The following is a 230686-nucleotide window of genomic DNA, read 5'->3' as shown; positions in this document are numbered from 1 at the left end:
TTGCCGAAGACCTATTGAAAGATGCGGTAAAACCCCCATCAATGTATAAAGTGATACTTATCAATGACGATTACACTCCGATGGAATTTGTCATTGACGTACTGCAAAAGTTCTTTTCTTATGATGTTGAACGTGCAACGCAACTGATGCTTACGGTTCATTATCACGGCAAGGCTATCTGCGGAGTCTACACCGCCGAAGTCGCCGAAACCAAAGCCGCTCATGTTAATCGTTATGCCCGGGAAAATGAGCATCCGTTGCTTTGTACGCTGGAAAAGGCCTGAACAGGCAATCAATTTGGGGAGGTGCCAATGCTCAATCAAGAACTGGAACTCAGTTTAAATATGGCTTTCGCCAGAGCGCGCGAGCACCGGCATGAGTTTATGACCGTGGAACATCTGCTGCTGGCATTGCTCAGCAACCCTTCTGCGCGGGAAGCGCTCGAGGCGTGCACGGTTGACCTGGTGGCGTTACGCCAGGAGCTCGAAGCATTCATCGAACAGACCACACCGACCTTACCGACCAGTGACGAAGAGCGCGATACGCAGCCTACGCTCAGCTTCCAGCGCGTATTGCAGCGCGCGGTGTTCCATGTCCAGTCATCAGGACGCAGTGAAGTCTCCGGCGCCAATGTCCTGGTTGCTATTTTTAGCGAACAGGAGTCCCAGGCGGCCTATCTGCTGCGTAAGCATGATGTCAGCCGGCTCGACATAGTGAATTTCATCTCCCACGGCACCCGTAAAGATGAAACGCAGGCACCCGGCCCTGAAAATCCGGTTAACGAAGAGCAGGCAGGCGGGGAGGAGCGTATGGAAAATTTCACTACCAATCTTAACCAACTCGCCCGGGTGGGCGGGATCGATCCCCTGATTGGCCGTGAGCGGGAGCTGGAACGTACCGTACAGGTATTATGCCGTCGCCGTAAAAACAACCCGCTGCTTGTGGGCGAATCCGGCGTCGGTAAAACGGCGATTGCGGAAGGCCTGGCCTGGCGCATCGTCCAGGGCGACGTGCCCGAGGTTATCGCCGACTGCACGATTTATTCACTCGATATCGGCTCGTTGCTGGCCGGCACGAAATACCGCGGCGACTTCGAGAAGCGCTTCAAGGCCCTGCTCAAGCAGCTTGAATCGGATAAAAACAGCATCCTGTTTATCGATGAGATCCACACCATCATCGGCGCCGGCGCCGCTTCGGGCGGTCAGGTCGATGCGGCTAACCTGATCAAACCGCTGCTTTCCAGCGGCAAGATCCGGGTCATGGGGTCCACCACCTACCAGGAATTCAGTAATATTTTCGAAAAGGATCGGGCGCTGGCGCGTCGCTTCCAGAAAATTGATATCACCGAACCGTCGGTGGAAGAGACCGTGCAGATCCTGACCGGGCTTAAGCCAAAATATGAGGCCCATCATGACGTGCGTTATACCGCCAAGGCGGTGCGCGCGGCGGTTGAGCTGGCGGTGAAATACATCAACGATCGCCATCTGCCCGACAAGGCCATCGATGTTATCGATGAGGCGGGCGCCCGCAGCCGGCTGATGCCGGTGAGCAAACGTAAAAAGACCGTTAACGTGGCGGATATCGAATCGGTGGTGGCGCGTATCGCGCGGATTCCGGAAAAAACCGTCTCCTCCAGCGATCGCGATGTGCTCAAGCACCTGAACGAACGCCTGAAGATGCTGGTGTTCGGACAGGATAAGGCCATTGAGGCGCTGACCGAAGCGATCAAGATGAGCCGCGCCGGGCTGGGCCAGGATCATAAGCCGGTAGGTTCCTTCCTGTTCGCGGGTCCGACCGGCGTGGGTAAAACCGAAGTCACGGTGCAACTGGCGAAAGCGCTGGATATCGAGCTGCTGCGCTTTGATATGTCCGAATATATGGAGCGTCATACGGTCAGCCGGCTGATCGGCGCGCCTCCGGGATATGTGGGCTACGACCAGGGCGGCCTGTTGACCGATGCGGTCCTCAAGCATCCGCACGCCGTGCTGCTGCTTGATGAAATCGAGAAAGCGCATCCGGACGTGTTCAATCTGCTGCTGCAGGTGATGGACAACGGTACGCTGACCGATAACAATGGCCGTAAGGCGGACTTCCGCAACGTTATAGTGGTGATGACCACCAATGCCGGGGTGCAGGAAACCACGCGCCAGTCTATCGGTATGATCCAGCAGGATAACAGTACGGATGCCATGGGCGAGATCAAGAAGATCTTTACCCCCGAATTCCGTAACCGCCTGGATAACGTGATTTGGTTTAATCACTTGTCGCCGGAAATCATCCAATTGGTGGTGGACAAGTTTATCGTGGAACTGCAGGCGCAGCTGGATGCCAAGGGCGTGTCGCTGGAAGTTAGCGATGAAGCCCGCGACTGGCTGTCCACCAAAGGCTATGACAAGTCCATGGGCGCGCGGCCGATGGCCAGGGTGATGCAGGAGAACCTGAAGAAGCCTTTGGCCAACGAACTGCTGTTCGGGTCGCTGGTCGATGGCGGTTCAGTCACCGTAGAGCTGAACAAGGACAAGAAAGAGCTGACCTACCATTTCCTCAGCGCGCAAAAACGCAAAGCGGAAGGCGTGGTCCACTAAACCCCGATCAGCGGGTAACTGGCAAGATAAAAAGGCGATGCGCTGCATCGCCTTTTTTTATTCCCCCAGCGGAGCGGCGGCGGACGAGGTCCGGCTGCGCGACAGGGAGCCGGGCCGTGTTCCGGCACCGGCAGGTATCATTATGGAGTATCAGGTCGGCGCGGATAAGCGCCCGCACGGCGCATATCGGCGGTAAGGAAGCCTATCAGCGGCTACGGAAGACAATGCGGCCTTTGCTCAGGTCGTACGGGGTCAGCTCAACAGTGACTTTGTCGCCCGTCAGGATGCGGATATAGTTTTTGCGCATTTTACCGGAGATATGAGCGGTTACCACATGCCCGTTTTCCAATTCCACACGGAACATGGTGTTAGGCAATGTATCCAGTACCGTGCCTTGCATTTCAATATTGTCTTCTTTGGCCATCGAATCCTCTAGGTTTAAATACCATAGTTTTTAACCGGCAAGATAATGCCGAAAAACCCTCATTATGTAAAGAAGTGATGAAGAACGCCGCATTATTCACAACGATCGGGGTCGCTGTCTACGCTGCCGGCAGAGAGGGTTTGTGGTTGCCAGCAATGGGGTGCCAGCGTTAAAGGGTGTAACTGACTCAGCAGGGTCAGATAGTCGCGTCGTGGTATTTCCCGTGCGCCTAACGAGGCCGTGTGTGAGTTCAATACCTGACAGTCTATCAGTTTTCCCCCTTGTTGCCTAAAGAAACGGCAAAAAGTCAGCAACGCCGTCTTGGACGCGTTGTCCCGGCGGCTGAACATGGATTCGCCGCAGAACAGGGCGCCCTGCGCCACGCCGTACATACCGCCCACCAGTTCATCGCCCTGCCAGACTTCCACCGAGTGAGCCTGTCCAAGGGCATGCAGGCGGCGATAGGCCAAAACCACCTCGGGGCCAATCCAGGTGCCTTCTATGCCCCGTTCGGCGCAGGCGGCGATCACCTCGGCAAACGCCTGGTTGAGCGTAACGCGAAACGGGCTGTGCCTGAGAAAACGTTTCAGGCTGCGGCTGATATGGAATTCCTCCGGGAACAGCACCGCGCGGGGATCCGGCGACCACCACAAGATGGCATCCCCCGGCGAGTACCAGGGAAAAATGCCCAGTTGATAGGCGGCCAGCAGGCGCTCGGGGGAAAGATCCCCGCCGAAGGCCAACAGCCCGTTGGGTTCATGCAGCGCGGATGTCGGCGCGGGAAATCGTATTGAATCCGGAGAAAGCCGGTACAGTCGCATAGCGCTTATTTTTTATTCTCCTCAACCGTCCGCTTTAGCGATAATTATACGCCACCCGGAGAGTGATAACGAAAATACCGCCCCTTTTCCGCCATCAGCGTCGCATGGGAGCCTTGTTCAGCGATCCCGCCCCGATCCATGACATAAATTCTATCCATCATATCCAGGCCCTGCAGCCGATGGGTGATAATCACCAGGGTCTTGGCACGGCCCAACTGATGCAACGCGTCCAATACACGCCGTTCGGTGGCGGCGTCCAGCCCTTCGGTCGGTTCGTCGAGCAGCAGCAGCGGCGCGTCGTGGAGCAGGGCGCGGGCGATGCCGAGCCGCCGCTGTTCACCACCGGATAACTGCCGTCCGCCTTCGCCCAGCCAGGCGTCGAGGCCTTGGTTTTCCAGGAGCTTGTCCAGCCCCAGAAGCGAAAGGATATGGGCCAGCCGCGCGTCGTCCGCCTGGGCCGCGCCCAACAGCAGATTGTCGCGCAGCGTGGCGTTGAAAATATGCACCCGCTGGGGCACCACGCTCATCATGGCGCGCAGCGCCGGTTCACTCCAGCGCGCCAGGGATTGACCGTTTAACAGAATTTGCCCGCGGTCCACGTCCCAGGCGCGGGTCAGCAATTGCAGCAGGGTGGATTTGCCGCTGCCGGTGTGGCCCAGGATGGCGATATGTTCTCCCGCGTTTATCCGCAACGACACCCCGGCAACCGCCGGCAGCGGCTGATCGGGATAACGGAAACCGACGGCGTCGAGAACCAGCGCGGCATCGCCGCCGGCCGCCGGTCCGCCGGCCGGGAAAACCACCGCCGGGTCGCGGCCGATGACGTCGGCGATACGTCCAGCCGAGGCGATAACCTGGCCGAGATGCTGAAAGGCGCCGGCTACCGGGCCAAGCGCTTCGAACGCCGCCAGCGTGGTAAACACGAACAACGCAATCAGCGCGCCGGGATGACTGTCGCCGCCGATGCCGGCGGCGGCAAGCCACAAAATCAAGGTGACCGCCATGCCGGTTATCAGCGTCAGCATCCCCTGCGCCAGGGCGGCCAGGTTGGCCTGCTGCCGCTGACGTTGCTGCCAGCGCCGTTCAGTCTCGTCCAATTGCCCGCGGTAGCGCGCGGCGGCGCCGTAAACCGTTAGTTCGGCATTGCCCTGCAGCCAGGTGGCCAGGTGCTGCCGGTAATCGGCGCGCAGCCGGGTTAGCGCTTCCCCCACCGGCTTCCCGGCCCGATAGAACAGCGGAGGGACGATCAGCAGCACCGCCAGCATGATTGCGCCCAATGTCAGGGCCAGGGAGGCGTCGAGCCAGCTTAGCCCCACGGTGACCACCAGAATCACCACAAAAGCGCTCAGCAGGGGCGAGAGGACGCGTAAATAGAGGTGATCCAGGGTATCGACATCCGCCACAAGGCGGTTAAGCAGCTCCGCCTGGCGAAAACCGGCCAGCGCGCCGGGGGAAAGCGGCAGGATTTTTTGAAAGGTGTAGATGCGCAAATGCTGCAAGACGCGGAAAGTGGCGTCATGGCTGACCACCCGTTCCGCCCAGCGGCCGGCGGTGCGGGTTATGGCTGCGCCGCGCACCCCGGCGGCCGGCAGCATATAGTTAAAGCTGTATAAGCCAGCCATGCCCGCCAGCGCCGAGCCGGCCAGGAACCAGCCGGACAGGCTGAGCAGGCCGATGCTGGCCAGCAGCGTGACGATGGCCAGGAGCATGCCCAGGGCAATCTGGCCGGCATGGCGGCGATACAGGGCCAGGAAGGGGAATAATACGCGCATAGTCAGAGTCCTCCGCGACGATAGGCCAGCAGGTCGGCAAAGGGGCCGGGTAAAGAGGCCAACTGCGCATAGCGTCCCTGCTGCACGATTTGGCCGTTGCCCATGACCCAGATATCATCGAAATCGCGGATATCCGCCAGTTGATGGGTGACCAGTATCGTGGTGTGCCGCCGGGATGCCCGGTTCAGCGCCGCCGTGACCAGCTTTTCGCTGTGGGCGTCCAGGCTGGCGGTCGGTTCGTCGAGCAGCATCAGCGCCGGGGATTGCAGCAGGGCGCGTCCCAGGGCGACACGCTGCGCCTGACCGACGGACAGGCGCGCGGCATTGTCGCCAAGCACGGTATCCAGTCCCTGCGGCAGCAGCGGTAAAAATTCGCTGATATAGGCCTGCTCCACCGCCTGTTTTAGAACGGCGGCATCCGCGTCGGGCCGCCCGAGCAGGATATTATCCTTCAGCGTCGGCGCGGGCAGGAACGGGTCTTGGCTGATCCAGCTCAGTTGGCTGCGCCAATGCGACGGCGACAGGTCGCGCAGCTCATGGCCGTTAACGCGCAATGAACCCTGGTAGGGCAGGAATCCCAACAGCACATGTAACAGCGAACTTTTGCCGGCCCCGCTTTGCCCGACGATGGCCAATCGCCGGCCGGGTTCCAGCGTGAAATTCAGCGGGCCGGCCAGCGCCGTGCCGTCCGGCGCCATGATGACCAGCTGTTCGGCGCGCAGGCCGATGGGGCCCAGGACGGGCGCGGCGAGACCCGCGCCCTGCGACTGCACGTCGGTCTCGAGAAAGGCAACCAGCGATTCCGCCGCGCCCACCGCCTGGGCCTTGGCGTGGTAAAAAGCGCCTAAATCCCGCAGCGGCTGAAAAAACTCCGGCGCCAGTATCAAGACCAGGAAACCGGCGAACAAGGTGACGCCGGTGCCGTAGCTGCCGAAGTGAAGCTCGCCGAGATACGAAAAGCCAAAATACACCGCCACCACCGCAATGGAAATCGAGGCAAAAAATTCCAGCACGCCGGAGGAAAGAAACGCCAGCCGCAGGACTTCCATGGTACGTAAACGGAAATCGTTGGTGGCGCGGCTGATATGCTCGGTTTCCGCCTGCGCGCGATCAAACAGTCTTAGCGTGTCCAGGCCGCGCAGGCGATCGAGGAAATAGCCCGACAGCCGGGCCAGCGCCAGGAAGTTGCGGCGGTTGGCGTCGGCGGCGCCCATCCCCACCAGCGCCATAAACAAGGGGATCAGCGGCGCGGTGCAAAATAATATCAGCCCGGCCATCCAGTTCACCGGGAACACCGCCAGTAAAATCAGCAGCGGCACCAGGCCCGCCAGATACATCTGCGGCAGATAGCGCGCATAATAATCCTGCATGTCCTCAATCTGCTCAAGCAGAAGGCTGCTCCAACTGCCGGCGGGTTTGCCCTGGATCCAGGCGGGGCCCAGCAGTTCCAGCCGATCCAGCACCTGGCGGCGTATTTCCCGTCTCAGCACCTGTCCGGCGATAAAACCGACCCGCTCGCGCAGCCAGCCTGCCAACGCCCGCAGCGCAAACAGCGCCGCCATGGCGATAAACCAGCCCGTAAGCGCCTCGCGCGGCTGCTGCCCGACAATCAGCGCCTGCAGCAGATAAGCCAATACCCAGGCCTGGGCGATGATAACCAGGCCGCTCAGCAGGCCCAGCAGTAAAGAGAAACGAAGCCAGCGCTTTACCAGCGCGCTTTGCGACTTGAGCCAGCGGACAAGCACTTGCTGTCGGTTTTTATTCATTGAAGACAATTTCAGCCGGTGTGATGTGTATGTAAGTCGAAAATCCCATGTGGGGAAGCGAAAAGCCGGAAAAGGGCAGGCGTTCTCCAGCGTGCCGACATATTACCCTGTTGCGGCGGAGGTGAAAATAATAATGACATTTATCAGGGGACCTTTGCCTGCGGGCGCAACGGCATTTCAGCCGACTGGACGGCGCCGTGGGGATATGAAATTCTGCCGCTTTTTCGCATGCCATAAGTTGGGCGTTTTCATGGTATGCCGGGCGCCGGCATGCGACAAGGGGATGGCAGTAGCGCCATCCCCTCCCGGTATCAAATATCACATAAAACAAAAAGAAAGCGTTAACGTTGCAAACAGTGGTTTTGACGTTGTAACGGCATAGCGTGCGCTGGCGGCACAAAGCCCGGCTGGATGAGCCGCCGGGAGCGGCTCAAGCTCAGGGTCGCGCCGGGAGCGCGTCCCGGGCGGTCCAAAAAACGGGCTGGTTGTGGCGACAGGAACCGCGCATCAACGCCGCGCCTCGAAACGCCCTTACCGATCGTTTACCGGCACCAACCCGTCCAGATAACGTTCAGCGTCCAGCGCCGCCATGCAGCCGGTGCCGGCCGAGGTAATCGCCTGGCGGTAGATATGGTCCATCACGTCGCCCGCGGCAAATACGCCCGGAATGCTGGTCTGGGTGGCGTTGCCCGCAATACCGGACTGTACGCGGATATAGCCGTTCTCCAGCTCCAGCTGGTTGCCGAAAATCGCCGTATTGGGATGATGACCGATGGCGATAAATACGCCGGCGACCGCCAGCGTGTCGACCACGCCGCTGACGACGTTCTTCAGCCGCACGCCGGTCACGCCCATTTCATCTCCCACCACTTCTTCCAGGGTGCGGCCGGTATGCAGCACGATACTGCCGCTGGCGACCTTATCCATCAGGCGATCGATGAGGATTTTTTCCGCGCGGAAGATATCGCGCCGGTGGATCAGATGCACCTCGGTGGCGATATTGGACAGATACAGCGCTTCTTCCACGGCCGTATTGCCGCCGCCGACCACCGCGACTTTTTGCTGGCGGTAGAAGAAACCGTCGCAGGTGGCGCAGGCGGATACGCCTTTGCCCTTATAGGCTTCCTCCGACGGCAGGCCGATATAGCGCGCGGATGCGCCGGTGGCGATAATCAGGGCGTCACAGGTAAATTCACCGGTATCGCCGGTCAGCCGGAAAGGGCGGTTTTGTAAATCGACCTGGTTAATATGATCGAAAATGATTTCGGTGTTGAATTTTACGGCGTGGGCGTACATGCGCTCCATCAGCGAAGGCCCGGTCAGCCCTTCCGGATCGCCCGGCCAGTTCTCGACCTCGGTGGTGGTGGTCAGCTGGCCGCCTTGTTCCATACCGGTTATCAGCACCGGATGCAGGTTGGCGCGGGCGGCATAAACCGCGGCGGTATATCCCGCCGGTCCCGACCCCAGGATAATTAATTTACTGTGTTTCGCCGTAGACATATTTTCCTCGTTTAACTCACCGCTTAGATCCCAACTCGTCGATGATAAGAAAGTTACCAGACAATGAAAAGGATGCAAAAAGTTGTTGGCGATTTTTATCATCGTTATGGACTATCGATAGGCGGATTTTACCATCAATTAGGACATTATCGGGCTAAAAAGAGCCCTTAAGCCCCGGACAATGTGTTTCCGCAGGATTTAATCGGCATGTTGTTCTGATTTTTATCGTTTTACTTTGACAATACGCTGCGCTTTTGCGAAAACATCAGGGTAAGGAAAATGATGCGTTGGTTTCGGACAGGCAGTTAGCAAGGCAGTTGAAACAGTTGGCCCTAAAATAAAACAGACAACGGGTCTTAAAGCAAACCCTGATACATTGAAGTCGGCAGGGGTGTGGCAAGCACAGGGAAGGTACTAAGAGAGACAATAATAATGGTAGACAATAAAAAGCGCCCGGGAAAGGATCTCGATCGTATTGACCGTAACATCCTCAATGAGTTGCAAAAGGATGGCCGGATATCAAACGTCGAACTTTCTAAACGGGTTGGATTATCCCCAACACCTTGCCTGGAACGCGTGCGCCGTCTTGAGCGCCAGGGTTTCATCCAAGGGTATACCGCTTTACTTAATCCACATTATCTTGATGCGTCTTTACTGGTGTTTGTGGAGATTACCCTTAACCGGGGTGCGCCCGATGTGTTTGAGCAATTCAATACCGCCGTACAAAAGCTGGAAGAAATTCAGGAATGCCATTTGGTTTCGGGTGATTTCGACTATCTGCTGAAAACGCGGGTGCCTGATATGTCGGCCTATCGTAAACTGCTGGGCGAGACGCTGTTGCGCCTGCCGGGGGTCAACGATACGCGTACCTACGTGGTGATGGAAGAAGTGAAGCAGAGCAACCGGCTGGTCATTAAGACACGCTAAGTCATAACACAGGTGCAAATTTCACGTTTTATGGTTACACTCCTGTGCATTCATACAGTTTCAGCGCCGGCGGCATGACGGCCGGCGCTGTTATTAAGCTATTATATCGGTTATATCGGCATAGATAACCCTGGAGAGCCTTTCTTGAGCCAGGAATATACAGAAGATAAAGAAGTTGAATTGAAAACGCTCAGCAGCAGTCGCCGGTTACTCGAGGCTGTTCTGATTGTCATGGCGATTTTTGCCCTCTATTTGATGATTTCCCTGGTCAGTTTCAACCCTTCCGACCCCAGTTGGTCGCAAACTGCCTGGCATGGTCCTATCCATAACCTGGGGGGCGGCATCGGCGCCTGGTTTGCCGATACGCTGTTCTTCACCTTCGGCGTGCTGGCCTATGCCCTTCCGCCGCTGATGCTGATTTTCTGCTGGACGTCGTTTCGCCAGCGGGAAGAGCAGGACTATGTGGACTATTTTGCCCTGTCGCTGCGGCTGATTGGGACGCTGGCGCTGATCCTGACCTCATGCGGCCTGGCCGCGCTCAATGTCGACGATCTCTATTACTTTGCCTCGGGCGGCGTGATCGGCAGCCTGCTCAGCAACGCCATGCTGCCGTGGTTTAACGGCATCGGCGCCACCCTGACCCTGCTCTGCGTATGGGCGTCCGGCCTGACCCTGTTTACCGGCTGGTCCTGGCTCACCATTGCCGAAAAAATCGGCGGCGTGGTCATGGGTTGCCTGACATTTATGTCGAACCGCTCCCGCCGCGACGAGCGGGACTACGACGACGAGTACGATGACGAAGACCTGGAGGCCGCAGGGGACGACGCGGTCCGCGCCGAAGCGTTGGACGCGCTTGACCCGCTGCTGGCGACCTCCGGCCCTGATGCCGCCGGGACCAAGCCTGATGCCGCTCCCGCGGCTATCGGCACGGTGGCGGGGCCTTCCGCCACGTCCAGCCATCCGGAGCTCGCCGAGCAGACCGGCGACCCGCTGGCCGTCACGCCGCCGGGCGCGGTGTCGCCGCCGGTGGCGGCCCCTGCGGCCGGCCCCGCGCCTGCCGCCGTCTACTCCCAGCAGCCCGCCGCGCCGGCCCCCCAGTCGGCGTCCGCGCAGGCTATCCCGCAATATCGTTTTGAGTTGCCGGACGCACCGTCCGTTCCTCCTTCCCAGGGCGGCTTTCCCGATGAAGACGATGATGGTCCGCAGATGGGCGACTGGCAGCACGACGGTGACGAATCGCACACGCCATACGATTTCAACGTGGCGCAGCGCAGCAGCGGGCAGGTCACTGCTTCCACGCCGCCTTATGACGCCGCCGCGCTGACCTTTATGCCGGCGTTCAGCGCCACCAGCGACGAAAATCCGCAGGTCAAGCAGGGCATCGGTCCTGAATTGCCGCGTCCTAACCGGGTACGCATCCCCACGCGCCGGGAGCTTGCCTCGTTTGGCATCAAGCTGCCGTCGCAGCGCAACGCGACGGCGACGGCGCAGCAACACCCGCAGGAAGAAGACGCGCTGTCGCAGGCGCCGCAGTCCGAGGAAGAACAAGCCGCCGCCCAGCAGTCGGCGCTGCACCAGGAATTTCTGCAGCAGCAGGAACAACGCTATGGCGCGGCCGGGACCGAGGGCGACGACGAGGAAGAAGACGCCTGGCAGCAACAGCAGCTGGCCGCCGAATTTCAACGCCGGCAGGAGATGCGTGACGTGGCGGACGCCGACGAACGGGCCATGCCGACATCGCCGGTTTCGCCGCCGGCCGGCATTGATGCGCCTGCGGCGTTCGCTCCGCCGCCGCGGGCCGATCGGGTGGATGATACTCTCGCAGCCCGGTTTACGCCCTCCACGCAGCCTGGTCACGAGTTCGGTTCCGGCGCGTCGACCGCGGCCGGGCATGTTCCCGGCGGTTATGACGAGCAGGCTCATTCCCGCGCAGAGGATTATCCGGCCGACGGTGAGGACGCGCTGTCGGACGGGCATGTCCAGCCTTCGGCACGGCTAGGGGCAGGCGCCGCGCCGGCGCCATTGCCGTCGCCGGTGGGGGGGCGCGCGGTGGTTCAGCCGGCGGCGCCCGCCATGGACAGCCTGATCCATCCCTTCCTGATGCGTAATGAACAACCGTTGCACAAGCCCACCACGCCGCTGCCGACGCTGGACCTGTTAACGTCGCCGCCGGTGGAGGACGAACCGGTGGATATGTTCGCGCTGGAGCAAACCGCGCGGCTGGTTGAAGCGCGGCTGGCGGACTACCGCGTGAAGGCCGAGGTGGTCGGTATTTCTCCCGGTCCGGTTATTACTCGCTTCGAGCTGGACCTGGCGCCGGGCGTGAAAGCGGCGCGCATCTCCAATTTGTCGCGGGATTTGGCGCGCTCCCTGTCGGCAGTGGCGGTGCGGGTGGTGGAAGTGATCCCCGGCAAACCTTACGTCGGCTTGGAATTGCCGAACAAGCGCCGCCAGACGGTGTATCTGCGCGAAGTGCTGGATTGCGATAAATTCCGCGAGACCGTCTCGCCGCTGGCTATCGTGCTGGGCAAGGACATTGCCGGCCAGCCGGTGATTGCCGATCTGGCCAAAATGCCCCATCTGCTGGTGGCCGGTACCACCGGGTCAGGTAAATCGGTGGGGGTCAACGCCATGATCCTCAGTATGCTGTATAAAGCGACGCCGGAAGAGGTGCGCTTTATCATGATTGACCCGAAAATGCTGGAACTGTCGGTGTACGAAGGCATTCCCCACCTGCTGACCGAAGTGGTCACCGACATGAAAGACGCCGCCAATGCCCTGCGCTGGTGCGTGGGCGAGATGGAGCGCCGCTATAAACTGATGTCGGCCCTGGGGGTGCGTAACCTGGCCGGCTATAACGAACGTATTGAACAGGCTATCGCCATGGGCCGGCCGGTGCCGGATCCTTTCTGGAAACCGGGCGACGGCATGGCCGATTCGCCGCCGATGCTGGAAAAACTGCCATATATCGTGGTGTTGGTGGACGAGTTCGCCGACCTGATGATGGCGGTGGGCAAAAAGGTGGAAGAGCTGATTGCGCGTTTGGCCCAGAAAGCCCGCGCCGCCGGCATCCATCTGGTGCTGGCGACCCAGCGGCCATCGGTTGACGTGATAACCGGCCTGATCAAGGCCAATATCCCGACCCGTATCGCCTTTACCGTGTCCAGTAAAATCGACTCCCGTACCATTCTCGATCAGTCGGGGGCGGAATCATTGCTCGGCATGGGCGATATGCTGTACCTGGCGCCCAACTCTTCCATACCGGTGCGTGTGCACGGCGCCTTTGTGCGCGACCAGGAGGTGCACGCGGTCGTCAGCGACTGGAAGGCCCGCGGCCGGCCGCAGTATATTGACAGCATCACCAGCGCGGGCGAAGAGGGTGAGGCCGGTCCCGGCGGCATGGACAGCGACGAGGAACTGGATCCGTTATTCGATCAGGCGGTGCAGTTCGTGGTCGACAAGCGCCGCGCCTCGATTTCCGGGGTGCAGCGCCAGTTCCGCATCGGCTATAACCGCGCCGCCCGCATCATCGAGCAAATGGAGATCCAGGGCATCGTCAGTTCGCAGGGCCATAACGGCAACCGTGAAGTACTGGCCCCGCCATCGCCGGATTAACGCGCTGGTGCCCATGACAGGCCTGCTTTGACCGCCAGGGGGGTAACCCCCTGTGCAAAGATGCGTAAAGCGGCAGGTTTTCAGAGGATTGGCCTATGCCTTCCCGTCATTGTTCCGATAAAGTTAAGCCTATCAGGGTGCCGCCTTCCGGCCGGTCTATTTCTTGCCGGCCCGGACGTTGCGCCTTTCATTTTTCAAGGAATGCTTATAATGAATAAAAGGTTATTAGTCGCTTGCCTGCTTAGCGCCGTGGTTGCCGCGCCGGCGCTGGCCGATGATGCCGGCGCGCTGCAAAGCCGCCTGAATCGGGTCAACAGTTTCCATGCCGCATTCACCCAGAAAGTGACCAGCGCGGACGGCGGCGCGGTGCAGGAAGGCGAAGGCGAACTGTGGGTAAAACGGCCGAATCTGTTTAACTGGCATATGACCGCGCCGGATGAGAGCCTGCTGATTTCCGACGGTAAAACGCTGTGGTTTTATAATCCCTTTGTCGAACAGGCCACCGCCACCTGGCTGAAAAACGCCACCGGCAATACGCCGTTTATGCTGATTACCCGCAACAGCCCGGACGACTGGCGGCAATACAACGTCAAGCAAACCAACGATCGGTTTGAGCTGACGCCCAAGACCGCCAGCGGCAACCTGAAGCAATTTACCATCGACGTCAGCGCCAGCGGCACCATCAACAGCTTTACCGCCGTCGAGCAGGACGGGCAGCGCAGCGCCTACCAGCTGAAAAGCCAGAATAACGGCCAGGTGGATGACGCCAAATTCCGTTTTACCCCTCCCAAGGGCGTGACGCTGGACGATCAGCGTCAGTGAGGTAAAAATGAGCAATCTGTCGCTTGATTTTTCCCATAACGAATTCCAGCCGCTGGCCGCGCGCATGCGCCCCAGAACGCTGGAAGAATATGTCGGGCAGCAGCATCTGCTGGCGCCGGGCAAGCCGCTGCCGCGCGCCATCCATAACGGGCAACTGCACTCCATGATCCTGTGGGGGCCGCCCGGTACCGGAAAAACCACGCTGGCGGAGCTGATTGCGCGTTACGGCAACGCCGATGTGGAGCGTATTTCGGCGGTGACCTCGGGCATCAAGGAAATCCGCGAGGCGATCGAGCGCGCGCGCCACAATCGTGATGCCGGTCGCCGCACCATCTTGTTCGTCGACGAAGTGCATCGCTTTAATAAAAGCCAGCAGGACGCCTTCCTGCCGCATGTGGAAGAGGGCACCATTACCCTGATTGGCGCCACTACGGAAAACCCTTCGTTCGAGCTTAACTCCGCGCTGCTCTCCCGCGCCAAAGTTTACCTGCTGAAGGCGCTTACCGCCGGGGATATCGAACAGGTGCTGGCCCAGGCCATGACCGATACGGAGCGGGGCTATGGCGGCCAGAATATCGTGCTGCCGGACGAGACGCGCCGGGTGCTGGCGGAGTGGGTGAACGGCGATGCACGCCGCGCGCTCAACAGCCTGGAAATGATGGCGGATATGGCGCAAACCGATGCCCAGGGCAACCGGGTGCTTACGCCGCTGCTGCTGAAGGAAATTTCCGGCGAGCGCAACGCCCGTTTTGATAATAAGGGCGATCGTTATTATGATTTGATTTCGGCGCTGCATAAATCGGTGCGCGGTTCCGCGCCGGATGCGGCGCTATATTGGTATGCGCGCATCATCACCGCCGGCGGCGATCCGCTTTACGTGGCGCGCCGCCTGCTGGCCATCGCCTCGGAGGATGTGGGCAATGCCGATCCGCGCGGCATGCAGGTTGCCCTGGCGGCCTGGGATTGTTTTACCCGCGTCGGTCCGGCGGAAGGGGAACGGGCGATTGCCCAGGCGATTGTCTATCTGGCCTGCGCGCCAAAAAGCAACGCGGTTTACACCGCTTTTAAAGCCGCGATGCATGATGCCCGCGAAAACGCCGATTATGATGTGCCAGAGCATCTGCGCAACGCCCCCACCAAGCTGATGAAGGAAATGGGGCTGGGCGCCGAATACCGCTATGCCCATGATGAACCGAACGCCTATGCCGCCGGCGAAGACTATTTTCCCGAGCAGATGGCGCACACCCGCTACTACTATCCAAGCCCGCGTGGACTGGAAGGAAAAATTGGCGAAAAGCTTGCCTGGCTTAGCGCGCAGGATCAAAATAGCCCAACAAAACGCTACCGATAACCAGGCCGTTGCGGTAAGGTTAGCGATAGAAAATCCGTTGCCGCGATAGTCTCTGACGGCGTCGCGAAGTCATATACATCAATCTGATAACAATAAGCACAGGACTAGCATGCTCGATCCCAATCTGCTGCGCAATGAGCTAGACGCAGTTGCCGAGAAACTGGCTCGCAGAAATTTTACCCTGGATGTCGATACGCTGCGTAAACACGAAGAGCGGCGCAAGGTACTGCAGGTCGAAACCGAAACATTGCAGGCCGAGCGTAATTCCCGCTCCAAACTGATCGGCGCGGCGAAAGCCCGTGGCGAGGATATCGAGCCATTGCGCCAGGAAGTCAACGGATTGAGCGATCGCCTCGAGGCGGCCAAATCCGAACTGGATATTTTGCAAGCCGCCATCCGCGACGTGGCGCTGTCGCTACCTAATATTCCGGACGACCGCGTTCCCTCTGGTAAGGATGAAACCGAAAACGAAGAAATCAGCCGCTGGGGCGAACCGCGCCGCTATGATTTCGACGTGCGCGACCATGTTTCCCTGGGGGAAATGGCCGGCGGGCTGGATTTCGCCGCGGCCGTCAAGTTGACCGGTGCGCGTTTTGTGGTGATGAAAGGGCAGATTGCCCGCCTGCATCGCGCGCTGACGCAATTTATGCTCGATTTGCATACCGAGCAGCACGGCTACCAGGAAAATTATGTTCCTTATCTGGTAAACCACGCATCGCTGTTCGGTACCGGCCAATTGCCGAAATTCGCCGGGGATTTATTCCATACCCAGCCCCTGAGCGAAGAAGCCGACACCAGCGCCTATGCCCTGATCCCCACGGCGGAAGTCCCGCTGACCAACCTGGTGCGCGACGAAATCCTGGAAGAAGACCAACTGCCGCTGAAGATGACGGCCCATACCCCGTGCTTTCGTTCCGAGGCCGGCTCCTACGGCCGCGATACGCGCGGGTTGATCCGTATGCACCAGTTTGACAAAGTCGAGCTGGTCCAGGTGGTGAAACCGGAAGATTCCATGCGCGCGCTGGAGGAACTGACCGGCCATGCGGAGAAGGTGCTGCAACTGCTGAACCTGCCTTACCGCAAGATCCTGCTGTGCACCGGCGACATGGGCTTTGGCTCGAGCAAGACCTACGATCTGGAAGTCTGGCTGCCGGCGCAGAATACCTACCGGGAAATTTCCTCCTGCTCGAATATGGGCGATTTCCAGGCGCGGCGCATGCAGGCGCGCTACCGCGCCAAAGAAGATAAAAAACCACGCCTGGTGCATACCCTGAATGGCTCCGGCCTGGCGGTGGGGCGCACCCTGGTGGCGGTAATGGAAAACTACCAGTTGGCCGACGGGCGCATTGAAATCCCGGCGGCGCTGGCGCCGTATATGAACGGCCTGACCCATATCGGCTAATCACCACTGGCGTTCTCCCTTTAACACGTCAAGTGCAGGTGCGGCGTCAGCGGGCTTACCGCGCCATGGGGCCTCGGTCGGGCGAAAATACCACGCCCGATTCAACCCCATTGGCACGCTCTCCCTTTAACACATCAAGCGCAGGTGCGGCGTCAGCGGGCTTACCGCGCCATGGGGCCTCGGTCGGGCGAAAATACCATGCCCGATTCAACCCCATTGGCACGCTCTCCCTTTAACAGGGCAACCCTACGTTCGGTACCCTGATTTTTATCCCGGATGAAGTATGCGATGTTGGCGTCAGCTGCGTCATGTGGCCGCTAATTGCCTGAACACTATCAAAAAATGCTGGCGCTTATTTCGCCTGATTGACTTTTTTTACCGTAGTGGCATGATGCGCCCAATTCCTGCGCGTTGAGTCCGGTTTATTCATCATGTCCGTCTATTCCCGCCCGGTGGTAATGCTACTCACCGGGTTGCTGTCGTTGACCATTTCCATCGCGGTATTAAATACCCTGGTGCCGCTGTGGCTGTCCCACGAAGCCATGCCCACCTGGCAAATCGGGCTGGTCGGCTCTTCCTATTTTAGCGGTAACCTCGTGGGGACCCTGCTGGCGGGAGCATTGATTAAAGCGGTGGGTTTCAACCGCAGTTATCAGTATTCATGCCTGCTGTTTGCCGTCGCGACACTGGGGCTGGGCCTTTCCATCGGTTTTGGCACCTGGGTGCTGTTCCGGTTCGTGGCCGGCATCGCCTGCGCGCTGATCTGGGTGGTGGTGGAAAGCGCCCTGATGCGCAGCGGTACTCCCCATACCCGCGGGCAACTGCTGGCGGCGTATATGATGGTGTATTATATGGGCACGGTGATCGGCCAACTGCTGCTCAGCGGCGTCTCCACCGCATTGATATCGGTATTGCCCTGGGCGACCACGTTGATGATTGCGGCGGTGTTGCCGTTATTGTTCAACCGCATCGAGGGGCAGGGCATGGATGCCCCCCGGATCGCCATCTGGCCGATGCTGCGGCGTCGCAACGCCCGCTTGGGGATCAATGGCTGCATCATCTCGGGCGTGGTGCTGGGGTCGCTGTATGGCCTGCTGCCGCTTTATCTTTCCCATCAAGGGCTCAGCGACGGCAGCGTGGGATACTGGATGGCGCTGCTGGTCAGCGCGGGTATTCTCGGCCAGTGGCCTATCGGCCGGCTGGCGGATCGCTACGGCCGCCTGATGATTTTGCGGGTACAGGTGTTTATGGTCATTATCGGCAGCCTGTCGATGCTCAGCCACGCGGCCATGGCGCCGGCGCTGTTCCTGCTGGGCTGTTCGGGTTTTACCCTTTATCCGGTGGCGATGTCCTGGGCCTGTGAAAAGGTCAGCCCGGATGAGCTGGTGGCGATGAACCAGGCGCTGCTGCTGAGCTATACGGTCGGCAGCCTGCTGGGGCCGAGCGCCACGGCATTACTGATGCAACGCTACTCCGACCGCGTGCTGTTCGTTATGATTGCGCTGGTGGCGCTGGTTTATCTGGCAATGCTGTTGCGCAAACCGGATCATCATCAAACCCCGGTGGCGACGGCCTGAATAAAACAGGGCCCCGGTTGGGGTCTTGCGGTTGCGGTCAACCGGTGCGTTTTGGTCGTGGTAGGCGGTTTGCCGCGGCGGCGGCTGGCGGGGAGGCGTATGTTGCCGCGGAGTGGGTTTCGCTTGCCGTGCGTTAGGTGGTTATATGTAGCGCCGGGCGCCGGCAAGCGACAAAGAGGCCGTACCGCGACGGCCTCCTTGACCTCCGCGCGCCCGGCAGGTCGCGCGTCGCTGCGCGATGCCTTCCGCCGCCCATGCCCCCGTAATGCACCGGCCCGGTATGCGCTCCCGGCGCAACCGGGCCTTTCGCCGCTCCCGGCGGCTCATGCCGGGGGCACAGGCGACGTCAGCGCGCTTTATGCCGGTCCACATGTCGCTGTTGGCCATGCGTTTTATGAAGTGGCTGCGGCGCTGTTGCTTGGGACAGGACCGGCGTCGGGATAGGATTGACCATTATGGGATGCAATGGGTGTGGCATGCCGCTGGCGCTGCGAAAAGCAGGTCGTACAGAGGTACACTTATCGGTCAGGCAGGCATATATTAAGGCAGCAACGTGTTTATCATTCAATATTAAGCTCTAAGTTTTAACAGTAAGCATTACTCTTTCAGCCACCAGCCACCAGCCACCAGCCACCAGCCACCAACCACCAGCCACCAGCCACCAACCACCAACCACCAGCCACCAGCCACCAGCCACCAGCCACCAGCCACCAGCCACCAGCCACCAACCACCAAGCACCAACCTTCACCTACAAGCCGGTAGTCTCCGACCTAAAATAAATGTGATGTTTTTCCCGGTAAGCGCATACGGCTAAGTACCCTAACACGTTGTTTTGCTTACAGGCGATGGTGTTGACGTTGTGCCGGCATAGAGTGCGCCGGCGGCGAGCATCACGGCGGGATGAGCCGCCGGGAGCGGCGAAAGCTAAGGGCCGCGCCGGGAGCGCGTCCCGTGCGGTCCCAAAGCCGGGATGGGCGCTGCCGGGAACCGCGCAGCGGCGCACGATCTGCCGGACGCCAGGGAGTCCAGAGGGACCGTGCGTACGGTCCCTCTGGTCGCTTGCCGGCGCCAGGCAATACATAACCCCCCCAAACTAAAGCAAGCGAAAACCTCACCCGGTGACAAACACCACCCCGCCGCCGCGACATCCCCTCACCAGCCCAGCGTTAAACAACCCAACATACCCAATCCCCGAGCGTAGCGCCCCATCAAGGCGGCCGGCGTGCCAACCGACGCAAGGCCCCGGTTTGGGCCCGGTCAATTAGCTGCTCCGCGGCAGCGGACTCAGGTTAAGCACCGCGCTGTCCATATCCTCGCCGCGCTCGAACCGCCAGCACCGGGTATGATAACGGGCAACGCTGTTACGGTGGGCGACGCTTATCAGGGTGATCCCCGGAAGCCGCTCCGTCAGCAGGCGGTACATCAACTGTTCGTTTTCATCATCCAGCGCGCTGGTCGCCTCATCCAGAAACAGGATATCCGGTTTGATCAGCAGCGCGCGGGCAAACGCCAGCCGCTGCTGCTCGCCCGGCGATAGCCAGTGGCTCCAGTTGGCCTGCTGGTGCAGCATGGGTTGCAAATGACCCAGACGACACAGGTCCAGCATCGCGCGCATATGATCTTCTGTAAAGTGATCCGGCGCTTCCGGATAACACAGCGCTTCGAGCAGGTTACCGATAGGGATATAGCTGCGCTGCGGTAAAAACAGCACTTTTTTGCCCGCCTGCAGGCTGATATTCCCGGCGCCATACGGCCAGATGCCGGCAATGGCCCGCAGCAGGGTGGACTTGCCGCAGCCGGAGGGGCCGGCGATCAGCACCCGTTCGGCCGGGGCGATGGCTTGTGTGGCGTCGTGGAACAGGATACGACCGGAGGGGATGGTTAAACTCAGGCCGGTCAGCGCCAGGGCGGTATCCGTCGCGTCGTCGCGCGTAATGGCCGTCTTCTGGCTGCTGTGACGCTCCACCGCGGCGTTAAACCCCGCCAACCGGTTAATACAGGCTTTCCAGTTGGCCAACTGATTAAACGCGTCGATAAACCATGACAGCGCGCCCTGTATTTCACCAAACGCCGATGAAATCTGCATCAGCGTGCCAAGCTGGATGGCACCGGAAAAATAACGCGGCGCCGCCACCAGGATCGGGAAAATAATGGCAAACTGACCATAGAAATTGCTGGCCACATTCAGCCGCCGGCTAACGCGCATAATGGACCACCAGTTGGCGCGGATGGCTTCGAACTTGTTGTCCAGCAGGTTCGCTTCCCGGGGTTCGCCCTGGTAAAGGGCAATGGCATCATTATTTTCGCGAATACGAATCAGGCCAAACCGGAAATTAGCCTCAAATTTTTCTTGTTGGAAACCCAAACGCACCAGCGGTCTGCCCACATACCAAATCAGCAGCGATCCCAGCCCGGCATATAATATGGCGAACCACACCATATACCCCGGCACGGTAAACAGATGCCCGCTCAGGGTAAACGACAGCGGTCCGCTCACCGACCATAAAATGGAAATAAAAGAAACAAAAGTCACCACGCTTGAGAGCAAACCCAGGGCCAGCGACAGGGTGCCGCTGGTCAGCGCGTTCAGGTCTTCGGCGATACGCTGATCCGGGTTATCGACCGTCTGCTGTTGCTCGGTATGGTAATAGGCATGATGATGCAGCCATTTCGCCATATATTGCCGCGTCATCCAGCGCCGCCAATACATTTGCAGGCCCTGGGTGAGGTAAATTTTATAGATGGAGATCAGGATAAATAACAATGCCAGCCAGGTGAACCTGATCAGCTGGCTTTTGAACACCGCAAAATTTTTATTTTGCAACGCGTCATAAAATACCCGGTTCCATTCATTGAACAGTACGCTGATATACACCGTGGACAATGAGAGGATAATAATCACCGCCAGCATACCCCAGGCGCGCCATTTTTCCTCGGAACGCCAAAACGGCTTAATCAACTGCCAGATTTCCCGCCAGCCCGCAGCTTTAATGGGTGAAGCTTTCATAGTTAACGTATCGTTTTCAATTGTTCAAAAAGGCAATAATACGGCATAGGCTCCCAGTTCTCTAAAAATAATGAGCCTGTTTAGCACCTAAAGGTGTAACAACTCCTGTCGTGAAAAAAGAAGACCTTACACAGCCCGGTTATACCAGGCGTCTTATGCGGGATATCACCGGCGCCGCGAAACGGCGTGGCCCGGAGCGATACCGGAGCAAGAGGGGCGGGGGCGGGATTTGGGATGAATGACCGGGTATCATCCCGGCCGGCCGTGAATGCGTGGTCGATCATATCCCCCGGGGGCAATGGGGGACATCATGATCAGTACATCACTTTATGGCCATAGCCGGCCAGGATATTCTTCACGCGTTCCATGATTTCCGTAGAGGGCGGCTTAACGCCGTCGAGCTTGTACTCTTCACCCATGGCAATCCATTTATGCTTACCCAGCTCATGGTAGGGCAGCAGCTCGATTTTTTCGATATTGGCCATGTCCTTGGTGAACTCGCCCAGCATATGCACGGATTTATCGTCGTCCGACCATCCCGGCACCACCACATAACGGAGCCAGGTACGCTTGTTGATTTTTTGCAGGTAGCGCGCAAAATCCAGCGTGCGGTGGTTGGACACGCCCACCAGGTTTTGATGGATATCGTCGTTCATTTCCTTGATATCCAGCATGACCAGGTCGGTGACGTCCAGCAGTTCGTCAATGACCGGATCGTAGCGCCGGACATAGCCATTGGTATCCAGGCAGGTGGTAATGCCCTCGGCATGACAGGCGCGAAACCAGTCGCGCACAAATTCCGCCTGCAGTATGGCTTCCCCGCCGGATGCGGTAACGCCGCCGCCGGACGCGTTCATGAAATGACGGTAGGTCACCGTTTCCTTCATGATTTCTTCGACCGTGATTTCCTTGCCGGCATGGGTATCCCAGGTGTCGCGGTTATGACAGTAGAGACAGCGCATCAGGCAGCCCTGGAAAAAAATGATGAAACGGATGCCGGGGCCGTCGACGGTACCACAGGATTCAAACGAATGGATGCGACCAAGTACTGACATTGCGGGGTTTTCTCCATTTGATTAAAAAAGGCCCCACTTTCGTGGAGCCTTTATTTTACGCCTTTTCAGACGGTGAGGGAAATTACATTGACGCGGTGAAGGTACGGGTGATGACGTCCTTCTGCTGTTCTTTGGTCAATGAATTGAAGCGTACCGCATAGCCGGACACACGGATGGTCAGGTTAGGGTAATCTTCCGGATGTTCCATGGCTTGCACCAGCATTTCACGGTTCATCACGTTCACGTTCAGATGCTGACCGCCTTCGACGCCGGCTTCATGATGGAAATAACCGTCCATCAGGCCCGCCAGGTTGGCCCTGCGCACATCTTCATCTTTACCCAATGCTTTGGGCACGATGGAGAAGGTGTAGGAAATACCGTCTTTCGCATAGGCAAACGGCAGTTTGGCAACCGAGGTCAACGAGGCGACGGCGCCTTTCTGGTCACGGCCGTGCATCGGGTTGGCGCCCGGTCCGAACGGCGCGCCTGAACGACGTCCATCAGGGGTATTACCGGTCTTCTTACCATAAACCACGTTCGAGGTGATGGTCAGGATGGACTGGGTCGGTACCGCGTTACGGTAGGTCGGCAGTTTCTGAATTTTCTTCATGAAACGTTCCACCAGGTCGCAGGCGATATCATCGACGCGTGAGTCATTGTTACCGAACTGCGGATATTCGCCTTCGATATCAAAGTCAACGGCCATGCCTTCGGCATCACGGATAGGCTTAACCTTGGCGTACTTGATGGCGGACAGTGAGTCGGCGGCAACGGACAAGCCGGCGATACCACAGGCCATGGTACGGTATACGTCGCGGTCATGCAGCGCCATCAGCGCGGCTTCGTAGCTGTACTTGTCATGCATATAGTGAATGACGTTCAGCGCGGTGACGTACTGTTTAGCCAGCCAGTCCATGAAGTGGTCCATGCTGCTCAGCACGGTATCATAGTCCAGTACGGCATCCATGATTGGCGCGGTTTTAGGGCCGACCTGGATTTTGGCTTTTTCGTCCATGCCGCCGTTGATTGCGTACAGCACCATTTTGGCCAGGTTGGCGCGGGCGCCGAAGAACTGCATTTGTTTACCGACAACCATCGGGCTGACGCAACAGGCGATAGCGTAATCGTCGTTGTTGAAATCGGGACGCATCAGGTCATCGTTTTCATACTGTACGGAAGACGTATCGATAGACACCTTGGCGGTGAATTTCTTCCAGCTGATCGGCAGTTTTTCCGACCACAGGATGGTCATGTTCGGTTCAGGAGCCGGTCCCATGGTGTACAGGGTATTCAGGAAACGGAAGCTGGTCTTGGAAACCAGGGTACGGCCGTCAACGCCCATGCCGCCCAGGGATTCGGTGGCCCAAATCGGGTCGCCGGAGAACAGTTCGTCATATTCCGGGGTACGCAGGAAACGGACCATACGCAGTTTCATGACCAGGTGGTCAATCAGTTCCTGTGCTTGTTCTTCAGTGATTTTGCCGGCTTTCAGGTCGCGTTCGATAAAGATATCAAGGAACGTCGAGGTACGGCCGAAGGACATGGCGGCACCGTTCTGGGATTTCACCGCGGCCAGATAGCCGAAGTAGGTCCACTGCACGGCTTCCTGCGCGGTGGTTGCCGGAACGGAGATGTCGCAACCGTATTTGGCGGCCATTTCCTTGATTTGCGCCAGGGCGCGATGTTGTTCGGCGATTTCTTCACGCAGACGGATAGTCGCTTCCAGATCTTCGCCGTTTTCCATTTTGCTTTGCAAAGAGGTGAACTGGGCGAATTTATCTTTCATCAGGTAGTCGATGCCGTACAGGGCGATACGACGGTAGTCGCCGATGATGCGGCCACGGCCGTAGGCATCGGGCAGACCTGTCAGGGCCCCGGTTTTACGGCATTTCAGGATGTCCGGAGTATAGACATCGAACACACCCTGGTTATGGGTCTTGCGGTATTCGGTAAAGATTTTCTTGATTTCCGGATCCAGCTCGCGGTCATACGCTTTGCAGGAGCTTTCAACCATCTTGATGCCGCCGAACGGAATCAGGCCGCGTTTCAACGGCGCGTCGGTTTGCAGGCCGACGATTTTTTCCAGGCCCTTGGCGATATAGCCGGCGTCATGGGAGGTAATGGTAGAGGCAACATCCGTATCAAAATCAACCGGCGCATGGGTGCGGTTTTCGGTTTTGATGCCTTCCATAACCTTGCCCCACAGTTCCGTGGTGGCGGGAGTAGCACCTGCCAGGAAGGCTTCGTTGCCTTCATAGGGGGTATAGTTTTTCTGGATAAAGTCACGAACATTGACTTCATTCTGCCAGTCGCCTTTGCTAAAACCTTCCCAAGCAGTGGCTAGTTTTGTGTTCAGATCGGTCATTGTATACCTACCTTCTAATGTGGATTTCTTGAAACCCGGCTTTACGATGCGAGACAAACAGGTTAATGCTTGTTCCCACCGCGCAGATAAATCATCCAGTACGTCAACCCTACCAGTAACCCCCCGCCGATAATGTTGCCGATGGTAACCGGTATCAGATTATCGATGATAAAGTTGCTAATGGTCAGGTGTGAAAACTGTTCTGGTGCCATCCCAACGGCCTGCCAGAATTCCGGCGCTGCGAAATTCTTGATAACGATGCCCAGCGGGATCATAAACATATTGGCGATGCTATGCTCAAAACCGCTGGCAACGAACATCGCGACCGGGAAAATCATGGCGAACATTTTATCCGTCAGGCTGCGGCCGGAATAACTCATCCACACCGCCAGGCAGACCATCAGATTAGCCAGGATCCCCAGACATACCGCTTCGATAAAAGTATGGTGCATTTTATGATCGGCGGTTTGCAAAACGTTAAGGCCCCACGCGCCGTTTGCCACCATATGCTCACCGGAGAACCAAATCAGGGCGACGAAAAACAACGCGCCGAACAGGTTGCCGATGTAGACGTTGATCCAGTTGCGAACCAGCTGTCCCCAGGTGATGCGTCCGCTGGCTTTCGCCACCATGATGAGCACCGTGGAGGTGAACAGGTCGGCGCCGCAAACCACCACCAACATTAATCCCAACGAAAAGCATATACCGCCGATAAGCTTGGAGATGCCGTAAGGCATGGTGCCGGCACCGGTGGTAGCTGTAATATAGAACGCGAAGGCTATGGAAATAAAAACGCCGGCGGTAATGGCCAGAAAAAACGTTTTTGACGGTTGCTTGGTTGCTTTATAGACGCCCGCCTCTTCAGCAACTTTCGCCATGGCATCGGGTAATTTCAGGTCAAAAGGGTTGTCAGACTTCACACAAACTCTCTCGTTGGATTAATTAACGACCTAATTCTAACAAACGAGTATAGAGCAAAAATTGATATAGATCATAATGGCCCAAACTTAATCCCCCTTGACAGGCAAGATAAGGCGTCTCATTTATTTCAAATATTTGATAAATAAAGAAAAAATAAATTTTAATTATTACATAAAGATTTGAAGACCACATTTTTTGTACATTTTGACGCGTTATGGAATAGCCATTAATGTGGGTAATTTGTTTCATCCGGACCTATTATTTTGCCGGATTTTACTTTCCTGAAACAATGACGCTAAAAAGGAAACGTCAATAACCGCGCTGTTATCTTCATCGCGGCTTCATATTTATGGCTCTACTATACGCGCAAGGCACAAAAAATGCAGGGTTATCTTGTGGCCCACGGGCACGGCGGGCCGTCGTCATGGCCGCCGGGCGCGGTGCCCGACGGTCGTGCATGTGATGCCGGGATGTTCACCGTCCCGGCGCGGCGGATCGGCGGTTTGCAGCGGCGCGCCGGCGTAACCTTATGCCGGGCGCCAATAGCGGCGTTTGGCCGCCTGCAGCTTTTCATAGGCGGCAAGCAGGGCGCGGTGGGTGGGCAGGGCGTGCAGGTCGCTGTCGATATCGAATAAGCCGTAAAAACAGTTTTCGCCCTTAAGCGCCGCCTGCGCGCGCTCAAGCGTGGCCTGGCCGTACATGCGCGCAAAGGCGGCAACATACTGCCCCAGCTCGCGGTCCGGTTCCTGGGTCAGCAACAGCAGGCTATGCAGGCAGCGGTAAAAATTTTCGCGTTCCGGCGTAAAAACCGATGCATTGAAGTCCCTTGTCCATTCGGTCCACATCAGCGCCTGCTCCAGGTCGCCGCCCGCCAGCGCCAGCATCACCTTCAGCTCGCCCACGCGCAGGGTAAACCAGCCGTTATCCCTGCCGGTCGCCAGCCCCAGCAGTTCCCGGACGCGGGTGAAGTCGTCCAGCCCTTCGTCGTCCAGCTGCTCTATCAGCGCCAGGTAGCGCTGCTTCGGCCAGCGGCTGCCGGGCAGGCTGGTCAGGGTGGCGCGCAGATGGGCGGCCATGGTGTTATTGGCCAACAGCAAGTCTTCAACCGGATAGATATCCGACATCCCGGGCACCAGGATGCGGCAGGCATACACATCCAGATGCTCGTAATCGGCGATATAGACTTCGGCGTGCAGGCGCTGGAAAATGGCCATCAGAGTGGTGAATTCGTCGCCGGTGCTGCCGCTGAAGTCCCAGTCGGCAAAGTCGTAATCAGCATCCTGCTTAAACAGATCCCAGGAAATCAGGCCGCTGGAGTCGATAAAATGGGTTTCCAGATTGGTCTGCTCCGCCACTTCCTCGTCGTCAAAGGTCGGCGGCGTGAACACATCCAGGTCTTTCAGGCTGCGGCCCTGCAACAATTCGGTTACCGTGCGCTCCAGCGCCACGCCGAGGTCCGGATGCGCGCCAAACGAGGCGAAGCAGGTGCCGTTGGCGGGATTAAACAATACCACGCACATCACCGGATACAGCCCGCCCAGCGACGCGTCATAGGCGAAAATCGGGAAGCCCTCCTCTTCCAGGCGGGCGATGGCCTCGATCACGCCGGGATAACGGGCCATTACCGCCGGCGGGATAGCCGGCAGGCTTATGGACTCGGCGATAATCCGGTTCTTTATATGGCGCTCGAACACTTCCGACAATGCCTGCACCCGGGCTTCATTGGCGGTATTGCCCGCCGACATGCCGTTGGAGACATACAGGTTGCCGATGATGTTCACCGGGATATACACCGTCTGCCGGTCGGACTGACGCTCAAACGGCAGGGCGCAGATGCCGCGCGCGGCATTGCCTGATTGCAGGTCGACCAGCGCGGGGGCGGTCAGCTCCTGCTGCGGATCGTAAAATGCCCGCAGGCCATCGTCGAGGATGCCCGACGGCAAACGGCCATCGGCGGGCAGCGCGAACCATTTCTCGTTGGGATAATGCACGAACCCGTCATTGGCGATACTGGCGCCAAGATAAAAATCGGCAAAAAAATAGTTGGTGGACAACCGCTCGAAATACTCGCCCAGCGCCGACGCCAGGGCGGCTTTTTTACTGGCGCCCTTACCGTTGGTAAAACACAGCGGACAGTCGCGATCGCGGATATGCACCGACCACACGTGCGGCACGGGATTCAGCCAGGAAGCCTCTTCGATATTAAATCCCAGCGCGCCGAGCTGCTGGTAAAAGCGGGCGATGGAGTCTTCTAGGGCGGCGTCTTTACCGGGAATAAATGTTTGTGACATGCAGGTTCTCTTTTTATTGTCTTGAAAGGCGCATAATACGGTGTTTTCTGCCGTGCCTCCATGTATTCCCCCGATCGTGAGCGCGGCAGCGGCCGGTTTTATCCGCCCTGGCGCCGTTAAGACCGGGTGCGGGTGGCGGCGCTGAAATTACGCCCGATAAGCAATAACCGTTGCGACGCCCCGATGCGAGTGATAAAAACGATAGAATGAGTATTAACGAATTTTTTGGCCAACGTGGTGGATGGAAATGAATCAGGTGTTTAATTTTAGCGCCGGTCCGGCAATGATACCGGTGGAAGTCTTGCGGCGCGCGGAGCAGGAACTGTGCAACTGGCACGGTCTGGGTACGTCGGTGATGGAGATCAGCCATCGCAGTAAGGAATTTATCGAGGTGGCCCGGGAGTCCGAACAGGATCTGCGCGAGCTGCTGAGTATTCCGGACCATTATAAGGTGCTGTTCTGCCACGGCGGCGCGCGGGCGCAGTTTGCCGCGGTGCCGCTCAATCTGTTGGGCGACAGCGCCAGCGCCGACTATATCGACGGCGGCTACTGGGCGCATAGCGCCATAAGCGAAGCGCAGAAATATTGTGACCCGAAGGTTATCGACGTCAAAACACGGATTGACGGCCTGCGCGCGATTAAGCCCATGCGCGAATGGAACTTATCCGCCGACGGCGCCTACGTGCATTACTGTCCGAACGAAACCATCGACGGCCTGGCGATTGATGAATTGCCTGATTTCGGCGATAAAGTGGTCGTCGCCGATTATTCCTCCACTATTTTGTCCCGTCCCCTGGATGTCAGCCGTTTTGGCGTGATCTATGCCGGCGCGCAGAAGAATATCGGCCCGGCGGGCCTGACGCTGGTGATTGTGCGTGACGACCTGCTGGGCAAGGCGCGGCGCGAGCTGCCGTCGGTGCTGGATTATAAGGTGCTGGCGGAGAATGACTCCATGTTCAATACGCCGCCCACCTTTGCCTGGTACCTGTCCGGCCTGGTATTTAAATGGCTGAAGGCGCAGGGCGGACTGGTGGAAATGGACAAACGCAACCAGGCCAAGGCGGATACATTGTATCATTACATCGACCAAAGCGATTTCTACCGCAACGATGTCGCCCCGGCCAACCGTTCGCGCATGAACGTGCCCTTTTTACTGGCGGATGCGGCGCTGGATAAACTGTTCCTGGATGAATCCGTCGCGGCGGGGCTGCACGCGCTGAAAGGCCATCGCGTCGTGGGCGGGATGCGCGCTTCCCTGTATAATGCCATGCCCCTGGCGGGCGTCGAGGCGCTGGTGTCCTTTATGGATGGATTCGCCCGGCGCCATGGCTAACTCCGTACTGACGGGCAGGATGGGCCGGGTCGTTAAGCCGCGGTAAATACCGCCTTGGAAACTCCGGCGCGCCGTTGCGGCTCTCATCCGTGAGAGCCGCCCTGCGGGTCAACGCCTGTGCGTTATTTTAAGGCGTTCCCGGCGCGCCGCGCTTTGCCCTCCTTGCCTATTACCCCCGCTTCACGCTGTTGTGCGGGTTTACAATCGCCTGAGTTTTTGTTTTTGCTGGAGAACGCGCTTCACATGCTGGAATCCCTGACCCTACAACCGGTGGCACTTGTCGATGGCACCATTAATCTTCCCGGCTCGAAAAGCGTTTCGAACCGGGCGCTGTTGCTGGCGGCGCTGGCCGACGGCACCACCCGCCTGACCAATCTGCTCGACAGCGACGATGTGCGCCATATGCTCGATGCCCTGGCCGCGCTCGGGGTCGTCTGCCGGTTAAGCGACGATCGCAGGACATGCGAGATCGATGGCCGGGGGCAGGCCCTGACCGCGCCGGCGCCGCTGTCGCTGTTTCTCGGCAACGCCGGCACCGCCATGCGGCCCCTGGCAGCAGTGCTGTGCCTGGGCCGGCATGACATTACCCTGACCGGCGAGCCGCGCATGAAAGAGCGTCCCATCGGTCATCTGGTGGATGCCCTGCGCCAGGGCGGCGCGGAGGTGGATTACCTGGAGCAGGAAAATTACCCGCCGTTGCGTTTGCGCGGCGGTTTTCGCGGCGGCGATATTACCGTCGACGGCAGCGTGTCCAGCCAGTTTCTCACCGCCCTGCTGATGACGGCGCCGCTGGCCGCCGGGGATACCACCATCCGCATCAAAGGCGAGCTGGTTTCCAAGCCGTATATTGATATCACCCTGGCGTTGATGAAAACCTTTGGCATACAGGCGCGCCATGACGACTACCGGGTGTTTTACCTGCAAGGCGGCCAGAGGTATAGCTCGCCGGGCGAGTATCTGGTGGAGGGCGATGCCTCGTCCGCGTCGTATTTCCTGGCGGCGGCGGCCATCCGCGGCGGCACGGTGCGGGTTACCGGTATCGGCAAAAACAGCGTGCAGGGCGATATCCGCTTCGCCGATGTGCTGGAGCGCATGGGCGCCACCATCCGCTGGGGCGATGATTTTATCGAATGCCGCCGGGGCGGGCTGCACGCCATCGATATGGACATGAACCATATTCCCGACGCCGCCATGACCATCGCCACCACCGCCCTGTTCGCCGACGGCGGCACCACCACCCTGCGCAATATCTACAACTGGCGCGTCAAGGAAACCGACCGGCTGGCGGCCATGGCCACCGAGCTGCGCAAAGTGGGCGCCGGCGTGGTGGAGGGCGAGGACTATATCGCCATCACGCCGCCGGCCAGGCTGATATCCGCCACGATCGACACCTATAACGATCACCGTATGGCGATGTGCTTCTCCTTGGTGGCGTTGTCCGATACCCCGGTGACTATCCGCGATCCGAAGTGCACCAATAAAACCTTCCCCGATTATTTCCGCCAGCTGGCCGCCATCAGCACCCTGGCGTAACCCGCTTTTCCCGTTTATTCACCGGCCGTGCGGCGCGCCGGTGAATGAAAACGCGCGCGCGGTGTCTTAATTTCACGATCCTGACGCCGAAGGGTAACCGTTATTCCTTATGATGCGTATAATGCATCATAGTAAATTCATTATTTATGGAACCAGAATCAAACCGCTGAGAGGAGAAAACAATGACAGCAGTAGTCCCGGTGATCACCATCGACGGACCGAGCGGTGCAGGGAAAGGCACTCTGTGTAAAGCATTGGCGGAAGCATTAGGGTGGCATCTGCTGGATTCGGGGGCCATTTACCGCGTCCTGGCCCTGGCGGCGTTGCACCACCAGGTCGATATCAACGCGGAGGAAGCGCTGGTGCCGCTGGCGGCGCATCTCGACGTACGCTTCAAGGTACAGGCGGGCGAGCTGGAAATCATCCTCGAGGGCGAGGATGTCAGCGGTGAAATCCGTAACGAGGAGGTGGGCAATACCGCCTCCAAGATTGCCGCGTTTCCCCGGGTGCGCGAGGCCCTGCTGCGTCGGCAGCGGGCATTCCGCGAGGCGCCGGGCCTGATTGCCGACGGCCGGGATATGGGCACCGTGGTGTTTGCCGAGGCGCCGGTGAAGATTTTTCTCGACGCGTCCTCGGAAGAAAGAGCGCACCGCCGCATGCGGCAGTTGCAGGAAAAGGGCTTTAGTGTTAACTTTGAACGCCTTTTATCCGAGATAAAGGAAAGGGACGAACGCGACAGGAACCGCCCGGTGGCGCCGCTGGTTCCGGCATCAGATGCTCTGGTACTGGATTCCACCCGCATGACTATCGATGAAGTGATAGCTCAGGCATTGGCGCATTCACGGCGTATACTGGCGTTGTCGTAGCCTTGGAAACAACTACCCCGTTGCAGGGACTGGCAATAGGGCGTGTAAAACAACCCCATCGAGCAGGATGCCGGATGGACGTTAATCAAAAACACCTGAAGATTATCAAATATGACAGAATCTTTTGCTCAACTCTTTGAAGAATCCCTGAAAGAAATCGAAACCCGTCCTGGTTCCATCGTGCGCGGTACCGTTGTTTCCATCGATAAAGATGTCGTACTGGTTGACGCCGGTCTGAAATCCGAATCCGCTATTCCTATCGAGCAGTTTAAAAATGCTCAGGGCGAGCTGGAAATCAAGGTTGGCGATCAGGTCGACGTCGCGCTTGACGCGGTGGAAGACGGTTTCGGTGAGACCCTGCTGTCTCGCGAAAAAGCCAAGCGCCATGAAGCCTGGCTGATGCTGGAAAAAGCCTACGAAGAAGCCGCGACCGTTACCGGCATCATCAACGGCAAAGTGAAGGGCGGTTTCACCGTCGAACTGAACGGCATCCGTGCGTTCCTGCCGGGTTCGTTGGTTGACGTGCGTCCGGTACGCGATACCCTGCATCTGGAAGGCAAAGAGCTTGAGTTTAAAGTTATCAAGCTGGACCAGAAACGTAACAACGTGGTGGTTTCCCGTCGCGCGGTGATCGAGTCCGAAAACAGTGCGGAACGCGATCAGCTGCTGGAAAACCTGCAGGAAGGCATGGAAGTTAAGGGTATCGTCAAGAACCTTACCGACTATGGCGCGTTTGTCGATCTGGGCGGCGTCGATGGCTTGCTGCATATTACCGATATGGCCTGGAAGCGTGTTAAGCATCCGAGCGAAATCGTCAATGTCGGCGATGAAATCACCGTTAAGGTCCTGAAATTCGACCGTGAACGTACCCGTGTTTCCCTGGGCCTGAAACAGCTCGGCGAAGATCCGTGGGTGGCTATCGCCAAACGTTACCCGGAAGGCACTCGCCTCACCGGCCGCGTGACCAACCTGACCGATTACGGCTGCTTCGTTGAAATCGAAGAAGGCGTCGAAGGCCTGGTTCACGTTTCCGAAATGGATTGGACCAACAAAAACATCCATCCGTCCAAGGTTGTTAACGTGGGCGACGTGGTTGAAGTCATGGTTCTGGATATCGACGAAGAACGTCGCCGTATCTCCCTGGGCCTCAAGCAGTGCAAAGCCAACCCATGGCAGCAGTTCGCCGAAACCCATAATAAGGGTGACCGCGTCGAAGGCAAGATCAAGTCAATCACTGACTTTGGTATCTTCATCGGCCTGGACGGCGGCATCGACGGCCTGGTTCATCTGTCCGACATCTCCTGGAATGTTGCCGGCGAAGAAGCCGTGCGCGAATACAAGAAAGGCGACGAAATCGCGGCCGTGGTCCTGCAGGTTGACGCAGAACGCGAACGTATTTCACTGGGCGTGAAGCAACTGGCTGAAGATCCGTTTAATAACTACCTGTCTTTGAACAAGAAAGGTACCATTGTTACCGGTAAAGTCACTGCAGTTGACGCTAAAGGTGCTACAGTTGAATTAGCTGGCGGCGTTGAAGGTTACCTGCGTGCTTCCGAAGCATCGCGTGACCGCATTGAAGACGCTACCCTGGTCCTGAACGTGGGCGACGACGTTGAAGCTAAATTCACCGGCGTTGATCGTAAAAACCGCGTTGTCAGCCTGTCCGTTCGTGCTAAGGATGAAGCTGATGAGAAAGATGCTATCGCCACTGTGAACAGCACCAACAAGCAGGAAGATACCAGCAATTTCTCCAGTGCAATGGCTGAAGCGTTCAAGGCAGCTAAAGGCGAATAATAATGGGGGAGCGGCGAGACGGCCGCTCCTGGACGGTAGCTAAGTTGGGTCGTGTTCCTGCTTTATCCGCTGGAATGCGCACTTGGAGGAACTATGACCAAGTCTGAACTTATTGAAAGACTTGCTGGACAGCACGCTCATATCCCGGCAAAAATCGTCGAGGATGCTGTGAAAGAGATGCTCGAACATATGGCGACCACCCTCGCCGGCGGTGAGCGCATTGAAATCCGTGGTTTCGGCAGTTTTTCACTTCACTACCGTGCACCGCGTGTCGGACGCAACCCTAAAACCGGGGATAAGGTTGAACTGGAAGGCAAATATGTCCCCCATTTCAAGCCCGGCAAAGAGCTGCGCGACCGCGCCAATATTTATGGCTCATAATGCCTCCGGGCGTTGACCCACCGGCGTTGTAAGCCAGCCGCAAACAAGACACCTTCGGGTGTCTTTTTTTATGCCTGGACGTCAGCGGCGGTGAAAAAAGCGCCGCCGGTTGCGCCAGGGCAAATGCGCGCTTGCGCGCAGCCTGGCGCGCCCGGCTGTTAAGGCTATCTTATTGTCCTGAAGCGGCATCGCCTTATCGCATACCCCTGATGGCGGCGACCGATGGCATGGACAATACTCGGCGTCACTGTCATGTCGCCAGGATGGCACGCCGATGATTGCCGGACCCTATTACTGATGCCGTTATCCGTTAACCATATGGCGTTTTGCGCCATAGCCGGCATAGTGCCCTTGGGCTTTTTACCCGTATTGCCGGCCCCCACCGCGCTGCATGGCGTTGCGCTGGCCGCCTGGGCCTTGCTCTTATTTCCCGCTCCAGGGTGCCGTTTAGCGGCGGTATTTCTGGCCGCGTTCGCCTGGAGCGGTTTTTGCGCCATACAATTACTGGAGCAGACGGCGCTATTATCCCAACCCAGGGCTATCGTGCGCGCCCATATCGTCAGTATCCATCATGGGCATAACCCGCGCGCGGGCGCGGTGATTAAAATAACCCAGGCCGGGGGCAAACGGGTGTTTCCTCCGGTCCATGCCGCCATCAGCTGGGCGTCGCTGCCGGAGCGCTGGTGCGCCGGGCAGCAGTGGAAAATGATGCTGAAGCTGCGCCCCCAGCATAGCCGGCTCAATCAGGGCGGTTTTGACAGCCAGCGCTGGGCCGTCGCCAATCATCAACCGCTGGTGGGCCGGGTCGTCAAAGCCAAAGTGGAAGACGCCCGCTGCGGCTTGCGGCAAAGGCTTATCGACAACGCCGCCGCCCGGTTCGCCGATCTGCGCTGGCCGTCCATTTTACTGGCGCTGGGGTTTGGCGAAAGCCGGGGCATGCCGGAGGATCTACGCCTGCTGTTACAGCAAACCGGCACCGCACATCTGATGGCCATATCCGGCCTGCATATTTCACTGGCGGCCCTGTTTGGCTGGCTGCTGGCGCGCGGCGGCCAGTTTGTCCTGCCCGGGCGCTGGGTCGGCCCGGTGATGCCGCTGGCGATCGGCTGGCTGGCCGCGGCGGGGTATGTATGGATTTCCGGCGTGAATTTTCCGGCCATCCGCGCGCTGCTGGCGCTGACGCTATGGCTCCTGCTGCGTATGCGCGGCGTGTGCTGCGGGGCCTGGCAGGTTTGGCTGTGGTGCGTGGCGCTGATAGTGGTTACCGACCCGCTTAGCGTGCTGTCAAGCAGCCTGTGGCTGTCATGCCTGGCGGTGGCGGCGCTGATTTTCTGGTTTCAGTGGGCGCCGCTGCCGGCGCGTTTCCAGTCCGGGCTGCGCTGGGCCTGGCTGCGCTGGATACATTTGCAGGCCGGCATGACCCTGTTGCTGCTGCCGCTGCAATGGGGATTATTCCACGGCGTTAATCCGCTGTCGCTGCCTGCCAACCTGTGGGCGGTGCCGCTGGTGTCGTTTATCACCACGCCCCTGATCCTGGCGGCAATCTGCCTGGGCATGCTGCCGCCGCTGAGCCGTCTGCTGTGGTATCTGGCCGACCAATCGCTGACGCTGGTCTTTATGCCGCTGGCGCCGCTACAGCGTGGGTGGCGGGATTTGCCGGAAACCGGCATCCTGTGGAGCATCGGCGGCTGGCTGGCGGTGATTATCTGGCGTTTCGGCTGGTGGCGCACCTATCGACTCAATATGCTGGTGCTCGGCGCGCTGCTGCTGGCGCCGCGCGACAGGGCGGATCGGCCTCGCTGGCGGTTGGATATGCTGGACGTCGGCCACGGGCTGGCGGTGGTGGTGGAGCGCCATGGTAAAGCGCTGATATATGATACCGGCGCCGGCTGGCGCGGCGGCGATATCGGCAAAGCGGAAATCCTGCCTTATCTGGCCTGGCGCGGCCTGTCGCCGGAAGGTATTTACCTCAGCCACAGCCATCAGGATCATATCGGCGGGCTCGGCACCCTCAAACGGGCGTTCCCGGGGGTGCCGGTCGCCAGCTCTTACCGCGGCAATGGCCATCTTCCCTGCGTCGTGGGACAGCGCTGGCAATGGCAGGGACTGACGTTCAGCGTCCTGTGGCCGCCGGCGCAGGTTAAAAAAGCCGGCAATGATGATTCCTGCGTGATCAAAATAGAGGACGGCGCGTTCAGCGTGCTGTTAACCGGCGATATCGAGTCGCCGGCCGAGCGAGCCTTGCTCAGGACCGCCCGCGGCCGGCTGCGCGCCGATATTCTCCAGATTCCCCACCACGGCAGCAAAACCTCGTCCACCCGGGCCTTTTTACGCGCGGTGCGTCCAGCGGCGGCGCTGGCGTCGGCGGCGCGCTTTAATCCCTGGCACCTGCCCGCGCCGCTCATCAGGGAGCGTTACCGGCAGGAAGGCATCGCCTGGCATGATACCGCCCGCTCAGGTCAGGTCAGTATTCATTTTTATGACAATAATTGGGTGATAAAAGGATATCGGGAGCAAATTATGCCACGTTGGTATCACCAGTGGTTTGGCGTCCACGCCGATAATGAGTAGAATGGTCGGCTATTTAGACTCAGCGCTGGTTAAATGCATGCTTAATGATAAAGATCTCTCCACCTGGCAGACGTTCCGTCGCCTATGGCCGATGATCTCCCCTTTTAAGGCGGGCCTGATAGTCTCTGCCATCGCCCTGATACTGAATGCCGCCAGCGATACCCTGATGCTGTCATTACTCAAGCCGTTGCTGGACGACGGGTTCGGCAAAAGCGACAACAGCATCCTGGTGTGGATGCCGCTGGCCGTTATCGGCCTGATGGTGGTGCGCGGTTCAACCGGTTTTGTTTCCAGTTATTGTGTATCCTGGGTATCCGGCAAAGTCGTGATGCAAATGCGCCGCCGGCTGTTCAGCCATATGATGGGCATGCCCGTGTCCTTTTTCGATCAGCAATCCACCGGTACCCTGCTGTCGCGCATTACCTATGATTCGGAACAGGTGGCCTCCTCGTCATCCAGCGCGCTGATTACCGTTATCCGCGAAACCGCCTCGATTATCGGCCTGTTTATCATGATGTTCTATTACAGCTGGCAACTGTCGCTGATCCTGGTGGTTATCGCCCCCATTGTTTCCATTGCCATCCGCCAGGTGTCGAAACGCTTTCGCAATATCAGCAAAAATATGCAGAACACCATGGGGCAGGTCACCACCAGCGCCGAGCAGATGCTGAAAGGCCATAAGGAAGTATTGATTTTCGGCGGCCAAAAGGTCGAGAACGAACGTTTCAACCATGTCAGCAACCGCATGCGCCAGCAGGGCATGAAAATGGTTTCCGCCTCGTCGGTCTCCGACCCGGTGATCCAGTTTATCGCCTCACTGGCACTGGCGTTTGTCCTGTATGCCGCCAGTTTCCCGAGCGTGATGCAAAACCTGACCGCCGGCACCATTACCGTGGTGTTCTCATCCATGATTGCGCTGATGCGCCCGCTGAAATCGCTCACTAACGTTAATTCCCAGTTCCAACGGGGCATGGCCGCTTGCCAGACCCTGTTTGCCATCCTGGATATGGAGCAGGAGAAGGATGAGGGTACGCTGGAGATCGAGCGCGCCGAAGGCCATGTTGAATTCCGCGACGTCACTTTTTATTACCCCGGCAAGGAAACACCCTCCCTTGAACATATCAGCCTGACCATCCCCGCGGGCAAAACGGTGGCGCTGGTCGGGCGTTCCGGATCCGGCAAATCCACCATCGCCAACCTCCTGACGCGGTTTTACGATGTCCAGGAGGGCGCGGTGTTGCTGGACGGACATGACCTGCGGGAATACAAGCTGTCATCGCTGCGCGATCAGGTGGCGCTGGTCTCGCAAAATGTGCATTTATTTAACGATACCATCGCCAATAATATTGCCTATGCCCGCAAGGACCGGTTTTCGCGCGAGGAAATCGAGAATGCGGCCCGCATGGCGTACGCCATGGATTTTATCGCCAAAATGGATAAGGGCCTGGATACGGTCATCGGTGAAAACGGCGTGCTGCTGTCCGGCGGACAGCGGCAGCGCATCGCCATTGCCCGCGCGTTGCTGCGTGATTGCCCGATCCTGATCCTTGACGAGGCCACCTCGGCGCTGGACACCGAATCGGAGCGCGCCATCCAGAAGGCGCTGGACGCGCTGCAAAAAAACCGCACCTCGCTGGTGATTGCCCATCGGCTGTCGACCATCGAAAAAGCCGATGAGATCCTGGTGGTGGAAAACGGCCGTATCGTGGAGCGCGGTTCGCATCAGGACCTGCTGGCGCAGAAGGGCGCGTATGCCCAACTGCACCGGATGCAGTTCGGCAATGATTGATCGCATCTGGTTCGGCGGGTCGAAACTGTATTGGCTGCTGCTGCCGTTATCCTGGCTATACGGCCTGGTCAGCGCGCTGATAAAGCTGGGCTATCGCCTGGGATGGCGTAAAACCTACCGCTTCCCGGTGCCGGTGGTGGTGGTGGGCAACCTGACCGCCGGCGGCAACGGCAAAACACCCGTGGTGTTGTGGCTGGTGGAGCATTTGCAGCGGCGCGGCTGGCGGGTCGGCGTGGTATCCCGCGGCTACGGCGGGCGGGCCGACGGCTACCCGCTGCTGCTGGACGACAATACCACCAGCCGACAGGCGGGGGATGAGCCGGTGTTGATTTTCCAGCGCACCGCCGCCGCGGTGGCGGTGGCGCCTAAGCGCGCGGACGCGGTGGCGGCCTTGTTGGCCGGACGGCCGCTGGATGTGATTATCACCGATGACGGCCTGCAACATTATGCGCTGGCGCGGGACATCGAATGGGTCGTGGTGGATGGCGTCAGGCGTTTTGGCAACGGCTGGTGGCTGCCGGCGGGCCCCATGCGCGAGCGGGCCGGCCGGTTGAAACGCGTCGACGCCGTGATTGTCAACGGGGGCGAGGCATTACCGGGTGAGATTCCCATGCGCCTGGTGCCGGGCGACGCGGTCAATTTGGCCAGCGGTGAAACCCGGCCTGCCGGGCAACTGCGCTCGGTCGTGGCGATGGCGGGCATCGGGCATCCGCCGCGGTTTTTCGCCACCCTGCGCGCCCTTGGCGTGGTCACCGAAGGTGAAATTGCCTTCGGCGATCATCAGGCTTATCGCCTGGAGCAATTGGCGCCGCTGGCCTTGCCGCACCAGACGCTGTTGATGACGGAAAAAGACGCGGTGAAATGCCGCGCTTTCGCCCAGGCCAACTGGTGGTATCTGCCGGTAAGCGCCCAGTTGCCGGAGCGGGACGCGCAGGCGCTGCTGGCGCCTATCGAGCGGGCGATTATCGCCTCGCGGCAAAAGCGCTAGCGTCAATCACGCCGGAACCGGGCGGGCTGATAAGGGGGCGTTTTTTTGGCGGCGAAAAAACAATCGGCCCGGTCATCAGGGATGATCGGGCCGAGAGAGCGATGTTATTTTTTGCTTAGCGGCTAAAATTAGCAAACAAAGCAATTATTTTATTTAATTTTTTCATGGCAGGTTTGTCTCTTAAATGTCTAAAGTGTGATGTAGCTCACAAAAAATATTACGCCGTTCCTGTGCCTGGATCAACCCTATTTTGCAAAAATGTTAATAGCCTGCGTCAATCGTTGTGACGTCAATTACAGCTAATCGCCGTAACCATTCCCGCCCGCCGCCGCATTATGCTATTCTCTGGGCCATCGACGCATCGCAGGGTGTGTATGCTGGAGGAAACATGGATCACCGTTTATTGGAAATCGTGGCGTGCCCGGTATGTAACGGCAAGCTGTATTTTAATAAAGAAAAACAGGAACTCATCTGTAAATCGGATGCCCTGGCCTATCCGGTCCGGGACGGTATACCGGTATTATTGGAGAGCGAGGCCCGCGCCCTGACATTGGACGAGACAAATCAATGAGTTTCGTGGCTATCATTCCCGCGCGGTTCGCCTCCAGCCGCCTGCCGGGCAAACCCCTGGCGGATATTAACGGCAAGCCGATGGTGGTGCATGTCATGGAGCGCGCGCAGGAATCCGGCGCGGACCGGGTTATCGTGGCGACCGATCACGCCGGCGTGGTGGATGCCGTCCGCCAGGCCGGCGGCGAGGTTTGCATGACCCGCCCCGATCATCACTCCGGTACCGAACGCCTGGCGGAAGTGATCGACCGCTATCAATTTCCCGATGACCAGATCGTCGTCAATGTGCAAGGCGACGAGCCGCTCATCCCGCCGGTCATTATCCGCCAGGTGGCTGATAATCTGGCCCATTGCCAGGCGGGCATGGCCACGCTTGCGGTGCCCATCACCACCGCCGAGGAAGCCTTTAATCCGAACGCGGTCAAAGTGGTGATGGATGCCCAGGGTTTCGCGCTGTATTTTTCCCGCGCCGCCATCCCCTGGGAACGTGAACGTTTCACCGTTTCCCGGGCGACCATCGGCGACACCTTTTTGCGCCATATCGGCATCTATGGCTATCGCGCCGGTTTTATCCGCCGTTATGTGGGCTGGCAACCAAGCCAGCTGGAGCAGATTGAGATGCTCGAGCAATTGCGGGTACTGTGGTATGGCGAAAAGATTCATGTCGCGGTGGCGAAAGAGGTGCCGGGCATCGGCGTCGATACGCCGGAAGAGCTGCTGCGCGTGCGCGAACTGATGCGCCATAACCGCTGATATTCCGCTAAATCTTGATCTGAAACGAAGAAGTTTGCCGGTGAAGCCAGCATGATGGCCCGTGTTTGTTATTCACACGTTTGTCCATTATATAAAGGTTGAGTCTGTCATGGAACAGTTGAAAGCTGAGCTAAGCGCAGTATTGGGGGAATCCCTGAGCCGTCTGGAGCGGATCAGCGAACAGCCTTATGCGCATCTTTATGCTATGTATGATAAGGAAGGACATCCGCTTTCATTGCTGGCAAAAAGCTATATCTGCCAAGGCATCGCACAGCAGGAGGCGTACAAGCTTTCCATGCTGGCCCGCGAGGGCGAAGTGCGGTTGCCCACGGTCTACGGGCTGGTGGTAACCCAGCAGGCGCCGTATAAGGAACTGCTGCTGATGGAACGCCTGCGCGGGGTCTCGGCGGAAGCCCCAACCCGTACGCCGCAGCGCTGGGAGCTGCTGAAAGATCAGATTGTCGAAAGCATGCTGGCCTGGCACCGTATCGACAGCCATGGCTACGTCGGCACGGTGGACAGCACGCAGGAAAATACCTGGCCCAACTGGTATGCGCAACGTATCGAAGTGATTTGGTCGACGCTGCTGAAAGTCTCCGCGCCTCTGCTGACCTATGAAGACCGCAACCTGTTGTTCCGCACCCGCCAGAGCCGTGAAAAACTGTTTGCCGATTATCAGGAAAACAGCGTGCTGGTGCACGGCAACCTCACGCTGCGCAGCATGCTCAAGGACCAGCGCACCGATCAACTGCTCGCCATGCTCAATCCCGGCACCATGCTGTGGGCGCCGCGCGAGTACGATTTGTTCCGCCTGTGCGAGGACGGCATGGCGAACGAGCTGCTCTACCATTACCTGAGCAAGGCGCCGGTGTCGGAGGCGTTCCTCTACCGGCGCTGGCTATACGGTATCTGGGAAGCGGCGGCGCGCTATATCCACACCGGGTTGCTCGACCGCGCGGTATTCGACCTGGCCGGTCGCGAACTCGTCCCCTGGCTTGATTAAACGGACGTGCGCCGGCGATAGCGCCCGCCTTGCGCGGCGCTATCGCCCCGGTACGGCGGCATCAATCAGGATGCCGGCGCGTCGCTGTCGCCGGTTATTTTTTGCCAGGCGCGTCCCAGGGTTTCATACCAGGCGCGGTCGGCATGCCCCAGCCATAGGGGCGACGGCAGCACCTTTTCCCACGGGTTTAACGGACTGTCGATCGCCAGCTGGTTGGCCGGGGCAGGGATGGGGGTCAGCCCCCGGGCCCGGAAAAACCCCATGGCGCGCGGCATATGGTTGGCAGACGTGACCAGCAAAAACGGCGCCTTGCCCACCAGGGCGGCTACGCTTGCCGCTTCCTGGCGGGTGTCGCGCGGCGCCTCCAGCACGATAATATCTCCCGCCGGCACCCCAAGGCTTTGCGCCACCCTTGCCGCCGTTTCGGCGCTGCTGACGGGATTGCCCGGCGCCGCCGCGCCGGTAAATACCATTTTGGCGCCGGGATGGTCATGATAAAGACGAATTCCTTCGGCCACCCGCGGCAGGCTGTTGTTAATCAGGTTGGAACTGGGCGCCCATAAGGGATTAAAGGTGTATCCGCCCCCCAGCACCACCACGTAGGCGATACCCGGCTGGCGCCCGTGATAGGTGGGGTATGTCGCCTCCAGCGGCGCCAGCAGGCTGTCGGCCACCGGTTGCAGGCTCAGCAGCAATAAAACCGACCAGCCCAGGGTCACCAGACCCTTACCGGTCCGCTGCCAGCGCGTGAACCACAGCAGTAATAGCCCGGCGCCCATGAGCAAAATCAGCAGCGGCAGCGGCAACAATAACCCGCCGACGATTTTTTTAAGGTCAAAAAGCATCGGAAAACGCTCCAATTGGATGAAATGTAGTCAACCAGGCGCAATCCGGCGCCATAAAGATTCATTCTAAGTCAGCCTGTGACAAAATAGTCAATTCACGGCGGGTTTATGGTAAAAACGCCTTTCCCGTCCGTCGTGCCCGGAGCATTGATTATGCAGGACCGCAATTTTGACGATATTGCTGAAAAATTTGCGCGCAATATTTACGGCACCACCAAAGGGCATATCCGCCAGGCGGTGGTCTGGCAGGATTTAGAAGGATTGCTGACGCGGCTGCCCGCCCGCCCGCTGTATATCCTCGACGCCGGCGGCGGCGAGGGCCGTATGGCCTGCCAGCTGGCGGCCCTGGGGCACCGGGTGCTGCTGTGCGATCTGTCGTCCGGCATGATTGAGCGGGCGCGGCAAGCGGCGCAGGAGCGGTCTGTGATGGATCACATGCAATTTGTGCAAAGCGCCGCGCAGGATATCGCACCCCATTTGGAAAGGCCGGCCGATCTGATATTGTTGCATGCGGTATTGGAATGGGTAAGCGAGCCGCGCGCGTTATTGCAAGGGCTGTATGATTGCCTGGCGCCGGGTGGCGCTCTGTCATTAATGTTTTACAATAAGCACGGTCTGGTCATGCGTAATATGATCCTGGGCAATATTGAATTTGTCGCCGCCGGGATGCCGAAACGAAAAAAACGCTCCCTGATGCCGGACCATCCCTGCGATCCTGAACAGGTGTTCGGCTGGCTGACCGCCATGGGCATGACGCTCAGCGGCAAAAGCGGTGTGCGGGTGTTTCATGACTATCTGCAAAACAAGCAGCAGCAACAGGATGATTTTCCGGCCTTATTGGCGATGGAACAACGGTATTGCCGGCAGGAACCCTTTATCAGCATGGGGCGCTACATCCACGTCATGGCGCATAAACCCTCCCTGAAGGATGAATTATGAGTGAATTTTCCCAGACTGTACCGGAACTGGTCGCCTGGGCCCGGAAAAATGACTTCTCGCTCTCGCTGCCCATCGAGCGGCTGGCGTTTGTGCTGGCCATCGCTACGCTTAACAGCGAACGCATGGACGGTGAAATGAGCGAAGTCGATCTGGTGGACGCCTTTCGTCACGTCAGCCAGGGGTTTGCGCAGACCAACGAAACGGTGGCGGTGCGCGCCAACAACGCCATCAACGATCTGGTGCGCCAACGCCTGCTCAACCGCTTTGTCAGCGAGCTGGCGGACGGCAACGCCATCTATCGCCTCACGCCGCTGGGTATCGGCATCAGCGACTACTATATTCGCCAGCGTGAATTTTCCACGCTGCGGTTATCGGTGCAGCTCTCCATTGTCGCCCAGGAATTGCAGCGTGCGGCCGAGGCGGCGGAAGAGGACGGCGATGAGTTCCACTGGCACCGCAACGTATTTGCCCCGCTGAAGTATTCGGTGGCGGAAATTTTCGACAGCATCGACATGACCCAGCGCATCATGGACGAACAGCAGCAGTCGGTGAAGGACGACATCGCGGCGCTGCTCAACCAGGACTGGCGCGCCGCCATCGCCAGCTGCGAGCAGCTGCTGTCGGAAACCTCCGGTACCCTGCGGGAACTCCAGGATACCCTTGAGGCGGCGGGGGATAAGCTGCAGGCCAACCTGCTGCGCATCCAGGACACGATCCTCGGCCATCAGCATCTGGCCTTTCTCGACAAGCTGGTCTTTGATCTGCAAAACAAGCTGGACCGGATTACCAGTTGGGGACAGCAGGCGATAGATCTGTGGATCGGCTACGATCGCCACGTGCACCGTTTTATCCGCACCGCCATCGATATGGATAAAAACCGGGTCTTCGCCCAGCGGCTGCGCCAGTCGGTACAGAACTATTTCGACCATCCCTGGGCGCTGACCTACGCCAACGCCGACCGTCTGCTGGACATGCGCGACGAGGAACTGGCGCTGCGCAGCGAAGAGGTGACCGGCGAACTGCCGCCGGACATGGAATATGAAGAATTCAACGAGATCCGCGAGCAGCTGACCGCCATGATCGACCAGGCGCTGGCGCAGTACCCGCAGCAGCATCTGCCGCTGGATCTCGGCCAGGTTATGCGTGATTACCTGGCCCGTTTCCCGCGCGCGCGCCATTTCGACGTCGCGCGTATTTTAGTTGATCAGGCAGTACGTCTGGGTGTCGCCGGATCAGACTTTTCCGGATTACCGCCGCAGTGGCAGGCAATCAACGATTACGGTGCTAAGGTACAGGCCCATGTCATCGATAAGTATTGAAGAAACCATGCCGGTCAAGCTGGCAAAAGCCCTGTCGAATCCCCTGTTTCCGGCTCTCGACAGTCTGTTGCGCTCCGGCCGCCATATCGGCGTCGAGGAGTTGGACAACCACGCGTTCCTGATGGATTTCCAGGAGGAGCTCGAGAGCTTTTACCGCCGCTACAATGTGGAACTGGTGCGCGCGCCGGAAGGCTTTTTTTACCTGCGCCCGCGTTCCACCACGCTGATTCCGCGCTCGGTTCTGTCCGAGCTGGATATGATGGTGGGTAAAATCCTGTGTTATCTCTATCTCAGCCCCGAGCGCCTGGCCCATGAAGGGATTTTTACCCAGCAGGAGCTTTACGACGAACTGCTTGGCCTGGCGGACGAAAACAAACTGCTTAAGCTTGTCAACCAGCGTTCCACCGGCTCCGATCTCGACCGGCAGAAGCTGCAGGAAAAGGTGCGCACGTCGCTTAACCGCCTGCGCCGGCTGGGCATGGTGTGGTTTATGGGCAACGACGCCTCGAAATTTCGCATTACCGAGTCGGTATTTCGCTTCGGCGCCGATGTACGCAGCGGCGATGACGCGCGCGAGGCGCAGTTGCGCATGATCCGCGACGGGGAGGCGATGCCCATTGAACAGGCCTTATCGCTAAATGACGAGCAGGACGACGACAATGGCAATCTTAATGACGGATCGTCGGAAAGCGCCGAGGATGAACTGGCATGATTGAACGTGGTAAATTTCGCTCACTGACATTGGTTAACTGGAACGGTTTTTTCGCCCGTACCTTTGATTTGGACGGGTTGGTGACCACCCTGTCCGGCGGCAACGGCGCGGGCAAGTCCACCACCATGGCGGCTTTTATCACCGCCCTGATCCCGGACCTGACGCTGCTCCATTTCCGTAATACCACCGAAGCCGGCGCCACCAGCGGTTCCCGCGACAAGGGGCTGCACGGCAAGCTGCGCGCCGGCGTCTGCTACGCCGCGCTGGATGTGATTAACTCCCGCCATCAGCGGGTGCTGGTGGGCGTACGGTTGCAGCAAATCGCCGGGCGCGATCGCAAAGTCGATATCAAACCCTTTATGATCCAGGGGCTGCCGGTCGCGGTTATGCCTACGGAAATCCTGACCCAGGCGGTAGGGGATCGCCAGGCGCGGGTCTTGAGCCTGCAGGAACTCAAGGAGCGGGTGGAGGAAACCGAAGGCGTACAGTTCAAGGTGTTCAATTCCATTACCGACTATCACGCCCAAATGTTTGATTTAGGCGTTATTCCGCGCCGTCTGCGCTCGGCCGCCGATCGCAGCAAATATTACCGCCTGATTGAAGCCTCGCTGTACGGCGGTATCTCCAGCGCCATCACCCGCTCGCTGCGCGACTATCTGTTGCCGGAGAACGGCGGGGTGCGCAAAGCGTTCCAGGATATGGAAGCGGCGCTGCGCGAAAACCGCATGACGCTTGAAGCGATACGCGTTACCCAGTCCGATCGCGACCTGTTCAAGCACCTGATTTCGCAAGCCACATCCTACGTGGCGGCCGACTACATGCGTCATGCCAACGAGCGGCGCATCCATCTTGACCAGGCGCTGAGCCTGCGGCGCGATCTGCTCGGCAGCCGCAAATCGCTGGCGGTGGAACAATACCGCCATGTGGACATGGCGCGCGAACTGGAAGAAACCACCGGCAGCGAATCGGATCTGGAAACCGACTACCAGGCGGCCAGCGACCATTTAAACCTGGTGCAGACCGCCATGCGCCAGCAGGATAAAATCAGCCGCTATCGTGATGATATCGACGAGCTGACCTTCCGGCTGGAAGAGCAAAACGAGGTGGTGGCCGAGGCCCAGGACCTGCATCAGGACCATGAGGCGCGCGCTGAGGCCGCCGAACTGGAAGTCGATGAGCTGAAAAGCCAGCTGGCGGATTACCAGCAGGCGCTGGACGTGCAGCAAACGCGCGCCATCCAGTATCAACAGGCGTTGCAGGCGCTGGACCGCGCCCGCGAACTTTGCGGCCTGCCCGGACTTGGCGCCGTGGACGCCGAGCGGGAGCTTGACGTCTTCCAGGCGCGGGAGCGGGAAGCCACCGACGTTCTGCTCGGGCTGGAACAAAAACTGAGCGTGGCCCAGGCGGCGCACGGCCAGTTCGAACATGCCTTTAAACTGGTGACGCAAATCGCCGGGCAGGTGGCGAGGAGCGAAGCCTGGCAAACCGCCCGCGAGCTGCTGCGCGATGCGGCGTCGCTCACGCATCAGGCCGAGCGGCTGCAGCCGTTGCGCAGCCAGCTTGATGAACTGGAGCAGCGTCTGCGCGAGCAGCAGGAAGCCCAGCGCCTGCTGACGGAATTCGGTAAACGTATCGGCGCCGATTACCAGCCGGACGAGCTGGACGCGGCGCAGCAGGAGCTGGAAGCGCGGGTGGAAACCCTGTCGCTCAGCGTATCCGAGGCGGGGGAGCGGCGTATGGCATTACGCCAGGAGCTCGATCAGATCCTGCAGCGGCTGCAGTTGCTGACGCAACGCGCGCCGGCATGGCTGGCGGCGCAGGATGCGTTGACCGCGCTTGAGGAACAGAGCGGCGAGCAGCTTGAGAACGGCTCGCACGTCACCGAATATATGCAGCAACTGCTGGAACGCGAGCGCGAAACCACCGTGGAGCGCGACGAGGTGGCGGGGCGCAAACGCGCGCTTGAAGACCAGATCGAGCGGCTAAGCCATCCGGGGGGCGGCGAGGATCCGCGTCTGGCCACCCTGGCGGAACGTTTTGGCGGCGTGCTGTTATCGGAAATCTATGATGATGTCACCTTTGACGACGCGCCTTATTTCTCCGCGCTGTATGGACCCTCGCGCCACGCTATCGTGGTTCCCGACCTGTCGCGCATCCGCGATCAGCTTGACGGCCTGGACGAATGTCCCGACGATCTCTACCTGATCGAGGGTGACCCGCAGTCGTTCGACGACAGCGTATTCGGTATCGAGGAGCTGGAAAGGGCGGTCCTGGTGAAGGTGGCCGATCGCCAGTGGCGGTATTCCCGTTTTCCGGCGGTGCCGCTGTTCGGCCGGGCGGCGCGCGAGAAACGCCTGGAAATCCTTAACGAAGAGCGCGACGCGCTGGCGGAACGGTACGCCACCCTGTCGTTTGACGTGCAGAAAATCCAGCGTTTGCACCAGGCGTTCGGTCGTTTTGTCGGCACCCATCTGGCGGTGGCGTTTGAAGACGATCCCGAGGCCGAGATCCGCCGCCTGGGCGGCCGGCGCGGCGAGCTGGAGCGCCTGCTCAGCGATCATGAGGGCCAGAACCAGCAGCAGCGCCAGCAATATGAACAGGCGCGCGAGGGTCTTGGCCTGTTGAACCGACTGATCCCGCGCATCAGCCTGCTGGGCGACGAGACGCTGGCCGATCGTCTCGACACCGTGCGCGAAGAGTGGGAAGACGCCCAGGACGCGGTGCGTTATTTGCAGCGCCACCGCGATGCGCTGGATCAATTGGAGCCGCTGCTTGCGGTATTGCAAAGCGACCCCGAGCAGCACGAGCAGCTGCAGGCGGATTACCAGCAGGCGCAGCAGGCGCAGCGCCAGGCTAAGCAGCAGGCGTTCGCCCTGACCGAAGTGGTGCAGCGCCGCGCCCATTTCAGCTATTCCGATTCCGCCGGCATGCTGACGGAAAACTCGGATCTGAACGACAAGCTGCGCCAGCGCCTGGAGCAGGCGGAGGCCGAGCGCAGCCGGGCGCGCGACGCCTTGCGCCAGCATCAGGCGCAGTTGACCCAGCTAAACCAGGTGCTGGCCTCGCTGAAAAGCGCCTACGACGCCAAACGGGATATGTTTGCCGAGCTGACGCAGGAACTGCAGGATATCGGCGTACAGGCCGATGCCAGCGCCGAAGCCCGCGCCAAGGAGCGCCGCGATCAATTGCACGCCGCCCTGAGCCAGAACCGCAGCCGGCGCAACCAGCTGGAGAAACAGCTGACCTTCTGTGAAACGGAGATGGACGCCCTGCGCAAAAAACTGACCAAGCTGGAGCGCGATTATCATCAGATGCGCGAGCAGGTGGTGACCGCCAAGGCCGGTTGGTGCGCGGTTATGCGCCTGGTGCGGGATAATGGCGTTGAACGCCGGCTGCACCGGCGCGAACTGGCCTACCTGGAGGCGGAAGAACTGCGCTCCATGTCCGACAAGGCGTTGGGCGCCCTGCGCCTGGCGGTGGCGGATAACGAGCATCTGCGCGATGTGCTGCGGCTGTCGGAAGATCCCAAACGGCCGGAGCGGAAAATCCAGTTCTTTATCGCGGTTTACCAGCATCTGCGCGAACGTATCCGCCAGGATATCATCCGTACCGACGATCCGGTCGACGCCATTGAACAAATGGAAATTGAACTGAGCCGGTTGACCGAGGAATTGACGGCCCGCGAACAGAAACTGGCCATCAGTTCCAAGAGCGTATCGAACATTATTCGCAAAACCATCCAGCGCGAGCAGAACCGCATCCGCATGCTCAACCAGGGATTGCAGGCGGTCAGCTTCGGCCAGGTGAAGAGCGTGCGGCTGAATGTGAACGTGCGCGAAGCCCACGCCACGCTGCTTGATGTGCTGAGCGAGCAGCAGGAGCAGCATCAGGATTTGTTCAGCAGCAACCGGCTGACTTTTTCCGAGGCGCTGGCGAAGTTGTATCAGCGTTTGAATCCGCATATCGATATGGGACAGCGCACGCCGCAGACCATCGGCGAGGAATTGCTGGACTACCGCAACTATCTGGAAATGGAAGTGGAGGTCAACCGCGGCGCCGACGGCTGGCTGCGCGCGGAGAGCGGGGCGCTGTCCACCGGCGAGGCCATTGGTACCGGTATGTCGATCCTGGTGATGGTGGTGCAGAGTTGGGAAGAAGAGTCCAGCCGCCTGCGCGGTAAGGATATTTCCCCCTGCCGCCTGTTATTCCTTGATGAGGCGGCGCGTCTTGACGCCAAATCCATCGCCACGCTGTTTGAGCTGTGCGACCGGTTGCAGATGCAGCTGATTATCGCCGCGCCGGAAAATATCAGCCCGGAAAAAGGCACCACGTATAAACTGGTACGTAAGGTATTCAATAATCAGGAACATGTGCATGTGGTGGGCTTGCGTGGCTTTGGCGGGGATATTCCGCCGGTGCCGGCGGTCGTTGCGGCGCAGGAAACCTCCTGAGGTGCTGGCCAGCTCTCCCTGTAACACGCCTGCTTTAAGTTCAGCGTTAGCGGGCCTACCGTGCCATGGGGCGCTCGGTCGGGCGGGAAAAGCACGCCCGATTCGACCCCATTGGCACGCTCTCCCTGTAACACGCCTGCTTTAAGTTCAGCGTTAGCGGGCCTACCGTGCCATGGGGCGCTCGGTCGGGCGGGAAAAGCACGCCCGATTCGACCCCATTGGCACGCTCTCCCTGTAACCCGCCTGCTTTAAGTTCAGCGTTAGCGGGCCTGGCCTGCCATGGGCCGCCCGGTCGGGCGGGAAAAGCACGCCCGATTCGACCCCAACGGCATGCCCTCCCGTGACCATGCCGGGTTTAGCGCGGTTTTTTTATGCCGCGCCGGGGTAAACAGGCGCACCGGAGAAACGATTACACATTAAGCCGCATACAGACAGCGCAGAGTTGGCTTTCTGCTTATATACTAAGGTAAAGTTGAGTGTAAATAATAAGACGATAATAATTAACAATTCTGCATACAGGGGACATGGGATGTTACTCACCAATTATGTGTTATGGCGACGTGGGCTTCTCGCTTGCCTGCTGGCATCAAGCCTGATCCCGCTGGCCGTCCGCGCTCAGGTGGCCACCGCCCCCATCATGCCGGATACCAAGACGTTGGGCCACAGTCCGTCCGCATTGGCGGCGGTGCTGCCCGCCGGCGTCAGGCCCTATTATTCCGCTGAGCTTAACGCGCTTTATGCCGCCCGGCATAACCAGCCCATGTGGCAGGATCGCGATGCCATCCAGCAATTCCAGCAGCAACTGGCCGAACTGGCGCTATCTGGCGTCCAGCCGCAATTTATCTCCTGGGCGCAATGGCTGACCAATCCCGATATCAGTCCTATGGCGCGCGACGTCATCTTGTCCGACGCCATGCTCGGTTACCTGCAATTTGTCACCGGGGTGGAGCAAAACGGCGAGGTCTGGCTTTACAACAACAAGCCGTATCGCCTGGCGCCGCCGCCGGTACTGGCGGTCGAGCACTGGCAGCACGCGATTAAAGACGGCGGCATCACGCGTTTTATAGCCGGCCTGGCGCCGCAGCACCCGCAATATCCCAAGATGCACCTGGCGTTGAAAACCATGCTGACGGATAATCATCCCTGGCCCCAGCTCAATGGCAATGAAAGCCTGCGCCCCGGGCAGCTAAGCGATGATATCCCGGCGCTGCGCGAAATCCTGCACCGTAGCGGCATGATATTGCCGGCGTCGGCCACGCCGCTGCCCACCGCCGATAATATGCCGGCGGATGTGCGCACCACCCCTCCGGTGACGGATGGGCAGCAGTCGGTGGTGGTCAGCCCGGCGGCCGATTCCCTGGCGCCGTCCGCTTCGACGTCCGATCCGGCCGTGGTGGCGACGGTCGACCCGCAGGATAAGGCCTATACTCCCGATCTGGTGGAGGCGGTAAAACGCTTCCAGAGCTGGCAAGGGCTGACGGCCGACGGCGTTATCGGCCGCCAGACACGGGATTGGCTGAACGTGTCGCCGCAAACGCGGGTGACGCTGCTGGCATTGAACATACAGCGCCTGCGGCTGTTGAATAACCGTATCAATACCGGTATCCAGGTTAATATCCCCAATTTTTCGCTGGTGTATTATCAGCAGGGCGCCCAGGTGCTTTCATCGCGGGTGATTGTCGGCCGGCCAAGCCGCAAAACCCCGCTGATGCGCAGCGCGCTCAGCAGCGTGGTGCTGAACCCGCCCTGGAATGTCCCCACCTCGCTGGTGCGGCAGGATATCGTCCCCAAGGCGATGCGCGATCCCGGTTACCTGCAGCGCAACGGTTTTACCGTTCTGTCGGGCTGGAGCAGCGACGCCGAGGCCATCGATCCCGGCACCCTGGACTGGGGCATGATTTCCCCTGCCCATTTCCCGTTCCGGCTGCGCCAGAATCCGGGCGCCAACAACGCGCTGGGGCGGTATAAGTTTAATATGCCCAGTTCGGACGCCATCTATCTGCACGATACGCCCAACCATAATCTGTTCCTTAGCGATATGCGCGCGCTCAGCTCGGGCTGCGTGCGGGTCAACAAGGCGTCCGACCTGGCCAATATGCTGCTGCAGGACGCCGGCTGGGGCGATACGCGGGTCAGCGCCACGCTCAAGGAAGGCAATACCACCTATGTGCCGATACGCCACCAAATTCCGGTGAATCTGTTTTATCTTACCGCCTGGGTGGCTGATGACGGCAAACCACAATTTCGTACAGATATTTACAATTATGATTCCGCGATAAAAGTAGGGGCCAAAAGCCTGGCCAATGCGCAGCGGCTGCTGCAATAACCTGCTGAACGAATGAGAATTATTTACGGCCGGAGCGATAACGCGCCGGCCGCCTATTCTGTGAACCTTTGCAAACCTTGACAAAGCGTTGGTTGACTGCACCAATAACTGCGGTTATGGTTCCCGACGGTGCGCTTATGTGCAATACGTTCGTTTCCTTATGCCGATTGGTTATTTCGCTCATGGATCATATAAATCATCACCGCCGCAAACTCTTGACGTTAAGCTGTGCCGCAATGGGTGTCGCCTTGCTGCCCAGTACCTCCTTTGCCATGCTTTCTACGCCCAGGCCCCGTATTCTCTCGCTGAATAACCTGAACACCGGAGAAACATTAAAAACCGAATTCTTTAACGGTAAAGGGTATAATGCCTCGGAATTGTCGCGCCTTAATCATTTTTTCCGTGATTACCGCGCCAATAAAGTGACGAGTATCGATCCGCGCTTGTTTGATCATATCTACCGCCTGCAAATGATGCTCGATACCAACAAACCGGTACAATTGATTTCAGGTTACCGTTCGGTGGACACCAACAACGAACTGCGCGCGCACAGTTCCGGAGTGGCCAAGCACAGCTACCATACGCTGGGTAAAGCGATGGATTTCCATATCCAGGGCGTGCAGCTGAGCAACATCCGCAAGGCGGCAATGAAAATGCGCATGGGCGGGGTAGGCTATTATCCCAGCAGTAACTTCGTCCATATCGATACCGGTCCGGTTAGAGCCTGGTGAGCCTGTTATCGCCGGGCCCCGGGTAGCGGCGGCAGGCGAAAACAGAGAGTAATGAAGTATGATGAAATACCATATTGTCCCGGTTACCGCCTTCAGCCAGAATTGTTCGCTGATATGGTGTGACAAAACCGGCGAAGCGGCGCTGGTCGATCCCGGCGGCGACGCGGCCAGGCTTATCGCGGCGGTGGCGGAAAAACCGGTTGCGATAAAACAAATTCTGCTGACCCATGGCCATCTGGACCATGTCGGCGCCGCCGCCGAGCTTGCGGCCCATTATGGCGTGCCCATTGTCGGCCCGCAGCGCGAAGATCTTTTTTTACTGGCGGGGCTGCCGGAGCAAAGCCGCATGTTCGGCCTGGATGACTGCCGGCCCCTGACGCCGGATCGCTGGCTGGAAGAGGGCGACGAGGTCCTGGTCGGCGACGAGCGTTTCGCCATCCTGCACTGCCCGGGCCACACTCCCGGACATATCGTATTTTATAACGCCGCCGCGCATTTTATCCTGATGGGCGATGTGCTGTTTTACGGCGGGGTTGGCCGCAGCGATTTCCCGCGCGGCAATCATCAGGATTTAATCAATTCTATTCGCACCAAACTCCTGCCCCTGGGCGACGATATCGATTTTCTGCCCGGCCATGGACCTATGTCCACCCTTGGCCATGAACGCCTGACCAATCCTTTCCTGCGATAAAAAAAACCGCCGGTTAAGGCGGTTCTGACTGTTGACGGACCCGCCTCCTGCTTATTCTTAATCAATGAGCAGGAGGCCGGTGCTTTCGCTGCCACCGGGACAATCCGGCGTCCAGGCGACGCGACATCCGCCACCCCCGCCGCCAAAACCGCGCCCGGTCAACAGACATCACCCCGCCGGCAAACCTTGCCGATGCCCGTAAACGCGCACGTTATGCGGTTACACGCCGTTAAAGCACCGCCACGATGGCTTCGCACAATTGCGCCATATTCCCGGTGGTCATGCCCGCCACATTCACCCGGCCAGAGTTCACCGCATACACGCCGAACTCGCTGCGCAGCCGCAATACCTGATCTTTGGTCAGGCCGCTGAACGAGAACATGCCGTTTTGCGCATTGATAAACTCGAAATCCTGCTGCGCGCCTTTCTCCCGCAGGGTATTGACGAACAGCTGGCGCATGCGCCGTATACGCTGGCGCATTTCGGTCAGTTCCTGCTCCCACAGCGCCTTCAGCGCCTCGTTGCCTAAAATGGTGGCGACAATCGCGGCGCCGTGGGCCGGCGGATTGGAATAATTGGCGCGAATACAGGATTTTAGCTGGCTGAAGATCTTATCGGCGGTGTCGGCATCGGCGCCGACCAGGGTGCAGGCGCCAACGCGCTCATTATACAGACCGAAATTTTTGGAATACGAACTGGCGATAATCATTTCCGCATGGTTCTCGGCAAAGATACGCAGGCCCTGCGCATCTTCTTCCAGCCCATGGGCAAACCCCTGGTAGGCGAAATCAAATAACGGCAGCCAGCCTTTGCTCCGCGACAGCTCGGCCAGGGTACGCCATTGCGCCTCTGTCGGGTCGATACCGGTGGGGTTATGGCAGCAGCCGTGGAATAACACGACGTCGCCGGCCTGGGCCTGCTCAAGGCTTGCCAGCATGCCGGCGAAGTTAAGCTGGTGGCTGACGGCGTCGTAATAATCGTAGTCGGCGGTTTCAATACCGGCGGCGGCGAAGATATTTTTATGGTTCGGCCAGGTGGGGGTGCTGATCCAGACGCGCCGGGTCGTGGTGTTGCTGGCCAGGAAATCCGCGGCGACGCGAAGCCCGCCGGTGCCGCCGGGCGTTTGCGCCGTGCGGGCGCGGTTGGCGCTGATAATCGTGCTGCCGGTGCCGAACAGCAGCGTTTGGGTACAGCGGGCGAACGCCGGCAAGCCGTCGATACCGAGATAATTTTTGGTGACTTCGTTTTCCAGCAGCAATTGTTCGGCTTTTTTGACGCTGGTGAGCACCGGTGTCTGGCCGGTTTCATCTTTATACACGCCGATGCCCAGGTTGATTTTATTGGGCCGATCGTCGGCACGGAAAACGTCCAGCAAACCAAGGATAGGATCGGCGGCGGCCAGGGGGATAGTTTCAAACATTATGAAGGGTTCCAGAAGGTAACTAAAGGTGAGCGTAGAGTGTTATCAGGTTACCGCCAGAAACGTGCTTTGCCAACAGGCTGGGGAAAAAAACGCTGTGACGGCGCAAGGGAATTTACCGGAAAAGGGCAAATGGACGGCATTGGCGGAAAAAAACAAAAAAAAAGCGGGGCAGCCACCCCGCTTCTTTATCTTGACCTGCAGTTATGATGCGCTGCAAGGACGTCCGTGTCGGCTTAGAACTGGTAAACCAGGCCCAGTGCCACGGTGTCGTCGGTACCCATGCCCAGCTTGTTGTTGTCATCAACTTTATTGATGATGTAGTCAACATAGGTGGACATGTTTTTGTTGAAGTAGTAGGTAGCGCCAACTTCGTAGTATTTCAGGATATCAGTGTCGCCGATGCCTTCAACATCTTTCGCTTTGGACTGGCCGTAAGCGATGGACGGACGCAGACCGAAGTCAAACTGATACTGGGCAACCAGCAGGATGTCCTGGGTTTTATTGGCAAAGCCATCAACACCGGTAGTCACGCCGCCAGTGGTAACCGGCGCGGTGATACGGGTTGCGTTACGGGTTTCGCCGTAGGTGGCAGCCAGGTAAATATTGTTAGCGTCATATTTAACCGACGTTGCCCATTGTTCGGCACGGTCGCCCTGGCCAATCGGCGAGGCGTTCTGCGTTTCGGTACGATCGGAGGAAGCATAAGCACCTACGATGCCTAAGCCGATAGGAGAAACGTATGATACGGAACCGCCGTAGCCGTCGCCGTTAGCGCGGCCGAAATCAGCGCCGGTACGTTCGTTTTTGCCCTGGTATTGCAAGGCAAAATCCAGGCCGTCGGCCAGGCCGAAGAAATTGGTGTTGCGGTAGGTGGCAACGCCGGTGGTACGGCCGACCATAAAGTTATCGGTGTACGCGGTATCACCGCCGAACTCCGGCAGCATATCGGTCCAGCCCAGGGCGTCATACACTACGCCGTAGTTACGGCCGTAATCGAATGAACCGTAGTCACCGAATTTCAAACCGGCAAAGCCCAGACGGGTTTTGTTGCCGTCTTGCGCGTCGGTGCCGCCTTCAGTGTGGTTGGCGTTAAACTGGTATTCCCACTGGCCGTAACCGGTCAGTTGGTCGTTAATCTGGGTTTCGCCTTTAAAGCCGAGACGCGCATAGGTCTGATCGCCGTCGCCCGCAAAGCTGTTGTCGTTGTCGTTAGAGAAGTAATGCAGGCCGACAGCTTTACCGTACAGATCCAGTTTGTTACCGTCTTTATTATAAACTTCGGCCGCATTAGCCGCGCCAGCAGCCAACAAGGCTGGAATTACCACTGCAAGAAGATTGCGCTTCATCATTATTACTACCCTCATTGGTGTTATTCGGACACCTGCCACTGCCGCTAACATTTCTAGATGAAACATTATTGAGAGTTTGGTGTCTTCCTGTGTCTGCACGCAGTGTTCCATTCGTGGACCTGTTAATCCACATGGAAAATGCTACAAAGGTCGCAATGATGTTTCAGCGGGAAACCGTGTGTTACAAAATGTAAATTTCACGGAACTTTGTGAGAGAACTCAAACTTTGAAAAGATAAAGGCCAGCATCGCTGGCCTCCAGAAGTTATATATATGTTTTTCTTATATTTTAAGAAGAAAATTAGAAGTTCGCATTGCGCGGGCTGCGTGGGAAGGGGATTACGTCACGAATATTTTGCATTCCTGTGACATAAACGATCAAACGTTCAAACCCGAGTCCGAAACCCGAATGCGGCACGGTGCCGTAACGACGCAGATCGCGGTACCACCAATAATCTTCTTTATTCAGCCCCATTTCCGCCAAACGATCGTCAAGCCGGTCCAGACGTTCTTCACGCTGTGAACCGCCGATGATTTCGCCAATTCCCGGCGCCAGCACATCCATGGCGGCCACCGTTTTGCCGTCGTCGTTCTGACGCATATAAAACGCCTTGATGTCTTTGGGGTAATTTTTTACCACCACCGGCGCTTTAAAATGTTTCTCCGCCAGGTAGCGTTCATGCTCGGAGGACAAATCGACGCCCCATGAGACCGGGTTTTCGAAGGGCTGGCCGGAGGCGATTAAAATCTCCACCGCCTCGGTATAATCAACCTGGGCAAAATCGGATGCCACAAAATGTTCCAGGCGGGTAATGGCGTCCTTATCCACGCGTTCGGCAAAAAATTTCATATCGTCGGCGCGCTCGGTGAGCACCGCCTGGAAGACATATTTCAACAGCGCTTCCGCCAGGCCGGCGATATCATCCAGATTGGCGAAAGCGACTTCCGGCTCCATCATCCAGAACTCGGCCAGATGGCGGGTGGTATTGGAGTTCTCGGCGCGGAACGTCGGGCCGAAGGTATAGACCTTGGATAGCGCGCAGGCATAGGTTTCGGCATTCAGCTGGCCGGAGACGGTCAGGAACGCTTCCTTGCCGAAAAAGTCTTCATCAAAGTTAACCTTGCCCTGGGCGGTGCGCGGCAGGTTTTCAAAATCCAGCGTGGAGACGCGGAACATCTCACCGGCGCCCTCGGCGTCGGATGCGGTGATAAGCGGCGTGGAGACCCAGAAGAAGCCGCGCTCATCCATAAAGCGGTGGATGGCCTGCGCCAGGGTATGGCGCACCCGGGCGACGGCGCCGATCATATTCGTGCGCGGGCGCAGGTGCGCCACCTCGCGCAGATATTCAACGCTGTGGCGTTTCGCCGCCATCGGATACGTGTCGGGATCGTCCACCCAGCCCAGCACGTCCACTTTGTCCGCCTGGATCTCGAAGCGCTGGCCGCCGCCCAGCGATTCGGTCACCCGGCCGGTGATCGCCACCGAACAGCCGGTGGTCAGGCGCAGGATGTCCGACTTGTAATTCGGCAGAGTATTATTTATGACGGCCTGTAAAGGATCAAAGCAGGAACCGTCATAGACGGCGAGAAAGGAGATACCGGCTTTAGAATCTCTCCGGGTACGCACCCAACCATATACAGTGACTTCACTGTCAGCCGGTATGCGCCCTTGCAGTACATCGACTACAGGCACTACGCTCATAAATGACTCTCTTAACTCATTGTGATGGGGGATTAAACATTATCGCCGCGGCGAAAGCTGTAATATGTTACTTGGCGGGCAGAAGGACACAAGCGAAAATCATCATTTAATGACAGATTTTGCCTGCGGGCGCAAACAATCGCCGGGTAAGGGGAACAATGGGGCGCGATGCGCGCGCCGGAAGAGGAGCCGGCGCGGGATAGGGCAAGCATCAGCTGGCTTTTTTCACCAGCGGTAAATCAAAGGCCTTGCGCAGCGCACGGACGAACTCTTTGTCCTGGCACATGCTTTTACCGGGGCTGTCGGACAGTTTCGCCACCGGTTTGCCGTTGCACTCCACAAGCTTGATCACGATATTCAGCGGCTTAACCCCCGGGATATCGCACGTTAGCCGGGTGCCGATACCGAACACCAGGTTAATCCGCTGCCAGAAGTGGCGATACAGCGCCAGCGCCTTGTCGAAGTCAAGGCTGTCGGAAAAGACCAGGGTCTTGGTCAGCGGGTCGATACCCAGCTTCTGGTAATGGGCAATCGCCTTCTCGCCCCATTCCACCGGGTCGCCGGAATCATGGCGCAGTCCCTGGTAGCGCGTGGCAAAACCGGCGCCGAAATCACGCAGGAACGCATCCATGGTAATGCAATCGGTCAGGGCGATGCCCAACTGATCGGGATATTCGTCCAACCAGGCCTGAAGCGCGGCGCGCTGGCTATTGGCCAGTACCGGACTTATCTGCTGGTGGGCCTGAAACCATTCATGGGCCTGGGTGCCCACCGGCGTTAACGACAGCCGCCGGGCCAGATCGTAGTTGCTGGTGCCGATGAGATAAGGGAAGTCCCGCTGCAGTTCGCGGACCACATCGTACTGGACCTGGCGCGAAAACCGCCTGCGGGTGCCGAAATCCATCAGTTTGAAACGGGAGATATCGATATCGCGGCTGCGGTCGCGGAAATGCTGCAGTTTTTGCCGCAGCTGCGTCAGCGCCATGTCGCGCACATCGAAAGGCGTGCGCCGGCGATGGACCACTTCGCTGATGACCGCCAGCAATGGCACTTCCCACAGGATCACCTCACGCCACGGGCCGGTAATGCGGATATCGAGCTTGCCGTTATGATCGCGCACCCGCACCTGGCGCGGGTCGAACCGGAACGCGCGCAGCCACGCCAGATAATCCTGGTGGAAAAAAGGCAGCGCCGAGAGAAAGGCGAATTCCTCGTCGCTCAGCGCCAGGTTACGCATCAGCTCGATTTGCGCGCCGATTTCGGCGGCGTATTCGCCCAGCATATCGTCGCCGCGGCAGCGGAACTCGGCGGTACCCGTAACATCATGGTAACGATGATAAACCGCCTGCTGCATATGCAACTTGTAGGCATCAGTGTCAAGTATCGACGTTAAAATCGGCTCAATGGCTAAAGTCATGGCGCGCTACAGCATCCTCTTGCGACACATAAATACAGTCGGATAAATGGCAAATCGACTGAAGTGTACCCGGCTTGTTCTGTAAGTGTAGTCACATCAAATCATAAATGGCGCTGCAACGTCGAGGCTTAAACGTGCCGTCCGGGCTGAAACGACATGATAAAACCCGTGGTGCAGCGTCACGATCTTTTTCAACCCCCTGCGCGGGCATTTTAACGGGCCATGCCGCTTAACAATGGCAACATGGTCTTAACAGGAATAGACTTATCACAGAGAAATCAATGACGATGCCAAAAGGTTAATTATGACTCAACAGCCGCTAGCAAAATACCGCCATGATTATCGTGCGCCGGATTATACCATCACCGATATCAGCCTGGAGTTTGATCTTAACGCCGAAACCACTACGGTAACGGCGGTCAGTAACGTTGTCAGGAAAGGACCGGCGGGAGCGCCGCTGGTATTAAACGGCGAGGACCTGCAGCTGCTTAACGTCAGCATCGATGGGCAGCCTTGGGCGCACTACCGTCAGGAAGGGCCGCTGCTGGTGATTGAACAGCTGCCCGGGGCGTTTACCCTTACCATCGTGAATGTGATTCATCCGGCGCAGAACTCGGCGCTGGAAGGGTTGTACCTGTCCGGCGACGCCCTGTGCACGCAATGCGAGGCGGAGGGTTTCCGCCATATTACTTATTATCTGGACCGCCCGGACGTGCTGGCGCGCTTTACCACCCGCATTATCGCCGACAAAACACGCTATCCCTTCCTGCTGTCCAACGGCAACCGCATTGACGGCGGCGAAATGGCCGACGGCCGCCATTGGGTGGTCTGGCAGGACCCGTTCCCTAAACCCTGCTATCTCTTTGCCCTGGTGGCCGGTGATTTCGACGTGCTGCGCGACAGTTTCACCACCCGTTCCGGACGCGAGGTGGCGCTGGAGCTGTTTGTCGATCGCGGCAACCTGGATCGCGCCGATTGGGCGATGACCTCGCTTAAGCAGGCGATGCGCTGGGATGAAGCCCGCTTCGGCCTGGAATACGATCTCGACATCTTTATGATTGTCGCCGTGGATTTCTTTAATATGGGCGCCATGGAAAACAAGGGATTGAATGTGTTCAATTCCAAATATGTGCTGGCGCGCGCTGAGACCGCCACCGATAGTGATTATCTGAATATCGAGCGGGTTATCGGCCATGAATATTTCCATAACTGGACCGGCAACCGTATCACCTGCCGGGACTGGTTCCAACTGAGCCTGAAGGAAGGGTTGACGGTCTTTCGCGATCAGGAATTCAGCGCCGATCTCGGCTCGCGCCCGGTGAACCGCATCGGCAACGTGCGCGTGATGCGCGGCTCGCAGTTTGCCGAGGACGCCAGCCCGATGGCCCACCCGATTCGTCCCGAGAAGGTTATCGAGATGAATAACTTCTATACCGTGACGGTCTATGAAAAGGGCGCGGAAGTGATCCGCATGCTGCATACGCTTTTGGGCGAAGAAAAGTTCCAGGCCGGGATGCGGCTGTATGTTGAGCGCCACGACGGATCCGCCGCCACCTGCGATGATTTTGTCAACGCCATGGAACAGGCTTCCGGTATCGACCTGACCCAGTTCCGCCGGTGGTATAGCCAGTCCGGTACGCCGGTATTGTCGGTGCGCGATGACTATAACCCCGAGTTGCGGCAATATCAGCTGCACGTCAGCCAGATGACCCCGCCGACCGCCGATCAGGCAGAGAAACTGCCGTTGCATATTCCGCTGGATATCGAGCTTTATGATATCCAGGGCCAGGTGATTCCTTTGCGGCGCGACGGCCGGCCGGTGAACAATGTGCTGAATATCACCGACGCGGTGCAGACGTTTATTTTTGACGATGTGCCGTCGTTGCCGGTGCCGTCGCTGCTGCGCGGATTCTCCGCGCCGGTGAAGCTCGATTACCCCTATAGCGATCAGCAGCTTACCTTGCTGATGCGTTTTGCCACCGACGAGTTTTCCCGTTGGGACGCCGCGCAGAGCCTGCTGTCGATTTATATTCGCCTGAGCGTGGCGCGCGTGAGCCAGGGCCTGCCGCTGAGCCTGCCGCTGCATGTGGCCGATGCCTTCCGGGGCGTGTTGCTCGACCCCTCCCTCGACCCGGCGCTGGCGGCGCAGATCCTGACGCTGCCCAGCGAAAACGAGATGGCGGAATTATTCAGCGTTATCGATCCGGCGGCCATCCATGAAGTGCATGAGGCGCTGATCCGCTGTCTGGCGACGGAGCTGGCCGATGAGCTGCTGGCGGTTTACCAGGCCAACAAGACGCCGGTATACCGGGTCGTGCACGCGGATATCGGCAAGCGCGCTTTGCGCAATATTTGCCTGTATTACCTGGCGTTCGGCGAACACGATCGGGCGGTCAGGCTCACCACCGCGCAGTATCACGCGGCGGACAATATGACCGATGCGCTGGCGGCGATGTCCGCCGCCGTGGCGGCGCAGCTGCCGTGCCAGGCGACGCTGCTGGCCGAGTTCGACGAGCGCTGGCATCATGACGGCCTGGTGATGGATAAATGGTTTACCCTGCAGGCCACCAGCCCGGCCGACGATGTGCTCGCCCAGGTTAAATCCCTGCTGACCCATCGCTCCTTCAGCCTGAACAACCCTAACCGTATCCGGTCGCTCATCGGCGCGTTCAGCGCGGGCAATCCGTCGGCGTTCCATGCCGCCGACGGCAGCGGCTACCGCTTCCTGGCCGAAATCCTGGTCGAGCTGAATACGCGTAATCCGCAGGTGGCCTCAAGGCTTATCGAGCCGCTGATCCGGCTGCGGCGTTACGATGAGTCGCGCCAGGCATTGATGCGCGAGGCGCTGGCGACGTTGCAGGCGCTGCCGAACCTGTCCGGGGATTTGTATGAAAAAATTACCAAGGCGTTAGGTTAGCCAGGCGGCGGCGGGGTTATGGCGCCCCGCCGACGCGCCATAACCCCGCCGCAAGGGGGCTTTTTTGATCTGGCGCGAGCGATTGCGCTTTTTTTACGCCGTTTGATTTCTTTTCCGCGCCCGATACTTGATAATACCGCCCCGGTTGCCACCGGGATATCAGGAGACGATATGTTTTATCCCCTCATCAGACAGGCTTTATTCCAGCTCGATCCAGAACGTGCCCATGAATTAACCTTCCAGCAGTTGCGCCGAATTAGCGGCACGCCATTCGAGTTTCTGGTGCGCCAGTCGGTGCCGACCAAGACGGTCAATTGCATGGGGATAGCGTTTAAGAATCCGCTGGGACTCGCCGCCGGCCTGGATAAAGATGGTGATTGCATCGACGCGCTCGGCGCCATGGGTTTTGGCTTTATCGAGGTCGGCACGGTAACGCCGCGTCCGCAGCCCGGTAATGATAAACCACGCCTGTTCCGGCTTGTCGAGGCGGAAGGGCTGATCAACCGGATGGGATTTAACAATAAAGGCGTGGATTATCTGGTTGAAAACGTTAAAAAATCCCATTTTGGCGGCGTGTTGGGAATCAATATCGGCAAAAACAAGGCGACGCCGGTGGAGCAGGGCAAGGAGGATTATCTGCTGTGCATGGATAAGATATATCCTTACGCCGGCTATATAGCGATAAACATTTCCTCCCCCAATACCCCGGGACTGCGCACGCTGCAATTCGGCGAAGCGCTGGACGATTTATTGTTGGCGATTAAGAATAAGCAGTCCGAACTGCAAAAGTATCACCACAAATATGTTCCGGTTGCGGTCAAAATAGCCCCCGACCTGACGGACGAAGAGCTGGTCCAGGTTGCCGACAGCCTGGTCCGTCATAATATCGACGGCGTCATCGCCACCAACACCACCACCGATCGGCACCTGGTGCAGGGCCTGAACCATTGCAACCAGACCGGCGGGTTAAGCGGCCGTCCCTTACAAGCGCGCAGTACGGAAGTGATTCGCCGACTGTTCCGTGAATTAAACGGCAAATTGCCCATCATCGGGGTAGGGGGAATTGATTCCTTGATCGCCGCGAGGGAAAAAATGGACGCCGGCGCCGCGCTTATTCAAATATATTCCGGCTTTATTTTTCACGGTCCCCGTCTGATTAAAGACATTGTTACCCATATTTGATCATTTTTTTCTCATTAAACGGCTTGGGGGGTTTATTTATTCCCCAGGCTCGTTTATCTTTTATCCGTTTGCTGTTAATTTATCCGTAGAATTATTTTCTAAACGCTAAAATTCTTTGCAGGATATTTCATAATCGATTGCGACGTGATGAAAGGATTTAAAGATGAAATTCACTCCCGGCGATAATTGGCGTTGGTTTTATGATGCCGAGCATGATCGGATGATGCTGGATCTCGCTGACGGTATGATATTCCGTTCACGCTTTTGCGCTAAGACACTGACGCCCGATGCGTTTAGCGAAACGGTATTCTGCGTAGACGACGCCGCGCTCTATTTTACCTTAGCCGAAAAGTGTCGGGCGCTGCCGTTAAAGGAAGAACAGCAGGCGGAGCTTATCCTCAATGCCCTGGTGGCATTGCGCTTCCTCAAACCACTGATGCCGAAGAGCTGGCATTTCCGGCCGCAGCTCACGCCGTTGAACTGGCATCCCGTGATGGGCGACGACGTGCTGGTGCGCCTCAATGACAATGGCGAATATGCGCGGCTGCTGGTGGCGGAAGCGGGCGATAACGCCAGCCTGTGCGTGCTGGCGCAGGCGCAGCTTACCCTGGCCGCGCGTAAAATCGTGCTGGGCGACGCCATCAAAATTATGCACGACCGGTTATTACCTTACCCGCGCCAGGACGATATCCAGTACGCCGCCGCGGTGTAGCCGCCTTTCGGCGTATGCGGGGCGCGTATGCCGCCCGGAAGTTAGCCAAGACGCAAATCGCTTTTGGGTATGCAACTGCAGGACAGCACCTGGCCGGGTTCTTCGACCGCGCTGGCTTTCAGCGGCGCGACCTCGCCTTCAAGCAACCTTACCTTGCAGGTGCCGCAGATGCCTGCCCGGCATGAATAAGGAATGCGAATCCCCTGTTGCTCAAGCTGCTCCAGCAATACCTGCTGGTTATTGCCGCGAAAGCGCCGTCCCTGGTAATCAATCATCACCTGCCGCTCGCCGTCCACCGGCGCCGCCAGGGTTGCGCTTACCGCGCCGCCTCCGTAACGCCTGGGCTCCTGTTCCGCCAGTATTTCAATCATGTCGCCGGCGCGGATGATGCCGCTGGAGCGCGCGATCAGATTTTGGCCGAAATCCACATCGCCGTTATCGGCGGTGCGGTAGCCCTGCAAGGTGCGCAAAGGCTCCGTCGCCGGGTGTTTACGGCCCAGTTCCACGCTCACGGTGGTGAGCACGCAGCGGCTGCAGGGCTTGACCGCCTCGAACTCGACGTCGCCGATGCGAATGCGCCGCCAGCCGTCCTCGGCAAAAGGCGCCGCACCCGCCGCCACCAAATTCGGCCGGAACTGGGTAATATTGATGCCGGCGGGACAGCGCCCCTGCAAATCCCTGAACGAAGCCTCGCCGATCAGCAAAAAGGGGTAACCGTCGGCAAACGACAGCGGTATGCCGGGATAGCGTTTGACCCGCCGGTGGCTTTGCTCCCCGGTCCAGCGTAGCTGCACCGCGCGACCTAAATAGCCGCTTAACCAGTTATTGATGGCCTCGGGTGCCACATACGCGGTAAAATGGTTGCCCCAGACTTCGGTGGGGCGGCCGTCAGGCGTGAAATCGGCAAAGCGCGCCAATATGCTTTGTCCGTCCGGCGCGCCAAGGTGCAGGCCGTTTTGTACCATCACCGGCGTAAACAGCACCATTTGCGGATATTGGCGGGCGGTAATAAAAGTACCGTCCGGGTCGGTAACCATAAATATCCGGTCAAAGGCCAGACCTTCGGCGCCCGCCAGCGCATGGGATACCTGCAAACCGCGCATTGATTTCACCGGATGAATATATAACCGCGATAAACTGACCACTTTGCCTCCCTGCCGGAACACTCTGTTGGGCCAACTTTATGACAATGGGTCGGGATTAGCTATAATGCCCAACGATTTTTCTTTTTGATGATAAGTGACATGATGAACGCACTCTTTGCCAGTACGGCACAAGGTTTAGAAGAACTGTTAAAAAGCGAGCTGGAAGCACTGGGTGCGCTCGACTGTAAAATAGCCCTGGGCGGGGTGCACTTTCACGGCGACGATCGGCTGCTGTACCAAAGCCTGCTCTGGAGCCGCCTGGCTTCGCGCATCCTGCTGCCGCTGACCGATTTTGACGTTTTCAGCGATGATGACCTCTATCAAGGGGTGCGGGGTATCGACTGGCCGGCGATTTTTTCGGTGGATAAGTCCTTTGTCGTGCATTTCAGCGGCACCAATGAGGCTATCCGCAACAGCCAGTACGGCACGCTGCGGGTAAAAGACGCCATCGTCGACAGTTTCGCCGATGCCCTGGACCAGCGTCCGGATGTGGCCAAACAGCAGCCGGATATCCGCGTGCAGGTGTTTTTGCACCGCGACCATGCCATGGTATCGCTGGACCTGAGCGGCGGCGGGCTGCACCAGCGCGGCTACCGCGACGGCGCGGGCCAGGCGCCGCTCAAGGAAAACCTGGCGGCCGCCATCGTGCTGCGCTCCGGCTGGCAGGCGGGCACGCCGCTGCTGGACCCAATGTGCGGCTCCGGCACCCTGCTGATCGAAGCGGCGCTGATGGCGGCGGATCGTGCGCCCGGCCTGCTGCGTCAGCAATGGGGCTTTTACGGCTGGCGCGGCCATAACGAATCCCTGTGGCAGGATGTGCTGGCCGCGGCGCGCGCGCGCGCCGCGGCGGGGGCCGGCGCCGCTTCACGCTTTTTTGGCTCCGACAACGATGCGCGCGTGCTGGAAAAAGCGCGCGCCAATGCCCGTCACGCAGACATCGCCGATCTGATCACCTTCTCGGTTAATGATGTGGCTAATCTGGCCAACCCGCAGCCTGACGGCCCGACCGGCACGGTGATCAGCAATCCGCCCTATGGCGAGCGGCTGGAAAGCGAGCCGGCGCTGATCGCGTTGTATAATCTGCTCGGGCGCATCATGAAAAGCCGGTTCGGCGGCTGGCGGCTGTCGCTGTTCAGCGCGTCGCCGGTATTGTTAAGCGCGCTGCAATTACGCGCGGAGCGTTCGTTTAAAGCAAAAAACGGCCCGCTGGACTGCGAGCAGAAAAACTACCTGCTGGCCGAGACGCCGAACGTGGCGGTAGCCCGCGACATCGCGCCCGATTTCGCCAACCGGCTGCGTAAAAATATCCGCGGCCTGGAAAAATGGGCCGCCAAGCAGCATCTGGATTGTTATCGTCTTTATGACGCCGATTTGCCCGAATATAACGTCGCCATCGATCGCTACAGTTCATGGGTGGTGATCCAGGAGTATGTGGCGCCAAAAACCATTGAGCCGGAAAAAGCGCGCCAGCGACTCTACGACGCCATCTCGGCGACCCTGTCGGTGCTGGATATCCCCGCCAGCCAACTGGTGGTGAAGGCCCGCGAGCGGCAAAAAGGCAAAAGCCAGTACGAGAAGCTGGCGCAGAAGGGCGAATTTCTGCTGGTGGACGAATATGACGCCAAACTCTGGGTCAACCTGACCGATTATCTGGATACCGGTCTGTTCCTCGATCATCGCATCGCGCGTAAAATGCTGGGCGAGATGAGCCGCGGCAAGGATTTCCTCAACTTGTTCGCTTATACCGGCAGCGCCAGCGTGCATGCGGGCATCGGCGGCGCGCGCAGCACCACCTCGGTGGATATGTCGCGCACTTATCTGGAATGGGCGGAAAAAAACCTGCGCAGCAATGGGCTGGTCGGCAAGCAGCATCGCCTGATCCAGGCTGATTGCCTGTCCTGGCTTGAACTGTCGCAGGAAACCTTCGATCTGATTTTTATCGATCCCCCCACGTTCTCCAATTCAAAACGCATGTCTGAAAGCTTCGACGTGCAACGGGATCACCTGGTGCTGATGAAAGATCTGAAAAGATTGTTACGCCCGGGCGGCACCATGATGTTCTCCAATAATAAACGCGGTTTCCAATTGGATGCCGAAGGATTACAGGCCCTCGGCCTGAAGGCGCGGTCCATCACCGAGCAAACACGCTCCCAGGACTTCGCCCGTAATCGCCATATTCACAACAGCTGGCTGATAAGCCATGCCGATCAGGATCAATAAACGCCATGTCATTAATCAGCCTTTCCGGCGCCTGGCTATCGTTCAGCGATGCGCCGTTGCTGGATAATACCGAGCTTCATATAGAACGTAACGAACGCGTCTGCCTGGTCGGGCGCAACGGGGCGGGCAAATCTACCCTGATGAAAATCCTCAGCAAAGAAGTGCCGCTGGACGACGGGCAACTGATTTTCGAGCAGGATACCATCGTTGCCCGCCTGCAGCAGGATCCCCCGCGCAACGTGAGCGGCAGCGTCTATGATTTCGTCGCCGAGGGCGTGCAGGAACAGGCGCAAACGCTGAAGGCCTACCATGCCGTTTCCCATCTGGTGGAACAGGATCCCAGCGATAAAAACCTGATGGAAATGGGCCGTCTGCAGGAGATCCTTGACCACCAGAATTTATGGCATCTGGAAAAACGCATCAACGAAGTGCTGGAACAGCTGGGCCTGACCGCCGATACCGAGCTGTCGGCCCTCTCGGGCGGCTGGCTGCGTAAAGCGGCGCTCGGCCGCGCCCTGGTCTGCGAGCCCCAGGTCTTGCTGCTGGATGAACCGACCAACCATCTGGATATTGAAACCATCGACTGGCTGGAAACCTTCCTGAAAAGTTTCCCCGGCAGCATTATTTTCATTTCCCATGACCGTTCGTTTATCCGCAATATGGCGACGCGCATTGTCGATCTGGATCGCGGCAAGCTGGTGTCCTGGCCAGGCAATTACGACAAATACCTTGAAGGCAAGGAAGAAGAGCTGCGGGTACAGGAACTGCAAAACGCCGAGTTTGACAAGAAACTGGCGCAGGAAGAAGTGTGGATCCGCCAGGGCATCAAGGCCAGGCGCACCCGTAACGAGGGCCGCGTGCGCGCGTTAAAGGCGCTGCGCAATGAAAGAAGCGAACGGCGCGAGGTTATCGGCAGCGCCAAGATGCAGGTGGAGGAAGCCACCCGCTCGGGTAAAATCGTCTTTGAAATGGAAGATGTCAGCTATCGCCTGGCGGATAAAGTCTTGGTCAGCGGCTTCAGCGCCCAGGTACAGCGTGGCGATAAAATCGCCCTGATCGGCCCTAACGGCTGCGGCAAGACCACGCTGTTAAAACTGATGCTCGGCCAACTGCAGCCGGACAGCGGACGCATCCACTGCGGCACCAAGCTGGAAGTGGCTTATTTTGACCAGCATCGCGCCGAACTGGATCCCGAACGCACGGTCATGGACAACCTGGCCGAAGGTAAACAGGAAGTGATGGTCAACGGCCGTTCGCGCCATGTGCTGGGTTACCTGCAGGATTTCCTGTTTCACCCCAAGCGCGCCATGACGCCGGTAAAAGCCTTGTCCGGCGGCGAGCGCAACCGGCTGCTGCTGGCCAAATTGTTCCTCAATCCCAGTAACCTGCTGATTCTGGATGAACCGACCAATGACCTGGACGTCGAGACGCTGGAACTGCTGGAAGAGATGATCGACGGCTACCAGGGCACGGTGCTGCTGGTCAGCCATGACCGTCAGTTCGTGGACAACTCGGTGACCGAATGCTGGATTTTTGAAGGGGAAGGTCAAATCAGCAGCTTTGTCGGCGGCTATTTCGACGCCCAGAACCAGCGCCGAAATATGCGCTCGCTGCGCGCCGCGCCCGCCCATGCCGAAAAAAATCGCGTCGCCGAGGCGCCAAAGCCGCTTAATGCGAAGCGCGCCCCCGCCAAATTGAGTTATAACCTACAGCGTGAGCTGGACATGTTGCCGCAGGAGATTGAACGCCTGGAGCAGGAAATCAATGCCCTCCAGGCCGAAATGGCGGACGCGGATTTTTTCAGCCAGCCGCACGAAAAAACCCAGGCGGTGATTGCGCGCATGGCCGGCGCCGAACAGGCGCTGGAAACGGCCTTTGCCCGCTGGGAAGAGCTTGAAGCGTTAAAGAACGGACCAAAAGAGTGACATGAACCCGATCGGGAACGGTGGGAATCCCGATCGGGCCGCCAAACGGCATCAGTGCTATGAGGAGAAATGCATGTGTTCTGCCGTCCATCACCCTAAGTACGTGCTTTGTCCGCATTGCGATCTCCTGGTGGCCCTGCCGGAATTGACCGACGGCCAGAAAGGCGTCTGTCCCCGCTGCGGCAATACCCTGATAAGCCGCTGGTCCAACCCGCGCCTCCAGCCGGTGATGTTTGCCATCAGCGCGCTGATAATGCTGGTGCTGGCCAATTTATTTCCTTTCGTCAATATGAAGGTGTCGGGCATCGGACGCCAGATTACCCTGCCGCAAATCCCCGGGATCATGGTGGCGGATCATTTCGCCAGCCTGGCCAGCCTGTTCCTGTTGTTTGTCCAGCTCATCCCCGCGGTATGCATGGTCGCCATCATCCTCCTGTGCCTTGGGTTTCCCCTGTCGTTTCGTCTGAAGGCTTTCCTGGCCAAGTCGCTGTTCGCCCTGCGCGCCTGGGGCATGGCGGAAATTTTTCTGGCGGGCGTGCTGGTCAGTTTTGTCAAGCTGATGGCCTACGGCGATATCGGCGTAGGCATCAGCTTTCTGCCGTTTTGCCTGTTCTGCCTGCTGCAGCAGCGGGCATTCCAATGCATCGATCAGCGTTGGCTATGGGATAACATCATGCCGGCGGTGTCGCCGGTGACCAGGGTGCGCCCGGGGGTCGGCGGCCTGGCGCAGGGGATCCGCGCGTGCAGCTGCTGCACCCTGATCCTGCCCGCCGGACAGCGTACCTGCCCGCGCTGCCGTACCCGTGAGCACGCCAGGCGGCATAACAGCCTGCAGTGGACCATGGCGCTGCTGGTGACCTCCATCATGCTGTATATCCCGGCTAATATCCTGCCGATCATGATAACCGAAGGCTTGGGCAGCAAACTTAACTCGACGATTATCGCCGGGGTGATCATCTTGTGGGATGACGGTTCCTATCCGGTGGCGATGGTGATTTTTATCGCCAGTATCATGGTGCCGACCCTGAAAATGATCGCCCTGGCCTGGCTGTGCTGGGATGCGCGCGCGGACAGAGGCCGGCGCGACAGCGAGCGGATGCATTTTCTCTATGAAATCGTCGAATTTGTCGGCCGCTGGTCGATGATTGATGTCTTTGTGATCGCGGTGCTGTCCGGGCTGGTGAGGATGGGGCAGTTAATGAGTATTACACCGGGCATCGGCGCGGTGTTATTTGCCATGGTGGTGATGATAACCATGTTTGCCGCGCAGATGTTCGACCCGCGTCTTATCTGGGATCGGACCGAAAGTAAAAACCAAAAGGAGTCTTCCGTTGACGGACAATAAGTACGACGTCGCCCAGGTGGAGAAAATCAAGCGCTGGTCGCCGGTATGGATCATTCCGATCGTGACGGTGTTGATAGGCGCGTGGATCCTCTATTACCACTTCAGTCACCAGGGTAAGGTCATTACCCTGACCACCACCAGCGCGGAAGGTATCGAGGCCGGCAAAACCGCCATCAAAAGCCGCAGCGTCGACGTCGGCATGGTGGAAAGCGTGGTGCTAAGCGATAACCTGCAGCAGGTGGAAATCAAAGCCCGCATCAATAACGGCATGGAAAAGCTGTTGCGCCGCGATTCCGCGTTCTGGGTCGTCAAGCCACAGATTGGCCGCGAGGGAATCTCCGGCCTGGGAACCCTGTTGTCCGGGGCCTATATCCAGCTGCAGCCCGGCGCCAACGCCGAGGACGCCGACACCTTTAATCTGCTTGACTCGCCGCCGCTGGCCTCGCCGGATGCCAAGGGTATTCGCGTCGAGCTCGACAGCGACCAGTCCGGGCAGCTCAATGCCGGCGATCCGGTGCTGTTCCGCGGCTTCAGGGTCGGCACGGTACAAACCAGCTACTTCGATCCGCAACAGCGCAAAATGCGCTACCAGCTGTTTATCAGCGCGCCCTACGACAGCCTGGTAACCACCAATGTGCGTTTTTGGAAAGACAGCGGCGTGGCTTTTGATATGTCCGCCCAGGGAATGCGGGTGGAGATGGGGTCGCTGACCACCCTGTTCAGCGGCGGCGTGAGTTTTGACGTACCCACCGGCTGGGATCTGGGCGATCGCGCGACTGAACACCAGTCCTTCCAGCTGTTTGATAATAAGAACAGCATCTCTGATTCGCTGTATACGGTGCATAAGGATTATCTGCTGTTCTTCAATGATTCCGTCCGCGGCCTGCAGCCTGGCGCGCCGGTCGAGTTTCGCGGCATCCGCCTGGGCACCGTCGCCCAGGTGCCGTTCCTTGAGACGGCGATCAAGCAGGCTATCGATGATAATTACCAGATACCGGTGCTGATCCGCATTGAACCAGACCGCCTGGCCGGCAAACTGGGCGACAAATTTGATATTAATTCCCGCATCAAGGAAGCCGGCGAGCACGGGCTGCGCGCCTCGTTAAAAAGCGCCAGCCTGCTGACCGGCTCGCTGTTCGTCGATCTTGATTTTTATCCGCAGGCCAAGCCCTGGGACGGCGAGAAAGTCGTTAACGGTTATCCGGTGCTGCCGACCACCAGCGGCGGCCTGGCGCAAATCCAGCAGAAGCTGATGCTGACTCTTGATAAGATCAATAGCCTGCCGCTCAACCCGATGATTAGTGAAGCCACCAGTACCCTGGCGCAAAGCCAGAGTACCCTGCGCGAGCTGCAAAAGACGCTGAAATCGGTGAACCAGATTACCGGTAGCCAGTCGATGCAGCAATTGCCGCAGGATATGCAGCGTACCTTGCGCGAACTGAACAGCAGCATGAGAGGGTTCCAGCCCGGTTCCCCGGCCTACAATAAAATGGTGGATAATATGCAACGACTCGATCAGGTTCTGCGGGAACTGCAGCCGGTATTGCGCACGCTGAACAACAAGAGCAACGCGCTGGTGTTCGAGGCCGATAGCGGCAAAGATCCGAAGCCGAAGAGGGCGAAATGATGAGAAAAGGGATTCTGCTGGCGCTGGCGTTATTGCTGGCCGCCTGCGGCGGCAACAGCGACAAGCATTATTACCAACTGCCGGTCGCGGCCCAGGACAACGCCGGGCAGGGACTGCCGTCCGCCGGCGTCACGCGGCATATATGGCTCTCCCGGGTTAACGTGTCGGATTATCTGGCCGGCAGCGGCGTAGTCTACCAGCAAAGCGACGTGCGTTACGTCACCGCCAGCAATAACCTGTGGGCCAGTCCGCTGGAGCAGCAATTGCAGCAAACCATGATCGCCCATTTAAGCAATCGGCTTCCCGGCGTGCTGGTGTCCGCAAGCCAGGGGCAGGGAGATCAGGATACGCTGGAATTCAACGTCACCGGTTTTCACGGCCGTTACGACGGGCGGGCGGTTATTCAGGGCGAGTGGGTATTGACGCATAATAGCCAGGTGACCCGCCACCCGTTCATCCTGACGCTGAAACAGGACCAGGACGGCTATGACGCCCTGGTCAGGACCTTGGCGCAGGGCTGGCAGCAAATCGGCCAGGAAGCGGCCGCACAAATTTCCCGGCTGCCTTAATAACAAAACGTTCTAAAACCAAAACGCGCCTCGGCAGGTTAAGATTCCTTAACTCTCCAGGCGCGCAGTTCAGCCGGTTTTCAGTAGCTTAAGCTGCCTGTAACCGCCAACCTTTTAGGCAAAATGTGCCCATTATGCATTTTTGGTATGACGCTTTTGTGAAATGCTGCGTTGATTTCTTACTCTTTTATCGCTAAAGATAAAGGGTAATTGCAGAAATGTGATTACCGTTTTCTTTCCACCAAACAAGATGAGGGAAACACGGCATGAAGAGACAAAAACGAGATCGCCTTGAACGCGCACATTCACGTGGTTATCAAGCGGGATTATCCGGACGCTCAAGTGAGATATGTCCTTTTCAGTCCCTGGATGCACGGTCTCACTGGTTGGGAGGTTGGCGAAAAGCCATGGAGGACAGGTCGGTGACGTTGTAAGCCACTTGTCAGCAAAGGAATTGACCTCCGCTTTCGCGGAGGTTTCATATCCAGGCGCTTAGAATGCGCCGGTATCTTTAAACAGACCGACTTTCAAATCGCTTGCGGTGTATATAACCTGACCATCGCACAGCAGCTCGCCATCCGCAAGACCCATCACCAGGCGACGGTTCACTACCCGACGGAAATGAATACGATAAGTGACCCGCTTAGCGCTGGGCAGCACCTGGCCGGTAAATTTCACTTCGCCCACGCCTAAGGCGCGGCCTTTGCCTTCACCGCCCAGCCAGCCGAGGTAAAATCCCACCAACTGCCACATGGCGTCGAGCCCCAGGCAGCCGGGCATCACCGGGTCGCCGATAAAATGGCAACCGAAGAACCACATATCGGGATGGATATCCAATTCTGCTTCGACGTAACCTTTATTATGGCTGCCGCCGTCTTCGGTCATTTTAACCACGCGGTCCATCATCAGCATGTTTCCCGCGGGAAGCGGCGGGCCTTCTTTACCGAATAATTCCCCGCGGCTACAGGCAAGCAGGTCTTCTTTTGTATATGAGTCGCGTTTATCTACCATGTTATCCAAACCTTTATTAATGAATCACGCACATTAACCAACATCCTTACCCGGGACAAGTCCATCAGCTCTGATTGAACCAGTTAAGCCAGCGGAATCCCCAGGGTAAACGCAGGCGTTCGTGCTGATTAATATAAGCGATGCGCTCGCGTATTGAAGCAATCAGATTGGGCTTCTGCTCGTGATCGTAGGGGATCCCGGTCAGCAACTCCAACGCCTCATCAATGGTCTCCACCGGCCAGATATGGAATTGCTCATTCCGCACCGCTTCGACCAATTCTTCATGCAGACACAGATGGCGCACATTGGCGGCGGGAATAATCACGCCGTGCGAACCATCAAGCCCGCGGCTCTCGCACAGGGCAAAGAAACCTTCGATTTTTTCATTCACGCCGCCGATGGGCTGGACGCGGCCAAACTGATCCACGGATCCGGTAACGGCAATCTGCTGCACTATCGGTTTGCCGGACAGGGCGCTTATCAGGGCGCTCAATTCCGCCAGCGACGCGCTGTCGCCGTCCACTTCACCGTAGGATTGCTCAAACACCAGCGACGCGGAGAAGGGCAGCTGCTGGTCCAGTTCCAGGGACGCCATCAGGAAGGCCTGCATGATCATCATGCCTTTGGCATGAAGATTGCCGCCGAGCTCGGCCTTACGTTCAACATCGTTAATTTCGCCGTCGCCGAGATGGACTACGCAGCTGATGCGCGAGGGCTCGCCAAACGGCAGGGGATGGCCCGGGAAATCCAGCACCGACAGCGCATTGACCTGGCCGACCATGGCGCCCTCGGTTTCAACCATGATCTGTCCTTCCGATATCTCATCCTGCATGCGCTCGGTAAGATAACTTTCACGCCAGATCCGGGTCCGGTTGCTGTTATACAGGGCCTCGGCGGTGATGGCTCCCTGCTCGCTATACAGCACCGCTTCCCTGAAACGCCGGGTCAGCCAATGCGGGCAAAGCGGCAGTTGGTACTGATCGCCGCTGTAGCGCACCGCCTGCCTGACCATTTCCGGCCAGGCGTCAGGGGTCAGCTGCGGCAGCGTCAGGGTGCGCAGCAGGCTGTTGACGTAGGCGCACCAGTTCTGCATATCCTCGGCCGCCAGGATCTTTACGTCGGACTCAAATTCGGCATACAACGCCAGTTTGGTCAGATCGGGTTCCAGATCGTTCAGGTCGGCCAGCGACTCGCGATCGCCAATGATCACCAGGCGCAGATCGAGCGGCATCGACGGTATGGACACCGGCAGCGGACGGGTTTCGTCCAATGCCAGCCAGTCGAAACGCTGCTGCAATATCATCTGCTTGAGACGCAGCCACATTAACGGCTGGCTGGCCAGGGCCTTGGCGCCCAGCACCAGCACCCCGCCATTGGCTTCATGCATCTTGCCCGGCTGCAGATCAAGTACGTCGCGGTAGCACCTGACGCAGCCGAATAACTGCTCATGTTCAATCCAGGGCTGGTACAGCCCCCTGGCGCGCCCGGCAAAATTATCGTCGCGCCGGGTGGCGGGCTGCACTGTCACGCCATTACCCGTAATGACATACCGGCTGCCGATAACGCTTTCGCCCTGGGGCAGCAGCTGTTTAACCGTCTCGGTGATTAACTGGAAATATTCCTCATCTTCCTGCGCGGTAAGCAGCAGAAAACGGCTCGGCGAGCGGGAGTGGCAAAATTGCGTCAGGCCGTCCATCAAACGAGGCTGCAGCACATCCATGGGTGCTGGCAGTGGCTGGGAGGGTTGGGCAAACACCGCTTCGAAAGGCGAAAGCTCGGGAATTAAATATTTCCATTCTAATTGTTTAATGGTCAAGGTAATCGGTAACGTCGCTAAACAGGGAAACGGGGATTATACAAGAATTCCCCTCTCCGAGTCTCACGCATCTTGCATTCATCGGCGATTCAGGGAAACTTGTCGCCGTGTATGATTAAAAAATAGGCGGAATGAAACGAATGTTAGAAATTTTACGCGCGGAACTGCTATTATCGGTCTAACGTTACACGGTCACGGGTGGGCGATATATGAAATACCAGCAGCTTGAAAATCTGGAAACCGGATGGAAATGGACCTATCTGGTAAAAAAACATCGTGAAGGTGAACGAATCACCCGGCATGAAGAAAATAGCGCGGCGGAGGAAGCGGTCGCCACCTTGATGCTTTATGAGCATCAACCGGACAACATCGTTCTCTGGATCCGGGAGAATATGAATCCTGCGCTCGACAACCGGATGAAGCAGACGATACGGGCAAGACGCAAACGTCATTTCAACGCCGAGCATCAGCACACGCGCAAAAAATCCATCGACCTGGAATACCTGGTATGGCAACGGTTGGCGGCCCTGGCGCAGCGGCGGGGTAAAACCCTCTCGGAAACCATTGTTAACCTGCTGGAAGATGCCGAGCGTAAAGAGAAATACGCCACGCAGATGTCTTCCCTGAAAGAAGATTTGAAAGCCATCCTGGGTGAAGAGGGCTAGCGGGGAAATAAGGTGGGACGGACAATAAAAAACCCCGCCAGGCGGGGTTTTTTTATGAAGCTGACAACACTTAAGCCTGCGGCTGTGTTACCACTTCTTTGATACCTTTCACTTCGATTTCTACGCGACGATCCGGTGCCAGGCAGTTGATCAACGCTGCACGCGGTTTCACGTTATCGCAAGTATTGCCGGTGACGGGGTTAGATTCGCCCATGCCACGTGCGGAAATCTTGTCGGAAGGGATACCCTTGGATACCAGGTAGGTCACTACGCTTTGCGCACGAGCCTGAGACAGTTTCTGGTTGTATTGTTCAGAACCGATACGGTCGGTATAGCCCAGAACGACAACAGAACCGTCTTTAGGATCCATCGAGCTCAGCTGGGAATACAGCTGATCCAGAGCCTGCTGGCCTTCAGGTTTCAACTGAGATTTGTTGAAGCCGAACAGCACGTCGGAACGCAGGGTAAAGTGTTTGGTCTGGACAACAGGAGCCGGTGCAGCGGCAGGAGCCGGTGCAGGAGCGGCAACTTCATCTTGACCGAAACGGTAGGAAACACCTACGCTCACGAGAGCATTGTCAGGACGGGCGCCAACGGTACCGGCATCACCGATATTGTTGGTCCACTGGTATTCCAGACGGGTTGCCCAGTTTTTGGTTACTGCGTATTCAAGACCTGCAGCCGCCAACGGAGAAACGCCAGTGTCGTTGTCGCTCAGACGACCACCGGCTCCATTAGCATAGTTAGCTTTGGAGTCAGCACGCCATACCATACCACCCAGACGGGTATAGATATCCAGGTCATCGTTAAGCGGGTAGCTCAGTTTAGTGGTCAACTGAATGCCCTGGGCTTTAAATGCACCGTTATCAACGCTGCCTTTATAGGCCATACGACCCAGCCAGTCATAACCCAGTTCAAACCCTAAGTAAGGGTTAGCCTGGTAACCAACAAAAGCACCTGCGCCGATTTGATCGTTGCGGGTTGGGCCATTGCCGATGCGGCTGTCATAACCGTTACCGTAGAACCCGGTATCGTGATACTGGGACCAGCCCAGTTTACCACCGGTGTACCAGGTGTTGTCTTTCGGAGCGGCTTGCGCTACGGTCGCGAAACCCGCCAGTGCCACTGCAAGTGCGATAGCTGTCTTTTTCATTTTTTGCGCCTCGTTATCATCCAAATAGGCAATGAGCTCTTAAAGCTAATTTAAATATTCCATTGCCAGTGTCCATGCTCTGGGTTTGTACATCGCCCTTAAAAGGCGTTATAGAGCAGCCCTGGCGAATTAAAGTCTACAACGAAGTAGGAAACTTACAAGTAAGATGTAGTAAGCCGCTAATAAAAAACAGCGTTTCATATAGGCTTTATTGATGATAGGGACGAAAAAAGTGATATCGCTTTAGGCGCCGTTGCGGGCGGGGAACCGCGTATATACTGGATTGTTCTGAGTTACAGGGGCGGAAATCACAAGATGCGACGCCCCTAATGAGATTAATCTTAAATTTACTTAATGATACAAAGTAGAATGAATCTTTAAGCCTGAAAACTGTCCAGATTTCCGGCAAACCTCATTTTGCGGGTACATGATGAACCCATAAGTGCCGCCATGCTGCGCTGCGTCACGCAGGCGAATTTTCTCATCCGCCGTCAATTCCGTCGGAAACCAGCCCAAAATGACGCTGTAATTCCCCGTCCAGAGTGCTTTCTCCATGGCGGCGACGGTATCGAACGCGGTGCGATGGCGCAACTGCACCATTTTTTCCAGGGGCAGGCCCGACTGTTCAAGCCAGGGGCGGCTCAATCGGCGAGACGACGTAAGCCAGAGCAGCCAGCGCGACTGCGTGCCCAGCAGACGCAGCAACGGCAACAGAATATTCCCCACAACCGGCTGATCCTCGAAATAAACCACTTCGCTGATAAAACCCTGCTCCGGACGGGCCGTCGTGCTGTCGATCGGCTGTTCACCCTGGCTTGGCTGCGTCCGAGAAGAATTGGCATGGTATTGAGTCTGCATTTTGTGTCCGCCCCTGTGTCACTGTATAAAAACACAGTATAGTGGTTTGGCGCGAAAATCAATCAAAAATTTAATGACCTTCGCAGAATTGCCACTTAATGATCGTCGCGCCGAGATTAAGTTGAAAACCGCTGGGAAAATACCGTATTTTTATGGGCTGTTGCGAATTTTGAGTAAGGAATCTCGCGGTCCACAACAAGGAGAAGTTCATGGAAGTACTACATAAATGCCGCATTGCACAGGCTAAAAACTGCTTTTCTCCCTTGGGGGATATTTCCACCCGTTCACAGTTCGGCGGGTACAGCATCGCCGCCGATAAAATCATGTTCGGCCTGATTCTGGACGGCGAACTGTACCTGCGCGGCACCCGGCAAAGCGAGCATATCTACCTCGGGCAGGGAATGAGCCGGCTGATTTATACCAAACGGGGCCTGCCGGTGGCGCTTAACTATTATCACGTCGATGAACGCCTGTGGGAAGACGTACACACGCTGCTGGACCTGGCGCGCCGCGCCATCGACGAGGCCAGGCAGGAAACGCGCATCAAGGCGGCCAGCTTGCGGTTAAAGGATTTGCCCAATATCGGGCAGGGTATCGAGCGCCTGTTATGGAAGGCCGGTATCAGGGATATCGATGCCTTGCGCTATTACGGCGCCAAAAGCAGCTATTTGAAACTGCGTAAAATCAAGCGGAACCTGGGCGTCACCGTGCTGCTCGCGCTGGAAGGGGCATTGTCCGGGCGCCACTATGCCGCGTTGCCCCAGGTCCAGCGCAGCGAGCTTCTGGACTGGTTTTCACGGCTCCCCTGCCGCTAGCAGCCGGTTAATGCATGCCGCCCGGCGGCGGCATGCGGCGCTATCACTGTTTTTCTATGTGCTGTTTACGCTCAATCAGTTCCGGCAGCAAATCAAGCAACAGGCTGATTTGCTGCAAAACCAGCTGTTCCCTGGCTTCCGGGTCCGGCAACAGCCGCTGGATGCGCGCGATAAGCCGTTCCCGTTCCTGTTCCACCCGCTGCGCGAAATGCTCCTGGCATTGCAGCGCATCGTCCACATAACAGACGGCATCGTCCAGCACCGCCATCAGCGCCGGGTCAACAATGCGCTCCCGGTGCGCGCCAAGCGTCGAGATGTAGCTCAGCAGGGTGTGATTCAGGCACAACAGGCGAAACGCCGACTCCAGCAGCTCGCTGCGGGTTCTCGGCTCCGCCGCCATATTGGATACCACCGAGGCCAGCTCCGCGTCGCGGTTATGGGCATCCCGCCGCGCTACGCGGTATTCCAGGCGGTTATCCCTGCCCTGATGATACTGCACCAGAATGGCGTCAAGGTAGCGGCAGTTGGCCGCGAGGCTGTTGTTCACCACCACCGGCAGGCGGCGAAAACGCCAGTCCGGCCAGATAAAGCTGACCGCGGCCCAGGCGATGGCGCAGCCGACAAAGGTGTCGAACACCCGCGGCACCGCCACATCGAATCCCTCGCCCAGCAGGTTAAAACACAGCATCACCAGCAGGGTGATAAACATGGTCGCCTGGGCATATTGCACGTTGCGAAAGGCAAAAAACAGCGTACCGCTGACCACGATCAGGATCAGTTGACCTTCGATGGACGGGACAAAATAGAGGATCGGCAGGCCGATAAGGATACCCGCCAGCGTGCCGATTATCCTTAACGCCAGCCGGCGACGCGTCGCCTGGTAGTTGGGTTGGCAGACGAACAGGCTGGTCAGCAGGATCCAATAGCCGTAACGCATCCCGCTGAGCTGGATAAAGGCATAACCGACGCACAGCACCAGCGACATGCGCACGGCATGGCGAAACAGCGCCGAGTCCGGGCTCAGGTTGCGGCTGATGCGCATGCGGATATCGCTCCAGCCGGTCAGCTTATCGTCGGCCAGATTGTTCTCTTCCGGGCTGTTGCGGGCAACCGCCTGTTCCGACTCAATGGTGGACAACTGCGCGTCGATAGCGCGCAGGTTGTTCAGCAGATGTTTCAGCGCTTTTATCTGGCTGGGCGCCACGACACGGCCGATGGCGGCATCCAGATGACTGAAGGCGCGTTCGAAACGGCTGTCGTGCTGGTAAGTCTGGTGCAGCAGGATCGATTGTGATAGGGCTTCGCAGGCGCGCGCCTGCATCGCCAGCAGCCGCTGGAAGCGGAATAGCACGTCGCTGTAACGCAGCTGTTCGCGCAATTGCCGGTATTGCACATGGGACGAACTGGCCCGTTCATGAATATCCTGGGCCACAAAATAATAATGCAGCGTACGGCGGGTGCCGCGCTGGCCGCGATCGCCGCGCAGCCGGGTCAGCAGCGACGCTTTGGTTTGATTCAGCGCCTGCACCAGATTGCCGTTCGCCATCGCCACCTCGATAAGCGCGTCGTCGTCGTCTTCGGTATCCGGGTCGAACAGGTTGGCCTTGGCATCAAGATAGTGCGCCAGGTGGCTATAACAACGGGCCAGGTTATCCTGCAATGGCCGGATGGGAAACAGCAGATGGCCGAACAAGGTCAGCAGGTTGTACCAGATGGCGCCCGTCAGCAGTAACGCCGGCTGCAGATACCAGGTCTGGTACATGGCGGCCCCCAGCATGGTATACACGGCGATCAAGAGCGCGCCGAACGCGATGGTGGCGTAACGCTGTCCGAGTGCGCCCAAAAGAATAAAACCGCAGGTGGAGCCGGCCAGGCCGATACCGAATAGCCAGGGATAAGGAAACAACAGTTCAATCGATACCGCGGCGATGAAAAAACTCACCAGGGTGATAAGCAGATTGCGCAGCCGGCCGCTTAGGCGATCGTCGAGATCCGCCAGCGCCGCGGCAACCACGCCAAGGGTAAGGGGAATGGTGAGCGTGGCCATATCCAGCCACCACGGCAGCGCCGCCGCGCCGCTCAACGCAATAAAAATCCGCAGGTTGTAGCGCCAGCGGCTGCTGAAGGCAAAACGCCGCAAGCCCGGTGCAAATGTCAGCACACTGTATCCCACACTCTATCCTTATGATGGCTTCAACGGTAGAAACGGCGGTCCGGATGCGCACGCAACTGCTCAGCAAGCTCGACGGGAACCACACGGCGTCCCACCGGCCATAGGGCGATAACGGCCAGCTTAAAATTGGCGATGCCCGGGGGAATGCCGATAATCGTCAGGCATTGCGCAATGCCGGTAAGAATATGCGACAGGCACAACCACCAGCCGAACAGGACAAACCACACCACGTTAAGCAGCGTGCCGCCCGATGACAGTACCGCGCTGCGGTTTTCCGGGTAAAGTTCATCCACATGCACGGCGGTATTGCCGAAAGGCAGCAGGGAGAGTTTGGTTATCTCCCAGCAGGAGCGGGTAAAAGGCAAGCTGAAGATCAGCACCACGCTGAGCACGGTGGCCAGAAGCCACGCCAGCGTGGTAAAAAAACCACCTAAAACAAAGTTCAGAATATTAAGTAAAGTACGCATAGTCCCCAAAGTGTCAATTCACAATTCTGTTATTAAAACCGTTTATCCCGACAGGATAACGGTTATTCTACCCTGATTTCCAGGCTGGAGCAGAACAAGTTAAAATGGGTACACTACGTCCCGACGCATAAACGATACGGAACCCGGGCATACCTTTATGGAACTGAAATCCACCTCGTTCGGCAAGCACCTCGCCCAGCATCCCTACAACCGGGTGCGGCTGCTCCATGCCGGCGTCGAGGTCAGCGGCGATAAGCATCAATACCTGATTCCTTTCAACCAAATCGTCTCCATCCATTGCAAGCGGGGTATCGTCTGGGGAGAACTGGAGTTTGTGCTGCCGCAGGACAAGGTGGTGCGCCTGCATGGCACCGAATGGCAGGAGACGCAGCGCTTTCACCATTATCTGCAGAAGGCCTGGCAGGAATGGAGCCGCGAGATGAGCGGCATCTGCGCCACCGTCCTGCATCAGCAGATCACCGCCATCGAGCAGGCGACCTCCCGGGACAGCTGGTTTGCGCTGCATCAACTGGCGGCTTTGCAGGAAAGTATTCGTGAAGCCTTCGCCGCGTTGCCGCTGCCGGTAACGCGCCTGGATGAGTTTGAACCCTGCCGCGCGTCTTATCACCGCTGTCTGGCGTGGCTGGAGCAGGGGCCGGCAATGGTGGCGCAGCGCAACCAGCAGTGGAGCGAAAAAATGCTGATAGCGCATCAGGATTTTTTCAATACCGTGGAAAGCTCGCCGCTGAACCTTGCCCAAAGCCGCGCCGTCATCAATGGCGAAAACGCGTTATTGGTATTGGCAGGGGCGGGCAGCGGCAAAACCTCGGTGCTGGTGGCGCGCGCCGGTTGGCTGTTGCGGCGTCAAGAAGCGTTGCCGGAACAGATCCTGATGCTGGCATTCGGCCGGCAGGCGGCGCGGGAAATGGACGAGCGTATCCGGTCGCGATTGCAGGTTGACGGGGTCAAGGCCTGGACTTTCCATGCCCTGGCGTTGTTTATCATCCGCCAGGGCAGTAAAAAGGCCCCGGTGGTAAGCGCATTGGAAACCGATACCCTGGCGCGGCGCAAATTACTGGTCGCCCATTGGCGTGAACAGTGCGCGCAGAAAAAGGCGCAGGCGAAAGGATGGCGGCAATGGATCGCCGATGAACTCGGTTGGGAAATTCCCGCTGACGATTTTTGGCACGATGAGCGCCTGGCCCAGCGCCTGGCGGTGCGCATAGAGCGCTGGATAGGCTTGTTGCGCATGCACGGCGGCAGCCAGGCGCAAATGATTGAACAGGCGCCGGAAGAGATCCGCGATCTGTTTACCAAACGTGTCCGGCTGCTGGCGCCGCTGTTAAAGGCCTGGAAGCAGGCGCTCAAGGACGAGGGCGCGGTTGATTTTTCCGGCCTGATACACCAGGCGGTGGATATTTTGCAAAAAGGCCGCTTTATCAGTCCCTGGAAACATATCCTGGTGGATGAGTACCAGGATATCTCGCCCCAGCGCGCGCGACTGCTGGACGCGCTGTATCAGCAAAACCGCAGGACGTCCCTGTTTGCCGTCGGCGACGACTGGCAGTCCATCTATCGGTTCAGCGGCGCCGAGCTTGCCCTGACCACGTCCTTTGGCGAGCGCTTTGGCGCAGGCGCGCTGTGCGCGCTGGATACGACCTACCGTTTTAACCAACGTATCGGCGAAGTGGCCAATGCGTTTGTGCTGCAAAATCCCCATCAGTTGAAAAAACCGCTTAACAGCCTTGCCAAGGGGACCAAAAAATCGGTGATGATTCTGCCGGGCGACGCCCTGGATGCGCTGCTGGACAAGCTCAGCGGCTACGCGCGCCCCGATGAGCGGATCCTGGTGCTGGCCCGTTACCACTATCTGCGCCCGGCGCAGCTGGATAAAGCCGCCACCCGCTGGCCGACGCTGAATCTTGATTTCATGACCATCCACGGCAGCAAAGGGCAGCAGGCGCAGTATGTGATTATCCTGGGATTGGCGCAAGGTAAGGACGGCTTCCCCGCGCCGGCGCGGGAATCTGTGATTGAACAGGCGCTGTTGCCGCTGCCGGAAGATTTTCCCGACGCCGAGGAACGCCGCCTGTTATATGTCGCCCTGACCCGGGCAAAAGAGCAAGTATGGCTGCTGGCGGATAATGAACATCCGTCGCCCTTTATCGATGAGCTGGCGCGCCTGGGCGTGCCGAAGGCCAAAAAACCCTAACCGTGGGACCAGGGGCGCCCGGCTGGGGGATGGCCCTGGCCCGTGCCTTATTGTAAACGTTCCGTCAGGTAACGCTGGTAATCCGGGATCTCAATAGTGATTTCCCCGCTGAAGAGTGCCGAGCTGATAAGCAGGTCGGCGGTGGAGCGGTTGGTGGCGACCGGGATATTCCACACCGTGGCCAGGCGCAGCAGCGCTTTAACGTCCGGGTCGTGGGGCACGGCGTTCAGCGGGTCCCAGAAAAAGATCAGCACATCGATTTTCCCTTCCGAAATCAGCGCGCCCACTTGCTGGTCGCCCCCCATTGGGCCGCTGAGCATACTGTGCACCGGCAGGCCGGTGTTGCGCTGCACCAGGTTGCCGGTGGTCCCCGTAGCGTAAAGAATATGCTGCGCCAGCAGATCCTTATTGATTTCCACCCAGTTCAGCAGCGACTGTTTACAGTGATCGTGCGCCACCAACGCAATATGCTTACGTACGGCGATGGTGCGGTTAATTGACTCCATTTCCTGTCCCTTCAATAGAATAGTCTGTCTATAGACTACTGAAACTCCGTTTCACTGCAAAGCGGTAAACCGGCATTACGATAAAATAAACCCCGGCCCGGATATATCGTGCCGGACCGGCCTTGGGCGCGCCCGGGGCCAGGGGAAGACAACCTTATCCGCGGTTAGCGCCAATGGCGCTACGGGGACGCGTCCGGCTGCGGCTCCCGGTTAAGATTGTAACCACGCAGGGCGTCCAGCAATGCCTCCCTCTCGGCGATAAGCCGGCTGAACGTGGCATCGATGGCGTCACCGTTCTGATCAATCAGCCGGATTAGCGGCTGGCGGCTGAAACGGTCGCGTTGCTCGGGTGTGGCGCAGGGGCGGCAGTTGGAAAGTTAATTGCCGGGCATTGCGGGTGTGGAACTGGACAACAATATAAGGTGAGGTATAGGCATGCCGGCTTGCCGTGGCCGCAGACCCCCGGTCGCTGACGGTGAGCACCAGTTGATGGCGGCCCCGCGCCAGCTCCAGGCTGTCGGCGCCCCGCAGCAGCGTGCTGCCAATGGGCGCGCCGTCGACAATCAATAACTCAATCTCCGCGGGCAAACGCAGCGTCGTCGCCAGGACCGGGAAAACGGCAAACAGGCCGATCCCGAGAACGAGGGCGATCAGGAAACGCATTCTCTCTCCTTACTACAGCGCTGGCTTCATGAAGCGGAACTGATTAGCGGATAATAATGTTTTTGTATCATTTAGTCACAAATAATTTTATTTTGAAATCATTATACCGGTTCGTTTTATCAAAATTTTTGTGCCTTGGTATACACTTAACTCAATAAATGCAACCGGAGAAGCCTCATGACCGATAGTGATATTGCCGATATTCTGACTTCTGTAAAGACTATTGCCTTGGTGGGCGCCAGTGATAATCCCGCCCGGGCCAGCCACGGCGTCATGGCGTATTTACTCCAGCAGGGATATCAGGTGTTCCCGGTTAACCCGGCGCTTGCCGGCGGGGAAATCCTGGGTCAAAAGGTCTTCGGCAGCCTGGCGGAGATTCCGGTCAAGGTGGATATGGTGGATGTGTTCCGGCGGTCGGAAGCGGTCTATGATCTGACCCAGGAAGCCATCGCCATTGACGCCAAGGTACTCTGGATGCAATTGGGCGTGATTAACGAGCAGGCGGCGGTGCTGGCGAAGAATGTCGGCATGAAGGTGGTGATGGATCGCTGCCCGAAAATTGAAATCCCGCGCCTGGGATTGGCAAAATAGACACCGGTTTTTTCAGCGCCATGGAATGTGCGGCTGCTTGCAGCGCAGCACTGCCTGTAAGGGGCTGACTGCGGCAACGGCGGGCGGGGCCCGCCGCAAGCCGCTGGGTCAGTTTCTCAGCCGGGGCGCCTGGAGCTGTTGGCGGATAGATTCCGCCAGATCGTCCAGGGTGGGCTGTTCGGGATGTACCGGCGTCGCCTCGTACCCCAACTGGATTTCAGCCAGGTAGGTATGGACCGGCTTTCCTTCCTCGTCCTCCATAACCACATGGTACCAGGGCGCGGAACGCAGCTTATCGTCAGCCGCAATTTCATCCAGAGAAGGTTTTTCCAATGAGTATTCAGGATCGACATCGATGACAACGCCTAAATATCCCAATAACTTATGACGAACCTGTTGTCCGATTCCAAATTTGCTGGCTATCATATCAATCCCCCGCGATGTAGTACCTGCGCGGCATAGTGTAGCGTTCTCAACAATGCCGCGAAATGCGCCCGGTATGGCGTCATGGTAAGTGCCTAAATACCGCCTTATCTTAAATATGGGGGATAAGTGGGCGATTTCAAGGGGGGACGCGCTAACGCCATCAAATGACGCGACAGGCAAATCCTTTCAAATAGAGTCCTTCAGGGTAGGGCGCCATGACCGGATGGTCGGCCGCCTGGCGAAACTGCTCGATAAACTGCATATCCCGGTGGGCATCCAGCGCGGCGTCGGCGATGATTTTCTGGAACAGATCGGTGGTCATCAGGCCGGAACAGGAAAAGGTTAATAAAATGCCTTCCGGCGCCAGTAATTGCATAGCCAGCATATTAATATCTTTATAACCGCGACAGGCGCTGGCCAGCTGGTTTTTATTTTCAACGAATTTGGGCGGGTCCATGATGATCATATCGAATTGCCGTCCCTCCTCGCGATATTTACGCAGCAACTGAAACACATCTTCACGGACAAATTCGGCTTTATCCACGTCAAGATGGTTGAGTTCAATATTGCTTTTAGCGATATCCAGCACGTGTTGGGACGTATCGACGCTGGTGACCTGCAGGCAGTCCCCCAGCAGTACCGACACCGAAAAGGCCCCGGTATAGGAAAAACAATTCAATACCCGCCGGCCGGCGGCATATTTACGTGCGGCCAGACGGCTATCACGCTGATCAAGATAAAAACCGGTTTTATGTCCCTGCGTGATATCCACCAGGATCGCCATATCATGCTCGCTAATGGCCAACAGTTCCGGCGGTGTCTCGCCGACAATCACCCCGCTGGCTAATTCGAGGCCCTCTTTTTTCCGTACCGAGACATCGGAACGATCGTAAATAGCGCAATCGGGGTAACAACGTTGCAGCGCCAGCGTCAGCGTCGGCCGGTGATACTCCGCGCCGGCCGACAGCAGCTGCAAGACAAAAAAACGGCCGTAGCGATCGATAGTAATGCCCGGCAGGCCGTCGGATTCGCCGGCTATCAGCCGATAAGCATCCAGCCCATCCCTGGCGGCCAGCCTGGTGCGAAAATCCTGGGCAACATTCAGGCGGCGGACAAAAAACTCGACATCGATTTCTTCGTCCGCGACAAACGTCCAGACGCGGGCGCGGATTTGCGAGGATGGCGAGTACGCCGCCCGGGCCAGCCAGTTGCCCTTTTCATCACAGATATCGATGGTTTCGCCAGACTGGGGTTTGCCTTCCAGGCGGTGGACGGCGCCGGAGAAAATCCAGGGGTGGCGGCGGAGCAGTGATTTTTCACGGCCTTTGGCCAGGAAAAGACGTTTTGTCATCATAAGGTATACTAAACCTGAGAAATGGAGCGCCATTTTGCGAATAAGCGCAGTCAATTGCAAACATTAGCCGACGCGAGGGGGAAATGATGGACAAGGTATGTACCGCCGTTTACGTCTATGGCGTAGTGCAGGGCGTAGGGTTTCGTTACTCAACCCAGCATCAGGCAAGACAACTGGGTCTCTCGGGTTATGCCCGCAATCAGGACGACGGCGGCGTCGAAGTCATGGTCTGCGGTGAACCGGCGCAGGTGGAAAAACTGCTGGCGTGGTTAAAACAGGGAGGGCCGCGCGGCGCGCAGATCGAGCGTATCCTGACCGAGCCGAAAAACGCCGTCGATTTTAATGGATTCCAAATCCGTCATTGATTCAGATGCAGTTGACCGGTTTAGGCAATCCGGCGATTTTGGTTGCCTGCTTGGCCGGCCCCTGCGGAAATAACCGGTACAGGTAGCGGCTATTGCCTTTCTCTTCACCGTATTTCTGCCCCATGGCTTTGACCAGCATCCGGATGGCGGGGGAGGTATTATATTGCAAGTAGAAGTCGCGCACAAAATGAATCACCTGCCAATGGGCTTCCGTCATCTCGATGTGTTCCCGCAAGGCAATCTCCCTCGCCAGCGCCTCATGCCAATCCGCGCTGTTTTTCAAATAACCCTGCGTATCGGTCGCTATTTCCACGCCATTAAACTGCATCACATCTTCCCGTTATCAATAAACGATTGCGCATCCATAATAACAAATTTTGTTCTGTTGAAAAACAAAACCCCGCCGAAGCGGGGTATCGGGAAGGGGCCGTGCCAGCGGTCAATTATTGCGCATAACGCCAAGAATGCTCAGCAGGCTGACGAAAATATTGTACAGCGAGACATACAGGCCCACCGTCGCACGGATATAGTTGGTTTCGCCGCCGTGGATGATATTGCTGGTTTCCCATAAAATGGCACCCGACGAAAACAGGATAAACAGCACGCTTATCGCCAGGGACAACGCCGGAATTTGCAGGAACAGATTGGCGATTACCGCCACCAATAGCACCACGAATCCCGCCATCATCATGCCCGACAGGAACGACATATCCTTGCGGGTGGTCAGGACATAAGCGGAACAGGCAAAAAAGACCAGCGCGGTGCCGCCCAGCGCCACCATGATCACGTCGCCGGCGCCCGAGCTAAGAAGCATGCTCAGCAAGGGACCCAGCGCATAACCCAGGAAACCGGTAAACGCAAAAGCCGCCACGATTCCCGCCGGGCTGTTAGCCAAGCGGTAGGTCAGGAACATCAGGCCATAAAACCCGACCATCATCAGGATAAGACCCGGCGCGGGTAATTGCAGCAATGTGCTGGCGGTGGCCGTCAATGCCGAAAAGCCCAACGTCAACGACAGCAGGAAATAAGTATTACGCAGCACTTTGTGTGTGCTTAATAGCGAATGCTCACGCGAGTTTGTCGCGACCAAACGATCCATGGGATAGCCTCTTAGGGTGTATTGACAGGTATTCGATTGTCAGATTAATAGGTTGCCGGCGCCCGGCAAAATCGTTTTACCCTTCTTTACGCTGCGGACGCGGGCGGCGGCGGCTTACCGCCCGGCGATGAGTCAACAGACTATAAAATACTCTCCCGCATCATTATGGATGAAATTTCAAGCGATTGGATCAAAACGCGCTTTACAACAGAAACGACTCTGTTTATAGTTCGCCTCGTTGCGGAGGAGTGGCCGAGTGGTTGAAGGCACCGGTCTTGAAAACCGGCGACGCGCAAGCGTTCTAGAGTTCGAATCTCTACTCCTCCGCCATCTTTCCCTGTATTTCCCGCCCCATCCCAAACACTATCCCAATACAATACCAGTCAGTCCGGCCTCCTGCGGCGCAATACTTATTTTCCGGACTTACCATGCGGCCTTGTCCGGCGCTAGGCGTTGTTATGGTAATCAAGGGGGATGCCATGCGTCTTTATGGTGCACAGGCACGATGCAAACGGGCTTCAACCCTGCCGTCCCGTCCGGAGAAGCGCGCTAAAAGAAGACAGTGTTCGCCATAACTTATTCTTATTTAACTGTAAACTTTGCTTAATGGTTAAATTTAAGTAAAACGATATTTTTTGGTCTGCTTCTTGCATTAATTCTCTTCGTTAGTTATGGCAAAGCTGCGACGGAGGCAGAAATGAATTTAAGACGACTAAAATACTTTGTGAAAATCGTCGATATCGGTAGCCTGACACAGGCGGCGGAAGTCCTGCATATTGCACAACCCGCGCTAAGTCAACAAGTTGCCACGCTGGAAAGTGAACTCGACCAGAAATTGCTGGTGAGGACCAAACGGGGGGTAACGCCCACCGAAGCCGGCAAAATTCTTTATTCGCATGCCCGGGCTATTTTACAACAATGCGAGCTTGCGCAAAAAGCCGTCTGCAACGTTGACCAAACCTTGAATGGGCAAGTTTCCATCGGCCTGGCGCCGGGTACGTCATCTTGTCCGCTTATCATGCCTTTGTTGCAATCCGTCAGAGACCAATATCCGCAGTTAACGGTCTATCTGCATGAAAATAGCTCTACGGTGCTGAATGAAAAGGTGAGTAGCGGGCATCTGGATTTAGCTGTTCATTATGACCCGGCCATTTATTCAGGCATTAATAGCCTGCCGTTGCTAAAGGAAGATCTGTATTTGGTGGGCACCCAGGACAATCCTGGCAAAAGTATCGAACTGCACGATGTCGCCAGCCGGCAATTGTTCCTGCCATGTGATTTTTCGGCTATCCGCAAACGCGTGGATGAGGCTTTCTCCTTAAGGCGCCTGAGTGCGAAAATCATCGGTGAAATAGATTCCATCGCCACATTGACCGCCGCGGTGGCCAGCGGCATGGGCGCGGCGGTACTGCCAGAATCCACCGCCTCGGCCGTAGTGCGTTCGGCGAACGCCTGGATGTCGCGGATCGTCAGCCCTGGTTTGCCTTTACCCCTCACCTTGAACATGTCGTCGCGCTTGCCCCTTTCCCCTTCGGCTACTGTGGTCAAGAATCTGCTGACGTCCCTGGCGACTTCCGCAAAACCCGCCCAGGAAAAACAGGCATTGCTGCTGGCCAGCTAGCCTGAGTGGACCTAGGCAGCCACGATGAAACGGTCACCCGGGTATCAACGGGTGCCGTTTTTTTTTACCTGTTATCCACATCACGCGTGTCCTGGACGCTATGCTGTCCACTATCAATATTTGCTTGATATAAATTAATCTAATCAATTAATATGCTAAAAAATGCGAGCCGCTTTAAACGTTATTAAAGCGCGCTCGCACCCGATTTCATTAAAGGAACCCTAATGAACAGCTTATTGTCCCAATTGCTGATCACGCTTGCCCAAAAAGAAGCGGCGGAAAAAGAACTGCACGCCACGGTTGAATCGCTGGAAATATTAGTCGCCGCGCTGATTTCAGCCCTGGCGCCGGCTCAAAAAAAGGATGTTATCACCACGGTGGAAACAGCCCTTGACGAGATGCGGCAACGAACGGATATTGCCTACAAATCCGATCTTGATCTGCTCGGCAGCAATATCGAGCGCATCACGGCCGTGGCAAAACGTCGTTGACAGCGCACGGTTTTCAGAACCAACCGGCATTCACTTTGTGTCTGGCGTTATATTTTTTTATATATAGCGCTATGGGGGCCCTCGCCCATCAGCCCGCTTGTGTTGCCGCCAGAAGCCGATAAAACGAGGGTTTTCTTCAGGGAAGAAATATTTTTCACTATTTAAAGTACTATTTTTAGAGAGATATTATAAATTGTTTTTTTGAGCGAGCATTCCTGGCCCTGACGAATATACTATTTTTAAGATTGAGATAATTATTGGGTCTTGCGAATAGGCCGCTCAGCTGTAGTTTTTCATTAGTAGGTTGATAATTATGAAGACACTAGGGTTAATCCTCGAAAATGCACTGGAAGAAATCTGCGCGGGTAAAAAATTGTTTCTCCCCGAAGCCGGTACTCAGGAAGCAATGGACGCCTTTCAGTCGATAGCCAAAGCTATCAGTTATGCGGACAGTGAAGGATTGGTGGAACATTGCCAGTTTGGCATTGCCGATTTTACGGAGCGATTAACCTTTTCCAAGGTGCTGGTGGCAGGCGGTATAACAGAGCTGGGCTATGAGTTTTTGCGCAAGCGTTACGACAGCGACCGCCAGCAGAAAGTGAGTTAATGCCGTTGCTGGTTAGGTTACCCGTTTGCAAAACCACCAGGGCCAGCTGGTGCTTGGCAGCAAAGCCAGTTGCGTAAATTGTCATGTCTGATCGTGGGCAGCTCAGCGAGAGGTGACTCTCAGGGCGCCACTGATATCGGGATGGCGGCGTTGTTGGCACCGCTACAATGAACCCTATAGCACCTGACGTATTAAAACGGCACTGTTAAGCGGGTGTTCTGACGCTTATCTCACGTATTGCCATACGGTGGGGGGGACCTTGTCATACAGTTTTCCCATCGTCAGCTCCGCAAGGCGGTGATCCGCCGCACCGTAGAATTCGACCAGTTCCGCTTCCGGCAGTCTATCCTTCATATGTTCGACGACTTTTTCCAGCGTTTCAACCGTATTGCAGCGCCTCAGCCTCATTAAAAAATCAACTTTACCCATAAAATTGCATTTATCCGTTAAAAAGAGATGATAATCTCAGAAAATGAATTGGTTATGATTGCCGGGATATTATCAGCATCAAAATACCCGCGCGGCGAATCGGAATAAAATACGCAGCCCGTTTACCTTCTTCCGGGCGTTAATCATCAGCGTCTGGTAAACATGCATCTTGGATCTATGTAATATAGAAACTAACCATTCATTACCGGCATAGCCGTCCCAAAGAGGGCTAGCATAACAGCTTCTTGGCAGCTTGGATAATGATCGCTATAAAAATATCCATTTTGCGAGGAATATTAAGTTTTTAAGCGGGCATCTATTATAAGTTACATTAGATGATGCAACGGAAAAACGATATAAACCCTATAGTTAGCATGGGGATAGGGTTGAAATGTTATAAAAACCTTTCGCGGTTAATTTATTTTAATAACAGCGAGCCCACGGCTCGAGGTAAAAATAAAATAAGGTTTTAATATTTAATGTCACTTTTTTTGATTTTCTTTCAATGGCCTTTTACTAAATTAATTACTCTGTTTACCGGCGACTAACACCGGGCCAGCGTTTTCGTTATGAAGGCTAATGATGCCAAGGCCATCTGCACTCTATCGCGCCGGCATGGCAGTGCCCGGTGTGGCATCGTCTGTTTGCTCCTGTCACCGGGCAGATGTTTGCGAGGGTTATAGACCTCTAAACGTTTTTACGTTCAACCCTTTCCTCACCCCAAAAAAGCGTGTCTTTCGAGGTTTTGGCGAAAGCGATTTCCAGCGCTTCATCACTGCCATCTTCCCAGATTTTCTGCGCCAGGGCCTCATCGTTATCAGCGACCTGGAAGATAGCTTCGGCAATTTCAAGGGACGTTTCCCGAATCTCAGCCCATGCTTGTATGTTATCCGCCATGGTTTCTCCTTAATGCGTTTTATAAGGTGGGTGGGTGCGAGGCATATACCTATTAATGATACAACCTGAACTATAGTGCAATTACGGGCAGACCGCCTTCCAGCCCGCATGGCCTGACAAGCGGCGCCGTGTTGGGGAACGGCGCTCGCGGCTGGCGCAACAAGGCGGGTCAGGGATCAGCTTTTCATTTTTAACGTAATACCGGCGACATATTCGCCCTGGTAACGGGCAATATCCAATTCCGGGGCCGAAGGCTGGCGCGATCCGTCTCCTCCCGCAAGCGTCGACGCGCCATAGGGCGTCCCTCCCCGCACCTGCGAGATATCAAACAGCTGTTTAGCGCCGTAGCCGATAGGCACCAGAATAAAGCCGTGATGGGCAAGCGTCGTCCAGGTAGAGGTAATGGTATGTTCTTGTCCGCCGCCGGTGCCGGTGGAGGTAAATACGCTGCCTATCTTGCCGTAAAGCGCTCCGGCGGCCCATAAAGCGCCGGTTTGGTCGAGAAAAGTACGCATTTGTCCGCTCATATTGCCAAAGCGGGTAGGAGTGCCAAAAATGATGGCGTCATAATCGGCCAGCTCCTGCGGCCTGGCTTCAGGGACATCTGGGCTGGATTTTCCTCCCGCCTGCGCAAACAGGTCCGGCGGCATGGTTTCAGGCACCCGTTTTACGGTGACCTCGGCGCCGCTTACCTTGCGCGCACCTTCGGCAACCGCCTGGGCCATGGTGGCGATGTGACCGTACATAGAATAATAAAGTACCAGAATCTTAGCCATATAAGTGCTTCCTTATCGGTGAGAAGATAGGGCATCAGCCTGCTGATGCCTTGATCGCTGGGATGATAGGGTATCGCCTGATCCTGCCTGGTGAATCCGCCTGATTGTCTTTAACCATAATAGTTTAGCCACACTATGCAAATGAATTATAATGGATTGGTTTTGCGGTGGCTGGCCTTACGATGAACAGGGTATTCATAAAGCCGATAAATGATAATAAATATTTCTGATTCCCAGGGGCAATAGTAATACCTTTCGACAAAATTTATTTAGGTTCAATGCATTACATTAGCCCGTTGAAATAATAAAGTTTTTTCATCGGTGTTTTGTTTCATATTATTAATATTTTGCCTGTCGGCTGCAGGATTAGCTATACTGTTTATCAAGGCGTTGGTAATACGCTGTTTGATTTTGTGAACCAGCGTCTTAATGAAGATAATGCTTCAAGATGATTATCTTCATTATGCCCTATGATTCTCTTAACTTAACTCGGAGGTTAACAATGACCGAACATCGTGGCGGTTCAGGTAACTTTGCGGAAGATCGTGAAAGAGCATCAGAAGCAGGCAGGAAAGGAGGTCAGCACAGCGGGGGAAATTTCAAAAATGACCCGCAGCGTGCGTCCAGAGCCGGTGAAAAAGGCGGCCGCAGCAGTAATAGCGGACGCCAGTCTTAAACCGCAATGGACATGACCACCGGCCGCCGGGGAAACCCGGCGGTTTTTTTATGCGTCAAAATTTTTTTGCGAGCAGCGGGTGCTGGTTATTATTGGGAAGCAGGCCAATTCAGGTTCGACCCCACGGTTTTTCACAGGCGAACCGGTCGCGCGTATTATGCCGGCAGATAACTGACGGAATGCTCCGGGCTTTCGCTTTTCGCATCAATCACTACACTCCATAACCCGCTGTATGGCACGCCCAGATAGGCTGTCGCCCGGTTGCTGACCCCGGGGATATCGCTGAATCCCAGGGCGGATGGCTCGGTAGGCTGCTGATTTTCACAGAGCAAATGAATATTGCATTTCTGGGAACAATGGACAACAACCGTGTCGCCACCAAATAGTTTCAGCCGCGTGCGAATAATGGACATGGAAAAACTCCCGATCTCAATGATGAATTTTAGATAATGCAGCATTTGCGTGAAGCGCATCACTGACATAACCAACAAACCACTGACCTTATAAAATCATTGAGTGGGCATAAATTTAATGACTTTAATCAAATTTTGTTGAGTTTAAAAAAAATAGTTGAATAAAAGCGCCCGCACTTGCGACAAGAGCGCGTCGTGACGTACAAAACCTGTCAATGGAGTCGCATATGGCCTGGCACGATCCTGTCCTTTGCCCATCATAAGGCCTTATGTACCCTGAAAGGTAACTGTCATCATGTCCTGAATTTTTCTCTGGTGCCAACGCCCGGCACCGGGCCGGCCCTTTCCGCCAACCCGGGATGTTGACCGGCGCTTATTGCCTGGCGCCGGCGTTGTGTGCAGGAACATCTATGCCTGCATCTTATGCCGGCGGGCAGATCCCGTCGTTTATGTTTACCTGCGCTTTGCACATTACCCTCTTTGTCGTAAGCAAAAAACGGTGGGGCGTCAGGCCAGCTAACCGGTGTGTGCCAGCGTAATGGCCAGTCATCGCGTAACAGGTCAGAACTCACCGACCAATAACGGCTTTATTATGCTTAGGTTGAACTCTGGTCAGGTAGATATAGACGTCAAAAATAGCACGCTGCGAGATAGTGAGGACTTAAAAATTTAATGGACGTTATGCATTTTATTCTTTTCAAAAAAAACGGTTCGTTACGTGTTGAAGGGGAATGCCATATTATTAAAAAAAATTATATTGTCGTGGCGGACCAGAGAATTATCACCGGTAAACAAGATAATGACGATGCAGTCTTTATCCGCTGTTACCCGGCAGACTTATTACACTTACGTCAGGACATTATTTTCGAGGAAAATTCTCTAACAGATTCTAGGTATGCAAATAAAATCTTGTATCGGTCATTCCCTATTGATAGTTTGATTATCGAAAGTACAGAAAAACTCATGCGTATGGCAAACAGTTTACCGAGCTGCTTTTTGTACCTCTATTGCCTTGGCATTGACAAATGTTATTTTTCGCACCTGTTGCGTCAATTTGTCGGCGTCAATATGAATAATACGTTACTGGACTTTTTTGAACAAAATTACCTGAAACAGTGGGCCGTGGCCAGATATGCCAGGGAGCTGGGCATTTCCCCCCCCAAATTGAACGTTGTCTTTTATCAACAATACGGGATGCCGATCAAACAGTGGTTAATGGAAAAACGGCTCAAGAAAAGCGGTGAGCTGCTTCTCACCACCACGCTGCGCGTGGCGGATATTGCTCTGGAGTGTGGTTTTAGCAGCCATGCACATTTTTCCGCCTTATTCCGCAGGCGTTTCCAGATTTGTCCGTCGCTATTTCGTACCATGGCAAAAAAAACCGCAAAATGATCTGTCATCAACATGGCTAATATGTAATCGCCTTTGTTAACAAGTGGTTAAGTGTGGCCATAATTCCACCAAATATAAGCTGCCAAACGCGTGTTTGCGCATTTTTGTTATAAAACACCACGAAGCGTTTGACAGGAGGGCTCAACTAGAGAATAATGCACGGCGTTGGGTCGTTAGCTCAGTTGGTAGAGCAGTTGACTCTTAATCAATTGGTCGCAGGTTCGAACCCTGCACGACCCACCAACAACCCCCTCCCTGTTGTGATCTGTATTACAATTTTAGACTCACCAAAACCCCAATATCGCCTCACGGCAATCCTGTATCCGCGAATAAAAATACCGCGCATTATTAGTTCGGCTTATTATTTAAGCAGGCATAACATAATGTATGCGAATATCCTAAAAGTGTCGATATCGCTATCACGCCAACTTTTTTAAATCCATTATGGGTTTCTGGGAGAAGTTTTTTGTCGATTTCCCAGGTTGTCGTCGTGTGAATGAATGCATGCTGATTAAAAACTAATCAAAAAGTCAATGTTTACCTGATGACTGCTTCAGCTGATGGCGAGTTTCAGCATGCGGTGTGAATAAGTGAGTATGGCCATATCACAAAGGCGTTGAATCCGGCGCTATACATGATCTGAAGGTAAAGTTTTCGTGGGTGCCAGGCTGTTAAAGGCGTGGGAGTTGCAAAATTTAATGCCCTTTCGCAGAGCGAAAGGGCATCAGTGATTGCTCTATTTTAATTTTACAGGCATGGATAAGTCCTTAAACATTTATTAAAATAGAGAATAAATCCGGGTTATAAGAATCTTGGGCAGGAGATTGCCATAACCCGCGGTGGGCAGAGATGAGCGGCCATTATTTATGGCTGCTGGAACCGCCTTTTTTACCAGCTTCAGATGCCTTTTCAGGATTGTTTTTGAAGCCACCGCCGCCGCTGCCGCTCTTCTGGCCGCCTTTTTTACCCGCTTCCGACGCTTTTTGTTTATCATCAGAGAAGTTACCGTTACTACCACGATGTTCTGCCATAATACTCACCTAAATTTATTAAAAACGATTAATAAGATTCATCTGAAGAATGGCAATAAAAATAGCGCCAAACCGAGATGATGAGTTGGTGGTATAAGTAATCCTTATCACCAGTAAATAAAGGTTAGAAGAGCTGGCGGAAAAGCGCAAATTTACATTTTGTTTGCGAATAATCTTACCATTTTTATATGGTATTGATTCCTTGTAGAAAATTTAAGTTTTGATCAATACCGCTAATAACGTTACTCCGTTGAATTTACATAGCAATATGAATTATTTTTATTGGCAAGTATTTGGCATTATGTTTTAATTCAATAATATCAATGCGTTAACTTTAATATAATTTTAAGTAATTATCTAAATGGAAAATTGTTATTTATAATAAGTACTAGGTTTAATGACATTTTCACTTAGGAAAAATACTGTCAAGCGCACGCAGGGCTGGCGCAGCGCCGGGTCAGGAATGTGCTGGATAGCATCAGAAAACTGGCAACGAGGAAAAATATCAAATTGCGGCCAATGGGCCACTAGCTGGACATAAAACCGGATGGCGGAAATAAGCGGCATCCGGTATAACGTTTAACACATACCTACAAAAAATGAATTATTTATGTTTATTTTCGTGGGATTTTTTGTTTTGTTCTCTGTCATGACCCTGCTTGGTTTGTGCGGGTTGCGCGTTGCCTGCTTCGTTGCCGGCAGACCGGTTTTCGTTCTTGCCGTTCTTTAGCTCAGCAGTGGACGCATTGTTTTTTTTGCTTGAATTTTCAACAGGTTTCTTGGACATGCTTATTCCTTAACCATAGATAACGACATTTGCCACTCTAAATGGGTTGGCCTACGAATACTGCGCCCTTCAGCGGCCGTTATTATGGATGTAGATCAATTTTTTTGTTATTGACGGGATTTCTTAGCAATGCCGACGATGTGTTTTATGCTGTGACTCTCTGGTTCTCGTGGCGGTGGGAAGCAAACCCCAGGCAATTACAGGCTTATGTTATGAATAGTGATGCGATACCGGTCGTTACTGTCAGGCGTTCACGCTGGCCCATCCTAAAAAAGATCTCTTGCAAAATAAAAAGCTAAAGATTATAGTGTATAATAATTATACTTGTTATTATTTTATGGTTGATTTCGCATCATGTCATGCCTGTTTATGATATTAGACATATAGTATGGTTGCGTCGTAGTTTGTTTTCCGGCGCAGGGTCTTTTACTCGACATAAGCATTCAGATGACTAACCACAGCAGTCGTATTATCCTCGATAAATCCCTTGCGACAGAAGGCATTACATCTAAAGTCGATCGTTGGCGCTCGGGTGTTAACGCCGCCTTGCTTGAATCCAATTTTTCGCATAGCCAGGCTGAACAGCTTACCTGGAGTGTCGAGGCTCATCATTTTGATGTGTTTATTTGCGGGCGACTGCGGTCTACTGGCCAAAGTCTCATTAATTTACCGCACAAATATGATAATTTAAATGACCATTTTATTTTGATGGTCGTGGTAGAGGGGGGTATTGAAGGCAAAGCGGGGTATGTTGATATTGAGCTTTCCCCTGGGGATATTATTTTACTCGACGTATTGCAGCCGATTAAAATGCAGATGAAAGAAGGGCGCAAGTCGAATTATGTCGATGTCCTTTACGTGGCTATCCCGCGCGCGCTGCTCTCGGAAATTGATGATTGCTGTCAACTACACGGAAAAATAATTCCCCAAAAAGATTTCCTGAGCCGCCTTATCGCCACTAATATTGCCGCCTTGATGAGCCACAGTGCTAATTTCAGCGACAGTGAGGTAAACCAGGTTGCAAGGCCTGTGATCGACTTTGTTATTTCAGCCATACGCTCTACTCACGCAATCATTCAGCCCATCATGATGGACACGAAAATACATATCATCACGCGGATTTGCGACTTTATTCAAGAGCATCTCCGTTTGCCGGCGCTCGGCGCGGAATTGATCTGTCAAAAATTCGGTTTGTCGCGCTCCTCGCTTTACCGGTTGTTTGAACCTTTTGGCGGCATTGTCGCCCATATCCGCAAAAAGAGAATCGTCGCCGCAACGCGAATGTTACTTAAACCGCAATATCGACAGTGGAAGGTGGCCGAAATCGCCTATTACTGGCAGTTTGAACCGGCCGCGTTTAACCGTCTGTTTTTCTCCGCTTATGGCCTGACGCCCAACCAGGCGCGCAAAGAGCATCACGAATTGTGGGCGCTGGAAAATATGAACGAATCGCAAGTAGTCTGGCTACGCTCACTTTGAAGGCCAAGGTTCGGCTCACTATCATCCAAGCCCTGGCGTTCGCGTTATCGCAGATTCATATCAGGGTTTGGTACTCGAACCGCAAGAACAGGTTACCAGGCTGCTGCAAGTACAATTTCCGACATTTTGCGGGCTGCCTTGTGGCACCGGATCGGAAGAGGCCCGGGGTTCAACGCAGCCAGTAAGAATCGATCCCGCCAGCGCAATCATCGCTAAAAACAATGCCTTTTTCATCGTTTACTCCTGCCATTTTTTTTGATTATAGCCTGCTTTTAATTAAATCCAGTATGGATTTCGCCATGAAATCAATACGAAAATAAGATTGATAGCGGTAAGGCGGTCAACCCGCGGCATAATAGCGTTGCCAAACGATGATCACCAGCAAGGCGGCGGCCGTCCAGCATAAGACCGCACCAAATAAGGCATAGGGCAGCCGCCAGGAACCGATAAGAAAATACAGGGAGATAAGATAGATCAGGTAGGGGATCACCGCCCAAATGCCGAACAGGATGGTGGTGCGCAGCGCATCGATGCCGCGCTCGCCGCCGACAATATAATGCGCGATAAGCGCAAAGGTGGGAAAGAGGGGAAGCAGTCCGGCAAGATAATAGTTGCGCGTTTTTGACAGCACCCCGATTAATACGACAATTGCGGCGCCCAACAAGGCTTTCAGTAATAAATTCATGGAATCACTAACGTACTTGAAGTCAGGATTGGCATTTTAGCATGGTTTACTTCAGGTCCGCTGTGGCCTATGGCGCTTACCCTGGCATCGGTTAAGAGGCACCCTGCCAGGGTATGCGCCTGAACGACTACTGCTTATAGGCGTACTTGATCTGTTTTATCGTATTGCTGAAGACATCCGCCTGCGCCGGGTCTTCCAGCTCGGTGATATATTTTTCCATCTTGATAATGACTTTGCCCGCGTCGGCTTGTCCCATGGCTTTGAGTATCAATGTCACCATGGCCTTCATGCAATTGAGCTCCTGCGCCAGAACGGCGTTATCATTGTCGGTGGAAAATTCAACATTGCCCATTGGGTCTCCTGGAATTTAATGTGGTCTCGGTCGATCCGGTTGCAGTGGCAAGGCCGTATCAACACCATTTCAGTGCCAATTATAACAGATTTGTTTTGGATATTTAACGAAACACCGGAGTATCTTCAGTGAAGAGGTTAAAAAATTTGCTCCCGCCAGGGATATAATTTACCGCGGGCAAAGCGGCATGGGCCGGCGAGGCATTCATCCGCAAGCGGCAATATGCGCTCGATAGCGTAAAATGTAAGTTCGAAAGTAATAACTAATTAATATTTTAATGAATATCTTTTCAAAAAGTATGATTTATTGATATGTAATTTTATAATTATTTTTTTTAATTCATTGTTTTTAATGTCTTTTCACTATTTTGTGCGACGGTCAACTTTTAAGCGATATAAACTGTGGACTGAATACCAATACGGAGGGCGAGGGTAGCGCCATCAAAGGATTGTGAAACAGTCAAGCGAATGTTGTTAAATTCTCTTGCCGTAGCTTAACCGATCTGTCTAAAATGAGTATCAACAGGTGGCACTGCTGAATTTTTATAGTATAAGCGGATATCTATATTCATTATTTACTTAAAAAGCAGTAATATTAAGTCATAAATATTTGATTCGCTTTACATCACTCCCTTTTTTTGGAGATTTTATCTTTGATAAGCGTTTTTCTTGTTGATGACCACGAATTGGTGCGTGCAGGGATACGCCGTATTCTTGATGATATCAAAGGTTTTAAAGTGGTTGGCGAGGCGCAGTGCGGTGAAGATGCGGTAAAATGGTGTCGCAGCAACTGTGTAAATGTCGTGCTGATGGATATGAACATGCCGGGTATTGGCGGTCTGGAGGCTACCCGTAAGATCATACGCTTCTCACCTGATATTAAAGTTATCATGCTCACCATTCACACTGAGAATCCATTACCTGCTAAAGTAATGCAGGCGGGAGCCGCAGGTTATCTAAGCAAAGCGGCGGCGCCTCAGGAAGTGATTTGTGCCATCCGCTCCGTCAATGCAGGCAAACGCTATATCGCTTCTGATATCGCACAGCAAATGGCCTTGAGCCAGCTCGAGCCACAGACTGAGACCCCGTTTGAATGTTTGTCCCAACGCGAGCTGCAGATCATGCTGATGATCACGAAGGGGCAAAAAGTGAATGAAATTTCAGAACAACTCAACCTGAGTCCTAAAACGGTTAATAGCTATCGTTATAGAATGTTTAGTAAACTTAACATCGGTGGAGACGTTGAGTTAACACATCTGGCCATTCGGCACGGGTTGTTTAATGCGGAGAGTTTATTAAGCAGTGACTGACAGCTTCAATCCTAAAGAATTTCTTAAAACCGTCACCAGTCAGCCCGGCGTCTACAGAATGTACGACGCTACGGACACTGTCATTTATGTCGGCAAGGCAAAGGACCTGAAAAAACGTCTGGCGAGTTACTTCCGTCTGCAGGTTTCCAGTCGCAAAACCGAAGCCTTGGTCAAGCTCATCGCCCAAATCGACGTCACCATCACCCATACCGAGACCGAGGCGCTGTTACTGGAACATAATTATATCAAGTTGTTCCAACCGCGTTATAACGTCTTGCTCAGGGATGATAAATCCTACCCGTTGATTTTCCTTAGCAGCGATACGCATCCGCGCCTGAGCTTTCACCGCGGCGCCAAGCATGCCAAGGGCGAGTATTTCGGTCCTTTTCCCAACGGCTACGCCGTGCGGGAAACGCTTGCGCTGTTGCAAAAACTGTTTCCCATCCGGCAATGCGAGGACAGCGTTTACCGCAACCGTTCCCGCCCCTGCCTGCAATACCAGATCGGGCGCTGTCTGGGGCCGTGCGTTAAAGGACTGGTGAGCGATGAGGAGTACCAACATCAGGTTGATTATGTCCGCTTGTTTTTATCCGGCAAGGATCAGCAGGTCCTGAATCAGCTGGTCGAGCGCATGGAGCTGGCGAGCCGGGCGTTGAATTTTGAAGAGGCCGCCCGGGCGCGCGATCAGATACAGGCGGTAAGACGGGTCACCGAAAAACAGTTTGTTACGGGGGATCATGAGGACCTCGACGTTATCGGCGTGGCGTTCGATGCCGGAATGGCGTGCGTGCACGTGTTATTCATCCGGCAGGGCAAGGTCTTGGGCAGCCGCAGTTATTTTCCTAAAGTGCCGATAGGAACCGACCTTTCCGAAGTGGTGCAGACGTTTGTCGGTCAGTTCTACCTGCAAGGCAGCCAGATGCGGACATTGCCCGGGGAAATTCTGCTTGATTTTTCCCTGCCGGAAAAAGATTTGTTATCGGAATCGTTAAGCGAACTGGCCGGTCGTAAAGTCCACATCCAGTCCCACCCCCGCGGCGATCGCGCGCGTTATCTGAAATTAGCGCGTACCAATGCCGCAACGGCGCTGGTGACAAAGTTAGCGCAGCAGTCCACGATTCATCAGCGTCTGGCGGCGTTGGCGGAATTGCTGGGCCTGGATGCCATCAAGCGGATGGAATGTTTTGACATCAGTCATACCATGGGGGAACAAACCATTGCTTCCTGCGTCGTGTTCGACGCCAATGGACCCGTGCGGGCCGAGTACCGCCGCTTCAATATAGAGGGCATTACCCCTGGGGACGATTACGCGGCCATGACCCAGGTATTGCGCCGCCGCTATGGCAAGGCGCTGGAGGAAAGCAAGATTCCCGATGTGGTGATTATCGACGGCGGCAAGGGACAATTGGGGATGGCGATTGATGTGTTTGCCCAGCTGGATGTGCCCTGGGATAAATCACGTGTTATTTTGTTGGGGGTGGCCAAAGGCACCGACCGTAAGGCCGGGTTGGAAACGCTGTTTTTCAAAGCCCACGGCGAAGGCATATCGCTGCCGCCTGATTCGCCAGCCCTGCACGTCATCCAGCATATCAGGGATGATTCGCATAACCATGCGATTACCGGGCACCGCAACAAACGCGCAAAGGTCAAAAATACCAGCGCGTTGGAATTAATTGAGGGTGTGGGCCCTAAACGTCGACAAACCCTGTTAAAATACATGGGCGGTTTGCAGCCTTTACGGAACGCAAGTCTTGAGGAAATTGCTCAGGTGCCCGGTATTTCGAACGCATTGGCAGAAAAAATTTTTAATGCATTGAAACACTAACGGCGATGTAGCAACATACTCGTTATCTCCGTCCAGCCAGATAGTTAACGTGGCATTATGCAATTGAATATACCGACTTGGCTTACATTGTTGCGTGTCGTAATGATACCTTTTTTCGTCCTGGCTTTTTACCTGCCTTTCTACTGGGCGCCCCTGGCCTGCGCGTTGATCTTTATCCTGGCGGCGGTCACTGACTGGTTTGATGGCTTCCTGGCACGTCGCTGGAAGCAAACGACGCGTTTCGGCGCGTTCCTGGATCCGGTGGCGGATAAAGTCATGGTGGCCATCGCCTTGGTCTTGGTGGCGGAACATTTTCATTCCTGGTGGATAACGCTGCCCGCGGCGACGATGATCGCTCGTGAGATCATTATTTCGGCGCTGCGCGAGTGGATGGCTGAGATTGGCAAACGCAGCAGCGTCGCCGTTTCCTGGATCGGCAAGGTGAAAACCACCGCCCAGATGCTGGCGCTGGTTGCATTGCTCTGGCGCCCCGAGCAGATCGTCACCGGTATCGGCATCGCCGCGCTTTATGTTGCCGCGGTACTGACATTCTGGTCGATGTTTCAGTATTTGAACGCCGCCCGTCATGATTTGTTCGAACACTGATCGAAGCGCCGTAAAAATCAACAAACAGGCGCCTGGGCGCGATAATTCTATTGACTCGCTACGTCAGGTCAGTAGAATGCAACGCATCGAAAGCAACGACCGATTGCCAGACGATAACAGTAAAAATTAGTAAGTTAAAACAAGTAGCTTTCATCGATGCGGGAATAGCTCAGTGGTAGAGCACAACCTTGCCAAGGTTGGGGTCGCGAGTTCGAGCCTCGTTTCCCGCTCCAGATGTACAACGAAGCCTTTTTAAGAGGCAGCAAAGGCGCGTTGGCAGAGTGGCCATGCAGCGGATTGCAAATCCGCCCACCTCGGTTCGACTCCGGGACGCGCCTCCAATATGTTATTCCCCGACGCCCGGGTGGTGGAATCGGTAGACACAAGGGATTTAAAATCCCTCGGCTTTATGGCTGTACGGGTTCAAGTCCCGTCCCGGGTACCACACCAGAATTCGTAATAAAAACAAAGTAGTATGATCAAGTTGATACCGCCGATAGGCGGTTTTTTTATGCCTGATTTCCTGTATTCCTAACATCACTTCCTAACATGATTTTTGTGAGTCGCATAACTATTCATTTTTTTTGACCGCCGACGACGGGTACCACTTCGGTTTTGCGATCGTAGCGCGCCGTCTGCGAGGCGTTTTTATGCCCGGAAATCACCTGTTTTTCTGCCAATGTACCCTCCAGATCCGATATGCCTTTAGCCTTCAAATCATGAAACGTAAAGTCAAAGTCTAGATCGGGAAACGTGGCCGCCGCGGTGAGTTTGGTATTACGCCAGCGGCTGTTAAACCCATCGCGGCTGTAACCGTGGCCGGACGGTTGATGAAGGATATACAGGCTGGTCACGCCAGGGGACTGCGGCAATCCTTCGGCTATAGCGATGGCATGGCGTAGGCGATCGCTCCATGCCTTAATCTGTTTCTTGCCGGTTTTGCCCTGAGTGATAAAAATCCCCTCGGCTAATAACTGGCTGCGCTTTAGCGACAATATGTCGGCCTGCCGGGCGCAACACAGGTAAGCCAGCTCCATAGCGGCGCGTACAACGTCCGGCGCGATGGAGTATAAAGCCTGGTATTCCGCATCGGTAATATAGCGATCGCGGGAGACCTCCTTAAATTGTCTAACCCCTTTGCAGGGGTTCATTTTCACTTTGCCGCGTTCATAGGCCCAGCGGTAAACGCGCGACATAAAGGCTTTCTCCCGGTTTGCCTGCGTTGGGCTTTTGACCCCACGTTTATCCATATACTTTCTGATATGCTCAGGTTTGATATTATTCGGCTCCATTTCACCAAACACTTTCAGCAACCTTGTGGCGTATTTACGGTAATCCTTCTGCGTTTCGATGGCCAGTTCGCTAAAATCCGCTGAGTGGAAAAACTCTTCGCTTAATCCGGTAAAATCACTGATAACCCGCTTTTTGCTATTCACACGCTCGAAATGGCTCCACACCTCGGATAGTGGGGCGTCAAGAGAACATAAAGATATTGAACCACCCAGTGCCGGGTGGAATTCATATTTGGTTTTTCCCCGATAGACGCGGGATGGTAGCGCGCGGTCGGCCGGATTCTTACGTTTCCCTGCCATCAATCCATCGCCTCGAAGTTAGGTTCCTGACTTTCTATCTTTTCGACGAAGCGTCGCGCGCCGCCGGGGTTCATAAAGTGGCCCCACGTGGTGCAGGGATGCCCATCGGCTTTTTTTATAAAGAAAATACCGGCATTTTTAAGCACCTCGCATTGCTTGGACTTATATCGGAATCCGGTTATCTCAATCATTTCTTCTAAAGTGATGGTGTCGTGATCGTCTTTCATGGTCTTGCCTCGTTATTCCTCTCAATCGTTCTATCGCCTGGTCTGCCGCTTCGCAGGCGGCGGCGATATCCTGCTGGATCATTTGCTGCTTACGGGCGGTAAAAAATAATCGTCCGATTTTCATATCTAATGCTGAAAGTAGGCAAATGCCCGGTCGCCATGGTTGCATGATGGTCTCCTTGTGGGGTTCCACCATGCTAGCCATGCGGTAGTATTATTTCTGATTCTCGTTAATCAGCTTTTTAGACGATCGGGGCAGTCGGCTAATCTTCACCGATTGCGGAAAGGCTATTGCCAATTGGCTCCGCGCCTGGGCTTCGATGGTGCCGGTATCGCCGTTCTCAAACGTCACTTTGATCACATCGCCGCGCGCCAAATAGGTTTGCAACATGTTATTTCCCGCCTGTTATGTCTTGTGGAATTGATAATCCGTTGCGCTTAGTGGGCGCCATACATATTTAAAAGTATCTTTCACCGAACGCGCAGCGAGCGGGGGCTTGTTTCGATATGCGCGCCGGGCACTATGACGCCAGTATCAATGGCGTCCTTGATGGCTTTTTTATCCGGTGCCGTTATCACGCTGGTATCGACAAACTCATCGGGCAATTGGCTTGCATTGTCGATAATCACCCTGGCCGATCCTTTAGCGGCGGTAAAGGTATTGTAGGTAGTTTTCAAACTGTCCTGATTCGCGGCAAGTAAGCAGTTTAAAATATAGTTCTTAAGATTTTTCGCCTGGGTTTCGAAGCTTTTTTTGCGGGCAGAAAGCCGTGCCGCCTCTTCCTCACAGGTTTTAGCCAGTCCATCAAGATTACGAATCAGGGAATAGGTCGAGTCAAACTTGTCGGCTAATGCGCCCTCGATGCCTTCGAGCGTATCGGCGATCATTTCCGGGGTAATATCGTCGCCGGTTTCCAGCAGACCCTGTAATTTTTTATAATCTGCGGCTAAAGCTATGGCGGTATTGCTCATGCCGTTGCCTCCGCGGTCAATTCAGCAATGCGGGATTCTTTGATTTCAGTCAGGCGGCGTAGGCGGCCTGATAAATATTTGGCGCGGTCGTTATCCGCTTTCGCCAATGCATCTTGTTTATGGATTTCAAGTTCGCGGGCGATGGTTTTATATACTTTATCGGCTTCGTTGACGGTTACGGCATGGCTAATGCTATCGGCATTCTTAGCCAGACGCTCATCAAATTCAGTCCGGGCAGCGGCAATATCCTCGGCCTTATCACTGGCATTTTTAAGCGAGAATTCTTGCTTCACTTCTTGGCGATAGGTGGGGTCGTCGTATAAACCTAGGAATACATCAGCCGAGAAACCCAGCAGGGAGAGGGCTTTTTTAATCGCATCGGTCAGGGATTTTTTAGGCGCTTCACCATCGGCATCTGGGCCATATTTGGTCGCCACGATATAAGGCGTACAGCCGAATGATTCGATATGGCCCCGTTCGCCGTTAAGCTGATACCAAAAATCGATTTTTATCGTGTGATTGATGGCGAATATCAGTCTGCCATCCGCATCGCGCAGCACTTTATTGCCGATGATGGTGCCTTTATCGCCATACAATTTTTCAACCAGCGGCGCGCCGTTATCAAAACGTTCCTCAACGACGGAATAACCCCAGCCGATACCGATCGGGCCGAATAACTCGGTCGCGCGCATCATCATATAGATGCCGTTAATACTGGTGCCGCCGCCGTTTTGACTAAAGGCCTTGGTAAATTTCTCATCAGTCTTTTGCACTTGGCGCCATATGCCGAGATTGTTTTGCGCGGTTGCCGGCAGGTGAGATATCTTTTCATCCATCTCGCCGGCGCGTAACGTTATATCTGCTGGTGAGGCAAAAGCGAGGTCGTTCGGTGCCTCGTTCTCATCGTTATTGGATAAGACGGTGAGCTCATCATTGGCAGGCGCCTCCATTGCGGCAACCGCTAATGTTGGCTGGTCTGACGGATTTTCCCCTGAAGGGGGTTCATCATTAGACTTGGCCGCTGATGCTCCGTCAAAATCCACGGCAAACACACCGTATCCCAATGAGGTTAATGTGGTTTTGGCATCGTTCGCCGTTTGGTCAGAAATGGGCTGGTCGTCAATCTCTGATATCACAGCTACTGACTTGACCGCCTGGCGGAGATATTGGCGCAGGGCGGGTAAATCATTCATTAGGTCAGGTAACTTTTTACCGTGATTGATAATACCGAATACCGCTTCTCGGGGGATAGCGAGCGCGGATTTTCCCAACAGCCTAAATTCAATGGACCAAATTTCATAAGCTTTATCATGGGCGGCAATCAACTCTTTGCCTGTGGCGATTTGGGCGCCGCGTATGCCCCAGCAGTCGATATCATCGTGGCTTAGCGCTATCGCGATTTCCATATCTAACCCATCAAAGCTTTGCGGTGAAGTGCGGGGCTTGAACGGCCCCTTAATTATCGGGGCGATATTAGAATCAGAAGGTAAAGTTGCCGGCGCGATAATAGCCGGCGAATTCGACTTACCGGTCAGCGCCGGGCGTTCCCGCGGCGCGGCAATCCATTTTTCAGCAAAGGTTTTGATTTCCGCCATGGCGGGAAGTTTTGGATATTGCGCGATAATATCGGCTATCAGTGATTTCAGCGAATCCGGATACATTTGCGCCAGGGCCGGAATGGCAGCAAGCGCCTGAATGATGGCTATCAGCCCGGGGTTCGATTCTTCGTCATGAATGAAATCGTTTACCATGGACAGATCCTGCTGGGAAATGGCCGGGTTATCGAATAGCAGCATTGTGGCCACTTTGGCCTCGATGGGCAGTTTGCCGAAGTCGATCATCGCTTCGCCATCCTCCTCGACAGCAGGCGGTGCCTCAACGACCGGCGTTTTCTTTTGCCATAACCCGTCAATTAACTGGTTTTCTTGGGCAAACTTATCGTCAAAACGGCCCAGAGCAGGGCGGTTACCGCCAACCCGATCCTCTACCAGTTTTGGATTGAAAAAATTATCGCTGCCGCCTGGCATATCTTCTTCCAGTTTCATCACGGCGGCCATCGATGCCAATTTCTGCGTTTTGGCTTCGAGTGCGATTACCAGCGGGATAGCGCCATTTTTCTGCGCTGATTTTTTTGGCTCAAATAAACAGATAAATACGCTCATGGTCTTGCCTCTTGTCATAAAAGAATTTAAAACGGCAGTCCGTCGAACTCATCGTCCGAGGTAGAAGCATCGGTCTTATGCTCCTGACACCGCAGGCTTTGAATCTGGTTCTCGATAAATTCAACCTGCAGCTCGGCTTTATCGACAATCTCTTGCTGGGTCATACGCAAGGAAGTGACTTCGGCGGTTAACAGATCGGCAGAGGAAAGGTCGATAACCAGCTCATGGGTGCGTAGCGGGATATAGGTGCTATCAATTTTGCTACGGTCAAAATCAGAAATGCGGATTTCGGTTTCGCCGGTTATGCCGCGGTTGGCGCAAATATACAGCTTTACAGCGATCTGCTTGGGGAGGGTTAGTGCTTTCATAGCAACCTCTGATACAATATTGATAAGGTCAACGTTCGCGTTGGTCTTGCCTCTGCTACAGGGTTGGTCCCCTGTAGCAATTCCCGGTTAACTTTGGTCGGTGACCCGGGGTGAGAAGGCCCGCTCCGGCGGGCTTTTTTGCGTCTAATGCAGTGAAACCGGCGAACAGCATTTAGCAATATCCGCCATTATCTGGCGCACGATATCGTTGCGTTCGGTTTTCCTGGCCCAGGATGACTGCAACATCGGCGATAATTGCCGGCTGAGATAGTCGGCGTGATGGATCTCATTCAACACCTCAACTTTTGCGTTAAGCTCGGCAATCGTGCCCAGTGCGCACTGGATGCCGTCAAACTGGCCCAACTGATAACCGCCGGTCAATTTCACCACCCAGGGGTATGCTTTGTCTTGCTGACGGCATAGAAACGCGGCCGTTGCTTTATTGATGCTAATCTCCGCGGCATCATGCGTTATGCCGGTTACTGTTATTACATTCACTTTCATTGGTCTTGCCTCTTGGTCAAAATGCAAAAAAAGAACCCCGTAACGTGGGGAATACGGCCAGCTCGCAAAGTTTCACCGCGGTGGTCACCGGCTTATCCAGATTGCTGGCACCCGCAACGCCGTTTTAGAAACTGAGGTGGAAAGATTAAGACCTCTAATGTGCTGGCTGCACCTGTTCGGCACCGGGTGCTGGCCTTGCCGGTTACGCTTTCGGCGTCGCTTAAACGACCGCTATAAAAAATCACTACACGCTATGGTCATAACGAGTTTGTCCGGGATACCGGAGTGATGGTGTGTTGTTGGTCTTGCCTCGCCACGTTTTCCCGCTGTGGCCACGTCTTAAAACAATGCTCGTCTTTCCGAGCCGCCAGAACGAACTGCAACCTAAAATCACTGCTGTGCCGGTTAATAATGTGCGAATCATCCCGATCTTCTACGCCTCGGGCGGCTACGTTCGTGGGTTATCCATGCCTGCTTCGCTGGAATAAATAATGCTACTTAAAGTAGTCTTAGTCAACTATAAAAAGTAGCTATGAAATGATTTTTAATGCAACTTTAAGCAGTGAAAGGATTTTTTAGACAAAAAACCGACTTAATGTCGGTTCATAAGCGAGGGGTTTATTGCGACTGTTTCAGGCAAAATCATGGAACTGTAATGGTAATTGCTTGATTAATTTACCAAAAAAATTGAGTTCATGCATTTCGTTTTCTTCAATAGAGAAGGGAGGGTATTTCTCATTGTCAGAAAGAACTGATAATTTACGGCCCTTAACCCGTTGCAAGCGTTTAACGAATGTAGATTCTTCAAACGAAAAAACATATATGCCATCGCCGGTAAAATGATCTACCGATGTATCAATAAACAGCAGATCCCGAGGATTCAATGTAGGCATCATACTGTCGCCATCAACATTCATGATGTAAACACCATTCAATGATTTGCGGCCAAATAATTCGTAAATCCGTTCTTTCGGTATCTCTATAGAACGGATTATCTCAGGAAAATCGCGATTGATATAACCGTTTCCCGCAGAAGCATAGGCTTCGATTTGTTCAATCCTTTCAGAGTCTTTTGCTGTGTTTGATAAAGTAGGTTCGCCATAGCCATAGTCAAGATAAGCTGGCGAAACCTCAAAGTGATCCGCAATTTTTATCATTTTCTCGTCTCTGGGTTTTGCTGTGCCCAGGGTGTAACGACGCGCCATCTCATAAGAGACGCCGCTAATAGTTTTCAAGGTGCTTATGTCAACCTTGGATTGCTGCATAAGCAGGTTAAGCCGCTCAGCAAAGTCCCGGTATTTATCTAGTTTTTCTACCATAAGTAGAAGATTAGCCCCGCGGTGTGCGTTAGTCATCTCTATTTTTAGTTGTTGATATTTACTACTTAAAGTAGCATTATTGCTGTGTTAACTATTTTGGAGGTAAGAATGTCTACTCAATGCAAAAATATTACTGATAGGGCTGTCAGAGCCGTTGGTTCGATTTCATCTGTCTCGCGCGCCTTTAACTTCAAATCAGTTCAATCGGTTGCTAACTGGATAATCAATGACCAAGTGCCAGCAGAGCGGGTAATCCAACTTTGCACCATGGGACAATGGGTCATTACCCCACATCAACTTAGGCCCGATCTTTACCCAAACCCAAGTGATGGACTGCCAAACGAAGCAGCAGCTTAATTCAACGGCAGGAAAAAAACTGATTTTGAAAAATCAATTGCGACAGGAGACGCAACATGGATATTTCACACCAGGCAATTCGGGCAGAAATCGAAGCCTGGGCAGCCGAACGGGGCCAGGAGTATGTGGCCATTGAGGTCTGTAAATGCTTTTTCAGCCTAGGGCTTGACCGGGGCAGCGTCCGCCTTTGCCCCGTCGCTGACGAAGCGGGAAACGCCGACTGGAAAGCTATTCATAATAACCGGCAGCAAATTTTTCGTTGGATAAGAGGGGATTCCAATATCGCCAGAAAGAAAATGGCCATCCTATTACCCGCTATACGCGAAGCCCTGCCCGCGGAACGGCGCGCCAGGCTGGAAGGGAACCGATCCATGCATTACCTGGTATCCGTCGCCAACAAGGAAGTCGCCGAGGCCATCAGCGCCGTATTGCTCCAGGCTAACAACAACGAGCGGTACCGAGAAATAACCGAAGCGATTATGGCGCTGAAAGAATTATTACCTGCAGTACCCCAACGGCTGACCACCGTCTAAAGCAGAGGCAAGACCAATGAACATTAATGACCGTATTACCTACCTGAACGGGTACCGCCTGAATGGCCGCCCCGTCCGCCGTGAAGAGATTCAAGGCATATTTGACCAACGCAAGGCCATAGTGTTGGCAACCTGGCGGGCATCCCGCCAGCGCAATAGCGCCGTGCAAACGCTGATAATTCCGAGTGCGCCACAGCCGGTGGCCGGTAGATGTGTCGCCAGATGTTCGGGGATATAGCCATGGGCGAACTCCTGCAAATACTCGATCGACCGATAGCTTACCAGCGCAGCTTTGTCCGGCTTGGCATCGGCGTGGCCGGCGCGGTGTTTTTATCGCAAATGGTGTATTGGATCAACCGGGCGGAGGAAGGCTGGTTCTATAAAACCCAAGAGGAATGGACGGAAGAAACCGGCCTGTCCCGCTATGAGCAAGAGGGCGCGCGCAAGAAATTACGCGACCTCGGTATCCTGCATGAGAAAAAACAGGGACTGCCCGCCAAGCTCTTTTACTCCATTGATGAAGACAAGTTATATCAATCAGTTATCCGCGCAAACAAGGATGCGGAAAACTCGCATACTGGCCTGGGGAAAACTCGCAAACAGTTATGCGGAAAACTCGCAAACATTCCTACAGAGATTACTACAGAGAATACTACAGATATTAAAACACCCCTTACCCCTGAAGGGGATGAGACCGAGCGCATTCTTGGCGATGCCAAACAGGCGTTGGAATATTACAACGCGTTAACCGGGCTGCATTGCCGTGACATAACGCCGTTCTTGGAACTGCTGACGGCGCACAAGTCACGGGCGGCGTACACCCTGGGCGACCTGCAGGTGGTGATGGAATGGGTGATTAAATCCTGGCGGCCGCGCAACGGTAAATTCGCCAAGCCCGCCAATATCTGCCGGGTCACGCGCTTCGACGGCTACCTGGCCGACGCCTTGGACTGGCTGAAAAATCAGGTTGAAATCAACACTGCCGCCGTGGTCGATGAGTACAACCGCATTCTGGGCGACCGGTTGCCGCAGGTCGAGCTAGATCCCGAACGCGATCGGGATATTCGCCAATTGGCGCAGCATCTGGCAGTGAAAACCGTCGAGGGCTTTTCGGCCTACTTTGACGCCTTCCGGCAATCGGCGCCGATATTTTATTACGGCGGTGCTGACGGCGCCGGCTGGCGCGCCAGTTTTGATTACCTGATAAACCCCAAGATCCTCAAGAAAACCCGCGAGGGGACGCTATGACGCCGCAAGAACTGGAAGGCGCGGTCATCGGCGGGCTGCTGAAAAGCGGCGCATCACCCGACGCCCTGGACGTTCTGGCCACGTTGCCGGATGAGGCATTTAGCATCGGGTTTTACCGCACGGCGTATCGAGAAATCAAAAAGCAGGCCCTGAGTTTGGGCGTTATCGACGGACTGCTGATAAGCGAGGCCCTGGGCGGCGACAGCCTTTCCAAGTTCACTGAGGCCATGCGCCAGCCGACGGTGGAATCCAACCTAAAAGGCTATGCCAAGCTGACCGGCAAAAGCTGGTTTACCCGCAAGGCGATTGTCCTATTTCAGGGAACGGCCGATGCTATCCGTGAGGCGCGTAACCAGCAACAGCGCGACCAGGCGATAGAAGGCGCGCTGGCCAACCTGGTCGAGCTAACCACCGATAGCGGCGATATCATCCCGGTGCATATCCAAGATCTTCTCCCGTCCTACATGGATTTGATTGATAAGCGCATGACCGGTGATGCCAGCATCACCAACCTTATGACCGGTATTCCCGAGCTTGACGCCATGCTGGGCGGCATCAACCGCCAGGATTTGGTGGTACTGGCCGGACGGCCGGGTATGGGCAAAACTGAGTTTTTGCTTTCCATGGTGGAAGGCGCAACGCGAAACGGCGGTGGGGCACTGATATTCAGCATGGAAATGGCCGCCATGCAGCTAGTGGAGCGCTCGATTGCCGGCGCGGGCAATCTGCCGGTGGCCAAACTACGTGACCCTGGCACCCTGTTCGATGAGGACTGGGCGCGGATAAGTGCTGCCCTGGGTATGCTGAGCGATAGAAATATCTGGATCGTCGATGCGACGGAATTAACCATCGACCAGATCCGCGCCATTTCGGAAACTCACAAACGCCGTTATCCCAATCTCAAAATGGTTGCGGTGGATTATCTGGGGCTTATCACTAAACCAAAAGCGGAACGACATGACTTAGCGGTCGGCATGATTTCCGGCGGCCTTAAGCGCCTGGCCGGACGTATACAAACGCCGGTGATCGCCCTTAGCCAGATGTCGCGCAAGGTGGACGAACGCCCGGCCAATAGCCGCCGGCCCATTTTGTCCGACCTGCGTGATTCCGGATCGGTGGAGCAAGATGCCGACCGCATCATCATGCTGTATCGCGATGGCGTTTATAACCCGGACAGTCCGGCCAAGGGGCTGGCCGAGGTGATTATCGCCAAGAACCGCTTTGGCCAGTTGGGCACGGTGTATCAGGAATTTAAAAACGGGCACTTTTTGCCTGTCGATCAGTTAGCGGCGGAGCAAACGACCAAGGTGTTTCAGAACGCAAAACAACGCGAAAGACGATATTCAACCAGGGCGTTTTAACTCAAGAGGCAAGACCATGGAAATCGTAAACGTAAATGACTTTATCGTAGACCGCCGCGACATCATCGACGACGGGTGTGATTACGGCGCAGTAATTATGAACAGCCTGAACGAAGCCGCCCGGGCGCGCTGCCGCGCCGACTATATCCGCCCACCCAAACCCATTAAGGTGGCGGAGCCGGCGGTAGGCTCGGGGCCGGTGGTGAAAATCGGCGAGCGGGCTAGCTATGGTCGCAAGGTGATGACCGGCGTTTATCAACTGCACCGGCTGGGGCATTCAGCGGATGAGATAGCGCGGATGCTAAAGATGCCGCTTGATAGGGTAAAGCATGTTTTGAAGCATGATACCGCGATCCGGAGAAAGCTTTTCGGTGAGGTAATGAGCGGGGCAAGGCCGGTGGAGGGAGACGTGATGAGGGGATTGGCCGCGGAGTCGAGGGTGTAATCATCTCTTGTGATTTGTTAAAAAAGTGCTGCTGTTCAGATGAACAATAGGGGGCAGTTTACAAAAATAAGTAGACGCGAACTAAGCTTTGCATTGATTTTTTACAAAATTATTTTATAAATAATTGGTTGTGTGGACATGTTAGCCGCTATTTGAATGGATGCAGGTATCCTGAAGGATGGAAGCCAAAAAGAAAATTATCTTAGATGATCAAAATGAAAAACATAAAATTGATTTGTACAGTATTTATTCAAAACAAAATCAAAATTATGGCATTCAATACATTGAAAGTCATCTCACCATAAGGCATGCTATCTTTAGTGAAGTGCATATCCTTTAGGTGGAATGATGGTTATCAAAAATCAGGTAAGAAACATCAATATATGCGATTTGACTTTTGATCCAGAAAATCCAAGATTTTCAATGGTTTATAATGATACCACGCAACCAGTCGATGAAATTATTGAGCGGATGGTTCGGCTAGAAAACGTTCAAGAGCTCATGGGGTCAATAAGCGAACAAGGCTATTTTGATGGAGAGCCGCTCCTTGTCTGTGGTAGCGATGCAGGAAAATTTATTGTTGTAGAGGGAAATCGGCGGCTAGCTGCTTTGAAATTGTTAAATGGTGAGTTAACTCCATCTACAAAGTTACCTTCAATAAAAAATATTATCGATGAGGCTAAACATAAGCCATTATTTGTTCCATGTATTGTATTTCTAAATAGAAAAGAAATTCTTAGATACTTAGGTTATCGACATATTACTGGGCCGAAGAAATGGGATTCATTATCAAAAGCTATATATATAAAACAGCTGAGAGATATTTTTTTCTCGAATTTAGATCTCGACGAACAATTGCGTTCCTTAGCTAAAGAGATAGGAAGTAGAAAAGACTATGTAGCCAAGATGTTGACTAGCCTTAATGTGCTAAATTATGTGGAAGAAAAGGATTTTTTTGGTATCTATAATATCAAAAAAGAAAATGTTGATTTTAGTATACTAACAACTGCGCTCTCATATACCAATATCGCCAATTACATAGGACTAGAAAATGCAAGTGTTGTTGACTTCGGCAAGTTGGATGAGAATAAAAGCAAAGATATTTTTGCATGGCTTTTTTCGCAAAATCAAAATGGTGAAACAGTCCTTGGCGAATCACGTCAACTTAGTAAGTTAGCCGCCGTAGTTTCTAATGAGTTAGCAGTTGAACGACTAAAAAAAGAGCAAAATCTTTCTGAAGCTTATATCTTTACTGAGGGTCCAGAAAATGCTTTTATTAAATCATTGGAAATTTCTTTGAAAAATTTAAGAAATGCTTATGAGATGGTTCCAACTTTGGAAAAAGTAAATGATGGAGTCATTGAATTACTCTCAAAAATAGATGGTCTAAATTACGATTTAACAAACTCAGTTAATAGAATTATCAGAAATAATAAGAGAGATATTAATGAATGATATGACTGAGAAATTTCCATTGTTAGATTTTGCTAAAATAAGTAGTATGCCAAAAAGATCATTTGTATTTCTTTGGGCAGATTATGTCGAATTACAATGTGTTATAAGTGAAGATAAGAGCTATTCAAGAGGTTATCTTCAAGATGTACTTTCTGACCAAGACGATTTAGGCGCTGATTATCATGAAGGCGATGATGAAGTTGAACCAAAAATAACGGAAGATAATGACGATGAACACAAAATTGATTCTAAATGGTCAGATATTAAGACAAGATTAAACATACGCAAACAATGTCTAGACGATGCATGGCCTTTTATATTTGATGGAGATGTCTTACAACTAAACTTTGATCCAAAATCAAAAAAGCAACGTCTATATTTGCTATTATTACTTTGTTCCTGCCTGCGTTATTGTAATAAGAAGCGTTATGATGAACTAACCGGGGCATTAGAAGATTTAGGGTATTGCATATTTGAGAAATTGATGCCAAATGGATGGATCGTTAAACAATTTGGCGCGAAAAACTATCCTGGTAAGCTCTATATTAAAATGCAGGCACTTATGAATCAGCTTAACGGTGTTTTGCTAATCAAAAAAGATGATTATGAAGAGGGCAACGTTGGAGACGGTAAAATAGATCTTGTCGCATGGCATCCGTTAACGGATGAGCGAGGATTTATGCCCATTGCATTCGCACAATGTGGTTGCTCACCAACTGATTGGGAACACAAACAACTAGAAGCCAGTATGGCGAATTTATCTAATGTTTTTTCATTACAACATCCCGCACAAAATTATTATTTTATGCCACATGATTTGAGAAAATCTTCTACCCAATTTGATAGACGTGGGAATATAGGACAAGTCATATTAATTGATCGCATTCGTATGCTTAAACTTTGCGAATTGTATTCTGCAAATGATGATTCGATTTATGATAAACAGGAGTTTCCACATACAGAGATAATCGATGAATTACTGGCATTCAATAAAGAATATATAGATTAGCCCCAAATGTCAGGGAGCGCTTTAGCCACGGCATGAAATAAGGCTGGAGGTACAGCATTCCCCACTACTGTATATTTATTGTTCATAGAGCTTGCATCAGTTTCTGGGAAAATGAGATTTTCGAAACCTTGCAAACGAGCTGCTTCCTTGTAGGAAAAACGACGAGCAGGTGCGTCGGAAACAAATTTCCAAATATTATGTTCTACCTTGTAAAGCAAAGGGCTGACTGGATGCAAAGGCATATGTCTTGGATTGCTCACAATTGTTTTACTTATTTCATTCCAATCTTGGCGTCTATCTCTCGATAAGTAATACCAATGAAAATCTAGATCATAATATTCACCTACAGGCCATAATGGTAAATCAAATATCGCCTCTTTAATTGTTCTATATGCATTTGTACAATTTGGCCCATGAGTTGGAGCAGGAAAGATATAATCTATACCTAAGTCCTGTCGAATACCCACAATGAAAATTCTCTTCCTCTGTTGTGGTACCCCATAGTCTGCTGCATTTAATACAGAAAACTTCACATTATATCCAATAGCTGAAAATGTATTTATTTGGTCATCAAGTAAGTGCTTGAAATTTTTTCTGACCATACCAGATACATTCTCGACTATAAATGCTTTAGGTTTAATGTCCTTCAATGCACGCGCAAAATCGAGATATAAGTAATTGATTTTTCGAGATGCATCACGAACTCCGCCTTGGCTAAAACCTTGGCATGGATAACAGCCAATCAGTAATTCTGCGGCCGGGAATGATGCAATATTTTTTATATTACCAAGGATATAATCGGTTTGTGGGTGATTATTGATGTAAACATCTCTCGCATATGGAAGAATGTCATTGGCCATCAAGACATTGAATCCCGCTTTAATTACGCCGGCATCAGAACCTCCACAACCCGAGAATAAAGAAACAACTGATGGCATTTTTTTTAACCTGTTATATTTTTCATTAGTCTGATTTTAACATATTTATAGTTTTTTGTGAAGAGAAATCTACTCGTGAATCAATCTCAGATCATATAAATATAAACTACCAATTGTGCGAAAATTTTAAATTATATGAATATCTCACATTGGGAATAAATATAGATGCTCTCTGATTTTATGTTAGACTTAAATCCTCAGATTGAACAACTGATAACCTTAAAATTATTGTGCCTCCTTCTGGAGATTAGAATGGCGCAATGTTTTTTTATGAAGTCACAGGGTAATATCTTGGTGCCAGCTACACCGGCAACGGAAAATTTTATCCATTTGTGCATAAGGTCGGGAGAAATTCTTTCCGGCGATTTCAAAAAAGCCCGCAACCCCATCTTTCACCGCAAATATTTCTCCCTCCTAAACCTTGGCTTTGACTATTGGGAACCCACTGGCGGCACCATCTCGCCCGTTGAGCGCCGGCTGGTGCACGGCTACATTCAATATCTTGCCCATTACGCCGGCGGGGAAGACGCGCTTACTGCCGCAGCCGATGAATACCTGGCCTCGGTAAGCAACAAGCGTTCGGCCAATATCTCCGGCGTGAAATCCTTTGAGGCTTTCCGGCACTGGGTCACCGTTGAGTCTGGCTATTACGACGCCTATAAAATGCCTGATGGCTCAGTGATGAAATCCCCGCGATCGGTCTCATTTGCCAAGATGGACGAAACCGATTTTCAAGCCTTATACAAAGCTACCCTCGATACGCTTTGGACTTTTATCCTTCACAAAACTTTTGGCAATCAACAGGCCGCAGAAAATGCCGCGTCTCAGTTGATGAGCTATGCCAACTAAGGGACGGATATGACCAAAGCAGATCGGGTTTATCTTTCACGCGTGGTGGCGCAGGGCTGCATTGTGTGTCGCAATGTCGGCTACGGTAATTCGCCGGCGGAGATCCATCACCTACGGACTGGGCAGGGCGCCGGCCAACGCGCATCCCATCAAACGGTTATTCCACTATGCCCGCAGCATCACCGCCTGGGCGGCTACGGTGTGGCGATTCATGCTGGGCAGCGTCAATGGGAAAGCCGCTACGGTACCGAACTTCAATTACTTGCCCAGGTTAGGGTGGGGCTGGAACAAGAGGAATATCACTGATGATTTACCCAACGACATGCGGTAAGGCTGACGGCAAGGATTTACACCTCGCCACCCTGGATGCCATCTGGATTAAAGGTAAGCTGAAAATGTGGGGCCGCTGGTCGCGCATCGGCAGGAACGGCGCTGCTCAAAGCGTATTTAGCCGCTTGCTGTGCGATAAAACCCTGACTAAAACCGCCATTAAAAAGGCTATCAGGGAGATGGAGAAAGCCGGCATCTCCAAAGATGAGCTATTTTCTTATTTTGGCGACCCGGCCAATCCCACGGCGTGTAGCAGCCTGACGTTTTGCACCGATGACGAAGGGTTGTTAATCGATGCCGTTATCGGGGCGGTACTTTCGGGTACTGCCGGTCTGATTGATATCATTCAGGAGCATTATATCTCAGGCACCAAAAAAACGCCGATGGCGCAGGCGATGCACAACGCGCATCCGGAGATATCGCAGCGTACCTGCGAACGCCGGATTGATGTTTGGTTGAAGACGGCGGAGATCATGCTTTTCCAGCCGCTGCGGGATGCTTGTTATGACAATAATAAAGAATATGCAGAAAAGACTTTGACTTCGTGACGTAAAAAGTTAGCATTTACGTATAAGCTCGCGCATTCGGATTTGCAAGCGACGAAATTTATTGAAACCCACCATTGTGTGGGTTTTTTTATGGCTGAAATTTGTCGATTTTTAATCTTGTTTGTGGAATGGGCGGCGGCCCCGGCGCGCTAACGCCGAAACCGCCACTCGCCCGTAAAGAGGGATCACAGGCGAACCATGGCCCATTGCTGATGTGCACACAGCGGTGATGAGCCTATCAAAAATGGAACCCTTGGTCTATGAATAATACTGTTAATTTAAACAGTCCTGCGCTCATCAATGCTGATTCACTCACTTTTATCAAAACTCTTCCCGACAACTGCATCGACCTGATTGCCACCGATCCGCCTTACTATCGAGTGAAGGCATGCAAGTGGGATCGGCAATGGGATAACGAGGCAGATTATCTGGCCTGGCTGGATGATTTGCTGGCCGAGTTTTGGCGCGTGTTGAAACCGGCGGGTAGTCTCTACCTCTTTTGCGGTTCTCGCCTGGCCACCGATACTGAGTTACTGGTGCGCCAGCGTTTCGACGTGCTGAACCATATCATCTGGGCAAAACCCAATGGCAAGTGGAAGGGCTGCCGGAAAGAAGATCTGCGGTCATTTTTTCCGGCCACCGAGCGGATCATTTTCGCCGGACATTATGGCGCCGAAGGATTTGCCAAGGGGCAGGTGGGCTATGCGGCAAAATGCCAGCAGTTAAAAGCCCAGGTGTTTAAGCCGCTGATTGATTATTTCCGTAATGCCCGCACCGCGCTCGATATCTCCGCCGCTGAGATTAACTCCGCTACCGGAACGCAGATGTGCTCGCATTGGTTTTCCGAAAGCCAGTGGCAATTGCCCAAGCCTGAGCAATATGCTGCGCTGCAGCGGTTGTTCAGCCACCGGGCGCGGCAACGTAATGCTGGCAATCAGCTGGATGAACCGCATACCCGCTTGTCGGAACAATTTCAGATGTTGCAACAAACCTACGCCGGCCTTGCCATTGAATATGCATCGTTACGCCGGGAGTACCAGCAGATGCGCCGGCCGTTCGCTGTCAACAAGGATGTGCCTTATACCGACGTTTGGACATTTCCGCCCGTTCAGTCATACCCAGGCAAGCATCCCTGCGAAAAGCCGGCCGACATGATGCGGCATATCATTCAGGTCAGCAGTCGGCCCGGCGATGTGGTAGCGGATTTTTTTATGGGTTCCGGCGCCACGATAAAAGCGGCGCAGGTGCTCGGGCGCCGCTCTATCGGTGTGGAGTTGGAAGAAGAACGGTTTCTGCAGACTGTCAAAGAAGTCGGGCAAATAGCCCCTACCGGGGCCACGTTTTAAAGCGTTAGCTGTTCCGGTCGGCAGCCATACAGCGCCGCCAACTTTTCACGGGTTTTTTTCTGTGGTTTTGAGTCCACGGATTCCCACTGCGACACGGCGGACTGGGTGGTGCCGAGTTTTTCGGCAACATCGTATTGTGACAATCCTGAATGGATACGCCACGCGGCCGGCAGACTGACGTCTTGATCAACCATGATGGCAACCACTTCACCAGGAACGGTTTCATCGTCGTGTTTGTCGGCGTGGTAAGGAACATCTTCCCAGCCGTCATTGATCAGGCTTTCGTATTCCGCTATCGGTAACACCACGAACTGCGGCCGACCTGAAACGTCATTGATGTACTGTATTTTAGACATATTCGGGTTTCTCTGTTTTCGCGTTATGTCGTGTGAGGAATGGCGGGTTTCCCCGCCTAATAGGTTGTTGATGTTCTACGCTTCACTGCCTGAATAGTGCAAATTACCGGTTCACCGTCGTCAATCTCGAAAATAATTCTGTAATCGCCCACCCGCAATCGGTACTGGTTATCAACGGCTTTCATCTTCTTGATATCAAGCTGAACGCTGGGGAACGATGCCAAACTATTTACTTTTTCTACGATGGTTTTCCGGTACCTGCTGTCGATTGCGCCCATTTGCTTAAGCGCTTTCCTCGACCATCGGACGTTAACCATATTCCCTCGTTTTTAAGAACATATCCGCTTGGGATGATTAGATAATAAGATAAATGTCTAATCAAGGCAAGTAAAATCTAATTATTTTTCTAATGACTCTGCGGCTGCTTGCGGGTGGCCTTCTTATGCCCTCAATGAGGACAAACAACGAGGGAATAATCATGTCCGAGCCGGTCTCTGCAACTGCCGTCGTGACAACGGGGGCCGGTGTCGCCACCCTGGGTTGGTTTAGCGGTTTGGACCCGGCAGTGGTTATCGGTTCATTCGCCGGCGCAGTTTTTTTCGTCACCTCTGCTGCCGATCTTACAGTCCCTAAGCGGTTGGGATTTTTTATCGTCAGCCTGGTATTCGGCGTATTGGCTTGCCGTCCAGCTTCGGAAATTATCACCACCGTTTTGTTGTTACATACCCGATTGCCTGACTCTATCGGCGCGCTGGTGGCGGGGGCAATGGCCATCAAAATTCTAATGGCGATCAGTATCGGCGGCGGGACGGCAAAATTGCTGGGCAGCCTCGGGGCGTTTTTATCCTCTTCAGGGAAGGGAGGTAAGGATGGCTGACAAGATGGTGCTGATTATCCCAAACGGTGGTGAAACGCTGCTAATCCTGAATGCGATCATCTGCGGCATGATTGCGCTGCGCCTGATGTTGTTTAAACGCAACGGGGCCACCCATCGGCCATGGGGACGCTGGCTGGCCTATATCCTGATTGTGTTTTACGGCTCTTATCCGATCCGCACGCTATTGGGTGAATACGTGCCGGTGGACTGGATGCAGGTATTTATTAACGCCGTGATCTGCGGGGCCGTTGTCAAAACCGGCGGCAATATCGTCCAAATTTTCAAAGTATCGAGATAACCATGAATCTTAACCAATTTCAGAGCGCTGCTAACCTCAGCGCGGGGCTTGCTGCACGTTGGTTTCAGCCTTTGACGGATACCATGGCTGAGTTTGGAATCAATACCCCTAAACGCCAAGCCGCCTTTATTGCGCAAATAGGCTGTGAATCCGCAGGCTTCTCAACGTTGGCCGAATCGTTTAATTATTCTATCCAGGGCCTGAAAGACACCTTCGCTGGCCGGCTAAGCGCGTATCAATGCGAAATGCTTGGGCGAAGCGGTAACAGGCCGGCACAACAGACCGCCATTGCCAATTTGGTCTACCAGGGCCGCTACGGTAATAAAGCCCCAGGCGATGGCTGGAAATTTCGGGGGCGAGGGTTAAAGCAGGTGACCTTTCTGGATAACTACCGGCAATGCGGAAACACTCTCGGCATTGATCTGGTGGCAAATCCTGACCTGCTGCTGGTGGACAAATACGCTGCCCGGTCAGCCGGTTGGTTCTGGCAATTGCATAACCTCAATCAATATGCCGATAACGGTGACTTTAACCAAATGACCAAGGTTATTAACGGCGGCACTAATGGCCTGAGCGACCGACGCAGCAGGTTGAAAATTGCCGAGGGCGCGCTGTTATGAATCTGTTCATCGTAATAAAAGAGTTTTGGCGATTGATTACCAGCTTGATTGCCTACTTAAAAACCAGCCGGATCGCGCCCCGTTCTAACCCTGAAACCAGCCTAACCCAAAAGGAAGAGCCGAAGCTGGTTCAACCGCTCGTTGTTCCCACTCATACCATCATTGCCAAGGATATCACCATGTCATACTCTTTAAGCTCCATTGCTACCGCCATTTCATCCAGTTTGTCCGTTGTTGCCGGCGCTGAAAAACTGTATGCGCTGGCAAGCGATCTGATTGAAAAAGTCGAAGCGGCTTATGCCACTTCCGCCGGGACCGGCCAGACAAAAAAGAATACCGTGCTGGCTGTATTGTCCGTTGCCGCTGAAGGCGTCAATACGGATTGGGAAACGGTGAAAAATGACCTATCCCTTTTTATCGACTCGGTTGTCGCTGCATACAATAGCGTGAAGGCATTAATACCTGCTGTTGATAACGGCATTGTTAATCAATCCTTATCTACCGCACCGGAAATACAGGCAACCGTCGCCGACACCACTGCCCTTGTATAACCGAACATAACAATATCGTCGCAAATCAATCACTATTAACCGGCCGCCCCGAGCAGGTTCTCCATTTTTTAAGAGAGGGGCGGTTTTAATCGCATTGCCATTGCCATTCACCGAGTGGCTATCGCAATGCGCAGGCAAAGCCACCATCAACGCCCACCCGCTCACCCAGAGCATGGTTGCTGATGGCTTTTTTATTGAGGAGCGCTTATGGCTGATTTCCGCGATTTATCCAAGCAGCTACAGGTGTTGAAAAAACAAATCCCATTCGCCACCGCCCAGGCGCTGACCAGCGTGGCCAGGAAGATTCAGGATGCCGAAAAGGCCCAGATGCGTAAGGTGTTGGAGAACCCCACGCCTTTTACCGTTAACGCCGTCGGCTCTATCGGCGCCCGCAAAGATAATCTGGTGGCGAAGGTCTTTGTTCGTAATATCGCGGCAAATTATTTGGAACCTTTTGAGTTCGGCGGAATGCATAAGCTCAACGGCTCGGCGCTGCTTAACCCGAAAGACATCAAGCTGAACAAGTACGGCAACCTGTCGCGCAATAAGCTTTCCCAGCTAAAGGCCAAACCCACCACGTTTATCGGCGCTATCGATGGCGTCAACGGCGTATGGCAGCGGGTTAAGGCGAAGAAAGGGCGCAAAGGCAAAAAGCGGCTGCCGCGTTCGGTGAATGGGACTCGCAGGGATAGAGAGAAGAAGCCCGCCCCGCGGTTATTAATTCGATTCGGTAATGCCTTGCCGGTGCATGAGCATCTGGACTACATCAACACGGCACAGGCCATGGCGGCGCAACTGATGCCTAGCGAACTAAGCAAAGCGCTTGATGGTGCAATGAAAACAGCAAAATAGCAGGTGATCTCAATGAGTGAAGCACAAGACAAAATGAACCAGGCCATTTTAGCCCGTGTGGCAGGCAATGAGCGCTTTCCTGTCGCTTGGGTCATTCGACTGGGAAAAGACGAAGTACAATTTGCACGAGTGATTAAAGGGGGAATAGACGAAGACTACGCCCCCGTGAAGCGCTCAACTGCGAATGTATACGCCAGCGCTATTTTGAATGGTCTTGAACCACCAAGATGTCTTTATCCGTGCGATAAACCGTTTGATTAAATTCTATTTGAACGATATCGGGACCCTGATGTTTAACCCGATAAAAATCCAAGCCGCCAAACGATACGCGAGTATCCCTGGGCAATGCTGATAACTGGTCAAGCAATGTACCAACATCAATGGTGTGGCTGTGAATACTGTCCTTTGATGGCATAGCGAACATCCTCGTATTTAAAAATCTGCAAAAGATAATATTCCACAGGAAGAACCATGGACAGCGATAGAAAAGCGGATGCGGCGGGTGCCATAATTTTTTTGGGTCCTTCCCAGAGGTATCTATTGCACGGGCATTGCGCGCCCCGTTCTGCGGCTAGGTATGAAATTTTGAAATTAGGGTAACAGGTAACAGCCAGGGTAACAGATGAACCAGTCCGATTTTGCCAAGCTCCACCACGTCAGTCGCAAGACGGTAACCGCCTGGAAGGCCCGCGGCTGGCTGGTTCTGCGCGGTGACGACATCGATGTGGATGCGTCAAATGCCAATATCGAACGGTACCGGAAAACTGTTACCCGGCCGGAAAAAAAAGCGCCAGGTAACAAACAGGGTAACAAGTCGGGTAACACGCCCGTAGGTAACAGATCGGGTAACAGGCCTGTCGGCGAACGCGACGAATCGCCGGCTAAAATTGCCGCGCGCCTGGTGGCGGAAAGCGGCGCGACCATGACGCTTGATGAGGCGCGCACCCTGAAAGAAAATTTCTTCGCGCTGCTGGCCAAGCTGGAATACGAGGAAAAATCCGGGCAGCTTTTGCCCTACAAAAATATGATCGCGGCGGTGGGACAGCAGTATGCCCGTTTACGCACCCGGTTGATCGCCCTCGCGCCGGAGCATGGGCCTCGCTTAAGGATGCTGGCGACCACCACGCAGGATGCTGAGTTTGTCGCGGCGCTGCAGGAAGTGGTATACGAGGCGATGGAGGAATTGACCCTTGATGCAGACAATTCCCGAAGGGACAACGCCAAATCAGATTGCCTGGAATAATTTCTATCAAGCGCTATGCCGGTGTCGCGCGCAACTAAAGCCGCCCGATCCGTTATCCCTCAGCCAGTGGGCCAATACCCACGCCGTCTTGTCCAAGGAAACCAGCGCGCAGACCGGGCGCTTTCGCTCATTCGCCTATCAGGACGGGATAATGGATGCGATCACCGATCCGCTGGTGACCCAGGTGTCGGTGATGAAGTCGGCGCGTGTGGGCTATACCAAAATACTGGATCACGTGGTGGGCTATTTCCTTTCCCATGACCCGTCGCCGATTTTGGTGGTGCAGCCGCGTGTCGAGGATGCCGAGGACTACAGCAAAACCGAAATTGTTCCGATGCTGCGCGATACGCCGGCGCTGGCCGGGATTACCGGCGACCCGAAAGCCAAAGACAGTAATCAAACCATTCTGAAAAAACAGTTTCTCAATGGCGCCAACCTAACGCTGGTGGGCGCGAATAGCCCAGGCGGTTTCCGGCGTATTACCTGCCGCATTATCTTGTTCGATGAGGTGGACGGTTACCCGTCGGGCGGCGCCGGGATGGAAGGCGACCAGATAGCTCTGGGTATCAAGCGATCGGAAACCTTCTGGAATCGCAAAATTGTGCTGGGTTCCACGCCCACAGTTAAAGGCGTGAGCCGGATCGAGAAAGCCTATAACGATAGCGACCGGCGCAAATTCTACGTGCCATGTCCGCATTGCGGCGAATATCAGGTATTGGAGTGGGGTGGTCCCGATACGCCTTACGGCATCAAATGGGACAAAGATGCCGACGGCAACGGCCTGCCGGATACCGCCTACTATGTGTGCCGGCATACCGGCTGCGTGATCCGCCACAACGAACTGGCGGGCATGGTCAAGCATGGCGAATGGCGCGCTACCGCGCCGTTTACCGGACACGCCGGTTTTCATATTTGGTCCGGTTATAGCCTGTTTCCCAATGCCGCCTGGAAATATCTGGTGGCGGAATGGCTGCGGGTGAAGGACGACCCGCTGATGCGCCAGACGTTTATCAATACCACGCTCGGGGAGACCTACGAAGACCGCGGCGAAAAGGCGCTGAGCGAACAAAAATTATCGGAACGCTGTGAGGTTTACTCTGCCGAGGTGCCCGAGGGCGTGGCGGTGCTGACCGTCGGCATCGATACCCAGGATGACCGTTTTGAACTGGAAGTGGTGGGCTGGGGCCGGAACGAGGAAACCTGGTCGATTGCATATGATGTTATCGAGGGGGATCTGGAAACGGACGAACCCTGGTACCGGCTGGATGCTTATCTCAAACAAATCTGGCGCCGCGCCGACGGCCGGGGTTTCACGGTGATGGCGGCATGTATGGATTCCGGCGGCCACCATACGCAAAAGGTGTATGAGTTCGCCAAAGAACGTCTCGGCCGCCGTATTTGGGCTATCAAAGGGGAATCGGCCCGCGGCGGCAAGCGTTCGCCGGTCTGGCCGACCAAAAAGCCAACCTCGCGCGGTAAATCACAGTTCAGGCCAATCATTTTAGGGGTTAACGCCGCCAAGGACGCTGTTCGTTCCCGCTTGCATATCGAGCCGCCCGAACCGGGCGAGCCGGCGGCGGGGTATATGCATTATCCCGTTGATCGCGATCTGAACTATTTTGGCCAACTGCTTGCCGAGCGATCGGTATTAAAAACCGCCGGCGGCCAGCGTTACCGGGTATGGGAGCAATTGCCCGGACGCGCCAACGAGGCGCTCGACTGCCGGGTGTATGCCTATGGCGCCCTGTGCGGCTTGTTTTACCTGGGTCTTAAATTAAACGCCATGGCCGACACTATCGCGGCTAACCCTGAAAAACTGATGCCGCCCCCGGTACAGCCCGAGGGAAAAGTCAATCTGCGCTTACCCGGCGTCGTTATCACAACACCGGTCGCACGACCGCGTAAACGCATGTCGCAACTTCTGCCATAAAGGATCTCCATGTTTAATCGCAATTCGAGCCTGCTGGCGGGGATGACCACCGCGCAGTTGCAAACCGCTTTGTCTAACGCCCAACAGGCCTATCTGGAACTGGCTTCCGGAGCTAAGGGCGTTTCGTTTTCCTATTCCCAGGGTGACGGCAATCGCTCGGTCACCTATGCCCAAACGGATGTGGCCAAGCTGGGCGCCTTGATCCAGTTACTCCAGGCCCAGTTAGGCATCGTGCCGCACCCGCGCCGGGCGATAAGGTTCCGGTTCTGATGAATGATGTCAAAATTCTGGGCCTCGACGGCCGGCCGCTTGCGCCGGCGCGGCCAAAGCCGGCGGCATTAAACGGCAGCGGCCGGGTTCCCTACGATGCGGCGGATTCCTTTAGCGATCAGTTGGCTAACTGGCAACCGGCGTTATGGTCGCCGGATAACGAAATCAATATCTACCGCGACCGGGTGGTTTCCCGGGTGCGTGACCTGGCGCGCAACGACGGCTGGGCCGCCGGCAGCATTACCCGCATTCTGGATAATGCCATCGGCGCCAATTTTCGCCCGGTCGTAAAACCGGATTATCGTGCCCTGGCCATGCAAACCGGCAATAAAGCCTTTGATGCGGCCTGGGCCGATGAGTATGGCCGCGCGGTGGAAGCCGCCTGGCGTACCTGGGCCAATGATACCGGTCGCTATTGCGATGTGGAGCGCAAGCTGACGGTCTCGCAAATGATCCGCCTTGGATTTCGCCATAAGCTTATCGATGGCGATGCCCTGGCCGTGCTGCAATATCGGCGCGATCGCCTGGGACGCGGGCGGGCGACCTATGCCACCGCCGTGCAAATCATTGATCCGGATCGCTTAAGCAATCCGCAACAGCAGTTCGATTTACGCTCCACGCGCGGCGGGGTGGAAATCGACGACGACGGCGCGCCGGTGGCCTATTGGATTCGCCAGGCCCATATGGGCGACTGGTGGAGCGCCGAGAAAACCGTTACCTGGGACCGGGTCGCCAGAGAAACACCCTGGGGCCGGCCTATCGTCATCCACGATTTTGATCAGGAGCGCGGCTCACAGCATCGCGGCAACGGCATTCTTACGCCGGTGGTGCAAAAAATGAAAATGCTGATTAAGTATGATCAGAGCGAACTGGAAGCCTCGATCCTCAATGCCATATTCGGCGCTTATATCGAGTCGCCTTACGATCCGCAAATGGTCGAGGGCGCTTTGGGGGCCGGCAGCGCCAACGAACTGGGCGAGTATCAGAGCGGCCGGATTGAGTTTCATAACGACCGCCGCATGTCGCTGCAAAACGGATCGCGGATGCCGATCATGTATCCAGGGGAAAAGATCACCACCGTCAATGCTTCCCGGCCCACCAGTAATTTCAAGGATTTTGAAAATGCCGTACTGCGCAACGTCGCTGCGGCCACCGGCCAATCATCCCAGCAAATATCCCAGGATTGGTCGGACGTGAACTACTCGTCGGCCCGCGCCGCCATGCTGGAAGCCTGGAAAACCTTAACGCGCCGCCGGGCGGATTTTTCAATAGGTTTTTGTCAGCCCATTCTCACGGCATTTATCGAGGAGGTCTTTGATATCGGCGGCCTGCCGCTGCCCGCCGGCGCGCCGGATTTTCTCGATGCGAGAACGGCGTACTGCCGGGCCAACTGGATGGGGCCGGGACGCGGCTGGGTTGACCCGGTTGCCGAGAAAAAAGGCGCCATCCTCGGCATGGATGCCGGCATGTCCACGCTTGAACGCGAGGTGGCAGAAAACGAGGGCGAAGACTGGGAGGAAACGCTCGATCAGCGCGCCCGTGAGGTCGCCGCCTTTAAAGAGCGCGGCCTTACGCCGCCGAGCTGGGCGCAATTGGATATCCCGGCGCAGCAAACCATTAAGGACCCGGAAACAAAATGATGAATTTACCGCACCTGGCTCAGCGGCTGTTTAACGTGCCGCTGATTATTCATCCGCTTAAAGCGGAAGTGGTGATGGCCGCGCTGTCCGAGCGATTCGGCATTAGCCATATAAAATCGGCGGCCACGTGGGGCGATGATGAGGTGGATTCCTTTAGCCGCAAAGGCAGTGAAACGGGATATGACGTGATTGAGGGTATCGCCGTAATCCCTATTCAGGGAACGCTGGTGCAAAAACTTGGGACGCTGCGGCCGTTCAGTGGAATGACTGGTTATGACGGCATCCGGCAAAGTTTTCTGACGGCGCTTTATGATCCGGAGGTAAAAGGCATTTGCCTGGATATTGATTCTCCCGGCGGCGAGGTGGCCGGGTGTTTTGATTTGGTCGATACCATCTACCATGCGCGCGGGACAAAACCTGTCCACGCCATCCTTACGGAAAATGCCTATTCGGCGGCTTATGCGCTGACCAGCGCCGCCGATTGCATTTGCGTGCCCCGCACCGGCGGCGTGGGGTCGGTAGGCGTGATCGTCATGCATGTCGATTGGGAACAGAAAATCAAGGACGACGGGCTGCGGGTAACCATTATTACTTACGGCGAACGCAAATATGAAGGTAACCCTTACGTCAAACTTTCGGAACAGGCGCAGCAGGCCATTCAAAAGGACGTTGATACCATCGGCCAGCTGTTTGTCGCTACGGTGGCCCGTAACCGCGGGATAGCTAAAAAAATCGTTCAGGACACCCAGGCCGCCTGTTTTATGGCGGCGGACGGGGTGCGGCTCGGACTGGCTGATAACGTTATCACGCCTGATGCTGCGTTCAGAAAACTATTACAACTCACTGAGGAGTAACAACCATGGCTATGTTTAATTTTGCCCATCTGCTGGGGCGCGCACCGTCGGCCTCGGCGCAAGACGATGACGATAAGGAAAAAAGCAAAAAGTCTAAAGCCCGTAAAGCCGAGGATGACAGTGACGACGAGGAGGCTGAAGAAGACGACGACGGCATCGATGCCGAGGACGACGACGATGAAGCCGAAGACGATAAGGAACAGTCGCGCAAAGGTAAAAAAGCGCGAGCCGAGGAGGACGATGACGACGACGAAAAAGACGATGAGAATCGTGATGTGAAAAAGGGCCGTAAGGCCGAGCGTCATCGCTGCGCGGCCATCTTTGCCAGCGACCATGCCGCCGGGCGTCCGGCCCTTGCCGCCAGCCTGGCGTTTAACACCACCATGTCCGCCAAATCGGCGATCGCGGTTCTCGCCGGCTCCGGTCTGGAAACGTCGGCGGGGCGCGTGTCGCTGGATGCGCGTATGCAACATATTCCAAATGTAAAAATCGGTGCCGACGCTGAGCAAAGCGGTAAATCGGCCTCGGCGTTGGTCAACAAAGCGGCCAGCCTCTATAACCAGGCAGCAGGTAAAAAATAATGACGATTAACCAATACGGCGAAAATGCCTGGCAGCCCAGCGCGCGCCAGGACACCTTTATTCCCGATCAACTGGTGGCCGGCCAACTGCAACTGGTCACGGATACGGTAACCCTCCTGGCCGGTGAAGCCGCCATCTATAAGCGCGGCACGGTTTTAGGCGTTGTCACCGCGTCGGGCAAATATACGCTGAGCGTGAACACCGCCGCCGACGGCAGCCAGAACCCCGCGGCCATTCTGGTCGATGATGTGGATGCGTCCGCCACGGATGTGACCGCCGGGGTGTATTTGATGGGTGAGTTTAACCAAAACCGCATTACTTTTGATCCTAGTTGGAGCTTGGCCAGTGTGAAATCCGCGTTGCGTCCTTACGGGATTTTCCTGCGCGATTCCCTACAGGCGCCCGCCTCGCTGTAATCCGCTTAATTATTTCCCTGTTGCCGTTCCGGCGCCTGGCGCTGGCGGCTTCCGTGCGTCTTTTTTGCGAGAACCTTATGAATATTTTTGATACCGACACCCTGGTCCAACTGGTACCCAATTTGAAAACCTCCCAGAATTGGCTGCTGGATCGGTTTTTTCCCAACACCGTGACCAGCGATACGGAATTCGTCTCTATTGACGTGGATGTGGGCCTGCGGCGTATGGCACCGTTCTGCTCGCCGCTGGTGGAAGGCAAGCTGGTGGAAAGCCGGCGCTACCAGACCAATACCTTTAAACCCGCCTATATCAAGGACAAGCGCGCCCCGGATTTGCGTAAGCCGGTACGCCGGCAGATCGGCGAGCGTATCGGCGGGGAGTACACCGCGGCCGAGCGCGAGATGATCAATATCCAGTTTGAAATGGCCGACCAGGTCGATATCCTCAATCGCCGTCTGGAATGGATGGCCGGCCAGGCGTTGCAGTCCGCTACCGTGACAATCTCTGGCGAAGGCTACGAGACTACGGTGGTGGATTTTGGCCGAGATAGCGCATTAAGCATTGCGCTAAGCGGCACCGATCAATGGCCGACCAGCATCGCGGCCGGCACGACCAATACCCAACCCTCCGATGATATTGAAATCTGGCAAACGCTGTTTTTGCAAAAGTCAGGGGCCAATGCCACCGATCTGGTTTTTACCCCTAAAGCCTGGCGCGCATTCCGCCTCGATACCACCATCAAAGACAATGCCATCACCTTTCCTGCGCTTAGCCCGTTCGGCAATCAGATCGATGCCGGGCCGCGTATTGAAAAGGGCGCCGTCTATAAGGGCCGCTGGGGCAACTTCGATTTATGGCTGTATAACGATTGGTTTCTGGATGCAACCGGCGTAGAGCAGCCGATGCTGGCGGATGGCGCCGTTATCATGTCCGGTGCCGCGCTGATGGGAACCCGCGCGTTCGGCGCAATTCTGGACCCGGAGTTCAATTACGGCCCGCTGGCGTTTGCGCCCAAAACCTGGGTGCTGCCCGACCCGGCACAGCGCTATTTGATGATGCAATCTTCTCCTATCGTTATTCCCAGCCGGGTCAATGCGGCGCTGTGCGCGAAGGTGGTGTGATATGGCAGATAAAAAAGTAGTTCAGGTGGTGGTGCTCAAACGCAAAACCGTTCGCCACGATGGGGAAACCTACCCGGAAAATACCTTAATGGACCTGTCCGAGGCTGATGCCGCGGCGTTAATTAAGGCGGGTTTTGTAGCGACCCCGGCATCGCTGTTAGCGTCGGTGTCCTCTGCCGCTACCGGCGCCACCGTGACCACCCGGGACGGCACCGCCGTAGTCCAGGGACCGGTTGAAACCCAGGGCTAAACCATGAGCATCGATTGGGATACCCACCTGCTGGCGCCGCTGCAGGGCGTGTTCGGCGATAGCGTTAATTATCGTCCCACGGGCGGGGCGGCATACGATATATCCGGCATTTTTGATCGGGCTTATACCCAGGCGGTGGAGTCGCTGGACGGCACCGCGGCTATTAATACCACCGCGCCGGTGCTGGGGGTAAGAGATGCGGAATTCTTGATTCCGCCTAAAAAAGGCGAGCGGATCTTTATCGCGACCGTCGGCGGCCGGGCGGTGAACCAACTGTTCGTGATCGGTGATATTCAGCCGGATAGCCACGGCGGGTCCCTCTTGCTACTCAATCGGGTGCAGCAATGAATAGCGCTATCGTGCGAGATCTGGTGGTAACGGCATTGATCGGGAAAACGGACGCGGAGGCTCGCGTTTATTCGCCCAGGGACTGGCCCACCGCCGAGGAGATGTACCCGTTAATCCTGGTACAAACCCCGTTTGAGGAGAAAAACTCCTTGGGCCTGGCGGCGCCGCAGTTTAATACGGTGACCACGGTACGGATTACCGGCCGCCTGCAGGCGCTGGATGGCACCGTTGAGAACGACGGCGCGCAAAAAGCCGAAACCGCGCTGGAGCGGCTGCGCGAGCAGGTTGAACGCGCGGTGATCAATAGCACGGACCTGACGCGCCAGATCCAGCAGTTCGTTCGGGTGCGCTCCACCATCGACGTTAATTCAGGGGGGGAAGGACATACCGCGCAATTGCTGATGGAGCTGGATATCGAATACTACCAGGGACCGGAAGATTTTTATCCCATTACCGCCACGCCGCTGGCGGGTATCGACATCACGACCGTCATGCCTGATGGCACAACCGAACCCCTCGCGACTATCGATTTGCCTCAATAAAATTGGAGTAACCCATGTTGGTAAAACTGAATGCCGGCCGCGCGGTGCGCGATCCGGTAAAGGGCGGCCTGTTGCCCGAAACCGCTACTGAGGTACCGGATAACGCCTTCTGGCGCCGGCGTCTTCGTGATGCGGATGTGGCGGCGGTCACGGTCGCTGCCGTAAACGACGTCAAGACGACAGACGCAGAAACCCCCCTCGCTAAGGCAGGTAAGTAATGGCCATTTCCTTTGGCAATATCCCAAGCAATTTGCGGACACCGCTGTTTTTCGCTGAGTTCGATAATTCAAGGGCCAACAGCGCCACTGCCGTTCAGCGCACGCTGATTTTGGGGCAAATGACGGCAGACCAGCCGGCGATGGTCAACGTACCGGTTATCGCTTCTTCGGCCTCGACGGTCGCCGGCGTATTCGGCTCAGGCTCTATGCTGCATAACCTGATGGCCGCCTATCTGGCCAACGATCGGGCGGGGGAAATCTATCTGCTGCCGTTAGCTGACGGCGAGGCGATGGTCGCGGCCACCGGCACCATTACGGTGACCAACGGCGCCAGCGAAACCGGCGTGATTTCGCTGTATATCGGCGGATCGCGCGTTCAGGTTTCGGTTGCCGCCACGGATACGCCCGCGGCGATTGCCAGCGCGCTGGAAACCGCTATTAATGCGGCAACGGCGCTACCGGTGACCGCATCGGCGGCTTTGGCGGTCGTGACGTTAACCGCCAAGAACAAAGGTTTTCATGGCAACGGCATTGATGTACGCCTGAACTATCAGGGCAGCGCCGGCGGCGAAACCACGCCCGCCGGGCTGGTCTTGACCCTGACCGCGCTTAGCAAAGGCGCCGGTTCGCCCGATCTCTCCGTCGCGCTGGCCAACCTCGGGGATTTGACCTTCGACTTTATCGTCAACCCTTATACGGACACCACCTCTCTGGATGCGCTCAAGGGTTTACTGGCTGATAGCTGCGGGCGCTGGAGTTATGCCGAACAATTGTACGGCCACACGCTGGGGGCGCTGGCGGGAACCTATGGCCAGCTGACCGCCGCCGGCGAGGCGCGCAATAATCAGCATGAAACGCTGCTGGGCATTTACGATTCTCCTACGCCGGCTTATATCTGGTCCGCCGCCGTCTACGGGGCCATCGCCGGCAGCTTGCGTAACGATCCCGGTCGGCCGCTGCAAACTCTGGCGGTAAACGGCGTCCTGGCGCCGCCGCTGACCTCGCGCTTTACGCTGACCGAGCGCAATAACTTGCTCTACAGCGGCATTTCCACGGTGACAGTGGCCGACGACGGCACGGTGCAGATCGAGAACATCATCACCACTTACCAAACCAATAAATACGGCGATGCCGACGACAGCTATTTGCAGGTGGAAACGCTGTTTTTACTGATGTATGTCACGCGCTATATCCGCACCCAAATCACGTCAAAATTCGCCCGCATGAAACTGGCGGCCGATGGTACGCGTTTTGCAGCCGGCGCGGCGGTCGTCACGCCGAACACCATTCGTGCCGAGCTGATCGCCCAATACACCACGCTTGAACGCAACGGTTATGTGCAGGATTCCGCCGCGTTTGCCGACGGCTTGCTGGTGGAGCTTAACGCCGCCAATCCAAACCGCATCGATGTGTTGTGGGACGGCACCCTAATCAACCAGCTGCGCGTGTTCGCGCTGCTTAACCAGTTCCGCCTGCAGGGCGCTTAAGGAAAACAGTATGGGTGATACATCCAATCGCCTGGCCGGTACCGCGTATGTCACCGTTGACGGACTGACCATCATGGTGGCGGGCCAGTTTAAATACAGCCCGTCTAAGATGAAGCGTGACACGCTGACCGGCATGGACGGAGTGCATGGCTATAAAGAGACGCCCAATGCGCCCTTTATTTCCTGCCAGGTGCGCGATAGCGGCGGTACCACGGTCAATGATTTTAATAATCAGACCAATGTATCGATCGTTGTTGAGTTGGCCAACGGAAAAACCATTATCGGCGCCGGCATGTGGACGGTAAACACGCAGGAAGTGGATTCCACGGAAGCTACCTTTGATGTCCGCTGGGAAGGCGGATCGGTCTCGGAGAATTAATATGTCGGCCTTGGAACGAAGCAAAATTATCAGCCTGGTAAAGCCGATTGCGGATAACGCCGGCAAACAGACCTGGGAGCAGTTGGAGTTAAATGAACCGACGCTGCTACAGGTACAGCAGTTTTACGATGAGCAGAACAAAAAGGGCGCGTTAAGCGCCATGGGGCTATTAATCACGCTACTGACCGGGGTGCCGCGCGAGGTGGTCAATAAACTGGCCTTTACGGATTACCGGGATTGCGAGGCCTTTTTGCTGGGTTTTTTGAACTACTCCCCGACAACGGGGGATGGCGGGATGTAATGGCCGATGTGACCTATTACTACGGCTGGGGGCCGCATGACGTGGGTTCCCTGACGTGGAGTACGTTGCGCTGGTGGCAGCAGCAGGCGCTGCGAATTAACCGGGTGAGGGCGGCAAATAATGGCTAATTCATTTGATTTCGAGTTAAAGGCCGACGATCAGGTTTCCCAGTCGATACACAATATCGACGAAGCGGTAAAAAAATTGCTGCCTTCACTGGATAAAACCCGCGATGGATTGCGGCTGGGCGGCCAGGAATCGGTGGACGGATTGGGTAAACTCAATACCGGCTTTCAATCGATGTCGCAAAACGCCAGGGATGGCGTCCAGTTTATCGGCGATATGGTCCCGCCGTTAAAAATGGTGGCGGGCCTAACGGTAGGGCTTGGCGGCGCCGCTAAAGTTATTAATATCGTGAAGAACGGTATCGAGGAGTTCGTCAACGGCGGATATCGAGTCGAAACCACCGCCAAAAATATCGGTATGGCCACGCAGGCATTCCAACGGCTCACCGGCGCCATGGTGGAGAACGGCAGCCAGCGTGAAGCCGCGGAGAGTTCGATCTCTTCACTGTATAAACGGGCCAACGACGCGGTGCAGGGCCGCGATAACAGTTTTTTATCCCTGCTGGCGTCAAATGGTATCGGTATATCGAAAACCCAGGAAGGGGTGGCCGATGTAAACAAGCTTTTGGATGATATGCAGGGACGGTTGCAGACCCTTTCGCCGGCGCTGCAGGCGGTGTTCGGTGATGCGGCCGGCTTGTCGCCCGATATGTTGAATTATCTGCGGCAATCCACCGATGAAATACAGCGGCTAAAAGATCAGGCGGAGCGCGATGGGCTGATTTTCAGCGATAAAAGTCTGCAAAATGTCGATGAGCTGCGTAAGGAGTTAAATCGAACGGCTGGGGCTTGGGATGGACTGAAAATGCGCATGCAGGCGGGCCTGGGTGAGATGGCGTTAAAAGATCCCACCCGGCGTAAACTTGAAACCGCGCGTAATAAGGCCGGCCAGGATCAATCGATTATCGATAACATCGATGGCGATGAAAAGTTTAAAGCGCAATTGAGCAAGATCGATAAAATTGCGCTCAGTTTTGGTGTGCTTACCGACAACACCCGGCAAAAGTACCAGGCGGCGTATGGCCCCCGGGATCAGGCGCTGCAACTACAGCGCAATATCAGCGCTTTATATCCGCCGCAAATAAAAACCAGTCCGGCAGTTGACTCAACCAACGCAGCCTTGGGACTGCGAAACAATAATCCGGGTAATTTACGTGCCGCGCCAAATGGCGTTGGTCGGGAGAAAAATTTCGTAAAATTCGCCACGCCGACCGATGGATTAGCCGCCCTCAGTAGGCAACTCATGCTGTATGGCGACCGCGGAAATAATACGCTTGACGGCATTATTCACACTTATGCGCCCCGCACGGAAAATAATACCCAGGCGTATATCAAGGACGTGGCACAACAAACCGGGTTTGATTCACATCAGCGGCTTAATATGCATTCCCCGGCGGTGTTAAGCCAGATCATGACCGCCATTATCCAGCATGAAAACGGTTCACAGCCGTTTAACACCCAGGATATTATTAACAGCATCAATCGCTCCATTAACGATGCGCGGTGGAGCGGATCGCGTAATCAGGATATGTTGTCGGCACAGCGCGCAGAGACGATGTTTGATACGAACAAGCCCCCCATTGTCGCATCGCCGCAAGTAGCCCAGCCGGTAATAGCCGCCACCCCAGCGCCCGCCACGCTGCAAGTTACTGGCGCAATGAGTGACCACGGCGTCATGGCTCCCGAGCCGAAGGTATTAACACATCCGCCGGCGCCGGGCCGAAAAGAGAGTCCGCTATCACCTAACGTGGATTTGATAACACCACCGCCCAGTGCGTTGGCCCAACAGAGCGAAAACACCCCGGCCAGTCCCCATAAAAATATCGTGTCTCCCCGGCCAAATGCTCAGCCGGTCTTGTCTTCCGCCCCAGTCATTGTTGCACCCCAGGCCGTGGCACAACCGCAAAAAACAGGTACGGAAAACACGACCACCTCCGAATCGTCTATCGTGGCCGGTATGCCTAATAACGCCACCGGATCGCCCCAGACGCTGGCCGACGTTCTCGCCTCGGCGCTAAAGGACAATAAAACAATGATTGAAATCACGCTGGTAAACAGTCAAACCGGCGAAAAAAAAATGCTGCGGGCGCAAAGCGGCGGAAAAGTGACGACATCCATGCAGTACTGATTTCCCGCCAAATAACGCCACCGCACAGCCGCGGTGGCTCTAACTTATGGGGTTGGCCATGTCGATAGTCAGCAGTGCAATATCCTCATTATTAGGCAGTTCGGGCGATAGTTGGCAGTGGCGAGAAAACTTATTCCCAGCGTCGTTTCGCGGCGTCCCGTTTGCCGTGGTGGCCGGGCAAGGCACCTTTGGCCGACGCCAGGCGGTGCATGAATATCCCTATCGCGATACGCCCTGGGTGGAAGATATGGGGCGTTCCACCCGGCGTTTGACGCTACACGGTTTTATCGTGCAAAGCAGCTTGTTGTATAGCGCCGCCGACGTCATGAAACAACGCGACTCGTTGATCGCCGCCTGTGAAACCGGCGGCTCCGGCACCCTGATCCATCCCACCTTGGGTGAATTGACCGTGAGCATCCCGGAAGGCGGATTAAAAATCAGCGAAGGGATAGGCGGGCGAGTATTTGAGTTTTCGCTAACGGTGATTGAATCGGGTCTAAAGGTCTTCGCCTTGACTGATGCCGCCAGCGCGGCTTCCACGGTCTCGACTTCCTGGCTCGCGTTGGCCACCACAACGGCCGCCCGGTTCATTGCTGAGGTGAAAGGGGATTTACGTTCGGTAACGCAGGCGATGAAGACGTTAAAAAGCATCGGGGCATTTTGGGTCAACATGATCAAGGACACCGCCGATGAAGCCACCAATCTTAATAACACCTTGAAATCGACGTTTGGCAGTACCCGCTATGGCCGCTATAACCACGGCGCGATCGGGGGGAGTGTGTCCGGCACCAATGGGGAGATTATCACTGCACCGGACACCGAAAACTATAGCGAGTTGGTGGCAACAAACATCGCTACCTCCGTACAGAACCGGGCCGCAATCGACGCCGCCACGGCAGCGCTATTGGCTTCAACCACCGTCGAAAGTTTCTCTATCAATGTCTATCAGGTGGTTGTCGCCATCAATAAAGGGGTACCAAGCCTGGGTGATTTAATTCGCGTCTGGGAAACGCTGGCGGGCTTTCGCGATCCCCTGTACAGACCGGCAATCACTAACAGTAAAATCGCCGCCGCCGCCCAGTACTATTTTTTGTCCTTGGCTGGCGGGGCCATGGTTAATGCGGCGGCACAATATGCGCCGGCCAGTTACGACGAGGCGATGGGTATCCTTGCGCGCGTGATTGCGGTGATTGATAACGCCACGCTGATTATCGGCGATGCAGGTTATGACGATGTCTATCGAGACCTGCAGGCATTACGGAAATCTCTCGTCTCAACGTTGCAAAACAATGGGGCGGATTTGGCCAAGATCAAGCCGATTAGGCTCAACCGGCCGATGCCGGCGCTATATGCCGCATACCGTTTTTATCAAAACGCCGCCGGTGCCGAATCCCTGGTGAAAATTGCCGATCCCATCCACCCGGCATTTATGCCCACCACGTTTAAGGTGCTGGCCTCATGAGCGATGATTTAACCCTGACCGTCGGAGGGAAAATTCTCTCCGGCTGGGATGCAGTACGTGTTACCCGCAGTATCGAGCGTTTGCCCAGTGATTTTGACCTGTCGTTAATGGATTTTTACCCGGGTAGCAATCAACAGCAATGGGTAAAACCGGGCGATGCCTGCGTGATTAAAATCGGTTCGGACACCGTATTGACCGGCTATGTGGATCGCTGGTCGCCCATGATTTCCCGCGCACGGCACGAGGTCAGGGCGACCGGGCGCAATAAATGCCAGGATCTTGTGGACTGTTCGGCTGAATGGAAAAACAACGTGATAAGCCAAGCGACGGCATTACAAATTGCCAAAAAGCTGGCGTCGCTCTATGGAATAAGCGTCGCGTCGGATGTCGCTGACATGGCTATCGTGCCCCAGTTCACCCTCAACTGGGGGGAAAGTTCGCAGGAAATTATCGATCGCGTCTGCCGCTGGGCCGCGCTGCTGTATTACGACCAGCCGGACGGCAGCCTATATCTGACGCGCGTGGGAACGCGCCGCGCCGCCAGCGGCGTTGCGCAGGGCGTTAATATTCAGGATGCGGCCTATGAGTCGTCCATCGACGAACGATTTTCCCATTACACCGGCGTGTCGATGTCGATGAACGCGGCCACCGAGTTATCACCCGATAGCGGCTACAGTTCGATAACACTGGCCACCGCCCAAGATCCCGAAGCGGCGACCATGCGCTATCGCAATCGCATCGTTATTGTCGAAAGCACCATGATCACCCATCAAGAAGCCCAGAGCTGCATCAACTGGGAGATGAATCGGCGTTACGGGCGGTCAAAAGCGCTTTATGTCACGGTGGACAGTTGGCGCGATAGTGCCGGCGCGTTGTGGACCCCTAATACCCTTATCCCTATCACCCTGCCGGCGTTTGGTCTGCAAGATAGCCTCTGGCTGTTAGCGGAGGTGACATACCAAAAAAACGATAATGGCACCGTGGCCAGAATGGTGTTGATGCCGCCTGAAGCCTTTACGGTGCAGCCCTATCAGTTCTATCAAGAGCATATGGAGCTTACCAATGGACGTTAACGGACGGCTTTCTCTGCTTTATCGCCAAATCAAAATGCTGCTGGGCATCGGCCGGGTAACGTCGATGAACGACAGCGGCGTAGTGCAGCAGGTGCAGTATCAAACCCCAATGGAAGTCCGGGGCAAAACTCCCCGCTTGGCTGAATTCGGTTTTTCATCCGGTCTGCCGTCGGGAACGGATGTGATCCTGGGCTTTTTGGGCGGCGACCGGTCGAACGCGGTGATTATCGCGTCCAACCATCAAACATACCGCCATTCCGGCCTGAACGCCGGGGAGACGGTGATTTATAACCAGTGGGGCTTATTTATCAAGCTGACCGAAACCGGGATCATCGTGGAGGCCCGCGGTCAGCCGGTCACGGTTAATCACGCGACGACGGTCACCGTTAACGCCTCGGATAGCGTGTATCTCAACACGCCCGTATTGAAGGTTTCCGGCGATATTATCGATAATGCCGGCACCAATAACACCACGCTTAAAAATCTCCGCGACACCTATAATGGACACGATCACGCGATGGCCGGGGTTGAACAGGGCAGCGCAACGGTGACCAGTAAAGTCCCTGGGGAACAGGTGAAATGACAGATATCACCACCCTATGGAACGGTGAACGCGCGGTCGGCGACTGGCAGGCCGGCCAGGGAGATTTGCTTAGCGGCAACGATTTGGAAACCGCCATTCTTATCAGTCTGTTTAGCGATCGGCTGGCGCGCGCCGATGATGATTACGACGGCGATGATCGCCGCGGCTGGTGGGGCGATAGCGGTGCTGATTATCCCATCGGTTCGCGTTTGTGGTTATTGCGCCGCCGTAAACTTACCCTGGCCACGGCCGCCAGCGCGGAAACCTATGCTACCGAGGCGCTGCAGTGGTTAATTGATGATGGCGTAGTCAGTAGCATCACCATCACCACGCGGATTGTTTATCCCAGCAAATTAACGATGCAAATCATTTTCCTCAAACCGGATGGCACCTTGTCACCCTTTAACTATTCCTGGGCCTGGGAGTAATACATGCCTTATAACCGACCGACGCTGACCGAACTGCGCCAGCGCAATCTGGCATTTGTGCAATCGGAATTAAAATCAATCGGCACGTTATTACGCTTTTCAAACCTGCGGGTTATGGCGGATGCCGATGCCGGGCTGGCATATCTGCATTACGGGTATTTGGATTGGATTGCCCGCCAGGCGACACCTTACACCGCGACGGATGAATTTCTGGCGGCATGGGCAGCCTTGAAAAATATTGCCCGCAAGCCGACCACCGCGGCCACCTGCCCCGCGGTTTTCCTAACCGGCACCGTTGGCGCGATAGTGCCTGCCGCAACCGTGTTAAATCGCCTCGACGGGTATCAATATCAAACTCAACAGGGAATGCGTATTGGCGCGGACGGTACGCTAACCGTCGCCGTGACGGCGGTTTTGCCGGACCCGAATGACGATGCCACTGGCGGCGGAGACGCGGGCAACGCTGATGCGGGAACCCTATTGACCCTGGATGTTTCCATCGACGGAGTGGACAGCCAGGCCACGGCGGCCCAGGCCATCGCCGGCGGTGCGGATATCGAATCCGAGGCCGCTTTTCGGTCAAGGATGCTGTTGGCTTATCAAAATACGCCGCAGGGGGGTAACGACGACGATTACCAATCCTGGGCGCTGGATGTGACCGGCGTAACGCGGGTATGGGTTAAACGACGGCTTATGGGGGCGGGAACGGTCGGCGTCTATATCATGTGTGACGGTGCCGATACCACCAATAATGGTTTCCCTATAGGCACCGACGGCATTTCCCAGCTTGATGACTGGGGAGCGGTTAAGGCCGACGGCGACCAAGGGCGAGTGGCCGATCATATTTTTCCGTTACAGCCGACCACGGCGCTGGTGTATGTGTGTTCGCCGATCAAAACGCCGGTGGATTTCACCATCGGCGGACTGTCGGGCGCATCAAGCGATACCACGACCGCGATAAGCACGGCAATCAATAATGTGTTTTTCGAGTATGGCGCGCCGGGGGGCACGATCTATTTATCGGACATTCTGGCGGCGATCGGCGACGTGACCGGCACTAAGGGGTTTATCCTCACCGCGCCGATCGACAATATCACTATGGTCACCGGCGGCTTGCCGGTATTGGGCAAGGTCGCTTACCTATGAGCCAGTTTTCAGCCGATGACTATACGACGGCGCTGCAGGGACTGCTGCCGCCAGGGCAAGCGTGGCCGCGCGAAAACGGCACGGTACAGAACGCGGTGCTTCGCGCGCTGGGGAATGGCTATCAACGCAGCGACGATGCCGCCATGGCGCTGCTGGCTGGCGCCTTCCCGCGCACCGCCACGATATTGCTCAAGGAATGGGAAAATACATTGGGGCTGCCGGATGATTGCGCCATAGGTGAAACCGACAGCATGGTGTTGCGCCAAAAAGCAGTAGTCGCGAAACTGTTTAGTTCCGGCGGCCAGTCGAACGCTTATTTTATCAGCGTTGCTGCAGCGCTGGGCTATACCATTACCATCACGCAATATCGCCAGGCGCGGGCCGGCATGTCGCGCTGCGGTGATGCGTTAAACGGCGAAAACTGGCCTTTCGTCTGGCTGGTTACCGCGCCGCAAACCACCGTCATTTATGCCCAGGCGGGGTTAAGCTATTGCGGCGACCCGCTTCGGTCGTGGGGAAACAAACGGCTTGAATGTCGGTTATCAGCCCTGGCTCCATCCCATACCATCGTTAAATTCGGTTACGCCAACTAACCCTCATAATTATCCTTTTTAAAGCGCTTTATCTAGCGAGAGATCTGTTATGCAAAAAATAGGCAATATTACTAACACCGCTGATATTAACGGAGAATGGACCAATGGCAATGTCGCCGGTGGCGTCTCGCCGACCATACTGGATGCGGCCTGGCTTAATACTATACAGCGTGAGCTGGCAAATGTTGTACAGGGGGGAGGGTTGGCTCTCGATCCTACCAACGACGCTCAATTACTGGCGGCACTGCGATCGATTGTTAATGGGCGCCTGCAAAAGTTTACCAGCAGCGGAACGTTTACGGTACCACAGGGGGTTTATACCATTTACCTTTCTGGATGTGCGGCTGGCGGCGGCGGTGGCGGCGGCGCCGGCCGTGCTTCTGCTTCCTATGCAGCATCAGGTGGTGGGGGCGGTGGTGCAGGCCAATGTGTCGTGAAAACCGCTATTCCGGTGCTGCCCGGCGATGTTATCAACATTACGATCGGATCGGCGGGTTCTGCTGGTGCTGCCGGCTCTGGTGGCGCGGCTTCTGCCGGAGGGAATGGGGGCAATTCTTCGTTCGGAGCATTACTTACCTTGGCCGGAGGTAAGGGGGGCGGTGCAGGGCAGTATTCAGCAAGTATTGCTACCGGAGGAATTGGCGGAGACGGTTATCCACAAGGTGGCAATTCGGTTTCATGTTCTGCAACAACATATGGAATCGCTGGTCAAGGGGGGAGTACCCAATATGGCGGTGGGGGTGCTGGCGGTGCCAGCGCGGGATCGAGTACCAGTGCGGGTAAAAGTGGTTATGGATATGGTTGTGGCGGCGGTGGCGGGGGTGCGAACAATATAGATGTCCCTACTTCAACCGGTAAGTCAGGTGGTGAAGGCATGCCTGGTATAATGATTGTGGAGTGGTAAACGATGTCAGTAGAAAATTATGCACAGATTAAAATTGGCAGCAACTTGATTATCAATATCATCGTGGCGGAAACATCATTCACTTTGTCGGATTTTTCTTTAGTGAAAATTAATGAGGGTGTTTTCTGTCAACCTGCGATGTATTATAAAGAATCTGATGGCGGGTTTTATGATGATGATAAGTTCACGACAATTAATGGTAAGCTGGTTAATGCGTAAATAATTAGCCCCCAGGCGGGGGCTTTGTTTACGGTTTTATTTTATCTCTTATTTCATCTCTTATTTTGTCTCTTATTTTCGAGATCGGTCTGTCTATCAGTAATATTGATATGTAACCAAATAGCAAAGAAAATGAATATCCAATAAAAAATATATACCAGCCTACTGTATCCACGGGTTTGCCAAGGATACTCCAAGCAATAAGGCCGAAGATAAAGTGACATAGGAAAATAGGGTATGATATGTCGCCTAATAGTCTGCCAGTTTTCTTTAAACGCTCAGGAAGCTTAGTTGCATGTAAAGAAATAACCCCAAATAAGGCAATTATATTGTTAAAATAATAATAAAACGATGCTACGGTTTTCCCTTCAAACCAGCCAATAAGCCAGTTTATAAGAAAAGTGGCAACAAATATCGAGAAAAAAATGATCTGATACCCGAAGGTTTTACCTGCGTTCGGATTTTTCTTTTCAATAATGTCTGAAATAAAATAACCTAGGGAACCAATACTAAACGGCAGCATAGCAGCAAGGAAAGACGAATACGTAGTATTGAGGTTATCGCTATGGCCCAGCGAGTACCAGTGGTAAGCGGAACTTATTATGATAACCAAAATCGTTCTTTTGGGTCCTTTTGCCACAAATAGCCAAAGGAAAAGATAACAAATTATTTCAACGGCAACAGACCAGGAGGAAGTGACTGCTCTGAACATATAACCGTTAAAGTTTAAAATCTCAGGCGCTGTGAACGTTTGAAATGGAGATGTCATTTTGTTATCTGAAAAGAAAGCCCAAGGTATCAATAGAATATTGCTAATGATTTCCTGAAAGGAGAAATGAAGTCCATATGAAGAATGAAATGCAGTAGGGTTATTTACGAAATATATACATATAATACTAGTGATGCAAGCAAACCAATATGTAGGAAACAAACGAAGAAATCTATTTATTGCAAAAGGGGTAAATTTAAATTTATAGGTTCGATTAAGGATTAACGTGATTAAATAACCGCTAATGACATAAAAACAGTTAACTGCATACAAACCCAGACCCGGTGTTTTTGCACTTAAGTGAAATAAGATAACGCAGCTTGCGAGAAAAAATCTAATTATCCCTAACATTATGTCAGGACTCCATTGATGAGCATGTTAATTATTATGCAATACTACCATTAGCAGCTCATTGCAGTCATATGTTATTTAGGGTTTCTCTTGATAGGTTACATTTTATGAACTTTATAATAACAGATCGATAACTGCCTTAACTCGCAGCCTGTAATAAGTTGTTCATTAATTGATCGAATTAAATTTCATTTCACCAAAATAGGTTATTTATGCGCCTAAGATAATGCGCATGGTGTGGTTAACCCTTTGATTTGAATTGAACGTTAAACCCGGCATGTTAGGAAGAAATGCATTAACTCCTTGTTTAATCAATGAAAAATGCAGAATTTAAAATCCCTCGGCTTTATGGCTGTACGGGTTCAAGTCCCGTCCCGGGTACCACACCAGAATTCGTAATAAAAACAAAGTAGTATGAACAAGTTGATACCGCCGATAGGCGGTTTTTTTATGGCTGTGGTTTGACTGTCGTAATAGCATTTCAAAATAAAAATACTAAAGCTCCTCTCATTTCCCAATGATCTGCGACCTGCAATAATAGCTGTCGAGTTGATAAATAAGCGCGGTTTAACCGGGCTACTCAAGCATCTTTACCCCAAGCTATGGGCGAGTAGCGCAGTCATCAGGCTGCAACCAACCGGTGTAGCTGTGAGGTATCAACTTCTTTCTGGGCTACCCAAAGGCTGTAATTGTCTTGGAGATTGAGCCAGAATTTCGCCGAACTGCCAAGTACCGCTGAAAGTTTCAGGGCCATTTCTGGAGAAACCGCAGAATGACCGCTCACCAGCCGTTGTGCGGTGGAAGGGGCGACATGCAGTGCGCGGGATAACTCACGAATGCCGATATTAAGATCGTCCAGGGTTTCTGCAATGATTTCACCTGGGTGCGGCGGATTAAACATAGTCATCAGTGATAATCCTCATAATTAATGACATAGGCGTTGCCATCCATAAATTCAAATGTAATGCGCCAGTTGCCCGTAACGGTTATAGACCATTGGCCTTTCCTGTCCCCAGTAAGCGCGTGAAGGCAATATCCCGGCCGGTCAATATCTTTGATATCTTCCGCCGCATCGATAACCGCTAGACGTAGGCGGAGTTTGCCAGACTGCTGCGCGTTGATACCTGCGGTTGACCCTTTCTCAAAAAACAGGCGCAATCCTTTGTGCTTAAAGCTTTTAATCATGAAGTGGCTCTGGGTGTTGCGTACTAAGGAACAATATAACACTGTTCCTCAGCACGCAACACTTTTTTGATTGTATGCTAGCGGGGGAGTGGCGGGAATGAGTATCTTCATTCAAATAGTGACTACACAATCCGCATCAGCCCAAATTAACCCGCCATCATGATTTGCAACCGGCTGATTATACGTAACTCTATGATTTCAATATCATACTGAGAGTTTTTAAATCCCTCGGCTTTATGGCTGTACGGGTTCAAATCCCGTCCCGGGTACCACGCCATAATTCGTAATAAAAACAAAGTAGTATGAACAAATTGATACCGCCGATAGGCGGTTTTTTTATACCTGGGATTTGCCGCCAAAACCAGAATATGACTACATCCTGACAATGCTGATTTATTGTGACGATGATATCGCCTGAAATATTAGATGAATACACTGATTTTGCAAAGATTGAACGCCACGGAGGCCATGCGGTGACGCCATGATCCGCTGGTATTCAAGCCACGTTTACTTTTTTAGGCCGACCGCCAAGCTTGCCATTCGCCTTTGAGGCAGCGCGTTTCTTCTCGGAGGTCGCGGAACCTCCTTTGCGGCCAAGTTCGCGTGCCATCCATTTGCTGGTTCCTGTATAGCCATCCATTATCGCCGGGATAAACACATCGGCGTCAATAGCCGGGAAGTAAAGTCCGTTCCCCAGAGGCGTAATCTCTATGTCTGTCAGTTCCGCAGCGCTAGCAGTGCTTAATCCCTGAACAATCGCCGGCGGTATGGCCAATTCGATACCAGATACTAATGTTACGATGACGCGTTGCGATTTGGCATCATAGCGGGCCGCAATGGCACGTAACGGGCTATTCATCGTTTCCTGGCCGCGCTGCACGGCTGCATCGATTTGTGTTTTAGTTGCCATGGATTTGCTCCCATGCTGACTGTAGTTGTGGCAGTTGTTTAAGAAGCTCCTTCTCGATCTCCGCGAGTTCCTTAGGTTTTACGCCAATCATTTCTCTCAGCTCAATGTTGTCTTTTAGCAAAACAAAAACAACCTGGCCATTGGTTCCTATAACATGTACATGCGGAGGTAAATGATCCATGGTGTAAATCATCACCCGCCATCCTTTAAACCTGAAAATTGTTGGCATGGGCAACCTAAACCTAAACGTTTGGGTTATTTTAGATGGCATTTTGTAAGAATGCAATATGCGGGATGCGCTGGTGAGAATGGCAGTTTAGCGCTGAATAATGACTACCGCCGCCGCAATCACCCAGATAAACCCATATGATGGTTTATAAGGTGCTGTATTTATTCAACGCCTTGATTTATATAAAGCTATGAAGGTTTTTAAAATCCATCGGCTTTATGGCTGTACGGGTTCAAGTCCCGTCCCGGGTACTACCCGGAATTCGTAATAAAAACAAAGTAGAAAAGCAGGTTGATACCGCCGATAGGCGGTTTTTTATGCCTGGGGTTTGGCTTTCATAATATCATTTCAAAATAAAAATACTAAGGCTACTCACTTTGTCCCAATGATCTGCGACCTGCAAAAATAGCTGTCGAGTTGATAAATAAGCGCGGTTTAACCGGGCTACTCATGCATCTTTACTCGCAAGACACACAAGTGCAGGGAAGCTATGGGAGAGTACCGCAGTCATCAGGCTGCAACCAACCGGTGTAGCTGTGAGATATCAACTTCTTTCTGGGCTACCCAAAGGCTGTAATTGACTTAGCGATTGAGCCAGAATTTCGCCGAACTGCCAAATACCTTTGAAAGTTTCAGCGCCATTTCCGGAGAAACCGCAGAATGACCGCTGACCAGCTATTGTGCGGTGGAAGGGGCGACATGCAGTGCGCGGGAGAATTCACGAATGCCGATATTAAGATCGTCCAGAGTCTCTGCGATAATTTCTCCGGGCTGCGGCGGATTAAACATACTCATCAGTGATAATCCTCATAATTAATGACATAGGCATTGCCATCCATAAATTCAAACGTAATGCGCCAGTTTCCCGTGACGGTTATAGACCATTGGCCTTTTCTATCCCCGGTAAGCGCGTGAAGGCAATATCCCGGCCGGTCAATATCTTTGATATCTTCCGCCGCATCGATAACTGCTAGACGTAGGCGGAGTTTACCAGACTGCTGCGCGTCGATGCCCGCAGTCGACCCTTTCTCCAAAAACAGGCGCAATCCTTTGTGATCTGCGCCCCAGATTTTGGACATTCTATGTTGCTTCCCCAAGACGGAATGGCGTTCAGCGCCCCGCCAGTTCTACTCTCCAGAACTAAAGTTAAAGCTGGTTCAGCTTGCTCTACAACCAGGTACATCCGTTGCCGAGGTCGCTCGCCGCCACAACGTGAATGACAATGTCCTGTTCAAATGGATACGCTTGTTCGAGTGTGAAGGACGGGTTACCCGCCGTCAGCCCAAAGCCGGTCACGCCCCGCCCGCCCCCACGCTTTTACCTGTCCATATCACCGAAAATCCCGTGATGCCTGCGGCCCCGCAGAAATCTCCGCTGGAGCACCCCTGTTCCTGTGAAATCACATTTCCCCGGGGACGGATGATGGTGACGGCGCCTTCGGCCGCGTTGCTGACCGTCCTGGTTCGTGAGCTCATGCAAGGCCCGCAATTATGCTCGGCTTACCGGCGGGCACCTGTATCTGGCTGGTCGCCGGCCAGACTGACATGCGAAAGGGCTTCCAGGGCCTGGCCGGCCAAGTCGTATCCGCCCTCCAGCAAGACCCGCTGTCCGGCCATGTCTTCGTCTTCCGGGAAAAACGCGGCAACCTGACAAAGGTGTTTTAGTCGACCGGTGACGGCCTGTGCCTGCCGGCAAAACGCCTTGAGCGCGGCCGCTTGGTCTGGCCGCAATCCCGGGAGGGAAAAGTCTTCCTGACGCCAGCCCGGTTATCGATGCTGTTTAAAGAAATAAATTGGAAACAACCGGAACGCACTTCGTTTAACCTGGCGATATTGTAATAACCCGATAGCTTCCCTTAACATCCTGGCATGAAAAGAAAAAATCATGCCCTGCCCACTGATGTGCCCGCGCTGCAAGCGCTGGTACTGCAACAACAAACGCTGGTCGCGCAACAACAGGCGACCATCGCATCCCTGCACAATGACCTTAACGCACGCAAAGCAGAAATCGACCGCCTGCTGGCGCAACTGGCGAAACTGCGGCGCCTGTACTTCGGCCGCAGCTCGGAAAAGGCCGGGCGGCAGAGCGTCCGGCTGGAGCATCGCCTGGAAGCGCTGCTGACGGAAGATAAGGCACAGTCTGCGCGGGTCGATGACCCGGCGATGCCGCCGGCCTTACGCTCCTCGCCGGTACGTCGATCTTTGCCGGCACACCTGCCGCGTGAAGAGCGCTGCCTGGAGCCGCACGAACCGGCCTGTCCCGCCTGCGGCGGCGACCTTAAGCCGCTGGGCGAGGATGTCAGCGAACAGCTTGAGCTGATTAAAAGCGCGTTCAAGGTGATAAAAACCCGGCGTAAAAAGAAAGCCTGCGCCCGCTGCGATGTCATCGTCCAGGTGCCGGCGCCCTCGCACCCCATCGAACGTGGCATCGCCGGTCCGGGCCTGCTGGCGCGCGTGATGACGGCGAAATACGCCGAGCACTCGCCGCTATATCAACAATCGGAAATCTTTGCCCGTCAGGGCGTCACACTGAGCCGGGCCACCATGGCCGGCTGGGTGGGGTTGTGCAGTAATCTGCTGGCGCCGCTGGCCGACGCGGTATGCGACTATGTGATGTCGACGGGTAAAGTCCATGTCGACGACACGCCGGTGGATGTGCTGCAACCCGGCAAAGTTAAACCGAAAACCGGCCGGCTGTGGGTCTATGTGCGTGACGACCGCAATGCCGGTTCGCGACTTCCGCCCGCGGTGTGGTTCACCTACAGCCCGGACCGCAAGGGGATTCATCCGCCAACGCATCTGGCCGGGTTCAGCGGACTGTTGCAGGCGGATGCGTACGCGGGCTTCAACCTGCCATACGAAGAAGGCCCTATCCGCGAGGTCGGCTGCATGGCCCACGCCCGGCGTAAAATCCATGATATCCATGTTCGCCATCCGTCGCCAACCACCACCGAAGCCCTGCACCGGATCGGTGAACTGTATGCTATCGAAGCCGACATCCGGGGGCGTCCGGCCGAAGAACGACAAAAGGTGCGCGAAGCGCGATCCCAGCCGTTACTGATGGGCCTGGAGAGCTGGATCAGGGAAAAACTCACCATATTGTCGCGACAGGCCGATACGGCCAAGGCGTTCAACTACCTGATGAACCACTGGCCGGCGTTGTGTTACTACGCCGGCGATGGCTGGGTGGAGATCGATAACAATATCGCGGAAAATGCGCTGCGGGTGGTGAGCCTGGGCCGCAAGAACTATCTGTTCTTCGGTTCGGACAGCGACGGTGAACGGGCGGCATCGGCAGTTGCAAGCTAAACGGCGTTGAATCAAAAGCGCATCTGGGTCATGTGCTGGCGGTTATTGCGGAGCATCCTATCAACAAGATCAAAGATCTCCTGCCATGGAACCTCGAAATCCCTGCTGAGTAACTGTCAATACGGCGCTGGGGGCCGCATATTGCAAAACGGAGGTAACACATAGATATAAAGGCTCTTGACCGCAATGTGATATTGCCGGCAATACTGTGGTTTGGATAATCCGCTGCATTGCCAGGCTTAAATATGCCGCAGTTGCTCGGTGCGGGAATGCCTTTTTGCCATGATAGATTTCACAACAATTGAAAAGGGTGAAATAAGAATGCGTTAACAAAAATCATCAACAAGGCGAGATGCCGGGTCGCTTACGTTATCTCCGTCCATGCATTTAATTGAAGATTAAATACCCTGTCTGCAGACTTAATCATCTCTGGCCGGTGAGCAACAAAAATCCGTGTTATTGATAGGTGGCCAATCGAGCTAATTATTTTTTTTTCATTTTCAATGTCGAGGTCACTAGTTGCTTCATCAAGCAGCAAGATATCCGGTTGTCGATATAGGGCTCTGGCAATGGAAACTCGCTGAAGTTGCCCGCCTGATAGAGTCCCGCTGATATCACCAATCATTGAATCATATCCCATTGGCATTGCGCAGATCTCTTCGTCAATCGCCGCATGGCTTGCACATTCCGCCATTCGCTTTACATCTGGGGAATCTGAGAAACTAGTGATATTATTTTGTAAAGTTCCGGCGAGCAACTTATCATCTTGCATGACAAAAGCGATATGCTCCCTAATAGCTTTTTTCCCGAGATTGAACATATTCATCCCATTAATAAAAATGCTACCATCGGTGGGTTCATATAAACCAGCCAATACATGAAGAAATGTTGACTTTCCACAACCCGATGGCCCAATAATGGCTATACTTTCTCCAGGTTGAACGTCTATATTTATCCCTTCAAATAGATAAGGTTCGGATGGGGAATGACGATACGACAGATTGCGGACTGTGATATACCCATTTACTTGCAATTGTGGTTTATCTTCATCATTTGGTTCTACAGGAGATATGGCAATATCCGTCAGGCGTTGACTGTGCATAGATACCAGACAAAAGGCAGAAACTGCATTTACTAGTTTTACCGTACGAGTTATCATCATATCTGAGTAAAGCATCACAGCTAATAAGGTACCAGTAGTCATCCCATTATCATATCCTATAGCACCTACGATAAGCACACAGATACCGGCAAAACCGATTAGAAGCACAGCTATAGTGTTAGTCAAAAGATCAAGTTTAAAAAGTTGATTTCCTGCATTTGTACTATTAATAACGTGATTTAACCACTCTCGTCGACGAATAGGGGTTAAGTTGAGCATTTTAATGGTTTTAATAGCCCTAACGGTCTCAAGAAAATGTGATGATTGAACCGCTTCGAAAGAGATATGTTCAATTTTTCGAGTCCGGTATAAAGAAAATAAGCCCGCCTTAAGCACTACATATGCGGTTGCGGCTGTGAGTGGGCCAATAGCCAAGAGAGGGGAATAAATCAGAATTATGATTATTGAAATGACAATAACAATTGCGTCGAGTATTGAGGCTACCATTTCAGCGGTAAATGCTTCTTGTATAGCAGTCAGAGACTGGAAGCGTGATGTGATGTCGCCTATATGGCGCTTTTCGAAAAAAGGTAGGGTCAATCGGATGAGTCGATTGAAAAACATCTCAGCCCACTTTACACCAAGCGTACAACGAAGATTCATTAGTACCAAAGCTCGAATTACCGAAAATACGGACTTTATCAGTAGCGCAGAGATGACTATTAACCCTACAAAAATTATTCCTTCAAGATCAGATGAACGAATTAGCGTGTCGATGGTGAATTTTGTTGCAGCTGGCACTGCAATAGAAAGCAGTTCAACTAAAACAGAGAGCGCCAGAACTCCGGAAACGATGCGTATTAAACCTCTTATTCCGGAGAAAAGATCTGACACTTTGACATTCATTTCAAGTGGTTTTTTGTCAAATGCCTCAGCGGGCCATGCTTCAATCATGATACCTGTGAATTTATCTGATAATTCGCGCAAAGAAATTTTTCGTCGACCCATACTGGGATCATGAATAATGACACCTCGATGTGTCATTTTAGCGATTACTACAAAATGATTAAATGACCAGTGAATAATAACTGGGCGGCTTAGCGAACGCAGTTCGCCAAGTTCTATTCGCAAAGCACGGGCCGTCATTCCTACTTGTTCAAATGCCCTTATGAGTTCACTTAATGTCATGCCGTGACTGGCTACGTCATGTAAAAAGCGTGCAGATGCAAGGTCAAGGCGTTTGCCGAAATAGCCAGCTATCATAGCCAAACATGCTAATCCACATTCATTCGTTTCTGATTGTAAAATAAGAGGTGTTTTCTGCCAGGAAAATAACATTTGTTAATTCTCAGTCATAATACGCTTGATAATTTTATTTATAGGTAAAAATATCCATGCCCAAATGCGTCGACGCGTAGTTAATATGTCAGCATGAACTTCTACACCAGCGGGTAGTACTTGTATCTTGGTATCGGGCACAATGAGTAAGCGAAAACGCCGGTTGCTTCCTGTCAGCGCTTCTGGGCTAGCGCTGATATCTGCAACGCTGCCGGGCACTTTACCAAACCTTTCCCACGGTAATGATTCAACTCGCATCATTACCTGCTGGCCGGTTTTTACTTCTGGTAACGCAGAAGGAGGAAGCCACATTTCAACGTACGGTTTAGCATTTTCCGGAACTAGAACGGCTGCAATTGTGCCAGTATTAATTCTCTGACCTTCCAATATATTTAATGAGGCTACGATGCCATCGATAGGTGCCACAATGTAGGACTCAATACCAACCGAAGCATTGATAACTTGTTGCTGTAGTGTCACCAGCTGTTGACGCATATCGGTAATGGCTTGTTTCTCCCGTGCTACCGAATGGGCCAATTCGTCGAGTAATTGAATACGCTCCCCTTGCACACGAGTTATGTTAATGCGATACCTGTGTAGTTGAGCAATTGAATTATGGTATTCGTTTTCACGCTCATTTTTTTCTTGTACGGTAGTGATACCTTTTTGGAGAAGCTGCAGATAACTTGACATACGCTCATTTAATCGGATACTACGCCCTGACTCAAAGTCAATCGCTGCTTTAATAGCTGTTATCTCCTTTTCTTTAATACTGATTTTTTCACATAAGCGTTGACGCTCTCCTTTTATCTCTCTATGCCGGTCAACCTCTCTTTTTTGAAGTTCAACAATTTGGCGTTGCGCAGCATCCAGTAATGATTGATTAATCCCGCCTCCAACGTAGGCAACATCCCGCGAAAGCGTAGCGATTATATCTCCTTTTTTTACCATATCTCCCCGCAGTACCTCGATACGGCTTATAACACCATCTTGATTAAAAATAACCTCAGCAGCAGAAGGAGTATAAATTACTCTACCACTTACTGGTACTCTTTGTGTATAGGTAGTAAATAATAGAAGTATACATATCAATAATACACCAAGGGCAAACCATAGGGAGGTCTTTAGCACTGACGGCGTAGAAATACTAAAATCACCTAGCCACGCGTTATTTTTGTAGTGCAAAGCTTCAGGGCGGAAAATGGAATTATCATTATTCATAATACTAACGACTGATGTAGAGCATACGCCCTGACATATCAACAATCACCTGATGACCACGCATGAATCCCATGCCTAGTAATCCATCAAAATCAAGTTCTTTAGACGTTACACTCGTGGTTACAATTGCTAAATCATCACGTTCTTTTCCCTTTTTATCGCGAAGGGTTATTTTTGCAACTCTACAGTCTGCATTGGCTGCTTTGGGCTCAATAGCATTACAACCAAAGAAACGGGTTTCACTAGGTAAATTATCGGAAAACAGGAATGAGTGGCTGGCGCCAGTATCAACAATCAAATATAAAGGTTTTTCCCCCACGTATGCTCTAATGCGTAACCCCGACTCCGTTCTCTCGATCGGATAGGATGACCATTTACTAAGATCAGAAGGTAATTTTTCCAACATTTGTAATCGATGGTTTTTAAAGTCCATAAGAAATGAACATTCTTGAAAAATACCGAGCCCCATTACTTCATTAACAGGACTCTTGTCTCCCATGGAAAATCCCCATGGTTTGAAACTGACGGCCAATACATTATTGAAAATAATATTGGAAATGCGCAATTTTTTTATTTTCCAAGCGTTAACCTGATTTTCTGAACCCGTTATATCTTTGATTCGGAGTGGAGCTTGATGAATGACTTCTAAGCTTGGATTAGCGATTAATTTTTCCAAATCATATTGATTTATATGTATACCTTCTCCGCTTCCAGTATCCAGAGTTAAAGTGTGATACCTATCGGCTATCTGGACGTCAACCATTGGCAGGCCACGTTTATCGTACCGTAACCGCATGACATCATTATGAATATCAGCCACACAAATGTTAGAAAAAAACACCATCAATAAGGGATAAATCTTCATCATAATTAACTATCCAGGTTTTTCATAATTGTATTTTCGGATACTCCGCAATCGAGTAAATGCGATGCTGCCCGACTCATTATTTTCCTGATAGAAGGGCAAAAAACAGTTTCACGGTTAAAATCGTCAGCTTTTGAATAACGTTGAATATGGCGACCCCCTCCACATATTTTTTGCCAGATACAGTCAGTACAAACGAGGGGTAAATTATCATTGACGGCCATATATTTCTGCATCTGCCATGAGGAAATAGCTTCCGATAAAGACAGATCACGAATATTACCAATTGATGTAAATATAGGATCGTTGGTAGCTCTGAGTGTATCGTCAACATAAAGTTCACCCTCTGATCCGACAGTGAAGGCAAGGGTATCACTTTCTGGGTTTCTCAATCCTAATACTGGGCTTAAATCTAAATTTAACATGGATTGTATATGGGTATAGAAAAAACGCACATATACATTACTGTCTGCATCAGAAAAAAATTCATCGATTGCTGAGCAATAAAAATCCGACAAACCCTCTGGATCCTTACAGGTATCATGCGTTTCATCTGGAATAAGGAAATCTATTTTTTTACAATGCAACACATCGACAAAATGGCGGTAAATTTCTGCTCCATTTACCAAGGAATTAGCAACACACAAAATACCGGGTTCATCTATCAGTCTTCCGGCTTGCCACGCATCCTGCAACATCACCAGGCCTTTCACCGTACCTTCGTAGGTGCTGCGGCCCTTCCTGTCCAGGCGGTGTTTATCATTGATGTGTTTAGGCCCATCGATAGAGACACCAACGCTGATATTATTATTAGAGAAAATATCGATCCACTCTTCGTCAATAAGAATGGCATTTGTTTGGCAAGCAAGATGTAGCCTTGATTTTTTGTAGTTTCCTGATAGAAAAACGCGGCAAGCGCTATCAAACTTCTCCTTTCCCATCATCAGTGGCTCGCCTCCGTGAAAATCAATTTGAATTGTTTCTATGTCGTACTCATGAGAGGCTCGCTCAAGGAATCCCGTTAAGTCTTTAATGATGTCAGCAGAAATAATAGGCCTTGAGTTTATTGCTATGTCGTTTCCCAAATTGAAAACGTAGCAATAGGTACAATTAATGTTACACCTTTCACTTACCTTTAGGATTATTTCAAGATGTTTTATTTTAATCATTGATATCGCCCCCCTAAGGGAAAAATAGATGCAGGATGGTTTTCCACGCTGCATCTACATCAATTAAAATTTCTTGTCCCAGCGAGCGAAGGCATTAACCCAACCACCAGAAATGCTATCTAACATAGCTTGAGTTAGTGCTTTCTTAGCATTTTTGTTATCTGCAACAATAGTTACTGCGGCTTTGTTAAAAGTAATTTCTTTCATTAGTTTAGACATAATTTAACTCCATTATTTTATTCGCATCAAGTTTGATACGCAACACTACTATTTATCAAAGACTGTTGGAGATAAAGTCTTTTTGTGAAACATTGGCGTTTATTGATTGATTGTTCATATTCAATTATACGTATTGAGTCGGAATGTGGTCTGGCCCGAATTGCACTGTGATAAAAAAATAACTAATATATGCAATCCTATGATATAAATTTGAAATAATATTTTTGATCTAAAAATATCACTTTTCTTATAGATATATTCCCTTGCCGGTTCTGAACGGTCTCAGCAAGGAAGCTGAATCCCAGAAAATCAAATAGGGTCCGCTCCGCATTGCCCGCTCGCTAGCCATCACTACAAGACACTAGCCGTGTCTTTCTCGGAACAAGTTGCAACCGACAAGCGGTTAGGCATCTTAAATATCGGAAAGCGTAAGCCCAGTTCCATCTGTTAATTGCCTGTCAAGTTGTTGTAGATGATGTCCAACAATCGGGGCGCAGATCAATACAGATGGGCACCAAGGTTAACTAACGGCTTCGGTTAAAAACAGACGGCGCTGGGCTTGATCTCTTCTGACTACATAAAACCCTAAACCACCTCTCTTTGGCACAATCATTTGCAACCAGCAATAATAACTTTACCGTTGATAAAGAAGCGCGGTTTAACCTGGCTACTCATGCATGTTTACCCACGAGACATACTCGTCAGGACGCTTTGGGTGAATAGCGCAGCCGTTAGGCTGCAACCAATCGGTGCAGCTGTGAGGTATCGACTTCTTTTTGTGCTACCCAAAGGCTGTAATTATCTTGAGGATTGAGCCAAAACTTCGCCGAGCTGCCAAGCACCGCCGAAAGTTTCAGGGTCATTTCCGGCGATACCGCGGAATGTCCGCTGTCCAACCGTTGCGCGGTGGCGGGGCGGCATGCAGCGCCCGCGAGAACTGATATCAAGAGCAATGGACGCTGGTGATGATGCCTTCCTTGTTGGACATAAAGTTCAGCCGTTTCGGATCAAAGTCCATAGTGACGGCTTGGCCGGGCTTGATAAGGCGCATGGGCATTGAAAAACGCATACCGTCCAGGACGCTTTCGGGTTTGCCGATCAGGTTCCTGAAATTGTTAGCCATGCAGGTGTCATCAGCGGTAAGCGGTTTGACCGCGCTTTGCGTGGCGGCTGATTTTTCCGCACCGCTGCAGGCGGCAAGCGAAAAGGCGGTAAGCAACGCGGCAAAAATTGTGGTGTGCATGCAAAGTCCGGTACGCCGTTTCATGTTTAATCACTCCTTATTGGTTTTTTTCATCGTGGCGCAAGTTTGCAAGCTCGCGTGCGGCACGATGATGCTATTTTCGGTTAATCAGTGCCATGATTAGCACCAGGGCGGGCATCAATACTGCGTCAGGTTTTCTATGCTAACTCAATAATTAAACAAATAAAGAAGCGTACTATGTATAAGGCTTTATTTATTTTATTCAGCATGGTGCTCGCAACCATGCTGGGGGTAGTTCAAGTAGCTACGCACGCAGCACTAACGACGGGCATATGATGGTAACCGAGTGTAAACCCGACATTGATAATGATACGGGCATGATCCGTTATACCGATGCCCATGGTAATGAACAGCAGAGCAATAAAAATGATGTTAAGCAGATGCTGAAGATTAATTGACCCTCCAGCCCCGGGGGAGTAGCGGACATGGACGCCGTCCCGTGGGCGCGGATGTTGTCAGAGGATAAGTGGCCGTCGTCTCCAGTATTGCCCGCACACCGCCGGACATCGTGTCCTTCTGACGGCGGTGGATACATTCTCCCGCCGCCGGCTCGATGTGCAGGCTACGGCAGCCGCCGTCATCTCAGCCTACCGCCAGGGCGATAAGAACACATAGCGTGAATAAGCCGAGCAAAAACATATGCCAATCGAATTTGACTTGCATAGTCGTTACCTCCCTTCGCGTCAGTCGCTTTATCATGGCTGATTAACGCGCTACGTGCTGTGACTTATTTACCAGAATCAAGGCGGCGTCATGGCAGGCTATAACCAGGGGTGCGCCGTCGGCATGCCGTCAGCGGGTCGGGAGAGGCGACCTGGAGGCTAAAGCAGGACAGAGTGCTGTTTTAACTCGGGCCAGCGGATGGCGCTTCGGGCGATGCGATTGCCGGCCGACGGTGAAAATGGGTGTTATTTGCCGCCGCTATTTCAGCCTGATGGTCATATCCCATGACATGTCGGCTACCTTTATCCTTTTCCAGCTGTATAACAATGTCGTCCAGAAGGTGATGCGGCGATGCCGTACTGAGGTTTTAAGGCAAAACGTATGGCTGATAAAATACCCATGCTTGCTTAAGATCCGGCTCAGGCTTTTAACCCGCCTTTCGTTAAGCAAATGCGTACAAAAACTGACCTGCGCGTAATTGTTGGTATGCAAATAATCTAATGTCCTGATAAATGATCTTATCAGCCTTATGGCGTGCTTCGGATCAGTCGGGATAGACGACGGCTTCATATGCAGAGTGACATGATTGGTCCGTTTGTCGATAAACTCATAGGATTCAAAGTGACCAGTCATGGATTTTATTCTGTAAATCAAAAAGATGATGACTGTTAGACCGATTCCTGACCCAATAAGCACAAACGCCGCATATGCCATCTTGATGACCTTGAGTGAATGAATTCTCTGTTATATCGGCACCGTATTGTGAAGATTGAAAACATACATAAAAAAATAGCAAGAAACCGGATCATATCGCCAATGCATGGCAATGGCTCGGTGGATCCATCACGCCCGAACGGATGCTACCCCGCGCGAGCCTTCCCCTGCAGCTGCCGCTTCCCTCGGAATACAGCGCAAACAGGATCATGCCTTACATAATAATGACGGGCAGGCTTGATCATGGTTAATGCTAAGGATTACATTGATTGGTAAAGACGTTGTGGCCATGAGGACAAACGTCGGTATCCGCAGGAATGATTCTGAACAAGGAGCCCGCAGCCCCACTACAGCCCGTTAACAGTAGCAGGCTTAATGCAATGGGGAGGATGAGTAATTTCATCGTAAATCCTGGCAAGTGGCAATGATCAAATCATAGCACTTATACCGAACAGATTGCGGGTCGTTTGTCAGTGTCACCTTATCCGGTGCGGAAAGGCCGGGCAAGGCGGGTATTGCTTTCAACGCTACGGCCGCACGATTTGTCCTGAGAGGATGCAATCGTGACGATATATCAACAAAACACCCCAGAGGCTGAAAAGGGACGGCATAATAGATCACTAAAAATTCTTTTTATTAACAAACTACCAAAACATTTTAAACAAGATGCCGCCAAAGATAATACCGCCAAGTACAAACAGCCAGCAGATGCGTAATAATACGTCATCGGTTTTTTGGGTTATGTCCATCATTTTTCCTTAGCTCAATTGTGATATCTGTCACTATTTTATGAGTAACTTTTGCTAAAAATAGTGACGTGCATCACATATACTTAATTTGTCATACAATTCTTGAGGAGAGTTATCCCGTTTGAAGCTGCTGAATCCTGTGCTTGGGTTTCGGGGCGGACAGGAGGACCCAGCAACAGCCGGTGACAGGATAAAAAAACGGGCATAAATGCCCGTACGCCAAAGGAATCAGTAGGAAACCAAAATAAAACAAAGGAATGCGGTAAGACAATCGCATAAAATGATTAAATATTTATTAAACATAATTAAATTGGCTATATTTTAATGATTATTGAATAAAAGTAGCGCCGGGATGGCAACCAGACCGGCAATAGAAACATGAGAAGAATATTAACGATATATATGCTATTGCAATTAGCGTATTAATGATGAGTAATTGTAATTAGGGGCCGCTTACGCGCTGATGAATGAGCGTATTCTTTTACCGCGCGAATAACGAAAAATGCTAACAGCCCGGCGCTGGCTGGGCTGTAGCGACAGGTTAGGCGAAAAACTCTACCTTTCCGCCGTTCAGGTGATACATGGAACCAATGATTTTTATAGTGCCCTCGGACTCAAGTTTATGAAGAATATCGCTTTTCCTGATTTCCTCAATAGTGAGTTTTACGTTGGTCGCCGCTACCGCATCGACAAATTCATCATTACTGCTCACCCTCTCCTTGGTATATTCTGTTTTATCAATGGCTGGTTTGATTTTATCCAGCAGACCCGTCAGGTTACCCAACTCAACATTATCGATAGCGCCTTTCACCGCGCCGCAGGCAGTATGCCCCATGACCACAATAACTTTGGCCCCGGCCGCAGCACAGGCGAACTCTAGGCTGCCGAGAATATCGGCATTGGAAATATTGCCCGCGATCCTGCTGTTAAACGCTTCTCCAATGCCCGTATCCAGGATGATTTCCGCTGGCGCGCGGGAGTCGATACAGCTGAGAATCACCGCCGACGGATACTGTCCAGCCGCGCTGGCGCGTTTTTGCGCCAGGTAGTCATGTTGATGCGCTTTCCCCGTTTGAAAGCGGATATTGCCTTGCTTGAGACCCTCGATGATTTGATCCGGGGTCATCTTATCGCGCTCTGCTTTACTCAATGCGGCTGCATAGGATAGTGAGGGCAAGCCCATGCCTACAACGCCCGCTATCCCTAAAACGGAAAGACCCGCGGCGCGTTTTAATACGGTGCGCCGAGCTGGTTCGGCTGAATGCGGTATATCGGTTTGCATTATAAACTCCTGTAGCCAGGATAATCCCAACGGCTGAGTGAAGTGAAATGAAAGTGGTTTTACCCGGGCAGGGTGACACTGCGTTTTGAATACGGACGCAAATGAACCTTACCGAATAAGTTATTATCATAACGTCATAACCGCATTTATTTCATGAAGATTTCATTTTTAAACAACGCATTGTGTTGTTTTTTTATTAATTGGAATGTATGTCACGAATATTGTCTATATAAGGTAATTTATTTAAATGCTACATTTATATTATTGTTGGATTTTATTTTCTAATGTTTAATTTTTTTTATTCTGAATTTCAATGAATGAAATCAATATATTTATACCCTAAGTTATAATAACGTTCACCTTTAGCCATTGGTAAAGGATGCTATCGGCGAGCCGCCGTGCCGATACAGGCATGAAGGGGCAATTCACCGCGGGGTTGTGCGCCGGCGTGGCTATGGGCCGCGCGCCTGGCTTGCGGTTAGTCTCTCTCCCACTAATCCATAAATTAAATTTACCGGCAATGTTCACCCGCAGTGATGACATCGCGATTATCCAGCGCAGGTTTTATTAACATCGGCAAAGCGACGTGGTTAACGAGGGGTTTTCGGGGGGCAAGCAAAAGCGCGCAACCCGGCGTCCATGCCAGGGTTGCCGCGGGGCGGTTTAGTTAATCGTACCGGTCTGCTGGGTTTGGCCTGCTGGCGCGGTCGTGGCCGCAGAGGCTGAGTCGGGCGCGACGGCCTGGGTGTTGGTGTCAGGCGCGGTGATGGGCGCCGGCGCCGCCTCCGGGGCTGGCGTCGTGGCGCCGGACGCCGATGCGCCGGAGCCTTGGGCGGAATCCGGTGCCGCCGCCGGGGTATTTTCCGCCGGTGCGGCAACTGGCATCACCACCGGCGGGGTGGCTGTGGCGGCAGATACGTTTACCGGGATGCCGGCGCGATTTTGCAGGGCGGCATTAACCAAATCCTGATTGACGACCTGGTCGACCAGCACTTTGCTCACGCTTACCGGCAGGGTAATGGGCACCGGCTCGTTAGAATTGAACTGCTCTTCTGTGGAAGACAGGGGATTATGCACTTCGAGATAACGGGTGCCGTCAGGTTCAACGGTCGCTTTAACCGGTTCGTCGATAAATTGCACCCGGGTGCCGACCGGGACATGATCGAAGAGATATTTGATATCGTCGGCACGCAAACGTACGCAGCCGTGGCTCACGCGCAGGCCGATGCCGAAATTGGCATTGGTGCCGTGGATGGCATACAGGCGGCCGACATAAAGCGCATACAAACCCATCGGATTATCCGGGCCGGCCGGGAAGACTTCGGGCAACGTTTCGCCGCGCGCCGCGTATTCCGCATGCATCGCCTTGGTCGGCGTCCAGGTTGGGCCATTTTTCTTGCGCTGTACGCTGGTCACCCAGTTAACCGGCGTATCTTTGCCCAGTTCGCCGATGCCGATGGGCAATACAACTACCGTATTGGTGCCTTTGGGGTAGTAATAAAGACGCATTTCCGCGCTGTTTACCACGATGCCCTCATGCGGCGTATCGGGCAAAATCAATTGATGGGGAATAATCAGCTTGCTGCCCGGCAACGGCAGGAAGGGGTCGACTCCCGGATTGGCCTCGATCATATTGCTCAGGCCCATCTGGAACTGCGCGGCAAAATGCTCCAGCGGTAACTTGCTGTCCTGGGGGATGGCTATTTCCAGATTTTCCCCTACCAGGCGGCTGGTGCCGGCCGGAAGAGGGTATACCACGGCAAAGGCTGAGTGACTGAAGGCAGCCATTGCCAGAATTACCGTAAAGATTGCACGCATATTCATTTTCATAGTTAGTCAGATGTTATCGCCACACTGGCAGTAATTGGAAAGTTTATTCCGGCTCGCGGATGACCGGATGGGCATTATATGTTCACAACGGCCAAAGAGGGAAATAATATGTGTAACCTTGGGTACAGCAGTCTGCTGGCGGCAAGCGGCGCGGCGCTGGGACATGGCCCCGCGCGCCTTGGATATTGTTATTTTCTTACAGCGGGTTACAGAGAAAATAAGAGCATTATCCATGAGCCAACATGTGGTGATCATGCTGCACGGCATGGGAAGTCAAGGCGACGGTATGGCGCCGTTGGGCGGCATCTGGCGGCCAAATCTGCCGGAAACGGCGTTTGCGGCGCCGGACGCGCCTTTTTCTTTTGAACAGGGACCGGGCCGCCAATGGTTCAGCATTACCGGCGTCACGGAACAAAATCGCCCGGAACGGGTAGCGGCGGCCAGGCCCGCATTCGATGCCACCCTGAGCCGGCTGATGACGGAACATGGCCTGGCGGGACGGGCGGACTGGGCGTGGACGTCACCTCCCATATTCCGCCCGGGCTGGGCCATAGCCTGAACGCGGACAGCGTGGCGATGGCGGGACGTTTTATCGCCCGGATACTGGCGGTTGGGCAATGACATCCGGTTATTGCGCGCCGGCGCTCCTTCAGTTTAATGCTTGAAGCGCGGCGCCGGATGTGGCTTATTACTATTAACCCCCCGATTAAACAGGATGTGGGTCGACGGCACAGGGCCTCCCGGCAGCGGGCGGGCCTGGAGCGGGAAATCATCGGGAGAGGCATCAGCACGGGATATAATAAGCTTCTAATAGCTGGCAGGAGGAAATATGGCACTGCACGAATGGGAACGCCGGTTTAAAGAGTATTTGGAGAAACACTTTCCGCAAGACGATAAAGCGCACGATCTCGCTCATTTCAGCCGCGTATGGCATACCGCCCAGAAGATAATGCATCTCTCGGCCGCCGATGAATTAACCGTTCTAACGGCGTGTTATTTTCATGATGTGGTCAACCTGCCGAAAAACCATCCGGATCGTCATCTGGCGTCCAGGCGAGCCGCCCGGGAAACAATAAGGATCCTGGCTCAGCATTTTCCGGATTTTCCGGCCGGCGCTTATCCGGGCGTAGCCCATGCCATCGAGGCCCATAGCTTCAGCGCGGGCATCACGCCCGAGACCCTGGAGGCGAAAATCGTCCAGGACGCCGACCGGCTTGAATCGTTGGGCGCCATCGGCCTGGCGCGCGTATTTCATGTGGCGGGGCAATTGGGCCGCGGCCTGTTCCATGCGGAGGACCCGCTGGCCCTGCATCGCCCGCTTGACGATGCCAGTTATACCTTTGATCATTTCCAAACCAAATTGCTGACCCTGGCCGATAGCATGCAAACGGAGATGGGGCGCACAATGGCGGCCTACAACATTGATTATCTGGTCACGTTTATGAGTAAGCTGTGCGCGGAGCTGAAAGGGGAGTACTACCAGTTGGATGAAGAGACCCTGGCGCGTTTTCGTGTGCGGTCATAGTCCCCGGGGCCGCCGGTTCTCCGGCGCGGTTCGCCATGAGCCGGACGCCGGGGGAAACGCTATTTCAGCAGTAACGGAGGACGACTGACGATCTTGGGCAGGTGCGGCATTAGCAGGCTGGAATCGATCCATTTATCGCCATCCCAGCGATCGGTGCTATTTAACGGCGCCAGCAGCGTCATTGACGGCGGCAGCGCGGTCAGGAAATCAATGCGGATCGTCACTCCGTCGCTAATGCGATAAGCGGTCTGGCCGCGTAAATCGGCCACCGCCTCCCAACGCTTACCGTCCAGCGATCTGACCAGCGCCATATTGGCTGCGGGCAATACCGGTTTGTCCTGATAGCTAAAGGCGGGCAGTCGCGCTCCGGCGCAGAGATGTTCCACGGTGGCGCAAAGATATTCCCGCGTCACCGGATGGGCGCAGTACGCGACAATCCAGCCGGAATGCAGCGCCATGCCCTGTTTATCAAGCTTGGCATTGGCAAAATCGGTTGAGTATTTATTTTTCTGGATCATGGCGTCGTCAGAGTCAGTTATCGCTGCGTTATGCGGTAGGCTACTGGCCCGCCGCATCACCGGATAATAGTGAATAGGCGTTAAGTATCGGGCTAATTTATCAACTTGTCATCAAAAATTCACGGCAAAAAAAATTCATTTTAAAAAGTACTATAGCGTGCCATTCCCAATATAAGGCATGTGTAAGGCGCAACAGCGGTTTTAACCCATATGGGCAAGGCGTTCGCGTTGAGCTTGTGTCTCTTCAATTTCTTTTACCCTTTGGGCCTTTGACGTATGCCATCATGGCTTGTACGCTGGAAGGACAGGCAGCCGGCCTGGCCCATCCCCGGCCCGGCCGATAACCGCCCACGGGCGAGGAGGAGTGATATGGCTTTTGAAACCGGCGATGTGGTCCAGCCGATTAAAGGCGGACCGGCAATGAGCGTGGTTAAGGTAGAAAACGGCATCGTATTCTGCGGCATGATGGATTCCGGCGTGGAGAACGCGAAACAGTTCAAACCGGAAGAGCTATCGTTGTATAAGGAAGACGGCGACTTCGGGGTTTGCTGACATCAGCCTGTCCGCGGCGCCGCAACCCGGCGCGGCCCCGCGGATAATTCACGCGGCGCTGCGGACGTTGTCCCTTGCATCGCATCAATGATTCGCTTATTTTATAAGCAGTTTGCCGCCAGGTTACCCCGGCAGGTCTTCTTGTTAATATTCTGTAGAATAAAAAACCCGTGTGAAAAAGAGCCGTTTTGTTCAGCGCGACAGGGCGTATCGGGAAACGCTGGGTGACGCTCAGTTCGCGATTGCGGTACTGGCCATAGCAGCGGGTACGCTTATCAGCTTTGTCATGGTAGTGACGCTGTGGATTATCTGAGTCCGCAGCGGCAAATGGAGGGAACAGACATGGAAAACAGCAGTCTGGATGATACCAAACTGATCGCCATTATCGGGTTGTTAATATCGGTCTTAATCGTGGTGTCGGTATTATTCGGCATCGCCTATTTTTATGACGTAAGGCATAACCCCCCCGCGGTGGATGCCGGCGCCTGTTATAACGCTAACGCACGGGCGGAATCTTCGCTTTAATCCGCCCCTTGCCGGCGGGAAGGGGCGGCCGGCAAGGGCGCCCAGCCGGTTATCCGACCACGCGCCGTGCCGGCATGCGTGTTCGCCCCTGCATCAGGCCGGCATGGCCCGCTCATCAGGCAGGCTATCTTCAAGCAGGCCTTTCAGGCGTATCTGCTGGCTGCGAATTTCCAGCGCCAGGGGTTCATAGAGCGAACGGCAGCCGTTGACATCCTGCATGCCCAGCAACCCGAACGGCTGATGCTTCTCGCCGCTCCAGCTACGGTAGTCCGCCACCGGATAAATACAAATCCCTTCCACCGCCACGTCGTTTTTCATGGCCAGGACGGTTTGCTCGAAGATATAGCGCATCCAGGGTACGCGCATATCGCTTTGCGCGCCTGTTTCGGCGATAAGCAGCGGCCGCTGATAGCGCTGGGAGATTTCCCGCAGGATGGTGGCGAAAGGCCGGTAGTGGCTGTCTTCGAAATCGATGGCCCCGCCCTGGTGGAACCATTGGTTACCGGGGCGGTAATTAACGCCCAGAATATCCAGGTAGCCAGGGCCGCCGCCAAGCTCCGGCCGCAGTTTGCCGCTGAGCATATCCCAGACGTCAAACTGGGCCAGCCGCAGCGTTTCCGCATCCAATTCCTGCTCGGGCATGCCCTCGGGCGCGTTGATATGCACCACAGGCTCAGGCTGGAGGAAGCGCGCCGATGGGTCCACCGCGCGAATGGCGTCAATGGCGGCCAGGGTTGCCTTGACCAACTGTATTTTCAACGCCTTGCCTTTATTAGCGGCCATGGGCTGAATATGCGCCATGTCGCCGCCGGCCCAGGCGAGGAAAGAAATGGCGTTTATCGGCGTATAACAGGGCGCCGCGATGCCTTCGTCGCGCACCCGCGCGGCCACCGCGCCGGCAAAACGCGCAAAGCGCTCGATAAAGTCGGGTTGCCATACATCGACATGGTCCGGCCAGCCGAAATGGCACAGATCCCAAATCACCTGGACATGGTTCACCTGCGCGGCATGCAGCATCGGCAAAAAGCTCGACCAGTCGTATTGGCCGGGAACCGCTTCGATCAAATGCCAGCGCAGGCCGTCGCGCACGGTGGTGAGGTTCTGTTCCGCCAGCTGCGCGTAGTCCTTCGCGGCCAGCATCTCATGGCCACTGGAGAGAATCAGGTCCAGGCGGCGCCCGTCACCGCGCACCTCGGTCGAGCAGTCAAAGCCCCCCTGCAGGAAGCTTTGGAACAGCGACGGTTTATACATGGGTGGTATTTCATGCGTGATTTGATCTTGCATCGGACTTCCCCCCTTTCCATGACAGCCTTTACCTACCGAGGCCGTACGACATATCATTTAAAGTAGACAGGTTACGATCAATAAGGTTCTGGCTATCGCCTACTTTGCGATCCTCATTACAAACTTAGCGGGCGCACAACCGCCATCATTATCATCCGGGCAGGCAATTGTCCGGGGCGCGGCTATGATGAAATGTCTTCCTTTATACTGACATGGAGTATTATGGCCTCTTCTTTTTCTTCGGGCTTTTTTTATGCAGCGACTTAACGCGCGTATCGGCCAAGCCATTTCGCGTCTGACGCACGTCCACCCCGAACAATCCGGCATCTATCCGCTGTCGGACGGCCTGGATGCTTTTGCCGCGCGCATGAAGCTTGCCGATTTGGCCGAGCAGACCCTGGATCTGCAATATTATATCTGGAACAAGGACATGTCTGGCATGCTGATGTATAGCGTGGTGCAGCGCGCGGCGGATCGCGGCGTCAAGGTACGGTTGCTGCTTGACGATAACAATACCCGCGGCCTGGACCAGATTTTGCTGGCCCTCGACCAGCATCCGAATATCGAGGTCCGTCTGTTCAACGCCTTCCAGACCCGCACGGTGCGGGCGTTTTCCTACCTGACCGATTTTTCGCGCCTGAACCGGCGCATGCATAATAAAAGTTTTACCGTTGATAACCAGGCCACGATCATCGGCGGCCGCAACGTGGGCGATGCCTATTTCAGCGCCGGCGGCGAACAATTGTTTACCGATCTCGACGTGCTGGCGATAGGGCCGGTGGTGGAGCAGGTGGGACGCGATTTCCAGCGCTATTGGGATTGCCCTTCGGTTTGCCCTGTGGCGCGCGCGGTACGCTCTTCCCGCCTGGGCGGCAAGAACAGCATCAGCAGTATGATGGGACAGATCAGTTTAAATCCCCACGCCGAACGTTATGTCAAACGACTGGAGAGGGCGGATTTTTTTGTCCAGCTGCAGGCCGGCAGTCTGCCTTTTATCTGGGCCAGGACGCGGCTGCTCAGCGACGACCCGGCCAAAGCCCTGGGGCAGGTTGCCGATCATGGCCTGCTCACCAGCCGGATAAAAAGCGTTATTGATGAACCGGAACAACGCCTGGATATTATTTCACCCTATTTTGTGCCCACCAGGGCCGGGGTGGAGCAGTTGGCCGCACTCGCCGCCAAAGGGGTGAAAATTGCGGTTCTGACCAATTCCCTTAACGCCAATGACGTGGCGATTGTGCATGCCGGTTATGCCAAATGGCGCAGGGTGTTGCTGACCCATGGCATCGAGCTGTATGAACTGAAACGCAACAGTTCGGAACAGCACCAGCCGCGGGACCGCGGCCTGACCGGTAAATCCGGCTCCAGCCTGCATGCCAAGACGTTTAGCGTCGACAGCCGGGAGGTTTTTGTCGGTTCATTTAATTTTGATCCCCGCTCCGCCATGCTCAATACCGAAATGGGCTTTGTTATCGGCAGCGAAGAGCTGGCCGAAACCATACACCGCTTGTTTATCGGCACCCTGCGCCAGAATGCGTACCAGGTTTGCCTGGATGAACAGGGAAAAATGTATTGGCGCGAATATCAAGGGGAGCGCGAGGTGATTCACCGGCGGGAACCGGCCACCAATATAGTGGAGCGCTGGCTTATTCGCGCGCTTTATCATTTGCCGGTCGATTGGCTATTATAATCGGCAGCCGGAAAGCGGCCAATATGGCTAATACAATGTAATAAGATTTTTCCTATAAAACCGGTGAAATAAAATAATTTGCCGCCAGGGCGCGGTCGGTGGGAAAGGCCGCCCGCGCCTTTTCCCCGGTTAAGGGGCATTCAGCGGCTTTAAGGTCCTCTTTTTTTAATAACTTTGCGTTTATGTCAAAAATGATTAACCCCCCGCTGGTGGGTCAGGTAAAATCAGCGGGCGGTACCGATTGTTGGAATGTGCTGTTTTAGACTATCTTTTACCGGTAGATGAGCTTGCTTTATAGCCTATTGATCAAACGCTGACCCGGTAAGGGAAAGGTGAGGAACGATCGCTGTACCGTGCTGTCCGAGAAGTGATTTATCAATTAAAATTGCTTTGAATGATTAAGAGCACACGCATAGGGGGGGATGTGCCAAATAATAAATTTTTCGTCAAGTTACCCAAAGCGAGTCTCCGTTTGCTGGGAGCAACGGTGTTGTTGTCGTTATACGCTTTGCCTTCATGGGCATTTACTATTGACGATGTGGCTAAACAAGCGCAGGAACTGGCTGGTAAAGGTTATGAGGCGCCTAAAAGCAATTTGCCTTCTCAATTCCGTGAAATGAAATTTGCTGATTACCAGCAGATTCAATTCAACCATGAAAAGTCATACTGGCACGATCAGCAGACCCCGTTCAAACTGGAGTTTTACCATCAGGGGATGTATTTCGACACGCCGGTAAAAATCAACGAAGTGACGTCCTCCGCAGTCACCGAGATTAAATATACTCCGGACCTGTTTACCTTTGGTTCGGTGAATCATGATCCCGAACTGGTGAAGAACCTGGGTTTCGCCGGGTTTAAGATCCTCTACCCGGTCAATAAGGCCGACAAGAGCGATGAAATCGCCAGCATGCTGGGCGCCAGCTATTTCCGCGTTATCGGCAAAGGGCAGGTCTATGGGTTATCCGCCCGCGGCCTGGCCATTGATACCGCGTTGCCTTCGGGCGAGGAGTTCCCGCGTTTCCGTGAGTTCTGGATTGAACGGCCGCAGGCGAACGATAAACACCTGGTGCTTTACGCCCTGCTGGATTCACCGCGCGCCACCGGCGCTTACCGGTTTGTCATCTATCCGGGACGCGATACCAGCGTCGATGTGCAGGCCAGGGTTTTCCTGCGTGATAAAGTGGGCAAGCTGGGCCTGGCGCCGCTGACCAGCATGTTTTTATTTGGACCTAACCAGCCTTCGCCGACCATGAACTATCGCCCGGCGCTGCACGATTCCAACGGGTTGTCCATCCATGCCGGTAACGGCGAGTGGATCTGGCGCCCGCTGAATAATCCCAAGCATTTGTCCGTTAGCACTTTCCAGGTGGAAAACCCACGTGGTTTCGGTTTATTGCAGCGCGGCCGTTCCTTCTCCGAATATGAGGATCTGGACGATCGGTATGATCTGCGTCCCAGCGGCTGGATTGAACCGCACGGTGACTGGGGCAAAGGGCACGTTGAACTGGTGGAGATTCCCACCGCCGATGAAACCAACGACAATATCGTGGCATTCTGGACCCCGGAAAAATTGCCGGAAGTCGGCAAACCCTTTGATATCGCCTACCGGATGCACTTTTCCCGCGATGAGGATAAAATCCACACTCCCGAGTTCGCCTATGTGAAACAAACCCTGCGTTCCGCCGGGGATGTCAAGCAGTCCAACCTGATTCGCCAGCCGGACGGCACCACCGCGTTCCAGGTGGATTTTGTCGGGCAGCCATTGCGGGATCTGCCAGACAATACCCCGGTGGCCTCGCAAATCAGCGTGGGCGATAATGCCGAAGTGGTCGAAAACAATGTCCGCTATAATTCAGTGACGCACGGCTGGCGTCTGACACTGCGCCTGCGCGTGAAAGATGAAAAACAACCCACCGAGATGCGCGCCGCATTGGTGAACGGCGATAAGACATTGACCGAAACCTGGAGCTACTTGCTACCTGCCAATGAATAATTTAACTGAACCCGGCCTCGATTATATCGAGGCTTTGCCCCTTTCTGCCGAGCAAAAAGGCACTTTGCGCGCACAGGTGCCGCCGGATGGCAGTCATTCCCTCGCATCCCTGCATGTTGATCTCGGGGGTTCCGCCCCCGGTATCGACCTTCCCGCAGATGAAGACAACGCGGCGCTGTACTCGGTAAAGTCCAGGCTGAAAATGGCCTGGCCGGACGCCGCCAGCCGCGACGATGTCGTGGTGGAGGATAGCCAGGGGCGCACCGCCATCAAGGCCATGCCCACCATTACCCGCACGCCGATGTTTCCCGAACCCTGGCTGACCAACCCCATCGTGCGCTATTGGGACGCGATGCGCGGCCACACCCGTGCGCCGCGCCACAAGCAGGAAGCGGCCCGCGAAGAAGGCAACTGGCGCCGGGTAGGGACGATACGCCGTTATATCCTGCTGGCGCTGACGCTGTTCCAGACCGCCATCGCCACATGGTATATGAAGACTATTCTTCCTTATCAGGGCTGGGCGCTGATCGATCCGATGGATATGCTGAACCAGGACTGGCTGCGATCGCTGTTGCAACTGCTGCCGTATATCCTGCAAAGCGGCATCCTGATCTTGTTCGCGATATTATTCTGCTGGGTTTCGGCCGGTTTCTGGACCGCCCTTATGGGGTTTCTGCAGTTGCTGATCGGCCATGACAAATACAGTATTTCCGCCAGCACCACCGGCGACGAACCGCTCAATCCCAAGCACCGCACCGCGCTTATCATGCCCATCTGTAACGAGGACGTGGAGCGTGTGTTCGCCGGTCTGCGCGCCACCTACGAATCCGTGGAAGCGACCGGACAGATTGAGCATTTCGACGTTTATATCCTGAGCGATAGCTATAACGCCGACATTTGCATCGCCGAGCAAAAAGCATGGATGGAACTCTGCCAGGAAACCGGCGGATTCGGCCGCATATTCTACCGCCGCCGCCGCCGGCGGGTAAAACGTAAAAGCGGCAACATTGACGACTTCTGCCGCCGCTGGGGCAAGCAATACAGCTATATGGTGATCCTGGATGCCGATAGCGTTATGAGCGGCGGTTGCCTGACCAACCTGGTGCGGCTGATGGAAGCCAATCCGAACGCCGGCATTATCCAAAGCGCGCCGAAGGCGTCCGGCATGGACACGCTGTACGCGCGCTGCCAGCAGTTCGCCACCCGGGTCTACGGTCCGCTGTTTACCGCCGGGCTGCATTACTGGCAACTGGGCGAGTCCCATTATTGGGGGCATAACGCCATTATCCGCGTCGAGCCTTTTATCAAGCATTGCGCCCTGGCGCCGCTGCCGGGTGAAGGCTCCTTTGCCGGCTCGATACTGTCGCACGACTTTGTCGAGGCGGCGCTGATGCGGCGTGCCGGCTGGGGGGTCTGGATAGCTTATGATCTGCCCGGCAGCTACGAGGAACTGCCGCCCAATCTGCTGGATGAACTTAAGCGGGATCGGCGCTGGTGCCAGGGGAACCTGATGAATTTCCGGTTGTTCCTGGTGAAGGGCATGCATCCGGTTCACCGGGCGGTATTCCTGACCGGCGTCATGTCCTATTTATCGGCGCCGCTGTGGTTTATGTTCCTGGCGCTGTCCACCGCGCTGCAGGTGGTGCATACCCTGATGGAGCCGCAGTATTTTCTCCAGCCGCGCCAGCTGTTCCCGGTGTGGCCGCAATGGCGGCCTGAACTGGCGGTGGCGTTGTTCTCCACCACCATGGTGCTGTTGTTTTTGCCCAAGCTGCTCAGCGTTATTTTGATCATCGCCAAGGGCGCCAAGGAGTATGGCGGGGCGGCTATCCTGTTTTGCTCGATGCTGCTGGAAATGCTGTTCTCCGTGCTGCTGGCCCCGGTGCGCATGCTGTTCCATACCGTATTCGTGGTCAGCGCCTTCCTGGGCTGGTCGGTACAGTGGAACTCCCCGCAGCGTGACGATGACGCCACGCCCTGGAGCGAATCCTTTGTACGCCACGGTCCTCAGATGTTGTTAGGGCTGGTATGGGCCAGCGGCATGGCCTGGCTGGATTTGCGTTTTCTCTGGTGGCTGTCGCCCATCGTGTTTTCGCTGATCCTGTCGCCTTGGGTGTCGGTATTCTCCAGCCGGGCCAATCTCGGCCTGGCCTCACAGCGCGTCAGCCTGTTCCTGATCCCCGAGGAATACTCGCCGCCGAAGGAACTGGTCGATACCGAAACCTATTTGCGGCGCAACCAGGCGCGGGCGCTGGCCGACGGTTTCCGCCATGCGGTGGTCGATCCGGCTTACAATGCCCTGGCGGTGGGAATGGCCACTGCGCGGCACGGTATCAGCCAGGCTATCGAGCGCGTGCGTGACGAGCATGTGCAACTGGCCCTGCAAAGCGGTCCCGACGCCATGAGTGGTCCGCAGCGCCTGGCCGTGATAAGCGATCCGGTGGTCCTGTCGCGTCTGCATTTGCGCGTATGGTCGCGGCCGGAAACCTGGCTGGCCTGGAAGAAAAGTTAACGTCTTCCCGTCCTATACTTAAGCCGCCCTGATGGGCGGTTTTTTTTTGTCCTGATAACGGCGATGACGCCTGTTACGGTAACCGGCGGTTTCATCGGGCAAAAATAAGACGGCGTTAGCATTATTTGCTACTCGGAAGGCGCCGCTCGCCGCTAAAATTTTGGCCTTTGCGGAATAACGGGGCGCCTGATGCAATACGACATGTTGTTTATACTCAAAAAAATGGGCTCCTTTGTCTTATATGCGGCGGTGGTAGCGGCGTTTACGTCATTTTTGTTTATCGATCTCCACTTCCTGCATGATATCGTCAAGGAGTCCTCCCTGACCGAAGTCGCCCAGGAATTGGTGCTGGCGGCCATCGTCGCCCTGCACCTGTGGCTGATGCGCAATCCGGCGTTACGCGCCAGCAGCCTGCTGGTGGCGGGGTTCTTTGCCTGTATGCTGGTGCGTGAAATGGATTTCGCCTTTGATGCCATCCGCCACGGTTCGTGGTTTTGGGTGGCCACGGCGATTGCGCTGGTTTGCCTGGCCTTTGCCGCCGCGGATGCTAAACGCGCGCTGCGCGGACTGGCGGGATATTTCGGACATCCCAGTTATGGCCTGGTTTGCGCCGGCCTGCTGAATGTGCTGGTATTCTCGCGCCTGATGGGCATCGGCGAGCTTTGGCGCTCGTTGCTGGATGAGAATTACCTGCGTGCGATAAAAAATGCCGTGGAGGAGGGTAGCGAACTGTTCGGCTACTGCCTGTGCCTGCTGGCGACCCTATCCTATACGGTGGATAAACAGCGATCCGGCCGTGCCGAGCCTCACCGGCCGGTATAACACCCGCCGCCCGCTAACGGCTCTACAGGGATGACACTTCGCTATGGGTAGGATTTTGCTGTTAACGCTAGTCCTGTTCCTGCTGACCGGTTGCGGCAGCATCATCAGCCGCACGTTTCCGGGGCAAGGCCACGGCCATCAATATTACCCCGGCGTGCAGTGGGATTTGCGCGATACGCCCTGGAAATATATCACCATCATCGATTTGCCGCTGTCGATGGTGGTGGACACGATATTGCTGCCGGTGGATATGCGGCACGGCCCCTATCGCTAGACGCCGCGCCGCCGATGGATTTTCCCCGCGGGCTTGGCCGTGGGTTTAACGTTCCTCCCACTCGTCCGCGGCGGTTTGTCCCTCCTCGGTGTCCAATGACGGCTCATACTGATACTCACCTTCGTCCCATTCGTGCAGCGTGTTTTCTTCCTGCCATTCGGCGCGCAGCTCCGCTTCGTCGAAATCACCGTCGAAAATCGCCTGGGCGGCTTCACCGATGCGAAACGGCAGGGCCTCGGCGGCCTCGTTTTCATCGGCCATAAATTCAGCTTCCCACATAATCTCGCCGTCCCGCATGATATATTTTTGCAGGCTGAACTGATGTACCGCAGGGTCTTCATCGTCATTGCTGTTTTCACGGGAAGACTCGATAAACTCTTCCCGCGCCATATCGATGGCTTCTTCCAGAGTTGCGTACATGCTCATTATGGCTCTCCTGTGATCGTCGGTGTGGTCTGACTGTCGCCTCGCCCTGTTCGGGCCTAACAGTAATTGTTGTCGCAGTCTGGAAACTTTCAAGTCGGAATGGATATCAATCTTTGCTAGCGGGTCAAAGACGGGGAAAACGCTACGGCGACACGCAACGGTTCGCGTAATGGAGGCGTTACGGGGTGTAAGACACTGCATGAAATGTGAAGGTTAGGTAAAGGTTTGGCAAAAACGGGCGGGAAAGGCTTTGCGGCGAACCGGCACGCGCTACAGTAAAGGCTGGATCATCCAAAGGAGTAAAAAGCATGTCTGCTAGCCGTAAATCATTGTTAAGCGCCGCGCTGCCCACTCTGGCCTGCACTGTCGCCGCGCTGAGTTTTTCCGTCCTGGCCGCGCCCGCGGCGCCGGACCAGGGGTCTGCCGCCGCCATGCACCAGGAAGGACCGGGCGCGGGTTATCCGGTGCCGATGCTATTCCAGCCCCCGGGCCGGCTGCCGCCGCATGAGCCGGGCTTCTGCCGCGGCGGGGAACTGTTCTGCGCGGCGGTGCAAACCGATAACCCGGCCGACACCCTGCAAAAGCTTAACGGCATTTTACCGGCGGCCAACGGCGGCCATTATCGGGTGCGGGTTTCGGTGGAGCGCGTACCCGAACATCCGATGGACAAGGGGCCTCATCCGGCCGCGGATACGCCGCCGGCGTCAGCCGGCTAAGCGCCGGCGTTATTCACCGGGTATGCGTATGCGGGACGGGCCGTATTGCAAACTCCACCATGAATAGGCCACGTTAAACAACACCACCAGCGCGGTTACGCAAAATACCGCGCGGTAGCCGTAGCTGGCGGAGACGACGGCGCCGATCAGCGGGCCGCTGACGTTGCCCACATCGCGGAAAGATTGGTTATAGCTGAATATCCGGCCGGCGACCTGATTGGTGCAGTTATAGATAAGCAGGGTCTGTACCGCGGGCAGCAGGGCGCCGTCGGTGGCGCCGAGCAAAAAACGCAGTATTCCCAATTGCAGGGGAGACTGCACGAATGCCATCGGGATCAGCAGTACGATGGAAAGCCCCAGCATGGCGATCAATATCCGCTCCGGACCGATTTTATCACCCAAGCGTCCCAGTCTCGGCGCGCTGATAAGGGCCGCCACGCCAGGTACCGCCGCAATCAGTCCGCTGATAAACGCCAGGTTCTGGATATTGCCCGCCAGTTCGCGGACATACAGCGTCAGGATGGGCGCGATGGAGCCGGTGGCCACCTGGATAATCATGGTAGTGACAAACAGGCTCAGCACCAGGCGGGGTTTTTTCAGCGAAGCAAACACCTGCCGGGCGGTAAGCATGTCCTTTTTCAGCACCGGCGTGAAGCGCTCCTGCACATAGATAAGCGTGGTGATAAAGCAGATAAACAAGACCAGCGCAGTGATAAAGAATATCAGCCGCAGGCCGTAATGGTCCGCCAGCAGGCCGCCTATCAGCGGGCCAATCAGCGCGCCGCTGACGGCGCCGGTGGAGAGCGTGCCCAAGGCCCACCCGCTTTTATTGCGCGGCACCTGGGTGGCGATAAGGGCGTTGGCGTTGGGCACAAATCCCCCCAACAGGCCCAGCAGCGCCCGCAGGATCAAAAATTGCCACACATTCTGCGCCATGCCCATCAGCACCATCACGATCGACATGCCCAGCGCCGAACGCAGCAACATCAGCTTACGTCCCCTCCGGTCCGCCAGCGCGCCCCAGAACGGGGACGCGATGGCCGAAAACAGAAAAGTAATGCTGAATACCGCCCCCGACCAGATATTGAGTTCCCGGGCATCGGTTACGCCGAGCATTTCAACATAGAGCGGTAAAAAAGGCATGATCAGGCTAAAGGCGGCGCCGGTGAGAAAACAGCCGAGCCAGGCAATATACAGATTACGTTTCCAGTTGATGGGTTCCGGTACCGGCGTCATAACATCCTAATAACAAAGATAACGGCGGTCAGTTACGTTGACAGGGCACGAAGGCGTTCTCGCCGGGAATTGAGCAGTAGCGTGAAAGTATGCGCTCAAACGGGGCATGGGGCAATTTGCGGGGCATGTTTTGCACCATCCGGCGGGGGCAAAACGCCGCGCCCGGCGTCCTTGGCAGCCGCAACGCCCGCGGGTAAAACGGGTGTCCGGACAGCGCCGCCGCTTCGCCGTCAGTATAGCGACGGCTGGCCCGGCGGCCGGGTCTTGAAGCGGCGGTGGAGCCACATATACTGCTCGGGCGCCAGCAGGATGGCCTGCTCCAGCACCTTATTCATGTGGGTCGCCGTGGCCACGTCGCTGTCAACGGGCAGGGCGTCCTCATCAGGCAGGATAAGCAGCTCATAGCCCCGGCCGTTCGGTAAACGCCGCGGCACAAAAGGGATAACCGCCGGTTTGGCGAGTTTGACCAGCACATGGGTGCCCGACGTGGTCGCCGCTTGCTCAATGGCAAACAGCGGCGCGAAGACGCTGCTTTTCGGGCCGTAGTCATGATCCGGCGCGTACCAGATAATTTCGCCGTTTTTCAGGGCGCGGATCATGCCCTTGACATCCGAGCGGTCCAGCATTGATTTATTGGAGCGCATGCGCCCCCAGGTTTGCAGCCAATCAATCAGCTTGTTGTTGTTGGGGCGATAGACGCCGATGCCGGGATTGTAAATGCCGAAGATGCGCGCGCCCAGCTCCAGGGACAAAAAATGCAGGCCGATTAGCAGTACCCCTTTGTTATGCTGGCGGGCCAGATCGATATTTTCCAACCCGGACACGTGAAATAAGCGCTTGACGCGCCAGTCGGGCCAAAACCACCCCATACCGGTTTCAATCAGGCCCATCCCGACGGATTCAAAATTTTTGATGAGCAGCGCTTCTCTTTCCGTACCTGAAAGATGGGGGAAGCAGAGCTCGAGGTTGCGTCTGGCGATATGGACGCGGCGCTTGAGAAAATGCATCGACAGGCGCCCCAGGCTGGTGCCGAGACGATAAAGCAGCGGATAGGGCAACAATACCACCAGGTATAACAGGCCGATGCCAACCCAGGTTATCCAATAACGGGGATGCAGCAAAGAACGGTTAAAAGTTGGAATATGTGTCATGGGATCTCGGCATCTTAGGTGTAAAAAGCGGAATTACCGGCCAAAGACGATATTTCCGCCATACTACATTTTATTCTGGCATCTTTTTCAAAAAGGGGAAATAAACAGCCCGGCAAACAAAGTTAAATTTTCTCAAGTGAGCACATGTTGCGCCGGGCATACGGCGCTGTGCCGCCGGGTTATTCCTTGAGAAATAAATCCTTCACATAATGCGGCTCGCTGCGCCAGTACTGTTTGGGGCCGTGGACCTTGGCGCCGAGTTTCGCCGCCGCATGCCAGGGCCAGCGGGGATCGTAAAGTACGGCGCGCGCCAGGGCAATCATATCCGCCTCGCCGGTGGCGACAATGGCTTCCGCCTGCTCGGGTTCGGTGATAAGCCCGACCGCGATAGTATTCATGCCGGTGGCTTCTTTAATCTGCCGGGCAAAGGGAATCTGGTAGCCGGGACCGACCGGGATTTTCTGCTGCGGCGACAATCCGCCGCTTGAGACGTGGATGTAGTCGCAGCCCAGGTCTTGCAGCGCCCTGGCCAACGCAATGGATTGCTGGATATCCCATCCGCCGTCCACCCAGTCGGAGCCGGAAATACGCACGCCCACCGGGATATCGGCGGCTACCGCCGCGCGTACCGCCTGGAAGACTTCCAGCGTCAGGCGCAGCCGGTTCTCCAGGCTGCCGCCGTATTGATCGGTACGCCGGTTGGCGAGCGGCGAGAGAAATTGATGCAACAGGTAGCCATGGGCCGCATGTAGCTCAATCAGGTCAAAGCCGATGCGCTGCGCGCGCAGGGCCGCCGCGACAAAATCGGCTTTCAGCGCCTCGATGTCATCGCCGGTCATGGCCCGCGGTGGAAAGTCGGACGCGGCGAACGAAAGGGCGGATGGCGCCAAGGTTTGCCAGCCACCCGCGTCGGGATGGATATTGTCCCCGCCTTCCCAGGGGACCCGGGTCGACGCCTTACGCCCGGCATGAGCCAGTTGTATCCCCAGCGCGATGGACGAATGCTGCCTGACGGTTTTTACCACGTCCGCCAGCGCCTGTTCGGTACCGTCGTCCCAGAGGCCGAGATCCTGCGGTGATATGCGCCCCGCGGGCGCGACTGCGGTGGCTTCCACGATCAGCAGGGATGCGCCGGACAGCGCCAGGTGCCCCAGGTGAATCTGATGCCAGGAGGTTGCCTTGCCTTCATCGGCGGAATATTGACACATCGGCGCAATAACGATGCGGTTGGCCAGGGTAAGCCGGCCGATGTCATAGCGGGAGAAAAGCTGGCTCATTACATTGCCTCTATATAGTAACCCTAATAAACATTTGATTAACAATGTTCGCTATAATGGCGATTTGTTATGTCATAACCATGGTATTATGTAACGTTAGCAAGTTAATGTGCTTTTAAACCAACGATAAATGCTTTTTTTCCCCAGCGACAGGAAAGTACACCATGCCAGTGTTACATAACCGCGTATCGAACGACGAGCTCAGGGCGCTGATGCTGGCCGAAACCGAGCCGCGCGTTACTCTCTCTTTTTACAAATATTTTCGTATTGCCGACCCGCGGGCCTTCCGTGATGATTTGTATCAAGTCATGACGGGGTTGCGCGTGTTTGGCCGCGTCTATATCGCCGCTGAAGGGATAAATGCCCAGGTCAGCGTGCCGCAAAATCGCTTTTCCGCCTTTAAAACCGCCCTGTATGCCGCCGATGCGTCGCTGGACGGGCTGCGGCTGAATATTGCCCTGGATGATGACGGCAAATCCTTCTGGGTGCTGCGCATGAAGGTTCGGGAACGCATCGTTGCCGACGGCATCAGCGATCCGACCTTTGACCCATCCAATGTCGGCCATTACCTGAATGCCGAGCAGGTCAACGCCATGGCCGGCGATCCCGAAACGGTATTTGTCGATATGCGCAACCACTATGAATATGAGGTCGGCCATTTCCAGGACGCCATCGAGATCCCCTCGGATACTTTCCGTGAGCAGTTGCCGAGGGCGGTAGAGATGCTTGCAAAGGACAAAGACAAAAATATCGTCATGTATTGCACCGGCGGCATTCGTTGCGAAAAAGCCAGCGCCTATATGCGGCATCATGGTTTTGCCAATGTCTATCATGTGGAGGGCGGCATCATCGAGTACGCCCGGCGGGCCAGGGAGCAGGGCTTGCCGCTGAAATTCACCGGCAAGAATTTTGTCTTCGACGAGCGCCTTGGCGAGCGTATTACGCCTGATGTCATCGCCCATTGCCACCAGTGCGGGGCGCCCTGCGATACCCATGTTAACTGCAGGAACCAGGGGTGCCATCTGTTGTTTATCCAATGCCCGGACTGCGCGCAACGTTATCAAGGCTGCTGCAGCCCCATCTGCCGCGACGAACTGGCGCTGCCGCCGGAAGAACAGCGGGCGCGGCGTGCGGGCCGCGAGAACGGGATGAAAATCTTTAATAAATCGCGGCAGCGTTTATCGTTGACCCGGCCCGAGGATCGGCCTGAGGAAAACGGCGGCCGTTAAAGCCGCACGCGGCGCAAGGCACGGGCTGCCCGCCAGCGGCGGGTAAGCCTTATCCGAAGCGCCGCAGCCGGAAGGGTGAAAGGTCAAAGCCGCTCTCGCGTCCGGCGGCAAACCCGGCGGCGATTTCGCCCAGCACGCTGGCGAATTTAAAGCCGTGGCCGCTCAGGCCGCTGATGATCAGCAGGTCGTCGTTGCCGGGCAGGGTATCGATAATAAAATCCTCATCCGGCGAGAGATCGTAGGTACAGGCTTCGCCGCTCAGGCAAACGCCGACCCCCGGCAAGAAATAGCGTAGAAAACCAAAGGTTTCATTGCCGTCCGCCGCATGGCTGCCGAAAGGCGTGCGCTGTCCCGGCTCGTCGATCATCTGCCCGCCGTCGTGTTTACCCACCTTGAGTTCGTTTTTGATGGCCGGGAAGCCATAATATTGACTGCCGTCCGGCGTCAGGGCGGTAAACGCCGGGAAATGATTGTCCTCGCTGAAGCGCCCGTCGGCCTGATGCCAGGAAAACACCTTACGCACCGGTTGCACCGGCAGCGACGGCAGCAGGGTTTTCACCCACGTGCCGGCCGAGACCAGCAGCTTATGCGCCTGGTAGTGGCTGCCTTCCACCGTGGTGATGTCGAAGGTCATGGCGCCATGGCTGATATCGGTAACGCCGCAGTTAAACAGCTGGGCGCAGCCAGCCTGCTCGGCCAGGCGGATATAAGTGGCCACAGCCAGCTCCGACTTGAGATAACCCGCCTGGGGTTCAAAGACCCCAAGATAATCATCCGGCAGGCTGAACGCCGGCCAGCGGGCGACTACCTGGCCGGCATTGAGTATTTCGCACGGCAGTTTATAGGCGTGGGCGCTGTCGATGGCCCGTTTGATAAACTCCGCCTGGCGCGGTCCCAGATTAAGTACGCCGCTGCGGTGAAACACCGGCGTGCCGCCCCGCGCCGAGAGCTCTTCCCAGAGCGTTTGCGCCCGCAGCGCCAGGGGAACGTATTTTTTCCCTTCGCCATAGGCATGGCGGATAATGCGTGTATCGCCATGATGGCTGCCGCCGCGGTGGGGGGGGAATGCGGCGTCAATCATCAACACATTGAGGCCGGCTTCGGTAGCGTAAAACCCTGCCGCGGAACCCACGGAACCGCTGCCGATAATAATCAGATCGTATACCATGCTCATTTTTCCTGCTGGGCCCCGCTCAAACCCTCAGGTCGAGGATACGGGGAAAAATCTGGAATTAGGAGGGCATTGTCATCTGGCGGAAACATGGCCCCAGCATAATAAAAAAACACCCGGTGCAAAGCAGCGGGTGCCTGAGGGGTAGTGGTCGAGATTAATGTTTTCGGTGATCAATATCGTGATATTCCGTTGCTTCAATTTTGGCGATGCCCGCTTCAAGGATCGAAATCAATTGCTTCGCGACATCTGTGGTCAGCCATAGGGTTCTGTCCACTTCCGCATCTTCGGTGGCCTGGCTGGGGGAATTGATGTAATGCAGGCGGATCATCATGGCATTGTAGGCGTCTACGGTGCTGATGTCCCAGCCGACCAATGGATGGGTATGGATTATCTCGTTTTTTCTGTCCATAAATACCCCTTTTTCTGACTCGTTTAATAAAACAAAGAGTGTCTTTGAGGCTCAGTGCGGCTCCATTTTAGCGAGCAATTTAAGTATACCCTTGTTTGTCACTTTTTTTGCTAATTGAACGATTTTTTTTAACTTTTGTACTATTTCGTTAAACGCGTCATCAGAAATAGCGCGAGGCCACGACGTATTGGCTACCGTGGGCGGGGTGGGCGTGTGGATGGAATTAGACGGCGGCGGGCGGAATTACCGGGCCGATGCGTTTGGCCAGCTCTTCGGCCAGCTGGGCGAAATATTTTTGCATGATCGCATCGCGGTTTTGGTTTTGGGATTCCAGCATCAGGTTGTGGATGAGTAACTGATTGGCTTTTTCATCCAGGCTGAATGACAGGTAAGAAAACGCGATCTCCAGTACATTAAGCCTGCGCTGCTGCTCGCCAATTAATGCCAGCAGTTCGCCGAACGTCATTGCTTCTTCAGGTTTATTGGCAATCATATAGGCATTCTCCCCGGGACGGTTTGTGCACAATGCGCTGCTTGGGGTGATTACAGCCCAGAAAAACGCATTTGCCAATAGGGGAAGCGCAAAAATTCGCTAAAAGCCTCGTTTAACAGAATTTTTGGCATAAAAAAGCCGGGAATGAATCCCGGCGAAGCGACAGTACAAACTTCTTATTATTGAGAGTCAAACCAATCGTCGGCGCTTTCCCACGTTTCTTGCAGGATATCGGTGATCAGCGCCTTGTCTTCTTTACTGCCTCCCATAACGCTGATGCCGTTGGCGCCCGCATAGCGCACCTGGACATGGGAATCAGTAAACTGTTTATCAATCCGGGCCGTAAATTCCTTGGTCAATGCCTCAAGCGCGCCTGCGGGAAGCGGTGTCGCTTTAGCAAGAGTAATTTCGATACGCATATTTTTTCTCATAGTATCAACGCCTGTTTATTTATACAGTGTCGCCGTCGCCAGTGCAAGCGCCAACAGGCTTTTATTTTACGGCGGATACTGATAAAGCCCATCGGCATCGACTTGCGTCCATCAGGCTTCCACCCACCAGTGCAGCGCCTGTCCGGCCAGAAACGGCACCAGGACGTCGTCGCCCAGCGGAATACTGTCCGGCTGCAGATGGGTATGCCGACGCAGGGTAATGAAATCATCGTTCGGCGGCAGCCCATAAAAGCGTGGGCCGTTCAGCGAACAGAACGCTTCAAAGTGCGCCAAGGCGCCGATTTCCTCAAATACCGTGGCATAAGCGGCGAGAACGTTAGGCGCATTAAACACGCCGGCGCAGCCGCAGTCGCACTCTTTGCGGTCGCGGCTGTGCGGAGCCGAATCGGTGCCCAGGAACAGTCGATCGCAGCCCCCGGCAACGGCGGCGCGCAGCGCTTCCTGATGCGTATTGCGTTTCAGGATCGGCAGGCAGTAGAGATGCGGCCGTACTCCGCCCACCAACATATGATTGCGGTTGAACATCAGGTGCTGCGGGGTGATGGTGGCGGCCAGATGGCTGTCCGCGGCCAGTACATACTGCGCCGCTTCGCGGGTAGTGATATGTTCCAGGACAATTTTCAGCGCCGGAAAGCGCCGGCGTACCGGTTCCAGGATCCGATCGATAAAACACGCCTCGCGATCGAAGATATCAATCTCAGGCGCCGTGACCTCGCCGTGGATCAGCAACGGCATGCCGATTTCTTCCATGGCGCCGAGCAGGGGGTAAATGCCGGGGACACTGGTCACGCCGTGGCTGGAATTGGTGGTGGCGTTGGCCGGATATAATTTCGCGGCGCTGAAAACGCCTTGCTGGAATCCCGTCACTAACTGCGTTTTATCCAGCGTATCGGTAAGGTAGCAGGTCATCAGAGGCTGGAAACGGTGGCCGGCGGGCAATGCCGCCAGTATCCGCCCGTGATACGCAACGGCCTGCTCTATGGACGTAATCGGCGGCGTCAGGTTCGGCATCACGATAGCCCGGCCAAAGACGCGGCTGGTATAAGGCAATACGGTACGCAGCATATCGTCGTCGCGTAAATGCAGATGCCAGTCGTCGGGACGGCGGATATGGAGTTCTGTCGGCTGTGCGGTCATGAATAAGGCTCCGGCTATTGAGTACGGACAAACGGGTCAATATCAGATTAACGGCGGGGTATTAGAATAAGCATATCGGGCGGAAGTTGCATTATAAAAAAACCCGCCGCAGCGGGTTTGGATGGCAATATCAGTCGTCGTCCTTCGGCGTTGGCCGGGTCGCCGGGGCGGCGGCCTGATTTGCGGCCGCGTGGCCGCCCGCCGAACCGCGTCCCTCGAACCGGTACTCCGGACGCTGCCACTGCTTCACAGGCTCGGGGGCCGGGCTGTAAACGGGCGCAGGGGCCTTGGTCATGGGGGCGCTGACATGCTGTTTAAGAATGGGCTGCGCCTTGTCGTCTTCTGGCTGGCCATCCTGCTGTCCGTTCGGGATAGCGGGGGCCGGTTGCGGTTGCCCGTCGGCAACGGGCGTCGGCGCTGCGTGGGCCGATTGTGCCCCGGCGGCGTCTGCCTCCGGGGATGCCAGGGCCGGTTGCGTATCGGCGACGGTAGCGTGCGGTGCCACCGGGGCGCTGACCAGCGGCGCGGCTTCCGCTACTTGGCGTGGCGGCGACAGACGCGATACCTGCAAGGCGGCAATGATATCATCGGAAAGCAGGACAACGGCCGGTTGGCTCGCGACAGCCGACGGCGTTACGCTTGCCGGCTGTTCCTGTTCCGTCAGATCCGGGGCCAGCGTGGCAAACGACGCGGCGTCGGTATCCGCCACGGACGCGGCCGGTTGGGCTGCGGCCAGGGTGTCCTGCGCCACGCCGCGATCTTGCGCCTGGATCACATCGGGTACCTCATCGGCCGCCGCCAGTTGGGCCGGGGTCGGCTCAAGCGGAACCAGGGTCGCCGCGGGCAATTCCTGCGGCGCCAGGGCGTCGGTGGTGGCGACGCCTGCCGGCCCGGCGACGGTGCTGCTGTCGACAATGCTGTCGAGGGCGCTGGCCACGTCGCGGTCACGGGTGTGCTCGTTGCCGCCGCCCTGGCTGCCGGTAGCATCGGCGACCTGTGGCGGCGCGGTGTTTTCCGCCCCCGCCGTGGTCGGTTCAGGCAGCGGCATGACGTTTACCGCGGTCGTCACGACAGGTTCCGGCAGTTCCGTCACCGTCGACGGGTTTTGTTCAAAACGTTCGACAGGCGTGATGGGATAGCTGATCCAGACCTTGCCGGACGCCATCTCGGGAGAGGCCACCGCGCCGCTGAGCGGCATCGGCGATTGCCCAAGATAACGCTCGTCACGATAACGGCGGCGACGCTGGCCGCTGACCCGCAAATGGCGCGGGGAGCGGCGCGAACGGCGGGGCAGGCCCGCTTCGTTGCCGTTGCGGCCTTCCTGCGCGCTGTTGTCCAGCCCTTCGGGCGCCGGAGCGTCCTCGGTTTGGAACATGATGTCAGGGGTCGGCGCGCTGCCGGCCTGGAACTTGATATCCGGCTGCGAGCCGGTGTCTTCGCGGACGCTTTCGCCTGCGGCGGCGACCTGCGTAACGTCGGCCGCGTCATCGGTGACCCGCACTTTCTGGGACAGATTGCGACGCTGGCGGCGCGGAACGATAGGCGTCGGTTTATCGTCATCGTTCACCGGTTCGGCCAGGGCTACGGCTTCGGGCTCGATCATCTCGGGCTCAGCCTCAACCTCAACCGGCAGGGGTTTGGCTTCCTGCGGCTGGCGCTTATCTTCCTGGCGACGGCGCGGACGATCGGCGCGCGGTTCGCGGCGTTGCGTCTGCTCCTCCTCGGTCTGCGGCTTCTCGGCTATCACGGCGTCAAGCATCTCGGTCTCGACCGGCGCGTTCTGGCGTTTGCCTTTACTACGCGCATCGTCACGGGGTTCGCGGCGTTCGCGCGGTTCACGGGGCTCACGCGCTTCACGCGGCTGGCGTCCTTCCTGCGGCGCGCGCTGCTCACGCTCGCCGCCACGCTCGCCGTTGCGATCGCGGCGGACATTCTGGCGGCGCTGGCCGCGGCGATCCTGCTGCTGGCGACGCGGCGCCTCGGCGGGTTCGGCTACGGCAGGGGTCTCTTCCTTCGGCAGGACCGGTTCGGCGGTTTTTACCGAGGTATCTTCCTCAGGATCGCTAAACCAGCTTTTTAGGCGGTTTACCGCGCGGCTGAATAACCCGGCGGAAGCCGGCTCAGCGGATTTTTCGGGCTTGGCGACGGCCTTGACGCCGGTTTCCCGGGCTACCGGCGCGGGTTCCTCAATCACCGGCTCAGGCGACATCGGCGGCGAATCCGGCATAACGAAAGCAGCCAGCGCGGGTTGTTCAGGCAGCTTACGCTCGGCCGCCGGTTCTTCGGACGGCTGGGCCATTTCCGCTTCGTGCAGTTGCGGCAACAGATAGCTCAGGGTTGGCGCTTCTTCGCCCTTGCGCACGCGCAGCACCGCGTAATGCGGAGTTTGCATTTGATCGTGCGGCACGATAATCGCCCGCACGCCGCCCTGGCGGCGCTCGATGGCGTTGACCGAATCACGCTTTTCATTGAGCAGGTACGAGGCAATCTGCACCGGCACGATGGCATGCACCTCGTGGGTATTCTCTTTCAGCGCCTCTTCTTCGATAAGGCGCAGGATGGACAGCGACAGCGACTCGTTATCACGAATGGTGCCGGTACCGCCGCAACGCGGGCAGACATGGTGGCTGGATTCACCCAACGACGGGCTCAGGCGCTGGCGCGAGAGTTCCAGCAAACCAAAACGCGAGATGCGGCCGATCTGGATGCGCGCGCGATCCTGGCGCACTGATTCACGCAGGCAATTTTCCACCTCGCGCTGGTGACGCACGGGGGTCATATCGATAAAGTCGATAACGATAAGGCCGCCCAGGTCGCGCAGGCGTAATTGACGGGCTATTTCGTCGGCGGCTTCCAGGTTGGTGTTAAAGGCGGTTTCCTCGATATCGCCCCCGCGGGTGGAGCGGGCGGAGTTGATATCGATGGCGGTCAGCGCTTCGGTGGTGTCGATAACGATGGAACCGCCGGACGGCAGGCGCACTTCGCGCTGGAAGGCGGATTCGATTTGCGATTCAATCTGGTAATGGCTGAACAGCGGAATTTCGCCGCTGTACAATTTAATTTTGCTGCTGAAGTCGGGGCGGCCGAGGGAGGCGATATGTTCTTTCGCTTTTTCGAGCACCTTGGGATTGTCGATCAGGATTTCGCCGATATCCGGACGCAGATAGTCGCGGAAGGCGCGCACGATGACGTTGCTTTCCTGATGAATCAGGAAGGGAGCGGGACGTCCTTCGGCGGCTTTTTTAATCGCTTCCCAATGCTTGATGCGAAACGCCAGATCCCACTGCAGCGCATCGGCGGATTTACCCACGCCGGCGGTACGGACGATAAGGCCCATGCCGTCGGGGAGTTCCAGCGACGACAGCGCTTCCTTCAGCTCAGTGCGATCGTCACCCTCGATACGACGGGAGATGCCGCCGGCGCGGGGATTGTTCGGCATCAGCACCAGATAACTGCCGGCCAGGCTGATAAAGGTGGTGAGCGCGGCGCCTTTATTGCCGCGTTCTTCCTTATCAACCTGGACAATGACTTCCTGCCCTTCACGCAGCACGTCCTTGATATTGGGGCGGCCGTGGGAGGCGTATTGCGCGGGAAAATACTCGCGGGCAATTTCTTTCAGGGGAAGAAATCCGTGTCGCTCGGCGCCGTAATCGACAAACGCCGCTTCAAGACTTGGCTCAATTCGGGTGATTTTACCCTTGTAAATATTAGCTTTTTTCTGTTCATGACCCGGGCTTTCAATATCCAGATCATACAGCTTTTGGCCATCTACCAGAGCAACGCGCAACTCCTCTTGCTGAGTCGCGTTAATTAACATTCTCTTCATCTTAACTTACTCTTTTTTATGCATTGGCATCAGAGCTGCGGGCAAAAAAACGCATGACCGGGCGATAACCGACGGCCCCGTGACTTGTCGCGAGCCGTCAACCTCACGGTTGTCGCTCGCAGAGGGGCGCATTGTTTCGGTAGCCTGTTTTCAGAGAGAAAGACAGCGCATTTACAGCGGGAATAGCGTCTGATAACGGTCGCCAGAACGAATTCCTTTTGCCGGCCAAGCTGCAATCCGCAGCCCGCTAACTGCCTGATTAATCACTACGTCTTACGCCATTGCTGCGTGTATGGTTGATCAGGCAAATTTAAAAATTCCACGATTTCTCGCCTTTAACGGGCGCAGAGTGGAAAGTTTATGCATTATTCCACCGCTGACACCTATATAGCAAGGCGACTTTACCTCTTGGCAACAAGATTCCGACTTATGGTTACATTTCTGCCTGGCCTGCCTGCTGCGCAGCCGAAATCCACCCGAAAAACTTTTTTACCAATTAAAGCACAGTTAAGCACAGAAAAAGGAGTGGCGCTATGCTGGTGGTATATTTAGAATCGCGTCCCATGAATGAAAATAATGCAGGCGTACAGTTTATAACCGTTTCCGCGGATGAAGCAGGCCAGCGGATCGACAACTTTTTGCGTACCCGATTAAAAGGCGTACCGAAGAGCATGATTTATCGTATCGTGCGAAAAGGGGAAGTGCGGGTCAATAAAAAACGGGTCAAGCCCGAATACAAGCTGCTGGACGGCGATGAGCTCAGGATTCCGCCGGTGCGTCAGTCCGCGCCGGATGAAAACACCGTTTCGCCGCTGCTGGACAAAGTGGCGGCGCTGGCGGAAGCGGTTCTGTATGAAGACGATCACCTGCTGATTTTAAACAAGCCTTCCGGTACGGCGGTGCACGGCGGCAGCGGCTTAAGTTTCGGCGTCATTGAAGGGCTGCGCGCGCTGCGCCCCGATGCCCGGTTCCTGGAACTGGTTCACCGCCTGGATCGGGATACGTCGGGTGTGCTGCTGGTGGCCAAAAAACGATCGGCCCTGCGTTTACTGCACGAGCAGCTGCGCATGAAAGGCATGCAGAAGGACTATCTGGCGCTGGTCGCCGGAGAGTGGCCGTCGCAGACCAAGACGGTCAGCGCGCCGTTGTTGAAAAATATCCTCGCCAGCGGCGAGCGCATCGTGCGGGTGGGCAGCGACGGCAAACCCTCGGAAACGCGCTTCAAGGTAGAAGAACGTTTTGTGCACGCCACCCTGGTAAAAGCCAGCCCGGTGACCGGCCGCACGCACCAGATACGCGTCCATGCCCAATATGCCGGCCACCCGATTGCCTTTGACGATCGTTACGGCGACGCGCAATTTGATCAACAGCTCAAGGGATCGGGCCTGCACCGGCTGTTTTTACATGCCGCGGCCCTGCGCTTCGATCATCCCGCCACCGGCGAGACCATGCGCATAGAGGCGCCGCTGGATAAAGGCTTGCGCCATTGCCTGGTTTACCTGCGCGCCAACGATAAATAAGGCGGCGCGCAGGAAATGGGGCGACGGTATCGCCATCCCGCCGGCGGTTGCTGCGGCCCTGCTAGCGCAAGCGCGCCTGCGCGTCCGTGAGCAGGGGATTGATGCCCTCGTTGCGCAGCATCCCGCCCAGCGCAATCAGCGGCAGGCCGATCAACGCATTGGGATCGCGCCCTTCCAGCGCGTCGAACAGGCTGATGCCCAGCCCCTCGCTTTTGAAGCTGCCCGCGCTGTGCAGCGGCTGGTCCAGCGCCACATAACCCGCGATTTCCGCCTCGCTCAGGGTGCGAAAAGTGACATGAAAGGGTTCTACCGTACGCTGGATCCTGCCCGTCAGGCTGTTAAGCAGCGCCAGGCCGGTATAAAACGTCACGCGCCGGCCGCTGGCTTGCCGTAGCTGGCCGACGGCGTTTTCGTGCGTATGGGGTTTGCCGGTAATGCGGCCCTCAAGCACGCAGCACTGATCGGAGCCGATAATCAGATGAGCGGGGTATCGGCCGGCCAGCGCGCGGGCTTTGCCCTCGGCCAGGCGCAGCACCATGTGGTCTGCGGATTCGTCCGCAAGCCTGGTTTCGTCGATGTCCGGCGCGATGGCGATAAACGGCAGGGTTAATTTTTCCATTAGCGCCCGGCGAAACGGCGACGATGAAGCCAAGACAATTTTGCACATATTTTTTCATCCAACGATGGCGTATTTCCGTGCGTCATTTTAAACTGTTCGCCGCTTCGGAAGCGAATATTGATAAAGGCAGGTAAATATGGCCTTTTTCTTTGACTCTATGCCGTTACAAAGTTAATATGCGCGCCCTATGCAAAAAGTAAAATTACCCCTGACTATCGATGCGGCCCGTACTGCACAGAAACGCCTGGACTATGCTGGTGTCTATGCGCCTGAGCAGGTAAAGCGTATTGCCGAATCCGTGGTAAGTGTGGATAGTGATGTTCAGGCGTCGTTGTCATTTAATATTGATAATCAGCGCCTGGCGGTGATCGATGGCAGTGCGGACGTAGCGGTGACGCTGCTGTGCCAGCGCTGCAACCAGCCGTTCGCGCATCAGGTGCACACGACATTTTGTTTCAGCCCGGTTGTCACCGACGAACAGGCTGAGGCATTGCCGGAAGCGTATGAGGCGGTTTATGTCGATGGTTTTGGCGAGATAGACCTGCTGGCAATGATTGAAGATGAAGTTATTCTTTCGCTGCCGATCGCACCGGTTCATGATACTGAACACTGTGAAGTGTCCGACGCGGAGCAGGTGTTCGGCAAGCTGCCGTCCGAGGTTGAAAAACCTAACCCGTTTTCCGTATTAGCCAGTTTAAAGCGAAAGTAATTTAAGGAGTAAGGTCCATGGCCGTACAACAGAATAAACCCACCCGTTCTACCCGTGGCATGCGCCGTTCACACGACGCGCTGACCACCTCTACCGTATCAGTGGACAAAGTCTCCGGTGAAACCCACCTGCGTCACCACATCACCGCCGACGGTTTCTACCGCGGTCGCAAAGTTATCGCCAAGTAATTCCAAGGCGATACATTGATACGTCTAACCCTGGCGTTAGATGCTATGGGCGGCGACTTCGGTCCCGCCGTGACAGTGCCTGCTGCATTGCAGGCACTGGCTTCTCATCCGCAATTAGCATTGCTGCTTGTCGGCAGTCCCGCTGCGATAAATCCTTTACTGGCAAAAACTGATTCCGTTCTACTTGAGCGATTGACGGTTGTTCCCGCCGAATCTGTTATTGCCGGTGACGCCAAACCATCCCAGGCCATCAGGGCCAGCCGCGGCACCTCAATGCGCATCATGCTTGAGCTGATCAAGGATGGAAAGGCCCAGGCCTGTGTCAGCGCCGGCAACACCGGGGCGTTGATGGGGTTGGCGATAATGTTGCTTAAACCGCTGGACGGCATCGAGCGTCCGGCGTTGATGACCGTGCTGCCGCACCAGCAGCGGGGCAATACGGTCGTGCTGGACCTCGGCGCCAATGTGGCATGCGGTGGCGAGATGCTGGCCCAGTTCGCCATTATGGGCGCGGTGATGGCGGAGGATATCGTGGGCGTGGCTAACCCGCGGGTGGCGCTGCTTAATATCGGCGAGGAGGAGACCAAGGGTCTCGATAATATCCACCAGGCCGCGGCGATACTGAGAAGTATTCCGTCAATCAACTATATAGGTTATCTTGAAGCCAACGAGTTGCTGACAGGGAAGACCGATGTGCTGGTCTGTGATGGGTTTGTCGGCAACGTCACATTAAAGACCATGGAAGGGGTGATAAGACTTTTTCTGTCTTTGCTTAAATCCTCAGGGGACGGCGGCAGGCAGGGTTGGCTGATGAAACTTGTCAAACGCTGGGTGAAAAAACGCCTCGCGCGCCAATTCGGCCATCTTAATCCTGACCAATATAATGGCGCTTGCCTGTTAGGTTTGCGTGGCACGGTGATCAAAAGCCACGGGGCGGCGAATCAGCGCGCGTTCGCTGTCGCTATCGATCAGGCAATGCAAGCGGTGGAGCGGCGGATTCCCGAGCGGATTGCCGCTCGCCTAGATGCGGTATTACCCAAGAGTGATTAAGCGTACATGTATACAAAGATTCTCGGTACCGGCAGTTATCTGCCGGCACAAATAAGGTCGAATGCGGACCTGGAAAAAATGGTCGATACCTCCGACGAATGGATCGTAACGCGTACCGGTATTCGTGAACGCCGTATCGCCGGGGTGGATGAAACCGTTTCCACCATGGGTTTCATCGCCGCGCAGCGCGCGCTGGAAATGGCGGACGTCGAGGTGGGCAAGATCGGTTTGATCATCGTCGCCACCACCTCGTCGAGCAATGCCTTCCCCAGCTCGGCGTGCGAAATCCAGCATCATCTAGGCCTTCGGGACGCCATCTCTTTCGATATGGCCGCGGCCTGCGCCGGTTTTGCCTACGCCCTGAGCGTGGCGGATCAATATGTTAAACACGGCGCGGTGGATTATGCGCTGGTGATCGGCTCCGATACCCTGAGCCGCACCCTCGATCCCAGCGATCGCGGTACGCTGATCCTGTTTGGCGACGGCGCGGGCGCGGTGCTGCTCGGCCGCTCCGAACAGCCTGGCATTTTATCGACCCATTTACACGCGGATGGGCGCTATGGCGATCTATTGACCCTGCCGTACCACAGCCGCATCGATCCGACGGCCCCTGCGTTCCTGACCATGTCGGGCAATGAAGTGTTCAAGGTGGCGGTGACCGAACTGGCCCATATCGTCGATGAAACTCTGAACGCCAATCAACTGGACCACTCGGCGCTGGACTGGCTGGTGCCGCACCAGGCCAACCTGCGTATCATCACCGCCACGGCAAAACGCCTGAGCATGAGCATGGATAAGGTGGTGGTGACCCTGGATCGGCACGGCAATACCTCCGCCGCCTCCGTACCGCTGGCGTTGGACGAGGCGGTGCGCGACGGCCGTATTAAGCGCGGGCAGCTGGTGATGCTGGAGGCGTTCGGCGGCGGCTTTACCTGGGGCTCGGCATTGATTCGGTTTTGAATTAACAGGAATTAAAAAAAAATGACAATATTGGCAATGGTATTCCCGGGCCAGGGATCCCAGACCGTCGGTATGCTGGCGGAATTGGCGGCACAATTTCCGCTGGTTGAGGCCACCTTCGCAGAAGCGTCCGCCGCTTTAGGTTATGATCTCTGGCAGATGACCCAGCAAGGCCCGGCGGAAGAGCTGAATAAAACCTGGCAGACACAGCCGGCGCTACTGGCGGCCTCGGTGGCCATCTGGCGCGTCTGGCAGCAGCAGGGCGGACAACAGCCGTCATGGCTGGCCGGCCATAGCCTGGGCGAATACTCGGCGCTGGTCTGCGCGGAGGTGCTTGATTTCGCCCAGGCGGTGCGGCTGGTGGAACTGCGCGGCAAACTGATGCAGGAAGCCGTGCCCGCGGGTATCGGCGCCATGTCGGCCATTATCGGCCTCGACAATGCCGCCATTGAGCAGGCCTGCCGCGAGTCGGCGCAGGGACAGGTGGTGTCACCGGTGAATTTCAATTCTCCCGGACAGGTGGTTATCGCCGGCCATAAAGAGGCGGTCGAGCGCGCGAACGCGGCCTGCAAGGCGGCCGGCGCGAAGCGTGCGCTGCCGCTGCCGGTCAGCGTGCCTTCGCATTGCGCGTTAATGAAACCCGCGGCGGATAAGCTGGCGCTGGCATTGGCGGACATCGCCTTTTCCGCGCCTAGGGTGCCGGTGGTGAATAATGTCGACGTGGTGGCGCAGACGGATCCGGACGCGATACGCCTGGCCCTGGTGCGCCAGCTGTATAATCCGGTACGCTGGACTGAAACGGTGCAATACCTTGCCGCGCAAGGGGTCGACCAGGTGCTGGAAGCGGGGCCGGGCAAAGTGCTCACCGGCTTGACCAAACGCATCGCCGACACCCTTTCCGGCGCGGCGGTAAACGATCCGGCGTCGCTGGCAGCGGCGCTTGGGCAATAATCATGGGGAATGCAATGAGCTTTGAAGGTAAAATCGCCCTGGTCACCGGCGCCAGCCGCGGAATCGGTCGCGCTATCGCTGAATTGCTGGCCGAACGCGGCGCAACAGTCATAGGCACGGCCACCAGCGAGCAGGGCGCCGACGCCATCAGCGCCTATCTGGGCAACCGGGGCAAAGGGCTGCAACTTAATGTCTCTGACATCGCATCCATTGATTCTCTTTTAGAGAAAATGCGCGCAGAATTTGGCGAAGCTGATATTTTAGTGAATAATGCCGGAATCACGCGTGATAATCTTCTGATGCGCATGAAAGAAGACGAATGGCAGTCTATCCTTGATACAAACCTGACATCCGTTTTCCGCATGTCCAAGGCGGTAATGCGCGCGATGATGAAAAAGCGTTACGGCAGAATCATTACTATCGGTTCTGTTGTAGGCTCTATGGGTAACGCCGGGCAAGCGAATTATGCCGCCGCCAAAGCCGGATTGATCGGCTTTAGCAAATCGTTGGCCCGTGAAGTCGCCTCGCGCGGCATTACGGTAAACGTGGTGGCGCCCGGTTTTATTGCGACTGATATGACAGATGCGTTGACAGATGACCACCGTGCGGACATTTTGTCCCGGATTCCGGCAAATCGTCTTGGCGATCCGAAAGAAATTGCCAGTGCTGTTGCTTTTTTCGCCTCTGACGAGGCGGCATACATTACCGGTGAAACGATACATGTCAACGGCGGCATGTATATGCTGTAAAAAGCACGAAAATCATTTGCGTTATTTGTGGTAAACACCGCAAAATAGCATAAAATCGTGGTTTGACCAGCCGGGATTTAGTTGCATCTTTTTCAACATTTTATACACTACGAAAACCATCGCGAAAGCGAGTTTTGATAGGAAATTTAAGAGTATGAGCACTATCGAAGAAAGCGTTAAGGCAATCATCGCTGAGCAACTGGGTGTTAAGAAAGAAGAAGTCGTAAACAATGCTTCTTTTGTCGATGACCTCGGCGCTGATTCTCTCGACACCGTTGAGCTGGTAATGGCGCTGGAAGAAGAATTTGATACAGAAATTCCGGACGAAGAAGCTGAAAAAATCACTACTGTCCAGGCAGCTATTGATTTTATTCAGGCAAGCCAGCAGTAAGCGAACATCCCTAGGCGGTCATTCGACCGCCTAAGTTTTTTGTCCCACACAGTGTCTTTTTTCCCTCCTTGGAGGACAAGCGTGTCTAAGCGTCGAGTAGTTGTGACCGGACTTGGCATGTTGTCTCCTGTCGGCAATACCGTAGAATCTACGTGGAGCGCGCTCCTAGCCGGACAGAGTGGCATCGGCCCGATCGACCATTTTGATACTACTGCCTATGCAACACGTTTTGCTGGCTTAGTGAAAAATTTTAATTGTGAAGATTATCTGTCGCGCAAAGATGCGCGCAAGATGGATATTTTCATACAGTACGGCATTGCGGCCGGCATCCAGGCCATGCAGGATTCCGGCTTGGTGGTCACCGAGGAAAACGCGCCGCGTATCGGTGCGGCAATCGGCTCGGGCATCGGCGGGTTGGGATTGATTGAAGAAAATCATACCGCCCTGGTGAATGGCGGACCGCGCAAAATCAGTCCTTTTTTTGTGCCTTCCACCATCGTCAACATGATAGCCGGGCACCTGACCATCATGTGCGGACTGCGCGGACCAAGTATCTGCGTGGCGACGGCCTGTACCACGGGTGTGCACAATATCGGCCATGCCGCCAGGATAATCGCCTATAACGATGCGGATGTCATGTTGGCCGGTGGCGCTGAAAAAGGCAGCACGCCCTTGGGCGTCGGCGGTTTCGGCGCCGCGCGCGCGCTGTCTACCCGTAATGATAACCCGCAGGCGGCCAGCCGCCCCTGGGATCGTGACCGTGACGGCTTTGTGCTGGGCGACGGCGCCGGCGTCATGGTGCTGGAAGAGTACGAGCATGCTAAAAAGCGCGGTGCGAAAATTTACGCCGAAGTGGTGGGTTTTGGTATGAGCAGCGATGCCTATCATATGACCTCGCCGCCGGAAGACGGCGCGGGGGCGGCGCTGGCCATGGTCAACGCCCTGCGTGACGCGGGCATCACCCCGTCGCAGGTCGGCTATATCAACGCGCACGGCACGTCCACGCCGGTGGGTGATAAAGCGGAAACCTACGCGGTGAAATCCGTGTTCGCCCAGGATGCGTACAAGGTCATGATCAGCTCCACGAAATCGATGACCGGGCATTTGCTGGGCGCCGCCGGGGCGATAGAGTCTATTTTCAGCATACTGGCGCTGCGCGATCGGGCTATTCCGCCCACCATTAATCTGGACAACCCTGACGCCGAGTGCGATTTGGATTTTGTGCCCCATGAAGCTCGTCAGGTGCCTGGAATGGAATATGCATTATGCAACTCATTCGGTTTCGGCGGCACCAACGGGTCACTGGTATTCCGCCGGATATAATCGTAGAGTGATGCCTAATGGCCCGTTTATCGGGCCATTTTTTTATCATTGCCGCATCGGCGACCGCTTACCAGGTGAACTATGTATTGGATCAACGGAAAACCCCGGCGCCAATTGCCCGTAAACGATCGCGCCACCCAATTCGGCGACGGTTTTTTTACCACCGCGCGCATACGCGCGGGTGCGATCGATTTACTGCCCTACCATCTGGACCGGCTGGCCGAGGCCGGCGAGCGGTTGTTGTTTGCGCCGCTGGACCGCGGGTTATTAACCAGCGAAATGCGCCGGGTGGCGGAACTCCGACAGCAAGGCGTGCTCAAAGTACTCATCAGCCGCGGCAGCGGCGGCCGGGGGTATAGCGCGGCCGGTTGCGATGCGCCGTTACGTATTATGTCCCATACGGCCGCGCCGGCGCATTATGTCGCCTGGCGCGAAAGCGGCGTCAGCCTTGCCCTGAGTCCAGTCAGATTGGCCCGCGGTCCGCTATTGGCCGGCATAAAGCACCTTAACCGCCTGGAGCAGGTATTAATCCGCGCTCACCTGGAACGGGATGCCGTCGCCGAGGAGGCGCTGGTGCTTGATACGCAGGGTTTTATCGTTGAATGCTGCGCGGCGAATATTTTCTGGCGCACCGGGGATCGGGTTTATACACCGGCGCTGACCCATGCCGGCGTGGCGGGGGTTATGCGGCGTCATATCATGCACCTGCTTGCGGCCTCGCCGTTCAGCCTGCAACAGGTCGAGGCGCCGGCCGCCGCGCTCGATGACGCCGAGGAAGTGATCATTTGCAATGCGCTGATGCCGGTATTGCCGGTCAACCGTATCGCGCAGCGCCGCTATCCCGCCAGGGCCCTGTTCGACTTCGTCAGCCCGCACTGTTAACTGAGTTATTGCATGAAAAAAACGTTTTTTATCGCCATTATCCTCCTGCTGGCCGCTGGCATCGCGTTTTGCCTGTACCAGGTCAAGCATTTCGCCGCGTCGCCGCTGGTCATTAAACAAGAGACTATTTTTACCTTGCCCGCCGGCACCGGGCGCGAGGGGCTGAAAACCGCGCTGCGCCAGCAGCATATCGTCAAGCGTACCCGCTGGCTGCCGGCGCTGTGGCAACTGGAGCCGGAGCTGGCCAGCTTCAAGGCGGGCACCTACCGGTTTATACCCGGCATGACGGTGCGCCAGATGCTGGCGTTATTAGCCAGCGGCCGGGAAGCCCAGTTTTCCATCCGTTTTGTCGAGGGGTCCACGTTTAAGGAGTGGCTGGCCATCATCGCCAAGGCGCCTTACCTGAAACATACCCTGGACGGGGTGGCGGCGGATCAGGTAGCCGGCCTGCTGGGCCGGGAGCCATCGTCCACGCTGGAAGGGCGCTTTTATCCCGATACCTATCTGTATACCGCGCAAACCCCCGATATCGCTTTGTTAAAGCGCGCGGGACAGCGGATGGATAAAACGCTGGATGAAGTCTGGCGGGACAGGGCGCCGGGACTGCCGTATAAGACGCCGCTGGATTTGCTGACCATGGCCTCGATTGTGGAAAAAGAGACCGGTGTGGCGGACGAACGCCCCAAGGTGGCCTCGGTATTCATCAACCGCCTGCGCCTGAGCATGCGCCTGCAAACCGATCCCACGGTGATCTACGGCATGGGCGAGAACTATAAAGGTATCATCAGCAAGCAAGACCTGGCGACGCCAACGCCGTATAATACCTATCTGATTACCGGACTGCCCCCCGCGCCGATCGCCATGCCGGGGCAGGCGTCGCTTGAGGCCGCCGCGCATCCTGCCAAGACGTCGTATCTTTATTTTGTCGCCGACGGCAAGGGCGGCCATATTTTCAGCACCAACCTGGCAAGCCATAATCAAGCCGTACAGCAATATCGTGAAAGCGTAAAGGAAAACCATGGACAGTAAATTCATCGTGATCGAAGGGCTTGAGGGCGCCGGGAAAACCAGCGCCATCGCCGTGCTGGTGGAGACGCTCAGGGCCCGCGGCATCACTGATGTGGTTTTTACCCGCGAGCCGGGCGGAACCCCGCTGGCGGAAGCGTTGCGCCGCTTAATCAAGGACGGTATCGACAACGAGCCGGTAACCGATAAAGCGGAACTGCTGATGCTGTACGCCGCGCGCGTCCAGTTGGTGGAGAATGTGATCAAACCCGCGCTGGCGCGTGGCGCGTGGGTAATCGGCGATCGCCACGATCTCTCATCCCAGGCTTACCAGGGCGGCGGCCGCGGCGTGGATCCGCAACTGCTGACGGCGCTGCGCGACCTGGTGCTGGGGGATTTCCGCCCCGATTTAACCCTGTACCTGGATCTCCCCCCGGCCATTGGCCTTCAGCGCGCGCGGGCGCGCGGCGAGCTTGATCGCATCGAGCAGGAGTCGCTGGCCTTTTTTGACCGCATCCGGGCGCGTTACCAGGCCCTGGCCGCGGCGGATGCGCGCATCGTTACCATTGACGCCAGCCGTTCGCTGGCGCAGGTTAGCGACGCGCTGCGCGCCAGCCTGAACCGCTGGCTGGACGCGCCGGAGTCCCGGCCGTGAAATGGTATCCGTGGCTGAATACGCCCTACCGGCAGATTCTCGCCCGCTATCAGGAGGGCAAGGGCCATCACGCTTTGCTTATCCATGCGCTCAAGGGCAGCGGCGTGTCATCGCTGTTCTATGCCCTGAGCCGCTGGCTCATTTGCCAGCGGCCGGACGGCATCAAAAGCTGCGGCCATTGCCACAGTTGCCGCCTGATGCTGGCCGGCACCCACCCCGATTTTTATCAGCCCGAACCGGAGAAAGGGCGGTTGAGCCTGGGGGTGGATAATATCCGCCAGATTATCGACCCGCTCTACCATCATGCGCAGCAGGGCGGGGCCAAGGTGGTCTGGTTGCCCCACAGTGAAATACTGACCGAGCCGGCGGCCAACGCATTGCTCAAGACCCTGGAAGAACCGCCTGACCGCACCTTTTTCCTGCTCGGCTGCCGCGAACCGTCGCACCTGTTGCCCACCCTGCGCAGCCGCTGTCTGTACTGGCACCTGCCGTCGCCGGAAGAGCCGGCCGGCCTGCGGTGGCTCCAGCAGCAGGGCATCACGGCGCAAGAGCAGGCGCGCACGGCGCTGCGGCTTACCAGCGGTGCGCCGGTCGGCGCCCTGGAGCTTCTGCAGCCGGGCCGCTGGGCGGAACGTGCGGCGCTGTGCGACGGGCTGGGCCGCGCGCTTGCCGACGGCGATTTTCTGAGGCTATTGCCGCTGTTAAACAAGGACAAGGATGACGAACCGGTATACTGGCTGCTCAGCCTGCTCACGGACGCCCTGAAATGGCAACAGGGCGCCGCCGGGTTTATGCTCAACCAGGATCAGCTGGCGCTGGTGGGCGAGCTGGCCGCGCGATTCCAGCCCGGCGCCCTGCATCATCAATTGCAGCAGTGGCTCCAGTGCCGGCGGCAGTGGCGGGAGATTGCCGGTGTTAACCGCGAATTGTTGCTGACCAATCAATTGCTTAACTGGGAAAACGGCGCGCCGGACGGGCGCACCCATCCCTGGACTCTATAAAAAGGTAATGTCATGTTTTTAGTCGATTCCCACTGCCATCTTGACGGGTTGAATTACGAGACCCTGCATCGCGATGTTGCCGACGTGGTGGCCAAGGCCAAGGCGCGCGATGTTCATCTGATGCTGGCTGTGGCCACCACCCTGGCGGGTTTTAGCAAGATGAGCGAACTGATCGGCCAGCGCGACGAGGTGCTGATGTCGTGCGGCGTCCATCCGCTGAATCTGGATGAGCCCTATGATTTTGCCGAACTCAGGCGCCTGGCCGCGGGCGACAACGTGGTGGCCCTGGGCGAGACCGGGCTGGATTATTTTTACCAGCAGGATAATAAGGCCGAACAGCAGGCGGCGCTGCGCGAGCATATCCGCATCGGCCGGGCCGTGAACAAGCCGGTAATCGTGCATACCCGTTCGGCGCGGGAAGACACGCTGGCTATCCTGCATGAAGAACGGGCGGGGGAGTGCGGCGGCGTGCTGCATTGCTTTACCGAAGATATCGCCACCGCCAAGACCCTGCTGGACATGGGTTTTTATATTTCGTTTTCCGGCATCGTCACCTTTCGCAACGCCGAGGCGCTGCGCGAGGCGGCGCGCTATGTTCCGCTCGACCGGCTGCTGGTGGAGACCGATTCGCCTTATCTGGCGCCGGTGCCGTATCGCGGCAAGGAAAACCAGCCGGCCTATGTGCGGGACGTGGCCGATTTTATGGCCGGCCTGAAAGGCGTGACGGTGGAACAACTGGCGCAGGCCACCACCGCGAATTTCGGCCGGTTGTTTCATGTTGATCCCGCGCGCCTCGCCGCGCATAGTTGAGTCCGGCGGTATTTCCAGCGCGTAATGGGGTGAAATAAACGCGCGCCGGGGCGGGTTGCGGATGTTTTAATCACCTCGCGCGTCATGGCCATGGGCGCCGGTGTCATGGCGCGTTTGGCCGGCGTCGGTGAAACGTGATTATCATCAAACACCCGGCCGGCGATTTATTTTACACTGCGTAATAAATACAACCCCAGCGGTTCATAAGACAAAAAGCCAGCGCAATTTGAGCTCGCGCCCTGGCGCGGGCGGATCCGGCATTATTACTAGGAGCATTCATCATTATGTTTAAGAACGCATTCGCCAACCTGCAAAAAGTAGGTAAATCGCTAATGCTACCGGTATCCGTATTACCGATTGCCGGCATCCTGCTCGGCGTCGGTTCCGCTGAATTCAGCTGGATACCCGCCGTTGTTTCCCATGTCATGGCGGAGGCCGGCGGTTCGGTTTTTGCCAATATGCCGTTGATTTTCGCCATCGGCGTGGCGCTGGGGTTCACCAATAATGACGGCGTTTCCGCCCTGGCGGCGGTAGTGGCCTACGGCATCATGGTGAAAACCATGGCGGTAGTGGCGCCACTGGTTCTCGGCCTGCCGGCGCAGGAAATCGCCGCTAAGCATCTGGCCGACACCGGCGTATTGGGCGGCATTATTTCGGGTGCCATCGCCGCTTATATGTTCAATCGGTTTTACCGCATCAAGCTGCCGGAATACCTGGGCTTTTTTGCCGGTAAACGTTTCGTGCCGATTATTTCCGGCCTGATCGCCATCCTGCTCGGCGTCGTTTTATCCTTTATCTGGCCCCCGATCGGGTCGGCCATCCAGGACTTCTCCCAATGGGCGGCATACCAGAACCCGGTGGTGGCCTTCGGCATCTACGGCCTGGTGGAACGCGCGCTGGTGCCTTTCGGCCTGCATCATATCTGGAACGTGCCGTTCCAGATGCAGGTGGGCGAGTTCACCAACGCCGCGGGCCAGGTGTTCCATGGCGATATACCGCGTTATATGGCGGGCGACCCCACCGCAGGCAAGCTGTCCGGCGGCTTCCTGTTCAAGATGTACGGACTGCCGGCCGCCGCGATTGCCATCTGGCATTCGGCTAAACCGGAAAACCGCGCCAAAGTGGGCGGCATCATGATTTCCGGCGCGCTGACCGCATTCCTGACCGGCATTACCGAACCGATTGAATTCGCTTTTATCTTTGTGGCCCCCATTCTTTACGTGATCCACGCCATCCTGGCGGGCCTGGCGTTTCCTATATGTATCCTGCTCGGCATGCGTGACGGCACCAGCTTTTCCCACGGCCTGATCGACTTTGTGGTGCTGAGCGGCAACAGCAGCCGCATTTGGCTGTTCCCGGTGGTGGGTATCCTCTACGGCCTGGTTTACTACACCCTTTTCCGGGTATTGATTGTCAAACTGGATCTGAAAACGCCCGGCCGTGAAGCGACAGGCAGCCAGCAGATCGCCCAGGGCGGCACGGAAATGGCGGGAGCGCTGGTCAAGGCGTTCGGCGGCCGGGACAATATCACCAACCTGGATGCCTGCATTACCCGTTTACGCATCAGCGTGGCGGATATTTCCAAGGTGGACCAGCCAGGGCTGAAATTGCTCGGCGCGGCCGGCGTGGTCGTGGCCGGCTCCGGGGTACAGGCGATATTCGGCACCAAGTCGGATAACCTGAAAACCGATATGGATGAATATATGCGCCATAGCGTGTCATGATGGCGCTATAACGCGTGCGGCAGTACCACAGGGGGGCGAAGGCCTCCCTTATAGTCTGCCGAGAACATGTGCACGCCATTGATGCTTTTGCCCACCGTACCCGCGCGTACCGTCCCTCGCTGTAATAAAACCATCCCAAGGTTGAAATAATGGGGGTAAGTCGCTCATACTCCATGCACTAACCTGTTTTGATACAAGGAAAGATGTCATGGCTGAAGAAACTATTTTCAGTAAAATTATTCGCCGGGAAATACCCTCGGAAATCGTTTACCAAGACGAACTGGTTACTGCCTTTCGTGATATTACCCCCAAGGCGCCAAGCCATATCCTGATCGTACCCAATATCCTGATCCCAACCGTAAACGACGTTACCGCCGAACACGAGGCGGCGCTGGGCCGCATGTTTACCGCCGCCGCCAAAATTGCCCGGCAGGAAGGCATCGCCGAGGACGGCTTTCGCCTGATAGTCAATTGCAACCGCCACGGCGGCCAGGAAGTCTATCATCTGCATATGCATCTTCTCGGCGGCAGGGCGCTCGGTCCGCTGGTGAATTTTTGAGCGGCCGCAGGGCGATGGGACACACAAGCAATCGGGGAGGCCTATGCGTTTTACGCCGCCGTTTTTAGCCATGCTGCTGCTTATCACGGGTTGTACCGCCAGTCATAACAAGACGCTGATGATTAACGATCGGCAGACGCTGATTATGGATCCGTCGGTAATGACGGCCGGGATTACCGCCGAAGCGCCCACCATCGGCGACGACCAGGGCCGCCGCCGTGCGCACGCCACGATCGGCAACGGACAGGATCATGCCGTTACCGTCAATTACCGGTTTTATTGGTACGACCCGCAGGGTCTGGACGTACTGCCTTTCCCCGCTACCCGTACACTGGTGATCCCGCCGGGCGCCGATGTCACCGTTGAATCCATCACCGGTAATCTCGAGGCCAGGCGCGTTCGCCTCTATCTGTTTTTGTAACCTATGTTTGAGTGATGGATGATGAAAAAGTATCTCTTTGTCGCATTAGCCGCGCTGGTGCTGACCGGATGTCCGACGCGCGCGCCGGAACCGGAGCAGCCGCCCGCCACTATTGAACCGGCCCAGCCGGTGCCGGCGCCTGAGCCGGTTCCGTCGCAGCCGCAGCCGCAGCCGGTACCGCAGCCGCCTAAGCTCAGGACCCTGGATTGGCCGGCAAGCGTCGCGCCGCTGGTCAAGCAAATGCTTGGCGCCCAGGGGATCGCGCCTGGCAGCGTACTGTTGATCAATAGCATGAAAAACAATACCAATGGCAGCATACAGACCGGCAAAGCTACCGCCGCAATCTACAGCGCCCTGGCGGCGGATAAGACCTTTACCATCATCAGCCAGGACCAGATGGCGTCGGCCAAGCAGACCCTGGGACTGTCGGTGGACGATAGTCTGGAGTCGCGCAGCAAGGCGGTAGGGTTGGCGCGCTATCTCAATGCGCAATATGTGCTTTACAGCGACGCCAATGGCGATGCAAAACTGCCCGACATCGAGATGCAGTTAATGCTGGTGCAATCCGGCGAGATTGTCTGGTCGGGTAAAGGGCTTGCGCAAGAGTAGCGTCTCCCTTGATGTTCTGTTGACGCAGGTGCCGGCGATGAATGTCGCCGGCCGGAGGGTGGCGCCGGTGCATGGCCTGACCGGCGCCAGCTGGCGGGTCAGCGCCGCGAGCGGGGATCTCATCGCGCGGGAAGCGACGCCGTCTGAACGGCTGCTGGGCGTGGACCGGCGGCGGGAATATCGCCTGCTGCGGCGCTTGCCCGCCGGCACCCCGGCGCCAAAGCCGCTGGCCGGCACGGCGCAATGGCTGCTGTTGGAGTGGCTGGCCGGGGAATGCCTGACGCCGGCCGGGTGGCAGGCGGCGGTTGCCGGAGGCCAGCTTGCCGCCGTGCTGGCGCAATTGCATCGCGGGCCGCGCCACGGCTATCCTATTGCCCTGCGGGCCCGGTACGCCGCCTACTGGCAGGCCAGCGATCCGGCGCGCCGCTGTCCGGCCTGGCTGCGGCTGCAGCAGCGGTTTATGCGCGCCAAAATGCCCGCGCCGCTGTGCTGCGCGCCGTTGCATATGGATATCCACCCCGGCAATGTGCTGCGCGCGCCTGACGGCGGGCTGCGGCTGATTGACTGGGAATACGCCGGCGACGGCGATATCGCCCTGGAACTGGCGGCGCTGTTTCGCGGCAACGGGCTGGACGAAGGTCTGCAGGCGGATTTCCTGCGCGCCTACCAGGCCGGCTCAAGCTCCCCTGGCTATGCCACGGCCGTTCTCCGGCGGCGCATTGCCGCCTGGGCGCCGTGGGTCGATTACCTGATGTTGATGTGGTACGAAGTCCGCTGGCGGCAAACGCGCCAACGGCATTTTTTGCGGCATGCGGCGCCGCTGCGCCGCCATTTGGGTTTACCGTTTTGAACGAGGTTGTCGTGGGTCCATTGATGTTAGATGTCGCCAGCTATGAGTTGGATAACGAAGAGCGTGAAATATTGCAGCACCCGATGGTGGGCGGCGTGATTATTTTTACCCGCAACTATCACGATCCCGATCAGCTGGCGGCGCTGGTAGCGCAAATCCGCCGCGCGTCGCGCCAGCGGCTGGTGGTGGCGGTGGACCAGGAAGGGGGCCGGGTACAGCGTTTTCGTGAAGGATTTACCCTCCTGCCCGCCGCCCAGGCGTATGCGGCGCTGCGCCCCATGGCGCAGGCGACGGCCCTGGCCCGCGACGCCGGCTGGCTGATGGCGGCGGAAATGACCGCCATGGATATCGATATCAGTTTTGCGCCGGTACTGGATATCGGGCATGGCAGCCTGGCTATCGGCGAACGCGCCTTTCACCATCAGGCGGAGCCGGCCATCGAGCTGGCGGAAAATTTTATCGCCGGCATGCATCAGGCCGGCATGAAGGCCACGGGCAAGCATTTCCCCGGCCACGGGGCGGTGACCGCCGACTCGCATAAGGAAACGCCCGTCGACGGCCGTCCCCTGGACGAGATTCGCGCCCATGATATGCACGTCTTTACCACGCTTGTCGCGCGCGGCGCGCTGGACGCCATTATGCCCGCCCATGTGGTTTATACCGAGGCGGACCCCCTGCCGGCCAGCGCTTCCGCTTTTTGGCTGAAGACGGTTCTGCGCCGCGAGCTGGGCTTTGCCGGTATTATTTTTTCCGATGATCTCTCCATGGAAGGCGCGGCGGTGATGGGGGGCTATGCCGAGCGGGCGCAGGCTTCGCTGGATGCCGGCTGCGATATGATTTTGGTGTGCAATAACCGCGCCGGGGCCATCAAGGTGCTGGATAATCTGTCACCGATCAAAGTCGACGTTCTCGAGACGTTATACCATCGGGGAGTGATTTCCCGTAAGGAACTGCTCGGCTCCACGCGCTGGCGGCAGGTGCATCAACAGCTTACGCTGCTGGGAGCGCAGTGGGCCGAGGAAAAACAGCGGCGGATAGAATTCCCGGACCACTGACGTTCAGCGTCCGGACTTATTGAGCGACGAGGATAGTGATGATTATCTATTTGCATGGTTTTGATTCCAACAGTCCCGGTAATCATGAAAAAGTGCTGCAGCTTCAGTTTATCGACCCCGATGTGCGGCTGATAAGCTACAGCACCCGTCATCCACGCCACGATATGCAGCATCTGTTAAAAGAAGTGGACAAGATGCAGCAACTGACCGATGACGAGCGTCCGCTGATTTGCGGCGTCGGACTGGGCGGGTTCTGGGCGGAGCGCATCGGGTTCCTGTGCGACATGCGCCAGGTGATCGTTAATCCGAATTTATTTCCGGATGAGAATATGCCGGGCAAAATCGATCGTCCGGAAGAGTACGTGGATATCGCCACCAAATGCGTGGAGAACTTCCGCGAGAAAAACCGCGACCGCTGCCTGGTGTTGCTTTCGCGCAATGATGAAGCCCTGGACAGTCGCCGCAGCGCGGCGCTGCTGGCGCCGTTTTACGAGATTATCTGGGATGAGGAGCAGAGCCATAAATTCAAAAATATCGCCCCCCATGTGCTGAGGATCCAGAGTTTCAAGGCGCTGGGTTAAGCGCCCCGGCCAACCGGCATCAGGGCGCCTGTGCGCGGGTGCCCGGTTGCGTTTTTATTCTCTGCCTTATTAGGCCAAAATTGATTTATATCAATTTTGGTATGACCAAATGACCCTTCATGGTAATCTTGCAGCAACAACAGTTTATTTGAAGGTAACCACGTGTTTTATAAGGGTATTTATTTTTACTCTTAGTTAACGATTGGTTTACATTTGGAGGTTATTTTGTCATTACCCCTGAAGCAGATTGTTATCGTTGGCGGCGGCGCCGGCGGCCTGGAACTCGCCACCCGTTTGGGATCCGCCTTGGGCCGCAGTAAAAAGGCGGACATCACCCTGGTGGATCGCAATCACAGCCATTTATGGAAACCTTTGCTGCACGAGGTGGCCACCGGTTCGTTGGATGAAGGCGTAGATGCCATCAGCTACCTGGCCCATGCCCGCAATCATCACTTTTTTTTCCAGATGGGCAGCCTGAGCAATATTAACCGCGACGATAAAACGCTGCAGCTGGATGAAATCCGCGATGCCCACGGCGATCTGCTGGTGCCGGTGCGCCAGCTGCCTTATGACATCCTGGTGATGGCGCTCGGCAGCGTATCCAACGACTTCGGCACCGCCGGGGTGAAGGAAAATTGTATTTTCCTCGACAATCCCGCGCAGGCCCAGCGGTTCCATAATGAAATGCTCAATCTGTTCCTGAAGTTTTCCACCCAGCCGCACGGCCCGGATGAGCGCGTGAATATCGCCATCGTCGGCGGCGGCGCCACCGGCGTGGAACTGTCGGCCGAACTGCATAACGCGGTTCAGGAATTGCACAGCTACGGGTTTAAAGGCCTCGATAACCAGGCGCTGAACGTGACGCTGGTCGAGGCGGGCGAGCGTATCCTGCCGGCGTTGCCCGCGCGTATTTCCGCCTCGGCTCACCATGAGCTGGGAAAAATGGGCGTCCGGGTCCTGACCAAGACGCTGGTGACCAGTGCCGGGCCCGGCGGGCTGACCACCAAGGACGGCGAGTTTATTCCGGCGGAACTGATGGTGTGGGCGGCCGGCATCAAAGCGCCGGATTTCCTGAAGGATATCGCCGGGTTGGAAACCAATCGCACCAATCAGCTGGTGGTGACGCCCACCCTGCAAACCACCCGCGATCCCGCGATTTTCGCCATCGGCGACTGCGCGTCCTGTCCGCAACCCGCCGGCGGGTTTGTGCCGCCGCGCGCCCAGGCCGCGCACCAAATGGCGAGCCGGGCGTACGCTAATATCCTGGCGCTGTTAAAAGACCGGGAACTGAAACCCTATGTCTATAAGGATCACGGCTCCCTGGTATCGCTATCCCGGTTCAGCACCGTGGGCAGCCTGATGGGCAACCTGATGCGAGGCTCCATGATGATAGAGGGCCGTATCGCCCGCGCGGTGTATATTTCTCTGTACCGCATGCATCAAGTGGCCCTGCACGGCCTGTTCAAAACCGGGCTTATCGTGCTGGTGGGGCGGATTAACCGTGTGATCCGGCCGCATTTAAAACTGCATTAATTGCAGGCAGGCATTCCCTCTGATACGGCTGCGCCGGATTCGGCGCCAGGGGGCCGGCCTGCCGCCGGGCGCTCCGCCGGGCGGGAAAACCCGTCCGGCTAATGCCTCTGCGCCCCCTTTCCCTGCAATATGCCAAGCTGACGCGGCAATCACGGTCCGCGGCGCTAACATATTGTATTAGCAATGCTTACCCTTAGCATAAAACGCCGATAATGGCGCTTAAACCCCTAGGAATTATCCCAAACTGGCTTTGGCGCATGCATAAATGCCCTATTTTGGCTATTAGTCTTATTGCCGCTGCCGCCTGCTTTGTGCAGACTTCGGTTTATCCGGTGGGCGAATCACGCACGCCGTGCCGGAGGAGTCCATGAGTTCCGTTTTGCGCTAGCGTCCGGAGAGGGCCGGCAGTCATTAACCCAGGCGTAGTTAGCGTAATCGACTGCCTCTGGGATCCGGTTGCTGCCAGTGAATGCGTGGGTTATTACTTCAGGAGGATTTCCCATGAATAAATCAATGTTGGCCGGTGTCGGTATCGGGATTGCCGCGGCGTCAGGGATTGCGGCGGTTGCCGGACTGGATGTGTTCTCCTCTGGTCCGCGATATGCGCAGGTAGTCACGGCAACGCCAATCAATGAAACCATTAAAACCCCCCGCCAGGAATGCCGGAATGTCGCCGTTACCCATCGCCGTCCGGTGCAGGACGAAAATAAAATCGCCGGTTCTTTGCTCGGCGCGGTGGCGGGCGGCGTCTTAGGGCATCAGTTCGGCGGCGGGCGCGGCAAGGACGTGGCGACGGTGGCGGGGGCGCTGGCGGGCGGATACACCGGCAACCAGGTACAGGGCAATCTGCAAAATCGCGACACCTATACCACCACCCAGCAGCGCTGCCAGACGGTTTATGATAAATCGCAGAAGCTATTGGGTTACGATGTTACCTACAAGATCGGCGATGAACAGGGGAAAATCCGCATGGATCATGATCCAGGCACGCAGATTCCCCTGGATGGCAAAGGCCGTCTGGATTTGAACAAACAGGTCTAGTACCGCAATCGCCACAGCGCCGGTAGCCGTCATCCGCATCGAGCCGCTGCGTGACTGCCCGGGACTAGCCGGTCCGGGCAGTCACGGACTCAGGCGGGAACCTGATGTTGAGCCAGTCCCGCCAGCAATTGATCCACATACTGCAGTCGTTCCAGCCGTTCCGGCAGTGGCTTGATGAATTTCAGCCGCGTCGGGCCGTCGAGACGGAAGGTCTTGGGATCGCGCTGCAGCAGGCCGATAAGATAGACCGGATCCACGGTGTTTTTCTCGCTAAATTCAATAAACCCGCCTTTTTCATTGCCTTCGATGCGTTTGATACCCAGTTTGCGCGCCCGTTGCCGCAGGCCGGCGATATCCAGCAGATGACGCGCCGGATCGGGCAACAGCCCAAAGCGGTCGATCAATTCCACCTTCAGCTCTTCAATTTCCCGGGTATCGGGCGCGCTGGCGATGCGTTTATAGAAAGATAAACGGGTATTGACGTCGGGAATATAGTCTTCCGGCAACAGGGCGGGCATGCGCAGCTCCACATCCGTGAGCTGGCTGGTTAAATCCTCCAGCGAGGGTTCGCGCCCGGCCTTGAGCGCCTCCACCGCGCTCTCCAGCAGTTCCATATATAATGAAAACCCAATGGTTTGCAACTGGCCGCTCTGGTCTTCTCCCAGCAGTTCGCCGGCGCCGCGAATTTCCAGATCGTGGGTGGCCAGGGCGAAACCCGCGCCCAGATCCTCCAGCGACGCAATGGCCTCCAGGCGTTTTAACGCATCCTGGCTCAGGGCCTTGGGCGGCGGGGTCAGCAGGTAGGCGTAGGCCTGGTGATGGGAGCGCCCCACACGGCCGCGCAGCTGGTGCAATTGCGCCAGCCCGAAATGGTCGGCGCGCTCGATGATAATGGTATTGGCATTGGCGATATCAATACCGGTCTCAATAATGGTGGTGCAGACCAGGACATTGAAACGCTGGTGATGGAAATCGTTCATCACCCGCTCCAGATCCCGTTCCCGCATCTGGCCGTGGCCGATGGCGATACGTGCTTCCGGCACCAGTTCCTGCAGGCGATGGGTGGCTTTTTCAATATTTTCCACATCGTTGTACAGATAATAAACCTGCCCGCCGCGCAGCACTTCGCGCAGGATAGCCTCGCGCACCACCAGGCTGTCGTATTCGCGCACAAAGGTTTTTACCGCCAGCCGGCGGGCGGGCGGCGTGGCGATGATGGACAGATCGCGCATACCGCTCATGGCCATATTCAGGGTACGCGGGATGGGCGTGGCGGTCAGGGTCAGGATATCCACATCGGCGCGCATCGCCTTGATGCGTTCTTTATGGCGCACCCCGAAGCGATGTTCCTCGTCGACAATCAGCAGGCCCAGATCGCGCCATTTAATCTCGTTTTGCAGCAGCTTGTGGGTCCCTATCAGGATATCCACCTTGCCGTCGGCGGTCTGCTCCAGGACCTGGGCCTGATCCCTGGCGCTGCGAAACCGGGAAATCATCTCAATGCGCACCGGCCAGTTGGCGAAACGATCGCGGAAATTATCGAAATGCTGCTGGGCGAGCAGGGTGGTCGGCACCAGCACGGCCACCTGCTTATGATTCTCAATGGCCAGGAACGCGGCGCGCATCGCCACTTCGGTTTTGCCGAACCCCACATCGCCGCACACCAGGCGGTCCATGGCCAGAGGCTGGCACATATCGCTTAACACCGCGTTAATCGCCTGTGCCTGGTCGGGCGTGGGCTCAAAGGGGAAACCCTCGCAAAACAGCTGGTAATTCTCGCGGTTTTGCCGGAAAGCAAAGCCCACCTTCGCCGCCCGTTGCGCATAGATATCCAGCAGTTCGGCCGCCACGTCGCGCACCCGTTCCGCCGCTTTCTGCCGCGCGCGCGACCAGACGTCGCCGCCGAGCTTATGCAGGGGCGCGTTCTCCTGGGCGCCGCCGGAATAGCGGCTGATCAGATGCAGCGAGGAAACCGGCACATACAGCTTATCGTGGCCGGCATAGGTCAGGATCAGGTACTCGGCCTTGATGCCGCCGGCTTCCAGGGTGGTCATGCCGCCGTAGCGGCCGACGCCGTGCTCCAGATGCACCACCGGCTGGCCCGGATGCAGTTCCGCCAGGTTGCGGATCAGGGTATCGGCATTAATGGCGCGGCGGTTATCCTGACGCCGCCTGCTTACCCTTTCCCCCAGCAGGTCCCCTTCGCATATCAGGGCGCGCCCGCGGAACTGATCGATGAAACCGCGTTCGCTGGCGCCGATAATCAGGTAGTTGCCGGGGCCTTGGGCATCATCGAGCCGGGCGATTAATTTGGGGTTGATCTTGATGCGCGCCAGCAGTTCCTGCAGCGTTTCGCGCCGTCCCTCGCTTTCCACCGAAAAAATCACGCAGCCGTCGAACTGCTCGCAGAACCGGCGTAATTTATCCATCGGCGCTTTGTTTTGCGCCTCCACCGCCAGGTCCGGCAGCGGCTGATATTCCATATTGATATTGGCGGCTTTCGCGTCCAGCCGCTCGCCGATCAACTGTACCCGCGGCCAGTTTTTCAGCTCGCTGAACAGCCCGTCGACCCGTAGCCACAGCGTTTCGGGCGCCACCAACGGCCGCATCGGGTCCACCCGGCGGTTTTCATAACGCGCCACGGCATCCGCCCAGAACCGCCCGGCCCCGGCTTCCAGATCGCCGGTATTGACCAGCAGGGTATTGGCGGGCAGGTAGCTGAACAATGCCGGCAGCGGTTCGCTGAAAAACAGGGGTTGCCAATATTCGATGCCCGGAGGCAAGGTGCCCTTGCTCACCTGCTGGTAGATATGCTCGGCGTCGCGCCGGACCTCGAACTGTTCGCGCCATTGGCTGCGGAACAGCTCAATGGCCGTTTTGTCGGTGGGAAACTCATGGGCCGGCAACAGGTTTATCTGATCCACTTCGTGCAGGGTGCGCTGGCTGTCGACATCAAAAATGCGCAGGCTGTCGATTTCATCATCGAAAAAATCGATCCGGTACGGTTCTTCGCTGCCCATGGGATAAAGATCGAGCAGGGCGCCGCGCGTGGCGTACTCTCCGTGCTCCATGACCTGATCCACGCTGCGGTAGCCGGCCTGCTCCAGCTGCGCGCGCAGCTTGTCCCTGGAGAGGCGCTGGCCTTTTTTCATCACCAGCGCGTGGCCGTGCAGGAATGAATGGGGGCATATCCGTTGCATAAGGGTATTGATCGGCAGGATAATGACCCCGCGATCCATGGCCGGCAGTTGATATAATGTCGACAATCGATCGGATATGATTTCCTGGTGCGGGGAAAAATTGTCGTAAGGCAGGGTTTCCCAGTCGGGCAGGGTGATCACCGGATGGCGCGTAAACTGCCGGATTTCGTCGTGCAGGCGCAGGGCGTTTTGCATATCCGGCGCCACCAGCATCACGGGACCGGGGTAGCGATCGACAATAGCGGCGCATTCGACGGCGCAGGCGGCGCCGGTGAGTTGACCCAATAAACGTTGTTCACCGGGTTTAGTGGGTAAGGTATAACGATATTGTTCGGACATAAACAGTGGTCAGATCTCTTCTCTTGCGCCGGGGCCAATACGATATGGACTATGGCGAAACGTGCGTGCATTGAGCATGATGGCTTATGTTAGGCAGCCTAACAAGAATAAAAGCCGGCGGTAGCGGCGGTTAGTAGTTCCATAATAGGGTACGACCCTTTATTATCCTTGATCACTTTGCTTTGGCAACCGGCATCCAAACGGAATTCAATGTATCAACCTGTCGCATTATATATTGGCCTGCGCTACATGCGCGGGCGGGCATCAGACCGCTTCGGGCGCTTTGTCTCCTGGCTATCCACCATCGGCATTACACTTGGCGTCATGGCGCTGGTCACCGTATTATCGGTGATGAACGGCTTCGAGCGCGAGCTGGAAGGTAACATTCTCGGCGTCATGCCCCAGGCATTGATTACCACCCCCGGCGGCTCGCTTGATCCTAAACGCATTCCGCCCTCGGCGCTAGGTGCGCTTAAGGGCGTCAGCCGTATCGTGCCGCTGACCACCGGCGACGTGGTGCTGCAAAGCGCGCGCAGCGTAGCCGTCGGGGTCATGCTGGGCGTCAATCCGCAGGATCCCGAACCGCTGGCCCGCTACCTGGTCAACATCCATATGGATGCGCTCCAGCCCGGGAGTTACCAGGTTATCCTCGGCGAACAGCTGGCGGGACAACTCGGCGTGAAACGCGGCGATCAGCTGCGGTTAATGGTGCCAGGCTCAAGCCAGTTTACGCCGATGGGCCGCATTCCCAGCCAACGCCTGTTTACCGTGGCCGGCACCTTTGCCGCCAACAGCGAGGTGGACCAATACCAGCTGTTGACCAACCAGCAGGACGCCTCGCGCCTGATGCGCTACCCGGCCGGCAATATCACCGGCTGGCGCCTGTGGCTGCAAAAGCCCCTGGACGTCGAGGCGGTCAGCCGCCAGCGGCTTCCCGAAGGCACCCAATGGAAGGACTGGCGCGAGCGCAAAGGCGAGCTGTTCCAGGCGGTGCGCATGGAAAAGAACATGATGGGCCTGCTGCTGAGCCTGATAGTGGCGGTGGCGGCGTTCAACATTATCACCTCGCTCGGCCTGCTGGTGATGGAAAAACAGGGTGAGGTGGCCATTCTGCAGACCCTCGGCCTGACCCGGCGCCAGGTGATGCTGGTGTTTATGGTGCAGGGCGCCGGCGCCGGCATTATCGGCGCCCTTCTGGGCACCGGCCTGGGCGTGCTGCTGGCCAGCCAACTGAATAATTTAATGCCGGTGATCGGCGCTTTCCTCGATGGCGCGGAGCTGCCGGTCGATATCGACTCACTGCAGGTTGCCACCATCGCCGTGCTGGCGATGGTCGTGGCGCTACTGTCCACGCTTTATCCTTCCTGGCGCGCGGCCGCCGTTCATCCCGCTGAGGCTTTACGTTATGAATAATGCTCCTTTGTTGCAGTGTAACAATTTGAGTAAGCGTTACCAGGAAGGCAAGTTGTTTACCGATGTACTGCGCGACGTGTCCTTTTCGATGCTGCCGGGCGAGATGATGGCCATCGTCGGCAGTTCGGGCTCGGGTAAAAGTACCCTGCTGCATTTGCTCGGCGGCCTGGACGAGCCGACCTCCGGCGAGGTGATTTTTGAAGGCCAGCAGCTGACGGCCTTATCCTCCCAGGCGCGCGCGGAGATCCGTAACCGCCGGCTGGGGTTTATCTATCAGTTCCATCATTTGCTGCCGGATTTCACCGCGCTGGAAAATGTCGCCATGCCGCTGCTTATCGGCGGCACCACGCCGCAGCAGGCAAAGGCTACCGCGCGGGAAATGCTGGCGTCGGTCGGGCTGGATAAACGCGGCCATCACCGTCCTGCCGAGTTATCCGGCGGCGAGCGGCAGCGGGTGGCGATAGCGCGCGCCCTGGTCAACCATCCGGCGCTGGTGCTGGCCGACGAGCCTACCGGCAACCTGGATCAGCGCACCGCCGACAGTATTTTTGAACTGCTGGGCGAACTGAATATGCGCCAGGGCACCGCGTTTTTAGTCGTCACCCACGATCTTCACCTGGCGCGGCGCCTGAACCGTCAGTTGGAAATGCGCGACGGCCAGCTGCGGCGGGACGGCGACCTGCTGGGGGCGCAGGAATGAGGGGATTTCCGCTTTCGTTGCAAATTGCGCTGCGTTTTAGCCGCGGCCGGCGTCGCGGCGGCATGGTGTCGCTGATTTCGATTATCTCCACCGTCGGCATCGCGCTCGGCGTGGCGGTACTGATTATCGGCCTGAGCGCCATGAACGGCTTTGAGCGCGAATTGAATAACCGTATTTTAGCGGTAGTGCCGCATGGCGAAATCGAGCCGGTTAACCCGCCTTTTACCGACTGGCCGGCGATATTAACCCGGATTGAAAAAGTGCCGGGCATCGCCGCGGCGGCGCCCTACATCACTTTCACCGGCCTGGTGGAGCGGGGTGTTAAGCTCAAGGCCATCCAGATCAAAGGCGTCGACCCGCGGCAAGAGTCCAACCTGAGCGCGCTGCCGCGCTATGTCCAGGATAATGCCTGGCAGGCGTTCAGCGCCGGTAAGCAGCAGATCATTATCGGCCAGGGGGTGGCGCAAGCCCTGGATGTCAAGCAGGGCGACTGGCTGACCGTGATGATCCCCAACAGCGATCCGCAGATGAAATTGCTGGAGCCAAAGCGTATCCGCCTGCAGGTGAGCGGTATCCTGGCGCTCAGCGGCCAGCTGGATCACAGCTTTGCCATGGTGCCGCTGGCGGATGCCCAGCAGTACCTGGATAAAGGCCAGGACGTCAGCGGCATCGCCATTAAGGTGAATAATCCCTTCATCGCCAATAAGCTGGTGCGGGACGCGGGCGAGGTGACGAAAACGTATGTGTATATCCGCAGCTGGATGGGCACCTACGGTTATATGTACCGGGATATCCAGATGATCCGCGCCATCATGTACCTGGCCATGGTGCTGGTGATTGGCGTGGCGTGCTTTAACATTGTTTCCACGCTGGTGATGGCGGTTAAGGATAAAAGCACCGATATTGCGATATTGCGTACCCTGGGCGCCAAAGACCGCTTAACCCGTGCTATTTTTATTTGGTATGGCCTGCTTGCCGGCCTTACGGGCAGCCTGAGCGGCGTGGTGGCCGGCGTGCTGGTGGCGCTTAACCTCACGGATGTGATTAAAGGGATCGAACGTTTGCTGGGGCATAATTTATTATCCGGTGATATTTATTATATCGATTTCCTGCCAACCGAACTGCATTGGCTTGACGTGGCGATCGTGCTGGGCACGGCGCTGCTGCTTAGCCTGCTGGCCAGTTGGTATCCGGCGCGGCGGGCCAGCCGTATCGACCCGGCAAGAGTGCTCAGCGGTTTATAAACGCCTTGCGGCCTATCCGTGCCATGCATTAAGGAATCAGCAGCATGCGTATTCATCGCCGGTTAATCCGGTTTCGTAAAAGTAAACGGCTCAGGCAGCAGCGATTGCGCTCACGTATTTTTCACCGTGACACCATGGCGGTAACCAAGATGAAAAAACCTTTTGTAGTGGTGCTTACCGGCGCCGGGATCTCGGCTGAATCGGGTATTCGTACTTTTCGCGCCGCCGATGGCCTGTGGGAAGAGCATCGGGTCGAGGATGTCGCCACTCCTGAGGGCTTCCAGCGTAACCCGCAGCTGGTGCAGGCGTTTTATAACGCCCGCCGCCGCCAGCTGCAGCAGCCGGAAATCAAGCCCAACGCCGCCCACGTGGCGCTGGCGGAGCTGGAGCAGATGCTGGGCGATAATTTTCTTTTGGTCACGCAGAATATCGATAACCTGCACGAACGGGCCGGCAGCCGGCGCGTGATCCATATGCATGGCGAATTGCTCAAGGTGCGCTGCGTCAGCAGCGGCCAGATTATCGAGTGGACCGACGATATTACGGAAACCGACCGTTGTCATTGCTGCCAGTTCCCGGCGGTGCTGCGTCCGCACGTGGTCTGGTTTGGCGAAATGCCGCTGGGCATGGATGCCATATACGACGCCCTTGGCAAAGCGGATTATTTCCTGGCGATCGGCACCTCCGGCCATGTTTATCCGGCCGCGGGGTTTGTCCATGAGGCGCGAATAAGCGGGGCCAGGACGGTGGAGCTCAACCTCGAGCCCAGCCAGGTGGAGAGCCAGTTCGAGGAGCGGATTTACGGTCCGGCGAGCGAATGTGTGCCGGCATATGTGGCGCGGTTTATTGAGGGCTTTGTGGAGCAGCGGGGATAAATCGGGACGCTGTAGCGCGTTGAGGAGAATTGCCGCTGCCAGGGATTGGGACGCGCGGCGAGGGTAAGGTTTGCTTTGGGCTTGGTCGGGATCTGGTCGTTCGGCGAGGGTTTCGCTTGCCATGACTGCGCCAAGGGCAAAACCTGTCCCGCGTCACAATGCTTATTGAAGCGCCCGGTCTGAGGTTTTATTCGTGTCGGTCTTCTCGATGGCGCCAGGATTAAACGCCATTTCATTACAAAAAAGCGATATATTACGACGGCAATATTACTGTCGCCTACGGCGAAAAATTATAAAAAGCCTATTAATTAAAATATAATGCTTAATTAAAATGGTCCCAGAAGACTTTCCCTACATCAATAACTGCGAGCCGCACCATTGCCTGTCCTGCGCATTATCTCATCCAGCCTGCGCAATCAATTATTGACATTCCTCACATTTTCTTTACAAACCCAGAATGTTTTATTGCTTAGATATCAATAGGTAAAGCATTATTTTTTAAATTGTGAAGATAAATTGTTGGATATTAATTAATTTCATGTTACAAAAATTTATGATTCGTTTGGCTCGTTTGTTTTTTTTACTATAGGAATATCTGGAGATAAAAATGAAAAAGGCTGCTTTTGGCTTGATGGTGGTACTCGCGCTTACAGCTTGCTCGGGTGGAATGATGGGAGGGGAAGATAAGTTCAGCACATCTTACGTTGAGTCTCATATTATCAAGGGTAAAACCACGCAACAGCAAGTTCAAAGTTTGTATGGCGTACCGGATTCAAATGAGAAATCATCCAATGGCGTCACCTGGGTTTATCATAAAAACGGCGCGCTAAGCGATGCATCCAGTTTAACCGGTTTTATTCCTGGTACCGGCGCGATTTCCAGTGCCCTAGGATTGGCTGGTACAGCCAGCTCAGCCTCTTCTCAAGCTAACAAGGTATCTGGGAAAATGAGCGGCAATACTGAAATCCACGGCAATCGTTTCTATGTCACCTTTGATAATAATAATATTGTGGACTACTGGAGTCTAAATTAACTGTTATATCAGTGGGGAAATACGTGCAGGCGGTGCGAAAGTCTGGTCCTGCAAGACAGTATTTCCACAGACTTGCCTAAGGTCATCAATCTGATTTTATTTTTGATGTTGATGTTAATGTTGACCTTGACCTTGACCTTGACCTTGACCTTGACCTTGACCTTGACCTTGACCTTGACCCGGCATCAAGCGCGCTGACGGCAGGGCGGACGACCGGACGAGCCGCAGGGAGGCGGCGAGAGCACGGTTCGCGCCGGGAGCGCGTACCGTGCGGTCCCAGGGGCGGCAGCCGGGACGGAAGGCACCGCGCAGCGGCGCGCGATCTGCCGGAAGCCCGGGATTCGAAAGGGCCGGGGCGACTGCCGGCCCTTCGTCGATTGCCCGCACGGGCCGACATACTCCGCCCCGCTGACGGCAAGCGAAACCTCCCCCAGCCAACACACGCCGCCCCGCTGACGGCAAGCGCAACCTCCCCCAGCCAACATACGCCGCCCCGCTGACGGCAAGCGCAACATCCCCCAGCCAACACACGCCACCCCGCTGACGGCAAGCGCAACATCCCCCAGCCAACATACGCCGCCCCGCTGACGGCAAGCGCAACATCCCCCAGCCAACATACGCCACCCCGCTGACGGCAAGCAAAACCTCCCCCAGCCAACACACGTCCCCCCAATGACGGCAAGCGCAACCGCCGATCCCAGCCTACACACTATATGCCCCCCGCAGGCTGCCAATGGCATTCTCCGGCAACACCCCTTTCCCGCCGCGATATAAAATCATGCTTCAGGTCAAACCCCGCCGGTTTAGGTTCTGCCGGCAAACGGAATACGCTATGCTTAGGCAATTATGCTTTTTTGCAGGTCAAAACCATGAAAACTGACCTGACACAATATTTGCAAAATCATCGCTACCCATAATAGGTGCCAGTGATGCGACAGGCGGAAAAAATGGACAAATTACTCGATCGTTTTCTACATTACGTTTCCATCGATACCCAATCAAAACCGGGGGTTAAACAAGTCCCCAGCACCGAAGGGCAATGGAAACTGGCTCATGTGCTGCAGGAAGAGCTGTCCGCCCTGGGATTTGAACAGGTGACATTAAGCGATCATGGCTGCCTGATGGCGACGTTGCCTGCCAATGTCGCCTGGCCGGTGCCGGTTATCGGCTTTATTTCCCATATGGACACCGCCCCGGATTTTACCGGCAAACATGTCAATCCGCAGATCGTCGAGAATTATCGCGGCGGTGATATCGCCTTGGGCAACGGTGATGAAATACTCTCGCCGGTAATGTTTCCTGTTTTGCATCAGCTGATGGGCCATACCCTGATCACTACCGACGGCAAAACGTTGCTTGGGGCCGACGATAAGGCCGGCATAGCGGAAATCATTACCGCTATGGTGCGCATCAAGGAGAAACAGCTGCCCCATGGCGATATCCGTATCGGCTTTACCCCCGATGAGGAAGTCGGCAAAGGCGCGCAGTTTTTTGATGTCGAGCGTTTTGGCGCCCAGTGGGCCTACACCATGGACGGCGGCGGCATCGGTGAGCTGGAATATGAAAACTTCAACGCCGCGTCGGTGCTGGTAAAAATTGTCGGTAACAACGTGCATCCCGGCACCGCCAAAGGGGTAATGGTGAATGCCTTGACGCTGGCCACGCGCTTTCACCAGCGCATGCCCGCCGACGAAACGCCCGAGGCTACTGAAGGCTACGCAGGTTTTTATCACCTGAACAGTATGAAAGGCAGCGTCGATCGGGCGGAAATGCATTATATCGTGCGTGATTTCGACCGTCAGCGTTTTGAAGACCGCAAGCAGTTTATGATCACCACCGCCGAAGAACTGGGGAAGGGGCTACACCCGGATTGCTATATCGAACTGACTATTGAAGACAGTTATTACAATATGCATGAGCAGGTGGCGCAGCATCCGCATATCATCGAGCTGGCGCAGCAGGCCCTGCGCGATTGCGGTCTGGAACCGATAATGAAACCGATCCGCGGCGGCACCGACGGCGCTCAGCTGTCGTTTCGCGGGCTGCCGTGTCCGAATTTATTTACCGGCGGGTATAACTACCATGGCAAACATGAATTTGCCTCGCAGGACGGCATGGAAAAAGCGGTGCGGGTGATTATGCGCATCGCCGAGCTGACCGCGTTGCGCGCGAAAGGCCTGCCGCATAAGGCATAACGAAAAAGCCCGGTGGAAACCGGGCCTGGTGTATGTCGGCTTGCAGCGGGTTTGACAGCAGCAACCTCCGCTACGGCGCTTCAATCCCTCGTTTTAGTTCTTGAAATACCAATAGCCGCTATTGATCAGCGCCGTCAGCAATGCCAGGAACGAAGGATCGTCCAGCGCCGCGCCAAACTGCGCGCCGCTAATGACATAAGCGCCGGCCAATACGGCCAGCGCCTGTTTATGCTGGGTGACAATCTGTTCGCCGTTGACATAACACTCTTCGCCAACTTTTAATACGCGCAGGCCGCCGAGACGGTGCAATTGGTCGCCCTGTTGCAGCAGATCGTATATTTCGCCGGCCTGGTAAGGCGGTTCCGGCGGGGCGATATCCAGCTCATGGCGCGACTGGGAAATAAACTCGCCAAACCAATGATTAAATCTGTCCGGCTGCTGAACCAGATCCATCATCATGGCGCGCAGCGCATCGATCTCCTCCGGCAGAACGGCGGACGGGTCGGCGCGCGGTGTCAGGGTGGGATCGCTATAGCGTTGGCTGCCCAGTTCCTGCGCCAGGACATAATCGGCAAAACCGCTGACCAGCTCACGGCCGCTGGGGGCGCGAAAGCCTACCGAATAGTTAAGCGCATTTTCCAGCGAATACCCTTCGTGCGGATAACCGGGCGGAATATACAGCATGTCTCCCGGCTCCATTTCTTCATCAATAATGGCGTCGAAAGGTTCTACCTGCAGCAGATCCGGATGTGGGCTGTGCTGTTTCAGCGCCTTTTTATCGCCAACCCGCCAGTGACGACGGCCCTGTCCCTGGATAATAAACACGTCGTACTGATCAAAATGAGGGCCGACGCCGCCACCGGGCACGGCGAAAGAGATCATCAGATCATCGATCCGCCAATCGGGCAATTGGCGGAAAGGGCGCATCAGCGCGGCGGAAGGTTCATGCCAATGGTCGACGGCCTGGACCAGCAGGGACCAGTTGGTCTCGCTCAGTTTATCAAAACTCTCAAAAGGCCCATGGCTGACCTGCCAGCGCCCGTCCTCATGGCTGACCAGGCGGCTGTCGACCTCGGTTTCCATTGCCAGGCCCGCCAGTTCATCCGGCGTTAAGGGATCGATAAAATTCTTGAAAGCGCGTTTAATGATGACCGGCCGCTTTTGCCAGTAGCGCTGTAAAAAGTCATTCCAGTCAAGATCGAGTTGATAATCCATAGCCTATTCCACCGTGAGGGACCCTGTCTGGATTATAACGGAAGCCGGTAGGCTACGGGGGTTAAATTATCCGACATGCCGCAAAATACCGCTATAAAATAGGCCAAGGACGCGCTTCTTTATCAAAATATAGGCCGCTTGCGTAGATCAGTCGTCGTCCTGGTAACCCTGCTGGCGCTTGAAGATCACTTCCACCAGGGCGCCCCCCAGCGCGCTTTCGCCGACGATGATATCGCCCTCATATTGCTCCAGGATTTCCGCCGCAACCGAGAGACCCAGGCCCTGTCCCGGGCGCAGGGTATCGGCGCGCTGACCGCGCTTGAAGATCAGGGTGCGTTTAGAGGCGGGAATGCCAGGTCCGTCGTCTTCGATAAGCAGGTGCAGCTCTTTTTCGTTAGCGCGCGCGCTGATCTCGACAAATTCCAAACAATATTTACAGGCATTGTCGAGGATATTGCCCATCACCTCCATGAAGTCGTTCTTTTCGCCGATAAAGGTCAGTTCAGGGGAGATGTCCAGTGAAATGGAGACCCCCTTGCGCTGATACACTTTGTTGAGCGCCGAGCACAGGCTGTCCAACAGCGCCGGTACGGAATGCAGTTCGCGGCTGAGCACGTTATGATCGGAATGCACGCTGGCACGGTGCAGGTAATAGCCGATTTGCTGCGAGATACGACTGATTTGCTCCAGCATGATCGGTTCCACCAGCTCGATATTGGTTTCCCTCCCGGTGCGCAGGGAGCGCAGCGTCGTCTGCAGCACCGCCAGCGGCGTTTTCAGACTATGGGTGAGATCCGACAGGGTGGAGCGGTATTTTTGGTAACGCTGGCGCTCATTGTTCAGCAGAATATTCAGGTTGCGCACCAGAATGCCCAGTTCGCGCGGCGGATTTTCATCCAGCCGGTCCCGTTCGCCGCCCTCCAGTTCGCGGACCTGCTGCACCAGGTCCTTGATCGGGCGCAGGCTCCAATGCGCTGCCAGCCACAGCAGCGGCACCACCAGCAGCAGGTTGGCCAGCAACACATAGCTGAACCACTCCCAGACCAGGTCGGTGCGCTGCAGTTCATGGGGAATGGTATCCACCACCACGATGGTCAGCGGGGGTAGCCGCCCGGTCGCCGGGTAACGATTCACCGCCACCGAGTGCGTCAGCGCGTTGCTGTCGCTGCTGTCGAAATCTTTCAGTTTGTCCTGCGCGGTGGGATTGTCGCCCAGCACCGCGCTGCTGGTGCGGGTATCGGTATCCAGCTCGAAATAGCCGGTTTTCGCCAGCCACTCGGGTTTCAGCCGTGTTTCCAGGGCCGGCACATAGCGCTGGCGCCAAAGGATTTGGCCTTTATCGTCATAGATGAGCACCAGGGCGGCAAAGTTAATGTCGATGTTGGGGGGAACGGCGATAGTCAGCTGGTTGTCTTTCCACTGCGCCAGGCTGAAGAACAGATTGCTTTCACCGCGCAGAAGGCGAAACGAGGTTTTGTCAAAGCTGACGCTGTAGCCGATGACCGCCACCATGCCGTAGCATAAGGAAAGCGCCAGAACCACGCAGGCGGTAGCCAGCAGGAATCTGACGCGAAGCGAGAAGGGCTTCTTATGTTGATAAGGGAAGTGGGCCATAGATCTTAATTAACATCAAAACGATAACCCTGCCCACGAACCGTTGTGATCACTTCATACGGATAATCGGCCTGCATTTTTTTTCGCAATCGCCCCATCAGGACATCGATAGTGTGACTTTCGCGCAATTCCGCGTCGGGATAAAGCTGCAGCATCAGGGAGTCCTTGCTGACTACTTTGCCGGCGTTGCGGATAAGCGTCTCGATGATGGTGTATTCAAACGCGGTCAATTTGATATGTTCGTTATTGATCATCAGTTCGCGGCGCGACAGATCAATCTGGAACGGCGGCAGGGTAATGACCTGCGAAGCCAGTCCGCTGTTGCGGCGCATCAAGGCCTGCATGCGCGCCACCACTTCTTCCAGATGGAAAGGCTTGGTCACATAATCGTCCGCGCCCGCTTCCAGCACGGTGACTTTATCTTGCCAGCCCTCGCGCGCGGTGAGTACCAGAATGGGGATTTTTACCTGATGGGTGCGCCAGCGGCGTATCAGGCTCAAGCCGTCTTCATCGGGCAGGCCGAGGTCGACAATGGCGATATCAGGTGGGTGTTCATGCAAAAAATAATCCGCCTCTCTGGCATCGGCGGCGGCATCGACCTGATGACCCATTTCACGCATTTGTACTGTCAGGTGATGTCGAAGAAGAGAATTATCTTCTATAACCAGAACTCGCATCGCAACTCCTAAGTTAAAGCACCAGTAACGAGCCTGAATCACCCGTCTCTGCCAATCTGTAAAAACAATCCCCTGGGCTGATGGACGTCTTTTGGGAGAGTATCCCAGAGGATGGCTAAACTTATGTTCAACGGAGCTTTAACCGGAGCGTTCGCTAGGGCATTTCACACGCCGGGCATTATTTCAGCTCATCGACCATGGCAACGGCGCGTCCGATATAGTTGGCCGGCGTCAGCGTCTTCAGCCGGGTCTTTTCCTCTTCCGGCAGCGGCAGGCCGTCGATAAAGGCCTGGATGCCGGCGGCGTCAACGCGTTTGCCCCGCGTTAACTCCTTAAGTTTTTCGTAGGGTTTTTCAATGCCATAGCGGCGCATCACCGTTTGGATCGGCTCCGCCAGCACTTCCCAGTTCTGATCCAGCTCCGCCAGCAAACGATCGCCGTTGACTTCAAGTTTGCCGACGCCCTTGAGCGTGGACTGGTAGGCGATTAAGGCATAACCGATGCCGACGCCCAGGTTACGCAGCACCGTGGAGTCGGTCAGGTCGCGCTGCCAGCGTGAAATCGGCAGTTTGCCCGCCAGATGGCCCATGATGGCGTTAGCCATCCCCAGATTACCTTCGGAGTTCTCAAAATCGATCGGATTCACCTTGTGCGGCATGGTGGAAGAGCCGATTTCACCGGCCACGGTGCGCTGTTTAAAGTGGTTCAGGGCAATATAACCCCAGATATCGCGGTCGAAATCAATCAGGATGGTATTAAACCGCGCCATGCAGTCGAACAGTTCGGCTATATAGTCATGAGGCTCGATCTGGGTGGTATAGGGATTCCAGTGAATACCCAGCGAGGTGACGAATTCCTCGCTGAACCGGTGCCAGTCCACCTGCGGATACGCCACGATATGGGCATTGTAGTTGCCCACGGCGCCGTTGATTTTACCGAGGATTTCCACCTGCGACAACTGCCGGTACTGACGCTCCATACGATAAGCCACGTTCGCCATTTCCTTGCCGACCGTGGACGGGGTGGCGGGCTGTCCGTGAGTACGCGACAACAACGGAATATCCCGGTACAAATGCGCCAGCGCCTTGATGCCGTCGATGATTTTACGCCAATAGGGCAGGATCACGTCCCGGCGGGCGGTTTGCAGCATCAGCGCATGCGACAGGTTGTTGATGTCTTCCGACGTGCAGGCGAAATGGATAAATTCGCTGACCGCGTGCAACGCCGGTACCGACGCCACCCGTTCCTTGAGGAAATACTCCACCGCCTTCACATCGTGATTCGTGGTGCGTTCGATGGTTTTGATGCGCGCGGCATCCTGTTCGCTGAAGTTGGCGGCCAAATCATCAAGGTAAGCGATTGCGTGGTCGTCAAATGCCGGGACTTCGCTGATATCGGCGCATGCCGCCAGTTTTTGCAGCCAGCGCACTTCCACCTGGACGCGGAATTTCAGCAAGCCATATTCACTGAAAATAGCGCGCAAGGCGTCGACTTTGTCGCCGTAGCGGCCGTCAACGGGGGAAACGGCGGTCAGTGAGGATAATTCCATCGATTGCGACTCCTGGGATAAGATTTCAACATTGTGCAAGGATTTGCCGGGCCTGTTCAAACAGGCGATTGCGGGCGAACATCAGTTGCAAACGGCCGCCGCCCACCTGTTGCCACAGCACGGCGGAACGAATGCCGGCCAGTAACGCTGCGCGCACCTTGGCCTGTACCTGCAGGTTCTGCAGCATGGCCGGGGCGCCGGTCACCTGGATACGTGGACCCAGCGGGCTGATGACGTCGACATAAATTGACGCCATGGCGCTTATCAGGGTCTCTGACATTAATTCGAAATGAGACAGCTGGCGGTCAAGCTGGCCGATGCGCTTCGCCAGTTCGTCCAGGGCGCCTTTATTGGCATGCAGTTTACGCTCCAGCACCATCAGGCTCAGGGTATAACGCGTTATCTCCGCTCCCACGCCTTCGCGCGAGGCGTTAAGCATGCCCGCCATGGCTTCCAGCCCGGGCTTGAGATTCGCCGGCCGGTCGCCGTATACCCTAAGCGTCGTGGGCGGGTTAAGATCAAGCAGGCTGCGCAGCGAGACTTCGAGCGCGTCGTCGTCGCACACGCCCTTATTGGCCAATTGCCGGACTAATAACGCGCTTTGGCAGATCCCGGCCAATGCCAGCGTAATATCATAATAATTCTTAGCCAAGGTTACTCCTGTACACTTCCCTGATGATGCGGCGGCGTTTAATCACGCATGGGGGCATTCAGCCGCCGGCCGGACTTATCCCGGCGATAAAATGGTTGTCGTGTCTTTGCCGCCGATCATGCCACAAATCGCGTGGTAAACCCAGATCAGGATCACTCCTGCAGCGGCAACCGGGCCTCGATAACGCCGCCGCCCAGGCACAGTTCACCCAGATAGAACACCGCCGACTGTCCGGGCGTGACCGCGGCCACCGGCGCGTCGAACAGCACGTTGATCCGCCCGTCCGCCAGCGGCTCGACCAGGCAGGGCACATCCTGCTGGCGGTAGCGGGTTTTCACCACGCAGCGCAGGGGACCGGCCAGGGGCCGCCTGTCCACCCAGTTCAGTTGCCCGGCGACCAGGCCCACCGACATCAGCCGCGGATGCTCATGGCCTTGGGCCACCACCAGGATGTTATCATCCATCAGCTTGTCCACCACATACCAGGGCTCGTCATTGCCGTCACGGGTGCCGCCGATGCCCAGCCCCTTACGCTGGCCCAGGGTGTGGTACATCAGCCCCTGGTGCTCGCCGACCCGCTGTCCGTCCACGGTCAGGATCGGGCCGGGCTGGGCCGGCAGGTAGCGGCCGAGAAATTCGCGGAACCGGCGCTCGCCGATAAAGCAGATGCCGGTGGAATCTTTCTTGGCCGCGGTGATAAGTCCCAGCTCCGCGGCGATGCGCCTGACCTCCGGCTTGGCCAGTTCGCCCACCGGGAACAGGCACTGCGCCAGCTGGCTGTGGCCGAGGGTATATAAAAAATAACTCTGGTCTTTATTGTCGTCGAGACCGCGCAGCAGCTGGCTTTTACCCGCCTCATCCCGGCGGCGCACATAGTGGCCGGTGGCGATGAAATCAGCGCCCAGGTCCTCGGCGGCGAACTCCAGGAAGGCTTTGAACTTAATTTCTTTATTGCACAGCACATCGGGATTGGGCGTGCGCCCGGCCTTATATTCGGCCAGGAACAGTTCAAACACGTTATCCCAGTATTCGGCGGCGAAGTTCACCGTATGCAGGGGAATGGACAATTTATCGCAGACCGCCTGCGCATCGGCCAGATCGCTTGCCGCGGTACAGTATTCCTCATTGTCGTCCTCCTCCCAGTTTTTCATAAACAGTCCCTCCACCTGATAACCCTGCTGCTGCAACAGGTAGGCGGAAACGGAGGAATCAACACCGCCGGACATACCGACGATCACTTTAAGCTGACTGTTTTCTGACATGGGATTCTCACAAACGGGCGCGCGCGCCTTGATGTCACATTGCGCGCTGATGATACGAGGGGGCGGATTTTACCACGCCAGGCACCCCGCGCGCCACCGCGCCGGGGTGACGGAAAGAGCGTTAGAGCGCGAAGGGCCATTGAAACGCGGCGAGCATCTCCAGCGGATAGCGTTTATCCTGTTGATAGCACAGGATGCTTTGCGCCACCAGCGGCGAGCGCAGCAAATCCGAGGCCAGGATTTCATCCGCCGGCAGCCACAGGCAACGATCGATATCGTCGTCTTGGGGAATGGCGGTCATGCGCTCTGGTAAATCAATGGCGAATAAAAAACGCAGAAACGGTGTCTTATCGGGCGCGATCCATTGATGGATGCGCAGCAGGGCCTGGGGCTGGGCGTGGATGCCCGCTTCCTCGTACAATTCGCGCCGCGCGGCCTGGATGATGGTTTCGTCCGCCTCCAGATGGCCCGCCGGCTGGTTCCAGCGGGGATTGCCATGAATGGTTTCCTCGACGATAAGGAAATGATTTTCCGCCTGGACTACACAGGCAACGGTGACATGCGGCTTGAACATGCGCGCTCCTTAACGCTTGCGGATTGCGGGATGCCCTGGTCGGGCATCCGTGATGGTATTTTTGCTTACAACTGCACTTCACGCCACTCGCCCGGCGCCAGGTCCGCCAGGGTCTGATCCGCCATTTGATAGCGGATAAGCCGCAGGGTAGGGTGGCCGATATGGGCGGTCATGCGCCGGACCTGACGGTTACGGCCTTCATATAAAGTGATTTTAAGCCAGCAGGTAGGGATGGCCTTGCGCTCGCGGATAGGCGGCGTGCGCGCCCAGAGCCAGGCCGGCTCCTTCACGCGCTGCGCGCCGGCGGGCAGCGTGGGGCCATCGCTTAAGGT

The 230686-nt window shown here is 55.4% G+C and carries 220 protein-coding genes, 5 tRNA genes and 4 pseudogenes (2 of these 229 only partly in view); 143 read left to right on the top strand and 86 right to left on the bottom strand.

Annotated features, from left to right (window positions below; translation table 11 throughout):
* Both clpS and clpA read left to right on the top strand, forming a co-directional pair.
* Nucleotides 1–284: the 3' portion of an ATP-dependent Clp protease adapter ClpS gene (gene clpS / locus ABUK12_RS08820; RefSeq protein ID WP_331122169.1), read on the top strand. It extends 37 nt beyond the left edge of the window; 284 of the gene's 321 nt are visible here — the last part of the coding sequence; its start codon lies off the left edge, out of view; the stop codon is at nt 282–284.
* A 27-nt stretch (nt 285–311) separates the two neighbouring features.
* Nucleotides 312–2585, top strand: coding sequence for an ATP-dependent Clp protease ATP-binding subunit ClpA (clpA, locus tag ABUK12_RS08815; RefSeq protein ID WP_410015920.1), 2274 nt, complete (start codon nt 312–314; stop codon nt 2583–2585).
* A 205-nt stretch (nt 2586–2790) separates the two neighbouring features.
* On the opposite strand, the gene infA is transcribed toward clpA, so the two are convergent.
* The 5 genes from infA to trxB form a co-directional block, all read right to left on the bottom strand.
* Nucleotides 2791–3009 carry a translation initiation factor IF-1 gene (gene infA / locus ABUK12_RS08810; protein ID WP_002211347.1) on the bottom strand — a complete coding sequence of 73 codons (219 nt, stop codon included), beginning with the start codon at nt 3007–3009 and terminating at the stop codon, nt 2791–2793.
* A 92-nt stretch (nt 3010–3101) separates the two neighbouring features.
* Complete coding sequence (gene aat, locus ABUK12_RS08805; RefSeq protein ID WP_410015919.1) at nt 3102–3830, bottom strand: leucyl/phenylalanyl-tRNA--protein transferase; 729 nt, start codon at nt 3828–3830, stop codon at nt 3102–3104.
* A gap of 44 nt (nt 3831–3874) precedes the next feature.
* A complete protein-coding gene (cydC, locus tag ABUK12_RS08800; RefSeq protein ID WP_410015918.1) occupies nt 3875–5602 on the bottom strand; it encodes a heme ABC transporter ATP-binding protein/permease CydC in 1728 nt (575 codons plus the stop codon).
* A 2-nt stretch (nt 5603–5604) separates the two neighbouring features.
* A complete protein-coding gene (gene cydD, locus ABUK12_RS08795) occupies nt 5605–7368 on the bottom strand; it encodes a heme ABC transporter permease/ATP-binding protein CydD (protein WP_410015917.1) in 1764 nt (587 codons plus the stop codon).
* A 531-nt stretch (nt 7369–7899) separates the two neighbouring features.
* Nucleotides 7900–8868 (bottom strand): thioredoxin-disulfide reductase, encoded by a 969-nt coding sequence (trxB, locus tag ABUK12_RS08790; protein ID WP_410015916.1) that lies wholly within the window; start codon nt 8866–8868, stop codon nt 7900–7902.
* Nucleotides 8869–9300: 432 nt separating this feature from the next.
* On the opposite strand from trxB, the gene lrp reads away from it, so the two are divergent.
* The 6 genes from lrp to ABUK12_RS08760 all read left to right on the top strand — a co-directional run bounded on the left by lrp (nt 9301) and on the right by ABUK12_RS08760 (nt 18562).
* The gene (gene lrp / locus ABUK12_RS08785) at nt 9301–9795 is read left to right on the top strand and encodes a leucine-responsive transcriptional regulator Lrp (RefSeq protein ID WP_005287608.1); all 495 of its coding nucleotides are present in this window, start codon (nt 9301–9303) and stop codon (nt 9793–9795) included.
* Between the two features lie 144 nt (nt 9796–9939).
* A complete protein-coding gene (locus ABUK12_RS08780) occupies nt 9940–13410 on the top strand; it encodes a DNA translocase FtsK 4TM domain-containing protein (RefSeq protein ID WP_410015915.1) in 3471 nt (1156 codons plus the stop codon).
* A 210-nt stretch (nt 13411–13620) separates the two neighbouring features.
* Nucleotides 13621–14232: an outer membrane lipoprotein chaperone LolA gene (gene lolA, locus ABUK12_RS08775; protein WP_410015914.1), complete on the top strand. Its 612-nt coding sequence runs from the start codon at nt 13621–13623 to the stop codon at nt 14230–14232.
* A gap of 7 nt (nt 14233–14239) precedes the next feature.
* Entirely contained in the window at nt 14240–15583 is a 1344-nt protein-coding gene (locus ABUK12_RS08770; RefSeq protein WP_410015913.1) for a replication-associated recombination protein A, read from the top strand.
* A gap of 109 nt (nt 15584–15692) precedes the next feature.
* Nucleotides 15693–16985 (top strand): serine--tRNA ligase, encoded by a 1293-nt coding sequence (gene serS / locus ABUK12_RS08765; protein WP_410015912.1) that lies wholly within the window; start codon nt 15693–15695, stop codon nt 16983–16985.
* A 431-nt stretch (nt 16986–17416) separates the two neighbouring features.
* Complete coding sequence (locus ABUK12_RS08760; protein ID WP_410015911.1) at nt 17417–18562, top strand: MFS transporter; 1146 nt, start codon at nt 17417–17419, stop codon at nt 18560–18562.
* A gap of 597 nt (nt 18563–19159) precedes the next feature.
* Here the strand turns inward: ABUK12_RS08760 and ABUK12_RS08755 are convergent.
* The 6 genes from ABUK12_RS08755 to ycaO all read right to left on the bottom strand — a co-directional run bounded on the left by ABUK12_RS08755 (nt 19160) and on the right by ycaO (nt 28202).
* Nucleotides 19160–19297: a hypothetical protein gene (locus ABUK12_RS08755; RefSeq protein ID WP_410015910.1), complete on the bottom strand. Its 138-nt coding sequence runs from the start codon at nt 19295–19297 to the stop codon at nt 19160–19162.
* 527 nt (nt 19298–19824) lie between these two features.
* Nucleotides 19825–21570, bottom strand: a complete 1746-nt coding sequence (locus ABUK12_RS08750; protein WP_410015909.1) for an ABC transporter ATP-binding protein/permease — start codon at nt 21568–21570, stop codon at nt 19825–19827.
* A 314-nt stretch (nt 21571–21884) separates the two neighbouring features.
* Nucleotides 21885–22625, bottom strand: a complete 741-nt coding sequence (gene pflA, locus ABUK12_RS08745) for a pyruvate formate lyase 1-activating protein (RefSeq protein WP_410015908.1) — start codon at nt 22623–22625, stop codon at nt 21885–21887.
* An 82-nt stretch (nt 22626–22707) separates the two neighbouring features.
* A complete protein-coding gene (gene pflB / locus ABUK12_RS08740; RefSeq protein WP_410015907.1) occupies nt 22708–24990 on the bottom strand; it encodes a formate C-acetyltransferase in 2283 nt (760 codons plus the stop codon).
* 62 nt (nt 24991–25052) lie between these two features.
* The gene (focA, locus tag ABUK12_RS08735) at nt 25053–25910 is read right to left on the bottom strand and encodes a formate transporter FocA (RefSeq protein ID WP_410015906.1); all 858 of its coding nucleotides are present in this window, start codon (nt 25908–25910) and stop codon (nt 25053–25055) included.
* 528 nt (nt 25911–26438) lie between these two features.
* Entirely contained in the window at nt 26439–28202 is a 1764-nt protein-coding gene (gene ycaO / locus ABUK12_RS08730; protein WP_410015905.1) for a 30S ribosomal protein S12 methylthiotransferase accessory factor YcaO, read from the bottom strand.
* Nucleotides 28203–28449: 247 nt separating this feature from the next.
* On the opposite strand from ycaO, the gene serC reads away from it, so the two are divergent.
* The 11 genes from serC to ABUK12_RS08675 all read left to right on the top strand — a co-directional run bounded on the left by serC (nt 28450) and on the right by ABUK12_RS08675 (nt 41783).
* Entirely contained in the window at nt 28450–29535 is a 1086-nt protein-coding gene (gene serC / locus ABUK12_RS08725; protein ID WP_410015904.1) for a 3-phosphoserine/phosphohydroxythreonine transaminase, read from the top strand.
* Nucleotides 29536–29778: 243 nt separating this feature from the next.
* Complete coding sequence (gene aroA, locus ABUK12_RS08720) at nt 29779–31068, top strand: 3-phosphoshikimate 1-carboxyvinyltransferase (protein WP_410015903.1); 1290 nt, start codon at nt 29779–29781, stop codon at nt 31066–31068.
* A 182-nt stretch (nt 31069–31250) separates the two neighbouring features.
* Complete coding sequence (cmk, locus tag ABUK12_RS08715; RefSeq protein WP_410015902.1) at nt 31251–31934, top strand: (d)CMP kinase; 684 nt, start codon at nt 31251–31253, stop codon at nt 31932–31934.
* A gap of 111 nt (nt 31935–32045) precedes the next feature.
* Nucleotides 32046–33728 (top strand): 30S ribosomal protein S1, encoded by a 1683-nt coding sequence (rpsA, locus tag ABUK12_RS08710; protein WP_410015901.1) that lies wholly within the window; start codon nt 32046–32048, stop codon nt 33726–33728.
* 93 nt (nt 33729–33821) lie between these two features.
* Nucleotides 33822–34109, top strand: a complete 288-nt coding sequence (ihfB, locus tag ABUK12_RS08705; RefSeq protein WP_331120830.1) for an integration host factor subunit beta — start codon at nt 33822–33824, stop codon at nt 34107–34109.
* Nucleotides 34110–34406: 297 nt separating this feature from the next.
* Nucleotides 34407–36680: a ComEC family protein gene (locus ABUK12_RS08700; protein ID WP_410016592.1), complete on the top strand. Its 2274-nt coding sequence runs from the start codon at nt 34407–34409 to the stop codon at nt 36678–36680.
* 37 nt (nt 36681–36717) lie between these two features.
* The gene (msbA, locus tag ABUK12_RS08695; RefSeq protein WP_410015900.1) at nt 36718–38469 is read left to right on the top strand and encodes a lipid A ABC transporter ATP-binding protein/permease MsbA; all 1752 of its coding nucleotides are present in this window, start codon (nt 36718–36720) and stop codon (nt 38467–38469) included.
* A complete protein-coding gene (gene lpxK / locus ABUK12_RS08690) occupies nt 38462–39457 on the top strand; it encodes a tetraacyldisaccharide 4'-kinase (RefSeq protein WP_410015899.1) in 996 nt (331 codons plus the stop codon). The genes msbA and lpxK overlap by 8 nt, the downstream gene beginning before the upstream one ends.
* Nucleotides 39458–39845: 388 nt before the next feature.
* On the top strand, nt 39846–40028 hold the full coding sequence (locus tag ABUK12_RS08685; protein WP_162365646.1) for a Trm112 family protein: 183 nt from the start codon (nt 39846–39848) through the stop codon (nt 40026–40028).
* Nucleotides 40025–40780 (top strand): 3-deoxy-manno-octulosonate cytidylyltransferase, encoded by a 756-nt coding sequence (gene kdsB, locus ABUK12_RS08680; RefSeq protein ID WP_410015898.1) that lies wholly within the window; start codon nt 40025–40027, stop codon nt 40778–40780. The genes ABUK12_RS08685 and kdsB overlap by 4 nt, the downstream gene beginning before the upstream one ends.
* Nucleotides 40781–40889: 109 nt before the next feature.
* Nucleotides 40890–41783: a YcbJ family phosphotransferase gene (locus tag ABUK12_RS08675; RefSeq protein ID WP_410015897.1), complete on the top strand. Its 894-nt coding sequence runs from the start codon at nt 40890–40892 to the stop codon at nt 41781–41783.
* Nucleotides 41784–41848: 65 nt separating this feature from the next.
* Here the strand turns inward: ABUK12_RS08675 and elyC are convergent, their stop codons facing one another.
* The gene (elyC, locus tag ABUK12_RS08670; protein WP_410015896.1) at nt 41849–42628 is read right to left on the bottom strand and encodes an envelope biogenesis factor ElyC; all 780 of its coding nucleotides are present in this window, start codon (nt 42626–42628) and stop codon (nt 41849–41851) included.
* A gap of 153 nt (nt 42629–42781) precedes the next feature.
* On the opposite strand from elyC, the gene cmoM reads away from it, so the two are divergent.
* The 7 genes from cmoM (at nt 42782) to ABUK12_RS08635 (ending at nt 53797) form a co-directional block, all read left to right on the top strand.
* Nucleotides 42782–43567 carry a tRNA uridine 5-oxyacetic acid(34) methyltransferase CmoM gene (cmoM, locus tag ABUK12_RS08665; RefSeq protein WP_410015895.1) on the top strand — a complete coding sequence of 262 codons (786 nt, stop codon included), beginning with the start codon at nt 42782–42784 and terminating at the stop codon, nt 43565–43567.
* Nucleotides 43564–44886, top strand: coding sequence for a chromosome partition protein MukF (gene mukF, locus ABUK12_RS08660; RefSeq protein ID WP_410015894.1), 1323 nt, complete (start codon nt 43564–43566; stop codon nt 44884–44886). Before cmoM ends, mukF begins: the two co-directional genes overlap by 4 nt.
* On the top strand, nt 44867–45598 hold the full coding sequence (gene mukE / locus ABUK12_RS08655; protein WP_410015893.1) for a chromosome partition protein MukE: 732 nt from the start codon (nt 44867–44869) through the stop codon (nt 45596–45598). The genes mukF and mukE overlap by 20 nt, the downstream gene beginning before the upstream one ends.
* Entirely contained in the window at nt 45595–50049 is a 4455-nt protein-coding gene (gene mukB / locus ABUK12_RS08650) for a chromosome partition protein MukB (RefSeq protein WP_410015892.1), read from the top strand. The genes mukE and mukB overlap by 4 nt, the downstream gene beginning before the upstream one ends.
* A gap of 529 nt (nt 50050–50578) precedes the next feature.
* Complete coding sequence (gene ldtD, locus ABUK12_RS08645) at nt 50579–52375, top strand: L,D-transpeptidase (RefSeq protein ID WP_410015891.1); 1797 nt, start codon at nt 50579–50581, stop codon at nt 52373–52375.
* A gap of 182 nt (nt 52376–52557) precedes the next feature.
* Nucleotides 52558–53106 carry a DUF882 domain-containing protein gene (locus ABUK12_RS08640; protein WP_410015890.1) on the top strand — a complete coding sequence of 183 codons (549 nt, stop codon included), beginning with the start codon at nt 52558–52560 and terminating at the stop codon, nt 53104–53106.
* A gap of 61 nt (nt 53107–53167) precedes the next feature.
* A complete protein-coding gene (locus ABUK12_RS08635; RefSeq protein ID WP_410016591.1) occupies nt 53168–53797 on the top strand; it encodes an MBL fold metallo-hydrolase in 630 nt (209 codons plus the stop codon).
* 229 nt (nt 53798–54026) lie between these two features.
* On the opposite strand, the gene ABUK12_RS08630 is transcribed toward ABUK12_RS08635, so the two are convergent.
* Nucleotides 54027–55217 (bottom strand): amino acid aminotransferase, encoded by a 1191-nt coding sequence (locus tag ABUK12_RS08630; protein WP_410015889.1) that lies wholly within the window; start codon nt 55215–55217, stop codon nt 54027–54029.
* A gap of 39 nt (nt 55218–55256) precedes the next feature.
* Here ABUK12_RS08630 and ABUK12_RS08625 point away from each other — a divergent pair, with 39 nt between their 5' ends.
* Nucleotides 55257–55427, top strand: coding sequence for a hypothetical protein (locus tag ABUK12_RS08625; RefSeq protein ID WP_410015888.1), 171 nt, complete (start codon nt 55257–55259; stop codon nt 55425–55427).
* A gap of 26 nt (nt 55428–55453) precedes the next feature.
* Here the strand turns inward: ABUK12_RS08625 and ompF are convergent, their stop codons facing one another.
* The 3 genes from ompF to pncB all read right to left on the bottom strand — a co-directional run bounded on the left by ompF (nt 55454) and on the right by pncB (nt 59687).
* Nucleotides 55454–56569: a porin OmpF gene (gene ompF, locus ABUK12_RS08620; protein WP_410015887.1), complete on the bottom strand. Its 1116-nt coding sequence runs from the start codon at nt 56567–56569 to the stop codon at nt 55454–55456.
* A gap of 300 nt (nt 56570–56869) precedes the next feature.
* On the bottom strand, nt 56870–58270 hold the full coding sequence (gene asnS, locus ABUK12_RS08615) for an asparagine--tRNA ligase (RefSeq protein WP_410015886.1): 1401 nt from the start codon (nt 58268–58270) through the stop codon (nt 56870–56872).
* A 211-nt stretch (nt 58271–58481) separates the two neighbouring features.
* A complete protein-coding gene (gene pncB / locus ABUK12_RS08610) occupies nt 58482–59687 on the bottom strand; it encodes a nicotinate phosphoribosyltransferase (RefSeq protein ID WP_410015885.1) in 1206 nt (401 codons plus the stop codon).
* A gap of 304 nt (nt 59688–59991) precedes the next feature.
* Between pncB and pepN the strand changes: the two genes are divergently transcribed.
* From pepN to ABUK12_RS08595, 3 genes are all read left to right on the top strand, one after another.
* Nucleotides 59992–62604: an aminopeptidase N gene (gene pepN, locus ABUK12_RS08605; protein ID WP_410015884.1), complete on the top strand. Its 2613-nt coding sequence runs from the start codon at nt 59992–59994 to the stop codon at nt 62602–62604.
* 171 nt (nt 62605–62775) lie between these two features.
* Complete coding sequence (gene pyrD / locus ABUK12_RS08600; protein WP_410015883.1) at nt 62776–63786, top strand: quinone-dependent dihydroorotate dehydrogenase; 1011 nt, start codon at nt 62776–62778, stop codon at nt 63784–63786.
* 163 nt (nt 63787–63949) lie between these two features.
* Complete coding sequence (locus ABUK12_RS08595; protein WP_410015882.1) at nt 63950–64498, top strand: cell division protein ZapC; 549 nt, start codon at nt 63950–63952, stop codon at nt 64496–64498.
* 41 nt (nt 64499–64539) lie between these two features.
* Here ABUK12_RS08595 and ABUK12_RS08590 read toward each other — a convergent pair whose 3' ends face one another.
* Nucleotides 64540–65643, bottom strand: a complete 1104-nt coding sequence (locus tag ABUK12_RS08590; protein ID WP_410015881.1) for a YcbX family protein — start codon at nt 65641–65643, stop codon at nt 64540–64542.
* A gap of 102 nt (nt 65644–65745) precedes the next feature.
* Here ABUK12_RS08590 and rlmKL point away from each other — a divergent pair, with 102 nt between their 5' ends.
* The 6 genes from rlmKL (at nt 65746) to rmf (ending at nt 73763) form a co-directional block, all read left to right on the top strand.
* Nucleotides 65746–67863: a bifunctional 23S rRNA (guanine(2069)-N(7))-methyltransferase RlmK/23S rRNA (guanine(2445)-N(2))-methyltransferase RlmL gene (gene rlmKL, locus ABUK12_RS08585; RefSeq protein WP_410016590.1), complete on the top strand. Its 2118-nt coding sequence runs from the start codon at nt 65746–65748 to the stop codon at nt 67861–67863.
* A 5-nt stretch (nt 67864–67868) separates the two neighbouring features.
* Nucleotides 67869–69788: an ABC transporter ATP-binding protein gene (locus ABUK12_RS08580; RefSeq protein WP_410015880.1), complete on the top strand. Its 1920-nt coding sequence runs from the start codon at nt 67869–67871 to the stop codon at nt 69786–69788.
* 73 nt (nt 69789–69861) lie between these two features.
* Nucleotides 69862–71133 carry a membrane integrity-associated transporter subunit PqiA gene (gene pqiA, locus ABUK12_RS08575; RefSeq protein ID WP_410015879.1) on the top strand — a complete coding sequence of 424 codons (1272 nt, stop codon included), beginning with the start codon at nt 69862–69864 and terminating at the stop codon, nt 71131–71133.
* Nucleotides 71120–72760: an intermembrane transport protein PqiB gene (gene pqiB / locus ABUK12_RS08570; RefSeq protein WP_410015878.1), complete on the top strand. Its 1641-nt coding sequence runs from the start codon at nt 71120–71122 to the stop codon at nt 72758–72760. The genes pqiA and pqiB overlap by 14 nt, the downstream gene beginning before the upstream one ends.
* Complete coding sequence (gene pqiC, locus ABUK12_RS08565; protein WP_410016589.1) at nt 72760–73329, top strand: membrane integrity-associated transporter subunit PqiC; 570 nt, start codon at nt 72760–72762, stop codon at nt 73327–73329. Before pqiB ends, pqiC begins: the two co-directional genes overlap by 1 nt.
* Nucleotides 73330–73595: 266 nt before the next feature.
* Nucleotides 73596–73763 (top strand): ribosome modulation factor, encoded by a 168-nt coding sequence (gene rmf, locus ABUK12_RS08560; protein ID WP_162364658.1) that lies wholly within the window; start codon nt 73596–73598, stop codon nt 73761–73763.
* Nucleotides 73764–73821: 58 nt separating this feature from the next.
* Here rmf and fabA read toward each other — a convergent pair whose 3' ends face one another.
* Nucleotides 73822–74340, bottom strand: coding sequence for a bifunctional 3-hydroxydecanoyl-ACP dehydratase/trans-2-decenoyl-ACP isomerase (fabA, locus tag ABUK12_RS08555; RefSeq protein WP_410015877.1), 519 nt, complete (start codon nt 74338–74340; stop codon nt 73822–73824).
* 64 nt (nt 74341–74404) lie between these two features.
* Nucleotides 74405–76156: an AAA family ATPase gene (locus ABUK12_RS08550; protein ID WP_410015876.1), complete on the bottom strand. Its 1752-nt coding sequence runs from the start codon at nt 76154–76156 to the stop codon at nt 74405–74407.
* A gap of 209 nt (nt 76157–76365) precedes the next feature.
* Here ABUK12_RS08550 and matP point away from each other — a divergent pair, with 209 nt between their 5' ends.
* On the top strand, nt 76366–76821 hold the full coding sequence (gene matP, locus ABUK12_RS08545) for a macrodomain Ter protein MatP (protein ID WP_410015875.1): 456 nt from the start codon (nt 76366–76368) through the stop codon (nt 76819–76821).
* Between the two features lie 70 nt (nt 76822–76891).
* Here matP and ompA read toward each other — a convergent pair whose 3' ends face one another.
* Both ompA and sulA read right to left on the bottom strand, forming a co-directional pair.
* The gene (gene ompA, locus ABUK12_RS08540; RefSeq protein ID WP_410016588.1) at nt 76892–77974 is read right to left on the bottom strand and encodes a porin OmpA; all 1083 of its coding nucleotides are present in this window, start codon (nt 77972–77974) and stop codon (nt 76892–76894) included.
* Between the two features lie 351 nt (nt 77975–78325).
* Nucleotides 78326–78832, bottom strand: coding sequence for an SOS-induced cell division inhibitor SulA (sulA, locus tag ABUK12_RS08535; RefSeq protein ID WP_410015874.1), 507 nt, complete (start codon nt 78830–78832; stop codon nt 78326–78328).
* A 209-nt stretch (nt 78833–79041) separates the two neighbouring features.
* Between sulA and ABUK12_RS08530 the strand changes: the two genes are divergently transcribed.
* Nucleotides 79042–79647: a TfoX/Sxy family DNA transformation protein gene (locus tag ABUK12_RS08530; RefSeq protein ID WP_410015873.1), complete on the top strand. Its 606-nt coding sequence runs from the start codon at nt 79042–79044 to the stop codon at nt 79645–79647.
* Between the two features lie 43 nt (nt 79648–79690).
* Here ABUK12_RS08530 and yccS read toward each other — a convergent pair whose 3' ends face one another.
* Together yccS and ABUK12_RS08520 are read right to left on the bottom strand one after the other, a co-directional pair.
* Entirely contained in the window at nt 79691–81808 is a 2118-nt protein-coding gene (gene yccS / locus ABUK12_RS08525; protein WP_410015872.1) for a YccS family putative transporter, read from the bottom strand.
* 32 nt (nt 81809–81840) lie between these two features.
* Nucleotides 81841–82287: a YccF domain-containing protein gene (locus ABUK12_RS08520; protein ID WP_410015871.1), complete on the bottom strand. Its 447-nt coding sequence runs from the start codon at nt 82285–82287 to the stop codon at nt 81841–81843.
* Nucleotides 82288–82444: 157 nt separating this feature from the next.
* Between ABUK12_RS08520 and helD the strand changes: the two genes are divergently transcribed.
* A complete protein-coding gene (helD, locus tag ABUK12_RS08515) occupies nt 82445–84499 on the top strand; it encodes a DNA helicase IV (protein WP_410015870.1) in 2055 nt (684 codons plus the stop codon).
* A gap of 47 nt (nt 84500–84546) precedes the next feature.
* Here the strand turns inward: helD and ABUK12_RS08510 are convergent, their stop codons facing one another.
* Together ABUK12_RS08510 and ABUK12_RS08505 are read right to left on the bottom strand one after the other, a co-directional pair.
* Nucleotides 84547–85005, bottom strand: a complete 459-nt coding sequence (locus ABUK12_RS08510; protein ID WP_410015869.1) for a methylglyoxal synthase — start codon at nt 85003–85005, stop codon at nt 84547–84549.
* Between the two features lie 300 nt (nt 85006–85305).
* Nucleotides 85306–85668, bottom strand: a complete 363-nt coding sequence (locus ABUK12_RS08505; RefSeq protein ID WP_410015868.1) for a DUF2057 family protein — start codon at nt 85666–85668, stop codon at nt 85306–85308.
* Between the two features lie 177 nt (nt 85669–85845).
* Between ABUK12_RS08505 and ABUK12_RS08500 the strand changes: the two genes are divergently transcribed.
* Complete coding sequence (locus ABUK12_RS08500) at nt 85846–86259, top strand: CoA-binding protein (protein ID WP_410015867.1); 414 nt, start codon at nt 85846–85848, stop codon at nt 86257–86259.
* A 108-nt stretch (nt 86260–86367) separates the two neighbouring features.
* Here the strand turns inward: ABUK12_RS08500 and hspQ are convergent, their stop codons facing one another.
* Nucleotides 86368–86685: a heat shock protein HspQ gene (gene hspQ, locus ABUK12_RS08495; RefSeq protein WP_162364646.1), complete on the bottom strand. Its 318-nt coding sequence runs from the start codon at nt 86683–86685 to the stop codon at nt 86368–86370.
* Between the two features lie 160 nt (nt 86686–86845).
* A complete protein-coding gene (gene rlmI, locus ABUK12_RS08490) occupies nt 86846–88036 on the bottom strand; it encodes a 23S rRNA (cytosine(1962)-C(5))-methyltransferase RlmI (protein WP_410016587.1) in 1191 nt (396 codons plus the stop codon).
* An 89-nt stretch (nt 88037–88125) separates the two neighbouring features.
* Between rlmI and yccX the strand changes: the two genes are divergently transcribed.
* Nucleotides 88126–88404: an acylphosphatase gene (gene yccX, locus ABUK12_RS08485; protein ID WP_410016586.1), complete on the top strand. Its 279-nt coding sequence runs from the start codon at nt 88126–88128 to the stop codon at nt 88402–88404.
* A 1-nt stretch (nt 88405) separates the two neighbouring features.
* On the opposite strand, the gene ABUK12_RS08480 is transcribed toward yccX, so the two are convergent.
* Entirely contained in the window at nt 88406–88732 is a 327-nt protein-coding gene (locus tag ABUK12_RS08480; RefSeq protein ID WP_410015866.1) for a TusE/DsrC/DsvC family sulfur relay protein, read from the bottom strand.
* A 111-nt stretch (nt 88733–88843) separates the two neighbouring features.
* A complete protein-coding gene (gene yccA / locus ABUK12_RS08475; RefSeq protein WP_410015865.1) occupies nt 88844–89503 on the bottom strand; it encodes an FtsH protease modulator YccA in 660 nt (219 codons plus the stop codon).
* 242 nt (nt 89504–89745) lie between these two features.
* Between yccA and ABUK12_RS08470 the strand changes: the two genes are divergently transcribed.
* The 4 genes from ABUK12_RS08470 to ABUK12_RS08455 all read left to right on the top strand — a co-directional run bounded on the left by ABUK12_RS08470 (nt 89746) and on the right by ABUK12_RS08455 (nt 92222).
* A tRNA-Ser gene (locus ABUK12_RS08470) sits at nt 89746–89833 on the top strand.
* A gap of 367 nt (nt 89834–90200) precedes the next feature.
* Entirely contained in the window at nt 90201–91124 is a 924-nt protein-coding gene (gene nac, locus ABUK12_RS08465; protein WP_410015864.1) for a nitrogen assimilation transcriptional regulator NAC, read from the top strand.
* 224 nt (nt 91125–91348) lie between these two features.
* Nucleotides 91349–91615 carry a sigma-S stabilization anti-adapter protein IraP gene (locus ABUK12_RS08460; RefSeq protein ID WP_410015863.1) on the top strand — a complete coding sequence of 89 codons (267 nt, stop codon included), beginning with the start codon at nt 91349–91351 and terminating at the stop codon, nt 91613–91615.
* Nucleotides 91616–91928: 313 nt separating this feature from the next.
* Entirely contained in the window at nt 91929–92222 is a 294-nt protein-coding gene (locus ABUK12_RS08455; RefSeq protein ID WP_410015862.1) for a hypothetical protein, read from the top strand.
* A 225-nt stretch (nt 92223–92447) separates the two neighbouring features.
* Here the strand turns inward: ABUK12_RS08455 and ABUK12_RS08450 are convergent, their stop codons facing one another.
* From ABUK12_RS08450 to wrbA, 3 genes are all read right to left on the bottom strand, one after another.
* Nucleotides 92448–92651, bottom strand: coding sequence for an HHA domain-containing protein (locus tag ABUK12_RS08450; protein ID WP_410015861.1), 204 nt, complete (start codon nt 92649–92651; stop codon nt 92448–92450).
* 687 nt (nt 92652–93338) lie between these two features.
* Nucleotides 93339–93548 (bottom strand): YccJ family protein, encoded by a 210-nt coding sequence (locus ABUK12_RS08445; protein ID WP_410015860.1) that lies wholly within the window; start codon nt 93546–93548, stop codon nt 93339–93341.
* A gap of 176 nt (nt 93549–93724) precedes the next feature.
* Nucleotides 93725–94324, bottom strand: a complete 600-nt coding sequence (gene wrbA / locus ABUK12_RS08440; RefSeq protein WP_410015859.1) for an NAD(P)H:quinone oxidoreductase — start codon at nt 94322–94324, stop codon at nt 93725–93727.
* 502 nt (nt 94325–94826) lie between these two features.
* Here wrbA and ABUK12_RS08435 point away from each other — a divergent pair.
* Nucleotides 94827–95000, top strand: a complete 174-nt coding sequence (locus ABUK12_RS08435; protein WP_410015858.1) for a general stress protein — start codon at nt 94827–94829, stop codon at nt 94998–95000.
* A 155-nt stretch (nt 95001–95155) separates the two neighbouring features.
* On the opposite strand, the gene ABUK12_RS08430 is transcribed toward ABUK12_RS08435, so the two are convergent.
* Nucleotides 95156–95413 (bottom strand): DUF1883 domain-containing protein, encoded by a 258-nt coding sequence (locus ABUK12_RS08430; RefSeq protein ID WP_410016585.1) that lies wholly within the window; start codon nt 95411–95413, stop codon nt 95156–95158.
* Between the two features lie 672 nt (nt 95414–96085).
* On the opposite strand from ABUK12_RS08430, the gene ABUK12_RS08425 reads away from it, so the two are divergent.
* Together ABUK12_RS08425 and ABUK12_RS08420 are read left to right on the top strand one after the other, a co-directional pair.
* Nucleotides 96086–96805, top strand: a complete 720-nt coding sequence (locus ABUK12_RS08425) for a helix-turn-helix transcriptional regulator (RefSeq protein ID WP_410015857.1) — start codon at nt 96086–96088, stop codon at nt 96803–96805.
* Nucleotides 96806–96972: 167 nt separating this feature from the next.
* Nucleotides 96973–97048 (top strand) — tRNA-Lys (locus ABUK12_RS08420).
* Between the two features lie 617 nt (nt 97049–97665).
* Here ABUK12_RS08420 and ABUK12_RS08415 read toward each other — a convergent pair.
* Both ABUK12_RS08415 and ABUK12_RS08410 read right to left on the bottom strand, forming a co-directional pair.
* A complete protein-coding gene (locus ABUK12_RS08415; RefSeq protein ID WP_410015856.1) occupies nt 97666–97836 on the bottom strand; it encodes a KGG domain-containing protein in 171 nt (56 codons plus the stop codon).
* 604 nt (nt 97837–98440) lie between these two features.
* Nucleotides 98441–98623: a hypothetical protein gene (locus ABUK12_RS08410; RefSeq protein WP_410015855.1), complete on the bottom strand. Its 183-nt coding sequence runs from the start codon at nt 98621–98623 to the stop codon at nt 98441–98443.
* A gap of 447 nt (nt 98624–99070) precedes the next feature.
* Between ABUK12_RS08410 and ABUK12_RS08405 the strand changes: the two genes are divergently transcribed.
* Nucleotides 99071–100102 (top strand): helix-turn-helix domain-containing protein, encoded by a 1032-nt coding sequence (locus ABUK12_RS08405; protein WP_410015854.1) that lies wholly within the window; start codon nt 99071–99073, stop codon nt 100100–100102.
* Between the two features lie 340 nt (nt 100103–100442).
* Here ABUK12_RS08405 and ABUK12_RS08400 read toward each other — a convergent pair whose 3' ends face one another.
* Together ABUK12_RS08400 and ABUK12_RS08395 are read right to left on the bottom strand one after the other, a co-directional pair.
* The gene (locus ABUK12_RS08400; protein WP_410015853.1) at nt 100443–100787 is read right to left on the bottom strand and encodes a GlpM family protein; all 345 of its coding nucleotides are present in this window, start codon (nt 100785–100787) and stop codon (nt 100443–100445) included.
* Nucleotides 100788–100914: 127 nt separating this feature from the next.
* Nucleotides 100915–101139, bottom strand: a complete 225-nt coding sequence (locus tag ABUK12_RS08395; RefSeq protein ID WP_410015852.1) for a DUF2594 family protein — start codon at nt 101137–101139, stop codon at nt 100915–100917.
* A gap of 652 nt (nt 101140–101791) precedes the next feature.
* On the opposite strand from ABUK12_RS08395, the gene uvrY reads away from it, so the two are divergent.
* The 6 genes from uvrY to ABUK12_RS08365 all read left to right on the top strand — a co-directional run bounded on the left by uvrY (nt 101792) and on the right by ABUK12_RS08365 (nt 105324).
* Nucleotides 101792–102448, top strand: a complete 657-nt coding sequence (uvrY, locus tag ABUK12_RS08390; protein WP_410015851.1) for a UvrY/SirA/GacA family response regulator transcription factor — start codon at nt 101792–101794, stop codon at nt 102446–102448.
* A complete protein-coding gene (gene uvrC, locus ABUK12_RS08385; RefSeq protein ID WP_410015850.1) occupies nt 102441–104273 on the top strand; it encodes an excinuclease ABC subunit UvrC in 1833 nt (610 codons plus the stop codon). The genes uvrY and uvrC overlap by 8 nt, the downstream gene beginning before the upstream one ends.
* A 57-nt stretch (nt 104274–104330) precedes the next feature.
* Nucleotides 104331–104879 carry a CDP-diacylglycerol--glycerol-3-phosphate 3-phosphatidyltransferase gene (gene pgsA / locus ABUK12_RS08380; RefSeq protein WP_410015849.1) on the top strand — a complete coding sequence of 183 codons (549 nt, stop codon included), beginning with the start codon at nt 104331–104333 and terminating at the stop codon, nt 104877–104879.
* 158 nt (nt 104880–105037) lie between these two features.
* A tRNA-Gly gene (locus ABUK12_RS08375) sits at nt 105038–105112 on the top strand.
* Between the two features lie 34 nt (nt 105113–105146).
* A tRNA-Cys gene (locus ABUK12_RS08370) sits at nt 105147–105220 on the top strand.
* A gap of 17 nt (nt 105221–105237) precedes the next feature.
* Nucleotides 105238–105324, top strand: a tRNA-Leu gene (locus tag ABUK12_RS08365).
* Nucleotides 105325–105454: 130 nt separating this feature from the next.
* On the opposite strand, the gene ABUK12_RS08360 is transcribed toward ABUK12_RS08365, so the two are convergent.
* The 7 genes from ABUK12_RS08360 to ABUK12_RS08330 all read right to left on the bottom strand — a co-directional run bounded on the left by ABUK12_RS08360 (nt 105455) and on the right by ABUK12_RS08330 (nt 110704).
* On the bottom strand, nt 105455–106471 hold the full coding sequence (locus ABUK12_RS08360) for a tyrosine-type recombinase/integrase (protein WP_410015848.1): 1017 nt from the start codon (nt 106469–106471) through the stop codon (nt 105455–105457).
* Nucleotides 106471–106698 carry a DUF4224 domain-containing protein gene (locus ABUK12_RS08355; protein WP_410015847.1) on the bottom strand — a complete coding sequence of 76 codons (228 nt, stop codon included), beginning with the start codon at nt 106696–106698 and terminating at the stop codon, nt 106471–106473. Before ABUK12_RS08355 ends, ABUK12_RS08360 begins: the two co-directional genes overlap by 1 nt.
* Before the next feature lie 214 nt (nt 106699–106912).
* Nucleotides 106913–107089, bottom strand: coding sequence for a hypothetical protein (locus tag ABUK12_RS08350; RefSeq protein WP_410015846.1), 177 nt, complete (start codon nt 107087–107089; stop codon nt 106913–106915).
* Nucleotides 107090–107169: 80 nt separating this feature from the next.
* Entirely contained in the window at nt 107170–107670 is a 501-nt protein-coding gene (locus ABUK12_RS08345; RefSeq protein WP_410015845.1) for a siphovirus Gp157 family protein, read from the bottom strand.
* Nucleotides 107667–109832, bottom strand: coding sequence for a hypothetical protein (locus tag ABUK12_RS08340; protein WP_410015844.1), 2166 nt, complete (start codon nt 109830–109832; stop codon nt 107667–107669). Before ABUK12_RS08340 ends, ABUK12_RS08345 begins: the two co-directional genes overlap by 4 nt.
* 26 nt (nt 109833–109858) lie before the next feature.
* Nucleotides 109859–110200: a hypothetical protein gene (locus tag ABUK12_RS08335; protein WP_410015843.1), complete on the bottom strand. Its 342-nt coding sequence runs from the start codon at nt 110198–110200 to the stop codon at nt 109859–109861.
* Nucleotides 110201–110344: 144 nt separating this feature from the next.
* Entirely contained in the window at nt 110345–110704 is a 360-nt protein-coding gene (locus ABUK12_RS08330; protein ID WP_410015842.1) for a hypothetical protein, read from the bottom strand.
* A gap of 293 nt (nt 110705–110997) precedes the next feature.
* On the opposite strand from ABUK12_RS08330, the gene ABUK12_RS08325 reads away from it, so the two are divergent.
* Nucleotides 110998–111192, top strand: a complete 195-nt coding sequence (locus tag ABUK12_RS08325) for a hypothetical protein (protein ID WP_410015841.1) — start codon at nt 110998–111000, stop codon at nt 111190–111192.
* Nucleotides 111193–111336: 144 nt separating this feature from the next.
* On the opposite strand, the gene ABUK12_RS08320 is transcribed toward ABUK12_RS08325, so the two are convergent.
* Nucleotides 111337–112023 (bottom strand): S24 family peptidase, encoded by a 687-nt coding sequence (locus tag ABUK12_RS08320; protein ID WP_410015840.1) that lies wholly within the window; start codon nt 112021–112023, stop codon nt 111337–111339.
* Nucleotides 112024–112131: 108 nt separating this feature from the next.
* On the opposite strand from ABUK12_RS08320, the gene ABUK12_RS08315 reads away from it, so the two are divergent.
* From ABUK12_RS08315 to ABUK12_RS08285, 7 genes are all read left to right on the top strand, one after another.
* Nucleotides 112132–112380, top strand: coding sequence for a YdaS family helix-turn-helix protein (locus ABUK12_RS08315; protein ID WP_410015839.1), 249 nt, complete (start codon nt 112132–112134; stop codon nt 112378–112380).
* A gap of 56 nt (nt 112381–112436) precedes the next feature.
* Nucleotides 112437–112913, top strand: coding sequence for a toxin YdaT family protein (locus tag ABUK12_RS08310; RefSeq protein ID WP_410015838.1), 477 nt, complete (start codon nt 112437–112439; stop codon nt 112911–112913).
* Between the two features lie 240 nt (nt 112914–113153).
* Nucleotides 113154–114161 carry a hypothetical protein gene (locus ABUK12_RS08305; protein ID WP_410015837.1) on the top strand — a complete coding sequence of 336 codons (1008 nt, stop codon included), beginning with the start codon at nt 113154–113156 and terminating at the stop codon, nt 114159–114161.
* Complete coding sequence (locus tag ABUK12_RS08300) at nt 114158–115522, top strand: replicative DNA helicase (protein ID WP_410015836.1); 1365 nt, start codon at nt 114158–114160, stop codon at nt 115520–115522. The genes ABUK12_RS08305 and ABUK12_RS08300 overlap by 4 nt, the downstream gene beginning before the upstream one ends.
* Before the next feature lie 16 nt (nt 115523–115538).
* Nucleotides 115539–115967, top strand: a complete 429-nt coding sequence (locus ABUK12_RS08295) for a hypothetical protein (RefSeq protein ID WP_410015835.1) — start codon at nt 115539–115541, stop codon at nt 115965–115967.
* A 345-nt stretch (nt 115968–116312) separates the two neighbouring features.
* On the top strand, nt 116313–117422 hold the full coding sequence (locus tag ABUK12_RS08290) for a ParB N-terminal domain-containing protein (RefSeq protein WP_410015834.1): 1110 nt from the start codon (nt 116313–116315) through the stop codon (nt 117420–117422).
* The gene (locus ABUK12_RS08285; RefSeq protein WP_410015833.1) at nt 117415–118431 is read left to right on the top strand and encodes a hypothetical protein; all 1017 of its coding nucleotides are present in this window, start codon (nt 117415–117417) and stop codon (nt 118429–118431) included. The genes ABUK12_RS08290 and ABUK12_RS08285 overlap by 8 nt, the downstream gene beginning before the upstream one ends.
* On the opposite strand, the gene ABUK12_RS08280 is transcribed toward ABUK12_RS08285, so the two are convergent.
* The gene (locus tag ABUK12_RS08280; RefSeq protein WP_410015832.1) at nt 118428–119369 is read right to left on the bottom strand and encodes a DNA cytosine methyltransferase; all 942 of its coding nucleotides are present in this window, start codon (nt 119367–119369) and stop codon (nt 118428–118430) included. The genes ABUK12_RS08285 and ABUK12_RS08280 overlap by 4 nt on opposite strands.
* 252 nt (nt 119370–119621) lie before the next feature.
* On the opposite strand from ABUK12_RS08280, the gene ABUK12_RS08275 reads away from it, so the two are divergent.
* From ABUK12_RS08275 to ABUK12_RS08260, 4 genes are all read left to right on the top strand, one after another.
* A complete protein-coding gene (locus ABUK12_RS08275) occupies nt 119622–120218 on the top strand; it encodes a DUF1367 family protein (RefSeq protein ID WP_410015831.1) in 597 nt (198 codons plus the stop codon).
* Between the two features lie 9 nt (nt 120219–120227).
* Nucleotides 120228–120524, top strand: a complete 297-nt coding sequence (locus ABUK12_RS08270) for a Ref family recombination enhancement nuclease (RefSeq protein WP_410015830.1) — start codon at nt 120228–120230, stop codon at nt 120522–120524.
* Nucleotides 120524–121096, top strand: a complete 573-nt coding sequence (locus ABUK12_RS08265; protein ID WP_410015829.1) for a DUF1133 family protein — start codon at nt 120524–120526, stop codon at nt 121094–121096. The genes ABUK12_RS08270 and ABUK12_RS08265 overlap by 1 nt, the downstream gene beginning before the upstream one ends.
* A gap of 260 nt (nt 121097–121356) precedes the next feature.
* Nucleotides 121357–122442: a DNA-methyltransferase gene (locus tag ABUK12_RS08260; RefSeq protein WP_410015828.1), complete on the top strand. Its 1086-nt coding sequence runs from the start codon at nt 121357–121359 to the stop codon at nt 122440–122442.
* On the opposite strand, the gene ABUK12_RS08255 is transcribed toward ABUK12_RS08260, so the two are convergent.
* Nucleotides 122439–122798, bottom strand: a complete 360-nt coding sequence (locus ABUK12_RS08255; RefSeq protein WP_410015827.1) for a helix-turn-helix domain-containing protein — start codon at nt 122796–122798, stop codon at nt 122439–122441. The genes ABUK12_RS08260 and ABUK12_RS08255 overlap by 4 nt on opposite strands.
* Nucleotides 122799–122854: 56 nt before the next feature.
* Nucleotides 122855–123115: a type II toxin-antitoxin system RelE family toxin gene (locus tag ABUK12_RS08250; RefSeq protein WP_410015826.1), complete on the bottom strand. Its 261-nt coding sequence runs from the start codon at nt 123113–123115 to the stop codon at nt 122855–122857.
* A gap of 161 nt (nt 123116–123276) precedes the next feature.
* On the opposite strand from ABUK12_RS08250, the gene ABUK12_RS08245 reads away from it, so the two are divergent.
* The 30 genes and pseudogenes from ABUK12_RS08245 to ABUK12_RS08100 all read left to right on the top strand — a co-directional run bounded on the left by ABUK12_RS08245 (nt 123277) and on the right by ABUK12_RS08100 (nt 146237).
* Nucleotides 123277–123675 (top strand): putative holin, encoded by a 399-nt coding sequence (locus tag ABUK12_RS08245; protein ID WP_410015825.1) that lies wholly within the window; start codon nt 123277–123279, stop codon nt 123673–123675.
* Nucleotides 123668–123973: a phage holin family protein gene (locus ABUK12_RS08240; protein ID WP_410015824.1), complete on the top strand. Its 306-nt coding sequence runs from the start codon at nt 123668–123670 to the stop codon at nt 123971–123973. The genes ABUK12_RS08245 and ABUK12_RS08240 overlap by 8 nt, the downstream gene beginning before the upstream one ends.
* Nucleotides 123974–123975: 2 nt before the next feature.
* On the top strand, nt 123976–124593 hold the full coding sequence (locus ABUK12_RS08235) for a glycoside hydrolase family 19 protein (RefSeq protein WP_410015823.1): 618 nt from the start codon (nt 123976–123978) through the stop codon (nt 124591–124593).
* On the top strand, nt 124590–125144 hold the full coding sequence (locus tag ABUK12_RS08230; protein WP_410015822.1) for a hypothetical protein: 555 nt from the start codon (nt 124590–124592) through the stop codon (nt 125142–125144). Before ABUK12_RS08235 ends, ABUK12_RS08230 begins: the two co-directional genes overlap by 4 nt.
* Before the next feature lie 207 nt (nt 125145–125351).
* A complete protein-coding gene (locus tag ABUK12_RS08225) occupies nt 125352–125996 on the top strand; it encodes a hypothetical protein (protein WP_410015821.1) in 645 nt (214 codons plus the stop codon).
* A gap of 12 nt (nt 125997–126008) precedes the next feature.
* Nucleotides 126009–126257: a hypothetical protein gene (locus ABUK12_RS08220; RefSeq protein WP_410015820.1), complete on the top strand. Its 249-nt coding sequence runs from the start codon at nt 126009–126011 to the stop codon at nt 126255–126257.
* Between the two features lie 361 nt (nt 126258–126618).
* On the top strand, nt 126619–127239 hold the full coding sequence (locus tag ABUK12_RS08215) for an RNA polymerase subunit sigma-70 (protein WP_410015819.1): 621 nt from the start codon (nt 126619–126621) through the stop codon (nt 127237–127239).
* On the top strand, nt 127190–129169 hold the full coding sequence (locus ABUK12_RS08210; RefSeq protein WP_410015818.1) for a phage terminase large subunit family protein: 1980 nt from the start codon (nt 127190–127192) through the stop codon (nt 129167–129169). Before ABUK12_RS08215 ends, ABUK12_RS08210 begins: the two co-directional genes overlap by 50 nt.
* Before the next feature lie 9 nt (nt 129170–129178).
* Nucleotides 129179–129439, top strand: coding sequence for a gpW family head-tail joining protein (gpW, locus tag ABUK12_RS08205; protein WP_410015817.1), 261 nt, complete (start codon nt 129179–129181; stop codon nt 129437–129439).
* Nucleotides 129439–131079 (top strand): phage portal protein, encoded by a 1641-nt coding sequence (locus tag ABUK12_RS08200; protein ID WP_410015816.1) that lies wholly within the window; start codon nt 129439–129441, stop codon nt 131077–131079. The genes gpW and ABUK12_RS08200 overlap by 1 nt, the downstream gene beginning before the upstream one ends.
* Nucleotides 131079–131933, top strand: a complete 855-nt coding sequence (locus tag ABUK12_RS08195; protein WP_410016584.1) for a S49 family peptidase — start codon at nt 131079–131081, stop codon at nt 131931–131933. Before ABUK12_RS08200 ends, ABUK12_RS08195 begins: the two co-directional genes overlap by 1 nt.
* A 5-nt stretch (nt 131934–131938) precedes the next feature.
* Nucleotides 131939–132514 carry a hypothetical protein gene (locus tag ABUK12_RS08190; RefSeq protein ID WP_410015815.1) on the top strand — a complete coding sequence of 192 codons (576 nt, stop codon included), beginning with the start codon at nt 131939–131941 and terminating at the stop codon, nt 132512–132514.
* A complete protein-coding gene (locus tag ABUK12_RS08185) occupies nt 132514–132930 on the top strand; it encodes a head decoration protein (protein ID WP_410015814.1) in 417 nt (138 codons plus the stop codon). Before ABUK12_RS08190 ends, ABUK12_RS08185 begins: the two co-directional genes overlap by 1 nt.
* Nucleotides 132931–133007: 77 nt before the next feature.
* Complete coding sequence (locus tag ABUK12_RS08180) at nt 133008–134051, top strand: major capsid protein (protein ID WP_410015813.1); 1044 nt, start codon at nt 133008–133010, stop codon at nt 134049–134051.
* Nucleotide 134052: 1 nt separating this feature from the next.
* A complete protein-coding gene (locus tag ABUK12_RS08175; protein ID WP_410015812.1) occupies nt 134053–134301 on the top strand; it encodes a hypothetical protein in 249 nt (82 codons plus the stop codon).
* 3 nt (nt 134302–134304) lie between these two features.
* Nucleotides 134305–134649 (top strand): hypothetical protein, encoded by a 345-nt coding sequence (locus tag ABUK12_RS08170; protein WP_410015811.1) that lies wholly within the window; start codon nt 134305–134307, stop codon nt 134647–134649.
* Nucleotides 134646–135191, top strand: coding sequence for an ATP-binding protein (locus ABUK12_RS08165; protein ID WP_410015810.1), 546 nt, complete (start codon nt 134646–134648; stop codon nt 135189–135191). Before ABUK12_RS08170 ends, ABUK12_RS08165 begins: the two co-directional genes overlap by 4 nt.
* 14 nt (nt 135192–135205) lie before the next feature.
* Nucleotides 135206–135409, top strand: coding sequence for a DUF2635 domain-containing protein (locus ABUK12_RS08160; protein ID WP_410015809.1), 204 nt, complete (start codon nt 135206–135208; stop codon nt 135407–135409).
* Nucleotides 135409–136896, top strand: a complete 1488-nt coding sequence (locus ABUK12_RS08155) for a phage tail sheath subtilisin-like domain-containing protein (RefSeq protein ID WP_410015808.1) — start codon at nt 135409–135411, stop codon at nt 136894–136896. Before ABUK12_RS08160 ends, ABUK12_RS08155 begins: the two co-directional genes overlap by 1 nt.
* A 10-nt stretch (nt 136897–136906) precedes the next feature.
* Nucleotides 136907–137275, top strand: a complete 369-nt coding sequence (locus tag ABUK12_RS08150; protein ID WP_410015807.1) for a phage tail tube protein — start codon at nt 136907–136909, stop codon at nt 137273–137275.
* A 1-nt stretch (nt 137276) separates the two neighbouring features.
* On the top strand, nt 137277–137576 hold the full coding sequence (locus tag ABUK12_RS08145) for a phage tail assembly protein (protein ID WP_410015806.1): 300 nt from the start codon (nt 137277–137279) through the stop codon (nt 137574–137576).
* A gap of 120 nt (nt 137577–137696) precedes the next feature.
* Nucleotides 137697–139829, top strand: coding sequence for a hypothetical protein (locus ABUK12_RS08140; RefSeq protein WP_410015805.1), 2133 nt, complete (start codon nt 137697–137699; stop codon nt 139827–139829).
* A gap of 58 nt (nt 139830–139887) precedes the next feature.
* Nucleotides 139888–141291, top strand: coding sequence for a DNA circularization protein (locus tag ABUK12_RS08135; protein ID WP_410015804.1), 1404 nt, complete (start codon nt 139888–139890; stop codon nt 141289–141291).
* Entirely contained in the window at nt 141288–142364 is a 1077-nt protein-coding gene (locus tag ABUK12_RS08130) for a phage baseplate assembly protein (RefSeq protein WP_410015803.1), read from the top strand. Before ABUK12_RS08135 ends, ABUK12_RS08130 begins: the two co-directional genes overlap by 4 nt.
* A complete protein-coding gene (locus ABUK12_RS08125; protein WP_410015802.1) occupies nt 142354–142947 on the top strand; it encodes a phage baseplate assembly protein in 594 nt (197 codons plus the stop codon). Before ABUK12_RS08130 ends, ABUK12_RS08125 begins: the two co-directional genes overlap by 11 nt.
* Complete coding sequence (locus ABUK12_RS08120) at nt 142944–143375, top strand: phage GP46 family protein (protein WP_410015801.1); 432 nt, start codon at nt 142944–142946, stop codon at nt 143373–143375. The genes ABUK12_RS08125 and ABUK12_RS08120 overlap by 4 nt, the downstream gene beginning before the upstream one ends.
* 3 nt (nt 143376–143378) lie before the next feature.
* Entirely contained in the window at nt 143379–144521 is a 1143-nt protein-coding gene (locus ABUK12_RS08115; protein WP_410015800.1) for a baseplate J/gp47 family protein, read from the top strand.
* On the top strand, nt 144518–145114 hold the full coding sequence (locus tag ABUK12_RS08110) for a YmfQ family protein (RefSeq protein ID WP_410015799.1): 597 nt from the start codon (nt 144518–144520) through the stop codon (nt 145112–145114). Before ABUK12_RS08115 ends, ABUK12_RS08110 begins: the two co-directional genes overlap by 4 nt.
* A gap of 49 nt (nt 145115–145163) precedes the next feature.
* Nucleotides 145164–145370 (top strand): annotated as a pseudogene (locus ABUK12_RS08105) (hypothetical protein); the annotation flags it as partial.
* Nucleotides 145371–146021: 651 nt separating this feature from the next.
* The gene (locus ABUK12_RS08100; RefSeq protein WP_410015798.1) at nt 146022–146237 is read left to right on the top strand and encodes a hypothetical protein; all 216 of its coding nucleotides are present in this window, start codon (nt 146022–146024) and stop codon (nt 146235–146237) included.
* Nucleotides 146238–146265: 28 nt separating this feature from the next.
* On the opposite strand, the gene ABUK12_RS08095 is transcribed toward ABUK12_RS08100, so the two are convergent.
* The 7 genes from ABUK12_RS08095 to ABUK12_RS08065 all read right to left on the bottom strand — a co-directional run bounded on the left by ABUK12_RS08095 (nt 146266) and on the right by ABUK12_RS08065 (nt 150760).
* On the bottom strand, nt 146266–147357 hold the full coding sequence (locus ABUK12_RS08095; protein WP_410015797.1) for an acyltransferase family protein: 1092 nt from the start codon (nt 147355–147357) through the stop codon (nt 146266–146268).
* Nucleotides 147358–147979: 622 nt separating this feature from the next.
* A complete protein-coding gene (locus ABUK12_RS08090) occupies nt 147980–148264 on the bottom strand; it encodes a HigA family addiction module antitoxin (RefSeq protein ID WP_162364622.1) in 285 nt (94 codons plus the stop codon).
* Entirely contained in the window at nt 148264–148542 is a 279-nt protein-coding gene (locus ABUK12_RS08085) for a type II toxin-antitoxin system RelE/ParE family toxin (RefSeq protein ID WP_410015796.1), read from the bottom strand. The genes ABUK12_RS08090 and ABUK12_RS08085 overlap by 1 nt, the downstream gene beginning before the upstream one ends.
* A gap of 496 nt (nt 148543–149038) precedes the next feature.
* A complete protein-coding gene (locus ABUK12_RS08080) occupies nt 149039–149452 on the bottom strand; it encodes a DUF2442 domain-containing protein (protein ID WP_410015795.1) in 414 nt (137 codons plus the stop codon).
* Nucleotides 149442–149645, bottom strand: coding sequence for a DUF4160 domain-containing protein (locus tag ABUK12_RS08075; RefSeq protein ID WP_410015794.1), 204 nt, complete (start codon nt 149643–149645; stop codon nt 149442–149444). Before ABUK12_RS08075 ends, ABUK12_RS08080 begins: the two co-directional genes overlap by 11 nt.
* Before the next feature lie 711 nt (nt 149646–150356).
* Entirely contained in the window at nt 150357–150476 is a 120-nt protein-coding gene (locus tag ABUK12_RS08070; protein WP_410015793.1) for a transcriptional regulator, read from the bottom strand.
* Nucleotides 150476–150760 (bottom strand): type II toxin-antitoxin system RelE/ParE family toxin, encoded by a 285-nt coding sequence (locus ABUK12_RS08065; protein WP_410015792.1) that lies wholly within the window; start codon nt 150758–150760, stop codon nt 150476–150478. Before ABUK12_RS08065 ends, ABUK12_RS08070 begins: the two co-directional genes overlap by 1 nt.
* On the opposite strand from ABUK12_RS08065, the pseudogene tnpA reads away from it, so the two are divergent.
* The 3 pseudogenes from tnpA to tnpC all read left to right on the top strand — a co-directional run.
* Nucleotides 150753–151142: pseudogene (gene tnpA / locus ABUK12_RS08060) on the top strand (IS66-like element accessory protein TnpA); the annotation flags it as partial. The gene ABUK12_RS08065 and the pseudogene tnpA sit on opposite strands and share 8 nt — an antisense overlap.
* Before the next feature lie 29 nt (nt 151143–151171).
* A pseudogene (tnpB, locus tag ABUK12_RS08055) lies at nt 151172–151519 on the top strand (IS66 family insertion sequence element accessory protein TnpB).
* A 30-nt stretch (nt 151520–151549) separates the two neighbouring features.
* Nucleotides 151550–153102, top strand: a pseudogene (gene tnpC / locus ABUK12_RS08050) (IS66 family transposase).
* A gap of 251 nt (nt 153103–153353) precedes the next feature.
* Here the strand turns inward: tnpC and ABUK12_RS08045 are convergent.
* The 7 genes from ABUK12_RS08045 to ABUK12_RS08015 all read right to left on the bottom strand — a co-directional run bounded on the left by ABUK12_RS08045 (nt 153354) and on the right by ABUK12_RS08015 (nt 160170).
* A complete protein-coding gene (locus tag ABUK12_RS08045) occupies nt 153354–155429 on the bottom strand; it encodes a peptidase domain-containing ABC transporter (RefSeq protein ID WP_410015791.1) in 2076 nt (691 codons plus the stop codon).
* Nucleotides 155430–155432: 3 nt separating this feature from the next.
* Nucleotides 155433–156650, bottom strand: a complete 1218-nt coding sequence (locus ABUK12_RS08040) for an HlyD family secretion protein (protein WP_410015790.1) — start codon at nt 156648–156650, stop codon at nt 155433–155435.
* A gap of 4 nt (nt 156651–156654) precedes the next feature.
* A complete protein-coding gene (locus tag ABUK12_RS08035; protein WP_410015789.1) occupies nt 156655–157518 on the bottom strand; it encodes a hypothetical protein in 864 nt (287 codons plus the stop codon).
* Nucleotides 157519–157520: 2 nt separating this feature from the next.
* Nucleotides 157521–158684 carry a cyclophane-forming radical SAM/SPASM peptide maturase XyeB gene (gene xyeB, locus ABUK12_RS08030; protein ID WP_410015788.1) on the bottom strand — a complete coding sequence of 388 codons (1164 nt, stop codon included), beginning with the start codon at nt 158682–158684 and terminating at the stop codon, nt 157521–157523.
* 63 nt (nt 158685–158747) lie between these two features.
* The gene (gene xyeA, locus ABUK12_RS08025; RefSeq protein ID WP_410015787.1) at nt 158748–158903 is read right to left on the bottom strand and encodes a XyeA family cyclophane-containing RiPP triceptide; all 156 of its coding nucleotides are present in this window, start codon (nt 158901–158903) and stop codon (nt 158748–158750) included.
* A gap of 731 nt (nt 158904–159634) precedes the next feature.
* A complete protein-coding gene (locus ABUK12_RS08020; protein ID WP_410015786.1) occupies nt 159635–159766 on the bottom strand; it encodes a hypothetical protein in 132 nt (43 codons plus the stop codon).
* Between the two features lie 80 nt (nt 159767–159846).
* Nucleotides 159847–160170 (bottom strand): I78 family peptidase inhibitor, encoded by a 324-nt coding sequence (locus tag ABUK12_RS08015; protein WP_410015785.1) that lies wholly within the window; start codon nt 160168–160170, stop codon nt 159847–159849.
* A gap of 188 nt (nt 160171–160358) precedes the next feature.
* Here ABUK12_RS08015 and ABUK12_RS08010 point away from each other — a divergent pair, with 188 nt between their 5' ends.
* Together ABUK12_RS08010 and ABUK12_RS08005 are read left to right on the top strand one after the other, a co-directional pair.
* The gene (locus ABUK12_RS08010) at nt 160359–160565 is read left to right on the top strand and encodes a YgdI/YgdR family lipoprotein (protein WP_410016583.1); all 207 of its coding nucleotides are present in this window, start codon (nt 160359–160361) and stop codon (nt 160563–160565) included.
* 1542 nt (nt 160566–162107) lie between these two features.
* Nucleotides 162108–162260 (top strand): hypothetical protein, encoded by a 153-nt coding sequence (locus tag ABUK12_RS08005; protein WP_410015784.1) that lies wholly within the window; start codon nt 162108–162110, stop codon nt 162258–162260.
* A 574-nt stretch (nt 162261–162834) separates the two neighbouring features.
* Here ABUK12_RS08005 and ABUK12_RS08000 read toward each other — a convergent pair.
* Both ABUK12_RS08000 and ABUK12_RS07995 read right to left on the bottom strand, forming a co-directional pair.
* Nucleotides 162835–163575 (bottom strand): carbonic anhydrase, encoded by a 741-nt coding sequence (locus ABUK12_RS08000; protein ID WP_410015783.1) that lies wholly within the window; start codon nt 163573–163575, stop codon nt 162835–162837.
* 663 nt (nt 163576–164238) lie between these two features.
* A complete protein-coding gene (locus tag ABUK12_RS07995) occupies nt 164239–165405 on the bottom strand; it encodes a L,D-transpeptidase family protein (RefSeq protein ID WP_410015782.1) in 1167 nt (388 codons plus the stop codon).
* Nucleotides 165406–165637: 232 nt separating this feature from the next.
* Between ABUK12_RS07995 and ABUK12_RS07990 the strand changes: the two genes are divergently transcribed.
* Nucleotides 165638–165964 (top strand): hypothetical protein, encoded by a 327-nt coding sequence (locus ABUK12_RS07990; protein ID WP_410015781.1) that lies wholly within the window; start codon nt 165638–165640, stop codon nt 165962–165964.
* Nucleotides 165965–166234: 270 nt separating this feature from the next.
* Nucleotides 166235–166930, top strand: coding sequence for a phosphohydrolase (locus ABUK12_RS07985; protein ID WP_410015780.1), 696 nt, complete (start codon nt 166235–166237; stop codon nt 166928–166930).
* Between the two features lie 59 nt (nt 166931–166989).
* Here ABUK12_RS07985 and ABUK12_RS07980 read toward each other — a convergent pair whose 3' ends face one another.
* Nucleotides 166990–167448, bottom strand: a complete 459-nt coding sequence (locus ABUK12_RS07980; protein WP_410015779.1) for a tail fiber assembly protein — start codon at nt 167446–167448, stop codon at nt 166990–166992.
* 369 nt (nt 167449–167817) lie between these two features.
* On the opposite strand from ABUK12_RS07980, the gene ABUK12_RS07975 reads away from it, so the two are divergent.
* From ABUK12_RS07975 to ABUK12_RS07965, 3 genes are all read left to right on the top strand, one after another.
* Nucleotides 167818–168000: a DUF2158 domain-containing protein gene (locus ABUK12_RS07975; RefSeq protein WP_410015778.1), complete on the top strand. Its 183-nt coding sequence runs from the start codon at nt 167818–167820 to the stop codon at nt 167998–168000.
* Nucleotides 168001–168172: 172 nt separating this feature from the next.
* On the top strand, nt 168173–168313 hold the full coding sequence (locus ABUK12_RS07970; RefSeq protein WP_410015777.1) for a hypothetical protein: 141 nt from the start codon (nt 168173–168175) through the stop codon (nt 168311–168313).
* Between the two features lie 29 nt (nt 168314–168342).
* Nucleotides 168343–168525 (top strand): hypothetical protein, encoded by a 183-nt coding sequence (locus ABUK12_RS07965; protein WP_410015776.1) that lies wholly within the window; start codon nt 168343–168345, stop codon nt 168523–168525.
* Between the two features lie 93 nt (nt 168526–168618).
* Here ABUK12_RS07965 and ABUK12_RS07960 read toward each other — a convergent pair whose 3' ends face one another.
* Nucleotides 168619–169809, bottom strand: a complete 1191-nt coding sequence (locus ABUK12_RS07960) for a beta-glucosidase (RefSeq protein WP_410015775.1) — start codon at nt 169807–169809, stop codon at nt 168619–168621.
* A 253-nt stretch (nt 169810–170062) separates the two neighbouring features.
* Between ABUK12_RS07960 and ABUK12_RS07955 the strand changes: the two genes are divergently transcribed.
* From ABUK12_RS07955 to ABUK12_RS07935, 5 genes are all read left to right on the top strand, one after another.
* The gene (locus ABUK12_RS07955; RefSeq protein WP_410015774.1) at nt 170063–171499 is read left to right on the top strand and encodes a phospholipase D family protein; all 1437 of its coding nucleotides are present in this window, start codon (nt 170063–170065) and stop codon (nt 171497–171499) included.
* Nucleotides 171500–171923: 424 nt separating this feature from the next.
* Complete coding sequence (locus ABUK12_RS07950; protein ID WP_410015773.1) at nt 171924–173492, top strand: glucan biosynthesis protein G; 1569 nt, start codon at nt 171924–171926, stop codon at nt 173490–173492.
* The gene (gene mdoH / locus ABUK12_RS07945; protein ID WP_410015772.1) at nt 173485–176004 is read left to right on the top strand and encodes a glucans biosynthesis glucosyltransferase MdoH; all 2520 of its coding nucleotides are present in this window, start codon (nt 173485–173487) and stop codon (nt 176002–176004) included. The genes ABUK12_RS07950 and mdoH overlap by 8 nt, the downstream gene beginning before the upstream one ends.
* Before the next feature lie 189 nt (nt 176005–176193).
* Entirely contained in the window at nt 176194–176826 is a 633-nt protein-coding gene (locus ABUK12_RS07940) for a hypothetical protein (protein ID WP_410015771.1), read from the top strand.
* 43 nt (nt 176827–176869) lie between these two features.
* Entirely contained in the window at nt 176870–177100 is a 231-nt protein-coding gene (locus ABUK12_RS07935) for a YceK/YidQ family lipoprotein (protein WP_410015770.1), read from the top strand.
* 45 nt (nt 177101–177145) lie between these two features.
* Here ABUK12_RS07935 and ABUK12_RS07930 read toward each other — a convergent pair whose 3' ends face one another.
* Entirely contained in the window at nt 177146–177526 is a 381-nt protein-coding gene (locus ABUK12_RS07930; protein ID WP_410015769.1) for a MysB family protein, read from the bottom strand.
* Nucleotides 177527–177834: 308 nt separating this feature from the next.
* Between ABUK12_RS07930 and ABUK12_RS07925 the strand changes: the two genes are divergently transcribed.
* Nucleotides 177835–178242: a hypothetical protein gene (locus ABUK12_RS07925; protein ID WP_410015768.1), complete on the top strand. Its 408-nt coding sequence runs from the start codon at nt 177835–177837 to the stop codon at nt 178240–178242.
* Nucleotides 178243–178251: 9 nt separating this feature from the next.
* Here the strand turns inward: ABUK12_RS07925 and mdtG are convergent, their stop codons facing one another.
* From mdtG to ABUK12_RS07910, 3 genes are all read right to left on the bottom strand, one after another.
* Nucleotides 178252–179478, bottom strand: a complete 1227-nt coding sequence (mdtG, locus tag ABUK12_RS07920) for a multidrug efflux MFS transporter MdtG (protein ID WP_410015767.1) — start codon at nt 179476–179478, stop codon at nt 178252–178254.
* A 230-nt stretch (nt 179479–179708) separates the two neighbouring features.
* On the bottom strand, nt 179709–180629 hold the full coding sequence (locus ABUK12_RS07915; RefSeq protein ID WP_410015766.1) for a Kdo(2)-lipid IV(A) acyltransferase: 921 nt from the start codon (nt 180627–180629) through the stop codon (nt 179709–179711).
* Between the two features lie 179 nt (nt 180630–180808).
* Nucleotides 180809–181906, bottom strand: coding sequence for an NADH:flavin oxidoreductase/NADH oxidase (locus ABUK12_RS07910; protein ID WP_410015765.1), 1098 nt, complete (start codon nt 181904–181906; stop codon nt 180809–180811).
* A 164-nt stretch (nt 181907–182070) separates the two neighbouring features.
* Here ABUK12_RS07910 and ABUK12_RS07905 point away from each other — a divergent pair, with 164 nt between their 5' ends.
* Nucleotides 182071–183135: a rhodanese-related sulfurtransferase gene (locus ABUK12_RS07905; protein ID WP_410015764.1), complete on the top strand. Its 1065-nt coding sequence runs from the start codon at nt 182071–182073 to the stop codon at nt 183133–183135.
* Between the two features lie 49 nt (nt 183136–183184).
* Here the strand turns inward: ABUK12_RS07905 and solA are convergent, their stop codons facing one another.
* The 6 genes from solA to rne form a co-directional block, all read right to left on the bottom strand.
* Complete coding sequence (gene solA, locus ABUK12_RS07900) at nt 183185–184303, bottom strand: N-methyl-L-tryptophan oxidase (RefSeq protein WP_410016582.1); 1119 nt, start codon at nt 184301–184303, stop codon at nt 183185–183187.
* A gap of 160 nt (nt 184304–184463) precedes the next feature.
* On the bottom strand, nt 184464–184718 hold the full coding sequence (gene bssS / locus ABUK12_RS07895) for a biofilm formation regulator BssS (RefSeq protein ID WP_410015763.1): 255 nt from the start codon (nt 184716–184718) through the stop codon (nt 184464–184466).
* 223 nt (nt 184719–184941) lie between these two features.
* Nucleotides 184942–185211, bottom strand: a complete 270-nt coding sequence (locus ABUK12_RS07890; protein WP_410015762.1) for a hypothetical protein — start codon at nt 185209–185211, stop codon at nt 184942–184944.
* A gap of 179 nt (nt 185212–185390) precedes the next feature.
* Entirely contained in the window at nt 185391–185630 is a 240-nt protein-coding gene (gene dinI / locus ABUK12_RS07885) for a DNA damage-inducible protein I (protein WP_410016581.1), read from the bottom strand.
* Between the two features lie 123 nt (nt 185631–185753).
* A complete protein-coding gene (gene pyrC / locus ABUK12_RS07880; RefSeq protein WP_410015761.1) occupies nt 185754–186800 on the bottom strand; it encodes a dihydroorotase in 1047 nt (348 codons plus the stop codon).
* Between the two features lie 130 nt (nt 186801–186930).
* Complete coding sequence (gene rne / locus ABUK12_RS07875; protein WP_410015760.1) at nt 186931–190626, bottom strand: ribonuclease E; 3696 nt, start codon at nt 190624–190626, stop codon at nt 186931–186933.
* A 563-nt stretch (nt 190627–191189) separates the two neighbouring features.
* On the opposite strand from rne, the gene rluC reads away from it, so the two are divergent.
* Nucleotides 191190–192146, top strand: coding sequence for a 23S rRNA pseudouridine(955/2504/2580) synthase RluC (gene rluC, locus ABUK12_RS07870; RefSeq protein ID WP_410015759.1), 957 nt, complete (start codon nt 191190–191192; stop codon nt 192144–192146).
* A 61-nt stretch (nt 192147–192207) separates the two neighbouring features.
* On the opposite strand, the gene ABUK12_RS07865 is transcribed toward rluC, so the two are convergent.
* On the bottom strand, nt 192208–192813 hold the full coding sequence (locus tag ABUK12_RS07865; protein WP_410015758.1) for a Maf family protein: 606 nt from the start codon (nt 192811–192813) through the stop codon (nt 192208–192210).
* A 139-nt stretch (nt 192814–192952) separates the two neighbouring features.
* Between ABUK12_RS07865 and yceD the strand changes: the two genes are divergently transcribed.
* The 22 genes from yceD to ABUK12_RS07755 all read left to right on the top strand — a co-directional run bounded on the left by yceD (nt 192953) and on the right by ABUK12_RS07755 (nt 211812).
* Complete coding sequence (gene yceD / locus ABUK12_RS07860; RefSeq protein WP_331122489.1) at nt 192953–193474, top strand: 23S rRNA accumulation protein YceD; 522 nt, start codon at nt 192953–192955, stop codon at nt 193472–193474.
* Between the two features lie 17 nt (nt 193475–193491).
* Entirely contained in the window at nt 193492–193662 is a 171-nt protein-coding gene (rpmF, locus tag ABUK12_RS07855) for a 50S ribosomal protein L32 (RefSeq protein WP_162364591.1), read from the top strand.
* A gap of 15 nt (nt 193663–193677) precedes the next feature.
* Nucleotides 193678–194712, top strand: a complete 1035-nt coding sequence (gene plsX / locus ABUK12_RS07850; protein WP_410015757.1) for a phosphate acyltransferase PlsX — start codon at nt 193678–193680, stop codon at nt 194710–194712.
* 6 nt (nt 194713–194718) lie between these two features.
* Nucleotides 194719–195672, top strand: a complete 954-nt coding sequence (locus ABUK12_RS07845; RefSeq protein ID WP_410015756.1) for a beta-ketoacyl-ACP synthase III — start codon at nt 194719–194721, stop codon at nt 195670–195672.
* Nucleotides 195673–195693: 21 nt separating this feature from the next.
* Nucleotides 195694–196623 carry an ACP S-malonyltransferase gene (fabD, locus tag ABUK12_RS07840; RefSeq protein WP_410015755.1) on the top strand — a complete coding sequence of 310 codons (930 nt, stop codon included), beginning with the start codon at nt 195694–195696 and terminating at the stop codon, nt 196621–196623.
* Nucleotides 196624–196637: 14 nt separating this feature from the next.
* Nucleotides 196638–197372 carry a 3-oxoacyl-ACP reductase FabG gene (gene fabG, locus ABUK12_RS07835; RefSeq protein ID WP_410015754.1) on the top strand — a complete coding sequence of 245 codons (735 nt, stop codon included), beginning with the start codon at nt 196638–196640 and terminating at the stop codon, nt 197370–197372.
* A gap of 154 nt (nt 197373–197526) precedes the next feature.
* Nucleotides 197527–197763, top strand: a complete 237-nt coding sequence (acpP, locus tag ABUK12_RS07830; protein WP_011410921.1) for an acyl carrier protein — start codon at nt 197527–197529, stop codon at nt 197761–197763.
* An 81-nt stretch (nt 197764–197844) separates the two neighbouring features.
* Nucleotides 197845–199086: a beta-ketoacyl-ACP synthase II gene (fabF, locus tag ABUK12_RS07825; protein WP_410015753.1), complete on the top strand. Its 1242-nt coding sequence runs from the start codon at nt 197845–197847 to the stop codon at nt 199084–199086.
* Nucleotides 199087–199167: 81 nt separating this feature from the next.
* Entirely contained in the window at nt 199168–199968 is an 801-nt protein-coding gene (gene pabC, locus ABUK12_RS07820) for an aminodeoxychorismate lyase (protein WP_410015752.1), read from the top strand.
* A gap of 12 nt (nt 199969–199980) precedes the next feature.
* Complete coding sequence (gene mltG, locus ABUK12_RS07815; protein ID WP_410015751.1) at nt 199981–200997, top strand: endolytic transglycosylase MltG; 1017 nt, start codon at nt 199981–199983, stop codon at nt 200995–200997.
* Entirely contained in the window at nt 200987–201628 is a 642-nt protein-coding gene (gene tmk / locus ABUK12_RS07810; RefSeq protein ID WP_410015750.1) for a dTMP kinase, read from the top strand. The genes mltG and tmk overlap by 11 nt, the downstream gene beginning before the upstream one ends.
* On the top strand, nt 201625–202629 hold the full coding sequence (holB, locus tag ABUK12_RS07805; RefSeq protein ID WP_410015749.1) for a DNA polymerase III subunit delta': 1005 nt from the start codon (nt 201625–201627) through the stop codon (nt 202627–202629). The genes tmk and holB overlap by 4 nt, the downstream gene beginning before the upstream one ends.
* Nucleotides 202630–202641: 12 nt before the next feature.
* Entirely contained in the window at nt 202642–203439 is a 798-nt protein-coding gene (locus tag ABUK12_RS07800) for a metal-dependent hydrolase (protein WP_410015748.1), read from the top strand.
* A gap of 284 nt (nt 203440–203723) precedes the next feature.
* On the top strand, nt 203724–205163 hold the full coding sequence (gene ptsG, locus ABUK12_RS07795; protein WP_410015747.1) for a PTS glucose transporter subunit IIBC: 1440 nt from the start codon (nt 203724–203726) through the stop codon (nt 205161–205163).
* 208 nt (nt 205164–205371) lie between these two features.
* Nucleotides 205372–205722, top strand: coding sequence for a purine nucleoside phosphoramidase (gene hinT / locus ABUK12_RS07790; protein WP_410015746.1), 351 nt, complete (start codon nt 205372–205374; stop codon nt 205720–205722).
* Nucleotides 205723–205765: 43 nt separating this feature from the next.
* Nucleotides 205766–206143, top strand: coding sequence for a YcfL family protein (locus ABUK12_RS07785; protein ID WP_410015745.1), 378 nt, complete (start codon nt 205766–205768; stop codon nt 206141–206143).
* Between the two features lie 21 nt (nt 206144–206164).
* Nucleotides 206165–206752 (top strand): penicillin-binding protein activator LpoB, encoded by a 588-nt coding sequence (lpoB, locus tag ABUK12_RS07780; protein WP_410016580.1) that lies wholly within the window; start codon nt 206165–206167, stop codon nt 206750–206752.
* The gene (locus ABUK12_RS07775) at nt 206739–207602 is read left to right on the top strand and encodes a phosphotransferase (protein WP_410015744.1); all 864 of its coding nucleotides are present in this window, start codon (nt 206739–206741) and stop codon (nt 207600–207602) included. Before lpoB ends, ABUK12_RS07775 begins: the two co-directional genes overlap by 14 nt.
* Nucleotides 207603–207613: 11 nt before the next feature.
* Complete coding sequence (nagZ, locus tag ABUK12_RS07770) at nt 207614–208657, top strand: beta-N-acetylhexosaminidase (protein ID WP_410015743.1); 1044 nt, start codon at nt 207614–207616, stop codon at nt 208655–208657.
* Nucleotides 208658–208695: 38 nt separating this feature from the next.
* A complete protein-coding gene (gene ycfP / locus ABUK12_RS07765; RefSeq protein ID WP_410015742.1) occupies nt 208696–209238 on the top strand; it encodes an alpha/beta hydrolase YcfP in 543 nt (180 codons plus the stop codon).
* A 225-nt stretch (nt 209239–209463) separates the two neighbouring features.
* On the top strand, nt 209464–210771 hold the full coding sequence (locus ABUK12_RS07760) for an NAD(P)/FAD-dependent oxidoreductase (protein ID WP_410015741.1): 1308 nt from the start codon (nt 209464–209466) through the stop codon (nt 210769–210771).
* Between the two features lie 501 nt (nt 210772–211272).
* Entirely contained in the window at nt 211273–211812 is a 540-nt protein-coding gene (locus ABUK12_RS07755; RefSeq protein ID WP_410015740.1) for a glycine zipper 2TM domain-containing protein, read from the top strand.
* An 89-nt stretch (nt 211813–211901) separates the two neighbouring features.
* Here ABUK12_RS07755 and mfd read toward each other — a convergent pair whose 3' ends face one another.
* Nucleotides 211902–215351, bottom strand: a complete 3450-nt coding sequence (mfd, locus tag ABUK12_RS07750; protein WP_410015739.1) for a transcription-repair coupling factor — start codon at nt 215349–215351, stop codon at nt 211902–211904.
* A 210-nt stretch (nt 215352–215561) separates the two neighbouring features.
* Here mfd and lolC point away from each other — a divergent pair, with 210 nt between their 5' ends.
* From lolC to pepT, 6 genes are all read left to right on the top strand, one after another.
* The gene (gene lolC / locus ABUK12_RS07745) at nt 215562–216764 is read left to right on the top strand and encodes a lipoprotein-releasing ABC transporter permease subunit LolC (RefSeq protein ID WP_410015738.1); all 1203 of its coding nucleotides are present in this window, start codon (nt 215562–215564) and stop codon (nt 216762–216764) included.
* Complete coding sequence (gene lolD / locus ABUK12_RS07740; protein WP_410015737.1) at nt 216757–217464, top strand: lipoprotein-releasing ABC transporter ATP-binding protein LolD; 708 nt, start codon at nt 216757–216759, stop codon at nt 217462–217464. The genes lolC and lolD overlap by 8 nt, the downstream gene beginning before the upstream one ends.
* Complete coding sequence (gene lolE, locus ABUK12_RS07735; RefSeq protein ID WP_410015736.1) at nt 217461–218708, top strand: lipoprotein-releasing ABC transporter permease subunit LolE; 1248 nt, start codon at nt 217461–217463, stop codon at nt 218706–218708. Before lolD ends, lolE begins: the two co-directional genes overlap by 4 nt.
* A 44-nt stretch (nt 218709–218752) precedes the next feature.
* Nucleotides 218753–219583, top strand: a complete 831-nt coding sequence (gene cobB, locus ABUK12_RS07730) for a Sir2 family NAD+-dependent deacetylase (protein WP_410015735.1) — start codon at nt 218753–218755, stop codon at nt 219581–219583.
* Between the two features lie 607 nt (nt 219584–220190).
* Nucleotides 220191–220616, top strand: a complete 426-nt coding sequence (locus ABUK12_RS07725; protein WP_410015734.1) for a hypothetical protein — start codon at nt 220191–220193, stop codon at nt 220614–220616.
* A gap of 947 nt (nt 220617–221563) precedes the next feature.
* The gene (gene pepT / locus ABUK12_RS07720; RefSeq protein ID WP_410015733.1) at nt 221564–222811 is read left to right on the top strand and encodes a peptidase T; all 1248 of its coding nucleotides are present in this window, start codon (nt 221564–221566) and stop codon (nt 222809–222811) included.
* 93 nt (nt 222812–222904) lie between these two features.
* Here pepT and ABUK12_RS07715 read toward each other — a convergent pair whose 3' ends face one another.
* The 8 genes from ABUK12_RS07715 to rluE all read right to left on the bottom strand — a co-directional run.
* Entirely contained in the window at nt 222905–224026 is a 1122-nt protein-coding gene (locus ABUK12_RS07715; RefSeq protein ID WP_410015732.1) for a JmjC domain-containing protein, read from the bottom strand.
* A gap of 147 nt (nt 224027–224173) precedes the next feature.
* Nucleotides 224174–225640, bottom strand: coding sequence for a two-component system sensor histidine kinase PhoQ (gene phoQ / locus ABUK12_RS07710; protein WP_410015731.1), 1467 nt, complete (start codon nt 225638–225640; stop codon nt 224174–224176).
* A 5-nt stretch (nt 225641–225645) separates the two neighbouring features.
* A complete protein-coding gene (gene phoP / locus ABUK12_RS07705; protein ID WP_162364562.1) occupies nt 225646–226317 on the bottom strand; it encodes a two-component system response regulator PhoP in 672 nt (223 codons plus the stop codon).
* Nucleotides 226318–226495: 178 nt separating this feature from the next.
* Nucleotides 226496–227866, bottom strand: a complete 1371-nt coding sequence (purB, locus tag ABUK12_RS07700) for an adenylosuccinate lyase (RefSeq protein WP_410015730.1) — start codon at nt 227864–227866, stop codon at nt 226496–226498.
* 25 nt (nt 227867–227891) lie between these two features.
* Nucleotides 227892–228518: a high frequency lysogenization protein HflD gene (gene hflD, locus ABUK12_RS07695; RefSeq protein ID WP_410015729.1), complete on the bottom strand. Its 627-nt coding sequence runs from the start codon at nt 228516–228518 to the stop codon at nt 227892–227894.
* 152 nt (nt 228519–228670) lie between these two features.
* Complete coding sequence (gene mnmA, locus ABUK12_RS07690) at nt 228671–229780, bottom strand: tRNA 2-thiouridine(34) synthase MnmA (protein ID WP_410015728.1); 1110 nt, start codon at nt 229778–229780, stop codon at nt 228671–228673.
* Between the two features lie 121 nt (nt 229781–229901).
* Nucleotides 229902–230354, bottom strand: coding sequence for an NUDIX domain-containing protein (locus tag ABUK12_RS07685; RefSeq protein ID WP_410015727.1), 453 nt, complete (start codon nt 230352–230354; stop codon nt 229902–229904).
* Nucleotides 230355–230419: 65 nt separating this feature from the next.
* On the bottom strand, nt 230420–230686 hold the 3' portion of the coding sequence (gene rluE / locus ABUK12_RS07680; protein WP_410016579.1) for a 23S rRNA pseudouridine(2457) synthase RluE. The gene runs 336 nt beyond the window's last position; 267 of the gene's 603 nt are visible here — the last part of the coding sequence; its start codon lies beyond the right edge, outside the window; it ends in the stop codon at nt 230420–230422.

Origin of the sequence: Sodalis sp. C49 (assembly GCF_046352915.1) — a bacterium.
GTDB lineage: Bacteria > Pseudomonadota > Gammaproteobacteria > Enterobacterales > Enterobacteriaceae > Acerihabitans.
The sequence above is the reverse complement of the archived record's forward strand: the minus strand, read 5'-3'. Positions and strand labels throughout refer to the sequence as shown.

Bases quoted from the DNA above. Each gene is read 5' to 3' on its own strand.
- clpA (WP_410015920.1), top strand. From the start codon at position 312: ATGCTCAATCAAGAACTGGAACTCAGTTTAAATATGGCTTTCGCCAGA.
- infA (WP_002211347.1), bottom strand. From the start codon at position 3,009: ATGGCCAAAGAAGACAATATTGAAATGCAAGGCACGGTACTGGATACA.
- aat (WP_410015919.1), bottom strand. From the start codon at position 3,830: ATGCGACTGTACCGGCTTTCTCCGGATTCAATACGATTTCCCGCGCCG.
- cydC (WP_410015918.1), bottom strand. From the start codon at position 5,602: ATGCGCGTATTATTCCCCTTCCTGGCCCTGTATCGCCGCCATGCCGGC.
- cydD (WP_410015917.1), bottom strand. From the start codon at position 7,368: ATGAATAAAAACCGACAGCAAGTGCTTGTCCGCTGGCTCAAGTCGCAA.
- trxB (WP_410015916.1), bottom strand. From the start codon at position 8,868: ATGTCTACGGCGAAACACAGTAAATTAATTATCCTGGGGTCGGGACCG.
- lrp (WP_005287608.1), top strand. From the start codon at position 9,301: ATGGTAGACAATAAAAAGCGCCCGGGAAAGGATCTCGATCGTATTGAC.
- lolA (WP_410015914.1), top strand. From the start codon at position 13,621: ATGAATAAAAGGTTATTAGTCGCTTGCCTGCTTAGCGCCGTGGTTGCC.
- ABUK12_RS08770 (WP_410015913.1), top strand. From the start codon at position 14,240: ATGAGCAATCTGTCGCTTGATTTTTCCCATAACGAATTCCAGCCGCTG.
- serS (WP_410015912.1), top strand. From the start codon at position 15,693: ATGCTCGATCCCAATCTGCTGCGCAATGAGCTAGACGCAGTTGCCGAG.
- ABUK12_RS08760 (WP_410015911.1), top strand. From the start codon at position 17,417: ATGTCCGTCTATTCCCGCCCGGTGGTAATGCTACTCACCGGGTTGCTG.
- ABUK12_RS08750 (WP_410015909.1), bottom strand. From the start codon at position 21,570: ATGAAAGCTTCACCCATTAAAGCTGCGGGCTGGCGGGAAATCTGGCAG.
- pflA (WP_410015908.1), bottom strand. From the start codon at position 22,625: ATGTCAGTACTTGGTCGCATCCATTCGTTTGAATCCTGTGGTACCGTC.
- pflB (WP_410015907.1), bottom strand. From the start codon at position 24,990: ATGACCGATCTGAACACAAAACTAGCCACTGCTTGGGAAGGTTTTAGC.
- ycaO (WP_410015905.1), bottom strand. From the start codon at position 28,202: ATGTCACAAACATTTATTCCCGGTAAAGACGCCGCCCTAGAAGACTCC.
- serC (WP_410015904.1), top strand. From the start codon at position 28,450: ATGAATCAGGTGTTTAATTTTAGCGCCGGTCCGGCAATGATACCGGTG.
- aroA (WP_410015903.1), top strand. From the start codon at position 29,779: ATGCTGGAATCCCTGACCCTACAACCGGTGGCACTTGTCGATGGCACC.
- cmk (WP_410015902.1), top strand. From the start codon at position 31,251: ATGACAGCAGTAGTCCCGGTGATCACCATCGACGGACCGAGCGGTGCA.
- rpsA (WP_410015901.1), top strand. From the start codon at position 32,046: ATGACAGAATCTTTTGCTCAACTCTTTGAAGAATCCCTGAAAGAAATC.
- ihfB (WP_331120830.1), top strand. From the start codon at position 33,822: ATGACCAAGTCTGAACTTATTGAAAGACTTGCTGGACAGCACGCTCAT.
- ABUK12_RS08700 (WP_410016592.1), top strand. From the start codon at position 34,407: ATGCCGTTATCCGTTAACCATATGGCGTTTTGCGCCATAGCCGGCATA.
- msbA (WP_410015900.1), top strand. From the start codon at position 36,718: ATGCTTAATGATAAAGATCTCTCCACCTGGCAGACGTTCCGTCGCCTA.
- lpxK (WP_410015899.1), top strand. From the start codon at position 38,462: ATGATTGATCGCATCTGGTTCGGCGGGTCGAAACTGTATTGGCTGCTG.
- ABUK12_RS08685 (WP_162365646.1), top strand. From the start codon at position 39,846: ATGGATCACCGTTTATTGGAAATCGTGGCGTGCCCGGTATGTAACGGC.
- kdsB (WP_410015898.1), top strand. From the start codon at position 40,025: ATGAGTTTCGTGGCTATCATTCCCGCGCGGTTCGCCTCCAGCCGCCTG.
- ABUK12_RS08675 (WP_410015897.1), top strand. From the start codon at position 40,890: ATGGAACAGTTGAAAGCTGAGCTAAGCGCAGTATTGGGGGAATCCCTG.
- elyC (WP_410015896.1), bottom strand. From the start codon at position 42,628: ATGCTTTTTGACCTTAAAAAAATCGTCGGCGGGTTATTGTTGCCGCTG.
- cmoM (WP_410015895.1), top strand. From the start codon at position 42,782: ATGCAGGACCGCAATTTTGACGATATTGCTGAAAAATTTGCGCGCAAT.
- mukF (WP_410015894.1), top strand. From the start codon at position 43,564: ATGAGTGAATTTTCCCAGACTGTACCGGAACTGGTCGCCTGGGCCCGG.
- mukE (WP_410015893.1), top strand. From the start codon at position 44,867: ATGTCATCGATAAGTATTGAAGAAACCATGCCGGTCAAGCTGGCAAAA.
- mukB (WP_410015892.1), top strand. From the start codon at position 45,595: ATGATTGAACGTGGTAAATTTCGCTCACTGACATTGGTTAACTGGAAC.
- ldtD (WP_410015891.1), top strand. From the start codon at position 50,579: ATGTTACTCACCAATTATGTGTTATGGCGACGTGGGCTTCTCGCTTGC.
- ABUK12_RS08640 (WP_410015890.1), top strand. From the start codon at position 52,558: ATGGATCATATAAATCATCACCGCCGCAAACTCTTGACGTTAAGCTGT.
- ABUK12_RS08635 (WP_410016591.1), top strand. From the start codon at position 53,168: ATGAAATACCATATTGTCCCGGTTACCGCCTTCAGCCAGAATTGTTCG.
- ABUK12_RS08630 (WP_410015889.1), bottom strand. From the start codon at position 55,217: ATGTTTGAAACTATCCCCCTGGCCGCCGCCGATCCTATCCTTGGTTTG.
- ompF (WP_410015887.1), bottom strand. From the start codon at position 56,569: ATGATGAAGCGCAATCTTCTTGCAGTGGTAATTCCAGCCTTGTTGGCT.
- asnS (WP_410015886.1), bottom strand. From the start codon at position 58,270: ATGAGCGTAGTGCCTGTAGTCGATGTACTGCAAGGGCGCATACCGGCT.
- pncB (WP_410015885.1), bottom strand. From the start codon at position 59,687: ATGACTTTAGCCATTGAGCCGATTTTAACGTCGATACTTGACACTGAT.
- pepN (WP_410015884.1), top strand. From the start codon at position 59,992: ATGACTCAACAGCCGCTAGCAAAATACCGCCATGATTATCGTGCGCCG.
- pyrD (WP_410015883.1), top strand. From the start codon at position 62,776: ATGTTTTATCCCCTCATCAGACAGGCTTTATTCCAGCTCGATCCAGAA.
- ABUK12_RS08595 (WP_410015882.1), top strand. From the start codon at position 63,950: ATGAAATTCACTCCCGGCGATAATTGGCGTTGGTTTTATGATGCCGAG.
- rlmKL (WP_410016590.1), top strand. From the start codon at position 65,746: ATGAACGCACTCTTTGCCAGTACGGCACAAGGTTTAGAAGAACTGTTA.
- ABUK12_RS08580 (WP_410015880.1), top strand. From the start codon at position 67,869: ATGTCATTAATCAGCCTTTCCGGCGCCTGGCTATCGTTCAGCGATGCG.
- pqiA (WP_410015879.1), top strand. From the start codon at position 69,862: ATGTGTTCTGCCGTCCATCACCCTAAGTACGTGCTTTGTCCGCATTGC.
- pqiC (WP_410016589.1), top strand. From the start codon at position 72,760: ATGAGAAAAGGGATTCTGCTGGCGCTGGCGTTATTGCTGGCCGCCTGC.
- rmf (WP_162364658.1), top strand. From the start codon at position 73,596: ATGAAGAGACAAAAACGAGATCGCCTTGAACGCGCACATTCACGTGGT.
- fabA (WP_410015877.1), bottom strand. From the start codon at position 74,340: ATGGTAGATAAACGCGACTCATATACAAAAGAAGACCTGCTTGCCTGT.
- matP (WP_410015875.1), top strand. From the start codon at position 76,366: ATGAAATACCAGCAGCTTGAAAATCTGGAAACCGGATGGAAATGGACC.
- ompA (WP_410016588.1), bottom strand. From the start codon at position 77,974: ATGAAAAAGACAGCTATCGCACTTGCAGTGGCACTGGCGGGTTTCGCG.
- sulA (WP_410015874.1), bottom strand. From the start codon at position 78,832: ATGCAGACTCAATACCATGCCAATTCTTCTCGGACGCAGCCAAGCCAG.
- ABUK12_RS08530 (WP_410015873.1), top strand. From the start codon at position 79,042: ATGGAAGTACTACATAAATGCCGCATTGCACAGGCTAAAAACTGCTTT.
- ABUK12_RS08520 (WP_410015871.1), bottom strand. From the start codon at position 82,287: ATGCGTACTTTACTTAATATTCTGAACTTTGTTTTAGGTGGTTTTTTT.
- helD (WP_410015870.1), top strand. From the start codon at position 82,445: ATGGAACTGAAATCCACCTCGTTCGGCAAGCACCTCGCCCAGCATCCC.
- ABUK12_RS08510 (WP_410015869.1), bottom strand. From the start codon at position 85,005: ATGGAGTCAATTAACCGCACCATCGCCGTACGTAAGCATATTGCGTTG.
- ABUK12_RS08505 (WP_410015868.1), bottom strand. From the start codon at position 85,668: ATGCGTTTCCTGATCGCCCTCGTTCTCGGGATCGGCCTGTTTGCCGTT.
- ABUK12_RS08500 (WP_410015867.1), top strand. From the start codon at position 85,846: ATGACCGATAGTGATATTGCCGATATTCTGACTTCTGTAAAGACTATT.
- hspQ (WP_162364646.1), bottom strand. From the start codon at position 86,685: ATGATAGCCAGCAAATTTGGAATCGGACAACAGGTTCGTCATAAGTTA.
- rlmI (WP_410016587.1), bottom strand. From the start codon at position 88,036: ATGACAAAACGTCTTTTCCTGGCCAAAGGCCGTGAAAAATCACTGCTC.
- yccX (WP_410016586.1), top strand. From the start codon at position 88,126: ATGGACAAGGTATGTACCGCCGTTTACGTCTATGGCGTAGTGCAGGGC.
- ABUK12_RS08480 (WP_410015866.1), bottom strand. From the start codon at position 88,732: ATGCAGTTTAATGGCGTGGAAATAGCGACCGATACGCAGGGTTATTTG.
- yccA (WP_410015865.1), bottom strand. From the start codon at position 89,503: ATGGATCGTTTGGTCGCGACAAACTCGCGTGAGCATTCGCTATTAAGC.
- nac (WP_410015864.1), top strand. From the start codon at position 90,201: ATGAATTTAAGACGACTAAAATACTTTGTGAAAATCGTCGATATCGGT.
- ABUK12_RS08460 (WP_410015863.1), top strand. From the start codon at position 91,349: ATGAACAGCTTATTGTCCCAATTGCTGATCACGCTTGCCCAAAAAGAA.
- ABUK12_RS08455 (WP_410015862.1), top strand. From the start codon at position 91,929: ATGAAGACACTAGGGTTAATCCTCGAAAATGCACTGGAAGAAATCTGC.
- ABUK12_RS08450 (WP_410015861.1), bottom strand. From the start codon at position 92,651: ATGGGTAAAGTTGATTTTTTAATGAGGCTGAGGCGCTGCAATACGGTT.
- ABUK12_RS08445 (WP_410015860.1), bottom strand. From the start codon at position 93,548: ATGGCGGATAACATACAAGCATGGGCTGAGATTCGGGAAACGTCCCTT.
- wrbA (WP_410015859.1), bottom strand. From the start codon at position 94,324: ATGGCTAAGATTCTGGTACTTTATTATTCTATGTACGGTCACATCGCC.
- ABUK12_RS08435 (WP_410015858.1), top strand. From the start codon at position 94,827: ATGACCGAACATCGTGGCGGTTCAGGTAACTTTGCGGAAGATCGTGAA.
- ABUK12_RS08430 (WP_410016585.1), bottom strand. From the start codon at position 95,413: ATGTCCATTATTCGCACGCGGCTGAAACTATTTGGTGGCGACACGGTT.
- ABUK12_RS08425 (WP_410015857.1), top strand. From the start codon at position 96,086: ATGGACGTTATGCATTTTATTCTTTTCAAAAAAAACGGTTCGTTACGT.
- ABUK12_RS08415 (WP_410015856.1), bottom strand. From the start codon at position 97,836: ATGGCAGAACATCGTGGTAGTAACGGTAACTTCTCTGATGATAAACAA.
- ABUK12_RS08410 (WP_410015855.1), bottom strand. From the start codon at position 98,623: ATGTCCAAGAAACCTGTTGAAAATTCAAGCAAAAAAAACAATGCGTCC.
- ABUK12_RS08405 (WP_410015854.1), top strand. From the start codon at position 99,071: ATGACTAACCACAGCAGTCGTATTATCCTCGATAAATCCCTTGCGACA.
- ABUK12_RS08400 (WP_410015853.1), bottom strand. From the start codon at position 100,787: ATGAATTTATTACTGAAAGCCTTGTTGGGCGCCGCAATTGTCGTATTA.
- ABUK12_RS08395 (WP_410015852.1), bottom strand. From the start codon at position 101,139: ATGGGCAATGTTGAATTTTCCACCGACAATGATAACGCCGTTCTGGCG.
- pgsA (WP_410015849.1), top strand. From the start codon at position 104,331: ATGCAATTGAATATACCGACTTGGCTTACATTGTTGCGTGTCGTAATG.
- ABUK12_RS08360 (WP_410015848.1), bottom strand. From the start codon at position 106,471: ATGGCAGGGAAACGTAAGAATCCGGCCGACCGCGCGCTACCATCCCGC.
- ABUK12_RS08355 (WP_410015847.1), bottom strand. From the start codon at position 106,698: ATGAAAGACGATCACGACACCATCACTTTAGAAGAAATGATTGAGATA.
- ABUK12_RS08350 (WP_410015846.1), bottom strand. From the start codon at position 107,089: ATGTTGCAAACCTATTTGGCGCGCGGCGATGTGATCAAAGTGACGTTT.
- ABUK12_RS08345 (WP_410015845.1), bottom strand. From the start codon at position 107,670: ATGAGCAATACCGCCATAGCTTTAGCCGCAGATTATAAAAAATTACAG.
- ABUK12_RS08340 (WP_410015844.1), bottom strand. From the start codon at position 109,832: ATGAGCGTATTTATCTGTTTATTTGAGCCAAAAAAATCAGCGCAGAAA.
- ABUK12_RS08335 (WP_410015843.1), bottom strand. From the start codon at position 110,200: ATGAAAGCACTAACCCTCCCCAAGCAGATCGCTGTAAAGCTGTATATT.
- ABUK12_RS08330 (WP_410015842.1), bottom strand. From the start codon at position 110,704: ATGAAAGTGAATGTAATAACAGTAACCGGCATAACGCATGATGCCGCG.
- ABUK12_RS08320 (WP_410015840.1), bottom strand. From the start codon at position 112,023: ATGGTAGAAAAACTAGATAAATACCGGGACTTTGCTGAGCGGCTTAAC.
- ABUK12_RS08315 (WP_410015839.1), top strand. From the start codon at position 112,132: ATGTCTACTCAATGCAAAAATATTACTGATAGGGCTGTCAGAGCCGTT.
- ABUK12_RS08310 (WP_410015838.1), top strand. From the start codon at position 112,437: ATGGATATTTCACACCAGGCAATTCGGGCAGAAATCGAAGCCTGGGCA.
- ABUK12_RS08305 (WP_410015837.1), top strand. From the start codon at position 113,154: ATGGGCGAACTCCTGCAAATACTCGATCGACCGATAGCTTACCAGCGC.
- ABUK12_RS08300 (WP_410015836.1), top strand. From the start codon at position 114,158: ATGACGCCGCAAGAACTGGAAGGCGCGGTCATCGGCGGGCTGCTGAAA.
- ABUK12_RS08295 (WP_410015835.1), top strand. From the start codon at position 115,539: ATGGAAATCGTAAACGTAAATGACTTTATCGTAGACCGCCGCGACATC.
- ABUK12_RS08290 (WP_410015834.1), top strand. From the start codon at position 116,313: ATGATGGTTATCAAAAATCAGGTAAGAAACATCAATATATGCGATTTG.
- ABUK12_RS08285 (WP_410015833.1), top strand. From the start codon at position 117,415: ATGAATGATATGACTGAGAAATTTCCATTGTTAGATTTTGCTAAAATA.
- ABUK12_RS08280 (WP_410015832.1), bottom strand. From the start codon at position 119,369: ATGCCATCAGTTGTTTCTTTATTCTCGGGTTGTGGAGGTTCTGATGCC.
- ABUK12_RS08275 (WP_410015831.1), top strand. From the start codon at position 119,622: ATGGCGCAATGTTTTTTTATGAAGTCACAGGGTAATATCTTGGTGCCA.
- ABUK12_RS08270 (WP_410015830.1), top strand. From the start codon at position 120,228: ATGACCAAAGCAGATCGGGTTTATCTTTCACGCGTGGTGGCGCAGGGC.
- ABUK12_RS08265 (WP_410015829.1), top strand. From the start codon at position 120,524: ATGATTTACCCAACGACATGCGGTAAGGCTGACGGCAAGGATTTACAC.
- ABUK12_RS08260 (WP_410015828.1), top strand. From the start codon at position 121,357: ATGAATAATACTGTTAATTTAAACAGTCCTGCGCTCATCAATGCTGAT.
- ABUK12_RS08255 (WP_410015827.1), bottom strand. From the start codon at position 122,798: ATGTCTAAAATACAGTACATCAATGACGTTTCAGGTCGGCCGCAGTTC.
- ABUK12_RS08250 (WP_410015826.1), bottom strand. From the start codon at position 123,115: ATGGTTAACGTCCGATGGTCGAGGAAAGCGCTTAAGCAAATGGGCGCA.
- ABUK12_RS08245 (WP_410015825.1), top strand. From the start codon at position 123,277: ATGTCCGAGCCGGTCTCTGCAACTGCCGTCGTGACAACGGGGGCCGGT.
- ABUK12_RS08240 (WP_410015824.1), top strand. From the start codon at position 123,668: ATGGCTGACAAGATGGTGCTGATTATCCCAAACGGTGGTGAAACGCTG.
- ABUK12_RS08235 (WP_410015823.1), top strand. From the start codon at position 123,976: ATGAATCTTAACCAATTTCAGAGCGCTGCTAACCTCAGCGCGGGGCTT.
- ABUK12_RS08230 (WP_410015822.1), top strand. From the start codon at position 124,590: ATGAATCTGTTCATCGTAATAAAAGAGTTTTGGCGATTGATTACCAGC.
- ABUK12_RS08225 (WP_410015821.1), top strand. From the start codon at position 125,352: ATGGCTGATTTCCGCGATTTATCCAAGCAGCTACAGGTGTTGAAAAAA.
- ABUK12_RS08220 (WP_410015820.1), top strand. From the start codon at position 126,009: ATGAGTGAAGCACAAGACAAAATGAACCAGGCCATTTTAGCCCGTGTG.
- ABUK12_RS08215 (WP_410015819.1), top strand. From the start codon at position 126,619: ATGAACCAGTCCGATTTTGCCAAGCTCCACCACGTCAGTCGCAAGACG.
- ABUK12_RS08210 (WP_410015818.1), top strand. From the start codon at position 127,190: ATGCAGACAATTCCCGAAGGGACAACGCCAAATCAGATTGCCTGGAAT.
- gpW (WP_410015817.1), top strand. From the start codon at position 129,179: ATGTTTAATCGCAATTCGAGCCTGCTGGCGGGGATGACCACCGCGCAG.
- ABUK12_RS08200 (WP_410015816.1), top strand. From the start codon at position 129,439: ATGAATGATGTCAAAATTCTGGGCCTCGACGGCCGGCCGCTTGCGCCG.
- ABUK12_RS08195 (WP_410016584.1), top strand. From the start codon at position 131,079: ATGAATTTACCGCACCTGGCTCAGCGGCTGTTTAACGTGCCGCTGATT.
- ABUK12_RS08190 (WP_410015815.1), top strand. From the start codon at position 131,939: ATGGCTATGTTTAATTTTGCCCATCTGCTGGGGCGCGCACCGTCGGCC.
- ABUK12_RS08185 (WP_410015814.1), top strand. From the start codon at position 132,514: ATGACGATTAACCAATACGGCGAAAATGCCTGGCAGCCCAGCGCGCGC.
- ABUK12_RS08180 (WP_410015813.1), top strand. From the start codon at position 133,008: ATGAATATTTTTGATACCGACACCCTGGTCCAACTGGTACCCAATTTG.
- ABUK12_RS08175 (WP_410015812.1), top strand. From the start codon at position 134,053: ATGGCAGATAAAAAAGTAGTTCAGGTGGTGGTGCTCAAACGCAAAACC.
- ABUK12_RS08170 (WP_410015811.1), top strand. From the start codon at position 134,305: ATGAGCATCGATTGGGATACCCACCTGCTGGCGCCGCTGCAGGGCGTG.
- ABUK12_RS08165 (WP_410015810.1), top strand. From the start codon at position 134,646: ATGAATAGCGCTATCGTGCGAGATCTGGTGGTAACGGCATTGATCGGG.
- ABUK12_RS08160 (WP_410015809.1), top strand. From the start codon at position 135,206: ATGTTGGTAAAACTGAATGCCGGCCGCGCGGTGCGCGATCCGGTAAAG.
- ABUK12_RS08155 (WP_410015808.1), top strand. From the start codon at position 135,409: ATGGCCATTTCCTTTGGCAATATCCCAAGCAATTTGCGGACACCGCTG.
- ABUK12_RS08150 (WP_410015807.1), top strand. From the start codon at position 136,907: ATGGGTGATACATCCAATCGCCTGGCCGGTACCGCGTATGTCACCGTT.
- ABUK12_RS08145 (WP_410015806.1), top strand. From the start codon at position 137,277: ATGTCGGCCTTGGAACGAAGCAAAATTATCAGCCTGGTAAAGCCGATT.
- ABUK12_RS08140 (WP_410015805.1), top strand. From the start codon at position 137,697: ATGGCTAATTCATTTGATTTCGAGTTAAAGGCCGACGATCAGGTTTCC.
- ABUK12_RS08135 (WP_410015804.1), top strand. From the start codon at position 139,888: ATGTCGATAGTCAGCAGTGCAATATCCTCATTATTAGGCAGTTCGGGC.
- ABUK12_RS08130 (WP_410015803.1), top strand. From the start codon at position 141,288: ATGAGCGATGATTTAACCCTGACCGTCGGAGGGAAAATTCTCTCCGGC.
- ABUK12_RS08125 (WP_410015802.1), top strand. From the start codon at position 142,354: ATGGACGTTAACGGACGGCTTTCTCTGCTTTATCGCCAAATCAAAATG.
- ABUK12_RS08120 (WP_410015801.1), top strand. From the start codon at position 142,944: ATGACAGATATCACCACCCTATGGAACGGTGAACGCGCGGTCGGCGAC.
- ABUK12_RS08115 (WP_410015800.1), top strand. From the start codon at position 143,379: ATGCCTTATAACCGACCGACGCTGACCGAACTGCGCCAGCGCAATCTG.
- ABUK12_RS08110 (WP_410015799.1), top strand. From the start codon at position 144,518: ATGAGCCAGTTTTCAGCCGATGACTATACGACGGCGCTGCAGGGACTG.
- ABUK12_RS08100 (WP_410015798.1), top strand. From the start codon at position 146,022: ATGTCAGTAGAAAATTATGCACAGATTAAAATTGGCAGCAACTTGATT.
- ABUK12_RS08095 (WP_410015797.1), bottom strand. From the start codon at position 147,357: ATGTTAGGGATAATTAGATTTTTTCTCGCAAGCTGCGTTATCTTATTT.
- ABUK12_RS08090 (WP_162364622.1), bottom strand. From the start codon at position 148,264: ATGACTATGTTTAATCCGCCGCACCCAGGTGAAATCATTGCAGAAACC.
- ABUK12_RS08085 (WP_410015796.1), bottom strand. From the start codon at position 148,542: ATGATTAAAAGCTTTAAGCACAAAGGATTGCGCCTGTTTTTTGAGAAA.
- ABUK12_RS08080 (WP_410015795.1), bottom strand. From the start codon at position 149,452: ATGGCAACTAAAACACAAATCGATGCAGCCGTGCAGCGCGGCCAGGAA.
- ABUK12_RS08075 (WP_410015794.1), bottom strand. From the start codon at position 149,645: ATGATTTACACCATGGATCATTTACCTCCGCATGTACATGTTATAGGA.
- ABUK12_RS08070 (WP_410015793.1), bottom strand. From the start codon at position 150,476: ATGAGTATGTTTAATCCGCCGCAGCCCGGAGAAATTATCGCAGAGACT.
- ABUK12_RS08065 (WP_410015792.1), bottom strand. From the start codon at position 150,760: ATGTCCAAAATCTGGGGCGCAGATCACAAAGGATTGCGCCTGTTTTTG.
- ABUK12_RS08045 (WP_410015791.1), bottom strand. From the start codon at position 155,429: ATGTTATTTTCCTGGCAGAAAACACCTCTTATTTTACAATCAGAAACG.
- ABUK12_RS08040 (WP_410015790.1), bottom strand. From the start codon at position 156,650: ATGAATAATGATAATTCCATTTTCCGCCCTGAAGCTTTGCACTACAAA.
- ABUK12_RS08035 (WP_410015789.1), bottom strand. From the start codon at position 157,518: ATGATGAAGATTTATCCCTTATTGATGGTGTTTTTTTCTAACATTTGT.
- xyeB (WP_410015788.1), bottom strand. From the start codon at position 158,684: ATGATTAAAATAAAACATCTTGAAATAATCCTAAAGGTAAGTGAAAGG.
- xyeA (WP_410015787.1), bottom strand. From the start codon at position 158,903: ATGTCTAAACTAATGAAAGAAATTACTTTTAACAAAGCCGCAGTAACT.
- ABUK12_RS08020 (WP_410015786.1), bottom strand. From the start codon at position 159,766: ATGACCCTGAAACTTTCGGCGGTGCTTGGCAGCTCGGCGAAGTTTTGG.
- ABUK12_RS08015 (WP_410015785.1), bottom strand. From the start codon at position 160,170: ATGAAACGGCGTACCGGACTTTGCATGCACACCACAATTTTTGCCGCG.
- ABUK12_RS08000 (WP_410015783.1), bottom strand. From the start codon at position 163,575: ATGCAAACCGATATACCGCATTCAGCCGAACCAGCTCGGCGCACCGTA.
- ABUK12_RS07995 (WP_410015782.1), bottom strand. From the start codon at position 165,405: ATGAAAATGAATATGCGTGCAATCTTTACGGTAATTCTGGCAATGGCT.
- ABUK12_RS07990 (WP_410015781.1), top strand. From the start codon at position 165,638: ATGAGCCAACATGTGGTGATCATGCTGCACGGCATGGGAAGTCAAGGC.
- ABUK12_RS07985 (WP_410015780.1), top strand. From the start codon at position 166,235: ATGGCACTGCACGAATGGGAACGCCGGTTTAAAGAGTATTTGGAGAAA.
- ABUK12_RS07980 (WP_410015779.1), bottom strand. From the start codon at position 167,448: ATGATCCAGAAAAATAAATACTCAACCGATTTTGCCAATGCCAAGCTT.
- ABUK12_RS07975 (WP_410015778.1), top strand. From the start codon at position 167,818: ATGGCTTTTGAAACCGGCGATGTGGTCCAGCCGATTAAAGGCGGACCG.
- ABUK12_RS07965 (WP_410015776.1), top strand. From the start codon at position 168,343: ATGGAAAACAGCAGTCTGGATGATACCAAACTGATCGCCATTATCGGG.
- ABUK12_RS07960 (WP_410015775.1), bottom strand. From the start codon at position 169,809: ATGCAAGATCAAATCACGCATGAAATACCACCCATGTATAAACCGTCG.
- ABUK12_RS07955 (WP_410015774.1), top strand. From the start codon at position 170,063: ATGCAGCGACTTAACGCGCGTATCGGCCAAGCCATTTCGCGTCTGACG.
- mdoH (WP_410015772.1), top strand. From the start codon at position 173,485: ATGAATAATTTAACTGAACCCGGCCTCGATTATATCGAGGCTTTGCCC.
- ABUK12_RS07940 (WP_410015771.1), top strand. From the start codon at position 176,194: ATGCAATACGACATGTTGTTTATACTCAAAAAAATGGGCTCCTTTGTC.
- ABUK12_RS07935 (WP_410015770.1), top strand. From the start codon at position 176,870: ATGGGTAGGATTTTGCTGTTAACGCTAGTCCTGTTCCTGCTGACCGGT.
- ABUK12_RS07930 (WP_410015769.1), bottom strand. From the start codon at position 177,526: ATGAGCATGTACGCAACTCTGGAAGAAGCCATCGATATGGCGCGGGAA.
- ABUK12_RS07925 (WP_410015768.1), top strand. From the start codon at position 177,835: ATGTCTGCTAGCCGTAAATCATTGTTAAGCGCCGCGCTGCCCACTCTG.
- mdtG (WP_410015767.1), bottom strand. From the start codon at position 179,478: ATGACGCCGGTACCGGAACCCATCAACTGGAAACGTAATCTGTATATT.
- ABUK12_RS07915 (WP_410015766.1), bottom strand. From the start codon at position 180,629: ATGACACATATTCCAACTTTTAACCGTTCTTTGCTGCATCCCCGTTAT.
- ABUK12_RS07910 (WP_410015765.1), bottom strand. From the start codon at position 181,906: ATGAGCCAGCTTTTCTCCCGCTATGACATCGGCCGGCTTACCCTGGCC.
- ABUK12_RS07905 (WP_410015764.1), top strand. From the start codon at position 182,071: ATGCCAGTGTTACATAACCGCGTATCGAACGACGAGCTCAGGGCGCTG.
- solA (WP_410016582.1), bottom strand. From the start codon at position 184,303: ATGGTATACGATCTGATTATTATCGGCAGCGGTTCCGTGGGTTCCGCG.
- bssS (WP_410015763.1), bottom strand. From the start codon at position 184,718: ATGGACAGAAAAAACGAGATAATCCATACCCATCCATTGGTCGGCTGG.
- ABUK12_RS07890 (WP_410015762.1), bottom strand. From the start codon at position 185,211: ATGATTGCCAATAAACCTGAAGAAGCAATGACGTTCGGCGAACTGCTG.
- dinI (WP_410016581.1), bottom strand. From the start codon at position 185,630: ATGCGTATCGAAATTACTCTTGCTAAAGCGACACCGCTTCCCGCAGGC.
- pyrC (WP_410015761.1), bottom strand. From the start codon at position 186,800: ATGACCGCACAGCCGACAGAACTCCATATCCGCCGTCCCGACGACTGG.
- rne (WP_410015760.1), bottom strand. From the start codon at position 190,626: ATGAAGAGAATGTTAATTAACGCGACTCAGCAAGAGGAGTTGCGCGTT.
- rluC (WP_410015759.1), top strand. From the start codon at position 191,190: ATGAATGAAAATAATGCAGGCGTACAGTTTATAACCGTTTCCGCGGAT.
- ABUK12_RS07865 (WP_410015758.1), bottom strand. From the start codon at position 192,813: ATGTGCAAAATTGTCTTGGCTTCATCGTCGCCGTTTCGCCGGGCGCTA.
- yceD (WP_331122489.1), top strand. From the start codon at position 192,953: ATGCAAAAAGTAAAATTACCCCTGACTATCGATGCGGCCCGTACTGCA.
- rpmF (WP_162364591.1), top strand. From the start codon at position 193,492: ATGGCCGTACAACAGAATAAACCCACCCGTTCTACCCGTGGCATGCGC.
- ABUK12_RS07845 (WP_410015756.1), top strand. From the start codon at position 194,719: ATGTATACAAAGATTCTCGGTACCGGCAGTTATCTGCCGGCACAAATA.
- fabD (WP_410015755.1), top strand. From the start codon at position 195,694: ATGACAATATTGGCAATGGTATTCCCGGGCCAGGGATCCCAGACCGTC.
- fabG (WP_410015754.1), top strand. From the start codon at position 196,638: ATGAGCTTTGAAGGTAAAATCGCCCTGGTCACCGGCGCCAGCCGCGGA.
- acpP (WP_011410921.1), top strand. From the start codon at position 197,527: ATGAGCACTATCGAAGAAAGCGTTAAGGCAATCATCGCTGAGCAACTG.
- pabC (WP_410015752.1), top strand. From the start codon at position 199,168: ATGTATTGGATCAACGGAAAACCCCGGCGCCAATTGCCCGTAAACGAT.
- mltG (WP_410015751.1), top strand. From the start codon at position 199,981: ATGAAAAAAACGTTTTTTATCGCCATTATCCTCCTGCTGGCCGCTGGC.
- tmk (WP_410015750.1), top strand. From the start codon at position 200,987: ATGGACAGTAAATTCATCGTGATCGAAGGGCTTGAGGGCGCCGGGAAA.
- ABUK12_RS07800 (WP_410015748.1), top strand. From the start codon at position 202,642: ATGTTTTTAGTCGATTCCCACTGCCATCTTGACGGGTTGAATTACGAG.
- ptsG (WP_410015747.1), top strand. From the start codon at position 203,724: ATGTTTAAGAACGCATTCGCCAACCTGCAAAAAGTAGGTAAATCGCTA.
- hinT (WP_410015746.1), top strand. From the start codon at position 205,372: ATGGCTGAAGAAACTATTTTCAGTAAAATTATTCGCCGGGAAATACCC.
- ABUK12_RS07785 (WP_410015745.1), top strand. From the start codon at position 205,766: ATGCGTTTTACGCCGCCGTTTTTAGCCATGCTGCTGCTTATCACGGGT.
- lpoB (WP_410016580.1), top strand. From the start codon at position 206,165: ATGAAAAAGTATCTCTTTGTCGCATTAGCCGCGCTGGTGCTGACCGGA.
- ycfP (WP_410015742.1), top strand. From the start codon at position 208,696: ATGATTATCTATTTGCATGGTTTTGATTCCAACAGTCCCGGTAATCAT.
- ABUK12_RS07755 (WP_410015740.1), top strand. From the start codon at position 211,273: ATGAATAAATCAATGTTGGCCGGTGTCGGTATCGGGATTGCCGCGGCG.
- mfd (WP_410015739.1), bottom strand. From the start codon at position 215,351: ATGTCCGAACAATATCGTTATACCTTACCCACTAAACCCGGTGAACAA.
- lolC (WP_410015738.1), top strand. From the start codon at position 215,562: ATGTATCAACCTGTCGCATTATATATTGGCCTGCGCTACATGCGCGGG.
- lolD (WP_410015737.1), top strand. From the start codon at position 216,757: ATGAATAATGCTCCTTTGTTGCAGTGTAACAATTTGAGTAAGCGTTAC.
- lolE (WP_410015736.1), top strand. From the start codon at position 217,461: ATGAGGGGATTTCCGCTTTCGTTGCAAATTGCGCTGCGTTTTAGCCGC.
- cobB (WP_410015735.1), top strand. From the start codon at position 218,753: ATGCGTATTCATCGCCGGTTAATCCGGTTTCGTAAAAGTAAACGGCTC.
- ABUK12_RS07725 (WP_410015734.1), top strand. From the start codon at position 220,191: ATGAAAAAGGCTGCTTTTGGCTTGATGGTGGTACTCGCGCTTACAGCT.
- pepT (WP_410015733.1), top strand. From the start codon at position 221,564: ATGGACAAATTACTCGATCGTTTTCTACATTACGTTTCCATCGATACC.
- ABUK12_RS07715 (WP_410015732.1), bottom strand. From the start codon at position 224,026: ATGGATTATCAACTCGATCTTGACTGGAATGACTTTTTACAGCGCTAC.
- phoQ (WP_410015731.1), bottom strand. From the start codon at position 225,640: ATGGCCCACTTCCCTTATCAACATAAGAAGCCCTTCTCGCTTCGCGTC.
- phoP (WP_162364562.1), bottom strand. From the start codon at position 226,317: ATGCGAGTTCTGGTTATAGAAGATAATTCTCTTCTTCGACATCACCTG.
- purB (WP_410015730.1), bottom strand. From the start codon at position 227,866: ATGGAATTATCCTCACTGACCGCCGTTTCCCCCGTTGACGGCCGCTAC.
- mnmA (WP_410015728.1), bottom strand. From the start codon at position 229,780: ATGTCAGAAAACAGTCAGCTTAAAGTGATCGTCGGTATGTCCGGCGGT.
- ABUK12_RS07685 (WP_410015727.1), bottom strand. From the start codon at position 230,354: ATGTTCAAGCCGCATGTCACCGTTGCCTGTGTAGTCCAGGCGGAAAAT.